Origin of the sequence: Streptomyces sp. NPDC057877 (genome assembly GCF_042796855.1) — a bacterium.
Lineage (GTDB): Bacteria > Actinomycetota > Actinomycetes > Streptomycetales > Streptomycetaceae > Streptomyces.
The window spans coordinates 396,177-623,806 of sequence record NZ_JBHVMS010000005.1; the positions used below are offsets into that span (position 1 = coordinate 396,177).

Sequence of the window (227,630 nt, forward strand, 5' to 3'; positions counted from 1 at the left end):
TGGCGGGCCTTGGCGAGTTTCCGCTCGACGGTGCGCTTGTGCGCGGCGACCGCCTTCCGGCTCTTCTCGAGTTCACCGAGGGAGCGGGTGGCCTCGGCACGGTCCTGGGAGAGTTCGCGCATGGCTTCCTGGAGGTCGGCCAGTTTGCCCGCGTGGTGGACGCTGATGCGGTCCAGGACGGAGGCCTTGTCGAGGTAGTCGGCCGGGTCGGCGGAGAACAGCAGCTCCATGGAGGGGTCGAGACCGCCGGAGCGGTACTGGGCGCCCGCCAGTGAACCGAGCGTCTCCCGCAGGGAGTTGATGTGCTCCTGCTGGCGGGCGACGCGGTCCTGGACGGCGCCGACCTCGTCGCGCAGCGCGTCGGTGCGCTCATGGGCCTTGTTGTAGTCCTCGGTGGCCTTCTCGGCCTGCGCGTAGAGGCGGTCGACCTCGGCGCGGGTGTCGTCGTGCGGCGCGGCGAGCGCCGGCAGGGCGCCGAGGGCGGCCGCGGCGGCCGACAGGACGGAGACCGCGACGGCGGCACCCCGGTTGAAACCGGAGGCCGGTTGGCGGCGATGGGACCCCACGGGAAGCCGTGCTCCTTCCGCTTGCGGACAGGGAAACGCGGCAGACAGTAGCCCCGTGGCGGGGGCGCGGCCAAAGACCTTGGCGGGCACGCACGGTGACGCCCCGCCACTGACGCAGGTCACCGGCGGGGCGTGGGGTCATCGGGGGTCGCGTGAATTCGCCCGAACGGGCGGCATCGTGTCCCGATCTTGGACCGGGCTCAGATGCGCACGCCGAACTGGTACGGCATGTTGTTGATCGACTCGTAGCGCACGACGGTCCCGGTGCGCGGGGCGTGCAGGACCTGGCCGTTGCCCGCGTAGAAGCCGACGTGGTGCAGGTCGCCGTAGAAGAAGACCAGGTCGCCGACTTGGAGGTCACTCTGCGAGTAGATGCGGGGGCCCGCGCTGGCCTGCGCCTGCGAGGTGCGCGGGATGGCTATGCCAGCCTGCGCGAAGGCCCAGGAGGTGAGGCCGGAGCAGTCGAAGGACGAGGGGCCGCTGGCGCCGTAGACGTAGGGCGAGCCGATCTTGCTCTGGGCGGCCGAGTAGGCCGAGGCCGCCCGGCCCGTGGCGGGGGCGCTGGGCGTGGTGAGGGCGGTGCGCTCGCTGGCGCGGGTGGCGCGCTCCTCCTCGGCGGCGAGGGCGGCCTTCTCGGCGGCGGTGAGCGTGTTGAGCAGCTTCTGCGCCTCGGCGAGCTTGGCCTGCACCTCGGACTTCTTCTTGCCCAGTTCGGTCCGGGTGGAGGAGAGGTCCTTGAGCTTGCCGGAGGCCTCGGAGCGCTGCTGGGCGAGTTCGCGCTGCTTGACCTGGATCTTCTTCAGCGCCTCGACCTGCTGGCCGCTCAACTGGTCGAGCGTGGAGGCCTTGTCGAGGTAGTCGTCCGGGTCGGCGGAGAGGAACAGCTGCACGGAGGGGTCGATGCCACCGCTGCGGTACTGGGCGCTGGCCATCGAACCGAGGCCGTCGCGCAGGTCGTTCAGCTCCTCCTGACCGCGGGCGACGTTGTCCTGGATGGTGGAGATCTCCTTCTGGAGCTTCTCCTGCTTCTCCTTGGCGCCGTTGTACTTCTCGGTAGCGTGCTCCGCCTCTTCGTAGAGCTTGTCGACCTTCGCCTTGACCTCGTCCTTGCTCGGCTTCTCACTGGGGGCGGCGTTGGCCGCCTGGGAGCTGAGGGCGACGGCTGCGGCGGCTGCCGTGGTCAGCACGGTCACGCGCGTGCGGCTCGGCTGCTTGGGTCGACGGTGGGACGCCACGGAGGCGGACTCCTTCATGTGAGTTACTGCCCGCTCGGAGGTTCGAGGCCAGACCCTAGTGACCCAGTTGTGATCAGTTCAAATTCTGAGCTGAAAAATCTCGTCACAGCGCTCATTCTTTGCACTTGGGTCACAACCAGTGATACGCCCCTGACACAGTGCTGCACCGCAACCCCATCAATTCCGGCATGACGCCTGAACGTTGCGGTTGGGGTGAACGTCAGGAAAGCCGCGTGCGGGAGAGCGTCAGGAGAGGCGCTTGAGGAGAACCGCCGACGCCACCGGGCGCGCGCCCGCCCGGGCCACCCCGTCGGCGACCTCGCGGTCCGTGGAGGCGACGATGACCGGTCGGCCCGGCGGCTCGGCGCGCACCAGTTGCCGGATCAGTTCGTCGGCGGTGACGCCGGGCTTGGAGAACAGCACCCGCACCCCGCGCGGCGGCGCGAGCAGCACCGGCGCGACCAGTTCGGCCCCGTCGAAGACACAGGTCACCTCGGCGCCGGTCTGCGCGGCGAGCTGGGAGAGCTGGCCGAGCAGCCGCAGCCGCTGCTGCTCCAGGGGCATCTGGGGGTAGCCGGTCTTGGTGACGTTGTAGCCGTCGACGACCAGATGGACCTGGGGCAGCGCCAGCAACTGGTCGAGGATCGCCGGGTCGTGCTCGGACAGCGCGCGGGCGGCGATGTCCTTCGGTGTCATCCGGCCCGGCTCGACCGCGTCCACGGTCTCGGCGGGGCGTACGGAGACCGGTGGCAGCGCCAGCTCCCGGCGCAGCCCCTGGGCCGCGTCCAGCACGGTGTCGAGCAGCAGCCGCACCCGCATGTCCTCGACGCTGCGGCCCTCACGGGCGGCGCGCCGGGCGGCCTCGAGGGCGGCCTCCGCCTCGCCGAGCCGGGCCTTCAGACGCCGGGTCTCGCTCTCCGCGGCGGACACCTGGGTCTGGCCCTCGGCGCGGACCGTCTCCATCTCGCCCTGGATCCTGCGCAGCGCCGCCTCGCCGCGCTTGACGTCGCTGAGGGCGGCGCGCAGCTTGCGGTGAAGCGATTCGGCTTCCTTCTTCGCGCCGTCCAGTTCGGCACGCAGCCGCTCGGTCTCGGTGCGGGTCTGCTCCCGGGCGGCGGTGAGTTCGGCGCGCAGCCGCTCCAGCTCGGCGCGGCTCTCCTCGTCGGCGCGCTCGGCGTCCGCCCGCTGGGCCTCCTCACCGGCGGCGGTCACCAGCTTCACCCAGCCGGTCGGGCGCAGCACGTAGGCCGCGGACGCCACGTCCAGCGGGTCCGCGGCCGGGGGCGGTGAGCCGGAGTCGAGGGCGCCGGTCAGCTCCGGCTGCGCCTCTCTCAGCTTCTCGCCGATGCGCTGGCGGAACAGCGGATCGGTCTCCAGCGCCGCGGCCATCGCGTTGCCCGCGAACTTGGCGCGACGGTTCGGGGCGAACCGGGCGTACTGCCTGAGCTGTGCGGGCAGTTCGGCCACGGTCAGCCCGCCGAAGCCGTCGGCGACGATCTGTACGACCTTGCGGCGCACCGCTTCGGGCAGCGGACGGTCGAGCACCTCAGCGGCGCCGTCGCCCGGCCCCCCGCCTGTGGTCTCCACCATCCGTCACACCTCAATGTCCGTACGGGGCCGCCTCCCGATCAGGAGTCGGCTCCCGGCCTGTCCACCAGCTCCACCTGGTCCACCGCGTTGCACCAGCGACAGCGCACCGACTCGATGGTCTCACTGACCACCTCGCGCTCCTCGACCTTGGGCGCACCGGCCAGGTCGAGGTGGACGTACTCGACGACCTTCGACGAGCGCGTCACGTCGAAGCGGGTGAGGTTGCCGCACAGGGTGCAGCGCCACCGCGTCGTGGCGGTCGGCAGGGGAACCGTCATCGCGCCTGTTCTCTCCTTCTAGTTTCCGTGATGCGCCAGTTTCCCCGGCGCATGTGGCACGTAACCCTACGGCCTGGCGGGGACCCGACGCCCGCCCGCTCGCGGCGGCGAGGCGATCTGTGCGTGCGCGTCCCGTTACGTCATGCTCTATGTCCATGATCAGCGCTTGGAGCACGGTGGCCCTCAGGGCGAGCAGATCGATGCGGCGGCCGACCGCGCCGGTGACCCACACACTGATCGCCCTGTGCTGCCTGATCTTCCTGGCGGGCCCCGCCTCGGGCCTGAGTCCGGCGTACGGCTCCGGGGACGAACTGCTCATCGCGCAGCGCGCCTACTTCCGGCGCTGGGGCGTCGTCCCCGCAGATCTGTTCGAGGGTTCCGCCCGTGCCGTTCTCACCCCCGCGACGGCCCTCTTCGTCCATGGCAGCTGGGTGCATCTGCTCGGCAACATGCTCTTCCTCTACGTCTTCGGCGCGATGACCGAGGAGCGGATGGGCCGCGTGCAGTTCACCCTCTTCTACCTCGGCTGCGGCTGCCTCGCCCTGCTGGGCTACGCGGCCGCCAACGCCGACTCCCAGCAGTCGCTGGTCGGCGCGTCCGGCGCGATCTCGGCGGTCCTCGGCGCGTTCCTGTTCCTCTTCCCCGACGCCCGGGTCACCAGTCTCCTGCCGTTCCTGTTCTTCCTGCCGGTACGGTTCCCCGCCTGGGTCGTGCTGCCCTTCTGGGCGGCCCTCCAGTGGCTGGCGGCGGGGCGGGCCACCCAGGGGCCGGGCGTGGCCTATCTGGCCCACCTCCTGGGCTTCGGCCTCGGCTTCTGCTTCGCGTGGGCCCGCTTCGGCCGTACGACTAGAGTGAAGGCGCCCCCAGCTCCGGCCCCCGAGGGAGAGAACCAGCCGTGATCACCGCGATCGTCCTCATCAAGACCAGCGTGGACCGGATCCCCGAGATCGCCGAGCAGATCGCCTCCCTGGAGAGCGTCAGCGAGGTCTTCTCCGTGACGGGCACGTACGACCTGATCGCGATGGTGCGGGTGCGTGAGCACGAGGACCTGGCGGAGGTCATCCCCGGCCGCATCAGCAAGATCCCGGGCGTCGAGGCGACGGACACGCACGTGGCCTTCCGGACGTACTCCCAGCACGACCTGGAGGCGGCGTTCGCGATCGGGCTGGACAGCTAGGGCGGGCGACCGGTCGGGCCGAGCGCCCACGCCGAGCGGCACCCCCCCTCCCCCGCACTCACCAGATGAAGAGTTCTTCATCCGCCGCTCATCCCACCCACGGCCCCCGGGCGCACTGTCGAGGCATGGTCTTCTCCCGCCGGATGGCGGCGCTCGCCGCTGTCGTGCTCATCCCGCTCGGTATCGCCGCGACGAGCTTCGCGCTGACCGACAGCCCCGACCCGCCGAAGGTGCCGCCCGCCGTGGAGCTGGAGAGCGGTTCGCCCTCGCCGAGCCCTTCCGCGTCGGTGCCGGACGACGAGGTCGTGTCCCGGCCCCCGGTGACCGCCGACAGCCCCACGGGTGACGACGACGATGACGACGACGGACACGGCCGGGACGACGACGGCACCGGTGACGACGGCACCGGTGACGACGGCTGACCGCCCCCGGCGCCGGATCTCCGCCCGGGTCCGGATTCTGCTCTGGCTGCTGCTCGTGATGACGGTCGCGCTCGGGTCGGTCGCGGCGACCACCCGCACGATCCTGCTCAGGGATGTCGACCACCGGGTCAGCGGTCTGCTCGCGCAGGAGACGGGTGAGTTCGCCAACTTCGAGGAACGGGGGCTCGATCCGCAGAACGGTCGGCCCTTCACCGACCCGCACCGGCTGCTGTACGTGTTCCTGGAGCGGCAGTACGCCGATCCCGACGAGGAGCTGATCGGGCTCGTGCAGCGGGCGGGCGAGCCGGACCCCGCGCAGATCAGTCAGCCACGGAGCATTCCGGTGGCGCTCCCGCTGCACCGGGACGCCGAGGCCCGCCGCCGTGTCTTCGACTCGCCGCACTCCTCCGGCACCCTGGACCGGCCCGACGGCGAGATCCGCTGGGCCAAGGTCGAGATCGCGCGGCACGGCAGTGCACCGGACGCCGCGTTCGTCGTCGCCTTCCACCCCGGGCGCGAGCAGGAGGGCGCGGACGACGTCTTCCGCATCCTGCTCGCCATCTCCGGCGTCGCCCTGCTGCTCACCACCGGCATCGGATGGGTGGTCGCCGGACGGATCCTGCACCCCGTGCGACTGGTGCGCGGCGCGGCGGCGCAGCTCACCGAGCAGGACCTCACCCGCCGTATCCCGGTGCGCGGCCACGACGACATCGCCGCCCTCGCCGAGACGTTCAACGCGATGCTGGACCGGCTGGAGCGCGCCTTCGCCGCGCAGCGGCGGTTCGTCGACGACGCCGGGCACGAACTGCGCACCCCGATCACCATCGTGCGCGGTCATCTGGAGCTGATGGGCGACGACCCGGCCGAGCGGGAGGAGACCGTCCGGCTGGTCACCGACGAGCTGGACCGGATGAGCCGGATCGTCGAGGATCTGCTGCTGCTCGCCAAGGCCGAACGGCCCGACTTCGTCACCCCCGAACCGGTCCAGCTCGCCGAACTCACCGCCGACGTCTACGTCAAGGCCCGCACCCTCGGCCCCCGCGACTGGCAGCTCGCCGAGGTCGCCGACCGTGAGACCACGCTCGACGCGCAGCGGATCACCCAGGCGATGGTGCAGCTGGCGCAGAACGCCGTGCAGCACACCGCCCCCGGCCAGACCATCCGCATCGGCTCCCGCGCCGACGGCGGCCGTGTCGAGCTGTACGTCGCCGACAGCGGTCCCGGCGTCCAGCCGCAGGACAGCGAGCTGATCTTCGAGCGGTTCCGGCGCGGCACGGCCCGTCGCGGCGCCCGCGGCTCCGGCGCCGGGCTCGGTCTGTCGATCGTCAAGGCGATCGCCGAGGGACACGGCGGCCGAGTGAGCCTGCGCCCCACCGAGGGCGGCGGCGCCACCTTCGTACTCACCCTGGAAGAGGCACCCACATGAACCGGATCCTCATCGTCGAGGACGAGGAACGCATCGCGTCCTTCGTCCAGAAGGGTCTGCACTCCAACGGCTTCACCACCACCGTCGTCGGCGACGGCGACACCGCCTACGAGTACGCCCTGACCGGCGGCTTCGACCTGGTGGTGCTGGACATCGGGCTGCCCGGCCGGGACGGCTTCACGGTGCTGCGCGAACTGCGCGAGGCCCGCGTCACCGTCCCCGTGATCGTGCTGACCGCGCGGGACTCCGTACGGGACACCGTCGCCGGTCTGGAGGGCGGCGCCGACGACTGGATGACCAAACCGTTCCGCTTCGAGGAACTGCTCGCCCGGGTACGCCTGCGGCTGCGTACGGCGGCCAGGGCGCCGGAGGTGACGGTGCTGCGGTCCGGCTCGCTCAGTCTCGATCTGCGCACCCGTCGCGCCCGCGCCGACGAGCGGACCGTCGACCTGACGGCCCGTGAATTCGTGCTGCTCGAGCTGTTCCTGCGCCATCCGGGGCAGGTGCTCTCCCGCGAGCAGATCCTCTCCCACGTGTGGGGCTACGACTTCGACCCCGGCTCGAACATCGTGGACGTGTACGTGCGCGCCCTGCGCAAGAAGCTGGGCGCGCAGCGGGTGGAGACGGTACGGGGGATGGGTTACCGCCTCTCGGCGTGAAATCCTCTTCATGTCCGGCTCATCGACCGCTCACCGCCCGGGTGAACGCTCGATGACGTGACACTCAACCCACGGTCGGCCATCGCCCTGTGCGCGGCGCTCTCCCTGTGCGCCCTGCTGGCGGTACCGGCCAACTTCCCCTCCCTGGGCGGCGACGCGCGCCTCACCCTCGCCGTGTTCGCGCTGGCGACCTGCGCCTGGATCGGCACCCCGGTCGACGACACCTATATCGCGCTGGGCGCCGGACTCGCGCTCACCGCCACCGGCGTGATCAGCAGCGACACCCTCTTCGGCACCCTCGGCGACCCCACCGTATGGCTGCTGATCTGCGCCTTCGTGCTGGCGGCGGCGGTCACCCGGACCGGGCTCGCGGGCCGGGCGGCGGCGTTCCTGGTCGGCGGGGCCCGCACCGTACGGCAGTTGACGCATCTGACGACGGCCGCGCTGGTCGTCACCGCGTTCGCCGTGCCCGCCACCTCCGGCCGGGCCGCGCTCGCGCTGCCGGTGTTCCTGGCCCTGGCCAAGGCGCTCGCCGACCGCCGACGGCTGGTGGTGATGCTGGCGCTGCTCTTCCCGACCGTGATCCTGCTGTCGGCGGTGGCGACCCTGATCGGCGCGGGCGCCCATCTGATCACCGTGTCGGTGCTGTGGGAGGCCGCCGGGGAACGCGTCGGCTTCACCGAGTGGCTGCTGCTCGGGCTGCCGCTGGCGGTGGTCTCCTCCCACCTCGCCGCCGAGACCGTCCTGCTGACCACCACCCGGCGCGCGGACCGGCGCGGCCCCGTCCACATCACCGCCGAGGAGATCCAGCGCCACAGCGACAGTCCCGTCACCGGTCCGCTGACCCCCGCCGAGAGCCGCTGCGCCCTGCTGCTGGCGACCGTGGTGGTGCTGTGGTGCACCGAGCCGCTGCACCGGGTGCCGCCCGCGGTGGTGGCGCTGATCGGCGCGGTCGTCGCCGCCTCCCCCGCGCTGGGCACCGTACGCCTGAAGGACGCGCTGCGGACGGTCCCCTGGCCGCTGCTCCTGTTCATGGCCGCGACCATGGCGATGGGCGTCGCGCTCACCGACTCCGGGGCCGCCGGGTGGCTGGTCTCCGGGCTGCCCGAGGGCGTCGGGCCGGTCGCCTTCCTGGCGGTCGTCGTGGCGGTCAGCACGGTGGCGCACCTGGCGCTCCAGTCCCGCTCGGCACGCTCCTCGGTGCTCGTGCCGCTGGTGGTCGCCGCCGCCGTGGCCGCCGGGGTCAACCCCGTCGCGGCGGCGCTGGCGTCCACCGCGGCGGCCGGGTTCTGCCACACCCTGCCCGCCTCCGCCAAGCCGGTCGCCCTCTTCGCCGAGCTGCCCGGCACCCCCACCTACACCCCGCGTGACCTGCTGCGGCTGTCCGTCGTGCTGGCGCCGCTGACCGCCGCGCTGGTGCTGTTCTTCGCCGTCGCGGTGTGGCCGCTGCTCGGCGTGCCCGTGACCCCGTGACCTCGTCGTCCCTGAGTTCACTGAGGTCCCTGAGGTCCCTGCATTCCTGCATTCCCTGCATTCCCCGCATTCCCTGAAGGAGACCGCCGTGCTGGAACGAGTCGTCGTGGCCCCCAGTGGCTTCAAGGAGTCCCTGTCCGCCGAGGCCGCCGCCGACGCCATCACCGCCGGGGTGCGCCGGGTACTGCCGGAGGCCGAGATCGACCCGGTCCCCCTGGTGGACGGGGGCGAGGGCACCGCCGCCGCGCTCGCCGCCGCCACCGGGGGGCGGCTGGTCGCCGTGACCGCCACCGGCCCCGTCGGCGCCCGCCTGGGCACCCACTTCGCCCTGCTCGGCACCGACGGGACCGCCGTGGTGGAGATGGCGGCCGTGGCCGGACTCTCCCTCGTCCCCCGGGCCCTGCGCGACCCCGGCGCCACCACCACGTACGGCGTCGGCGAACTCCTCCGCGCCGCCCTGGACACCGGCGTGCGGCGGATCCTCGTCGGCTGCGGCGACTCCGGCACCTCGGACGGCGGCGCGGGCGCGCTCCAGGCGCTCGGCGCCCGGCTACTGGACGCCGACGGCCGCGAACTCCCGCACGGCGGACGGGAGTTGGTCCGACTCGTCCGCGTCGACGCCTCCGGCCTCGACCCCCGGCTACGGGACACGGAGCTGCGCGTCGCCTGCAACCCGTACAACGTGCTGTGCGGCGAGCGCGGAGTGGCCCGGGTCTTCGGCCCGCAGAAGGGCGCCACACCCGCGCAGGTCGAGCAGTTGTCGGCCGGGCTGGAGAACTTCGCGTACGTCCTGACCCGCGACCTCGCCCCGCCCGGCACCGACCTGCGGCAGGGGCCGGGCACCGGCGCCTCGGGCGGGCTCGGCGCCGGGCTCGCCGCGCTGGGCGCCCGGCTGCTGCCGCGCTTCGAGGTGCTCCTCGGCCATCTGGACCTGGACGCCCGGCTGGCCCGCGCCGACCTGGTGATCACCGCCGAGGGCGCCCTGGACCACCAGACGCCGCGCGGGAAGGTCCCCGCCGAGGTGGCCCGGCGCGCCAAGCTGTCCGGGCGCCCGGTCCTCGCCCTGGCCGGGACCCTTGGCGAGGGCGCCCACGAGGTGCCGGGGGTGGACGCCTGCCACGGGATCGTGCCCGCGCCGATGGAGCTGGCCGAGGCGCTGGTGCGGGGCGCCGAGCTGCTCACCGACGCCACCGAACGCGCCGTACGGATAATCCTGCTGGGCGCCCGGCTGCCGACTCACCCGGCGGTCGCGGGCACCCGCCTGCCGTCCGCCGTGCGCTGACCGCACGGCGTGGCCACCAGCTCGCGCACGGCCCGTACGAATCGGTCGACGTGTTCGTCCGGGGTGCCCGCGCCGAAGCTGACGCGGACGGCGTTGAGGTCGCCGGGGGTCTCGCAGTCGCCCTCGGCCGCCGGGTCGCCGCCCAGCAGGGTGCGGACCAGCGGGTGGGCGCAGAACAGGCCCGCGCGCACCCCGATGCCGTACCCGGTGGACAGGGCGGTGGCGAAGTCGGCGCTGTCCCAGCCGTCGACGACGAAGGAGAGCACGCCCACGCGCGGGGCGTCGGCGCCGAAGAGGGACAGGAACCTGACCCCGGGCACATCGGCCAGACCCGCGCGGACCCGGTCGATCAGGTGGCGCTCCCTCGCGACCAGGTTCTCGAAGCCCGCTTCGGTGAGCGCCTGGCAGGCCGAGGCGATGGCGTGGGCGCCGATGACGTTGGGCGAGCCCGCCTCGTGCCGGGCGGCGCCCTCGTGCCAGGCCACCTCCACTCCCCCGTCCGGGCGCCGGACGACACTGCGGCTGGCGCCGCCGCCCGCGAGGTACGGCTCGGCGTCCCGCAGCCAGTCGGCGCGCCCGGCCAGCACACCGGAGCCGAAGGGCGCGTACAGCTTGTGCCCGGAGAAGGCGACCCAGTCCACGTCCAGGTCACGGACGCTCACCGGGTGGTGCGGGGCGAGCTGGGCCGCGTCCAGGACGATCCGGGCGCCGTGCGCGTGCGCGGCGGCGGCCAGCTCGGCCACCGGCCACAGCTCGCCGGTGACGTTGGAGGCGCCGGTGACACAGACCAGGGCGGGGCCGTGCGGGTCACGGTCGGCCAGGGCGCGCTCCAGGAGGGCCACGGCCTCGCGCGGACCGCGCGGGGCGGGCAGACAGCTGACCCGGGCGTGCCGCCAGGGCAGCAGGGCGGCGTGGTGCTCGGTCTCGAACACGAAGACCTGGCACCCCTCGGGCAGGGCGGCGGCGAGCAGGTTGAGGGAGTCGGTGGTCGACCGCGTGAACACCACCTGGTCGTCCTCCCGGCACCCGAGGAACCCGGCGACGGTCCGCCGCGCCTTTTCGAACAGCTCGGTCGACAGCTGCGACAGGTACCCGGCCCCCCGGTGCACGCTCCCGTAGTACGGCGCGTACGCGGCGACGTCGTCCCAGACCCGCTGCAGCGCGGGCGCGCTGGCGGCGTAGTCGAGGGCGGCGTAGGGCACCTCGCGCCCATCGGCGAGAGGAACGATGACATCCCCACCCAGAACGGGCAGCGGGGCACAAACGGATGTGGCGACGGACATGGCGAACTCCCGTGACAGGAAAGAGAGAAGGAGAAGAGGTGCGCGGAGGCGGGGCTCGGCGGCCCTATCGCATTCGCTGGCTCACGGAAGAACTCCTCGACGACCGCGCTTGCCATGAACCTTGCTGTTCACGGCCTGGTCCTCACCCGGGGCACCCCGCCACGGACGGAGGGTTGCCGGACAGCCAGCCGGGGCCTAACAGCTGTCACTCATGACCTGGTACAGCATCCTGCCATACGATCTTCGGTACGCAAGGGCGCGGTCCGGATAATGGACCGCGCCCTTGCGGAACTCACGCGTTGCTGATCGCCACCCAGCGGTCCAGGGTGCGCTTGGCCGCGCCCGAGTCGATGGACTCCGCCGCCTTCTCCATGCCGAACCGGATCCGGTCCACCAGCGGCCCGTCCTCCGGCTCCAGCGCCGCGAGCGCCGCCGCCGAGTTGAGCAGTACGGCGTCCCGCACCGGACCCCGCTCACCGTCCAGGAGCCGCCGGGCGACCTCGGCGTTGTAGGAGGCGTCGGCGCCGCGCAGCGCCTCCACGGGCACCCGGGCGATGCCGACGTCCGCCGGGTCGAAGGCCTCCTCGGTGACCTTGCCGTCCCGGACGACCCACACCCGCGAGGTCGAGGTGGTGGTCAGCTCGTCCAGGCCGTCGTCGCCGCGGAAGACGAGGGAGGAGTTGCCGCGCTCGGCGAGCACCCCGGCCATGATCGGTGCCATCCGGAGCGAGGCGACCCCCACGGCCTGCGCCCGCACCTTCGCCGGGTTGGTGAGCGGGCCGAGGAAGTTGAAGGTCGTCCGGATGCCCAACTGGCCGCGGGCGGCGGCCACATGACGTAGCGCCGGGTGGAACTTCACCGCGAAGCAGAAGGTGATCCCGGCCTCCTCGGCGACCTCCGCCACCCGCTGCGGCGTCAGCTCCAGATTGACGCCGAGCTTCTCCAGCACGTCGGAGGCGCCGGACGCCGACGACGCGGCCCGGCTGCCGTGCTTGACGACCTTCGCGCCGGTACCGGCGATGACGATCGAGGACATCGTCGAGATGTTCACCGTCTTGGCGCCGTCGCCGCCGGTGCCCACGATGTCGACGGTGTCCCCCGGCACCTCGATCACATGGGCGTGCTCGTACATCGTCCGGACCAGGCCGGAGATCTCCTCGACGGTCTCCCCCTTGGCCCGCAGCGCCACCGCGAACCCGGCGATCTGGGCGTCCGTCGCCTCACCGCTCATGATCCTGTCCATCGCCCAGGCGGTGGCGTCGGCGCTCAGGTCCTGGCCGTCCAGCAGGCCGTTCAGCAGAGCGGGCCAGGAACGGCCCGCCGCGGTGTCGCCTCCAGCGGGGGTCACAGCGCTCATCAGCCGCTCCTGATCGTCGTAGAGATGTCGATGGGCCCAGCCTATCCAGGTCCGGGCACGGCGAAGGGCCCCCGTCCTCCCCCAAGCTCCAAGGAGCAGGGGGTAACCCCATCTGGACGGGGGCCCTTCAGCGTGGCGTGGCGAACGCGGGATCAGTGGTGGCCGTGGCCGCTCGTGATCTCCTTGTACTCCTCGACGGTGGGCTTGGCGATCTGCGCCTCCTCGTTGAAGTACGCCTTGCTGAGCTTGACGCGCAGCTTCTCGGAGCCCTTCACCTTGCGCTCCACACCGTTCTCGTCGACCGTCGGGCCGATCTCCACCGGCTTGTACTGCTCGTGCGCCGTGAGGGTGTGCAGCTGGTCCTGGCTGAGCGGCTCGTGGATCTCGATGAACTCACCGTGCGGCAGGCGCTTGATCGTGCCGGTCTCCCGGCCGTGCAGCACCTTCTCGCGGTCCCGGCGCTGGAGGCCGAGGCAGATCCGCTTGGTGACGATGAACGCGATGATCGGTCCGGCGAAGAAGAAGATCCGGACGAACCAGGTGACCGCGTTGATCGACAGGTGGAAGTGGGTGGCGATGAGGTCGTTGCCACCACCGACCAGCGTGACCATGTACATCGTGATCCAGGCGACGCCGAACGCGGTACGCGTCGGGGCGTTGCGCGGACGGTCCAGGATGTGGTGCTCGCGCTTGTCGCCGGTGATCCAGGCCTCGATGAACGGGTAGGCCGCGAAGACCGCCAGCACCAGGCCGAAGAGGACCAGCGGGATGAACACGCCCAGGACGAGCGTGTGACCCCAGAAGTTGACCTCCCAGCCCGGGAAGTACCGGACCAGACCCTCGGCGAAGCCCATGTACCAGTCGGGCTGGGCGCCGGTGGAGACCATGTCCGGGCGGTACGGGCCGATGGCCCAGATCGGGTTGATCTGCGCGACCGCCGCGATGACCGCGATGACACCGAAGACCAGGAAGAAGAAGCCTCCGGCCTTCGCGACGTAGACCGGCATGAACGGCATGCCGACGACGTTCTTGTTGGTCTTCCCCGCGCCCGCGAACTGGGTGTGCTTCTGCACCCACACCAGGATCAGGTGGGCGACCACCAGACCGAGCATGATGCCCGGCAGCAGCAGGATGTGGAACGAGTAGAACCGCGCCACGAAGTCATGGCCGGGGAACTCGCCGCCGAACAGGAACATCGACAGATACGTGCCGATGATCGGCGTGGCCAGGATCGCGCCCTGGGTGAAGCGGACACCGGTGCCGGAGAGCAGGTCGTCCGGGAGCGAGTAACCGGTGAAGCCGGTGAACATGCCGAGGACGAACAGCGTGAAGCCGAACAGCCAGTTGACCTCGCGCGGCTTGCGGAACGCGCCGGTGAAGAACACGCGCATCATGTGCACGAACATCGCCGCGAGGAAGATCAGCGCCGCCCAGTGGTGGATCTGCCGGATCAGCAGACCGCCCCGGACGTCGAAGCTGATGTCCAGCGTCGACTTGTACGCCTCACTCATCAGCTGTCCCTGCATGGGGACGTAGCTGCCGTGGTACTCCACCTCGTTCATCGACGGGTGGAAGAACATCGTCAGGTACACACCCGTGAGGATGATGATGATGAAGCTGTAGAGCGCGACCTCACCCAGCATGAACGACCAGTGGTCGGGAAAGATCTTGCGCATGTTGTTCTTGGACAGGGAGTAGATCCCCAGCCGGCCGTCGGCCCAGTCGGCGAGGCGCTCGCCGGCCGGAGCCTTCCCGCGGGTGCGGGTCTCGGTGTTGGCGGTAGTGCTCATCCGCGCTCCCAGAATGCAGGGCCGACGGGCTCCTCGAAGTCGCCGAGCGCTTCGAGGTAGCCCTCGTCGTTCACGCCGATCCGCAGCTGCGGCAGGGCGTGACCGGCGGGGCCGAAGATGACCCGGGCCCCGTCGGACAGGTCGAAGGTGGACTGGTGGCAGGGGCACAGCACGTGGTGGGTCTGCTGCTCGTACAGCGAGATCGGGCAGCCCACGTGGGTGCAGATCTTGGAGTACGCCACGATGCCCTCGTGCGACCACTCGAGTTCGCGCTTGTCCTTGATGTCACCCGGCTGCAGCCGGACGATCATCAGGGCGGCCTTGGCGATCTCGTTGTTGAAGTCCTCGGCGTGCTCGTCCAGGCCCTCGGGCTTGGCGAAGGTCAGCGAGCCGACGGCGATGTCCGAGGGCCGCAACGGCTCGTGCGTGTTCATGTTGACGAGCAGCTTGCCCTTGCTCCACAGGGTGTGGCGGAGCTTGGTGCCGGGCAGCGGACCGAGGTCGCGCAGCAGGACGACACCGGTGAGCGGAACCAGGGTCAGCGCGCCGAGCATGGTGTTGCGCAGCAGCTTGCGACGGCCCAGCTGCGACTCGCGGGAGCCCTGCCGCCACTCCTCGTGGATCGTCTCGCGCAGCTCGGGCGACGCCTCGACCGGGTGCCGCTCCTGGACCAGCTCGTGGTCGGACATCAGGGTGCGGGCCCAGTGGACCGCGCCCGCGCCGATGGTGAACAGCGCGACGCCGAGCGTGGTGCCCAGCGCGAAGTTCAGGGCGCTGACATGGCCGAACGGGAAGATGTAGACCGACTTGTCGACCGGGATCGACACGAACGCGGCGATGAAGCCGATGGTGGCCAGCATCGACACCGTGAACAGCAGGGAGACCGCGCGCTCGGACCGCTTGGCGGCCCGCTCGTCGATGTCCTGCACCCGGAGTTCGTGCGGCGGCAGGCCCGGGTCGGCGAACGGGTGCTTCTCGTCCGCGACGCCTACCGCGCCGTGGGTGGTGTCCTGCTCAGCGGGCAGGTTCTCTTCTGGCATGTCTTGGCTACTCATGACTTCTTGGCCTTTGCGGTCCGAGCGGCGACCCAGACGGCGACCGCGATCAGTGCGCCCAGACCGAAGACCCAGGCGAAGAGGCCCTCGCTGACCGGCCCGAGGCCGCCCAGCTCCATGCCGCCGGGGGTCTCCGACTCATCGCCGTTGACCGCGTTCAGGTACGCGATGATGTCCTTCTTGTTCTGCTCCGTCAGCGTGCTGTCGGGGAACGACGGCATGTTCTGCGGGCCGGTGAGCATGGCCTCGTAGATGTGCTTCGGGTCGACACCCTCGAGGGTCGGCGCGTACTTGCCCTTGGTGAGGGCGCCGCCCTTGCCGGTGAAGTTGTGGCACTGTGCGCAGTTGTTGCGGAACAGCTCACCGCCGCGGCCGATGTCGGCACCCTCGGCGCTGTACTGCTCCTCGGTCGGCACGGCCGGACCGGAGCCGAGGGAGGCGATGTACGCGGCGAGCTGGTCGATCTCGGCCTGGGAGTACACGTTCTTCTTGCGGGGCACCTGGGCGCCCTGCGAGGTCGCGGCCGGCATCCGGCCGGTGGAGACCTGGAAGTCGACGGCCGCGGCGCCCACGCCGACCAGGCTGGGGCCGTCGGAGGTGCCCTGACCGCCGGTGCCGTGGCAGCTGGCGCAGCCGACTGCGTAGAGCTTCTTGCCCTCTTCGATGGTGAGGGACTGGGCGGTTTCGTCGGCCTGCGCCTTGCCCGCGGGCGCGAACGCGGTGTACAGCCCCCCAGTGGCCGCCAGCGCGAGGAGTAGGACGACGACCGCCGCCAGCGGATGGCGTCGTCGTGCGGAGAGCTTTTTCACGGATTACCCCGGTGTCAGGATCTTCTGCGTCGATGCTTCGGGAAGGTTCGGGAGCGGGCCCGGCTACTTGATCATGTAGATCGTGGCGAAGAGGCCGATCCAGACGACATCGACGAAGTGCCAGTAGTAGGACACGACGATGGCGGCGGTCGCCTGCTCGTGGGTGAATCTCCGGGCCGCGTAGGTGCGGCCGAGGACCAGCAGGAAGGCGATGAGTCCGCCCGTCACATGCAGTCCGTGGAAGCCGGTGGTCAGGTAGAACGCCGAGCCGTAAGCGTCGGAGGAGAGCGAGAGCCCCTCGTGCTTGACCAGCTCGGTGTACTCGTACACCTGACCGCCGACGAAGATCGCACCCATGATGAAGGTGACGATGAACCACATCCGGAGCTTCTTCACGTCACCGCGCTCGGCGGCGAACACGCCGAGCTGGCAGGTGAGGGAGGAGAGCACCAGGATCGTGGTGTTCGTCGCCGAGAACGGGAAGTTCAGGGCGTCGGCCTGTTCCTTCCAGAAATCGGGACCCGTCACCGATCGCAGGGTGAAGTACATCGCGAAGAGGGCCGCGAAGAACATCAGCTCGGAACTCAGCCAGATGATGGTTCCGACGCTGGTGAGGTTCGGTCGGTTGACCGACGGGTGCGCGTGCCCGGTATCTACTGTCGTTGCTGTCGCCACGACCGACATTATGTCGGTCGCTTATCCCGCCCTCACTCCGGGGGGTGCCGTTCGGAGTGTTGCTGGCCCGCGACCGGCCCTGACGAGGTGTTCAGCGCGGCTGTCCGAGGGAGTAGCATCCGCCGTAACAGGCCTTTCCGTACGACGCTGACGTCCCGGAGGAAGCATGCAGCCGACCGCCACGGTGCTGGTCTACAGCGACGACTCAGGCACGCGCGAGCAGATCCGGCTCGCGACCGGGCGACGGCCTGCTCCGGACGTGCCGGTGGTGGAGTTCTTGGAGTGCGCGACGCCGCAGGCCGTGATCCGGGAGCTGGACAAGGGCGGCATCGACGCCTGTGTGCTGGACGGGGAGGCCGTGCCGATGGGGGGCATGGGCGTCTGCCGCCAGATCAAGGACGAGGTGTTCCACTGCCCGCCGGTGCTGTTGCTCATCGCCCGTCCGCAGGACGCGTGGCTGGCGACGTGGAGCCGGGCGGACGCGGCGGTGACCGCGCCGGTGGAGCCGGTGGAGTTCGCGCAGGCGTTGGCCGGGTTGCTGCGGGGGCCCGCGTCGTTGAGCGCCTGAGCGGTGGGGCCGCTCTGATCGCTGGCGGGTTGCGGGTCGTCGGTGGCTGGCCGCGCGGTTCCCCGCGCCCCTTCGGGGGCGTCACGTCGCCGTCGGCTGCAGGCGGGCCGTCTGTTCCTGGTTCGCTCCCTGGGGCGTGCTCCTGACCAGGGCACTGCCTTCGCGCCACTTCTGCCAGGGGACGTTCCAGTCGCCGAAGCCGTTGCCGAAGGGTTCCATGATGTCGCCCTCGGAGTTGACGACCTTGACCAGGTCGCCCTCGCGGACGTTGTCGAAGAACCACTCGGCGTTGGCGGTGCTCATGCCGACGCAGCCGTGGCTGACGTTGGCGGAGCCCTGGGAGCCCACGGACCACGGGGCCGCGTGCACGTACTCGCCGCTCCAGGTGACCCTGGTGGCGTAGTAGACGGGCAGGTCGTACGACTCCGCCGAGCCCTCCGCGATGCCGATGCTGGTGCCGCGCATGCGTACGAAGTACTCCTTGCCGAGGACCACCTTGACGCCGTTGCGGGTCTCGAAGCCGGGCTTGCCCGTGGTGACCGGGATGGACTTGATCTCCTCGTCGTTGCGGTAGACCGTCAGCGAGTGCGAGGCGGCGTCGGCGACGGCGACGACCCGGTCACCGGTGGTGATCTTCAGTGGCCTGGCGGTGCCGCCCCAGAGGCGGTCGCTGACCTTGATGCCGTCGAGGGTGCTGCGCACCTGGACGGTGGCCTCGGTGGGCCAGTACTCCTTGGGGCGGTAGTGGAGTTCCTTGTCCGACACCCAGTGCCAGGCGCCCTCCACCGAGGGCCGGGACTCCACCTTGAGGCCGCGTTCGACGATGGCACGCTGTGCCCTGACCTTGACGGGCTCGCTCAGTTCGGCGGTGAGGGGCTGGCCCACGCCGTAGGTGCCCGACTTGGGGCCGAAGGTGACGTTCAGCCGCTTCTGGGTGAGCGGCCTGCCGGTGTCGAAGGAGAGGACCCGGCGGCCGGGGGCGCCGTCGTCGTCCTCCGTGCTCACCCGGACCGTGTAGTGGGCGTTCGCGGCCAGCGGTGAGGTGCTGTGCCAGCGGCTGCCGTCGGCGGCCAGTTCGCCCGCGACACGGCGTCCGGCGGCGTCCACGGCCGTGACGTCCGTGATGCGGCCGTCAGAGCCCTCGGCGATGACCTCCAGGGGCTTGCCGGGGTCGGCCTTCTTCCCGTCGTCCGTGGGGCCGTTGAAGGAGATCTGGTCCGACGCGTCGTACGGGGCGGACGCCAGTGGGTTGCCGTCACCGCCGCCGCAGGAGGCGGCGCCCGCGCCGAGCGCGAGCACCAGCAGCGTGCGGCCGACGGTGGTGCGGGTGCTGTGACTCATGACCTCACGCTAGGGAGCGCCGTCGGCGTCGGCGCGCCGAGTGACCCGTCCGGGGGAAGGCCAGGGGGCGAAACGACGGAGCCCGGACCCTCCTGACGGAGTGTCCGGGCTCGTCGTACGCGCGGCGTGTGCTACTGGGTGCGGTTCTCACCGCGGTAGTACTCGAAGACCCAGCCGTAGATGCCGACCAGCACCAGCGGGGCCGAGAAGTACAGCAGCCACCAGCCCACCGCGATCGAGAGGAAGGCGAAGGCGCCGCCGATGGCCAGCGACAGCGGCTGCCAGCTGTGCGGGCTGAAGAAGCCCAGCTCGCCCGCGTCGTCCGCGACGTCCGCGTTCTTGTTGTCCTGTGCCCCGGCGTCCACCCGCCTGGCCGTGAAGCCGAGGTAGAAGCCGATCATGATGGCCAGGCCGAACGACAGGAAGAGGGCGGTGGTACCGACCGGTTCCTTCGACCACAGGCCGTAGACGATGGCCATGATCAGGAGGAACAGGCTCAGCCACATGAACAGCTTGCCCTGGATCTTCACTTGCCGGCCTCCTTGCCGCTCGCGAGGACGGCCGCCGACGCACCGCCGGAGCCCAGCTGCTCGTACTCGGTGATCTCAGGGTGGTGCAGGTCGAACGCGGGGGATTCGCTGCGGATCCGCGGCAGGGTGAGGAAGTTGTGCCGCGGCGGCGGGCAGGAGGTCGCCCACTCCAGGGAGCGGCCGTAGCCCCACGGGTCGTCGACGCCGACCGGCTTGCCGTACTTGGCCGTCTTCCAGACGTTGTACATGAACGGCAGGATCGACAGGCCGAGCACGAACGAGCTGATCGTCGAGATGGTGTTCAGGGCGGTGAAGCCGTCGGCCGCGAGGTAGTCCGCGTACCGGCGCGGCATGCCCTCGGCGCCCAGCCAGTGCTGGACCAGGAAGGTGCCGTGGAAGCCGATGAACAGCGTCCAGAAGGTGATCTTGCCGAGCCGCTCGTCGAGCATCTTGCCGGTCCACTTGGGCCACCAGAAGTGGAAGCCCGCGAACATGGCGAAGACGACGGTGCCGAAGACGACGTAGTGGAAGTGCGCCACCACGAAGTACGAGTCGGAGATGTGGAAGTCCAGCGGCGGCGAGGCCAGGATGACACCGGTCAGACCACCGAAGAGGAAGGTGATCAGGAAGCCGGTCGCCCAGAGCATCGGTGTCTCGAAGGACAGCGAGCCCTTCCACATCGTGCCCAGCCAGTTGAAGAACTTCACACCGGTCGGGACCGCGATGAGGAACGTCATGAAGGCGAAGAACGGCAGCAGCACACCACCGGTGACGTACATGTGGTGGGCCCACACCGTCACGGAGAGACCGGCGATCGCGATCGTCGCGGCGATCAGACCCGAGTAGCCGAACATCGGCTTGCGGGAGAAGACCGGGATGATCTCACTGATGATGCCGAAGAACGGCAGCGCGATGATGTACACCTCTGGGTGGCCGAAGAACCAGAAGAGGTGTTGCCACAGCAGCGCTCCACCGTTGGCGGAGTCGAAGATGTGCGCCCCGAACTTGCGGTCCGCCTCCAGGGCGAACAGCGCGGCGGCCAGCACCGGGAAGGCGAGCAGCACCAGCACACCGGTCAGCAGCACGTTCCAGGTGAAGATCGGCATGCGGAACATGGTCATGCCGGGGGCGCGCATGCAGATGATCGTGGTGATGAAGTTGACCGAGCCGAGGATGGTGCCGAAGCCGGAGAAGGCCAGACCCATGATCCACAGATCGGCGCCGAGTCCCGGCGAGCGGACCGCGTCCGACAGCGGGGAGTAGGCGAACCAGCCGAAGTCGGCCGCGCCCTGCGGGGTGAGGAAGCCGCCGACCGCGATCAGCGAGCCGAACAGGTAGAGCCAGTAGGCGAACATGTTCAGCCGCGGGAAGGCGACGTCGGGGGCACCGATCTGGAGCGGCATGATCCAGTTCGCGAAGCCCGCGAACAGCGGCGTCGCGAACATCAGCAGCATGATCGTGCCGTGCATCGTGAACGCCTGGTTGAACTGCTCGTTCGACATCAGCTGCGTACCCGGACGGGCCAGCTCGGCGCGCATGAACAGCGCGAGCACACCGCCGATGCAGAAGAAGGCGAACGACGTGACCAGATACAGCGTTCCGATCGTCTTGTGGTCGGTGGTCGTCAGCCACTTCACCACGACGTTGCCGGGCTGTCGGCGCCGGACCGGCATCTCGTCCTCGTAGTACGAGGGCTCAGCCGCCGAGGCGCCCTGAGGTTCGTTGACGATGCTCACAGGTTGTTCGTCTCCCGGTTCTTCTCGTGGCTCGTCTGCGCGATGCCGGCGGGAACGTAACCGGTCTGCCCCTTCTTCGCGAGGTCCTTGAGGTGCTGCTCGTAGCGCTCAGGGGAGACGACCTTCACGTTGAACAGCATCCGGGAGTGGTCGACACCGCACAGCTCGGCGCACTTGCCCAGGAAGGTGCCCTCCCGGTTGGGGGTCACCTCGAAGGCGTTGGTGTGGCCCGGGATGACGTCCTGCTTCATCAGGAACGGAACCACCCAGAAGGAGTGGATGACGTCCCGCGAGGTCAGGACGAAGCGCACGCGCTTGCCCTCGGGCAGCCACAGGGTCGGGCCCGGGTTGCCGGTCTGCGGGTTCTCCTCACCCGGGGTGCCGCAGGTGTAGACGCCACCGGCGTCGGCCGGGAAGTCCTCCCGGTAGCGGTCCGGGACCGCGTCCAGTTCCTTGGCCTTCTTGGCGTCGCCGGTGGAACCTTCGACGTTCTCGATGTAGTTGAAGCACCAGCTCCACTGGAAGCCGACCACGTTGACCGTGACGTCGGGCTTGTCCTCCAGCTCGAGCAGCTTCGATTCGTCACGGGCCGTGAAGTAGAAGAGCACCGAGACGATGAGAATCGGTACGACCGTGTACAGGGCCTCGATGGGCACGTTGTACCGGGTCTGCGGAGGGACCTCCACCTTGGTGCGGCTGCGCCGGTGGAAGAAAGCACTCCACAGGATCAGGCCCCACACCAGCACGCCGACGGCGAGCGCGGCAGCCCAGGATCCCTGCCACAGGGAGAGGATCCGCGGAGCCTCTTCCGTGGTTGGGGTGGGCATACCAAGGCGGGGGAAGTCCTCCCATGTGCAACCGGTGGCGGTCGCCAGGACCAGGCCCGCGGTCAGTGCCTGCAGCAGCTTCCGCCGCATCGGGCGCCGCGGCGAGCGGTCGGAGCCGTTGGGACTCACGTAGCGCCTTCCCGAGAGTCTCGCCCGCGCGGTCGGCTGCGGCCTTCTCGCTGGTCGGTCGCCGCCCTGCGTCGGGCAGGGGTTTGGATGTTTATGCGGACCAAACCCTAGCCGACGCGTTGTCGGGGGTCGCGAGGAGGGGTGCCTAGTGAGGGGGGTGGTTCGCTGGTTTGGCGGCTGCGGGTCCGTTGCGGTTGTTCGCGCAGTTCCCCGCGCCCCTGAGGGCGAGGCTCCTCACGGACGTTCTAGCGTTGCCGTATGGCCTACTTTGACGCCGCTTCCGCTGCTCCTCTTCATCCTGTCGCCCGGCAGGCGCTGCAAGCCTCACTTGACGAGGGGTGGGCTGATCCGGCGCGGTTGTACCGGGAAGGGCGGCGGGCTCGGATGCTGCTCGATGCCGCGCGAGAGGCCGCCGCGGAGGCGACGGGCTGCCGTCCGGACGAGTTGGTGTTCACGTCGTCCGGGACGCGGGCCGTGCACTCGGGCGTGGCGGGGGCGTTGGGCGGGCGGTGGCGGGTGGGGCGTCACCTGATCGTGTCTGCCGTCGAACACTCCTCGGTACTGCACGCGGCGGAGGTGCACGAGGCCGACGGGGGCACGGTGAGCCAGGTGGCGGTGGGCCGGGAGGGGGCGGTGACGGCCGAGGGGTACGCCGCCGCGCTGCGGCCGGACACCGCGCTGGCGTGTCTGCAGTCGGCCAACCACGAGGTGGGGACCGTGCAGCCGGTGGCGGAGGTGGCCGAGGTGTGCCGGGCGGCGGGGGTGCCGTTGCTGGTGGACGCGGCGCAGTCGCTGGGGTGGGGGCCGGTGGACGGCGACTGGTCGCTGCTCGCGGCGAGCGCGCACAAATGGGGTGGGCCGTCGGGGGTCGGGCTGCTCGTCGTCCGCAAGGGGGTGCGGTTCGCGGCCCAAGGGCCGGTGGACGAGCGGGAGTCGGGGCGGGCGGCCGGGTTCGAGAACATTCCGGCGATCGTGGCCGCGGCGGCGTCGCTGCGGGCGGTGCGGGCCGAGGCGGACGCGGAGGCGGTACGGCTGCGGGAGCTGACGGAGCGGATCCGGGCGCGGGTGGCGGGGGTGGTGCCCGATGTGGAGGTGGTCGGCGACCCGGAGCGGCGGCTGCCCGGCATCGTCACCTTCTCCTGCCTCTATGTCGACGGGGAGGCGCTGTTGCACGAGCTGGACCGTGCCGGTTTCTCCGTGTCGTCCGGGTCGTCCTGTACGAGCAGCACGCTGACGCCGAGCCATGTGCTGCGGGCGATGGGGGTGCTGAGCGAGGGCAACGTACGGGTGTCGCTGCCGCCGGGGACCGCGGCCGAGGACGTGGAGCGGTTCCTGGAGGTGCTGCCGGGTGCGGTGGCCGGGGTGCGGGAGAAGCTGGGGGCGCCCGCGGCGGCGCCGGTGGCGGCCGTGGGCGGGGACGCGCTCGTCGTGGACTCCCTCGGCAAGCGCTGCCCGATCCCGGTGATCGAGCTGGCCAAGGTCATCGGGGAGGTGCCGGTGGGCGGCACGGTGCGGGTGCTGTCCGACGACGAGGCGGCGCGGCTGGACATCCCGGCGTGGTGCGAGATGCGCGGGCAGGAGTACGTCGGTGAGGAACCGGCGGACCGGGGTGTGGCCTATGTGGTCCGCCGGTTGTCGTGAGCCGGTGCCGTTACGACAGGTGCTTCTGGACCTCGGCGGCGGCCTCGACGCCGTAGGCCGTGGTGAAGCGGTCCATGAAGTGGGCGCGGCGCAGCTGGTACTCCTGGGTGCCGACGGTCTCGATGACCAGGGTGGCCAGCATGCAGCCGATCTGGCAGGCGCGCTCCAGGGAGACGTCCCAGGCGAGACCGGAGAGGAAACCGGCGCGGAAGGCGTCGCCGACGCCGGTGGGGTCGGCCTTGCGCTCCTCCTGGGGGCAGCCGACCTCGATGGGGTCCTCACCGGCGCGCTCGACGCGGACGCCGCGGGCACCGAGGGTGGTGACGCGGTGGCCGACCTTGCCGAGGATCTCCTCGTCGCTCCAGCCGGTCTTGGACTCGATGAGGCCCTTCTCGTACTCGTTGGAGAACAGGTACGTCGCCCCGTCCAGCAGGACGCGGATCTCCTCCCCGTCCATGCGGGCGATCTGCTGGGAGAAGTCGGCGGCGAAGGGGATGTTCCGGGAGCGGCACTCCTCGGTGTGCCGGAGCATGGCCTCCGGGTCGTCGGCGCCGATGGAGACCAGGTCCAGGCCGCCGACGCGGTCGGCGACCGTCTTCAGCTCGATCAGGCGGGCCTCGCTCATGGCGCCGGTGTAGAAGGAGCCGATCTGGTTGTGGTCGGCGTCGGTGGTGCACACGAAGCGGGCGGTGTGCAGGGTCTCGGAGATCCGGACGGAGCCGGTGTCGACGCCGTGCCGGTCCAGCCAGGCGCGGTACTCGTCGAAGTCGGAGCCCGCGGCGCCGACGAGGATGGGCCGGGTGCCGAGCTGGCCCATGCCGAAGGCGATGTTCGCGCCTACGCCGCCCCGGCGTACGTCGAGCTGGTCGACCAGGAACGACAGCGAGACCGTGTGCAGTTGGTCCGCGACGAGCTGGTCGGCGAAGCGGCCGGGGAAGGTCATGAGATGGTCGGTGGCGATGGAGCCGGTGACTGCGATGCGCACGGCGTGGACTCTCCTGAGGAGTCGGCGGGCCTGGAGGAGGCGTTGACAGTTCACGCTACCCGGTCCACGGGTGCCGCTGAAGCGGCCGAAACTACCCGATAGTAGACCTTTCTTCGCGGCCCCGAGCGTGCCTACGGTTCCGCTATGACGAACCTCAAGACCCAGCGCTCCGTTCCGGCCGACGTGGACGGCGGTCTGGACGCGCTTCTGGGCGACTGCGCGCGGATGGCACCCCATTGGGCGGCGCCCGACCGGATCACGCCGGTGCCCGTCTCCCCGTCCCTCATCCACGGGGTCCGCGTGCCGCCCGCGTCGGCCCGGCTGCTGGCGGCGATGGAGGACTACGGCGACTGACCGGAGCACCACCCTGCGGGGAACCGCGCGCTCGCCCGTTGCGTCCCATCGCTGTCCCCCGTTGAGGGGCATACGGAATACGACAGCCGGACAGCGGACCGGCTGCGCACCCGAAGGAGCGATGCGGTGAACACCGAGCGACCCGACGACGACGCCGCGCGGGACAGGGGTACGGGTAGGGACTCGGCGGACGCCACGACGGACGCGGGCGTCACGGAGGGCGGCGAGCCCGCGCACGGTGACGACGGTGGGTCGCGTGGGCCGCGGCGGTCGCGCGGGCTGGTCGCCGTCGTCGTCGCCGCCGTGGTGGCCGTCGGCGGCGGTGGGGCGTATCTCGCGGCGTCGGCCTCCGGTGGGTCCGGGGCGTCGCCCGGGGCGGACGGGGGGAGTCCGCCACCGCTCGCGCTGGACGGGTACGCCGAGGGCGGCGGAACGCACGGCATCGCGCCGGGCGAGCCCGATCCGAACGGCGTCACCTACCGGGCCTCGGGCGCGCTGCCGGACGGACCCGGCTCGGCCGCCGTGTACCGGGCGCGCGGCGAGGTCACCGAGGCGGAGGTGGCCCGGCTGGCCGCGGCGCTCGGGCTGGACGGGAAGCCGGTGGCCGAAGGGCAGGCGTGGCGGGTCGGCGGGCAGGACGGTCAGGGGCCGAGCCTCCAGGTGAACCGGCAGGCGCCCGGCACCTGGACGTTCCACCGCTACTCCCCCGGCACCGACAACTGCCAGAGCCCCACCACCTGCGCCAAGGACCAGCCCGGCGGCGACCCGGTCGGCGAGGCCGCCGCGAAGAAGGCCGCGGCGCCGGTGCTGAAGGCGGTCGGCCAGGACGACGCGAAGCTCGACGCGGGCCAGGTCATGGGCGCCCAGCGGACGGTCAACGCCGACCCCGTGATCGGCGGTCTGCCCACCTACGGCTGGCCGACCGGTGTCACCGTCGGCTCCCAGGGTGAGGTCGTCGGTGGCAGCGGGCAGCTGAAGGCGCCGGTGAAGGGGGACACGTATCCGGTGCTCACGGCCGACGACACGCTGAAGCTGATGAACAGCACCGCCCCGGGCACCGTCGGCTCCGGGCGCGGCGGCGTCGGCGGCTGCGCCAGCGCCGTACCGCTGGAGGAGAGCGGGCCGTGCGAGGGGGCGACCGGCGCGCCCAGGACCGCCGAGGCCGCCCCGATCGAGGTCGAGTCGGCCGTGTTCGGGCTGGCGTCGCACTTCGTGGACGCGCGGCAGACGCTGGTGCCGTCGTGGCTGTTCGAGGTGCGGGCGCCGGGGGCCGAGGACGGGTTCACGGTGACGTATCCGGCCGTGGAGCCGGAGTTCCTGAAGTCGCCGCGGTCCGAGGAGCCGCCCGCGCGGCCCAGCCCGCGTCCGACCGGGCCGGGAGACGAGCCGAGCACCCGTGCCCTGGACGTCGAGGCCTATACGACCGAGGGGAGCGAGCTGACCGTGGCCTTCACCGCCGGGGTGTGCGCCGACTACACGGTGACCGCGCAGGAGAGCGCGGAGAAGGTGACCGTCAAGGTCATCGAGAAGCCGTGGAAGGACCAGGTCTGCATCCTGATCGCCAAGGTCCACCACCGCACCGTGCAGTTGGACGAGCCCCTGGGCGACCGCGAGGTGGTCGGCACCGACGGCAAGGCGGTCCCCCTGGAGAAGCCGGGCGCGCGGCTCCCGCGCTGACCCGGGTACGACGACGGCGGCGGCCCCTCCATGGAGGAAACCGCCGCCGTCTCGTCGTACCCGATCGTCTAGCTGAAGGAGTCACCGCAGGCGCAGGAGCCCGTCGCGTTCGGGTTGTCGATCGTGAAGCCCTGCTTCTCGATGGTGTCCACGAAGTCGATGGTGGCGCCGCCCAGGTACGGGGCGCTCATCCGGTCGGTGACGACCTTGACGCCGCCGAAGTCCTTGACCACGTCGCCGTCGAGGGAACGCTCGTCGAAGAAGAGCTGGTAGCGCAGGCCGGAGCAGCCGCCGGGCTGGACGGCGACGCGCAGGGCGAGGTCGTCACGGCCTTCCTGGTCGAGCAGGGCCTTGACCTTGGACGCGGCGGCGTCGGTCAGGACGATGCCGTCGGTGACGGTGGTGGTCTCGTCCGATACGGACATCTACATCTCTCCCGGGTTGTACGGAGACTGCTTGCCGACGGTTGCAACCGGCGGGGCCGCGGATTCATTCCGGGGCGGGCGATGTGTTGCCGGTTCCCTTGGTTCCTTCGGTCCTTCTTCATGCTCGCACACACGCCGTGAAGCGGAAAACGGCCCTTTCGGGAATGAATCAGGGTCCCCAGGGATTCATGTCACATAGACGCTATGGCCCATCGTCAAACTGACGTGAACCGGTTATGATAGATAGCGTCAATTCGACGAGAAGTCGAAACGGTGTCCCGCCTTGTCCCGCCGGGTCCGGATCCTCCGGTCCCGGCGAGCCGCAGAAAAGAAAGGGTGCGTGTCGTGACCACCGCCCAGATCCAGGAGCTCGACGTACAGCCGACGCCCCTCGCCCTGCTGCTCCTCGGCCGTGAGGCCGACCCGAGGAGCGAGCGTGGCGTCGAGTGTCCCGGCGACCTGCCCTCGCCGTCCGACCCGGACCTGGTCGAGCGCGCCCGCGCGGCGAAGGAGAGGCTCGGCGACAAGGTCTTCGTGCTCGGCCACCACTACCAGCGCGACGAGGTCATCCAGTTCGCCGACGTCACGGGTGACTCCTTCAAGCTGGCCCGGGACGCCGCCGCGCGCCCGGAGGCCGAGTACATCGTCTTCTGCGGTGTGCACTTCATGGCCGAGTCCGCGGACATCCTCACCGGCGACGACCAGAAGGTCGTGCTGCCCGACCTCGCCGCGGGCTGCTCGATGGCCGACATGGCGACGGCCGAGCAGGTCGCCGAGTGCTGGGACGTGCTGACCGAGGCCGGGATATCCGACGTCACGGTGCCCGTCTCGTACATGAACTCCTCCGCCGACATCAAGGCCTTCACCGGCAAGCACGGCGGCACCATCTGCACCTCGTCGAACGCCAGGCGCGCCCTGGACTGGGCCTTCGAGCAAGGCGAAAAGGTCCTCTTCCTGCCGGACCAGCACCTCGGCCGCAACACCGCCGTCCGCGACATGGGCATGTCCCTGGAGGACTGCGTCGTCTACAACCCGCACAAGCCGAACGGCGGTCTGACCGCCGACGAGCTGCGCGCGGCCAAGATGATCCTGTGGCGCGGCCACTGCTCGGTGCACGGCCGCTTCAACCTCGACTCGGTCAACGACGTGCGCGAGCGCATCCCGGGCGTCAACGTCCTGGTCCACCCCGAGTGCACGCACGACGTCGTCACCGCCGCCGACTACGTCGGCTCGACCGAGTACATCATCAAGACGCTGGAGGCCGCCCCGGCGGGCTCCAAGTGGGCCATCGGCACCGAGCTGAACCTGGTCCGCCGCCTGGCGAACCGTTTCGCTCCCGAGGGCAAGGAGATCGTCTTCCTCGACAAGACGGTCTGCTTCTGCTCCACCATGAACCGCATCGACCTGCCCCACCTGGTCTGGGCCCTGGAGTCCCTCGCCGACGGCAAGCTGGTCAACCGCATCGAGGTGGACAAGGAGACCGAGGCGTTCGCCAAGCTGGCGCTGGAGCGGATGCTGGCGCTGCCGTAGCCGGGTACGGGAAGCCTCACGCTGCCGCAGCCGCGTACGAGAAGGCTCGCGCTGCCGTAGCCGCGTACGAAACAGACGCGTACGAAACAGACGCGTACGAAACAGAAGGGGGCCGCACCGGCAAGGGTGCGGCCCCCTTCGTCGTACGGGGCTAGACCCGCGCGGGCTCCGGCTCCGCCGCCACCGGCGTCTTCGCCTCCCGCTTCGCCGCCCGCTTCCTCGCCCGGCGCTCCTTGCGGAGTTCGAGCATCGCGTAGAGCGTCGGGACCAGGAGGAGGGTCAGCAGGGTGGAGGTGATCAGGCCGCCGATCACGACCACCGCGAGCGGCTGGGCGATGAAGCCGCCCTCGCCGGTGATGCCCAAGGCCATCGGGAGCAGGGCGAAGATCGTCGCCAGGGCGGTCATCAGGATGGGGCGCAGGCGGTGGCGGCCACCCTCGATGACCGCCTCGATGACGCCGTGGCCCTGGGCGCGGTACTGGTTGATCAGGTCGATCAGCACGATCGCGTTGGTCACCACGATGCCGATCAGCATCAGCATGCCGATCATCGCGGGGACGCCCATCGGGGTGCCCGTGACGATCAGCAGGCCGAGCGCGCCGGTCGCCGCGAACGGGATGGAGACCAGCAGGATCAGCGGCTGGACGAGCGAGCGGAAGGTGGCGACCAGCAGCAGGAAGACGATCGCGATCGCCGCCAGCATCGCCAGGCCCAGGTTGGCGAACGCGTCGTCCTGGTCCTCGGAGACACCGCCGATGGAGGCGGTGGCACCGGCCGGGAGGTCCAGGCCGTTGATCTTGGACTGGAGGTCGGCGCTGACCGCGCCGGTGTTGTCGCCGGTCGGCCGGGCGCTGATGGTGGCCGCGCGCTGACCGTCGATGCGGGTCATCGACACCGGGCCGTCGACCAGCTCGACGGTGGCGATGTCGCCCAGCTCCACCGTGCCCAGCGGCAGCTTCTCCAGCTCGGCCAGGGTCTCCGCGGGCCGTTCCGACCTGATCACGACATCGCGCTCGGTGTCGTCCAGCGTCGCCTTCGCGGCGGTCGTGCCGCGCACCGCCTGGGTGACGGCGGCGCCCAGCGTCTGGTCGTCGAAGCCCGCCGCGGCGGCCTCCTCGGTGGCCCGCACCGAGATGCGCGGCACGCTCTGGGAGAGGTCGCTCGTCACGTCGGTCACGTCGTCGAGCGACGCCACCGTCTCGCGGACCTCCTCGGCCGCCTTGCGCAGTACGTCGGCGTCGGCGGCCTTCACCACCACGCTGAGGTCCTGGCTGCCGAAGCCGTCACCGGCGGCGATGGTGGTCGAGCCGATCCCCTTGAGGTCGGCGAGGCCCTCTTCGATGCTGTCGTGGACGTCCTCGTAGGCGGCCGACTCCTCCAGCATCACCTGGTACGAGGCCTGGTTGCTGTCGGTGCCGCCGCCGAAGGCGGCCAGGAAGCCGGAGGAGCCGATGGTGACCTGGTAGTCCTTGACGCCCTCGGTACCGGCGAGCAGCTTCTCGACCTTCCTCGCCTGCGCGTCGGTCGCGGCCAGGCTGGTGCCCGGCGCCAGCTCCTGCTTGACGGTGAGGACTTCCTGCTCGCCCTGGTCGAAGAAGTTGGTCTTCAGCAGCGGGGCCATGCCGAACGTGCCGACCAGGACGACGACCGCGAGGGCCACACTGGTCAGCCTGCGCCGGGTGGCGAACCGCAGGACGGGGACGTAGAGGCGCTGGAGCCTGCTCCTCGCCTCCTTCTCCTCGGCGAGGCGGCGGGCCTCCTCGGCGTCCTGCGGGGTGCCCTTGGGGGCGCGCAGGAACCAGTACGACAGCACCGGGACGACCGTCAGGGAGACCAGCAGGGATGCGAGCAGGGCCGCGGTGACGGTGAGGCTGAAGGAGCCGAACAGCTCGCCCACCATGCCGCCGACCAGGCCGATCGGCAGGAACACGGCGACCGTGGTGAGGGTGGAGGAGGTGACCGCCCCGGCGACCTCGCGGACCGCCTTGAGAATGGCCTCCTCGCGCTCCTCTCCGTAGCCCAGGTGCCGCTTGATGTTCTCCAGGACCACGATCGAGTCGTCCACGACCCGGCCGATGGCGATGGTCAGCGCGCCCAGCGTGAGCATGTTGAGGGAGAGGTCACGCGTCCACAGCACGATCAGCGCCAGCACCACCGACAGCGGGATGGACACCGCGGTGACCAGCGTCGAGCGGATCGACGCCAGGAAGACCAGGATGACCAGCACCGCGAAGACCAGGCCGAGCGCGCCCTCCGTGGTCAGGCCCTTGATGGACTTGGAGACCGCCGGGCCCTGGTCGCTGACGATGGTCAGGGTGGCGCCGGAGCCGACGTCGGCGCGCAGGTCGGACAGCTGGTCGCGGACGGCGTCGGAGATGGCGACCGCGCTGCCGTCGTGGTCCATGGTGACGGCGACGGCGAGGCTGGGCTCGCCGTTGGTGCGGGTCAGGGAGTCGGCCTTGGCGGGCTCCTCCCGCACCGTGGCGAGGTCACCGAGGCGGACGGGCTTCTTCGCGCCCTCGCCGGTGACCATCAGGTCCTCGATCTGCTCGAGCGAGGTCAGACCGCCGCCGACCTGGACGGTGCGGTTGCCGCCGTCCTCGTCGAAGGAACCGGCCGGGACGGTCGCGCCGCCCGCCTGGAGGGTCTGGGCGAGGGCCTGGGTGGTCAGCCCGGCCGCGGCCAGCTCCTTCCCGTCCGGGGTGACGGTGACCTGGAGGTCGCGCACCCCGTCGACGGTGACCTGGGCGACGCCGTCGATCTCCTTCAGGTCCGGCACCAGGGTGCGGTCGAGGCGGTCGGCCAGCGCCTGCTGGTCCTGGTCCGAGGTGACGGCCAGGACGACGGTCGGGATGTCGTCCGTGGAACCGGCGACGACCTGCGGGTCCACGTCGTCCGGGAGCTGGACGCGGGCCCGGTTGACGGCCTGCTGGACGTCGGCGACGAGTTGCTGGGTGTCATTGCCGTAGTCGAAGGACGCCATGATCACGGCGTTGCCCTCGCTGGCGGTGGAGGTGACACCGGTGATGGCGTCGACGGCCTCGAGGTTGTTCTCGATGGGCTCGACGATCTGCTTCTCGACCACGTCAGGGGACGCGCCCTGGTACGGCGCGACCACCGACACCACGGGCAGTTCGATGGTGGGCAGCAACTGCTGCTTCAGCTGCGGTATCGCGATCGCCCCGAAGGCGAGCGCGATGATGGACATCAGCCCTATCAGGGCCCGTTGCGCGAGGCTGAATCTGGACAGCCAGGACATGGGTGAGCGTCTTCCTTCTGTGGCCTGAGCGGGGGACGGGACGGGCGCAGGGGAGCCCGTGCCTACACCCTGAGCCATGCGCGAAGGCCGGTTCGTAGCCCCTGGGTCCATTTCCTGTACGCCGTATACCGCGGGCGCAGTACGGCCCCCCGCCGGTCAGTCCACCCTTGGACGTACCAGCCCCGACTCGTAGGCGATCACCACCAGCTGCGCCCGGTCGCGGGCGCCCAGCTTGGCCATGGCCCGGTTGACGTGCGTCTTCACGGTGAGCGGGCTGACCTCGAGGCGCTCGGCGATCTCGTCGTTGGAGTGCCCGCCCGCGACCTGCACCAGCACCTCACGCTCCCGTACGGTCAGCGCGTCGAGGCGCTCGGAGCGGGCCGGGTCCCGGCCGTCGTCGGCGCCGTCGCCCTGGGCGAGGAACCGGGCGATCAGCCCCTTCGTCGCCGCCGGGGACAGCAGCGCCTCACCGCCCGCGGCCACCCGGATCGCGCTCAGCAGCTCCTCGGGCTCGGAGCCCTTGCCGAGGAAGCCGGAGGCGCCCGCGCGCAGCGACTGCACCACGTAGTCGTCGACCTCGAACGTGGTCAGGATGACCACCCGGACATGGGCGAGGGAGGGGTCGGCGCTGATCAGCCGGGTGGCGGCGAGCCCGTCGGTGCCGGGCATCCGGATGTCCATCAGGACGACGTCGGCGCGCCGCTCCTTCGCCAGCCGGACCGCCTCCGCGCCGTCCGACGCCTCACCGACCACCTCCATGTCGGGCTCCGAGTCGACCAGGACCCGGAACGCGCTGCGCAGCAGCGCCTGGTCGTCGGCGAGCAGGACGCGGATGGTCATACGGGGCCCTTCTCGGAGGCGATGCGGGTCTTGACCTTGACCGGCAGGATCGCATGGACGCGGAAGCCGCCTCCGTAGCGAGGTCCGGTGGTGAGGGTGCCGCGCAGGGCGGTGACCCGCTCCCGCATGCCGAGCAGTCCATGGCCGCCGCCGGTGACGGGCCGGTCGCCGTCGCCGGTGCCGTCGTCGAGGACGGTGATCTCCACGTTCGGTCCCACCCGTACGACGCTCACCTCGGCCCTGGCCACGGGGCCCGCGTGCTTCTGCACATTGGTGAGGGCCTCCTGGATGACCCGGTAGGCGGCGAGGTCGACGGCGGCGGGCAGTTCGGCGCCGTGGTCGACGTGGGCGACCTCGACCCGCAGGCCCGCGTTGCGGAACGTACCGGCGAGTTCGTCGAGGCGGGCGAGGCCGGGGGCCGGTTCGGTGGGGGCCTCGGGGTCGCCGGACTGGCGCAGCAGTCCGACGGTGGCCCGGAGTTCGTTCAGCGCCGAGCGGCTGGCCTCCCGGACGTGCCCGAGGGCCTCCTTGGCCTGGTCGGGCCGCTTGTCCATGACATGGGCGGCGACTCCGGCCTGCACGTTGACCAGGGCGATGTGGTGGGCGACCACGTCGTGCAGATCGCGGGCGATGCGCAGCCGCTCCTCGGCGACCCGGCGGCGTGCCTCCTCCTCGCGGGTGCGTTCGGCCTTCTCGGCGCGCTCGCGGATGGCCTGCACGAAGTCCCGGCGGCTGCGTACGGCGTCCCCGCCCGCGGCGGCCATCCCGGTCCAGGCGAAGATCGCCAGGTTCTCCTGCGCGTACCAGGGCAGCGGGCCGACGAACATCGCGGAGCCGGTCAGCACGGTCATGGTGAGCAGGCCGATGCGCCAGGTGGTGGGGCGGTCGGTGGTGGCGGCGACGGTGTACAGGGCGATGACGGCGGACATCGCGACGGGGGCGCGGGGGTCGCCGGTGACCGACTCGACCAGGGAGAGGGCGCCGGTGAAGGCGAGGACCGCCTTCGGGACGCGGCGTCTGAGCACCAGCGCGGCGGCGCCGAGCGAGATGAGCACCAGGCTGAGCGGGTCCGGGGTGCGCAGGCCCCAGGTGACGCCGTCCTCGCCGCGCGGGTCCACGAAGGACCCCGCCACCATGCAGGCCAGCACACCCGCCCCGAGCGCGGCGTCCAGGGCCAGGGGGTGGGCCTTCAGCCAGTGCCGGGTGCGCTCTACGGTGGGGGTGCTCACGCCTGTTTACGGTACGGCGTCCCCACCAGGGCCGGAACCGCGGTGAGCGTCACACGCCCGGGATCAGGCCGCGATGAGCGTCACACGCCAGGCCGCGGTGAGCGTCACACGCCCGGGATCAGGCCGTCGTCGCTGAGCATCTCCCGGACCTCCTCCAGGGTCGCCTCGGGGGACGGCAGGATCAGCTCCGAGGGTTCCAGGGCGTCGTCGGGGAGGGGGGTGCCCATGCTGCGGACCGCTTCCAGGAGGGCGCCCAGGGTGCGCCGGAAGCCTTCCTCGTCGCCGCTCTGCATCTCGGCGAGCAACTCGTCGTCCAGTTTGTTCAGCTCGACGAAGTGGCTGTCGTCGAGCCTCACCTGCCCCTCCCCCATGATCCGTACGATCACGACGCCCTCCTCGGCGTGAGGCCTACTGCTTGTCGAAGCGCGGGGTGTCCTGCGGCTGCTGCTGGGGCTGCGACTGCGCCTGGGACTGCGACTGACCGCCGCCGCCCTCGATGGCCTGCTGCTGACCACCGGTGCCTCCGGCCAGCTCGGCCTTCATGCGCTGAAGCTCCAGCTCTACATCCGTACCACCGGAGAGCCGGTCCAGCTCGGCCTGGATGTCGTCCTTGGCCATGCCGGAGGGGTCGTCGAGGGCGCCGGAGGCGAGGAGTTCGTCGATCGCCCCGGCCCGCGCCTGGAGCTGGGCGGTCTTGTCCTCGGCGCGCTGGATCGCCAGGCCGACGTCGCCCATCTCCTCGGAGATGCCGGAGAACGCCTCTCCGATCCGGGTCTGTGCCTGGGCCGCGGTGTAGGTGGCCTTGATGGTCTCCTTCTTCGTACGGAAGGCGTCGACCTTGGCCTGAAGGCGCTGGGCCGCCAGGGTGAGCTTCTCCTCCTCGCCCTGGAGGGTCGCGTGCTGCGTCTCGAGGTCCGTCACCTGCTGCTGGAGGGCGGCCCGCCGGGACAGCGCCTCACGGGCCAGGTCCTCCCGGCCCAGGGCGAGCGCCTTGCGGCCCTGGTCCTCCAGCTTGGTGGACTGCTGCTGCAGCTGATTGAGCTGAAGCTCCAGCCGCTTGCGCGACGTGGCGACGTCCGCGACGCCGCGGCGCACCTTCTGGAGCAGCTCCAGCTGCTTCTGGTACGAGTAATCGAGGGTTTCGCGCGGGTCCTCGGCCCGGTCAAGGGCCTTGTTCGCCTTCGCGCGGAAGATCATCCCCATACGCTTCATGACACCGCTCATGGGCTTCGCGCGCCCCCTTCTGACGGACTCCAGCTCTCAGGTCTGCGACAGAACCCACAGTACGGGCCCTGCATCCATTGACGCACTGTTCGGGGACGGATGCGCTCATCCCCAAGGACGACTGCGTACGGAACCGCTCCGGCGTAAGGAGTAGGTGACACCCGGGTGGATACCGGGCGTCTCGGAGTCCCCTCCGGGCGAACCGTCCGCGACGTCCCCTCTGTCCCCTTACAGACGACTGGTGTTGCCGGATCGTTCCCCGCGGGGCTGGGGTCCATGCCCCCGTACCCCGTACCCTTGGGTTTTGTGTTCCGTAGCCGTGCCAAGGAAGAGAAGGCCCCGGGCGCCGACAAGGCGCTGGTGACCGACTCCAAGCAGACCCGTGACCCGCAGGCCCCGAAGGGCAGGCCCACACCGAAGCGGAGTGAGGCCCAGGCCCAGCGCCGCAGCGTGGCCAGTACCCCGACCTCGCGCAAGGAGGCCGCCAAGCGGTCGCGCCAGGAGCGCCGTGCCGCGCTCGACCGGCAGCGCCAGGCGCTGGCCAGCGGTGACGAGCGTTACCTCCCGGCGCGGGACAAGGGTCCGGTGCGCCGGTTCGCCCGTGACTTCATCGACTCGCGGTTCAACATCGCCGAGTTCTTCCTGCCGATGGCCGTGGTCATCCTCGTCCTGAGCATGGTCCGGGTCGCGGCGCTGCAGAACGCGGCGCTGCTGCTGTGGCTGTTCGTGATCGTGCTGATCGTGCTGGACTCGGTGTTCAGCGGCTACCGCCTGAAGAAGCGGCTGAACGAGCGCTTCCCGGACGAGAGCAAGCGCGGTGTGGTCGCCTACGCCCTGATGCGGTCCCTCCAGATGCGCCGTCTTCGGCTGCCCAAGCCGCAGGTCAAGCGCGGGGAGAAGCCCTGAGCGCTTCGCCGTTCTCCGGGGGCGCGGGCGGTCTGCGCGACGTCGTCAGCCAGGAGTTGGTGGCCCGGCAACTGGAGGAGCAGATATCCGGGCGGTTCCCGGTGGGGCAGCGGCTGCGGGTGCTCGACGTCGGGATGGGCCGGGGCGCGCAGGCGCTGCGGCTGGCCCGGGCCGGGCACCAGGTGACCGGCCTCGAACACGACAGGGCGATGATCTCCGCGGCCCGCGCGGTGCTCACCGGGGAACCGGAGGGCATCCGGGAGCGGGTACGGATCATCGAGGGCGACGGCCGGGACACCGGCGTGCACTTCCTGCCCGGCAGCTTCGACGTGGTCCTCTGCCACGCCGTCCTGATGTACGTCGAGGAGCCCGACCCCCTGCTGGCGGGCCTCGCCCGCGTCCTCGCCCAGGGCGGCCTCCTGTCGGTCCTGGTCCGCAACGGCGACGCCCTCGCCATGCGCCCCGGTCTCTCCGGCGACTGGGCGGGCGCGCTGGCGGCCTTCGGCTCGACCGCGTACCGCAACCGCCAGGGCGTCGACGTCCGGGCGGACCGCCTGACCCCCCTCACCGCCACCCTCGCGGGCATCGGCGCCCCCCTGCACGCCTGGTACGGCGTGCGCGTCTTCACGGACACGGCGGCGGAGGACGCGGCCCTGCCGGGGGCCCCGGTCCTCGAGCGGTTGCTGGCGGCGGAGGAGCGGGCGGGGCGGACGGATCCCTATCGCGGGGTGGCGGCGCTGTTGCACCTTTGCGGGGTACGGGGCTGAAGCGGGGGGCCGCGACGCCCGTTCGGGTCAGCCGGACGGGCCCGCGCCGCGTGCTCGGCACAGACTCGGGGCATGGACGTTTCCCGAATCCCTGCTGGTCGGCGGCTCGGAGTGGCCGCCGTCGGTTGTGCGTGCGCGCTGGCCCTCGGCACCGGGTGCTCGGGCTCCGGAGTTCCGGTCTCCGTGGCGGAGGAGCGGAAGGTACCGAAGGCGACCAGCGACCTTCAGGATGACTACCAGAAGGTGATCAGGGACGTCCTGCCGTCGGTCGTGCAGATCCAGGCGCGGGACGATCTCGGCTCGGGGGTCGTGTACGACGACGACGGGCACATCGTGACCAACGCGCACGTCGTCGGCAGGGAGAAGACGTTCCAGGTGACGACGGCGGGCAACGAGAGCCCGCAGGCCGCGAGGCTCGTCTACGCCTATCCCGAGCAGGATCTCGCCGTCATCAAGCTGGACCGGGTGCCGGACGGGCTGCGGGCGGCCGAGTTCGGGGACTCCTCCAAGGTCGACGTGGGACAGATCGTGCTCGCCATGGGGTCGCCGCTGGGGCTGTCGTCGAGCGTGACACAGGGCATCGTCTCGGCGACCGGACGGACCGTCAGCGAGGGCCGTACGGGCGGCGCGACCGGCGCGACCATCAGCAACATGATCCAGACCTCGGCGGCGATCAACCCCGGCAACAGCGGGGGCGCGCTGGTGAACCTCGACAGCCGGGTCATCGGCATCCCGACGCTGACCGCCACCGACCCCGGCGGGTCGGGCGACGCGGCGCCCGGGATCGGGTTCGCGATCCCGGCGTCCACGGTGCGGACGATCGCCGACCAGATCATCGAGGACGGCCGGGTCACCGACTCCGGCCGCGCCGCGCTCGGCATCACCGGCCGCACGGTCATCGACGACCAGTACCGGCCCAACGGGGTCGCCGTCGTCGAGGTCGCCCGCGGCGGGGCCGCCGCCGAGGCGGGCATCCGGGCCGGGGACGTCATCGTGCGGCTCGGGGACTCCGACATCACCACCATCACCTCCCTGGCGGAGGCGCTGGCCGCGCTCAAGCCCGGGGACAGGACGAAGGTGACCTTCACCCGGGACGGCGACGAGCGGACCGTGGAGGTGACGCTGGGCGAGCAGTAGCCACCCCGCCGTGGGCGGGGTGGGCTGCTCAGGACTGGTCGGCGTGCAGACTCATGGGGCCGTAGATCTCGGTGCGGTCCTCGAACAGCCGCACCTGGTCCGCGCCCCCGGCCAGCAGGTCCTTCCAGTTCTCCCCGAGCCAGGACTCCGCGTCGCCCTGCGTGGTGAACTCCTCGGGCTGTACCGCGGGCTGGACCTCCGTCCCGTCACCCTTCTCGAACCGCCACGTCCATGCCGCCATGTACGCCTCCCAGATGTCAGCACCGGCAGAGAACCCGGAGCCGATCTTCACCGGCTCCCGCCCGAAGCCTAGGGCCTGTCCGGCGGATCAGGTCACGGAAAACCAGCGGCGTCCGATAGGCGCAGGTGAGCGGGGGCCTGAGCGTCCCCCCTGCTCCAGGGCTTCCGGGAGGGCGCGCCGGACCCCGCGTCCGCGACATGATCCGCCGGACAGGCCCTCGTCGGGCGCGCAGGAGCAGCGACGGCACGGGAAGATCAGGGCGTGGAACTGACACTGCTCGGCACTGGTGCCCCAGAGGGCCTGCCCCGCCCCGACTGTCCCTGCGCGGCCTGCGCGACCGCGCTCGGCCCCGACTCCCGGGCGGCCACCGCGCTGCTCGTCGACGGGGCGCTGCTGCTCGATCTGACCCCCGGCGCGGCGTTCGCGGCGGCGCGGGCGGGACGCTCGCTGGGCGGCGTACGGCAGGTGCTGTTGTCGCATCCGCACGACGGACCGGCCGTCGAGGTCCCGGCCGGTGTGCCGCAGCCCGGGCGGGTGCCGGACGGGCGGGAGCTGGCGCTGCTGACGGGACACCGGGTGCGGGCGGTGGCGATGGACGCGCCGGGCACGGGGTACGCCGTCACCGGGCCGGACGGCCAGCGGCTGCTGTATCTGCCGCCGGGTGGCGCGCCCGCCGGTCTGGAGGAGGGTTCCGGGGCGAGTGAGGCCTACGACATGGTCCTCGCCGATGTGGTCGGGCGGCCCGACGCGCTGGCCCGGCTGCGGGCCGTCGGGGCGGTCGGGCCGACGACGGACGTGATCGCCGTACACCTCGACCACGACGTGCCGCCGGGCGCCGAACTGCGCCGACGGCTCGCGGCCGCCGGGGCGCGCGCCGTGCCGGACGGTACGACGCTGATGGTCGGCGTCTACGAGGACGTCCCCGACGTGCCCCGGCGGACCCTGGTGGTGGGCGGGGCCCGCTCGGGCAAGTCGGTCGAGGCCGAACGGCGGCTCGCGGCCTTCCCCGACGTCGTCTACGTCGCCACCGGCGGCACCCGCGGCGGGGACGGCGAGTGGGCGGACCGCGTCGCCGCGCACCGGGAGCGGCGGCCGGGGTCCTGGCGGACGGTGGAGACCTGCGATCTGGTGCCGCTGCTGAAGGACGACGGGCCGCCGCTGCTCATCGACTGTCTGTCGCTGTGGCTCACCGACGCGATGGACGCCGTCGGGGCGTGGGACGACGCCGAGTGGGCGGACGGCGGGGAGCGGGCGCTGCGGGAGCGGGTGCGGGAGCTGACCGAGGCGGTGCGCGGCGCCCGGCGGATCGTGGTCGCCGTGTCCAACGAGGTCGGCTCGGGGATCGTGCCCGCCACGGCTTCCGGTCGGCGGTACCGGGACGAACTGGGGCGGCTGAACGCCGGGTTCGCGGACGAGTGCGAGCAGGTGGTGCTGGTGGTGGCGGGGCAGGCGGTGGTGTTGCGGGGGTGAGGGGCGGGGTGCGTCAGCGTGGTCGGGCCGGTGTGCGGGCGATGACCCGGTAGCTCGTCGCGAACGGGGCCGGGCGGGGCGGGGTGAGGATCGCGCAGCCCTGGGCCTTGAGTTCCGCGTGGAGGTTCTGGCGTGGGAAGAGGTGGAGGGTGTGCGGGGGGCGGGGGGCGAGGCGCAAGGGGGCGGCCGGGTCGGTCAGGTGCAGCAGGAGGTGGCCGCCGGGGCGCAACACCGTGAGGGCGGCGCGGAGTTCGGCGCGCGGGTCGGGGGTGTGTTCCAGGTGGTGCAGGATGCTGACCACGTCGTAGCGGGCGCGCAGGTGGGCGGTGAGGGCGGGGGTGGCCAGGGGGCCGACGTAGGCCTCCTCGACGTGCTCGGCGGCGCGGGCCTTCAGGACGCGGGGCGTGGGGTCGGTGCCGTCGAACGACGTGTACGGGAAGAACTCCACGGCCGCCCGCGGGAACCCGGCCTCGCCCGTGCCCACGTCCAGCCAGCTCTCCGGTTCCGTGAGGGGCAGCATCGCGCGGGCCGCCGCACGGTGACGGCGGCGCGCGGAGGCGGGGCGGGGGGCGGCCGGGTCGTGGTCGTAGAACGCCATGCCCTCCGCGGTGAGTCGGGGGTTCTGGAAGACGTGGGCGCAGTCCCGGCACTCGTCGGTGGTGAGCCCGCCGCGGGCCGGGGGGCGGGTGTAGAGGCGGGTCGAGGCGCACCAGGGGCAGTCGGCGCGGCGCGGTTCGAAGAAGCGGTCCGTGTCCAGGGCGAGCCGGGTGAGGTACGCCGTGCGGCGGCGGTCGGTCGCGAGTCGGGCGAGGGGGGCGGGCATGGTGACTCCCGGCGGCGCGAGGACGTATGAAGAAGATCAGCGCGATACGTACCCACGTGATCACATACAGCAACATATGTCGCTGATTAGCGCGAAGCTGGACTTATGGGATCGCGATCTCGCCCGCAACGGCTCCGTCCCGTGGTGGTCGCCAGGTGGCGCCGCCCTGTTCGACCGGGGGCGGTACTGTTCGGCGAATGAGTTCGCTGAATCTCGACGACTTCACCGATCTGATCGAACGCCCCGACAGTGCGGTGCGCCGCGATGCCGAGGCGCGCCGGGAGCGTCAGATCGTGCCCCCCGGATCCCTCGGGCGCCTCGACGACCTGGGCGAGTGGCTGGCCGCGGCACAGGGTGCCGTGCCGGTGCGGACGGTCGAACAGCCCCGGGTGGTGCTCTTCGCCGCCGACCACGGGGTGGCCGAGCTGGGGGTGTCGGCGCGGCCCGCGGGCAGCGCGGCCGAGCTGGTGCGGGAGATCCTCGATGGCGGGCGGCCGGTGTCCGTGCTCGCCCGGCGGCTCGGGGTGCCCGTCAGGGTGGTCGACATGGCGCTGGACTGCGACCCGGGCACGCTGCCCGAGGACGTCGTACGGCACCGGGTGCGGCGTGGCAGCGGCCGGATCGACATCGAGGACGCGCTGACCGCCGAGGAGGCGGAGGCGGCGTTCCTGGCCGGGGTGGCGGTGGCCGACGAGGAGGCCGACTCCGGGACGGATCTGGTGGTGCTCGGCGATGTGAGCGTGGGCGGCACCACGGTGGCGGGCGTGCTGGTGGCCGCGCTGTGCGGGACCGACGCGTCCGTGGTGACCGGGCGGGGCGGGCTCGCGATCGACGACCTGGCGTGGATGCGCAAGTGCGCGGCGATCCGGGACGCGCTGCGGCGGGCCCGGCCGGTGCTCGGGGACCAGTTGGCGCTGCTGGGCGCGGTGGGCGGGGCCGACGTCGCGGCGATGACGGGCTTCCTGCTGCAGAGCGCGGTACGGAAGACGCCGGTGGTCCTGGACGGGGTCGTGGCCGCGTCCTGCGCGCTGGTGGCCCAGCGGGTCGCCTTCCGGGCGCCTGACTGGTGGCTGGCCGCGCACAACAGCGGGGAGCCGGGGCAGGCCAAGGCGCTCGACCGGATGGCCCTGGAGCCCCTGCTCGACCACGGGGTCCAGGTCGGCGAGGGCGCGGGCGGCCTGCTGGCGCTCCCCCTGGTCCAGTCCGCGGCGGCCCTCGCGGCCGAACTCCCCGAGAAGCCGGAGCCCAAGCCGGAGGAGCCCGAGGCGAAGGAGCCCAAGCCGGAGGAGCCCGGGGCGGAGGCCGAGGGCGGGACCGAAGGCGCGGCTACGGCGGAGTAGCGGACGGCGGTCACCGGAGCCGGGCGGCGGCCACGGGAACCAGGCCCCCGGCTCAGCCCTCCTTCGACGCCCCCCGCTTCCCTTCCACCTCCGCGTCCGGCTTCCCGCCCAGCCAGTCCCCCAGCGCCCGCGCTGGCCCCGCCCACCGGCGGTCGTGGTGGTACGCGCGCAGGGCCGCCCGGGCGCGGGCCCGGTGGCGGTGGGTGTAGAAGCGGTTGGCCCACGGGGAGTCGGGGCGGGCCAGGCGGACCGCCCCGACCAGGGCGAGGACGGGGATGATCACCCCGAGGATCGCGATCCGGGTCTTCCCCTTGGCGAGGGCGACGAGGGAGAAGACGAAGTTGAACGCGACCGTGGAGATCACCGAGCCGCGGTTGTCCAGCTCGTCCTCCGTGAGGCCGTTGACGCCGAACGGCGAGAAACCGGCGAGGACCAGCCCGACCATCGCCGCGGTGAGCACGACCACCTCCACGCTCTGGCGGCCCGCCTCGGTCCAGTACACGTCGTCCAGGTGCAGGATCAGCGCGAACTCGTCCAGCACCAGCCCCACCCCCATCCCGAAGATCACCGCGGCCACCGCACCGCCCACGCCCTGACGCCCCGCGGCCACCGCGCCGAAGCCGCCGATGACGGTGAGGAGCACACCGGGGACGACATGGTGGATGTGCAGACCCCCCTCCGTGCTGACGTTGCGGAACGGGCCTTTTCCGGCGCGGATGAGACGGGTGATCAGCCGGGTGACGAGGAAGGTCAGGACGAAGGCCGCCAGTGCCAGCAGGAGCGGGAGCTTCCCGGGCTCGACGATGTTTCGGTACAACCATGTGCCCATATGGACCAGTTTGCCCGGGTGACGGGCTCGACCCGCCGCTCGCGTAGCCTTCGGGCGTGTTCACCTCTCCCGCCTCGCACGGTCTCCGGTTCGCCTTCGGGACCCTCACCGTTCTGCCCGTCAGAGTGACCCGCTGGGACCGCGAGGCGGCCCGGGGCGGGATGCTCACGGCCCCCGTCGTCGGGCTGACCGTCGGCTGCGGGGCCGCGCTGGTCGCCGTACTGCTGCTCGTGCTCGGGGCGAGCCCGGCGCTCGCCGCCGTCGGTGCCGTCGCGACGCCCGCCGTGCTCACGCGCGGGCTGCACCTCGACGGACTGGCCGACACCGCGGACGGACTGGGCAGCGGGAAGCCTGCCGAGGACGCCCTGCGGATCATGAAGCAGTCGGACATCGGACCGTTCGGAGTGCTCGCCCTCGTGTTCGTGGTGGCGGGTCAGATCGCCGCGCTGGCCCAGGTGTACGACGTTTCCCGGGCGCGCGGCGCGTTCGTGACCGTCACCGCCGCGGTCGTCGCCCGGACGGCGCTGACGCTGGCCACCCGGGCCGGGGTACCCGCGGCCCGGCCGGACGGGCTCGGCGCGGCGGTCGCCGGGGTGGTGCCGGTGCGGTGGGCGGCGGGCGTGGCCCTGGTCGTCGTGGGCGCGGCGGCGGCCGTCGCGGGGGTGTCGTTCGGGGCCTACGAGATCCTCCCCGCCGTCCTCGCCGTCCTCGCCGCCCTCGCCGTCGCCGAGTTGCTCCTGCGGCACTGCACGCGCCGCTTCGGCGGGGTGACCGGGGACGTCTTCGGCGGGGTCGCCGAGAGCACCGCAACCGCCGCGCTCGTCGCGATGTCCCTGTCACTGGGGTGACGCGGTGTCACGCCCCAACGCCTGAGCCTCGGGGGGACCTTCATGCCCAAGCTGCGTCGCGCGGTGGCCTGGTTCATCGACTTCGCACTGGTGGTCGCGGCGGCCTCGCTGCTGGCCGTGCTCACGTTCCACCGGATGTCCACGCTCGTCGCCGACGTGCCCGACCTCGCCACCCGCGGCGGCTGGGAGCTGCTGACCTCGCGCGGCGATGTCGTAGCGGCGTCCCAGGGGCTCGGGCTGTCGCTGTGGAACAAGTCGGTGCTCTACGTCGAGCAGGCCTTCGGGGCGCTGATCGTGATCACCTTCCTCTACCAGTGGGCCTGCCTGGCGCTGCTCGGGCGCACGGTCGGCAAGGCGCTGCTCGGTCTGAAGGTGGCGTCGCGCGGGCCGGGGCGGGCGGCGCTGCGGGCCGCCGTCAGCACCACCGCGGACGTGGTCGTCTACGCGGTGGCCTGCGTGCTGCTGATCGAGGGGCGGATCCTGCTGTCGGTCGTGGTGTGGGCGGGGGCGGTGACCGTCTTCTGCCTCAACGCGCTGCCGGTCCTCTCCCCCGCCGGGCGCTCCCTCGCCGACCGGATCGCCGGTACGACGGTCACCGCGCTGGGGTTCAGCAGGCCCGCCGCCACACCCCCAGCTCGTACTCCTTGAGCATCGAGCTGAGCTGCAGACGGCGGGCCTCGGGGCAGAAGTCGCGGGTCGGCAGCTCGTACTCGACGTGGAAGACGGCCTTGTCCGCCGCGATGAACGGCTGCAGCGTCTCGCACTCGCCGTACTGGGCGCACTGCTCGTTGACCGCGAAGTCGAAGTCGTCGACCAGCTCGGGGATCTGGTCGAGGTCGTTCTTCAGGCCGACGGCCAGGCCGCGGTCATGGGCCAGCTCGGCGATGAGGCGGTTGTAGCGGAGCTGGTCGGCGGCGGTCAGGTCGAAGCCGGTGCGGTTGCGGTAGCCGTCCATGTTGTCCGGTTCGACCGCGTCGAACCCCTTCTCCTTGCACATGTCGATCCGGGCCGCCATCAGCGGCTCCAGGACGTCGGTGCGGCGGATGTCCAGCCAGCGCTCGCCCTCCCAGCCGTTGCCCCGGCCCAGCACCGACCGGGGGAATTCGTCCGCGTCGGGGCGGAAGTCCTCCCAGGCGCCGGTGGAGAGGTAGCAGATGACCTTGCGGCCGTCCCGGTGCAGCGCGGCGACGGTGTCCGCGCCGTGGTCGAAGCCGTCGATGTCGTAGACCGGCACGTCCACGGAGGAGTCGAGACGGCCGCTGAGCTGCCACTGCCAGTCGGTGCCGGGCCTTGGCTGCCACCGCGGGCCGGGTGTCCCGTCGTCCGGTCCGGATGACGAGGTACAGCCCGCGAGCAGCAGGACGAGCAGGGTGACGAGGAGGATCGGGCGTCTCACCGGGTGGGCTCCAGGGTGTGCGGCAACGTACCCCAAGCATGCGGGATCACCGGCGCGTTCAGCGGTGGGCGGTCGCCCTGCCCAGCAGGACGCAGACCAGGGCGGTCAGCACGACGGCCGCCGTGCCGTGGACGGCGAGGCCCGTCCACGGCGGGGCGCCGGTCGTCAGCACCGCCGTCTGGGCCAGCGCGGCGGCGGCGCAGACGACCGCCGCTCCGGCGACCGCGCCGAAGGACTGGAGCAGCAGCCCCGTCCACAGCACCACGCCGAGCAGCAGCAGCCCGGTCAGCCGGGCGGCGGACAGCGCCGGGGCCGGGTGGTGCGGCCAGAGCGCCGTGGTAGCCAGGGTCAGGGTGAGCAGGGCCGCCAGATAGGCGGTGAGACAGGCCAGGACCGTACGGGCGGTCGCCCGCCAGAAGGCGCGGGGCGTGCTGGTGGAGCGCAGTCCGGCGAGGCTGCCGCTGCGGAACCGGTACAGCAGCCATTCGGCGGGGCCCATGCTGAGGGTGAGCGCCACGGCGCCGACCGGCCGCCCGTCCCCGAGCGCCGTGTGCAGGATCAGCACGCCACTGCCGAGGCCGAGGACGGCGTACGGGAGGGAGGCGGCGAGCCTCGGTGCCGCGCGGTCGGGTCGGCGCCGGACCGGGGCGCCGAGCGCGCCGAAGGGGAGCAGCGCCGTCAGCCCTGCCGTCCAGCCCTCCCCCGGCCGCCGTGGCGCGGGCACCACCGCGCGCACGGCGAGCACCGTCACGGCCGTCAGGGAGCCGAGCAGCAGGAGCAGCCGGGCGGGCTCGGATACGGCGGTGAGCTGGGTGGCGAGGGCGCCCGCGGCCAGCGGCAGCAGCGCGGCGAGCAGGGCGCGTTCGCGGCCCAGGACCAACAGGGCGGTGGCCGCGCCCAGATAGCAGGACTGGCCCGCGGCGACGGCGAGCACGGCCGGGTCGGCGGTGCCCGCGGCGGCGAACACGGTCAGCGTGCCCAGCAGCGCGCCCGCTGGTCCGCCCCGCAGCAGACAGCGGCGGGCCGCCGCGCGGTCCCCGAGGCCGAGCCAGGAGTAGGCGCGGTGGGCGAGGCCCTGGTTCCACGTCCAGCTGGTGAGGGCACCCGCGAGCAACGGGGCGGTGGCCGTCGGGTGGAGGGGGGCGCCGAGGATGTGGGCGAGGCCGGGGAGGGCGAAGACGACGCCGCGCAGCAGACAGCCGAGGAGGCCGGTCCGCCAGGGGTCGTGGAGGGGGCCGTCGGGTTCGGGTCGGCGGCGGTCGGCACGGGCGTAGAGCTGCTCGGCGAGCGCGAAGGAGTCCCGCACGCCGTACCGCTCGCGTATCCGCTCGTCGGTCAGGCCGTCCGCCTCCAGCAGGGCGGCGATCTCGTCGGGGTGGACGGCGGCGGCGAGGAACTCGGCCAGCTCGTCGGCGAGTTGGTCGACGGGGGCGGGCCGGGCCCAGCCGGGGGTGGTGCGCGGCCGGGGGACCGCGGGGGTGCCTGCGCTCACCGGGCGGCCTCGTTGACGGCCGTGCGCCACGGGTCGCGCGGCTGGAAGGTCCACTCGGTGAGCATCGCCACGGTGGGCTCGTGGTGCGGCTCGGGCAGGCCCGCCAGTTCCCGGTAGATGGTGTGGAAGCCGTCCACCGAGCGGCGCAGGGTGAAGCGGTCGACGACCCGCTGCCGGGACAGCGCGCCCAGTCGGCGGCGGCGTTCGTCGTCGCGGAGCAGGGTGAGCGCGGCGGCGGCCATCTTCTCCGGCTCGCGCGGCGGCACGACCAGGCCGGTGTCGCCGACCGCCTCGCGCACTCCGCCGACGTCGGTGGAGACCGTCGTACGGCCGCAGGACATGGCCTCGATGAGGGAGAACGGGAAGCCCTCGGAGATCGACGACAGCATGACGACGTGTCCGGCCGCGTACGCCCGCCGGACGTCGGTGACGCGGCCCTCGAAGGTGAGGCCGTCGGTGACGCCGAGTTCGGCGGCGAGCTTCTCCAGGCGGGTGCGGTAGGCCTCGCCGCCCGGTGGGACGGGGCCGAAGAGGCGCAGGCGGGTGGCGGGGATCTCGGCGCGGACCAGGGCGTAGGCGCGGATCAGGGTCTCCAGGTCCTTGATGGGGTCGACCCGGCCGCACCAGGTGAGGGTGGGGATGTCGGGTTCGGGTCCGGCGTGGGGGAAGGCGTGCGGGTCGACGCCGTTGTACACCGTGCGGATCTTGTCGCTGTCGGCGCCGCCGCGCTCCTCCCAGCGGCGGTTGTACTGGTTGCACGGTGTGATCAGGTCGGCGGTGCGATAGCCGTGTGCATTGAGTTCACGGTAGAAACCGAGCATGAAGGCCTTCACCGGCCAGCGCTGGGCCTCGCGCCGGTAACCGAGGTATCGCTCCCTCAGGTAGATGCCGTGCTCGGTCAGGAGGAAGGGCACACCGTCCAGTGCACGGGCGGCGAGCGCGGGGAGGGTGGCGAGCCCGCTGCTCGTGGCGTGCGCCACCGAGTCCGCCGGGATCCGCACCGCCAGCGGGCGCAGGGCGTGCTCCAGCAGGTCGGTCGCGGTGAGCGCGTCGTGCACGGAGGGGCGGGCGGTCGCGGTCGGCAGATGCGGCATCGTCCAGATCCACATCAGCGAGCGGAGGGCGGCCTCGGTGCGGAGCGCGGCGGACAGCCGTCCGTCCCGGGCGAGGTGCGCCAGTTCGTTGAAGGCGTCTTCGAAGTCGCGGGCCGACCGCGGGTCGAGGACGGAGAGCAGGAAGCGTTCGTAGGAGTCGAGGAAGCGGCGGCGGGCCGCGCCGTACGGGGGGCGCCGGTGGCCCGGGCGGGGGCCCCAGGTCGGCACGGTGGTGTGCTGGCGGACGTTGGGCGGCAGGTCCCAGGCGAGGGGTTCGCGGCCGGTGCCGGTGAGGGATATGAGGTGGAAGTCGATGTCCGGGATGCCGTGGATGAGGTGGTGGCACCAGGTGCTGACGCCGCCGTGGGCGTGGGGGTAGGTGCCTTCGGTGAGCAGGGTGACGGTACGCAATGCGGCGGGCTCCTTCTGCGGCGTCCGTAGGGGTGCTGATGCCGTCGACCGGGTGCGGGTGCGCTGTGGCGGTCGCGCAGTTCCCCGCGCCCCTCGCGAAGAAGGTGCGCTGCCCCTAGGGGAGCTGGAGAGTGACTGTCGACTGGAGTGCCGCGGGGAGGGTCCACGCTGAGCGTCGGCCCGCGTACGGGGTGCCGAACGGCTCGGTGGTCAGCAGGAGTTGGCGTCTCGTGCCCTCCGGGGCCGTCAGGGGGACGTGGGTGCCCGAGGGGGCCGCGATCGTCACCGTCCTGCCGGTTCGGTAGGCCGTGACACGGCCGTCCGCGAGGGCCTTGTCCCAGGCCGCTCGGCGTTGGAGTTCGGTGCCGATGGCGGCGTGCCGGGGGTTCTCCAGGGGGGTGTTGGCGGCGAACAGGGCGCGGTAGTCGGCGAGCACCCTGTCCATGACCGGGTACAGGATGCGGTCCTCGGCCAGGTTGGACTGGTGGGCGTAGTGCGGGCGCGGGTCGTTGCCGAGCGCGTGGCCGAGGGCGGTGCGGGCCTCCTGCGGCACGATGTGGGTGTCGTAGCCGGTGGCCGGGTCGAGGGGGCGCAGACAGGTCGAGGCGGGGTTGTTCTCGCAGCCGCCGCTGCCGCCGTCGGCCCGCGCGGTGTGGACCCAGTTGTACTCGTCGGCCATCTCGGCCTCGGTGCCGGTGTTGTAGTACACGTTCATCGGGTGGCGGGGCACGGTCAGGGCCGCGCCGACGGGACGCTGGGCGGACTCGCGGGAGTTGTCGGAGGCGATCCACCGCACGCCGGTGTCGGCGAGGGCGCCCGCCAGGTTCGGGTTGTCGGCGGGCTGCTGGGGCAGCGTGCGCAGGCCCGAGTGCTCGCCGGTCACCAGCTCGGCGCGGTCCACGGGCAGGCCCCTGGCCACGGCCCAGTCGTGGTTGGCGCGGATCTGCGCGGCGATCTCGGCGCGGCCCAGGTACCGCACCGAACCGTCGGCGTTCCGCGCGCAGTTCCACGGCACGGTCGAGGTGTCCTGGACACAGCCGAGGAAGGGGTGCGTGTAGGTGTGGTTGATCCAGCGGTACCGGGCCCGGTCGGCGAGCAGCCGGTCGGTGAGCGCGTCGGTGCCGCCGTGCTCGGCCCTCCACTCCTCCCCCGAGCCCGCGTTGTAGACCATGTCCATGGTGAAGCCGCTGGCCCGCTGCCACTCGGCGGCGTACGCGGCGTCCGCCGCCGTCATCCGGATCGGCGTGCCGCCCGCGCCGTCGCCGTCCGCGCAGTCATGGTCGCCGGGGGTGCAGTCGCGCTCGGTGTCCCAGCGGGCGTCGGAGGCGAACACGTCGTCGACGTGTACGGCGAAGTAGTTGCGGTCCCGGCCCAGGTGGACGCCCTGGGTCAGCCACTCCACGATGCCGCGGGCCAGCACCCGGAACTGCCGCTGGTGCCGGTGGTAGGCGAAGGTCACCACCAGCTCCCGGCGCCCGTCGTGCGCGTACTCGCCGACCAGGCTGCCGCGCCCGGCGCCGGGCACCTCGGTGTCGACGTAGCTGGTGAAGCCGGTGCGGGGCCGGGCGGCGTAGCCGTAGCTCTCGCTGACGTCCGGGGCGTTGTCCTCGAAGGCGAAGGCGCCGTCGAGGTAGCCGAACCAGCCCGCCTTCCCGGCGGCGGTGACGGAGGCCTCGCGGCCGTCGAGGGTGCCCGCGTAGCCGCCCTCGCCGGTGGGGTCGAGGCCGACTCCGGGGTGCGCCCACGTGTAGGCGTCGACCTGCGGGATGCCGTACGTCCGCTGGTAGTCCTCCAGCGCGGTCTGCTCGGCGGAACCCGCGCCGAACGGCGTCTCGTTCGGGACGACGACGCCCTGGTACCTGGCGCGGGGCGTGCCGTTCACCGTGTCGCTGAGGAAGGCGGCGGTGACGGCCGGGCGGTCCGGGTCGGTGAGCCGTACGGCCGTGTACGGGACGCCCGTGCTCCTGAGCTGGGCGGTGATGGCCTGGACGGGGCTGTCGCCGTCGTCCACCACCAGGACCCTCAGGTCGATACGCGGCTGGGCGGCGGCCGTGGCGGATCCGGGCGCCCCCAGCCCCGCCGCCAGCAGCCCGGCCGCCGCCGCGACGGCGGCCAGGCCTCTCGTGTGTCCCCGTCCGCGCGCGCGGTGCGCCATGGTCGTCGTCCCCCCAGTGGAAGTCACGCGAAACGGCGAGCGACGCGCTCACCGGAACCCGTCGAGTGTGACTCAGGTCCTCGAATGCGAGGATCAGGAACGGACGACGACGCCACTCACCGGTGAACGCCCGGAGGAATGAGCGAACGCACATACGCGCGTAGGCTCGTCCCCGACGTGGCCCGCCCAGGTGAGGACAGCACTGAGGGCTGCGTCTAGGGTCGACTGTTCGGGCCCGGTCGACCCGACCCGTTCGGCCACCGCAACTTCACATCGGAAGCGAGATTTCACCACCGTGACTGCTCTCACTCTCAGCACCGCCGCGGCGCCCGGCCTGCGGGCCGACGCGATCGTGATCGGTGTCGCCAAGGGCGACAAGGCCCCGGTCGTCGCACCGGGCGCCGAGGCCGTGGACAAGGCCTACGACGGCAGGCTCGCGGGCGTCCTGGAGACGCTCGGTGCCTCGGGAGCCGAGGGCGAGGTGACGAAGCTGCCCGCGCCGCCCGGATTCAAGGCGCCGCTCGTGGTCGCGGTGGGCCTGGGCGCACAGCCGCAGAAGGGCGCCGAGTACGACGCCGAGGCGCTGCGCAAGGCCGCCGGTGTGGCCGCCCGCGCCCTGGCCGGGACCAAGAAGGCCGCCTACGCCCTGCCGGTCACCGACGCCGCCGCGGTCGGCGCGATCGCCGAGGGCGCGCTGCTCGGGGCGTACTCCTTCGACGCGTACAAGGAGAACGGCAAGGACCCCAAGGGGAAGAACGGCAAGGCCCCGCTCGCCGAGGTCGCCGTGCTCGGTGGCAAGCCCCGTGACAAGGCCCACAAGGCGGCCGTCGAGCGGGCCGCCGCCGTGGCCGAGGAGCTGAACCGCGCCCGCGACCTGGTCAACACCCCGCCCAACGACCTCAACCCGGAGTCCTTCGCCGCCGTCGCCCAGGCCGCGGCCAAGGAGCACGGCATCAAGGTGCAGGTCCTCGACGAGAAGGCGCTCGCCAAGGGCGGCTACGGCGGCATCCTCGGCGTCGGCTCCGGCTCGGCGTCCGCGCCGCGGCTGGTGAAGCTGTCGTACACCTCCTCCAAGGCCAAGAAGCACCTCGCCTTCGTCGGCAAGGGCATCACCTACGACTCCGGCGGCATCTCGCTGAAGCCCGCGGGCCACAACGAGACGATGAAGTGCGACATGAGCGGCGCCGCGGCGGTGTTCGCGGCCGTGGTCGCCGCCGCGCGGCTCGGCCTGGAGGTCAACGTGACCGGCTGGCTGGCGCTGGCCGAGAACATGCCGTCCGGCTCCGCGACCCGGCCCGGTGACGTGCTGCGCATGTACAGCGGCAAGACGGTGGAGGTGCTCAACACCGACGCCGAGGGCCGTCTCGTGCTCGCCGACGCGCTGTGGGCCGCCTCCCAGGAGAAGCCGGACGCGATCGTGGACGTGGCGACGCTGACCGGTGCGATGGTGCTGGCGCTGGGCAGCCGCACCTTCGGTGTGATGGCCAACGACGACGCGTTCCGGTCCGCGATCGTGGACGCCTCGGCGGAGGTCGGTGAGGCGTCCTGGCCGATGCCGCTGCCGGAGCACCTGCGCAAGGGCATGGACTCGCCGACCGCCGACATCGCCAACATGGGCGAGCGGATGGGCGGCGGGCTGGTCGCCGGGCTGTTCCTGCGGGAGTTCGTGGGCGAGGGGATCACCTGGGCGCACCTGGACATCGCCGGTCCCGCGTTCAACGAGGGCGGGCCGTTCGGGTACACGCCGAAGGGCGGGACGGGGTCCGCCGTGCGGACGCTGGTGCGGGTCGCCGAGCTGACGGCCGCGGGTGACCTGGGCTGACGGGCGCCCACTGAGCAGGTGGCGGGTGTCGTCCCGCGGCCGCGGGAGCGTGGGGGGCTGGTCACGCGGTTCCCCGCGCCCCTGAGGGGGCCGGGTGGCCGTGGGCCGACACCAACCCCACGCCCTTGTCACGCCCTCCCCCCGGCGCCGGTCCTGTACGTGGGGTGTCTCACACCCCGGCCCCGCGTCTCGTTGTAGCCCGACAGGTGCGAAGATGGGGCTCGGCAGGACAGGGCCCCACCAAGGGCCGAAAGCAATAGAGCGGCCGGACACCAGCCGCCGACCGGTCACCGCAGACCGGCGTGGCGCACATGCATGGAGGACGTGACGTGGCGAACGACGCCAGCACCGTTTTCGACCTAGTGATCCTCGGCGGTGGTAGCGGTGGTTACGCCGCGGCCCTGCGCGGGGCGCAGCTGGGCCTGGACGTCGCCCTGATCGAGAAGGACAAGGTCGGCGGTACCTGCCTGCACCGGGGTTGCATCCCCACCAAGGCCCTGCTCCACGCGGGTGAGATCGCCGACCAGGCGCGCGAGAGCGCCCAGTTCGGTGTCAAGGCCACCTTCGAGGGCATCGACGTACCGGCCGTCCACAAGTACAAGGACGACGTCGTCTCGGGTCTGTACAAGGGCCTCCAGGGGCTCATCGCCTCCCGGAAGGTCACCTACATCGAGGGTGCGGGGCGGCTGTCCTCCCCGACCTCCGTCGATGTCAACGGCCAGCGGATCCAGGGTCGCCATGTGCTCCTGGCGACCGGTTCCGTGCCGAAGTCGCTGCCGGGCCTGGAGATCGACGGCAACCGCATCATCTCCTCGGACCACGCCCTCGTCCTGGACCGCGTGCCGAAGTCCGCGATCGTCCTCGGCGGCGGTGTCATCGGCGTCGAGTTCGCCTCCGCGTGGAAGTCCTTCGGCACCGACGTCACGGTCATCGAGGGCCTGAAGCACCTCGTCCCGGTCGAGGACGAGAACAGCTCGAAGCTTCTTGAGCGCGCCTTCCGCAAGCGCGGCATCAAGTTCAACCTGGGCACCTTCTTCCAGAAGGCCGAGTACACCGCCGACGGCGTCAAGGTCACCCTCGCCGACGGCAAGGAGTTCGAGGCCGAGGTCCTGCTGGTCGCGGTCGGCCGCGGGCCGGTCTCCCAGGGTCTGGGCTACGAGGAGGCCGGGGTCGCCATGGACCGCGGCTACGTCCTCGTCGACGAGTACATGCGGACCAACGTCCCGACGATCTCCGCGGTCGGCGACCTGGTCCCGACCCTCCAGCTCGCGCACGTCGGCTTCGCCGAGGGCATCCTGGTGGCGGAGCGTCTTGCCGGTCTGAAGGTCGTCCCGATCGACTACGACGGTGTGCCGCGGGTGACGTACTGCCACCCCGAGGTCGCCTCCGTCGGCATCACCGAGGCCAAGGCCAAGGAGATCTACGGCGCGGACAAGGTCGTCGCTCTGAAGTACAACCTGGCGGGCAACGGCAAGAGCAAGATCCTGAAGACCGCGGGCGAGATCAAGCTCGTCCAGGTCAAGGACGGTGCGGTGGTCGGCGTGCACATGGTCGGCGACCGTATGGGCGAGCAGGTCGGCGAGGCCCAGCTGGTCTACAACTGGGAGGCGCTGCCCTCCGAGGTCGCCCAGCTGATCCACGCCCACCCGACACAGAACGAGGCGCTCGGCGAGGCCCACCTGGCCCTCGCGGGCAAGCCCCTCCACGCCCACGACTGAGCCTTCGGTCAACGGACGCGACGACACAGACTTCCGCAATTCGTTAGGAGCAACCGAAACCATGGCGGTTTCCGTAACCCTTCCGGCGCTCGGTGAGAGCGTCACCGAGGGCACTGTCACCCGCTGGCTGAAGGCCGAGGGAGAGCGCGTCGAGGCCGACGAGCCGCTGCTCGAGGTGTCGACCGACAAGGTCGACACCGAGATCCCCTCGCCCGCCGCCGGCGTGCTCGCCTCCATCAAGGTCGCCGAGGACGAGACGGTCGAGGTCGGCGCCGAGCTGGCCGTGATCGACGACGGCAGCGGCGCCCCCGCCGCCGCCCCGGCGCCCGCCGCCGAGGCCGCTCCGGCCCCGGCCCCCGAGCCCGCGCCGACCCCGACGGCCGCCCCGGCCGCGCAGACCCCGGCCGCGCCCTCCACCGAGCAGGCCGCCCCCGCTCCGGCCCCGACCGCCGAGGCGGCGGCCGGTGGCGGCTCCGCGGAGGGCACCGACGTGGTGCTGCCCGCGCTGGGCGAGTCGGTCACCGAGGGCACCGTCACCCGCTGGCTGAAGTCGGTCGGCGACAGCGTCGAGGCCGACGAGCCGCTGCTCGAGGTGTCCACGGACAAGGTCGACACCGAGATCCCGGCGCCCACCTCCGGTGTGCTCCTGGAGATCGTGGTCGGCGAGGACGAGACGGCCGAGGTCGGCGCCAAGCTGGCCGTCATCGGCGCTCCGGGCGCGGCTCCGGCCGCCGCCCCCGCTCCGGCCGCCCCGGCTCCGGCGCCCGCCGCCGCTGCCCCGGCCGCCCCCGCGGCTCCGGCTCCGGCGCCCGCTCAGGCCCCTGCGGCCCCGGCCCCTCAGGCCCCCGCGGCCCCGGCCCCCGCCGCCGCTCCGGCCCAGCCCGCCGCCCCGGCCCCCGCGCCGACCCCGGCTCCGGCTCCGGTCACCCCGGCTCCGGCCGCCCCGGCCGCCGCGCAGCCGACCGACGAGGGTGCCTACGTCACCCCGCTGGTGCGCAAGCTCGCCGCCGAGAACGGCGTCGACCTGTCCGCCGTCAAGGGCACCGGCGTCGGTGGCCGCATCCGCAAGCAGGACGTCCTCGCCGCCGCCGAGGCCGCGAAGGCCGCCGCCGCCCCGGCTCCGGCCGCCGCCGCTCCGGCTGCCGCCGCCAGGAAGGCGCCGGTCCTGGAGGCGTCCCCGCTGCGCGGCCAGACCGTGAAGATGCCGCGGATCCGCAAGCTCATCGGCGACAACATGGTCAAGGCCCTGCACGAGCAGGCCCAGCTGTCCACGGTCGTCGAGGTCGACGTGACCCGTCTGATGCGCCTGCGCGCCCAGGCCAAGGACGCGTTCGCGGCGCGCGAGGGCGTCAAGCTCTCCCCGATGCCGTTCTTCGTCAAGGCCGCCGCCCAGGCGCTGAAGGCCCACCCGGTCATCAACGCCAAGATCAACGAGGCCGAGGGGACCATCACCTACTTCGACACCGAGCACATCGGCATCGCGGTGGACTCCGAGAAGGGCCTGATGACCCCGGTCATCAAGAACGCCGGTGACCTCAACATCGCCGGTATCGCCAAGGCCACGGCCGAGCTGGCGGGCAAGGTCCGCGGCAACAAGATCACGCCGGACGAGCTGGCGGGTGCCACCTTCACCATCTCCAACACCGGTTCGCGCGGTGCGCTCTTCGACACGATCATCGTGCCGCCGGGCCAGGTCGCGATCCTCGGTCTCGGTGCCACGGTGAAGCGCCCGGCCGTCATCGAGACGGAGGAGGGCACGGTCATCGGCGTCCGCGACATGACCTACCTGACCCTCTCCTACGACCACCGCCTGGTGGACGGCGCCGACGCCGCCCGCTACCTGACGGCGGTCAAGGCGATCCTGGAGGCGGGCGAGTTCGAGACGGAACTCGGTCTGTAACCCCGCCGCGAGGCCCTGCGGCGCCCCCGTCCGGAACTCTCCGGGCGGGGGCGCCGTGCGTTACCAGCTCGTGTAAGTCTCGTCTCACCTGCGCGAAAGCGACCCCGTGCGCCCTTCCCGGACGGCCAGGCGGCCGTATTGTTACTCAACGTCAAAAGCCCCCGGGGGCCTGTGGGCCCCTCCCTAAGGAGCCCCTCATGACCGCGCCCGTCATCCACTCGCTGCGCGAACAGATCCGCGAGCACATCCTCGAGGGGATCATCAGCGGGCGCTGGCAGCCGGGCGAGCGGATCGTGGAGCGGCGGATCGCCACGGAGCTGGAGGTCAGCCAGACGCCGGTGCGGGAGGCGCTGCGCGAGCTGGAGTCGCTGCGGCTGATCGAGTCGGCGCCCAACAAGGGCGTCCGCGTGCGGAACCTGACCGCCGCCGACCTGGAGGAGAGCTATCCGGTCCGGGCCGGTCTGGAGGCGATCGCGGCGGAGCTTGCGGCGGCGAAGCTGGCCGACGACTGCTCGGCCCTCGAACCGCATGTCACCGCCCTCTACGAGGCCGACCGCAACTCCGACGGCACGGCCCAGGTCCGCCACACGGTCGCGTTCCACCGCGAACTGGTCCGCGCGGCCGGGAACTCGGTGCTGCTGCACACCTGGGAGGGCCTGGGCATCGAGGTCTTCACCGCGCTGTCGATCCGCTGGCTGGGCACGGTCCAGCAGTCGTACGCGGAGGAGCACGAGGAGTTGGTGGCCGCGTTCCAGCGCCGGGACCCGCGGATCGCGGACCTGGTGAAGGCGCATGTCCTGGGCTGCGCGCCCCGGCACGAGCGCTGAGCGAGCCGGTTCCCGGAAGTACTCCCGGTTTGACCTAGTGTGACCGGCATGTCGGACATGCCGCACGGTGCGCACGGCACACCCCCCACCGCCCCACCACGCTGGGACCGGATCAAGGAGTCACCGTTCCTCCCCGCCACGGTGCTCGCGCTGATCGTCTCCGCGGCGGCGGGCCTGTTCGCGTGGTCGTACACGTACGCCATGGCCGACCCGACCCCGCGCTCCATCCCGATGGCGGTGGCGGGCCGGTACGAGCAGGAGCGTGGACGGGCCTTCCTCGACGGCATGGAGAAGGCGCTGAACGCGTCCGTCAAGGTGCACGCCTACGACACCATGGCCGAGGCCCGGGCGGCGGTGGAGGAGCAGGACGTGTTCGGGATCTTCGACGTCCGGGACGACGGCCGGGCCGTCGAACTGCAGCTCTCCAGCGCCTCGGGGGCCTCGGTCGCACAGGTGCTCGCCGAGGCCGCGCCGGTGGTCGGCCGGGAGACCGGGGTCGAGGTCACGCTGCGGGACGTCAAGCCACTGCAGGAGGGTGACCCGCGCGGGCTGGCCGTGTTCTACATCTCGCTGGCGGCCGTGATCATCGGGTTCGTCGGGGCGATCCAGCTCAGCGTGCACGCGCGGGCGCTCAATCCACTGGAGCGGATCGCGTTCACGATGGCGTACGCGCTGCTCGGCGGGCTGGCGATCGTGACGGCGGTGGACTGGGTGCTGGGGGCGCTGGAACTGCCGTTCCCGGAGTCCTGGCTGATCCTGGCGCTCACGATGTTCGCCAGCGGCATGGTGTTCACCCTGTTCAACACGCTGATCGGCCGCTGGGCGATGCTGCCGACCTGGGGCCTGATGGTGCTGCTGGGCAACCCGTCGTCGGGCGGCGCGGTGTCCTGGGCGCTGCTGCCCTCGCCGCTGGCGACGATCGGCCGCTGGCTGCCGCCGGGCGCGTCGGTCAACGCACAGCACACGGCCGTGTACTTCCCCGGCCATCAGCACGTCCTGCCGTATCTGGTGCTGGCCGGGTGGGCCCTGCTGTCCTGCGCGGTCTTCCTGAACTGGTCGCACCGGCATCCGGGCGGCAGGCCGTAAGGTCGTCAGCGCACCCGCGTCATTCGAGCAGGGCTCCACTCAAACGCTGCCCGACCTGCGTAAACCCTTCGAAAGCAAGGCACCGGGTGCCCGGCGCGAAGGCACCGGGTGCCGACTTTCTCGTTATCAAGAGATTTTCCACCTCAACCCTTTGATCGATCATCGATCAGCGGGTTACAGTCGCCGACGGGCTTCCACCCAAGCCCTAGCCCTGTCCTGCCAAAGACCTAGGGCAACCCCGAACCCTTACCGATGAGGGCACCCCCTTCGACTGAGGAAGGCGGCGACATGACCGACCCCCACGCCATCCAGCCGAGCGAGCTGGACCAGCTCCCGGACCGCGACCCCGAGGAGACCGCCGAGTGGCAGGCCTCCCTGGACGCCGTTGCCAAGGCGGCCGGGCCGCACCGTGCCGCGTACCTGATGCGCCGCACGCTGGAGCGTGCCGAGGGGACCGGCGTCGCCCTGCCGAAGCTCCTCGAGACCGACTACGTCAACACCATCCCCACCGCCGCCGAGCCCTCGGTGCCCGGTGACGAGGAGATGGAGTCCCGGATCACCGCCTGGAACCGCTGGAACGCGGCGGCCATGGTGACCCGCGGCTCGAAGTACGGCGTCGGCGGCCACATCGCCACCTTCGCCTCCGCGGCCTGGCTCTACGAGACCGGGTTCAACCACTTCTTCCGGGGCAAGGAAGCCGACGGCTCCGGCGACCAGCTCTACATCCAGGGCCACGCCTCCCCCGGCATCTACGCCCGCGCCTTCCTCGACGGCCGTCTGAACGAGGCGCACCTGGACAACTTCCGCCGCGAGTCGGGCGGCGACGGCCTGCCGTCGTACCCGCACCCGCGCCGCCTGCCCTGGCTGTGGGAGTTCCCCACCGTCTCCATGGGCCTCGGCCCGCTGTCGGCGATCTACCAGGCGCGCTTCAACCGCTACCTCACCCACCGCGGCGTCAAGGACGTCTCCGCCGCGCACGTCTGGGCCTTCCTCGGCGACGGCGAGATGGACGAGCCCGAGTCGACGGCGGCCCTCGCGCTGGCCGCGCGTGAGGAACTGGACAACCTCACCTTCGTCATCAACTGCAACCTGCAGCGCCTCGACGGCCCCGTCCGCGCCAACTTCAAGATCGTGCAGGAGCTGGAGGCCCAGTTCCGCGGCGCGGGCTGGAACGTCATCAAGACGCTGTGGGGCTCGGCCTGGGACGAGCTGTTCCAGCTCGACACCACCGGCGCGCTGGTACGACGGCTGCGCGAGGTACCCGACGCGCAGGTGCAGACGTACCAGACCCGCGACGCCGCCTACATCCGCCAGGACTTCTTCGGCGCCGACCCGGCGCTGGTGGAGATGGCGAAGCTGCTGAGCGACGACAAGATCCTGGAGTGCTTCCACTTCTCGCGCGGCGGCCACGAGTCCCGCAAGGTCTACGCCGCGTACCGTGCCGCCCTCGCCCACAAGGGCGCGCCGACCGTGATCCTGGCGCAGACCGTCAAGGGCCACACCCTCGGTGCGGGCTTCGCGTCGAAGAACGCCAACCACCAGATGAAGAAGCTGACGGTGGACGAGTTCAGGACGATGCGCGACCTGCTCGGCCTGCCGATCGCCGACAGCGCGTTCACCGACGGCCAGGTCCCCTACGCCCACCCGGGCGCCGACTCCCCCGAGGTGCGCTACCTCCAGGAGCGCCGCGCGGCCCTCGGCGGTCCGGCCCCGGCCCGCCGGGTGCACCCCGTCGCCCCGCTGCCCGCGTCCGCCGACAAGGCCTTCGCCGCCTTCGACAAGGGCTCCGGCTCCCAGAACGTGGCCACCACCATGGCCTTCGTCCGCCTGGTCAAGGACCTGGTCCGGGACAAGGAGACCGGCAAGCGCTGGGTGCCGATCGTCCCCGACGAGGCGCGCACCTTCGGCATGGAGAGCCTCTTCCCGTCCCTGGGCATCTACTCGCCCAAGGGCCAGACGTACGAGCCGGTCGACCGCGACCAGCTGATGTACTACAAGGAGGCCAAGAACGGCCAGATCCTCAACGAGGGGATCACCGAGGCCGGTTCGATGGCCGACTTCATCGCCGCGTCCACCGCGTACTCCACGCACGGCGAGCCGATGATCCCGTTCTACATCTTCTACTCGATGTTCGGCTGGCAGCGCACGGCCGACCAGATGTGGCAGCTCGGCGACCAGCTCGGCCGCGGCTTCCTCATCGGCGCCACAGCGGGCCGCACCACCCTGACCGGTGAGGGCCTCCAGCACGCCGACGGCCACTCCCCGGTGATCGCGGCCACCAACCCGGCCGCCCTCACCTACGACCCGGCCTTCGCCTACGAGGTCGCGGCGATCGTCAAGGACGGTCTGCGCCGCATGTACGGCGAGGCGGCGCCGGGCGAGGACCCGAACGTCTTCTACTACCTGACCGTCTACAACGAGCCGCTGCCGCAGCCCGCCAAGCCCGCCGGGCTCGGCGTCGACGAGGGCATCGTCAAGGGCCTGTACCGCTTCAACACCGCGGAGTCGGCGGGCCTGACCCCCGCGGCGAACGCCCCGCGCATCCAGCTGCTGGGCTCCGGTACGGCGATCCACTGGACCCTTCAGGCGCAGAAGCTGCTCGCCGAGGAGTGGGGGGTGGCCGCCGACGTGTGGTCGGCGACGTCCTGGGGCGAGCTGCGCCGGGACGCGCTGGAGGCCGACGCGGCGCTGCTGCGCGGCGAGGAGCGGGTGCCGTACGTCCGGCAGGCGCTCCAGGGTGCCGAGGGCCCGGTGCTCGCGGTCTCCGACTACATGCGCCAGGTGCCGGACCAGATCGCACAGTGGGTCGAGCAGGACTACACCTCGCTGGGCGCCGACGGCTTCGGTCTGTCGGACACCCGGGACGCGGCCCGGCGGCACTTCGGTGTCGACGCGCAGTCCATCGTCGTAGCGGCGCTGGCGCAGCTGGCGCGGCGCGGTGAGGTGAAGGCGACGGCCGTGAAGGAGGCGCGCGAGCGCTACGGGCTGTGAGCCCCTGAACGGCTGTGGGCTCCCCGCGCGGGGAGCCCACAGCCGTTCCTCACTCCGCGGTGGGGATGCCGGTCTCGTCGGGCTCGGGGCCCGGGTCGGGATGGCCGCGCAGCCGGATGATGGCCAGCACCAGACCGCCCCACACGATGAGAATCGCGATGATCATCATTGCGATGGCGCCTCCGGACATCAGCTCTCCTCCCTCCCGCGCCGGTGCTTGCGTTCATGGGCCGCCTGCTCCTCGGCGGTCTCCATGTCCAGGTCGATCAGTCCGCCCGTGGCCGCCCGCCAGGGGATCAGGGAGAGCAGGATGCCGACGACCAGCGCGCCGATCGCCACGCTCCAGCCCGCGCCCAGCAGGAAGCCGGTGGAGTAGCCCTCGTAGTTCTCGTCGAACTCGTCGCGGAGGCTGTCGACCATCATCCAGCCCAGCACGATCGGGGTGATGACGCCGAGGCAGATCCGCCACCAGTGGCCGAGCAGGATGGCCGAGGTGGCGTCGGCGTCGCGCTGCAGCTCGGGCAGTTTGCGCATCACCCAGGCCACCCAGATGACGCCGACGAGTCCGGCGAGCGCGATGCCGTACTGGTTGATGAAGTGGTCGGAGGCGTCGAGCAGATAGACGCCCTCGTCGGTCGGGAACAGCAGGATCGACACCACGGCCACGGCGCCGCCGACGCCGAGGACGGCGGGGAGGCGGTGCATGCCGGTGCGGTCCTGCACGGCGGAGACCACCACCTGCACGATGGAGATCAGCGAGGACAGTCCGGCGATCACCAGCGACACGAAGAACAGGACGCCGAACGCGCCGCCCAGCCACATCTCGGAGATGACGGTCGGGAAGGCCACGAAGGCCAGTCCGAGCCCCGCGGTCGCCACCTCGCTGACCGGCACGCCGTTCGCCTGCGCCATGAAGCCGAGCGCCGAGAAGACGCCGATGCCCGCGAGGATCTCGAAGGAGCTGTTGGCGAACCCGGCGACCATCGCGGAGCCGGTGAGGTCGGCGCGGCGCCGCAGGTAGGAGGCGTAGGTGACCATGATGCCGAAGCCGATCGACAGCGAGAAGAAGATCTGCCCGTAGGCGGCCACCCAGACGCTGCCGTTGGTGAGTTCGGACCAGTCGGGGCTGAAGAACGCGTCCAGGCCCCTGGCGGCGCCGTCCAGGGTCAGGGCTCGGATCACCAGGGCGCCGAAGAAGACCAGCAGCAGCGGGATGAAGATCTTGTTGGCCTTCTCGATGCCGCGCCGGATGCCGAACGCCAGGATGACCAGCACCACCACCCATACGGCGATCAGCGGCCACAGCACCCCGGGGACGTAGCCGGAGACGAAGCCGGGCTTCTCGGCGGCGCCGAGGAAGTCGCCGAAGAGGAAGCCCTCCGGGTCGTCGCCCCAGGCCTCGTCGACGGAGAAGCCGACGTAGCGGATGGCCCACGCGATGATGACCGCGTAGTAGGTGGCGATCACGAAGGAGATCGCCACCTGCCACCAGCCGAGCACCTCGGCCGGGCGGGACATCTGCCGCAGCGCGGCCGGGGGTGAGGTCCGGTATCTTCGGCCGATCGCGTATTCCATGATCAGCAAGGGGATGCCCGCGGTGAGCAGGGCGATCAGGTACGGCAGCAGGAACGCGCCGCCGCCGTTCTCGTAGGCGACGGCCGGGAAGCGCCAGATGTTGCCCAGACCGACGGCGGAGCCGATCGCCGCCAGCAGGAATCCCGTACGGGTCGACCATTGTTCGCGGGGCTGTTTCGCCATGTGTCTGTCCTAGGTCAGGGACGTCCCGAGTGAACCGCTGAACCTGTGAAACGTGAACTGCCACGACGTTAACAGCGGTTCGCGGATCACCCCAGGGTGTGTGCGCCCAGGCAGGTGACGGGCGGGCACAATGGCGGTCATGCGTGCCGCCCGGCTGATCAAGATGGTGCTGCTGCTCCAGTCCCGCCCCGCCATGACCGCGGCCGAGCTGGCGCGCGAGCTGGAGGTGTCCGAGCGGACGGTCACCCGGGACGCGCAGGCCCTGTCGGAGGCGGGCGTCCCGGTCTACGCCGACCGGGGGCGGACCGGCGGCTACCGGCTGATCGGCGGCTACCGCACCCGGCTCACGGGGCTGCACCGCAGCGAGGCCGAGGCGCTGTTCCTGTCCGGGGTGCCGGGGGCGCTGCGGGAGATGGGCTTGGAGGACGCGGCGTCGGCGGCCCGTCTGAAGGTGTCGGCGGCCCTGCTCCCCTCCCTGCGGGACGCCTCCCGCACGGCGGCCCAGCGGTTCCACCTCGACGCCCCGAACTGGTTCCGCGAGCCGAGGACGCCCGAACTCCTCCCGGACGTCGCCGAGGCGGTGTGGGACGACCGCCCCGTCACCGCCCGCTACCGGCGCGGCGAGCACGAGGTCTCCCGGGAGCTGGAGCCGTACGGCCTGGTCCTGAAGGCGGGCGTCTGGTACCTGTGCGCCCGGGTCGCGGGCCGCGCCTCCTACCGCGTCTACCGCATCGACCGCTTCACCGCCGTCCGCCCCGGCACCGACCGCTTCGACCGCGACCCCGACTTCGACCTGCCCGCGTTCTGGGCGGAGCGCGCCGAGCAGTTCGCGCGCTCGCTCCTGCGGGCGGAGGTCGTCGTACGCCTGTCCCCCGCCGGTGCGCGGCGACTGCCCCACGTCATCGACTCCCTCTCCGCCCGCGAGGCCCTGTCCACCGCTGACGCCCCGGACGCCGACGGCTGGGTCACGGTGACCGTCCCGGTGGAGTCCGAGGAGGTCGCCCACGCTCAGTTCACCTCGCTGGGACCGGAGGTGGAGGTGCTGGCGCCCGAGCCGCTGCGGGCGCGGTTCAGGCAGGACGCGGAGAGGCTGGCGGGGCTGTACGCGGGGTGAGCGGGGCTGTACGCGGGGTGAGCGGGGCCGTACGCGGGTGAGCGGGGCCGTACGCGGGTGAGCGGGGCCGTACGCGGGTGAGCGGGGCCGTACGGCGGGGTGAGACGGCTGATAACGATCCGCCGTACTCCACGTGCGCGGCCCCCGTGCAGGGATGATGCTGGACGCGTGATGGACGAGATGGAGTTCTGGGAGCTGGTGGACACCAGTCGTGCGGACGCGGAGGGTGATCCGGAGGAGCAGGCCGATCTGCTGGTGGAGCGGTTGACGCTGCTGGATCCCGAGTCGGTGCTCGACTTCGCCCGTCACTTCGAGGCCCGGTACAACCGCGCCTACCGCTGGGACCTGTGGGGCGCGGCGTGGGTCCTGCTCGACGGGGCCAGCGACGACGCCTTCGACTTCTTCCGGTGCTGGCTGATCGGGCAGGGCCGGGAGGTCTTCGAGGGCGCCCTGCACGACCCGGACTCCCTCGCCGGTCTGCTGGACGACTTCGACGAGGAGATCGACGGCGACGGCGAGGAGCTGGGCTACGCCGCGGACGAGGCCTACGAGCAGCTCACCGGTACCGTCGCGCCCGACCTGGGCATTCCGCCCGCCACCACGGAACCCGAGGGCACGCCGGTCGACTTCGAGGACGAGCGGGCGCTGGCCGAGCGGTATCCGCGGCTGTGGGACCGCTTCAAGGAGTGAGCTTCGGCGGTTGACGCAGCGGGGCCGCGTTCGCCTGGGCCAGCGCCGAGGCCGTCGCGGTCGGCGGGCCCAGGACGATCGTCGCTATCGCGCAGACCACCTTCCAGGCGCTGCTCATGATCCCCACCTCCGGGTGTCGGGTGTCCCCGACGGTAGGGAGCGGGTCTGGGCGGAGCCTGCGCGTCGGCTGTCCCCGGCCTGTGGGCCGCCGGTACGGCCCTGGAGGCGGGCCGCCCGCTCGCGGATCTCCGGCAGCCGGGCGGCGAGGGCGGCGCCGGGGCAACTGGTCATGTAGCCGTCGCTGTGCCCGGCGAGGGCGGGCAGGGTGGCCCGGGTGCCCGCGGTGTACCGGCTGCCGCTGTTGCTGGACACCAGCCGGACCCGGCTGCGCGGGTCGGTGCCCGACAGCCCCAGTTTCCAGGCGGCGACCGCGGCGATCGCGTCGGTCATCACACGCGGCACGTCCGCGCCCGCCGTGAAGGTGCCGAGGGCGGCGATGCCCGCGGTGCGGTGGTTGAAGCCCTGGGTGTGGGCGCCGGTGACGGCGCGCTCGACGCCGCCCGCGCGGCCCTCGTAGATGGTGCCGCAGCGGTCGACGAGGAAGTTGTAGCCGATGTCGTCCCAGTCCCGGGCACCGGTCTGCCCGGCGTACAGATCGCGGATGATGCGGGGCGCGTCCGCGCAGTCGTAGCCGTTGGGCGAGTCGGTGTGGTGGACGAAGACGCCGACCACCTTGTCGTCGTAGCGCGGGGGCGGCTGTCCGCGGCTGCCGCCCGCCGCCACCCAGACCGAGCGGGGCAGGATGTGCGGCCGGGGCGCGCTGTGCGGGGCGGCGCGCACCTCGCGCCGCCCGGCCGCCGCGGAGACCGCGCTCTCGACGCCGTTCGCGCACAGCGCGAGCGCGGCCACGGCGGCGAGCCCCGGCAGACAGCCGAGGACCACCCGGGCCGGGCGGGGTATGCGGACCGGGCCGCGGTGCGGCGGCGGACGCCGGTGCGCCGCGCGCCGTCGGCCGCCCCGCGCCCGGCGGAGCCGCTGCGCCGCCCGGAGCTGCCCCGTTCTTCGCAAGACACGCATGATCCCACTGTCGGGGTGATCCTCCGTGCCCGCGATGTGTGCTGTGCCACCTGGTGGAACCATCGTCCCGGTCCGCGGCGTTTTCCGGAGTACACACGCTGATCGGTGGCTGATCACTGGAGCCCTGCCGCGCGTATGAAGGCGTGGAGGGTTCCGAGAGAAGGGCGGCTCCGTGGACCTGCTGGACATCCTGTTGCTGCTGGTGGCCCTGGCGTACGCCGGGTCCGGGTACCGGCGCGGGCTGGTGGCGGGCTGTGTCTCGCTCGCCGGTTTCGTGGGCGGCGCGGTCATAGGCGTGTGGCTGCTGCCCTGGGTGATGGATCTGGTGGCCTCCGACGGCGGCACCGCGGCGACGGTGACGGCCGTGTTCACGGTGCTGGTCCCGGCGGTGCTGGTGCACGAGCTGGCGGGGCGACTCGCGCTGCGGCTGCGGCGCGAGCTGGAGCGGGGGCCGCTGCGGGTGGCGGACGGCGTCGGCGGAGCGCTGGCCGGTTCGGTCGCGGTGCTGATCGTGGCGTGGGTGGCGGCGAGCGTCCTGGCGGCCTCCTCGTCACCGCTGCTGACCTCCGCGATCCGGGACTCCAGGGTGCTGGGCACGGTCCAGGACGCGATGCCGGACACCACCCCGGCGTGGTTCTCGCGCGCCACGTCCGCGCTCACCGAGGCGGGCTTCCCGCAGGTCTTCAACCCCTTCGAGAACGAGTCGACGGCCGAGGTGGCCCGCCCCTCCGGCGACAGCGTCACCGCCGCCGCGACCGAGGCCGCCCGCACCAGCACGGTCAAGGTGGAGGGCGTCTCCGGCACCCAGGGCCGCGAGGGCAGCGGGTTCGTGTACGCGGCGGAGCGGGTGATGACCAACGCCCATGTGGTGGCGGGCATCGACGAGCCGACCGTCCGGGTCGGCGGGGTGGGACGGGCGTACGACGCGCGCGTGGTGCTCTTCGACCCGGACAAGGACGTGGCCGTGCTGTACGTGCCCGGGCTGAACGCCCCGGCGGTGTCCTTCGTCGAGGACGCGGCGCGCGGTGACGCGGCGGTGGTCGCGGGGTATCCGCAGGACGGCGGGCTCGACCTCCAGGCGGCGACGGTGGCGAACCGGGTGCGGGCCAACGGCCAGAACATCTACAGCGACGACACCGTCACCCGCGAGATCTACTCCATCCGCTCCACGGTGCGCCCGGGCAACTCCGGCGGCCCGCTGCTGACCACCGGCGGCGAGGTGTACGGCGTCGTGTTCGCCCGGTCCACCTCGGACGCCGAGACGGGCTATGTGCTGACGGCCGCGGAGGTCGCCCCCGAGGCGGAACGCGCGGCGCGGGCGACGGCGGCGGTGGACACCGGCGCGCTGGTCACGTCCTGAGCACCTCCGTGGGTCACACCAGTGACCTGCCCATCAGCACATCGTCGACGTACTTCCCGGCCAGCCGGAACTCCTCCGGCTGGACGCCCTCCACGACGAACCCCTCGGACTCGTACAGGGCGCGCGCGGGGACGTTGTGCCCGAGCACCCGCAGGCTGATCCGGCGGGCGCCCAGGCGACGGGCCTCCGCCACGGCGGCCCGCACCAGCGCCCGCCCGACGCCCCGGCCGCGCGCCTGGCGGGCCACGGCGAGGCCGCGTATCTGGCGGACGTGCGCGTTGCTGGCCAGCTCGGTCGGGAAGCCGAGCCGGACATAGCCGACGACCTGTCCCGCCCGTTCGGCCACGAAGTGGTCGAACGGGCGCACCCGGTCGGTGAAGAAGGGGTCCTCGGGCCGCGGCCGGGGCGTGACCGCGTGCAGATGCGACCAGGTCACGAGGTCGAGCCGGGCCAGCGCCTCCTCGTCCTCGGGCACGGCACGGCGGATGCGAAGCTCGGGCTGCGGCATGCCGGTCAGCCTACGTCCGCCGATCGCCCGTCTCACCGGGGCTCTCGGGGGGTGGCGACGGCATGATGGGGGCGTGGAGTCTTCCAGGATCGCGGTGACCGGTGCGTCCGGTCTCATCGGCAGTGCCCTCGTACGGTCGCTGGCCGCCGACGGCCACGAGGTGGTGCGCCTGGTGCGCCGGGCGCCCCGGTCCCCGGACGAGGTCCGCTGGGACCCGGAGCGGGGCCACGTCGACCCGGCGGCGCTCGCGGGCTGTGCCGCGGTGGTGAACCTCGCCGGTGCCGGGATCGGCGACCACCGCTGGACCGCGGAGTACAAGAAGCGGCTGCGGGACGGCCGGGTCAACGGCACCCGGGCCCTCGCCGAGGCGCTGGCCGCCCTCGACGACGGGCGCCCGCGCGTGCTGCTCAACGGCAGCGCGATCGGCTACTACGGCGACACCGGTGACCGCGCGGTCGACGAGGACGCGCCCGCCGGGGAGGGCTTCCTGCCCTCGCTGTGCGTGGCGTGGGAGGGGGCCGCGGCGCCCGCGCGGGAGGCGGGCGTGCGGACGGTGTTCGCGCGGACCGGTCTGGTGGTGGCCCGGGAGGGCGGCGCGTGGGGCCGGTTGTTCCCGCTGTTCCGGGCCGGGCTGGGCGGGCGGCTGGGCGACGGGCGGCAGTACTGGTCGTTCATCGCGCTGCACGACGAGGTGGCCGCGCTCCGGCACCTGCTGGACCGCGACGACCTGTCCGGGCCGTTCAACCTGACCGCCCCGCGGCCCCTGACGAACCGTGAGATCACCGCGGCGATGGGGCGGGTGCTGCGCCGCCCGACGCCGTTCGCGGTGCCCGCGCCGGTACTGCGGGCCGTGCTCGGGGAGCTGGCCTCGGATGTGCTGGGCAGTCAGCGGGTGCTGCCCGCGCGGCTGTCGGAGTCGGGGTTCGCCTTCGCCTTCCCCGGGATCGAGGACGCCGTCCGGGCCGCGAGCTGACCACTGTCGGGAAGCCGACAGACGCATGTGACCGTATGCGACCGTCGTGCGACCGTGCCCTGTCGATGCGCGACTGTTCAGGACCGATCACCGCCCTAACCTCGAGCCGAACTCGGGTATCCCCGGAGTCCGTTGGGGGCATGACGTCTCCAGCGGCCGCCCAACCTCGAGGAGGGGCACGTGCTTGAGCCCGCGTTTCAGGCGGATGTCGTCGTCGTGGGAGCCGGGGTCGCCGGACTCTCCGCGGCCCATCGGCTGACCCGTGCAGGAGTGAGGACCGCCGTCCTGGAGGCCGCTCCCTGGGTCGGCGGCCGGATGTCGACCGAGAAGGTCGACGGCTTCCGGCTCGACCGGATCGGACAGCTGCTCTCCACGTCGTATCCGGAACTCCGGCTGACCCCGGGGCTCGGCGCCCTGTCGCTGCGCGCCTTCGCCCCGGGGGTCCTGCTGCACAGCGACGGCCGACTGCGGCATACCGGCACCCCGGCGGGCGGCGGTAGCGCGCGGGGCGCACTCCAGGCGGTGCGCGCCCTTGCGAGCGCCCCCCGGGCGGTGCCCGCGCCCCGGAGCCGCTCGGGGGCCTCCAGGGACCGTACGGGCCCCTCCTGGAGCCGAGCGGGCACGCCCCTCGGTGGCCCCCTCGACCAGGCCCGTCTCGGCGCCGCGCTCGCCCGGATCGCCGCCACGCCCGTCGAGCGGCTGCTGTCCCGCCCGGAGCTGCCCGCCAGGCAGGCCCTCGCGGCCCGTGGTCTCCCGGCCCGCACGATCGACGGCTTCGTCCGCCCGCTGCTCGCCGCCCTGCTGTGCGACCCGGAGCTGACCACGTCCAGCCGGTGCGCGGACCTCGCGCTGCGGGCGTTCGCGAGCGGGCGGCTGTGTGTGCCGGAGGGCGGCGCCGACGTGCTGCCGGAGCTGCTGGCGGGGGCGCTGCCCCCGGGCGCCGTGCACACCGGGGTGCGGGTCACCTCGGTGTCCACGACCTCCGTCACCACCGCCGACCACGGCGAGTTCCGCTGCCGGGCCGTGCTGCTGGCCACCGACGCGCGGGCCGCCGCCGAGCTGCTGCCGGGCCTGCGCGTGCCCGACTTCCACCCGGTGACGGTGGTCCACCACACCATGGCCGAGCCGCCCGCGACCGGCGCCGCCCTGCTGCTGGACGCCGACCGCCGCGGCCCGGTCGCGCACACCGCCGTGATCAGCGCCGTCGACCCGTCCCGGGCCCCCGCGGGCCGCGCCCTGGTCGCCTCCACGGTGCTGGGCCCGCCCCCGCCGGGTGTGGACACCGCCGTACGCACCCATCTGTCCCGCCTCTACGGCACCTCCACCGCCCCCTGGGAAACGCTCGCCGTGCACCACACCGCCGAGGCCGTCCCGGCGATGCGGCCACCGCACGACCTCCGGCGGCCGGTACGGCTCATGGCGGGCCTGTACGTGTGCGGCGACCACCGGGACACCAGCACCGTCCAGGGCGCCCTGCACTCCGGCTACCGGGCCTCGGCGGCGATCCTGGCGGACCTGGGCGCGGCCGGTTCGATGCACCAGGCGGACCCGGCGCCGACGGCGCGCGAGACCCCGGCCGCGGCCTGACCCCCACGGCGCGCGAGACCCCGGCCGCGGCCTGACCCCGACGGGGCACGCGGCGTCAGCCCAATGCCGCCGCCACCCGGTCCCGGTACCCCCGCACCGGGGCGGCGTCCTTGTACGGCTCCAGCCTCCGCTCGAAGTCCCTGACGTACTCCACCGCCCGCACCGACCGCATCTCCGCCGCCTGCCCGGCGGCCTCGGCGGCCAGCTGGCAGGCCTGGTCCAGCTCGCCGAGGCCGAGCCGGGCGGTGGCCAGCACGATCCGGCAGAACAGACGGCTGCGCGCATAGGACGGGGCGCGCAGCTGCAACGAGCGCTCCGCGTGCTGCGCTGCCGCGCGGAACTGCTGGAGGTCCCGGTGGCAGTGCCCGAACTCGTCGGCGAGCTGCGCCTCGTCGAAGAACCGCGCCCAGTGCGGCACCTCGTCGCCGGACCGCGCGCCCTCCAGCGCACGCTCGGCGCGCACCAGGGAGGCCGTGCACGCCCGCACCTCGCCGAGCACCCCGTGGCCGCGCGCCTCGGCGGAGTGCAGCAGCGCCTGCACCACCGGCGGCGCGGAGGCGCCGATGCCCTGCTGGGCCACCCGCGCGAGCTGCACGGCCTCCCGCCCGTGCCCGAGGTAGACGGCCTGCCTGCTCATGGTGACCAGCACGTACGAGCCGTAGGCCCGGTCCCCGGCCGCCTGCGACAGCCGCAGCGCCTGCACGAAGTAGCGCTGCGCGAGCCCGTGCGCGGCGATGTCGTACGACGTCCAGCCCGCGAGCCGGGTGAGGTCGGCGGCGGCCGCGAACAGGCGGCGGCCGGTCTGCTCGCCGTAGCTGCCGCGCAGCATCGGCTCGCACTCGTGCTCCAGATAGCGCACCAGGGCCTGCCGGGCGTGGCCGCCGCCGTAGGCGTCGTCGAGGGTGCGGAACAGCTCGCCCACCGAGCGCAGCGCGGCGATGTCGCCGCCGGTGACCCGCTGGCCGGGGCCGCGGTCGGCCTGGCTGCCGCGCTGCCGGGGCACCGGGGGCAGCCCGGGCACCGTGACCGTCGGCTTGCCCACGCGGGGCTGCGCGGGCACGCGCGGGGCGGGCTCGCCACGGGCGACCTTCTCGTCCGGCCGACCGATCAGCCAGTCACGGCTGGGGACGACGAGACCGGCGGCGGTGAAGGCGATCTTGCGCAGCTCGGCATGGCTGCCGGAGTCCTTGCGCCACAGACCGCTGACGATGTCGATGGCCTCCTCGGGGGTGGCGGCGAACTCCAGCCCCGCGTAGACGGGGGCGCAGGCGTCGAGCCCGAGGTCCTGGGCGGTCAGACGGCGCCCCAGGCGCCGGGTGAACACCTCGGCGATGAGCGCGGGTGTGGTGCCGCGTGGCTGCTGTCCGCGCAGCCAGCGGGTGACGGATGTCTTGTCGTATCTGAGATCGAGGCCGTGTTCGAGGCCGAGCTGGTCCACGCGACGGGCGAGACCTGCGTTGGAGAACCCCGCTTCTGCGATGAGCGCGGCGAGCTGGCGGTTGGGGGTGCGCTGCGCGGGTCGTTCCGTCATCTGCGGTGCGGTCTCCTGCCTTCCAGGCGCTGAAGTGCCCGGATTGCCTGTGAGCAGCCCTTATGGCCTCGTGAACGGCGCGAATGTAGCGGAGAGTAAGCGGCTGATCGCACACTTCGACGTTCATTCATCCGATCGTGTGAGGATTGCCCGCAGAGCTGACGCCCGAGAGGGAGTCGTACAGTGGCGTAGGCGCGTTTCATGCCTTACGACCTAGGGAGGCGCTTGCCGTGAGTGAATTGCGGTTCGTCCGCATGGGGTTCGGCGCGGATGCCGTCGAGTACCGGGAGGCGTGGGACGAGCAGCGCCGGGTGCACGCGGCCCGGTTCGCCGACGAGATCCCCGACACCGTGCTGCTCCTCGAACATCCCCCGGTCTACACCGCGGGCCGCCGCACGGCGGACAACGAGCGCCCCCTCGACGGCACCCCGGTCGTCGACGTGGACCGCGGCGGCAAGATCACCTGGCACGGCCCCGGCCAGCTGGTGGGCTACCCGATCCAGAAGCTGCCCCGCCCGGTCGACGTCGTCGCCCACGTCCGGCGCCTGGAGGAGGCCCTGATCCGCACCTGCGCGGAGTTCGGCCTGGAGACCACCCGGGTCGAGGGCCGCAGCGGCGTCTGGGTCCTCGGCGACCCGGTGGAGACCCGCCCCGCGCTCGGCGGCCTCTCCCTCGACTTCGACCCCCGCCTGCACGACGACGAGTTCGACCCCCGCCTCAACGGCCCCGAGTACGCCCCCTCCAACGCGGGCCAGCGCCGCGAGGACCGCAAGATCGCCGCGATCGGCATCCGGGTCGCCAAGGGCGTGACGATGCACGGCTTCGCCCTCAACGTGAACCCCGACAACGTCTGGTTCGACCGCATCATCCCCTGCGGCATCCGCGACGCGGGCGTCACGTCCCTCGCGGGCGAACTGGCCCGCGACATCACGGTGGCCGACGTCACGCCGGTCGTCGAACGCCACCTGCGCGACGTCCTGGAGCACGCGGACCTGAAGCCGCGCGACATCGAGAGGACACCGGCGACCGCCAGCCCGTCCGGCGCGTGAGGACGAGGCCGTCCAGGCCGAAAGCGGAGGCCTGGGGGGCGGTAGCCCCCAGCAAGGCCAGCACCGACGCAGGCCGACAAATCAACGGGCGTACCCTGAAGAACGCCGAAGAATCAATCGCTAGGGAGCCGGTCGTGTCCGCAATCGCACCCGACGGACGCAAGATGCTGCGCCTGGAGGTCCGCAACAGCCAGACCCCCATCGAGCGCAAGCCCGAGTGGATCAAGACCCGGGCGAAAATGGGCCCCGAATACACCCAGATGCAGAACCTCGTCAAAAGCGAGGGCCTGCACACCGTCTGCCAGGAAGCCGGCTGCCCCAACATCTACGAGTGCTGGGAGGACCGCGAGGCCACGTTCCTCATCGGCGGCGACCAGTGCACCCGGCGCTGTGACTTCTGCCAGATCGACACCGGCAAGCCCGAGGCCCTCGACCGTGACGAGCCCCGCCGCGTCGGCGAGTCCGTGGTCACCATGGACCTGAACTACGCCACCATCACCGGCGTCGCCCGCGACGACCTGGAGGACGGCGGCGCCTGGCTGTACGCCGAGACGGTCCGCCAGATCCACCAGCAGACCGCCGGACGCGAGGGCGGCCGGACCAAGGTCGAGCTGCTGGCCCCCGACTTTAACGCGGTCCCCGAGCTGCTGGCCGAGGTCTTCGCCTCCCGCCCGGAGGTCTTCGCGCACAACGTCGAGACGGTCCCGAGGATCTTCAAGCGCATCCGCCCCGGCTTCCGCTACGACCGCTCGCTGCAGGTCCTCACCGACGCCCGCGACTACGGCCTGGTCACCAAGTCGAACCTGATCCTCGGCATGGGCGAGACGCGTGAGGAGATCAGCGAGGCGCTGCGCCAGCTGCACGAGGCGGGCTGCGAGCTGATCACCATCACGCAGTACCTGCGCCCCTCCGTGCGCCACCACCCGGTGGAGCGCTGGGTCAAGCCGCAGGAGTTCGTGGAGCTGAAGGAGGAGGCCGAGCAGATCGGCTTCTCCGGCGTGATGTCCGGCCCGCTGGTCCGCTCCTCCTACCGCGCCGGCCGCCTGTACCAGATGGCGGTCGAGAAGCGCGGCGAGTACATCGCGGCCCAGGCGGTCTGACGCTCCGTCACCACCCGCACGGACCAACGGCATACGACAAGCGTGTGAATTCGCGCACAAGAAGCTACCTGCAAGTAGCGGCCGATACGACGCGGTCCTGACCGTCCTCGCAGTTGAGGACGCCCGTCAGGGCCGCGTCGGCGTTTCCACCCGTCCCGCCAGGCCTTCATGGGCGTTTGACCGGTCAGTCACGCCCTGGTAACACCGAACAGTGACCCTGGCCTCACGCCATGTGCACCACTACCCAGAGCCCGACCGAGGGGGACCCCCATCATGCAGGCCGCGCCCGTCCGAGCCACCGCGATCCCGTCGCTCACCGAGGCACTGCGCGCCGTCGAGTCGCTGCTCATGAGCGGCGGCCAGCGCACCGCCCGCCGCAACGCGTGGGCCTCCGTCCTGGAGGACCGCCGCCGGGCCAAGGACCGCATCGAGGCCGAGCGCGTCCTCGCCCAGGCCCTCACCACCCGCTCCTCCTGACCGTCCCCGCCACCCCTTCCGCCCCCTCGCCGGACACCGCCGTCGTCGGCGCTGCCGGGGCCACGTAGACTTCGAGGCATGGCGAGGAAGGAAACCGCAGCGGACGCTGCGAACCCCGGGCGACTGAAGCAGATCGCTCTGACCTACAAGATGACCCGCAAGGCCGACAAGAAGATCGGTCTTGTACTCGCGGCTGTCGGAATCGTCACCTTCGGTGTCTTCCTCGCGATCGGCTTCTTGATCGGGCACCCCATCTATCTCGGCATCCTGGGCCTGCTGCTCGCCTTCCTCGCGACGGCGATCGTCTTCGGGCGCCGGGCCGAGCGGGCGGCCTTCGGGCAGATGGAGGGCCAGCCGGGCGCCGCAGCGGCCGTGCTGGACAACATCGGCCGGGGCTGGACCACGACCCCCGCGGTGGCGATGAACCGCAGCCAGGACGTGGTGCACCGGGCCGTCGGCAAGCCCGGCATCGTGCTGGTCGCCGAGGGCAACCCGAACCGGGTCAAGAGCCTGCTGGCCGCCGAGAAGAAGAAGATGAACCGCATCGTCGCGGACGTCCCGGTGCACGACCTGATCGTGGGCAACGGCGAGGGCATGGTCGAGCTGAAGAAGCTGCGCACCACCATGGTGAAGCTGCCCCGCGTCCTCAGCGGCCCGCAGATCACCGCCACCAACGACCGGCTGCGCGCGCTGGGCGACCTGATGAGCAACATGCCGCTGCCCAAGGGTCCGATGCCCAAGGGCATGCGGATGCCGAGGGGCGGCCCGAAGCCTCGCTGACCCCCGCACGACGGATACGACGATGGGGGCGCCCGGATCACACCGGGCGCCCCCATCGTCGTATCCGCGCACCGGGTCTCAGATCCGCACCTCGACCGTGCGGGCCAGCCGGTCGTGGAGGCCGCGGCCGTCGCGGTCCCAGATCAGGGCGGGGACGGCGAGGCAGAGCAGGGCCGAGCGCAGCACGGCGGGCAGCGGGCGCACCAGGCCGGTGTCGAGGGAGACCACGCGCAGGCCGAGCAGCCGCTTGCCGGGGGTGGAGCCGATGGTGCCGACGGTGAGGGTGCTCAGCACGAAGAAGATCAGCAGGGCCCAGTTGCCGGTCGCCTGTCGATAGCCGTCCGTGATCAGGCCGTATGCGATCAAGAGGCACAGGCCCCAGTCGACGGCGAGGGCCGTGAGGCGCCGCCCCGGCCCCGCGATGGACCCCGGTCCGGTCTCCGGCAGACCCAACTGCTCACCCCGGTACCCGAAGTCGGCACCGGCCTCCTCCAGGGCCGCGCGGGGCCCGGAGAGCCACGATCCGATTGCTCGCCTCTTGTCCACCCGTACAAGGTACCGACCGCGCATTCGAGAGGACCACGGCGGGGTGTTCCGGAGCTACGGTGGAAGCAGCCCGGTTAACTTGTGCGAAACAAATGGGTCACGCCCGAGAAATCACGCGTCCCTAGGGTCGAGGTCAGCGTGTGCCACCGCACTGGCCGCACAACGAACTACCACCCCGGCGGGACGGTCGGGAGTAGGAGGAGCTGGATGTTCCAGAACGCCGACGAGGCCAAGAAGTTCATCGCGGACGAGGACGTCAAGTTCATCGACGTCCGCTTCTGCGACCTCCCGGGCGTCATGCAGCACTTCACGGTGCCCGCTGAGGCGTTCGACCCGACCGAGGAACTGGCCTTCGACGGCTCCTCGATCCGGGGCTTCCAGGCCATTCACGAGTCCGACATGGCGCTCCGCGCCGACCTGTCCACCGCCCGCGTCGACCCGTTCCGCCGGGACAAGACGCTGAACGTGAACTTCTTCATCCACGACCCGATCACCGGCGAGCAGTACAGCCGTGACCCGCGCAACGTGGCGAAGAAGGCCGAGGCGTACCTGGCGTCGACGGGCATCGCCGACACGGCGTACTTCGGCCCGGAGGCGGAGTTCTACGTCTTCGACAGCGTGCGCTTCGCCACCTCGTCGAACGAGTCCTTCTACCACATCGACTCCGAGGCGGGCGCCTGGAACACCGGCGCGCTGGAGGACAACCGCGGCTACAAGGTCCGCTACAAGGGCGGCTACTTCCCGGTCCCGCCGGTCGACCACTTCGCCGACCTGCGCGCCGAGATCTCCCTGGAGCTGGAGCGGTCCGGCCTGAAGGTCGAGCGCCAGCACCACGAGGTGGGCACCGCCGGTCAGGCCGAGATCAACTACAAGTTCAACACGCTGCTCGCCGCCGCCGACGACCTCCAGCTGTTCAAGTACATCGTGAAGAACGTCGCCTGGCGCAACGGCAAGACCGCGACCTTCATGCCGAAGCCGATCTTCGGTGACAACGGCTCGGGCATGCACGTCCACCAGTCGCTGTGGAGCAACGGCGACCCGCTGTTCTACGACGAGCAGGGCTACGCCGGTCTGTCGGACACCGCCCGCTTCTACATCGGCGGCATCCTCAAGCACGCCCCGTCGCTGCTGGCCTTCACCAACCCGACGGTGAACTCCTACCACCGCCTGGTCCCCGGCTTCGAGGCCCCGGTGAACCTGGTCTACTCGCAGCGCAACCGCTCCGCCGCGATGCGCATCCCGATCACGGGCTCCAACCCGAAGGCCAAGCGCGTCGAGTTCCGCGCGCCCGACTCCTCCGGCAACCCGTACCTGGCCTTCTCCGCCCTCCTCCTCGCGGGCCTGGACGGCATCAAGAACAAGATCGAGCCCGCCGAGCCGATCGACAAGGACCTCTACGAGCTGGCCCCCGAGGAGCACGCGGGCGTCCCGCAGGTCCCGACCTCCCTCCCGGCGGTCCTGGACTCCCTCGAGGCCGACCACGAGTTCCTGCTCCAGGGCGATGTCTTCACCCCGGACCTGATCGAGACCTGGATCGACTACAAGCGCACCAACGAGATCGCGCCGCTCCAGCTGCGTCCGCACCCGCACGAGTTCGAGCTGTACTTCGACGTGTGATCGACACCCACCGTGAGGGGCGTCACCCGGATCCCGGGTGGCGCCCCTCGGGCGTTTTCGGGCGGCGCCTCCCGCAAACCACGCGGACGAGGGATCCTGTAGGTGAACGATGAATCGTCGAGAGAGGCGAACGGGGATGACCGAGCAGGGCGACTCCGAACGGGAGTTCGACATCAAGTGGGCCGACGAGGCCGAACACAAGGAACCCTCGGCACGGGCCCGCATGCTCGCCGAACGCTGGAAGCACGAACCACCGGGCCCCGTCCCGTTCCGCCCGGAGCCGGAGGGGCGCGGACGCGTCCGCGGGCGTACCCGCGGGCGTACCCGCGGGCGAATACGGCGGGAGAGGTCGCCGTGGATGTCGGTCGCGCTCGTCTTCGGGATCATGGCGGCGGTGATCCTGCTGCTGGGGTACGCCGACTTCCGGGGGTGATTGCCGCGACTGAGGTGTCCTGCCGGGCCTAGCATTCCGGAAACGGCTGGTCAGGGCGCCGAAGCGGTCGCGCCGAGCGAGCCGACGGCGTAGTGCTGTGGCCGCTGCTCGGCCAGCCGCAGGGTGGGGCGCCGGAGGGACGCGGGCGCTGTCGCGGGAGGTGCCAGGCAGGCGTAGGCGGGGGCGGGCGTTTTGCGCCCTTTGGTTCGGGCTGGTGCACACTGGCAGTGGAGTGCGCGTGTATGTCCAGGACTGCGGGGTGGTGCACCATGCACAGCCGCTTCCGGAGTGATCGGCGGCTGACGGCGCGGATGTCGGTCACGCTGTTTCTGCTCGGGTTGTTGTACGTGGCGTTCATCGCCGCGTTGATCGTGCTGCTGAAGTCGTGGGTGCTGGTGGTGGTGATCGCGGCCGGGCTGCTGGGGGCGCAGTACTGGTTCTCGGACCGGATCGCGTTGTATGCGATGCGCGGGCGGGTCGTGGAGCGGGAGGAGTATCCCGAGCTGCATGCCGTGGTGGACCGGCTGAGTGCGATGGCGGACATGCCGAAGCCGGTGGTCGCCGTCTCCAACATGGACATGCCGAACGCCTTCGCGACCGGGCGGAACGCCGATCACGCGGTGGTCTGTGTGACGGACGGGCTGATGCGGCGGTTGGACCCCGCGGAGCTGGAGGGCGTGCTGGCGCACGAGCTGTCGCATGTGGCGCACAAGGACGTGGCCGTGATCACGATCGCCTCCTTCCTCGGGGTGATCGCCGGGCTGATCGTCCGGTTCGCCTTCTACTCGCAGCTGTTCGGCGGGGGGCGGCGGGACCAGAACACCGCCGTCGTCTTCATGGCCGTGATGGGCGTCTCCGCGGCCGTCTACGCGATCAGCTTCCTGCTGATCCGGGCCCTGTCCCGGTACCGGGAGCTGGCGGCGGACCGGGCGGCGGCCCAGCTCACCGGTCGGCCCTCGGCGCTGGCCGCCGCGCTGACCAAGGTCACCGGGGACATCGCCAGGATCCCGACGAGGGACCTGCGCACCGCGCAGGCCTTCAACGCCTTCTACTTCACCCCCGCCCTGGGCCGCGAGCCCAGCATCGCCCGGCTGCTCTCCACCCATCCGAGCCTGGAGCAGCGGCTCGAGCAGCTCGGGCGGATGTCGGCGGAGCTGGGTGAGGGGACGGGCAGGTGACATGGGGCGGCTGATGGACATCCTGCTGGGCCGCACCAAGCCGGTCGCGCCCGATCTCGACCAGTTGTTCGCGCTCCCGTCGGCGGCCATCACCCTCCAGGCCGCCGCGTCCTTCACCCCGACCGGCCACGGCGCGGTGTGCTTCGCCACCGTCGAGGGCGGCGCCTTCGACCAGCTCCACCGCGAGGTGCGGGCCCTGCTCGACGCGGACGCCGACCGCCGGGGCGCACCCGTGCGACTGGAGCGGGACGACTACGGCTACTCCTGGCTGGTCTCCCGCCGCTCCCCCGACGAGCTGCCCCAGCTCGTCACCGATCTGCACGCCGTGAACAGCTCCATGGAGATCAACGGCTTCGGCCCGCAGCTGCTGTGCTCCCTCGCGGGCTTCCGGGACGAGGGCGGGCGGCCCCTCGCGCTCGTCTATCTCTACAAGCGGGGCACCTTCTACCCGTTCGCGCCGCTGCCCGGCGGCTCCGGACAGCGGCGCGACAACGCGCTGGAGCTGCAGATCAAGGCCGTCCTGGCGAACGACCTGCGCATCGAACAGGACCTGGGCCGCTGGTTCCCCCTCTGGGGCGCCCCCGGTCTGTGACTCAGCGACCGCTGCGCTCCCTGCGGTACCGCCGCTCCCACTGCGCCTGCTGGTCCCGGCGCTTGCGGTACGCCTTGTACGTCGCGGGCGCCGCACCGGCACCGGGAGCGGTGCTGCCGGTGCTGCCGGTGGTGCCCCGCCCGTACTTCACGTACAGGTAGAGCAGCGCGACCGCGGCGAGCCAGTAGGTGTGGTTACCGAATCCCAGGACGACCAGGACGGCCGTCCCGGAAAGCACGACTGCGTTCATGGCTGGCCTCCCTCGGACGTGCGTTGGGGTGGTTGACACCATGAGCGTAGCGCCGGGCCGGTGGGGGGACGCATCCGGTTTTTCCGCTGTGCGGGACGGCCAACGCCGGGTGCCCGCGTGCGCGGCGGGCACCCGGCGTCTCCCCCTCAGCGGCTGTAGCGGATCAGTGCGCGCACCATGTGGCAGGTGGTGTCCGACGGCGGATGCACGCCGATCAGTTCCGCGGTGCTCCGTATCGTCTCGTTGCGGGCCTGGTTCGGTACGTACACGCCCGAGTCGAGCAGGGCGATCGCCAGGCGCATGGCCTTGAGGCGGCGGTTGTGCGTGATGTACCACTCGCGCGGTCGGCCCGGCGGCAGTGGGTGCTTCTCCACGGGTGCGTACGGCAGGTCGAGCAGGACGGGACGCCCCGCGGTGGACTGGGTGGGCAGCGCCTTCGACTTGAGTGCGGCAGCGGGCACAGGCGACCTCCTGTCGCGGTCAGAGCCCCACCGGGACAGTTCCGGTGGAACTCTCGAACACTGCTTACAGTTTACCGCCCACCACTGACAATCAACCGTGCCTGACTCGGCATCAACATCGCAGGTAGACAGGTGGATCAGGGGTGTTTCGGGGCGGGCTCCTGAGGCCGGTGGGGGACTTCGGAGAAATCGAACAGAGCTGCCTCTGCCGTCAGTCGGCCAGCACCTTCGCCTCCACCTCCGGGTCCAGTCCCAGCCGTGGCCGGTCCGGGCGCTGCGGGGCCGTGCCGCCGATGCTCCGCAGCCAGGTCCAGGTGTCGGCGACGGTCTCCGTCACCGGGCGGCAGCGCAGTCCCGACGCGAGGGCGCGGGAGACGTCCGCGTTGTGCACGGCGGCGTGCAGTTCGCTCGCCGGGGGCACCCACACCGGCAGCTGCGTCCAGGGCTCGATGCCCGCCGCCAGTACCGCGTCGGGGTCCGTCCAGCGCAGGTCGGCCGAGCCGCCGGTGACCTCCGCGCAGGCCTCCAGCAGTCCGGCCGTGGTGGTGTGACCGGGCGCGCTGACCAGGTTGTACGGGCCGCTCAGTCCCGCCGCCACCGCGTCCAGGGTCCATGCGGCCAGGTCGCGGACATCGACGTACTGGAGCGGCAGGTCACGCGGGCCGGGGGCGAGGACGGGGCCGCCGCGGGCCATCCGGCCGAGCCACCACGGCAGTCGGCCCACGTTCTCGTACGGCCCGAGGATCAGTCCGCAGCGCACGAGCAGCGAGCGGTCCGTGCCGAAGGCGTCCAGGGTGGCCAGCTCGCCGCCCCGCTTGTCGCGCGCGTAGTCGGTGGCGTCGGCGTCCGGGGAGGCGCCGTCGACCAGGGGCGCGTCCTCGGTGAATCCGGCGGACGGCGGCCAGGCGTACACCGAGCAGCTCGACACGTAGGCGTACCGGCCCACCCGGTCCCGCAGCAGCCGTGCCGCGTCCCGGACCGCGCGGGGCGCCGCCGACCAGGTGTCGACCACGGCGTCCCAGGTGCCGCCCTCGGCGAGGGCGGTGAGTCCGTCGGGGTCGGTGCGGTCGCCGTGCAGCGACCGCGCTCCGGCGGGGGGTTCGTGCCGTCCCCGGTGGAAGACGGTCACCTCCCAGCCGCGTTCCAGGGCCGCGTCCACCACGGCCCGCCCCACGAACTCCGTACCACCCAGCGTCAGAAGCCTCATGCCGGTGACTCTGCCCGGTGGCCGGACGGGGCGGTAGCCCTGTATGCCGTCAGCAGAGGCCCCGGCCCGCCTCAACCCACCAGGCGCTTGCGCCACTCCAGCGGGGTGACCGTGATCGCCTGACCCGGGCTGCCGTCCCAGCGCGTCGACAGCCCCACCGCGCCGAGCGAGGCCACGACCTCCCGGCCGACGGCCGCGGTCGTCTCCTCGGAGTCGTCGAAGCCGCCGTAGTAGAGCGTGAGGCCGTGTCCGGCCGCCACGTGTTCCGAGGCCTGGGTGGGGAAGAAGACGAAGCCGCGCGCCCCTTCGCGCTCCGCGCCTATCTCCGCCAGGCCGCAGCCGCGGCAGCAGGTGAAGTTCTCCCGGGCCGTGACGCCGCTCGCGTCCAGCGCGGCGAAGGCGCGCATGAGCCGCTCCGGGTCGGTCTCGCCCTCCCACGCGCGCTGTTCGGCGACTCTCTCCAGCCACAGCCGGTCCACGAGCTGCCAGGCCTGGTCCCGGGACACCGGCCGCCGCTCCCCGTCGGCCAGGTGGTCCTCGGCGGCCTCGGCCAGTTGCTTGCGCGTGCCGTACCCGCAGCGCAGCAGCTCCCGCACCCGGGTCTCGACCTTCTCGCGCACCTCGTCCGGCAGCTCGGGCACCTCCTCGCGGGGGCCCACCTCGACCGGCTCCCACGCGACGCCCGCGTCCCAGCCGTCCGTCTGCCGTGCCCAGCCGGTGACGAGGTCGGCCACCCGGCGCGGATCCGTGAGGTTCGTACCGAAGAACTCCCGCGCGCCTCTTCGGTGCTCGAGCCGGTAGTCCCCGCCCGTCTCGTGCCACACCTGGGCGAAGACGTCCGGGAGGTCCGGCACCCGCTGCACGACCAGCCAGCGGTCGCCGTCCGCCCCGATCCGCTCCACCAGCTCCCGCAACCCCGCCGCGGAGAGCCGCAGATGTGTCTGCCAGTTCTCCGTCTCGACCTTGATGTCCAGTCCCCCGTCGGTCTCCATGCCGTCCACCATGCCACGCGCCACTGACAACGAAGGGCGCCCGCCGAATCGGCGGGCGCCCTGCGGGGGAAGCTGGCGGATCAGACCTGACCGGCCTTCTCCAGCGCCGAGCAGCAGGTGTCGACGAGGAGGCGGGTGACCACGTAAGGGTCGACGTTGGCGTTGGGGCGGCGGTCCTCGATGTAGCCCTTGCCGTCCTTCTCGACCTGCCACGGGATGCGCACCGAGGCGCCGCGGTCGGAGACGCCGTAGGAGTACTTGTCCCACGGGGCGGTCTCGTGCAGGCCGGTGAGGCGGTCGTCGATGCCCGCGCCGTAGTTCTTGACGTGGTCGAGCGGCTTGGAGCCCTCACCGAGCGACTCGCAGGCGGTGATGATCGCGTCGTAGCCCTCGCGCATCGCCTTGGTGGAGAAGTTGGTGTGCGCGCCCGCGCCGTTCCAGTCGCCCTTGACCGGCTTGGGGTCGAGGGTGGCGGAGACGCCGAAGTCCTCGGCGGTGCGGTAGAGCAGCCAGCGGGCCACCCACAGCTGGTCGGAGACCTCCAGCGGGGCCAGCGGGCCGACCTGGAACTCCCACTGGCCGGGCATGACCTCGGCGTTGATGCCGGAGATGCCCAGGCCCGCCTTCAGGCAGTTCTCCAGGTGCGCCTCGACGACGTCGCGGCCGAAGATCTCGTCGGCGCCGACACCGCAGTAGTAGCCGCCCTGCGGGGCCGGGAAGCCGCCCTCGGGGAAGCCCAGCGGGCGCGAGCCGTCGAAGAAGGTGTACTCCTGCTCGATGCCGAAGATCGGCTCCTGGGCGGCGAACTTCTCGGCGACCTCGGTGAGCGCGGCGCGCGTGTTGGAGGAGTGCGGGGTCATGTCCGTGTTGAGGACCTCGCACAGGACCAGGATGTCGTCGCCGCCGCGGATCGGGTCGGGGCAGGAGAAGACCGGCTTGAGCACACAGTCCGAGGCGTGGCCCTCGGCCTGGTTGGTGGAGGACCCGTCGAAGCCCCAGATCGGCAGCTCCGCGCCCTTGGCGTCATCGGCCAGGATCTTCGTCTTGGAACGGAGCTTGGCCGTCGGCTCGGTGCCGTCGATCCAGATGTACTCAGCCTTGAAGGTCACGGGCCACTTCCTTCGGGGGTGGGTCTGGGCGCGCTTGCGGGTGCTGCGGCGCTGCGGCACTGAGGCGCCGCGCTCATGTGCCCGGCAGCCTGTCAACAGGCGATTTCCCGATCATTGCCCGTTTGTGAACCCCGTGTTACCTGGTGGTGGTGTGGCCGGGCTCACGCCGTGAGGCCGGGCCGAGTGCGCGACCCCCAGGCGGCGACCGCCGCTCGCGCTCCCCCGGACCCGGCCGTACGACGGCTCGTATGCGATGGGTGTACGGCGCCGTGGAGGGGGCACCGGCGAGGTGACGCCCCCCGACGCCACCTCGCCGGATTCCTCAGCCCACCTTCTCGATGACCGCCCGGCGGATCAGGAACTTGCCGGGCTCGCGGACCTGCTCGAAGGCGGCGTTGTTCAGCAGGACGCAGCTGCCGGAGACCGAGGTGACCTCCACGGTCGTGGACTTGTCGTTGTCCAGGTTGGTCACCTTCAGCTTCGTACCGGCCGGGAACTGGTTGCTGGACGCGGCCGGGGCGCCGTCCTCGCCGGAGAGGGTGACGGTGGAGCCGTTGCACACCTGCTCCCCGGAGGCGACGGCACCGCCCCCGCCCGCGGCGGGCTGGGACGGCTGCGCGGGCTGGGAAGGCTGCGCGGGCTGGGAAGGCTGCGCGGGCTGCGACGGCTGCGCGGGCTGCTCCTGAGGGTCCTGAGCCGACCCCCCGATCGCCTCGCCGACCTCGCACCCGGACGCCTCCTGCTGGAGCCGGATCTGGGCGATGACCGCCTCACGGTTGGCGATCCGCGCCTCCGACTGGGCGTCGGGCGCGGCCCGCTGGCCCTCGATGAAGCGCTGGTTGTTGCCGAGGGCGGTGGCGAGCCCCTGGCAGACGGTCGAGTCCGCGGCGGACTGGGCGGCGTTCGAGGTGCTCGCCATGACGAAGGCGCCACCTCCCGCCACCGACGCAGCGCTCACCAGCAGCGCGATCTTCTTCTTCGTACCGAGCGTTCGCCTACGCGACATGCGCGCCTCCTGAAGAGGTCGGGGAGCGTACGCCGCTAGGTACGAGATATCGAACGAGGTCACTCAGCGGTCACGGAGGAGACCCGAGTGACCTGGGTCACCCCCGGGACAGCGCGTCCCGTACGGCCTCGTCCGTCCGCGCCACCACCGCCGTACCGTCGTCCGCGGTGATGATCGGCCGCTGGATCAGCTTCGGGTGCTCCGCGAGCGCCGCGATCCACCGCCCCCGCGCGCCCGGCTCCCGGGGCCACTCCCTGACCCCCAGTTCCCTGGCGACGGCCTCCTGGGTGCGGGTGATGTCCCACGGCTCGAGGCCCAGGCGGTCGAGCACGTCCCTGATCTCGTCCTCGCTCGGTACGTCCTCCAGATAGCGGCGGACGGTGTACTCGGCCCCCTCGGCGTCGAGCAGTCCGACGGCGGCGCGGCACTTGGAACAGGCCGGGTTGATCCAGATCTCCATGCCGGTCACGGTACGGCGTGAGCGGCCCGCCGATCCCGTCCGCGCCCCGCCACCCGCCGCACCGGATCAACAACTGCCGGTGCTCGAAAGGCAGTTGAAACGCGTGTTGCTCAGGAATCTCTCATCAATTTCCGTGACGGCTGAACACCGGTGGGACCGACTCCGTATGGGAGGGCGCCGCTTCACTCCTGTCGGGCGCCTCGATGCCCCGCAAGGGATGCCCCGCAAGGAAGTCAGAGGAGTTCCATGGGACGCAACACACGAAAACGCCGTACGCCGCTGGCCACCAAGGCCATAGCCGCATCGGCGGCCCTAGCGCTCGGTGGGGGCGGGCTGATCTGGGCGAACTTCTACGCCTCGGCGCATGAGTCGGACAGAGGCCAGAACCGGGTCAAGACGACGGGCGCGCAGATCGCCACGATCTCCTGTCCGGACGTCGGCGAGCAGCTGAGGAAGGTGCCCCGGCGGGCGCGCAACGGTGTCGCCAGGGAGCTGGCGAGCCTCGACAAGCAGATCACCGAGGCGTACGCCCGGCTCGCGTCGACGCGTCGGGCCCAGGAGGGCGACCCGGCCTTCGTGCAGAACGCCATCCTCAGCCCGCTGAAGTCCAAGCGCGTCGCCACCATCGACCGCATCGGCATCAACGTCCGCCGCGCGGGCGGCACCACCCCGAGGTGGCTCGGCAAGCTCGCCGAGTGCAAGGGGATGGGCGGCGACGAGGTCAACAACGGTGGCGGCCAGAGCCCGCCCGCGAGCGGGGAACCGAGCCAGGAGCCGTCCGTCGATCCGAGCCAGGACCCCGGTCAGGGCGACGGCGGCGGCGACGGCGGTCAGGTCGGGGACAACGGCAACGGCGCCGCGGGACCGTTCGCGGACGACTTCGTCGACATCACCACCGTCGAGCCCAACACCCCGCCGTCCAACGGCAACGGCTTCGCGGCCAACGGCGACTCCGGTTCGCAGGGCTCCTTCACCACGGTCTGCGGTGTGAACGAGAACAACAAGTTCAACACCGACAACCTGATCGTCGCCCCCGGCGTCGACAACGGCGCCCACCACCTGCACGACTACGTCGGCAACCAGGGCAACGACGCCTTCGCCAGCGACGAGGACCTGGCGAACGCCGACACCTCCTGCCAGAACCAGGCCGACAAGTCGACGTACTACTGGCCGGTCATCCGCGTCCAGGACGGCACCCAGGAGTTCGACGCGGGCGAACTCGGCGGTGGCCTCGAAGGCAACGTCGGCCGGGTGGTGAAGGCCAGCCAGGCCGAGATCAGGTTCGTCGGCAACCAGCAGGGCGACGTCGTCGCGATGCCGAGGTTCCTGCGCATCATCACCGGTGCCGCGAACGCCTTCACCAACGGCGACGCCAACGCCAACGCGGCCTGGAGCTGCACCGGCTTCGAGGACCGCCAGCTGCGCGACAAGTACCCGATCTGCCCCCAGGGCAGCCAGGTGGTGCGCACGGCCAACTTCCAGAGCTGCTGGGACGGCCAGAACATCGACAGCGCCAACCACCGCGACCACGTCGCCTTCGTCCAGCAGGACGGCAGCTGCCCGCAGGGCTTCCAGGCCATCCCGCAGCTCCAGATCCGGCTGGTGTACGACGTCCCGGCCCCGGTCATCGAGAACGGGCAGATCCAGGCCCCGTTCGCGGTGGACGGCTTCCCGGAGCAGCTGCACAAGCCGATCACCGACCACAACGACTTCATCAACGTCATGGACGAGGACCTGATGAACCAGGTGGTCGAGTGCATCAACACCGGTGAGGACTGCCAGTAGCGGACCCCGTGAAGAACCGGCGGCGGGATCTCCCGCCGCCGGTTCTCGCGTGCTCAGCCCTCGTGGTGGCCGGAGCCGTGCCCGCCGGAGTGGTCCGTCCCGATCTCGATCTCCCCGCCCAGCGTGGAGCGCAGCGACGTCATCATGTCCTCGTGGCCGACGGCCAGCCACTTGCGGCCGACGAGGTAGAAGCCGCCGTAGTCCTTCGCCTCGTTGATCCACTCGCGCTGGCCGCGGTCGGTGGCGAAGGTCAGCAGGACGTACTTCTCGCCCTTGGCCTTCCCGGCCGCCTCCTTGCAGAGGGCCTGCCGCAGCTCGTCGGCGTCGATCTGGATGTCCGGCTCGCACTTCACCTCGGCGGCCAGATGCTCCAGGCTGCCGGTCGCCGTCTCCGGTACGGCGTCCCGGTCACCGTCGGAGCCGCAGCCCGCGAGCGCCAGGGTCAGCGCGGCGCCGCTCACGGCGAGCATCGGTCGGGTCAGCCTCATCTGTTCCTCCGGTCCGTTCGAAGCGCACACGTGTGCCGTACTCCGATACGGGCGCGGGGCACCGCCTGCTCAATGCCGGTGTCTGGCACTCGACGGACCACTCGGACAGGGGCCAGGTGATCTGACGGTAGACGTCTCGGCGGTTCCTGACGGGCAGAACCCAGCGGACCTCGGCCATGGATTCGACCACCGGATCACTCATGTTGCGCATGTAGCACAGGTACATGAAGTACAGAGGGCGCCAGGTCCGCCCCGGGTGACCAACCGCCGCCTCGTTCGTTGCGCTGGGCGTGCAGTCACAGGATGTCGCCCCGCGCCCCGCCCCCACCGACCCGGTCGTCGACGTCGAACAGGCCGAGGCCGCGCTCGTCGAGCACTATCCGCGGCTGGTCCGGCTCGCCTACCTGGTGCTGCCGCCCCGCCTCGGGCGCAACCGGCGGGTGCTGACCGCGCACGCCCTCGTCCAGCGCGCGCTGCCGAGGGGCCGCACGTCCGCTCCGGTGATCCCGGCCCAGTCCAGCGGCCGGGACGGCGACCCGGGGTACGCCTTCGTGCGGCTGCGGGTGCTGCGTACGGCGCTGGAGGCGGGGCTGCCGCTGACGTTCCGGGCGTGGCCCAAGCGGGCGCAGCTGCCGGTGCCGCTGCCCCAGGTGTGGGGGCTCCGACTCTTCCCGCGCTCCGGTGGCGCCGACGAACTCGCCCTCGACCAGCGGCTGTCCGCCCTGTCCGCCCCCGCGCGAGCCGCGTACGTCCTGCGCGGTCTGGAGAAGCTCCCGGACGGCGACGTACGCGAGGTGCTGACCGGCGCGGGCGTCGAGGACGTCGACGCGGCGCTGTGCGAGGCGGACGGGGTCCCGGCGCGGTACGCGCTCCTCGACTCCCCCGAGTTCGACCCCTGCTCGCTGCAGGCCCGGCCCACCGACCTGATGCGGCGCCGCCAGCACGCGAAGGCGGCACTGGCCGCCGCTGCCGCCGTCGCCGTGTGCGGGGCACTGCTCGGGCTGCCCGGCGACGGCTGGGCCCCGGACGGCGCGGCGGCCCCGCCGTACGCCCGGAACCCGGCCGCCCAGGCCGCCCTCGACCCGGCGCACCTGACCCGGGTCGCGCCCGCCGCCTGGCGCACCTCGGCGCGCACCGACTTCTCCGTGTGGCCCGCCCGCGGCACCCTCACCGACGACAAGGCCCTGCTGCGCCGCGCCCTCGCCGTCTGGGCCCGCCCCGGCGAGACGGTCCAGGTCTCCGCCACCCCCGGCACCCCGTCCGGCGGTCCCGCCGGACCGCCCCACCTGCTGTACGCGGGCGAGGTCGACGCGGCCCGTGTGGTGATCCTCTACGACGGTCTGCGCATCGTCCGCTACGCCGAGCCGAAGGACGGCACGGCGGGTGCCGCGCTCGACCTCGCCCGCGTCGACGGCGCGACCCGGGCCGAGGCGGGCGCGGTGGTCCTGCAGCGCACCGACGGCAACGTCCGCTACCTCACGGCGCCCTGGGTGACCGGGGCCGCCGAGCGGGACCTGCTGAAGCCGGGGTCCGGTGCGATGGACCTGACGCTGGCGGACGGTGTCACCTCGCCGCTGGCCAGCCCGGCGGCCCGGTCCGGCGCGTGCACCTCGTGGAACGCGCTGCAACTGACCGACGGCTCCGGCACCCGGATGACCACCGACCTCGGTGAGCTGGTGCCGGTCCGGCTGACCACCGGCCACCCGGACTCGCCGCACGACGCGACCGGTGCGGAGGAGCTGCGGGCCTGGGCGCCGTACGCGTGCTCGCTGTCGGCGGCGCGCGGCAACGGCGTCCGGTCGGTGAACGCCTGGCAGTTCACCGAGCAGCCGCTGCCCGACGCGAGCGGCTCGGCGGCGTGGGTGTGCACCCGCGCCGACACCTGGCGGGGCGACGGGGCGCGGGTGCTGGCGCAGTTCCGGACCCCGGGCGGCCGGTACGGGGCGGTGGCGGCGAAGGCCGGGGACAGCCCGGCGTGCGGGGCGCGTGATCCGCATGTGCTGGCCGGGGTGCTGTGGAAGTCGCCGGAGGGTTCCTGGTACCTGCTGGCCGCGGGCGACCGGGAGACGGTGTCGGTGCGCACGACCGGCGGCATCGAGGCGTCCGCCCAGGGCAATCTGCTGGTCGCGAAGACCGAGCAGGGCGCGCGGGCCGAGCTGGCGGGGTCGCTGGAGGACGGGCGGACGGTCGGCGGGCTGCGGTAGTCCGCGGAGGGTCGCGGAAGGTCGCAGAAGGTCGCAGAAGGTCGCGGAGGGTCGCGGCAGGGTCGCGGAAGGTCGCAGAAGGTCGCGCACGAGGGTTCCGCGTCGACTTACTCGTCAGTACATTGACGCCATGTCTAACAAGCATGCCCGGCCGCCCCGGCCGGTCGAAGCGGAACGCATACCGCTCAAGGCGCGGAAGGTCTCCTTCTCCTGGGACGGCACCCCGCTGCGGCGACTGGTGCTGAACGCGCACGAGCTGGACCGGCGCGGCGCCGATCCGACCATGCTGGACCTGCTGCGCTGGCACGGCGCCGAGGAGGTCGAGCACCGGTCGGTCGCCTTCGAGCTGTTCCTGCACCTGGACGGCGACTACCGGCGCCGGGTGCGCACCTGGGCGGTGGCGTTCTCGGCGCTGGTGTTCCTGTGGCAGCGCGGCGCCCGCTTCTTCATGGCGAACGATCCGACGCTGCTCGACGGGAAGGCGTCCCTGAAGGCCTTCTACCTGCGCGGCAGACAGGGCGCCCTGCCCTCCTCGGGTGACATGCTCAGGTCCATTCCGCGCTATCTGAGCCGCGCCTACCACCCCTCGCAGGAGGGCTCCACCGCGCAGGCTGTCGCCTACCTCGCCGCCTCCCCCGCCGCGCTCGCCGCGCTCGCCGCTGAGAAGAGGGCCGCGTGATGCCGTCGGTCAGGCCGCGCACGCTCCTGGTCGTCGCGGGCGCAGCCCTCGTCACCCGACGCGCGCTGCGCCGCCGTATCCGCAGGTCGCCGCTGTGGCCGATGCCCGCGCTCGAGCGGCCGGTCAGCGGGCGGCCCCGGTCGCGGGCGCTCGCCCTGCTGGTGACCGCGCACGAGGAGATCGCCGAAGGGGTCGTCCGGCTCCGTCTGGAGGGACACGACCTGCCGCGCTGGCAGCCCGGCGCGCACCTCGAACTCGTCCTGCCCTCGGGGCTGGTGCGGCAGTACTCCCTGTGCGGCGACCCGGAGGACACCTCGTCGTACACCGTCGCCACCCGGCTGGTGCCCGACGGGCGGGGCGGCTCGCGCGAGGTGCACGAGCAGGTACGGGAGGGCATGGAGATCGAGGTACGCGGGCCGCGGAACCGCTTCCCGCTGGCCGGGGCGGACTCGTACGTCTTCGTCGCCGGGGGCATCGGGATCACCCCGATCCTGCCGATGCTGCGGGCGCTGCCCGAGGGGGCCGGGTGGCGGCTGCTGTACTGCGGGCGGAGCCGGGCGTCGATGCCGTTCCTGGAGGAGGTCGAGAAGCTCGGCGCCCGAGACGGCGGCGACCGGGTCACCGTCGTCGCCGAGGACGAGGACGGGCGGCCGGATCTGGACGCGTTCCTCACCCGCGTCCCCGCGGAGACCGCCGTCTACTGCTGTGGCCCCGAGGGGCTGATGGCCGCCGTGGAGGAACGGGTGCCCTCCGTGCACACCGAGCGGTTCACGCCACGGGCGGCGGGCGGTGGCGCGTTCGAGGTCGAACTGCGGCGCAGCGGACGCACGGTGACGGTGCCCGCGGACACCAGTGTGCTGGCCGCCGTGCGCGCCGAACTGCCGGGCACCGCCTACTCCTGTGAGCAGGGGTGGTGCGGGACCTGCCAACAGCGGGTGCTGGAGGGCGAGGTGGACCACCGGGACGAGCTGCTGACCGACGGGGAACGGGCCGATTCCCTGCTGATCTGTGTGTCCCGGGCCAGAAGTGACCGTCTTGTGTTGGACATGTGAGGGAACCGCGAAGCATTCACGGTCGATCCGGTCCGTTCGCGGCCGGATCCGATCGGTAAGGTGTGCTCATGACTACCGGGGTGCGCCGCAGGATGGGAGTCGAGGAGCGTCGACAGCAGTTGATCGGCGTCGCCCTCGAACTGTTCAGCCGTCGTTCCCCCGACGAGGTCTCCATCGACGAGATAGCGTCGGCCGCGGGCATCTCGCGCCCGCTGGTCTACCACTACTTCCCCGGCAAACTCAGCCTGTACGAGGCCGCGCTGAAACGGGCCTCGGACGATCTCGCGGATCGGTTCGTGGAGGCGCACGAGGGGCCGCTGGGGGCGCGGCTGCTGCGGGTGATGCGCCGCTACTTCGACTTCGTCGACGACCACGGGCCCGGCTTCTCGGCGCTCATGCGCGGCGGCCCGGCGGTGGGCTCCTCCACGACCAACGCGCTCATCGACTCCGTACGGCAGGCCGCGTACGAGCAGATCCTCTCGCACCTCGGGGTCGAGGAACCGCCCGCCCGGCTTGAGCTGGTGATCCGCTCCTGGATCTCCCTCGCCGAGTCGACGGCGCTGATCTGGCTGGACGGCCGCCGCATCCCGCGCGCCGAGCTGGAGACGCAGCTCGTGCACGACTTCGCCGCGCTGGCGGCGGTCAGCGCCGCCTACGACGACGAGATGACGGCGGTCCTGCGCCGCGTACTGAAGGACGAGCCGGGCGACGGGCCGTTCGGGGACCTCGCGGCCCGGCTGATCGCGCTGGCGTCCTGACGGGTCAGACGACCGCCTTGTGGTACGAGGCGTCCAGCTCCCGCACCTCGGCGGACAGGTGCAGGGTGAGCCCGTCGACGGGCTCCACGTGCTTGCGCAGCAACTCCACCACGGCCTCGGTGAGCTTGGCCTTGGTCTCCTCGGCGCGTCCCGGCAGCAGGGCGAGGGAGACGTTCACGATCGCGTGCCGCTCCGGCTCGGCCCCGACCACCTCGTCCTCGTGGCGCAGGATCCGGGTCTTGCAGGCCTCGATCCGTGCCGCGGCCGTCTCCACGACCACCGGGTGCAGCGCGAGCGCGAACTGCTCCCAGTCGATGTGGTCGAGGGCGGCGGACCGTTGGACGGTGATCTGCGGCATGGGAGGGGCTCCTGTTCCGACACCTGTGCGGGCAGGGCCACCCTAACCGCAGATCACCGCCCTTCGATCAGCGTGTGAACACGGCCACCGTCCGGCCGGGCACGGTGAACGTGCCGGTCGCGGCCTCGTACGCCGCCTCCTTGACCACGGCGTCCGCGCCGGAGGCCTGGACCGGGTGCAGCCGGTAGCCCGCGTCGGCCAGGGAACCGACCCGCTGCTCCTTGGTGTCCGGGGTGGCGTTGAAGACGACGACCAGGTCACCCAGGGTCATGGTGATCACGCCGGGCGTCTCCTCCGTACCGGACAGCGGGAAGGACAGCCGGGACTGCACCTGCGTGGCCGTGTCGAGCGAGAAGTCGCCTTCCGTCGAACGGATGCTCAGCAGGTCCCGGTACGCCGCCGAGGCGCCCTCGATCTGTGCGCAGCCGACGCCGACCTGGGTCAGCAGCGGCCTGGCGTACGGCCACTTGGACTGGTTGTCGGCGGCCGGGGGCAGCCCGCGCCCGAAGCCGTTGCCGTCCGCGCAGTCCCAGTGGACGGCGTTGAACCAGTCGCCGCTGTCGTAGGAGTTGCGGTCCAGGGACTTGGAGCGCAGCAGGTCGGTGCCCGCCTGGGACAGCGCCGGGCCCTGCGAGAGGGTGGCGGTGGCCATGGCGAGGACCTGCATACGGGCCCGGTCGGCGGCGCCCACCGAGGCGGGCAGCTTGAAGGCGAGGGCGTCGAACAGGGTCTCGTTGTCGTGCGCGTCGGCGTACGCGAGGGCGTCGCCGGGCGCCGCCGCGTATCCGGCGGGCGAGCCGTTGTAGTCGACCTGGGAGCCCTTGACCTCCGTGCCGCTGGTGTCGGTGAAGCGGTAGTCGGCGAGGTTGCCGGACAGGCCGACCTTGATGAGGTCCTGGTAGTGCAGGAGCCGGGCCTTCTGCTCGGCCTCGGTGCCGTTGGCCGCCGAGGAGTTGGGCTCGGTGTAGAGGCCGGAGGCGAAGCCCTGCACGCCGGGGTCCTCGTCGAAGGGGCCGCCGCCGCGCACGGCGTCACGGGCGCGGTCGGAGAAGGTGGCGATGCCGGTTCCGGCCATGTTCTTCTGCGTGGCCTGCTCGAAGCGGGCGTCGTCGGCGACCTCGCCGAAGTTCCAGCCCTCGCCGTAGAGGATGATCTTCTTGCCGTCGACGCCGTCCTTGTCCGTCGTCAGCGCGTCCAGCGCCTCGCGGACGGCGAGGATGTTCTCCTTCGGGTGGTGGCCCATCAGGTCGAAGCGGAAGCCGTCGACCTTGTACTCCTTGGCCCAGGTGACGATCGAGTCGACCACCAGCTTGCCCATCATGGCGTTCTCGGTGGCGGTGTTGGCGCAGCAGGTGCTGTTGGCCACCGAGCCGTCGGCGAGCAGGCGCTGGTAGTAGCCGGGCACGATCCGGTCCAGGACGGAGGTCTTCGCCTGGCCGCTGGCGGCGGTGTGGTTGTAGACGACGTCCATGACGACCCTCAGGCCGTCCTCGTTGAGCGCCTTGACCATCTTCCGGAACTCGACCGTACGGGCCGTCCCCTCCGGGTCGGTGGCGTACGAGCCCTCGGGGACCGTGTAGTGGTACGGGTCGTAGCCCCAGTTGTAGGCGTCCTTCGCGGCGGCCTTCGCCACGCACTCCTGCTGCCGCTCGGAGTCGGCGGGCAGGGCGGCGAGGTCGCAGTCGACGGTGGCCTGGTCGCTCCGGCGCTCGGGGATGGTGGCGATGTCGAAGGCCGGGAGGAGGTGCACGTACGAGGTGCCCGCCTCGGCCAGCTTCCTCAGGTGCCTGCTGCCGTCGCTGTCCTTGTCGGTGAACGCCAGGTAGGTGCCGCGGTGGTCGGCGGTGGTGTCCTCGACGGAGAAGTCCCGGATGTGCAGTTCCTGGATCTGCGCGTCCTTCAGCGGGACCGCCTTCGGCTTGGTCAGGCGGGACCAGCCGCCCGGGGTCAGCGCCCGGTCGTCGAGGTCGACGACGAGGCTGCGCTCGGAGTCGGTGGTGAGGGCGACCGAGTAGGGGTCGGTGACCTTGTTGGTGACGACCTCGCGGACGCCGGGCGCCCACACCTTGACGACGTACCGGTAGGCCTTGCCCTTCCATGACGTCGGGCCGGTGACGGACCAGACGCCGGTGGAGTCGTTCCGCTTCATCGCGACCGTCGTGCCGCCGATCTCCAGGGCGACGCTCTGCGCGGTCGGCGCCCAGACCGCCAGGGTGGGACGGCCCTTGCGGAACGTCGGCCCGAGGTCGGCCTTCGTGGCGTCGTAGAGGTCGTCGAGTACGGCGCCGATCTGCACGCCCGTCGCCGCGAGCACCGCGCCGTTGGCGGCGCGCTGGGAGGCGACGACCTGGCCGCGCAGGGCCGCGCGGACCCGGTCGCGGTCGCGCGGGTCGACGGACCAGGCGGTGGCGTCCTTCAGATGCGGGAACTTCGCCTTCTGGGCGTCGGTCAGGGTCGTCTTCGTCAGTCGCAGCCAGCGCTCGTCGGTGCTGGTCAGCGTCCCGTCGGTGACCTTGATGGAGCCGGTGCGGGAGGACAGCAGCTGGGTGGAGGCGGCTGCCTCCGAGCCGTTCCAGGCGAGGGTGTTCCGGTCCAGCCAGACCGCCTTGGAGGTGGTCAGGTCGAGGGCCGCCGCGGAGCCCTTGGGCTGCGGCAGCAGGTACTTCTCCTGCCCGCTCAACAGCCACACCTCGTGGCCGTCGGCCTTGAGGTCCAGGGCCTGGTCGGTGGGCAGGTCCTTCTCGTCGCCCTTGTGGATGATGTAGCTGAGGCTGGTGGCACCCTCGGTGAGCGGCACCTCGAAGACCGCGCCATAGGCGTCAGTCCGCACCGGCTCCAGGGGCTTCGACCAGTCGGTGGGGTTCGCCGCGCCGGACCAGACGTGCAGGCCCCAGCCGTCGTAGTTCCCGTCGGCGCGGTGGTAGTGCAGTACGGCCTTGCTGGTGTCCTGCGCCGGGTAGTCCGGGCGCTCCGTGCGGACCGTCTCCTTGCCCTGCTCGATCCAGACCTCGCCGGTCTTCGTGACGTCGATCGAGCGGTCCGCGGCGACGTCCTTGTTGCCGTCCTTGTCGATGACGAGGAAGCCGACGTCGGAGGCGCCGGGCTTCAGCTTGACGTAGGCGAAGGCGCCGTAGGCGTCCCGGCCGGTGAAGGGGTGGCTGTCCGGCCACTCGGTGGCCTCGCCGTCGGCGAGGTCGCCCCAGGCGTACAGGCCCCAGTCGTCGTAGTTCCCGTCCTCCCGCTGGTAGTGGACGACCGCGTAGTCACGGGAGGACGCGGTGGGGACCTCGGGGGCGGGCGGGGTGCCGGTGGTGGAGGCGGCGGTGGCGCTCGCGGTGCGGCCCGCGGAGTCGATCACGACCGCCTTGTAGCGCAGGGCGGTGCCGGGGGCCACGTCCTTGCCGATGGTGTGGGTGACCTTGTAGGGGGCGTGGTCGGCGGAGCCGAGGGTGTGCCACTGTCCGTCGCCGGTCTGGGCGGCGAAGACGACGCGGTTGAGCTGGCCGCCTCCCCCACTCTCGGCTTCGCTCGAGCGGGAGGTGCCCCCAACGTCGGCGGTGACCTCGACGGTGCCGGTGGCGCCCGCTGCCGGGGCCCTCAGGGTGACGGTCGGCTTGGTGGCGGGCCTGGCGAGGGCGCCTGCCGCCTTGAGGACGATCGCGGAGCCCGCCGGGACGGTGACCGTGACCTTCCGGTCGGCGCCGGACCTGACGGTCGCGTCGGTGCCGTACAGGCCGCGGAAGGTCATGTCCGGGGAGCCGGTCGCGAAGGTCGCGGTCTTCGCCTCGCCCGCGTTGTTGAAGGCGACGAGGTACTCGGTGCCCGACTTCGCGTCCGTGCGGGAGACGGCGTACACGCCCGCCCCGTCCGCCGCGTAGCGCTCGGTCTGGACGCCGTCCGCGAGGGCCGGGTGCGCCTTGCGCAGCTTGGCGAGGGCGCTGATCTGCCGGTAGAGCGGCGCGCTGGTGTCGTAGGCGTCCTCGGCGTGGGTGCGGTCGGTGCCGAGCTGGTCGTCGTCGAGGTAGTCGGCGGTCTTCGAGGCGAACATCGTCTGGCGGGCGTCCTTGTCGCCGCCCGCGCCGGTGAAGCCCTGCTCGTCGCCGTAGTAGATCACCGGGTTGCCCCGGTTGAGGAACATCAGCTCGTTGGCCAGTTCGGCCCTGCGCACCAGCTGGGCGTCGGAGGCGTCCGGGCCGTCCTGCTTGAGGAAGGTCCCGATGCGGCCCATGTCGTGGTTGCCGAGGAAGGTGACCTGCTCGTACGCGTTGGCCGTGCCGGACGTGTACTTGTAGTCGTCGCCGAAGACGGCCGCGAGCTTGCGGGCGCTGCCGCCCTGGGAGGCGTAGGCGCGCGCCGCGTCCTGGAAGGGGAAGTCGAGGGTGGAGTCCAGGCGGCCCTGGGTGACGTACGGGGAGGTGACGGCGGTGTCCGCCGAGTACACCTCACCGAACATGAAGAAGTCCTCCCGGCCCCTCTTCGCCGCGTAGGCGTCGAGCGCGGTGGCCCACTGGGTCCAGAAGTCCATGTTGACGTGCTTCACGGTGTCGATCCGGAAGCCGTCGATGTCGAAGTCCCTGACCCACTTCTGGTAGATCTTCTCCATGCCCTCGACGACCTCGGGACGCTCGGTCCACAGGTCGTCCAGGCCGACGAAGTCGCCGTAGGTGGCGGACTCCCCGGCCCAGAGTCGCCCCGGTTGTGGTACATCGTCGGGTCGTTGAGCCAGGAGGGCACCTTGGCGTTCTTCTTCGCGGCCGGGACGACCGGCGTGCGCGGGAAGGAGCCGGAGTCGACGGCGGGGAAGTCCCGGCTGCCGTCCGCGTAGTCGGCGTCGTCGAAGGGCTTGCCGTCCTTGGTCAGGTACGGGAAGGCGCCCTTGGAGAGGTAGTCGTAGGACTTCTCCTCGTAGTCGACGACGTCGGCGGTGTGGTTGGTGATGACGTCGAAGAAGACCTTCATGCCCTTGGCGTGCGCCTTGGAGATCAGGGTCTCGAGGTCCTTGTTGGTGCCGAAGTGCGGGTCGACCTGGGTGAAGTCGGTGATCCAGTAGCCGTGGTAGCCCGCGGAGGCGTTGGCTCCGGTGCCCTGCACGGGCTGGTTCTTGAAGATGGGGGCGAGCCAGAGGGCGGTGGTGCCGAGGCCCTTGATGTAGTCCAGGCGCTGGGTGAGGCCCTTGAGGTCGCCGCCCTGGTAGAAGCCCTTGTCGGTGGGGTCGTAGCCGGTGCTGAGCCGGGTGCCGGTGAGGCCGCCCCTGTCGTTGGCGGTGTCGCCGTTGGCGAAGCGGTCCGGCAGCACGAAGTAGAACTGCTCGCGGGTGAGGTCGTTGCGGGCCGCCGTCTTCGCCAGGGCCGCGTCGGAGGGCGGCGGGGGCGGGGCGGCCTGCGCGGCCAGGGGCTGGACGAGGGCCGCGGCGAGCGCGGCGGCGGTGACGGCCGCGATCCGTCCGGCATGCGTGGTGCGGCGCCGCGGGGGCACCGGCCTTCTCGGTATCACAGGCGGAAACTCCTTGCGCATACGGCTCATTCGGGTCCGACCCCTGCGCCACGGGACGGCTGCGTCGCCGGGCGTCGGCGCGACCGTATCGCCGTCGTAAGTCTTACAGCAAGGGCCGTGAAAGTAACGGTAAGGATTTTCACGGCCCTTGCCCGTGGAGGCGGCTAGCAGCTGGACTTGCCCGCGTACACCGCGAGCGCCGTGTTGCTGCCGAGGGTGGCCGTGAGCTGGCCGGAGCCGTTCACGGTGACCGTGGTGTTGCTCTGGACGTTGCAGTACGTGCCCGCGGGGAGCGACGTCTGGTAGGTACGGGTCAGGGAGCCCGACTCGTGGTTGATGGCGACGAAGCCCTTGGCGCCGCGGCCGAAGGCGATGGCGTCGTTGCCGTTGTCCCACCAGTTGGTGACGGCCGTACCGCGGGTGGCGTTGCGGAAGGCCACCATGCGCTGGATCTCGGGCCAGGCGTGCTGGCACTTCCAGCCGTCCTGCCAACAGGCGTTGACCGTGCCGCCGTTCGGCGGACCGGCGTCGTGGTCGCTGAACTCGTAGCCGGAGTTGATGTCGGGGGCGCCGTAGGGCCAGGCCAGCATGAAGACGTTGGCGAGGGTGTAGTTGGCGTTGTCCTTGTAGCTGAGCGTGGAGCCGTTGCGCTCGGTGTCGTGGTTGTCGACGAAGACGCCCGCGACGGAGCTGCTCATGTAGCCCCAGCCCTCGCCGTAGTTCCTCAGGTAGGCGAGGTTCTCGTTGTTGAAGACCCGCTTGAGGTCGTAGGCGTAGCGGAACTCCTGGACGTCGCCGGTGCCGGTGTACTCGGTCGGCTGGACGGCCTCTCCGGCGCCGTGGATGGCCTCCTGCTTCCAGTAGACGCCGGGGTTGCTCAGCCGGGACTTGATGTTGGCCAGGTCGGCGGCGGGCATGTGCTTGGCGGCGTCGACGCGGAAGCCGTCGACGCCGTACGAGAGGAGGGTGTTGAGGTACCCGGCGATCGCGGAGCGGACGTAGTCCTCGCCGGTGTCGAGGTCGGCGAGGCCGACGAGTTCGCAGTTCTGGACGTTCCAGCGGTCCTGGTAGTTGTTGATCTGCGAGGTGCAGTTGTCGAAGTCGTACGAGGAGTACAGACCGGGGTAGTTGTACTTGCTGTACGACGAGCCGCCGGTGCCGGTGCCGCTGCCCGCGGACATGTGGTTGATGACGGCGTCGACGACGACCTTCACCCCCGCCGCGTGACAGGTGTTGATCATGTTGCGGAAGGCGGCGGTGTCACCGAGGCGCCCGGCGATCTTGTAGCTGACGGGCTGGTACGAGGTCCACCACTGCGAGCCCTGTATGTGCTCGGCGGGCGGGGAGACCTGGACGTAGCCGTAACCGGCGGGGCCGAGGCGGTTGGCGCACTCGGTGGCGACCGAGGCGTACTTCCACTCGAAGAGGACGGCGGTGACGTCCTTGGTGCCGGGCGGGGAGGCCTGTGCACTGGTCGAGTTCATGACAAGAGCGGTGGCGGCGGTGACCGCCGCCAGCGCTCCGGCGAGGATTCTGCGTGCCATGTGGGGAGTTCCTTCGACGTTGAAGGTTCTTGGTTGAAGGTTCTTGCTGAAACCTTCAGAAAGGTTGCGTGACGCAGATGTTAAACGCCCGCCGCCCCAAAGGGCAGCGGGCGGTACCGAATTCAATTGAAAATCTTGCGGGGCGGCCGGGCCGTCGTCAGGTGGTGGCCCACCACACCGTCGTGTCGGCCGGGACCTTGACCTCGCCGTCCGCCTCGGACACCTCACCGCTGGCGAGCAGCACCCGCCCGCGCACCGGAGCCGTCACCGACTCGCCGGTGGTGTTGGCGACGCAGACGAACTCCCCGCGCCGGAGGGCGAGGACGCCCTCGGGCGCCTTCAGCCACTCCACCGCGTCGCCCGCGCCCAGGTCCGGCCGCTCCCGGCGGATCGCGAGCGCGGCGCGGTACAGCTCCAGCGTGGAGTCGGCCACGCCGGTCTGCGCCTCCACGCTCAGCTCGCCCCAGCCGTCCGGCTGCGGCAGCCAGCTGCCGCCGTCACCGAAGCCGTACGACGATCCCGTACGGGTCCACGGGATCGGCACCCGGCAGCCGTCCCGGAAGCCGTCCTGACCGGCGCCACGGAAGTACGCCGGGTCCTGGCGCACCTCGTCGGGGAGGTCGACGACGTCCGGCAGGCCCAGCTCCTCGCCCTGGTAGACGTACGCCGAGCCGGGCAGCGCCAGCATCAGCAGGGTGGCCGCGCGGGCCCGGCGCAGGCCCAGCTCGCGGTCACCGGCGAGGCGGATCTGGGTGCCGAGGCCGGGCGGGTTGGCGAACCGGGTGGCGTGCCGGGTGACGTCGTGGTTGGACAGCACCCAGGTGGCGGGGGCGCCGACCGGGCGCATGGCCTCCAGCGTGCGGTCGATGACCGTGCGCAGCTCGTCGGCGTCCCAGGCGGTGGACAGGTACTGGAAGTTGAAGGCCTGGTGCAGCTCGTCGGGGCGGACGTAGTGGGCGGTCCGCTCGACGGTCGGGGTCCAGGCTTCCGCGACGAAGATCCGCTCGCCCGCGTACTCGTCGAGGATGAGCCGCCACTGCCGGTAGATCTCGTGCACACCGTCCTGGTCGAAGAACGGCATGACATCGTTGCCCAGCAGCTTCAACTGCTCATGGGATCCAAGGTCGGGCAGCCCGTCCGCCTTCACCAGCCCGTGCGCGACGTCGATGCGGAAACCGTCGACGCCCATGTCCAGCCAGAAGCGCAGGATGGAGCGGAACTCGTCGCCGACGGCCGGGTGGTCCCAGTTGAAGTCGGGCTGCTCGGGGGCGAAGAGGTGGAGGTACCACTCACCGTCCGGGAGCCGGGTCCAGGCGGGGCCGCCGAAGATGGACTCCCAGTCGTTGGGCGGCAGTTCGCCGTTCGCGCCCTTGCCGGGGCGGAAGTGGTACCGGTCGCGCAGCGGGGAGCCGGGGCCCTCGGCGATCGCGCGCTTGAACCACTCGTGCTGGTCGGAGGAGTGGTTGGGCACCAGGTCGACGATGATCCTCAGGCCCAGCTGGTGGGCGTCGCGAATCAGCGCGTCGGCGTCGAGCAGGGTGCCGAACATCGGGTCGACGGCGCGGTAGTCGGCGACGTCGTATCCGGCGTCGGCCTGCGGGGAGGCGTAGAAGGGGCTGAGCCACACGGCGTCCACGCCGAGGTCGCGCAGATACGGGAGGCGGGTGCGTACGCCCTCCAGGTCGCCCATGCCGTCGCCGTTGCTGTCGGCGAAGCTGCGCGGGTAGACCTGGTAGATCACGGCGTCCCGCCACCAGTCGTGGCGGCGGCCGACGGTGGCGACGGCACTTGCGGTCTGGGCGGTCGGGGCCGGGGCGGCGGAGTGCTGCTGGCTCATGTCGTCCTTGGTGTCTAACGGGGTTCGGGTCATCTGGCTCGCTGAGCGTGCGGGTGACGAGGCGGCCGCGGTGCAGCGGGGTCGGATGGGCACCGCGGCCGCCACCCGCGCGGGATCAGGCGCGCGGGAGCTGCTCGGCTCGCATGGGGCGGTCAGCCCTTGGTGCCGCCCGCGGTGAGGCCGGTCACCAGGTTCTTCTGCACGAGGTAGAAGAACGCCGAGACGGGTATGGCGACCAGCACCGCGGTGGCGGCCATGAGGTTGCGCTGGGCGTCGTGCTCGCTGATGAAGCTCTGCAGGCCGACGGCGAAGGTGTACTTCGTGTCGTCCAGCAGGAACGTCGTGGCGAAGGCGACCTCACCGAACGCGGTGATGAAGCTGTAGAAACCGGCGACCGCGAGTCCCGGCTTGGCGAGCGGCAGGATCAGCCGTACGAAGGTGCCGAAGGGGGACAGTCCGTCGACCCGGCCCGCCTCGTCGATCTCGAACGGGATGGTGTCGAAGTAGCCCTTCATCAGCCAGGCGCAGTAGGGCACGGCGGTCGAGCAGTAGACCAGGACCAGGCCGAGGTAGGTGTCGATGAGCTGAAGCTCCGACAGGATCTGGTACATCGGCACGATCAGTACGGCGATCGGGAACATCTGGGTGACCAGCAGGACCCACATGAACTTCTTGTAGCCGGGGAAGCGCATGCGGGAGACCGCGTAGCCGGTGGTGGCGGCGATCATCACGCCGATCACGGTGGTGCCCAGCGAGACGATCAGCGAACTCTTCAGCCAGTGGAAGAAGTTGGTCTCCTGGAGGACGAAGACGTAGTTGTCGAACGTCATCTTCCCCCAGATGCCCCCGGGGTGCAGGTAGTCGTCCTTGTCCGGGCCGAGGGAGAGGAAGACCAGCCAGGCGATCGGGAACAGGGCGACGAGGCTGGCGACGGTGAGGATGCCGTGGGACGCGATCCTCGCGCCGAGGGTGCCCTCGCCGCGGCGGCGCGCCTTGCGGGGCGGGGTCGCGGGGGTCTGGTCCACCGGAGCAGGGGTGGGGGTGGTCGTGGCGCTCATGGGGACTCCTGCCTCAGATCGCGAGCTGCTGGTCATTGCGGTTCAGCCAGCGGCGGTAGAAGGAGGTGAAGACGATCAGGATGGCCAGCAGCAGGATGCCGTAGGCCGCGGACTCGGCGAACTCGCGCGGCTGCTGTCCGAAGCCGAGCTGGTAGGCCCAGGTGACCAGGATCTGGGCGTCGGGGGCGGTGTTGCCGAACAGCAGGAAGATGATCGCGAACTGGTTGAAGGTCCAGATCACACCGAGGAGTACGACGGTGGAGCTGACGGACCGCAGACCGGGCAGGGTGACGTAGCGGAACCGCTGCCAGGCGCTCGCGCCGTCCATCTCGGCGGCCTCGTAGAGGGTGGAGTCGATGGACTGCAGGCCGCCCAGCAGGGAGACCATCATGAACGGCACACCGCACCAGGTGTTGACCATGATCGCGGCGAACCGCTGCCAGAAGGTGTCCTCCAGCCAGAGCGGGGTCGGCAGGTGCAGGGTCTCCAGGGCGGAGTTGATGATGCCGGAGTCGGCGAGCATGAAGCGCCAGCCGAAGACGGTGACGAAGGTGGGCACGGCCCACGGCAGGATCAGGATCAGCCGGTAGAAGGTACGGCCGCGCAGCTTCTGGTTGAGCAGCAGGGCGAGGCCGAGGCCGATGGAGTAGTGCAGGGTGACACAGGCCGCCGTCCACACGATCGTCCACAGGAAGTGCGACCAGAACCGGTCGTAGGCGGTCTCACCCCACAGGATGTCGGCGTAGTTGTCGAAGCCGATGAACTTGTAGGTGGCCTCGATCTCGTTCACGCCGATCGTGCGGGCGGTGTTGAGGCTGTCGGCGTCGGTGAGCGTCAGGTAGAAGCCGTAGGCCAGCGGATACAGCACCAGTACGCCCAGCACGACGATCACCGGCGTGATCATCGCGTAGGCGTACCAGTACTTCCGGTAGCTCTGCTTCAGGCGCCGGCCCAGCCCGGGGCGCGGCGCGCGGTCACCGCGACGCTTACCGGTCGCGCGGTCGATGGCGACTGTCATGGTTCGCACTTTCTACAAGATCCGGGGGTGGGACCGGGCGGGGCCGAGACCTTTGACGGCCTCGGACCGGGGTGACCTCGGGCCGGTGCCCGGGGTCGGGGCGGGGGCGGGGCCTGGGGCGGGGGCCCTGGCCCGGTGGCTCCGGGCCTGGGGCCTTGGCCTGACGGCCGGGACCGGGGTGGCTCGGGCCTGACGGTCCTGGCCGGGTGGTCCTGGCCTGGCGGACCGGGCCGGGGTGGTGTCTGGGCTGGGTGGCTTCCGGCCTTGCGGCCTTCGGCCGGGGGTGGCCTCCGGGCGGTGGCCTGGGACCGGGGTGGTCCGAGGACAGGACCGGGCGGTTGTGGCCAGGCCGGGTGGGCTGTGGCCAGGCCGGGTGGGCTGTGGCCAGGCCGGGTGGGCTGTGGCCAGGCCGGGTGGGCTGTGGCCAGGCCGGGTGGGCTGTGGCCTTGCGGCCCTGGGCCGGGGTGGTCTCAGGCCAGGTGACCTGACACCGGGAAGCCCTCAACCCTGCCGCGCTCCTGGCTGGGAGGCCTCCAACCCCGCCGTAGTTCCCGGCGGAGGCCGTACGCCCCGCGACGGGGACGTGCGTCCGTAGCCGGAAGGTGACCGGTAGCCGAGGCGCGGGCCACAACCGGAGCGGAAGCCGCGACCCAAGGTGCTGGCCACAGCCGGAGGCGCGAGCCGTGAACGGACCTCGGGCCCAACCGCGACCCGAACCACCCACAGGCCGGTGGCCGCCGGATCTCTCCCCCCAGCTGACGGGGAGATCCGGCGGCCACACGGGCTTACTTGGTGAAGTCAGGGACCAGCTTGGCGATCGCGATCTCCGCGTCGCTCAGGCCCTTGTCCAGGGACTCCTTGCCGCCCGCGACCTCCAGCAGCTCGTCGTCGAGGGGGCCCCACAGGGAGCTGTACTCGGGGAGCGCCGGGCGGGGCTGGGCGGCGGACAGGACGGTCTGGTAGCCCGCGATGCCCGGGTCGGCCTTGACCTCGGCGGTGTACGCGTCGTCACGGGTGGGCAGCGTGGAGTTCTTCAGGGCGATGGTCTCCTGCGCCTTCGCGGAGGTCATGAAGTTCACGAACTTCAGCGCGGCCTCCTGGTGCGCCTGGTCCGAGCCCGCGTAGACGGACAGGTTGTGACCGCCGGTCGGGGCGCCCGCCTTGCCGGAGGAACCGGCCGGGACGGTGGCGATGCCCAGGTTCTGCTTGTCCTGGAACGCGGAGCCCTTGTAGAAGTTGGTGATCTCCCACGGACCCTGGACGATCGACGCGACCTTGCCGTTGACGAACGCGTCCTGGATGTGGGCGTACGCGTCGGCGGTCGTGTCGGCCTTGTGCAGGCCCTTGCCGTCGAAGAGGTCCAGCCAGGTCCCGTAGCCCTTCTTGGCCTCGGGCGAGGTGACCGTGATCTTCTTGGCGTCGGCGTCGACCGTGTCGGTGCCCTCGCCGTACAGGAAGGACTGCGCGTAGTAGGCCTGGGTCGAGCCCCAGTAACCGTCGACGCCGGTCTTGTCCTTGATCGTGGCGGCGGCCTTCTTCAGGTCCTCCCAGGTGGTGGGCGCCTCGACGCCCGCCTTCGCGAAGAGTTCCTTGTTGTAGACGAGCGCCAGGGTGTCCGTGGTGAACGGCACGCCGTACGTCTTGCCCTCGTACTTGGCCTGCTCGATCAGGTTCGGCTTGAACTTGGCCTCGTCCGCGAGCGCCTCCGTGCCGTCCAGCGGCAGGAAGAAGCCCTTCTTCGCGAAGGCCGGGGTCCAGCCCACCTCGGAGCGCAGCACGTCCGGGGCGCCCTTGGAACCGGCCGCCGTGTCGAACTTGTTCTGCGCCTGGTCGAAGGGCACGTTGACGTACTTGACCTTGACGTCCTTGTTGGCGGCCTCGAACTCCTTGACCAAGGCCTGGTACGTCGGCGCCTCGTTGGTGGCGTTGGAGGTGTCCCACCAGGTGATCGTGACCGGCCCGTCGGCCTTGTCGCCGCTGTCGCCGTCTCCGCCGCAGGCCGTCGCCGCGAGAGCGAGGGACGCCACCAGCGCGGTGGCCGCTATGCCACGCCGCATGAGTTCTCCTTGAGGGTAAAGCCCGTGTGGTGCAGGGGGCGGTCCCGTCGTCCGTCCCTGCCGACTTGCCGACTGCGCCGTTGCCGCCGCCGGGCGACGTGAACGTAACAGCGATGCAATGCTTGCGAAAGACCTTGCAGAAAAAAAGTGCAAGAGATCTCGCAAGTTATCCGTCCGTGACCCGCTCTCGACCGTCGCGAGACCGCTTCGCGGCCAGTCCGAGACCGGTTCGGGACTGGATATTCCTGGGATGGGGCGGCATACCGCAGACTTGTGCAAGACTCTGCAAGCTCTTGCCATTCAGATTTCGAGGGGCCGCGATGAGGCAGCAACCCGCAGGGGGCCGTGCAACGGCTCGCACCCGGCGTCCGGTTGGTGTGCAAGGTGAGAGTCGCCCGGTACAGTCCACCCCTGTGACCACACGGCTTGCGGACATCGCTGCGCAGGCGGGGGTGAGCGAAGCGACCGTCAGCCGCGTCCTCAACGGGAAGCCGGGCGTCGCCGCCACCACCCGCCAGTCCGTGCTGGCCGCCCTCGACGTCCTCGGCTACGAGCGTCCGGTGCGGCTGCGCCAGCGCAGCGCGGGCCTGGTCGGGCTGATAACCCCGGAGCTGGAGAACCCGATATTCCCGGCCCTCGCGCAGGTCATCGGCCAGGCGCTGACCCGGCAGGGCTACACCCCCGTCCTCGCCACCCAGACCCCGGGCGGATCCACCGAGGACGAGCTGACCGAGATGCTCGTGGACCGCGGGGTCGCGGGGATCATCTACGTCTCCGGTCTGCACGCCGACACCACCGCCGACATGCAGCGCTATGAGCAGCTGCGCGCCCAGGGCGTGCCGTTCGTGCTGGTGGACGGCTTCTCGCCGAAGGTGCAGGCCCCCTTCATCTCCCCCGACGACCGCGCGGCGATGACCCTGGCGGTCACCCACCTCGCCTCGCTCGGCCACACCCGGATCGGTCTGGCCCTCGGCCCGAAGCGGTTCGTGCCGGTGCAGCGCAAGATCGAGGGCTTCGTGCGCACCGTGCAGGACCAGCTCGGCCTGGACGCCGCCACCATCGAGTCGGAGCTGGTCCAGCACTCCCTCTACACCCTGGAGGGCGGCCAGGCGGCGGCCACCGCCCTGATGGACCGCAACTGCACCGCCGTGGTGTGCGCCAGCGACATGATGGCCCTCGGCGCCATACGCGCGGCCCGCCAGCGCGGCCTGGAGGTCCCCACCGACATCTCGGTGGTCGGCTTCGACGACTCCCCCCTGATCGCCTTCACCGACCCGCCCCTGACCACCGTCCGCAAGCCGGTCCCGGCGATGGGGCAGGCCGCGGTGCGCACGTTGCTGGAGGAGATCGGCGGGACGCCCGCACCGCACAGCGAATTCGTGTTCATGCCGGAACTGGTGGTACGCGGATCGACCGCTTCGGCCCCTGGTGACCGGAATCGTCCTTAAGTCGGAGAGTCGTAGGTGGCGTCTAGTACACGGGTAGCAGTCGTACGACTGCGGGCGGTGTAGAACGTGCGTCCGGAACCCGACCGCGGGATGATCGGGGCAGGAAGCATTCTCTGGCAGACTCTGTGCCCATGGGTGACACGACCGTGACGACAAGGGAAGGCCGCGAAGCGGTCGTTCCACACCCCGTCACGGACGAAACGGGACAGATCGAGGAAGGCGTCCCGGAGCGGACCCCGAGGCGGACCTTCCTGCGCCGCCTGCGCGCCCCGCGCCGCCCCCAACTCTGGTTCGAGATCCTGCTGATCGCGGTGAGTTACTGGACGTACTCACTCGTCCGCAACGCCGTACCGGAGCAGCGCGCCGAGGCCCTGCGCAACGCCGACTGGATCTGGCGGGCCGAGGAACAACTCGGCCTCGCCTTCGAGCAGTCCGTCAACCATGCCGTGAACTCGGTGACTTGGCTGATCATCGGCATGAACTACTACTACGCGACGCTGCACTTCGTGATCACCCTGGGCGTCCTGGTCTGGCTCTACCGCGCCCACCCCGGCCGCTACGCGGCAACCCGCCTGGTGCTCTTCGCGACGACCCTCGTCGCCCTGGTCGGTTACTACCTGTACCCGCTGGCTCCCCCACGGCTGATGACCAGCGGCGACTTCGTCGACACCGTGCTGGTGCACCAGACCTGGGGCTCGATGGCCTCCGGCGACCTGAAGAACATGTCGAACCAGTACGCCGCGATGCCGTCGATGCACATCGGCTGGTCCCTGTGGTGCGGTGTGACGATCTTCGCCCTCGCCAAGGTGCCCTGGGTGCGCGTCCTGGGCCTGCTCTACCCGGCGGCCACGCTGGTGGTCATCGTCGCCACGGCCAACCACTTCTGGCTGGACGCGGTCGGCGGCACGGTCTGCCTCGCCTTCGGCTACACCGTCGCCCGCCTCTGGTACGGAGCCTTCCCGCACAGCCTCCCCCGCCGGATCCCGGACGCCCGCCGCCGCCCCGCCTTCGACGTACGCCGTCTGCTGCCCGCCGCGTCCCGGGGCGTCCACGACCGTCCGCTTCAGGAGGCCGCCGCCGCCCGCAACGCCTCCACGAAGGCCCCCAGCGCGGGCTGAACGGGCGCGGTCCGCCGTACGGCCGCGTGGATGGAGCGCGACGGCTCCGGCTCCCTCACCGGGCGTACGACCACCTCCGGATGCCGACTGCCGAGGCCGAGCCGCGGGATCAGCGCGACGCCCAGTCCCGCCGCGACGAACCCCTGCGCGGTGACGTAGTCCTCGCTCTCCACCACGAACCGGGGCCGGAACCCGGCCGTCTCGCACGCCGACAACTGGGCGTCCAGACAGGGCCCGGGCCACTCACTGCCCACCCACGGCTCCGCGGCGAGTTCGGTCAGCGGCACGCTGCGGCGCGCGGCGAGCCGGTGCCCCTTGGGCAGTACGGCCAGATAGGGGTCGTCCAGCAACGGCAGCAGCCGTACGCCCTCGTACCCGGACCCCGTACCGCCCACGCCCGGCACGACCACCAGCGCCAGGTCCGCCCGGCCCTCCCGCACGTCCGGCAGCGGGTCGGGGTCGGCCAGCTTCAGGTCGATCCGCACCCCCGGACGCGCGGCCCGGAGCCGCGCCACCGCCGGGGCCACCAGGGCCGCACCGGCCGTCGCGAAGTACCGCACCGCCAGCCGCCCGGTCCGCCCCGCCAGCAGATCGGCGAGCCCGGCCTCCGCCTGGGCCAGCTGCCGCCCGATGGCGTCGGCGTACTCCGTCAGCAGCAGCCCCGCCGCCGTCGGCCGCACCCCGCGTCCGACCCGCTCCAGCAGCTCGGTCCCGGCCTCCTTCTCCAGCGCCGCGATCTGCTGGCTGACGGCGGACGGCGTATAGCCGAGCAGCCCCGCCGCCCCCGTCACGGAACCACTGCTCACCACGGCCCGCAGCACCTGCATCCGACGCACATCCAACATGCAGCCCAGCTTAAAGGTCCATGCAGAACATTTCACTTGTCCTCAATACGGGGGTGCCGCGACCGTGGAGCCATGTCCCCCGCCTCCGCCCTGCGCATGGCCGTCCTCGCCCTCCTGTGGGGCTCCGGCTTCCTGTGGATCAAGCTCGCCCTCGACCACGGCCTCAGCCCCGCCCAGATCACCATCGCCCGCTGCGCCCTGGGCACCGCGACCCTGCTGCTCCTGGCCCGCCGGGCCGGTCACCGCCTGCCGCGCGGACGCCGGGTGTGGGGGCGGCTGGCGGTGGCCGCCCTGCTCTGCAACGCCGTTCCCTTCGCCTTATTCAGCGTCGGCGAGCAGACCGTGGACTCCGGTGTCGCGGGCGTCCTCAACGCGACCACCCCGCTCTGGTCACTGCTGATCGGTGTCGTACTCGGCACCGACCGCCCGCTGCGCCCGCTCCGGCTGACCGGTCTGCTGCTGGGTTTCACCGGCACGCTGCTGGTCTTCGCCCCCTGGCACCGCTCGGGCCTGCTCGGCTGGGGCGCCCTCGCCCTGCTCGGTGCCGCCGCGAGCTACGCCGTGGCCTTCGCGTACATGGCCCGCCACCTCACCGACCGGGCCGCTCCCCTGGGCCTGTCGGCGGCGCAGCTCCTCGCGGCCACCGCGTGGACCACGCTCGCCCTGCCCGCGGCCGGTCCGCTCCACCCCGACCCGACGGCGCTCCTTGCGGTCACGGCACTCGGCATCCTCGGCACGGGCGTCACCTTCCACCTCAACTACCGCCTGATCGCCGAGGAGGGCCCGACCACGGCGGCGACGGTCGGCTACCTCCTGCCGGTCGTCTCGGTGTCCCTGGGCGCGCTGCTGCTGGGCGAGCAGGTCGGAGCACGGGTGGTGACGGGGATGGCGGTGCTGCTGGTGGGCGTCGCGCTGGCGGGACGGCGGCCCGGTCACCGCGCGACGAGGGCGGCTCACGCCCCGTAGAACAGCTCCTCCACCACGCCCCGCGCCCGCCGCGCCGTACGCCGGTACCCGTCCAGCATGTCGCCCGCCCGCCCGGGCCCGTACCCCAGGTACCGCCCCACGGCCGCCAGTTCCCGTACGTCCGTCGGGAAGGTGTCCGCGGCCCGCCCGCGCACCAGCATCACCGCGTTGCGCACCCGGGTGGCCAGCACCCAGGCCTCGTCGAGGATCCCGGCGTCCTCGGCGGACAGCAGCCCGGCGGCGAGGGCGGCGGCGAGCGCCTCGCGGGTGCGGGTGGTGCGCAGCCCCGGCACCTCGGCGCCGTGCCGCATCTGGAGCAGCTGCACGGTCCACTCCACGTCCGACAGCCCGCCCGGCCCCAGCTTGGCGTGCAGCTTGGGGTCGACGCCGCGGGGCAGCCGCTCGGTCTCCATCCGCGCCTTCAGCCGCCGGATCTCCCGTACGGCCTCCTCGTCGAGCCCGCCCGCCGGGTACCGCAGCGGGTCGACCAGTGCCACGAACCGGCGCCCCAGCTCCTCGTCCCCGGCGACCGGTTCGGCCCGCAGCAGCGCCTGCGCCTCCCAGACCAGGGACCAGCGGCGGTAGTAGGCCTCGTAGGACTTCAGGGTCCGCACCATCGGCCCGGACTTGCCCTCCGGCCGCAGGTCGGCGTCGATGAGCAGCGGCGGGTCGGCGCTGGGGAGTTGGAGCAGGCGGCGCATCTCGGCGACGACCCGGTTGGCGGCCTTGGCTGCCTCGCCCTCGTCCGCGCCCTCCCACGGCTCGTGCACGAACAGGACGTCGGCGTCGGAGCCGTATCCCAGTTCATGGCCGCCGAACCGGCCCATGGCGATGACCGCGAACCGGGTCGGCAGGGTGTCGCCCCAGCCCTCCCGGACGACCGCGCGCAGGGTGCCCGCCAGGGTGGCGGCCGTCAGGTCGGAGACCGCACCGCCGACCAGGTCCACCAGGGCGCCCTGGTCGGCCTCGGCGGGCTGGGCCTCGGTGCCGTAGGAGCCGACGATGTCGGCGGCGGCCGTACGGAACAGCTCCCGGCGGCGTACCCCGCGCGCGGCCGTGACCGCCTGTTCGGCGCCCGGGGCGCGGCCGACCGCGGCGAGGATCTCCTGCTCCAGATGGCTCCGCTCGCGGGGCGCGAGCCCGCCGCCGTCGCCGTCCCCGAGCAGCGCCACCGCCTCCGGCGCGCGCATCAGCAGATCGGGGGCGAGCCGCCCGGCGGACAGCACCCGGGCCAGGTTCTGTGCCGCCGCGCCCTCGTCCCGCAGCAGCCGCAGGTACCACGGGGTCTTGCCGAGCGCGTCCGACACCTTGCGGAAGTTGAGCAGTCCCGCGTCCGGCTCGGCGGAGTCCGCGAACCAGCCCAGCAGCACCGGCAGCAGGGTCCGCTGGATCGCCGCCTTGCGGGTGACGCCGGAGGCCAGCGCCTCCAGGTGCCTGAGCGCCGCCGCCGGATCGGCGTACCCGAGCGCGACCAGCCGCTCCCGCGCCGCCTCCGCGCTCAACCGGGCCTCGCCCGGGGCGAGCTGGGCGACGGCGTCGAGCAGTGGCCGGTAGAACAGCTTCTCGTGCAGCCGCCGTACGACGGCGGCGTGCCGCTTCCACTCGCGGTTCAGCGTGGTGACCGGCTCCGTGCGCAGGCCCAGCGAGCGTCCGAGGCGGCGCTGGTCCTCCTCCGCCTCGGGGACGAGGTGGGTGCGGCGCAGCCGGTACAGCTGGATGCGGTGCTCCATGGTGCGCAGGAAGCGGTAGGCCTCCGCGAGCTGGGCGGCGTCCGCGCGCCCGACATAGCCGCCCGCGGCGAGGGCCTCCAGCGCGTCCAGCGTGGTGCCGATGCGCAGGGAGGCGTCGGTGCGCCCGTGCACGAGCTGGAGGAGCTGCACGGCGAACTCGACGTCGCGCAGCCCGCCGGGCCCGAGCTTCAGCTCACGCTCGACCTCGGCGACGGGGATGTTCTCCACCACCCTCTGCCGCATCTTCTGCACGTCGGCCACGAAGTTCTCCCGCTCGGCGGCCTGCCAGACCAGCGGCTCGACGGCGGTGACGTACTCCTCCCCCAGCTCCAGGTCACCGGCGACCGGGCGGGCCTTCAGCAGTGCCTGGAACTCCCAGGTCTTGGCCCAGCGCTGGTAGTAGGCGAGGTGGGAGGCGAGGCTGCGCACGAGCGGGCCGTTGCGTCCCTCGGGCCGCAGATTGGCGTCGACGGGCCAGATCGTCCCCTCGACGGTCGTCTCGGAGCAGATCCGCATCATGTGCGAGGCGAGCCGGGTGGCGGCGCGCAGCGCCTTGCCCTCGTCGGCCCCGTCGACGGCCTCCCCCACGAAGATCACGTCGACGTCGGAGACGTAGTTCAGCTCGTGGCCGCCGCACTTGCCCATCGCGATCACCGCGAGCCTGCACAGCGCGGCGTCGTCGGGCGCGGCGGCGCGGGCGATGGCGAGCGCGGCGCGCAGGGTGGCGGTGGCGAGGTCGGCCAGCTCGGCCGCGGCCTGGGCCACATCGGTGGTCCCGCACACGTCCCGGGCGGCGATGGACAGCAGACAGCGCCGGTAGGCGACACGCAGCGACACCGGGTCGGTGGCGCCGTGGAGCCCCCGCTCGAACTCCTCGACCCCCGGATGCAGGTCCCGCGGCTCGTACATGACGAGGGCCTGCCAGTCCCCGGCGTGCCGGGCGAGGTGGTCGGCCAGGGCGGCGGAGGCGCCGAGCACCCCGAGCAGCCGGTCACGCAGCGGCTTGGCCGCTATCAGCGTGTCGAGCAGTTCGCGCCGGGCGGTGGGCGAGGGCTGCGCCTCCAGGAGCCGTACCAGCCCGTGCAGCGCCAGGTCGGGGTCGGCGGTCGCGCCGAGCGCCTCCAGCAGCACCGGGTCGTCGCGTACGGCGGCCAGCTCGACGCTGTCGAGCAGGCGCTCGGCGGCCGACGGGTCGGTGAAGCCGTGCCGCAGCAGCCGAGTGAAGGTACTGCTCCTGCGCCCCGGCGCCGTCATGACCGGCCTCCTGTCGACCGTCGTGGGATCAAGGTCTCGATGTGCTTGAGCGTAACCGGACCGTCTTCGCGGGGCACCGATGAGTTCGAGGGGTGGAACGGGTCGGTACTCCACGGACACCGGCACCCTTCGGAAGCGACAAGGACGGAGCTGTCATGCGCACCCCCCGAGCCGAGCTGGACCCCCGATACAGCAGTGCGGGCGCGGTGGCGCCCGACTGGGCCGAGACCGAGGCGCTGCTCGCGGCGGCGGAGCTGTTCTGGATCTCGACGGTACGTCCGGACGGGCGGCCCCATGTCACCCCGCTCCCCGCGGTCTGGGCGGACGGCGCCCTGCACTTCTGCACGGGGCCGGGCGAACGCAAGGCCCGCAATCTCGCCGAGAACCCGCATGTCGCGCTGACGACCGGCACGAACATCTGGAACAAGGGCTACGACCTGGTGGTGGAGGGCGTGGCGGAGCGCGTCGCCGACGACGGCACACTGCGGGAGCTGGCGGCGGCGTGGGAGGCGAAGTACGGCAGCTTCTGGCACTTCGAGGTCCGCGACGGCCACTTCCACCACGGCCCGGGGGACGCCGTCGTCTTCTCGGTGGCGCCGGAGACCGTTTTCGGCTTCGGTAAGGGGGAGCCGTTCAGCCAGACGAGGTGGCGCTTCGAGTGACGCCGCCCGATGCGAGGAGCCAGGCCATGGACATGACCCTGGAAGTGATCCCCCTGCCGGTGAGCGACATCGACCGCGCCCGGGACTTCTACCGCGACAAGGTCGGCTTCCACGTCGACATCGACGAGGAGGTCATGCCCGGCTTCCGCGTCGTCCAGCTCACGCCCCCCGGCTCCGGCTGCTCGATCGCCCTCGGCAACTCCATCTGGGAGCTGACCCAGGGCTCCCGCCCGGCCCCCGGCACCTACCAGGCCCTGCAGCTCTGCGTCGCCGACATCAAGGCGGCCCACGAGGAACTGACCGCACGGGGCCTGGAGATCTCCGAGCCGGTCCAGTACAGCCCGCAGGACGGCGCGACGTTCATGTACTTCACGGACCCGGACGGCAACGGGTGGTCGGTGCAGGAGTACCGGCGGCGGGCGACGGAGCCGCTGCACCAGTTGCTGGCGCAGTTGGCGGCGGAACAGGGGTAGCCGGGGGCCGCCCGGCGTGACGGACGGCCCCCGGCGGAACTCACGGAACCTCAGGCGTACGTCTCGAACTCGGCGATCCGGGGCGTGCCGTTGGAGCCGGTGATCTCGAAGGTGATCTTGCTCAGGGTGGTCGGGGTGAGGGCGATGACGCCCGCCCCGCTGCCGGTCTTCAGCACGGCCCCGGTGTCGTGGTTGACGACCCTCCAGGAGCCGATGGCGCCCGTGGCACCGGCGGCCTCACGGATGTTGATCGAGGAGACCTTGGTCGGGGAGCCCCACTTGATCGAGACGGAGCCGGTCGATCCGCTCGGCGACCAGTAGGTGCTCATGTTGCCGTCGCGCACATTGCCGTAGCTGGTCCCGTCGGCCTTGCTGGAGCCGTCGGCGCCGGCGCCGAGGCTGAGGTTGGTGCCGGTGGGCGGGTTGGTGGGGGTGGGGGTCGGGTCGGTCGGGGTCGGCGTCGGGTCGGTCGGCGTCGGGGTCGGCGTCTGCGGGGTGCAGTTGCCGTCCGAGACGCGCAGCCCCTTGTTGGCACCGGCGGTCTGGCTCACCACGCTCGGCACACAGCTCGCCGCGTCCAGCGAGTAGGAGTACGGGATGCTGACGCTGGTGTTGGACGTGGGGTTCGGCCCGGCGGGGTTGTTGTCGCCGCTGCGGCTCGACCAGGTCACGTTGTCGAAGATGTTGCCGCTGACCTGCCAGTACCCGGCGGCGTCGGTGTAGAAGGTGCCGAGGACGTCCTTCGAGTCCTTGAAGTAGTTGTTGTCCACCTTGGCGCGGGCACCGGCGCGGGAGTTGATGCCGGACTCGTTCAGCTGGACGTAGTGGTTGTTGTAGATGTGGGAGATGCCGCCGCGCAGCAGGGGCGTACGGGAGTCGATGTTCTGGTACAGGTTGTGGTGGAACGTGACGTAGCCGTTCGACGTGTCGCTCTCGCTGGACCCGATGAGCCCGCCGCGCCCGGAGTTGCGCAGGATGCTGTACGACAGTGTCACGTACTGGGTGTTGTCCTTCATGTCGAAGAGACCGTCGTAGCCCTCCGACTCACCGCCCGACGCCTCCAGTGTGACGTGGTCGACCCAGACGTTGCGGACGCCGCTCTCCATACCGATGGCGTCGCCGCCGTTGGAGGTCGGGGACCCCGACTTCTTGACGTTCTTGACGGTGACGTTCTGGATGATGATGTTGCTGGCCTCACGGATGTGGATGCCGAGCTGGTCGAAGACGGCCCCGCCCCCGACGCCGACGATGGTGACGTTGCTGATCTGCTTCAGCTCGATGACACCGTCTGCGGTGTTGCAACTGCTGCCCGACACCTTGCTGGTGTTGCCGTGGTTGATCGTGCCCTCGACCTGGATCGTGATCGGGGTGCTGCTGCTGGCCCGGTTGCACAGGGCCGTGTGGATCGCGGTGCCGGTGGTGGCCCGTACGGTCTGGCCGCCCGCGCCGCCGGTGGTGCCGCCGTTCTGGGTGGCGTACCCGGTGGCGCCGGTGGTGGCCGCCGACGCCGTGGGCATCGACAGGGCCACACCGGTCGCGGCTGCGACGGCTCCGGTGGCCAGTACCGCGTAGAGCCGCAGTGCGACTGGTCGCTTCATGCTTGCTCGCCTCGCCTTTCGTCTTCAACTGACGGACTTGCCGGGTGACTTGCTGACGGCTCTGTGCCGCGTTGCATGTGTTGGGCGCGCTTATGTCATGGGCATGTCAGCTGATCGTCGGCAAGGCCTTGCGGGTGCCACGACGTTCGCCTCCACCGGAACTGCCCCATGGATCGGGAAAGCGCTTTCTGAACTTCTGCTGCGCGAGGGTATGGGTAGGGCCGACCGGTGACAAGACTTCGCGCGGCGCCGGGAGTGGATGACCGACACTCGATGACCCGCTTATCGACCGCTAAGCCAGCGTCTGCCTTCGACGCACCAGGCGGACAACCCGCTCAACTCCCCGCACACGGCGGTCTTCTACACCACCGCGACGGTTGACGCCCCGACCTCACACCCCTACGTTACCTAGCGCTCGCTAAGGAACGCATTCAGCCGTAGATCCATGGCACGGGACCGAGGAGAGGCCATGCGCAAGAGCACCACCACCTGGATACTGACCGGATCGGCGGTGGTCCTGGTGGCCGCCTCGGCCGTCACCCGGTTCACGGTCTATCCGGCCCTGCACCAGGTACCGGCCGACACCAGGAGCACGTTCCGCTACGAGGGCACGGCCACCCTGCTGAACCCGGCGGCCCTGGAGTCCGGCGACCTGACCAAGGCGTTCCTGGCGGATCTGCCGGTGACCCTGGACCGCCGCATCGAGGTACGCGACACCGACGGCCGCACGGCCGTGATCGCCGACGACGCGGTACTGCGGGGCCGCGACGGCACCGAGTTGAACACCTCCGAGCACACATGGGCGGTGGACCGCCGCGACCTCACGGAGCGCGAGGCACCCGAGGGCTCCACGGCCGAGCGGCACGAGGGCTTGGTCATCGCCTGGCCCCTGTCCCCCGAGCGCCGTGACTACCGCTTCTGGGACACCGGCACCCAGCAGGCGGTCCCCGCCCGCTACGACGGCACGGAGACGGTGTCCGGCCGCGAGGCCCACGTCTACGACATCCAGGCCACCGGCCCGCTCACCGACCCGGCCACCGCGGGCGCCCTCCCCGCCGCACTCCCCCGGCAGGTGGTGGCGGCCCTGGTCGCGGGGCGGCCCGGACCCGCCGAACGCCCGGACGAGGCGGCCCTGGCGTCGCTGCCGAAGAACGTCCCCCTCACCTACGTCTCCACGACCGAGCGGCGCGGCTGGGTGGACGCGGACACCGGCCTGTCCCTGAACGGCAGCCTGCACCAGAGGGTGCTGGCCCAGACGGAAGGCCCCGACGGCCCGCTGACGCTCTTCCCGGTGACGGACGTCGACGTCACGGGCACGGAGAAGTCGGTGGCGGCCCAGGCCGACGACGCCGCCTCCGCCGGACGCCTGCTGTGGCTGCTGGGCACGGGCGGCCCGCTGGGGTTGCTGATCCTGGCCCTGCTCCTGACCGCGTTCACCGTCTGGCGAGCCCGCCGCCACCCCACGTCGAGGGTCTGATCTGCCTCTCCCTGTCGGCGCCCGGTGGAGCAGACCGAGGAGGTTGGTCCCGGAGGGCACGCCCGCCGTACGGACCGCGGGTTCGGGGGCGTCCTCGACCTTCTTGGCGATCGAGTCGCGCAGGTAGTCGAGGAAGCCGCGCAGAACATCGGTCTCGCTGTCGCGGGTCCGGGGTGGTGGGGTGTCGGCGCGAGGCCGCTTCCCGGGGCTGGCGGACGGGTCAGCGAAGCCCTATGCCGTCTCCCGCCACCCATTGGTGATGGGCAACCGCCGGTCCTTCCCGAACCCCTTGGGCGAGATCTTCGTCCCCGGCGGATACTGCCGCCGCTTGTACTCGGCGGTGTCGACCAGACGGAGTGTCCTCGTCACGAGGTCGCGGTCGAAGCCAGCCGCGGTGATGGCGTCGGCGCCCTCGTCGCGGTCGACGTAGCGCTCCAGGATGGCGTCGAGGACCGGGTAGTCCGGGAGGGAGTCCGTGTCGACCTGGCCGGGGCGGAGTTCCGCGCTCGGGGGCTTGGAGATGGAGTTCTCCGGGATGGGCGGGGTCTCGCCGCGCTCCGCCGCCGCGCGGTTGCGCCACTTGGCGAGGCGGAAGATCGAGGTCTTGTAGACGTCCTTGATGGGGCCGTAGGCGCCGACCGAGTCGCCGTAGAGGGTGGAGTAGCCGACCGCGAGTTCGGACTTGTTGCCGGGGGCGAGGACGATGTGGCCCTCCTGGTTGGAGATGGCCATCAGGAGGGTGCCGCGCAGGCGGGACTGGAGGTTTTCCTCGGCGAGGCCGGTCAGGTCCAGGGAGCCCATGTACGCGTCGAACATCGGCTCGATGGGGACGGTGCGGAAGTTCAGGCCGGTGCGGCGGGCCAGTTCCGCCGCGTCGTCACGCGAGTGCTCCGAGGAGTACTTCGACGGCATCGAGACGCCGTAGACGTTCTCCGCGCCCACCGCGTCGCAGGCGATCGCCGCCACCAGGGCCGAGTCGATGCCGCCGGACAGACCGATCAGGACGGAGCGGAAGCTGTTCTTGCGGACGTATGCGCGCAGGCCCGTCACCAGGGCCGAGTACACCTCCTCGTCGTCGTCGAGGCGGTCGGCGTAGCCGCCGGGCAGCTCCGCGGAGTACGGCGGGAGCGGCTCCTCGGACAGCACCACGCGGTCGATGCGCAGGCCGTCGTCGACCACGCCGGTCGGGGCGTCCGGGAGCGCGGCGGGCAGGTCGAGGTCCAGGACCACGCACTCCTCCGCGAACTGCGGGGCCCGCGCGACCACCTCCCCGTCCGGGGCGACGACGATCGAGTCGCCGTCGAAGACCAGTTCGTCCTGGCCGCCGATCATGGCAAGGTAGGCGGTGGTGCAGCCCGCCTCCTGGGCACGCTTGCGGACCAGCTCCAGGCGGGTGTCGTCCTTGTCGCGCTCGTACGGGGAGGCGTTGATGGAGAGCAGGAGGCCTGCCTTCGCCGAGCGGGCCGCGGGGACCCGGCCGCCGTCCTGCCACAGGTCCTCGCAGATCGCGAGGGCGATGTCGACACCGTGCAGCCGCAGTACGGGCATGCTGTCGCCGGGCACGAAGTAGCGGAACTCGTCGAAGACACCGTAGTTCGGCAGGTGGTGCTTGGCGAAGGTGAGGGCGATCTCACCGCGGTGGAGTACGGCCGCGGCGTTCTGCGGGGCGCCCGCGGGCTGGCCGTACTTGGGCTGGGCGGTCTCGCAGCGGTCGAGGTAGCCGACGATCACCGGCAGCTCGCCGAAGCCCTCGTCGGCGAGGCGCGCGGCGAGGGAGCGCAGGGCCGCGCGGGACGCCTCCACGAAGGACGAGCGCAGGGCGAGGTCCTCGACGGGGTAGCCGGTGAGCGCCATCTCCGGGAAGGCGACGAGGTGCGCTCCCCGCTCGGCGGAGTGCCGGGTCCAGCGGAGGATCGTCTCCGTGTTTCCGGCGAGGTCACCGACGCGTGCGTCGATCTGGTTCAGAGCGAGGCGAAGTTGAGGCACGCGCCCAGTGTAATCGTCAGAGCGACGCGATGGGGTGGCGTGTGGCGCGGGCCACCCGTCAAGGCTCCTCACGACCGCGGCTTCGCGCCCCGCTCCTCCAGCATGTCCGCCATCAGCGCCATCTCCGAGCGCTGGCCCTCGATCATGTTCTGCGCGAGCTGCATCTCCACACCGACCGTGCACTTGTCCACACAGCCCTCCGCCATGTGGACGCCGCCCTTGTGGTGGTCGGTCATCAGCTGGAGGAAGAAGACCTCGGCCCGCCGCCCGTTGAGCGTGCCGAGCTTCTTCAGCTCGGTGTTGGTCGCCATGCCCGGCATCAACGCCCCGTCCTCGCCCGGCGGCATGGAGCCCATGCCCATCCAGGTCATCGGCGGGTCCGCGGACACCTTCGGCAGCTCCCACAGGTCCAGCCAGCCCAGCAGCATGCCCCGCTGGCTGGCCTGCGTCTGCGCGATGTCGTACGCCAGGCGCCGCACGTCCTCGTCGTCGGTGCGGTCGCGCACGATGTACGACATCTCCACCGCCTGCTGGTGGTGGACGGCCATGTCGCGGGCGAAACCGGCGTCCGCGGAGTCGGCGGCGGGCGGCTCCACACCGGAGCCGCCGTCCCCCGCGACCGCGTACGTGATCGCCCCGGCCGCGACGAGCACCGTCGCCGCGGCGCCCGCGATCAGACCGGCCTTCGCCCGGGTCACTCGGACAGCCCACCCGTGCAGGCGGCGCCCTTCTCGGGCGTCTGCTCACCCTGGACGTACTTCTCGAAGAACTTGCCCACGTTCGGGTCGTCAGCGCCGGTCACCGTGCGCTGGTGGCCCCAGGCGGTGAGCAGGACCGGGTCCTTCTGGTCCTCGACCGGGCTCATCAGCGTGTACGGCGTCTGCTTGACCTTCTCCGCCAGCGCGTCGACGTCGGCCTTCGGGGCCTTGCTGTTGTACGTCACCCAGACCGCGCCGTGCTCCAGCGAGTGGACGGCGTTCTCGTTGTTGAGGGCCTTGGTGTAGACGTCGCCGTTGCAGTTCATCCAGGCCGCGTGGTGGTCGCCACCGACCGGGGGCGTCACCGGGTACTTCACGGACTTGGTGACGTGGTTCTGGGACAGCGTGCCCTTCCAGGTGCTCACCCCGTCCGACCCGGCGACCAGCTTGCCCGCGGTCTTGGAGTCGGTCGCGGAGTCCGAGTCGTCGGACGACTGGACGAGGATGACACCGCCGACGACGAGGGCGGCCACGACCACCGCGGAGGCCGTGATCGTGAGGATGCGGCCACGGCGCTCGCGGGCACGTTCGGCGCGCCGCATCTCCTCTATTCGCGCCTTGCGCGCGGCGCTGCTCTTGTTCTTGGCGGAACCCATGGGGCTGGCCCTTCTGGGGAGGGGAGGACGGTCGGTTCGCTGATCGTAATGGGGGACCACTGTGGTCTCGTAGGGTGGTCACAGGAATGGCCCGATAGCTGCGGGAATGCGTGGTCCGGTGGGGCGGTGGTGGACCGCGGGGGACGCGTGGGGGCGGCGGGGCCGGGTGGGGCGGCGGCCGACCGCCGGGGACTCCCGCACCGCCCTGCCATTACGGATGTCGGTGCGGCCAGGCAAGATGGGCTGGAGAGCCCGGGGAGCCGTACACCTGCCGTATCTGAGGCGTTCAGACCGGGGTCGGCCGGGCGATCAAGGTCCGCAACGCGCATGAAATGGTGTTGTGGTGGGATGCTCAGGAGCCCGACCGCCTCCCGAGGGACCGGAGACAGGCGGCCTGACCAGCAAGGATGGGGAAGCGGAAGATGGACAAGCAGCAGGAGTTCGTGCTCCGGACGTTGGAGGAGCGCGACATCCGGTTCGTACGCCTGTGGTTCACGGACGTGCTGGGCTTCCTCAAGTCGGTCGCCGTGGCCCCGGCCGAGCTGGAGCAGGCCTTCGATGAAGGCATCGGCTTCGACGGCTCCGCGATCGAGGGCTTCGCCCGGGTGTACGAGTCCGACATGATCGCCAAGCCGGACCCGTCCACCTTCCAGATCCTCCCGTGGCGCGCCGAGGCTCCCGGCACGGCGCGGATGTTCTGCGACATCCTGATGCCGGACGGCTCCCCGTCCTTCGCCGACCCGCGCTACGTCCTCAAGCGCGCCCTGGCCCGCACCTCCGACCTGGGCTTCACCTTCTACACCCACCCGGAGATCGAGTTCTTCCTGCTGAAGGACAAGCCGCTGGACGGCTCGCGGCCGACCCCCGCCGACAATTCCGGCTATTTCGACCACACCCCTCAGAACATCGGTATGGACTTCCGCCGCCAGGCGATCACCATGCTGGAGTCGATGGGCATCTCCGTCGAATTTTCCCACCACGAGGGCGCCCCGGGCCAGCAGGAGATCGACCTGCGCTACGCCGACGCGCTCTCCACGGCCGACAACATCATGACCTTCCGCCTGGTCATGAAGCAGGTCGCGCTCGAGCAGGGCGTGCAGGCCACCTTCATGCCGAAGCCGTTCTCGGAGCACCCGGGCAGCGGCATGCACACGCACCTCTCCCTCTTCGAGGGCGACCGGAACGCGTTCTACGAGTCCGGCGCCGAGTACCAGCTCTCCAAGGTCGGCCGCTCCTTCATCGCGGGCCTGCTGCGGCACGCGGCGGAGATCTCGGCGGTCACCAACCAGTGGGTGAACTCGTACAAGCGCATCTGGGGCGGTTCCGAGCGCACCGCGGGCGCGGGCGGCGAGGCCCCCTCCTACATCTGCTGGGGCCACAACAACCGCTCGGCCCTGGTCCGCGTCCCCATGTACAAGCCCGGCAAGACCGGCTCCGCCCGCGTCGAGGTCCGCTCCCTGGACGCCGGCACCAACCCGTACCTCGCCTACGCCGTCCTCCTCGCCGCTGGCCTCAAGGGCATCGAGGAGGGCTACGAGCTTCCGCCGGGCGCCGAGGACGACGTCTGGGCCCTCTCCGACGCCGAGCGCCGCGCGATGGGCATCGAGCCCCTCCCCCAGAACCTCGGCGAGGCCCTCACGCTCATGGAACGCAGCGACCTGGTCGCCGAGACCCTCGGCGAGCACGTCTTCGACTTCTTCCTGCGCAACAAGCGGCAGGAGTGGGAGGAGTACCGGTCGGAGGTCACGGCGTTCGAGCTGCGGAAGAACCTGCCGGTGCTGTAGGGGCGGGGCAGGGCGGGTTCACCGCCGGTCGGGTGGAGGGGGCCGACGGTCCAGGACTGTCGGCCCTCCGTACGTCGGCCGATCCCGCGGTGCTCGAGCCGGGCTCGTGTGGGGAGCGGCGACGCGGCCGTGGCTCACCGGTTCACCGTGGTCTCGTGGTCGACGCGGGACAGCTTCTCGGGGTTGCGGACGGCGTAGAGGCCGGTGATGAGGCCGTCGTCCATGCGGGTGGCGAGGACGGTGTCGAGCCTGCCGTCCAGGCGCAGCGTGAGGGCCGGGCCCGTTTCGATGGCCCGTTGGAACGCCTCGAGCGTGCTGCGGGTCTCGGCCGGAGAGACGACCTCGCGCGGTCGGCGCGCGGCGACGTGGGCCCGCGCCCGGTGCGCGATCCGGCGGACCGCGACCGGGTGGCTCGGCTGTCTTCCGTGTCTGCTCGTCCATCGTCGGCTCCCCTGCTCGCTCTCGGCCCGCTCTCGGCCGTGTCACGCAACGACCACCACCTCGAAGAGAACCTCGCCGCGGCGGACCTGCACCTGACACGGGCCCAACGCGAGCGCCTCGACCGGCTGCGGGAGCGGGTACAGGCGGGCCGAAGGATCAGCCCACGTCCAGTGCTCGCCGCGCCGCGTTGATCGTCTTGTGGGCGTCCGCTCCGTAGAGGGCGGATTCCCGCAGGGTGTTCCACACGCGGAGATACGTCGCGATGGTGTCGGCGTCGTCGAGCCATAGTTCGGCGTGCCAGTCCTCCACGATCACGCGGCGTTCGTCGTAGATCCAGAAGCCGTTGCCCGCATAGATCTTCAGGGACGCCGTGAACGGCACGATGCCGAGTTCGACCGTGTCCAGTCCGATGACACTGGCGAGGCGGTCCAGTTGGGCAGCGAGTACGGAGGGTGGGCACACCCTGGCGTGGAGGGCCGCTTCCCACAGCAGGATCCTGTATCTCCTGCCCGGCTCGTAGAGTCCTTCCTGTCGTCGGATCCGGGCACGAACCGCGTCCTCTGTGTCGCGGGGGGACTGCATGAGACCGGAGTGCCGGGTGAAGACGTGCCGGGCGTAGTCGGCCGTCTGGACCATGCCCGGGACAAGGCTGTTCTCCCAGATCGTCAGGACACGCGTACGAGCGTGCTCGGCGGTGAGGGCGTCCTGGACGGGCTTGTGTCCGGATGCCAACTGCCGTCGCCATGAGCGGATGTGGGACTCGAAGCCGCGCAACTGGGCGGTCAGACCGTCGGACGCCTCCGGATGGCCGGTTGCCTCCGCCCAGGCGGTCAGCTCCTCGGTCGTGGCGGTCTGCTTGCCGTTCTCCAGTTTGCTGACCTTGGACTTGGTCCAGCCGGAGCCGAGGCGCTCGGCCAACTCGGCTCCGGTGAGCCGACCATCAGGGGAAGTGAGCCTGAGTTCCCGGAGCCGTATGCCCAGGGCTTCACGGGCCTGCTGATAGTCGGTGCCCACCGGACCTCACGTCGTTTCTAGGCTGGCGTGAACTGATCGTACGGAATCGCATAGTGCCAGGCCGCGTCGCGTACCTGGCAGTAGCGGTTCACCGCCGCCGGTTCGGTGATGAGTTCGGCGCCGGTCAGGTTGTCGTTGTCGTCGAAGACGAGCCGGGCGACCAGCCGTGAGTCGAAAAGCCAGAAGTCCTCGGCGGGCAGGCGCAGACGCTCGGCCTCGGCGCGCGTCAGACAGCGGATGTCCTCGCCGACAGCGCAGTTCCGTACGGCGTTGTCGAGCAGGTAGAGCTGGCCCTGTGTGGCCGGGGTGTCGACGAGTCGCACCCGCTCGAAGCGCTTGGCCTGCTCGGTCTGCGCCCGGACGGTGCGGCACCAGGAGTCGTCGTAGTCCCACCGCACGGCCTCTCCCGCCGTGAACTGGGCCCAGGTGTCCGTGTCCTCGTCGCTCGCGTACCGGCGGCGGGTCTCCAGACGCCAGGCGGTGTGCTCGAAGGTCTGGAAGAGCCGACTGAATTCGTCAGTGGCGTTGACGAGCCTCGGACTCTCATCGCGAGGCCCGAAGTCGACGAGCGTGTTGCGCGGCACGACCACGGCCACCTCGCCCTTGTCGAAGTGGCGGAGTTGATCGAGATCCTCGGGGGCCGTGAGCGGCGGCCCGTGGACGATGATCTCGCCGGAGTCGAGGTCTTCATGCACACCGGGGCAGCTTGCGCCGCCCGAGCCGGTGCCGTTGAACCGGAGTCGTCGCATCCTCTTCCTTCCATCCAGAGTCCAGAGCGGTTCGGCTGAACCAGGCTCTCCCGGATCAACGGTTGAGACGACCAGTTGGCGCGCCCCATACGTGAAACTTCGCGCAACTACGCCAGAGGGTCAAGAAATGCACCGAAACACACGGTGCACTGAGCAACTCCTGCACTCTACGGTCCCGTTCATGGCCACGGAGAACGCAGCGCAGGCCGCTGACTTGCTCAACACGCTCGTCCTAGACACGCAGAGCAACAGACTTGGCTACGTCATGGGTCATCTCGGCCCGTACCTACAACTCCGCCCCCTCACCGGCGGCCGAGAATGGGACGCCGACCCAGCATGCGTCCGCCCCGCCACCGACGAAGAACCGCTCCGGGCCATACGAGAACGCACCCGCGCCCTCAACGCGGCCAGCGTCAAGTGGGGTCGCTTGCAGCCGTGAGCGAGCGAAGGGCCGACGCTCGGTGAGTGTCGGCCCCAGGTTCCGCCCGGTCAGGCCTCAGTCGTCCGCCACCACATCACATGGTCCGCCGCGTCCGCCACCGGCTCGATGATCTCCCAACCCTCCACGATCTGTCCGCCCTCCAGCCGCCAGATCTCGACTCCCGCGATCCCCTGGCCCGCGTCGGGGAGTCGGCGGTGGGAGTGCATCACCACGTGGTCTCCGTCGGCGAACACGTGGTGGATGTCGACGTGCAGGGCGCTGATCGGCAGCGCGCGGACGGCGGTGAGCCATTCCGACTTGGTGGAGGTGGTCGAGTCCGGGCGGTGGTGGACGAAGTCGTCGCGCAGCAGGGGTTCGAGGACGGCGGTGTCACCCGTCTTGATCAGCTCGGCCAGGGTCTGTTCGATGATGCGCTTGTTGTCCGTGGTCGTCGTCATGGACGCAGTGTCGGCACGGGGCGCGACGGTTGTCGATGAAGTCGCGTTTCATGGCGTCCGGCGGCACGAGGACCTAGCCTCGGTGATCGTGTACACGGTCGGGGAGCTTCTACGGCAGTGGCGGCAACGGCGGCGGCTCAGTCAGTTTGATCTGGCGATCGCGGCCGATGTCTCCGCCCGTCATGTCAGTCTCATCGAGACCGGCAAGTCCAACCCGAGCGCCGACATGGTGCTCCGGCTGGCGGCGCAGCTCGATCTGCCCCTGCGTGAGCGCAACCGGCTGCTGCTAGCGGCGGGCTTCGCGCCCCGGTACGCCGAACGGCCGCTCGGCGACGACGCGTTGGCGGCGGCCCGGGGCGCGCTGGAGAAGGTGCTGCGGGCGCACGAGCCGTATCCGGCGATCGTCATTGACCGGCGGTGGAATGTCGTGATGACCAATCGCGGCGTCGAGCCCTTCTTCGCCGACGTGCATCCCGACCTGCTCCGGCCGCCCGTCAACATGGTGCGGCTGGGACTCGACCCGCGCGGTCTCGCCCCGCTGCTCGTCAATCTGGATGACGTGCGTACGGTGTTCCGCACCCGCATCCTGCGTCAGCTCGCCACCGCTCCCGATCGCGAACTCACCGACCTCTACGAGGAGTTGCTGACGCCCGGCGTGGAGGACTCCGCCAGCGTGCCGGTCGACTCCGGCATCGTGATTCCGATGGTCGTCCGCTTCGACGGGCGGGAACTGCGGCTGTTCTCGACCATCACCACGTTCGGGACCCCCACGGACATCACACTGGACGAGATCGCGGTCGAGTCGTACTACCCGGCGGACGCGGAGACCGCCGAGTACTTCACCCGCAGTAACGGCACGGCCTCCGGCAGGGACGTCACCACGCCTCCGTCGCCAGCCACGCCGCCACCGCCGCGACCGCTACGAGGGTCCCGTTGAGACCCGTCTCCTTCGCCTCACCCCGCGAGAGGTGGAAGCCCGCCGCCAGTACTTGCAGCACCGCCAGGCCGATCGCCGCCGCGACGGCCAGCGACGGGGCGACGCCCGTCAGGGGCGGGAGTACCAGGCCCGCCACGCCTACGATCTCCACGACCCCGATCAGGCGGACCACCGGCATCGGTGTCGTGTCCACCCAGGCCATCATCGGGGCCAGCCGCTCCCTGCTCTGGACCGCCTTCTTGCCGCCCGAGTAGGCGTAGAAGAGTCCCAGCAGTACGGCCACGATCCAGTACGCCACGGTCATGCGTCCCGCCTCCAACCCGACAGTCACGTCTTGTGAGCAGGGCCATCATGGACAACCATCGGAGGGCCTACAAAAGGCACATCCGTGTGCCTGGCCGCCACCAGGAAGAGTCCGTGGGAGCCCGATGTCCAAGTACGAGAAGGCCTGTCTGATCCGGGGCGACGGCGGCCGTGCCGTTCGCGGCATCCTCGACCGCATCGGGGACAAGTGGACGCTGCTCGTGGTCGCGACCCTGCACGGGGAGCGGATGCGGTTCAGTGAGTTGCTGCACCGGATCCCGGGGGTCTCCCAGCGGATGCTGACGCTGACCCTGCGGCACCTGGAGCGGGACGGGCTTGTCGAGCGGACGGTGTATGCCGAGGTGCCGCCGCGGGTCGAGTACGAGTTGACGCCGGTGGGGCGGACCCTGATCGAGCCCGCCGTCGCGCTCGCCGAGTGGGCCATCGAGCACAATCCCGACATCGAGCGCAGTCGGGACGGGTACGACGAGGGCCGCGCTGCCCCGAGTCGTCAGCCCTGAAGCGACGACGCCTCCGTCCGCTCCGGCTTGTGCGTCGCCACCAGGCGTTCACGGCCGAGCGGTGAGGTCTGGCGGTGGTCCACCGCGTACGCCACTCCCGCCACGCCCAGGCCCAGCACCGCCAGGCCCGCGCCCGCGACCGCCGGGGACGTCACGCCGAGGCCCGCCGCCAGGGCGAGGCCGCCGATCCAGGCGCCGCCCGCGTTGGCGAGGTTGAAGGCGGCCTGGTTGGCGGAGGAGGCGAGGGAGGGGGCCGAGGCGGCCTTCTCCATGACCATGAGCTGAAGGGGGGAGCCGGTGACGAAGGCCGCGGTGCCAAGGAGGGTGACCGCCAGGGCCGCGGTCCACGGGGTGGTCATCAGCGCCGGGAACAGGGCCAGCACCAGCGTCAGCGACGTCAGGCCGCCGAACAGGGTGCCCCGTAGCGAGTGGTCCGCCAGGCGCCCGCCCAGCAGGTTGCCGATCGTCGCGCCCACGCCGAACAGGGCCAGCAGCAGGGTGACGCTGGCGTCCGTGTAGCCCGCGGCGTCCGTGAGCATCGGGGTGATGTAGCTGTACGCGGCGAACAGCGCGCCGAAGCCCGCGACCGTCGTGCCGAGGGAGAGCCAGACCGGCAGGGAGCGCAGGGCTGTCAGTTCGCCGCGCAGGCCCGTCGCAGGGGGTGCGCCCTTGGCCTCCGCCGGGATCAGCAGCGCCAGGGACGCTATCGCCGCCAGGCCGATCGCGCTGACCGCGAGGAAGGTCGCCCGCCAGCCGAACTGCTGGCCCATGAGGGTGGCGGCGGGGACGCCCGCGATGTTGGCGACGGTGAGGCCGAGGAACATCAGGGAGACCGAGCGGGCCTTGCGTTCGGGGGTGACGAGGGTGGTGGCCACGACCGCGCCCACGCCGAAGAAGGCGCCGTGCGGCAGGCCGCTGAGCAGACGGGCGGCCAGGAGCCAGTGGTGGTCCGGGGCCAGCGCCGACAGCGCGTTGCCCACCACGAAGAGGATCATCAGGGCGATCAGGACCGTGCGGCGGGGCATCCGCGCGGTGGCCGCCGCGAGCAGCGGGGCGCCGATGACGACACCGAGCGCGTAGGCGGAGACGAGGTGTCCGGCCGCGGGGAGGGAGATGTTCAGGTCCGTCGCCACGTCGGGCAGCAGGCCCATCATCACGAACTCTGTGGTGCCTATGCCGAAGGCGCCTACGGCCAGGGCTAGCAGGGCCAGGGGCATGGAGGTGGAGGCCTTTCCGGGTGGTGTTCCAGTCATCATATGTTCAGATGCGGAACAAACTCTCCCGGGCCCAGTATTCCAGCAGATCAGCCGGAGACTTCCAGCCGGTTAAGACTCCGTGGCCAGATCCACCCGCGCCGCCACCGGCAAGTGGTCGCTGCTCGTCTCCGGCAGCGTCCAGGAGCTGACCGGTTCGATCCCCTTGACCATGATCTGGTCGATCCGGGCCATCGGGAACGACGCGGGCCAGCTGAAGCCGAACCCGCTCCCCGCCGCGCCCTGCGTGGAACGCATCTGGCTCGTCACGGCGTTCAGCGCGCGGTCGTTCATCGTGCCGTTCAGGTCGCCGAGCAGCACCACCCGCTCCAGGCGCTCGTCGGCGATGGCCTCGCCGAGGGCGTCGGCGCTGTGGTCGCGCTGGCGGGCGGTGAACCCGGCCTCCAGCTTGACCCGTACCGAGGGAAGGTGGGCGACGTAGACCGCGACCGGACCGGCCGGGGCGGTCACCGTGGCGCGCATCGCGCGGGTCCAGCCCAGCTTGATGTCGACCGAGCGGACGCCGCTCAGCGGGTACTTGCTCCACAGCCCGACCGTGCCCTGTACCGAGTGGTACTTGTACGTCGACGCCAGCGCCCGCTCGTACACCGGGACCGCCGTGGCCGTCAGCTCCTCCAGCGCCACCAGGTCGGCGCCGGACGCGGCCACGGCCTGGGCGGTGCCCTCGGGGTCGGCGTTCTCGGCGTTGACGTTGTGGGTGACCACGGTGAGGTCACCGCCGGTGACGGCGGCGGCCTTGTCGGTGAGCAGCCCGCCGAAGAGGTTCAGCCAGACCACCGAGGGCACCAGGACCGCGATCAGCGCGCTGGCCGAGCGGCGCACCAGGGCGAGCAGGAGCAGCACCGGGATGCCGAGGCCCAGCCAGGGCAGGAACGTCTCGGTCAGGCTGCCGAGGTTGCCGATGGAGTTGGGGATGTGCGCGTGCACCACCATCACCAGGGCGAGCAGCAGCGCGAGCGTGGCGAGGACCAGACCGCGGCGCCACACGCGCCGGTCGGAGCGCAACGTGCCGAGCAGGCGTGTCGCACGGTCGGTCAGGCGTCGCAGCGCGGAGCCGCGGCGTTCGGGCCCCGAGTCGCCGTTGTCCGTCTCCGTCACGTACGCCTGCTGCGCCATACCGTCGCCTCGCTACCTGCCGTGCACTCCGTCATCTCCCGCGCCTAAGACCCTAGGGGATGATCGGCTCCGTTCTCGCCGTCCCATGACGGCCGTACGGAAGTCGAGGACGACTCGTCCGGTGCCGAGGGTTCCGGGGCCGGGTGATGAACGCGCTGTCTGTGACGCAACACGCACACTACGGGGCGGCGGACGGCGGGCTGACGGGACGTAGGCCTTCGAGCAGGGTGTCCACGATCTGTTCCGCGAGGCCCTCGGGGAGGTCGGCGGTGCGGCGCAGGACGGAGCGCACCAGCATGGGGCCCACGAGGATGTCGTAGAGAAGCTCCACGTCGAGGTCGGCGCGCAGTTCGCCGTCGCGCTGGGCGCGGCGCAGCACCTCCAGTCCGGCGCGGCGGCGGGGGGCGATGACCGTGCTGTCGTAGGCGGCCCAGATCTGGGGGCTGCTTTTCATCTGCGCGCGGACGTTGTGCAGGATCGCCGAGGAGCGGCTGGCCAGGCCGCGGCGGCGCAGGTGCTCCAGCAGGACCACGAGGTCGTCGCGGGCGGAGGTGCCGGGGAGTTCGGGGTCGGGGGGTTCGGCGGCGCGCAGGACGTCGACGAAGAGTTCCTCCTTGCCGCGCCAGCGGCGGTAGATGGTGGCCTTGCCGACGCCCGCGGTGCGGGCGATGCGTTCGATGGAGAGTTCACCGAGCGGGACGCCGTCCTCCAGGAGCCTCATCGTGCCCTCGATGATGGCGCGCTCCACGGCCTCGCTGCGGGGGCGGCCACGGGTGGGGCCGTCGTGTGGGGGGTGGGGGGCGGCGATGCTCACGGTGGCGCGTCCCTTCGTCTTCCTCTGGTCTCGTGCTGCCTCGTCCTGCCTCGTCTTCATACCTTGACCGTGCGGGCCGCGGGGTCGGCGGCCGGGTCCCGCCGCCTGCCCGGCAGGAACAGCGCCACGACGACCGCGCCGAGGAGCGCGATGCCCGCGCCGCACAGTGCGGTGACGTGCATGGCGTGCAGGAAGGCGTCGTTGGCCGAGGCGGCGAGGGGCGCGCCGGTGGGGCCGAGGCGGTCGGCGACGGCGAGGGTGGCCTCGATGGACTCCCCCGCGGTGTGCCGGGCGGCGGCGGGCAGGACGGTCAGCTTGTCCTCGATGCCGGTGCGGTAGGCCGCCGAGAGGACCGAGCCGAGTACGGCGATGCCGAGGGCGCCGCCGACCTGGCGGAAGGTGTTGCTGAGCGCGGAGGCGGAACCGGCCTTCTCGCGCGGCAGGGACTGCATGATGACGACGCTGACCGGCGTCATGATGTGCGCCATACCGGTGCCCATCAGGAGGAACACGATCTCCAGGAACCAGATGGGGGTGTCCGCGTCCAGGGTGGCGAACGCGCCCAGCATCGCGGCGAGCAGCACCATGCCGCCGGTCGTCGTCGCCTTGTTGCCGAAGCGGTCGACGACGAGGCGGGCGCGGGGCGCGAAGACCAGTTGGGCGAGGGCCAGCGGCAGCATCAGCAGGCCGGTCTCCAGGGGCGAGTAGCCGCGCACGCTCTGCGTGTAGAAGACGGCGAAGAACGTCACGCCCATCAGCGCGAAGAACACCAGCGAGATGGCGACGATCGCGGCGGAGAAGACCTTGTCCTTGAAGTAGGTGACGTCGATGGACGGGTGGTCGCTGCGCGCCTCGAAGACGACGAACGCGGCGAGTACGGCGAGTCCGGCACCGATGGCCGCCAGCACCGTCACGTCCGTGAAGTCGGCCAGCTCACCGCCGCGGATGATGCCGTAGACGAGCAGGACCAGGCCTACGACGGACAGGGCGACGCCGACGGGGTCGATACGGCCGGGGGCCGGGTCGCGGGAGTCGGGGACCAGCCAGACCATCAGTGCGAGGGCGAGCAGCACGATCGGCACGTTGACGAGGAAGACCGAGCCCCACCAGAAGTGCTCCAGGAGCACGCCGCCGGTGATCGGGCCGATGGCTATGGCGAGGCCGACGCCGCCCGCCCAGATGCCGATGGCCTTGGGCTGTTCGTCGCGCTCGAAGACGTTCATCAGGACGGCGAGGGTGGCGGGCATCACGAAGGCGGCGCCCAGGCCCATCACCGCGCGGTAGCCGATCAGCTCGTTCGGCGAGGAGGCGAAGGCGGCGAGCGCGGAGCCGACGCCGAAGACGACGAGCCCGCCGAGCAGGACCCGCTTGCGGCCCAGCCGGTCGCCGAGGAGACCGGCGCTGAACAGCAGGCCCGCGAAGACGAGGGTGTAGGCGTTGATCGCCCACTCCAGCTCGCTCTGGGTGGCGCCGAGGCCGGTGGGGGCCGGGGTGGAGATCGTCTTGATGGCGACGTTCAGGATCGAGTTGTCCAGGACGACGATCAGCAGGCTCAGCATGAGCACACCGAGGATGGCCCAGCGGCGCCGGTGCACCGCTTCGGGCACGCCTGAGGGAGTTGTCATGCCGTCGAGCCTAGGCGACTTACGATACGGATCGGTCTCGTATCGTAAATTTTTACCCGTCTCTTAATCGCCTCACCAACGTGACGGGGGTCCCCTAGCCGCGTCTGGCACGAGGTGCCACCATGGAGGGGATCCGGGGACACCGTCAGGGTGCCTCGAGATGACGTAAGGAGCCGGTGCAATGACGCAGCTTTCGGCTGCCCAGCCTGGGAAGACGGCAACCTCCGACGGCAGCAAGGCGCTGTACGGGGGCAAGGGCACCCGCCGCATCACCGTTCGCGACATCACCGCCGCCAAGGAGCGCGGCGAGAAGTGGCCCATGCTCACCGCCTACGACGCGATGACCGCGTCCGTCTTCGACGAGGCCGGGATCCCGGTCATGCTCGTCGGGGACTCGGCGGGCAACGTCCACCTCGGGTATGAGACCACCGTGCCCGTCACGCTCGACGAGATGACCATGCTCTCCGCCGCGGTGGTCCGTGGGACGAAGCGGGCCCTGATCGTCGGCGATCTGCCGTTCGGCTCGTACCAGGAGGGTCCGGTGCAGGCGCTGCGCTCGGCGACCCGGCTGGTGAAGGAGGCGGGCGTGCAGGCCGTGAAGCTGGAGGGCGGTGAGCGGTCGTACGAACAGATCCGGCTGCTCGTCGAGTCCGGCATCCCGGTGATGGCCCACATCGGGCTGACGCCGCAGTCCGTCAACGCGATGGGGTATCGCGTGCAGGGGCGGGGCGAGGAGGCGGCGCAGCAGCTGTTGCGGGACGCGAAGGCCGTGCAGGACGCGGGGGCGTTCGCGGTGGTGCTGGAGCTGGTACCCGCGGAGCTGGCGGCGGAGGTCACGCGTACGCTGCACATCCCCACGGTGGGGATCGGGGCGGGGGCGGCGACCGACGCGCAGGTGCTGGTGTGGACGGACATGATGGGGCTCACCGGGGGGCGGGTGCCGAAGTTCGTCAAGCAGTACGCCGATGTGCGAGGGGTTCTCGGGGATGCCGCGAAGGCGTTCGCTGAGGACGTCGTAGGCGGAACGTTCCCCTCGGAGGAGCACTCCGTCCACTGAGCCATTGCCGCACCACCCCCGGGCAGCCCGCCGATCATCCCCCGTCGGCGGGCTGCCCCCTTGCCGGGCGCGTACCCGCGGCTCTGTAGGGCCTCTGTCGGTGATCTGTCGGTAGGCCCTGGCACCGTCTCTCCCATGACGCGAATCGATACGACGACCAGGGGCGCGGCAGTGGCCGTGCGGGGGCTGGTCAAGCACTACGGGCAGACCAGGGCGCTGGACGGGGTGGATCTGGAGGTGCGGGAGGGGACCGTGATGGGGGTGCTCGGGCCGAACGGGGCCGGGAAGACCACCCTCGTGCGGATTCTGAGCACGCTGCTCCAGCCGGACACCGGGGAGGCGTACGTCGCCGGGTACGACGTCGTGCGGCAGCCGCGGCAGTTGCGGCGGGTGATCGGGCTGACCGGGCAGTACGCGTCCGTGGACGAGAAGCTGCCGGGGTGGGAGAACCTCTATCTCATCGGGCGGCTGCTCGACCTGCCGCGCAAGGAGGCCCGCGCGCGGGCCGACGAGCTGCTGGAGCGGTTCTCGCTGACCGAGGCGGCCCGGCGGCCCGTGCGGACGTACTCCGGGGGCATGCGGCGGCGGCTGGACCTCGCCGCGTCGATGATCGGGCGGCCGGTCGTGCTGTTCCTGGACGAGCCGACGACGGGACTCGACCCCCGTACCCGCAACGAGGTGTGGGACGAGGTGCGGCGCATGGTCGGGGACGGTGTGACCGTGCTGCTGACCACGCAGTACATGGAGGAGGCCGAGCAGCTCGCCTCCGAGCTGACCGTCATCGACCGCGGCCGGGTGATCGCGGGCGGCGGCATCGAGGAGCTGAAGGCGAAGGTCGGCGGGCGCACCCTGCGGATCCGTCCGGCCGACCCGGTGCAGCTGCGTCCGCTCGCCGCCGCCCTCGACGGGCTCGGCATCACGGGCCTGGCGACGACCACCGTGGACGCCGAGAGCGGCACGCTGCTGGTGCCGGTGCTCAGTGACGAACAGCTCACCGCCGTCATCGGCGCGGTGACCGCGCGCGGGGTCACCCTCTCCTCCCTCAGCACCGAACTGCCCAGCCTGGACGAGGTGTTCCTGTCCCTGACCGGACACCGTGCGAGCGCCCCGCAGGACGCCGTACCCGGTCCCGAGATCCGTGAGGAGGTCGCCGTATGAGCGCCACCACCCTGCCCTCCGGCCCCCGGGCCGACAGCCGGATCTCGCTGCGCGGGCACCTCCGGCACACCAGCGCCCTGGTCCGGCGCAACCTGCTGTGGATACGGCAGGACCCGGAGTCCATGTTCGACGCGATCCTGTTCCCGGTCGTCTTCACCCTGCTGTTCGTGTACGTCTTCGGCGGGTCGATCGGGCAGTCCCTGGGCGGCGGGCAGGAGGCGTACGTGCAGTACGTCGTGCCCGGGCTGATGGCCATGATGGGCATGAGCATGGCCCAGGGCGTGGGCACCGGCTTCAACCAGGACTTCAACACCGGTGTGATGGACCGCTTCCGGTCGCTGCCGATCGGGCGGGGCTCGGTGCTGTTCGCGAAGATCGCGGTGGAGATGCTGCGGATGCTGTTCGCCACCACCGTGCTGCTGATCGTCGGTGTGCTGGTCGGGTTCGACATCACCAACTGGGGCGGGCTGCTCGCGGCCGTCGGCCTGTCGGTGGTGTTCGGCTCGGCGCTGATGTGGGTGTTCATCACCCTCGGCGTGATGATGAAGAACGCCCAGTCCGTGCAGGCGATGGGCTTCCTGGTGCTGATGCCGCTCCAGTTCGGCTCGTCGATCTTCGCGCCGACCGACTCGATGCCGGGCTGGCTGCAGAACTTCACCGACGTCAACCCGCTCTCGGCGCTGGCGGACAGCGCGCGCGGGCTGATGGTGGGCGGCCCGGTCGCGGGCGACCTGTGGCTGACGCTGGCCTGGTCGGTGGGGATCACGGCGGTGATGGCGCCGGTCGCGATCCACAAGTTCCGCACCAAGAACTGACCGGCGAACGGCCGGAGCGGTCATACGAGGGCGACGGCCTCCTCCGCGGAGAGGGCGCCGCCCTCCTCGTACGCCTTGGTGTACTCCTCGGCGGACAGGGCGCCGCGCACCCGCTCGGTGGTCCGCCGCAGTGCCGTGCGCTCCAGGGCGGAGAGCCGGTGTCCGGGCGGCAGTTGGGCGTCGGCGGCGCCCAGGCAGCGGGCGGCGGCCCCGGCGTCGTCCCGCCCGGCCAGGGCGATGGCGGTGAGGACCAGGTACGCCGACGTCATCTGCGGGGCCATCGCGCGGGTCAGCGGGTCCCGGGCCAGCTCGATGCCCTGCCGCGCCTTCTCCCGGACGTCGTCGTACCGCTCCTCGAGGGCGTCCAGCCAGGCCTCCAGGCCGAGGATGAAGGCGTCGAAGACGAGGAAGTTGGCGAGGGAGAACTCCTCGCGCAGGAGCCGGACCTGCTCGTGGGCCTCCTCGATCCGGTCGGAGATGCTGAGCCAGCCCGCGAGGAACACCCGGGCGGCGGGCAGCGCCTCGTTGGCCCGGCCGTCCTCCGAGTCCAGCACCTCCCGCAGCAGCCGCTCACCGCGCTCGGTGTACCCGGCCTCCAGCAGGGTGCAGCCGAGCCGGGCGGCGAGGACGGCACGCTGGGCGCGGGCGCCGAGCCGGTCGGCGTGCTCCATGGCCGCCTCGTAGTCGGCCGCGGCCTCCAGGCGCCGACCGCAGCCCTCGGCGGCCTCGGCGCGGGCGGAGAGCGCCTCGGCGATGCCCCAGGTGTCGCCGAGCCGCCGGTAGATCTCCAGTGCCTCGTCGGCGTCGCGGAAGGCGTCGTCGGCGAGCCCGGTGCGGTGGGCGAGCAGGTTGGCGCGCATCTGGAGGCAGGCGGCCAGCTCCCAGTCGTAGCCCGGCGTGGCGCGGCAGGTGTCCACGGCGGCCTGGAGGACGTCGGGCAGCCGGTCCATCTGGCCGGTCAGCATCACCGCGTAGAGCCACAGCATGCCGGGGACGCGGCAGACCTGCGGCTGGCCGGGTTCGTAGACCTCGGCGATGACGCGCAGCTTGCGCTGTCGGTCCTCGGTGTTCCAGCTCTCCATCTCGGTGTCCATGCAGGCCATGTGGGTCAGGTGCGCGCCGCGCCGGGCCTCCGCGAGCACCTCGCCGGTCCAGGGCGGTGGCTGGGCGGTGCAGCGCTCCCAGACCGGTTCGGCGCGGCGGACCGGTGCGGTGAACGGGTCGGGGCCGAGGGCCATGACCTCGATCGCCCAGTTGCGGGCCTCGATGCGCAGGTCCCGCAGCTGCCAGTACCAGCCAAGGGACAGCACCAGGCACAACGCCTCCTGCTCGTCGCGCCGGGTGACGGCGTGCCGCAGGGCGGTGCGCAGGTTCTCGTACTCGCGCTCCAGCAGGGTCACGGCGGCGAGCTGGCCGGAGCCGCGCAGCAACGGGTCGGTGACGCGGGCGAGTTCGCGGTAGTGCGTCAGATGGGCGCGCTCGGCCTCGGCGCGGTCCCCGGCCTCGTCGAGGCGTTCGCCCGCGTACTCGGCGACGGTCTCCAGGAGCCGGTAGCGCATGCCGTCGTCGTCCGAAGGGGCGGCGACCACCAGGGACTTGTCGACCAGGGAGCCGAGCGCGTCGAGGGCGGCGGGGCCGCAGACGGCCTCGGCGGCGGTGAGGTCGCAGCCGCCCGCGAACACCGACAGCCGGCGCAGGACGTCGCGTTCGTCCGCGTCGAGCAGTTCCCAGGACCAGTCGACGACGGCCCGCAGGGTCTGCTGGCGGGGCAGGACGGTGCGGCTGCCGGAGGTGAGCAGCCGGAAGCGGTCGTCGAGCCGGTCGGCGATCTGCCGGGGGGTGAGCATACGGAGCCGGGCGGCGGCCAGTTCGATCGCGAGGGGCAGTCCGTCGAGGCGGCGGCAGATCTCCGCACAGGCCTCCGGGTCGTCCTCGGTGCGGAACCCGGGGCGGGCGGCGGCGCCGCGGTCGGCGAGCAGGCGCAGCGCGTACGGCTGCGGCAGCGGGTCGACGGGACGCAGTATCTCGCCGCTGACGCCGAGGGGTTCGCGGCTGGTGGCCAGCACCGTCAGGTGGGGGCAGCGGGCGAGCAGGTCCTCGACGAGGTGGGCGGCGGCGTCGACGACGTGCTCGCAGTTGTCGAGGACGATCAGCATGCGCCGCTTGCCGCAGTGCTCGACGAGGCGTTCGAGGGGGTCGTCGTGCCGGTCGCCGCCGACGGCGCGCATGCCCTCGGCTCCGGCGCCGTAGAGCACGGTCTCGCGGGCGCCGACGGCGGTCAGTACGGCCTCCGGTACGGCGGCCGGGTCGTCGACGGGGGCCAGCTCGGCCAGCCACACCCCGTCGGGTGCGGTGTCCCGTACGGTCTCGGCGGTCTCCTGCGACAGCCGGGTCTTCCCGGCGCCGCCCGGCCCGAGCAGCGTGACGAGCCGGGCGGCGGCGAGGTCCTGGCGGATGGTGTCGATGTCCGTCTCGCGCCCGACGAAGGAGGTCAGCCGCGCCCGCAGGTTCCCGGGCGGCCGGGCCGGGGCGGGGGCGGGCGGGACGTCCTGCGGGCGCAGCAGCTCCGCGTGCAGCGCGCGCAGTTCGGGACCCGGGTCGGAGCCCAGCCGGTCGGCGAGCAGCCGCCGTACGTCCTCGTAGGCGGCCAGGGCCTCCGCCGTGCGCCCCGTCCCCCGCAGCGCCCGCAGCCGCATCGCCTGGAGGGGCTCGTCCAGCGGCTGGCTGTCGCACAGCGCGGTCAGCTCGGGCAGCACCCGGTCGGCCTGTCCGAGGGCGAGCGCGGCGGCGAGCCGGGCCCGCCGCACCTCAAGGCGCCGGGTCTCGCAGCGGGCCGCCTCGGCGGCACGGTCGGGCAGGTCGGCGAGGGCGGGCCCGTGCCACAGCCCCAGCGCGTCGTCGAGCACCCCGGCCGCCTTCACGGCGTCCCCGTCGGCCAGCGCCCGCAGCCCCTCCTCGGCGAGCCGCTCGAACCGGTGCAGGTCGACGTCGTCGGGCCCGGCCGCGAGCCGGTACGCGCCGTCCGCCGAGGTGACCGCCTCGGCCCCGAGCGCCCGCCGCAGCCGCCCGACCAGCGCCTGGACGGCCGCCGGGGCGTCCGCGGGCGGGTCGCCGTCCCACACCTCGTCGACCAGCAGACTCACGGGCACCGCCCGCCCCGCCCGCAGCGCCAGCACGGTCAGCAGCGCGCGCAGCCGCGCGCCGCCGACCGGGACGGGACTGCCGTCGGAGCGGAACGCCTGGGTGGTGCCGAGGATGCGGTAGCGCACGTCGTCCATTGTCACCGGGACGGCGGGGGCGCCGCCTCCGGGTTCACCCTCGCCTGGATTGTCGGTCGCCGGGTACGGTCGACCCCACCCGGTCCCCCACGTCAGGAGCCCCATGACCACCGCCACCGCCCGCCCCAGCGACCGGCGGATCAGCCCCGTCTTCCTCGGCATCCTGGCCGTCGCGGCGGTGACGGGCTGGGCCACCTGGACCGGGTTCGCCGAACAGCCCGGCGTCGCGGTCTTCTTCTTCGTGACGGCGGCCTGGGTCGTCTCCCTGTGCCTGCACGAGTACGCGCACGCCCGCACCGCCCTGCACAGCGGGGACATCTCGATCGGCGCCAAGGGCTATCTGACGCTGAATCCGCTGAAGTACACGCACGCGCTGCTGAGCATCGTGCTGCCGGTGGTGTTCGTGATCATGGGCGGGATCGGTCTGCCCGGCGGGGCGGTCTTCATCGAGCGGGGCCGGATCCAGGGCCGCTGGCGGCACAGCCTGATCTCGGCGGCGGGCCCGCTGACGAACGTGCTGTTCGCCGTCGTGTGCACCGCGCCGTTCTGGCTGGACGCCCTCGACGGCGTGCCGCGCGACTTCCGGTACGCGCTCGCCTTCCTCGCCCTGCTCCAGGTCACGGCGGCGATCCTGAACTTCCTGCCGGTCCCGGGCCTGGACGGCTACGGCGTCATCGAGCCCTGGCTGTCGTACGACATCCGGCGGCAGCTGGAGCCCTTCGCGCCGTTCGGGCTGCTGTTCGTGTTCGCGCTGCTGTGGCTCCCGGCGCTGAACGGCGCGTTCTTCGACATGGTCGACGCGGTCCTGCGCGGACTGGGCATCGACGAGGTCGACACCTACTGCGGCTTCGAGCTGTACCGCTTCTGGCAGGGCACCAACGAGTACTGCTCGGTCACTCCGTGACGGACGCGCCGCGGGTGGCCTTGCCGCGCTTCATGTAGTACCACCACATGTTGGACGACAGGCCCGCCAGCAGCACCCATACGATCCCCAGCCAGCTGCCCTGCACGAAGGACAGCACGGCCGCGGCGGTGGCGAGGACACACACGACGAGGGCGTACAGGGCGAGACGAGGCATGGCGAGGGCTCCTGTCGGGGACTGCTGCTCCAGTTGCTGGGCTGCCGTCCAACAGTGTCCCCCATACGTCATACGTCCGTGACGCGGAGCCCCGCGTGCGCCTTGTAGCGGCGGTTCACCGAGATCAGGTTGGCGACCAGCGACTCCACCTGGTGGGCGTTGCGCAGCCGCCCGGCGAAGATGCCCCGCATGCCGGGGATGCGCCCGGCGAGCGCCTGCACCAGCTCCACGTCGGCGCGCTCCTCGCCCAGCACCATCACATCGGTGTCGATCTCGTCGATCTCCGGGTCCTGGAGCAGCACCGCCGACAGATGGTGGAAGGCGGCGGCGACCCGGGAGTCCGGCAGCAGCGCGGCGGCCTGCTCGGCGGCGCTGCCCTCCTCCGGCTTCAGCGCGTAGGCGCCCTTCTTGTCGAACCCGAGCGGGTTGACGCAGTCGACGACCAGCTTGCCCGCCAGTTCCTCGCGCAGTGACTCCAGCGTCTTGCCGTGGCCCTCCCACGGCACCGCGACGATCACGAGGTCAGCGCGCCGCGCGCACTCGGCGTTGTCGGCGCCCTCGACGCCGTACCCGATCTCCTCGGCGGCGGCCTGCGCGCGCTCCGCCGCCCGGGAACCGATGATCACCTTCTGTCCGGCCCTGGCGAGCCGGTAGGCCAGGCCCTTGCCCTGCGGCCCGGTCCCGCCGAGCACGCCCACGACCAGCCCGGAGACGTCGGGCAGGTCCCAGGGGTCCTTGGCGGGAGCCTTCGCGGGCTTCTGTGCAGCACTGTCGGTAGAGGTCATGGGCCGACTCTACGTCCGTGCCGCGCGCTGGCCTCAGGTGAAGCGCGTCACGGGGAACGTCCGGAACCCGATCCGCTCGTACGCCCCGAAGTCACCGGTCTCGTACAGCAGCCCGACCGTGTCCGCGTCGACCCGCACCAGGTCGGAGTAGGCGGCGGGCAGCCCGTCGACGGGGCAGGCGTTCCGCCAGGTGGTGCCGCCGTCGGTGGAGGCGCGGACGGTCATCAGCGCGCGGAGGCCGGGGTCGGCGGGGCCGGAGTAGAGGAGGACGTCCGGGTCGCCGAGGTGCAGCACGCTGCCCTGGCAGACGGGGCCGGTGAGGCCCGCCTGCGGGCGGAAGGGCCTGACCAGGGTCCGTCCGCCGTCCGTGGAGTGGGCGTCGGCGCGGTTGCCCGGGGAACGGGAGTCGTTGCGGGTGTTGAAGTAGACGCGCCCGTCGGGGAGTTCGGCGGCGGTGGTCTCGTTGGCGTTGATGTAGCCGTCCGTGTTCTGGTCGAGGTAGCCGAGGTACCAGCTCTCCCCCGCGTCGTCGCTGAGCAGGCAGTGGCCGCTGTTGTAGTGCGGCTCGGCGCCGGTGTCCGCCGCGGTGGGCGGCAGGGTGTGGTTGCCGGGGACGACGACGCGGCCGGTGCGCAACTGGATGCCGTGCCCGGGTGTGGTGGCGTACCAGCGCCAGCCCGGCTGCTTGACCTGCTCGGTGATCTCCCTGGGGGCGGACCACGTCAGGCCCTCGTCGTCGCTGTGCTGCACCCACACCCGGCGGCCGTCGGCCTCGGTGACCTTGCCGTGCAGGATGAGTTCCTCGGACGCGGCGGCGGCGGAGCGGACGTGGACGAGGAGGACGCGTCCGCTGTCCAGGACCACGGGGGCGGGGTTGCCCGCGAGGTCGATGCCGTTGGCGGCGACGACCTGCAGCGGGCCCCAGGTGCGCCCTCCGTCCGCCGACCGTTTCATCACGATGTCGATGCGCCCCCAGTCCCGCGCGGACTCCACCCGCCCCTCGCAGAAGGCGAGCAGCACACCCGGCCCCGTGGCGACGACGGCCGGGATCCGGTAACTGGCGTACCCCTCCTGCCCGGCGCGGAACGGGACGGCGGCCACGGCGGCGGCGTTGACAGTGGCGTTTTCCGGCATGCGCGACTCCTCGGCTGTGACGACGGTCCGGCACGACTGCCCGGCTTGGGCGAATTCGAGGTGAACTCGGGGTCACGAGTGTCCCGTTACGGCAGGATGCGTGCGTATGGATGCCGTACGGGTCGCGCTGCTGCGGGAAGTGCTCGCCGGGACCGAGTGGCTGGGGGCCACCCGGAGATTCGCGGGGGCGCTGCGGGGGTCGGTGGTGTCGTACGGGGGCGGTCTGCTGCTGGTCGGGACGCCGGAGTACGAGCCCTGGCACCTGGCGGCCCATCTGGTGGACGAGGCGGCCTGGTCCGGGACGCCGGAGCTGGCCCCGACCCTCGTACGCCATGCCGCGCGCCCCACGGATCCCGCGCACCTGGCGGTCGGGCTGGGCAGGATCGAGGCGGCGCGGCGCGGTGAGACGCTGCTGGTGGTGGCTCCCGGCGAGCCCGGCGGCACCCTCCTCGAGCGGGTGCACGACGCCCGCAGGTCGGGGGCGACGGTCCTCGCCCTGGGTTCCGGCGACCACGATCTGTCCGCGATGGCGCACGAGGCGCTGCCCGTGCGCGAGGGGTCCGAGCTGGATCTGGACACCGTGCAGCATCTGGTGAGCGCGGCGGCGGGCGAGAACCCGCTGCCGACGCAGACGGGCACGCGGCGGCTGCGCGACCGGCTGACCCGGCTCGCCGACCAGCTGACGGCGCCGCCACCGCCGCGGTGGTGACACGCGCCACTGCGAAATCCGTTGCCTCGGGCAAGTCACGCCACGGACGATGACTCCTTGTGACCTCTGCCCCTCCCCCGGCCCCTTCCGGCCTGCGCGCCCTCCTGCCCGACCTGGCCCCCTGGCGGGCCTCGCCCGACTTCCGGCGCCTGTGGGTTTCGGGGCTGATCACGAACTTCGGGAGCTTCCTGACCTTCGTGGCGCTCCCGGTGCAGATCAAGGAGGAGACCGGGTCGGCGGCGGCCGTGGGCGCGATCGGCGCGGTGGAGCTGGTCCCGCTGATCGTCTTCGGCCTCTACGGCGGTGCGCTCGCCGACGCCCTGGACAAGCGCAGGCTGATCCTGTGGACGGAGGCGGGGCTCGGCGTCTGCTGCGCGGTGCTGCTGGGCAACGCGCTGCTGCCGGACCCCGCGATCTGGCCGCTGTACGTGGTGGCCGCGGTCAGCTCCGCGCTGGTGTCGGTGCAGCGGCCCGCCCTGGACTCGCTGATCCCCCGGATCGTGCGCCACGAGCACCTGCCCGCCGCCGCCTCCCTGAACGCCCTGCGCTGGCAGGTGGGCGGTATCGCGGGACCCGCGCTGGCGGGCGTGGTGGTGGCGTTCGCGGGGCTCGGCTGGGCGTACGCCGTGGACCTGGCGACCTTCGCCGTCTCCGTCGTCCTGGTCCTCGGCCTCTCCCGGGCGCCCGCCTCCCACGAGGCCGCCCGGCCGTCCCTGCGCGCCATCGCCGAGGGCGCGGCCTACGCCTGGCGCCGCAAGGAACTGCTGGGCACCTACACCATCGACCTCGCGGCGATGTTCCTCGCGATGCCGCTCGCCGTACTGCCGTTCCTCGCCGACGAGTTGGACGCCGAGTGGGCGCTGGGCCTGATGTACGCGGCGATCCCGGCGGGCGCGCTGCTCGTCAGCCTGACCAGCGGCTGGACGTCGCGGGTGCACCGGCACGGGCGGATGGTCGTGATCGCCGCCGCGCTGTGGGGCCTGTCGATAGCCGCGGCGGGCACGGTGCACGACATCTGGCTGGTGCTCCTCTTCCTCACCCTGGCGGGCTGCTGCGACATGGTCAGCGGCGTCTTCCGCAGCGCCATGTGGAACCAGACCATTCCCGACGAACTACGTGGCCGCCTCGCCGGGATCGAGCTGCTGTCCTACTCCGTGGGCCCGCAGCTCGGCCAGGTCCGCGCGGGCGGCATGGCGGCCTGGGCCGGAGTCCGCACGTCCGTGTGGTCGGGCGGCCTCCTGTGCGCGGCGGCGGTCGGCCTCCTGGCGTTCTGCCTGCCGAAGCTGATGACGTACGACGCCCGGACGAACGAGCACGCGGTACGGCTGCGGGAACAGCGGGAGGCGGCACAGGCGTCGGCCTGACCGACCGCCGCGCCCGCGCCGGGCGCTCTCCGAGCGGGAGGTAGGGCCGCCTGGCCAGCACGCCCCTGCCCGGGAGCCCGCTCAGTCGTCGCCGGAGGCCGCGCCAGCGCGGGGCGTTTCCCACCGGGCGCCACTGACCGAGCGGCACGCCACCGCCCGAACGGCACGCCACCGCCCGAGCGGCACGCCACCGTCCGAGCGGCTCCATCAGTCGCCGCCGGGGGCCGCGGCTGCGGCGTGCCCGGCGCGCGGGGCGCCCCCTCAGTCGTCGTCGGACGCCGCCGACGCGTCATGCCACCGCGGGTCGTTCTCCCACTGCAGGTTGCGTTCCCGTGCGGTCTGCATCGCGTGTTCGGCCTCTTTGCGGCTGGGGTACGGGCCGAAGCGGTCCTTGGCCGGGCACTCCGGGCCCTCCTCCACCTTCTGGTGCTCCAGGCAGTAGTACCACTCGCCCGGTTTTCCGACCGTGCGCTTCTTGAACAGGGCCATGACCGGCTCCTTTCGCCAGGGACATGGTCTCGTATGCCCGCTGGTTAGACTCGCTGGCATGTCTGGCCAGTCGCTGCTCGTACCAGGGGAGCTGTCTCCCACCCGTTCCGTACCCGGAAACATCCGCCGTCCCGAGTACGTGGGCAAGCCCGCACCCACCCCCTACACCGGCCCGGAGGTGCAGACCCCGGAGACCGTGGAGGCGATGCGGCGGGCGGGGCGGATCGCCGCGCGGGCGATGGCGGAGGCGGCGAAGCTGATCGCGCCCGGTGTGACGACGGACGAACTCGACAAGGTGGCGCACGAGTACATGTGCGACCACGGCGCCTACCCCTCCACGCTCGGCTACCGCGGCTTCCCCAAGTCCCTGTGCACCAGCGTCAACGAGGTCATCTGCCACGGCATCCCGGACTCCACGGTGCTGCGCGACGGGGACATCGTCAACCTCGACGTGACGGCGTACATCGGCGGCGTGCACGGCGACAACAACGCCACCTATCTCGTCGGCGAGGTGGACGAGGAGAGCCGTCTGCTGGTCGAGCGCACCCGGGAGGCCCTCACCCGCGCGATCAAGGCGGTCAGGCCCGGCCGCCAGGTCAACGTCATCGGCCGGGTCATCGAGTCGTACGCCAAGCGCTTCGGCTACGGCGTGGTCCGGGACTTCACCGGCCACGGCATCAACTCGTCGTTCCACTCGGGCCTGATCATCCCGCACTACGACAGCCCGCACGCGACGACCGTGATGCGGACCGGGATGACCTTCACCATCGAGCCGATGCTCACCCTGGGCACCCATGAGTACGACATGTGGGACGACGGCTGGACGGTGGTCACCAAGGACCGCAAGCGGACGGCCCAGTTCGAGCACACGCTCGTGGTCACCGAAACGGGCGCGGAGATCCTCACGCTCCCCTAGGTTCAAGGCCCGCCCTGCCGGGGCGGGCCTTTTCTTGTACTCTTTTACCGACAGACTGTCGGCAAACCTGTTGACTTAGGTAAGCCTAACCTTAGAGGATGGGCGCATGGACTCCTTCTCGACAGTCATCCGCACCGCGACCCACGAGGCCCACGTCGAGGCGGAGACCTCGACGTTCATGAGCGATCTGCTCGGCGGCAGGCTGGGCGTGGCGGCGTACGCGCGCTACACCGAACAGCTCTGGTTCGTGTACGAGGCCCTGGAGGCCGACGCCGCACGGCTGGCGTCGGACCCGGTGGCGGGCCCCTTCATCCAGCCGGAGCTGCTGCGGCTGGGGTCACTCGCCCGGGACCTGGAACACCTGCGCGGCCCTGACTGGCGCGACACCCTGTCCCCGCTGCCCGCGACGACGGCCTACGCGGCCCGGGTGCGCGAGTGCGCCGAGCGGTGGCCGGGGGGATACATCGCCCACCACTACACCCGCTACCTCGGCGACCTCTCCGGCGGCCAGATCATCCGCGACAAGGCGGAGAAGACCTGGGGCTTCGCGCGCAAGGGCGACGGCGTCCGCTTCTACGTCTTCGACGAGGTCGCCAACCCGGCCGCCTTCAAGCGCGCCTACCGCCGCCTCCTGGACACCGTCACCGCCGACGAACTGGAGAAGCAGCGCATCGTGAGCGAGTGCAAGAAGGCGTTCGCGCTCAACTCGGCGGTCTTCCGGTCACTGGGCGAGGAGTTCCCCCTGTCGGCCTAACGCACCTTGTCGGCGGCACGCACCTTGTCGGCCTGACGCACCTTGTCGGCGTCACCCACCTTGTCGGCCTCACGCACCTTGTGGGCGTCGAGCAAAAGGTTCCCGCAACGCAAAAGGTCCCCCTCGCGCACCTCGCGCGAGAGGGACCGCGAGCCCGCTCAGTAGTGGCCGTCGCAGCGCGCGCCGCCCCACTCCACCTCGGCGGTCTCCATCTCGATCTCACCGTGGTACGGGCTGCACGCGTGCCCGCTGTTGAACGGGTAACGCTGACCCTCGTCGTCACCGGCGGAGGCCGTGGCCGCGCCGGTGGCGGTCAGGGCGGCGGTCAGGGCGGCGGCGGCCAGAACAGAACGAATACGCATGGGACACCTCTCGTGGTGCGGGTCGGTCACGCCCAGAGGTCCCCTTTCACCACCGACCGCACACGCGGTTCCACCCATACGGACGCCGCTCAGCGCTCCAACCGGACCCGCCCGCCGATCTCGGTCCAGCCGTACGGCTGCGGCGCGGTCAGGATCTGCGACCCCAGCCCCTGGGTGATGTTGAGCGCCCGCCCCAGCCGGTCCGTGAGCAGCAGCGCCGCCGCTCCGGTCGCCTCGTCCTCGTCCACGCCGTCGCCCCGCCCGGGAAAGGCGCGGGCGCGGACCCGTCCCGCCGCCTCGTCCTCCCAGGCCCAGGCGTAGACCCACTCCCCGGCGGGCGGCACCGGCAGCTCCTCCACCTCACGGGCGGTCGGGTACTGCCGCAGCGTGCGCGGCGGAACCCACTCCGCCCGCGCCTCGATCCAGCTGAACTCCCCGTCCAGCCTGGCCCCCACCACCCCGGCCGGGGTGACCAGCTCGGGCACGTCGAGCAGCCAGGCCGTCCCGACGCACGGGTGACCGGCGAAGGGCAGCCGCACGCTGGGCGTCCAGATGTCGACGACGCCGCGCTCCGGGTCGTCGACGAACACCGTCTCGCTGAAGCCCAGCTTCGCCGCCAACGCCTGCCGCTCGTCCGCCTGCGGGACGCGGGACCCCTCCCGGACGACACCGAGTTCATTGCCGTATCCGCCGTTCGGCGCACAGAACACGCGCAGCACGTCATAGTCAGTCACGTCGGCATTCAAGCATCACGGACGGGCCCCTTCCGCCGTGTGACGAAAGGGACCGGGCCGGAGCGCTGGAGGCTACGCCTCGGTACGCCGTCGGCGCACCGCCAGCACCACACCCACACCGCCCACGACGGCCACCGCGGCGGCGGTGCTCAGACCGGCCACCGGGACGCCCGCGCCGGTGGCGGCGAGGCCGCCGGTGACACCGCGGGTGGTGGAGCCGGTGACGCCACCGGTCCCGCCGGTGGTGCCGGTCCCGCCGGTGGTGCCGGTCCCACCGGACGTGCCCGCGGAACCGCCGTCCCCGCCCCCGCCCGGCAGCGAGGCGTCCTCGGTCAGCGCCACCGCCAGGTCGACCGGGTCGAGCGCGGTACCGGCCGGGTAGAAGCCGCCGAACGCCTCCGCGCCCGCGGCCGTCAGCTCGGCGGTGACGTCGTCCAGGGCGACCACGTCGTCCTTGGCGGTGAGGTCCTCGGCATCGGCGGACAGTTCGGCGAGGACCACGTCCCGCGACTTCTCGCCCAGGCTGGTGACATCGGCGGTGAGTTCGCCGCCGTCGCCGTCGACGGTGACCTCGAGGCCGCTGAGGGTCAGGTCGAGCCCGTAGTCGTCGCCCTCCTTGTGGCCCTTGAAGTTCACGGCGCCCTCGAAGGCGGCGGCCAGGACGTCGCCGTCATAGGTGCCGGTGGCGTCGGCGAAGGTGAACACGCCGTTGTCGGTGGCCTGCGACGCCCCCCGACACGGTGATCCCGCCCTGCGCCACACCGTCCACGACATAGGTACGGAAGGACTGCTTCACACCCCAGGTGAGCGTGCCGCCGACGATGTCACCCTCGGCGGGAGCCTCGGTGGAGGGGCTCGTGGACACGCTCGTGGAAGGGGTGGCCGACGGGCTCGCGGTGGTGGAGGGCGACGGCGGCTCCGGCTTGGTCTCCGTCGCGCTCGGTGAAGGCGTCACCGACGGCGACGGCGACCCGGTCTCCGACTCCGTCGCGCTCGGCGTGGGCGACGGCGACCGCTTCTGCACCACGCTCAGCGGATCCCCCGCCGCCCCCGCGTAACTCGCGCTGCCGAAGACGCCCGCGGCCTCCTCGGTGAGCGTGGTGGCCATGTCGGTCATCGCACGCGTCACCGTGACGTCGGCCAGCGGCACGTCCTGGGTGGTGGTCCCGCCCTTGGTGACATCGGCGGTGATCTCGGCGGCACCGCTGTCGAACCGTACGTCGGACAGGGTGATCTCGAAGCCGTGCGCCGTGGACTCGATGTGCAGACCGCCCTCGAAGGCGAGGGAGACGGCGTGCGTGGTGGAGTCGTAGCCGCCCCTGCCGTCGACGAAGGTGAACGGGCCGTTCCCCGCGGCCTGCGAGGCCCCGCCCCCGGGGGTGAAGGTACCGGCGGCGTAGGTGGCCACGTAGGTGCGGTACGACTGCTTGATGCCCCAGGTCAGCTCGTAGCCGGAGAGCGGGACTCCGGCGGCCGAGGCGGTGCTGGCGCCGAGGGTGCCGAGCGCGGTGGCGCCCAGCGCGGTGGCGGTGGCCACGGCGGCGGCGAGGGCGGTGGTACGGCGACGGGATCTGGCGGGCATGGTCGGGTCTCTCCTCGGTCGTCAGGGAAGGTCAGTCGTCTTCGGGGGTGGGGGCCTCGGCGGTGCTGCGGCGCCTGTGCAGGGCGTACGCGGCCACCGCGGCCACCAGCAGCGCCGCCAGTCCCACGAGGGGCAGCGACAGCCCGTCGTCGTCACCGGTGCTGGCGACGGGCCCGGTGGCGGGGGGCGTCGAGGGCGACGCGCTCGGCTCCGGGGTGGTGGCGGAGCTGCCCAGGTCGGGCAGCGGGGGCAGGTCCGCGTCCCCGGTGAGGGCGACGGCGAGCGACACGGGGTCCATCGCCGTCCCGGCCCGGTACATCCCGCCGAAGGCCCGCGCGCCCTTGCCGGTGAGCTGGGCGGGCGCCTCGGTCACGGAGACGAGCCCGTCCCTCGCCTTCAGTCCCTCGGCGGCGAAGGTGACCAGCGCGACCCTCTTGCCGCTGAACTCCGCACCGGCCACGTCGGCGTAGAGGGTGCCCTCGCCGTCGGCGACGGTGACGCGGACCCGGCTCAGCCTCAGGTCGAGGCCGTGTTCGCCGGTGAACCGCACGGCGCCCACGAAGGCGGCGTCGAGATCGCCGCCCCGGAACGTCCCCTCCCCGTCCGGGAAGCGGAACAGCGCGCCGCCGTCCTCGGCGCCGTCGGAGAGGGTCCACTTCCCCCGCGCGATGTCACCGGTGACGTACTCGCGGAAGGTGCGGCGCACGCCCCAGTCGACGGCGCCGTCCCGGAGGGCGCTGCCCGAAGCGGGCTTGTTCGTGGCCGACTTGGACGGGGTGGGCGAGGCGCTGGTCGGCGCGGGTGCCGTGGTGGGCGCCGACCGGATGTCCGCCGAGAGGCTCACCGGGTCCAGTGCGGTCCCGGCGGTGTAGTAACCCGCGAAGGACCGGGCGCCCTGGGCGGTGAGGGTGGCGGGGAGGTTGTTCAGGACGACGGAGGTGCCGCCGCCCTGCATGTCGATGCCGCCCAGCGAGAGCGTGGCGAAGGGCACTTGGCTGGACGTGGTGACCTGTCCGCTGCCGCGGGCCTTGCTGACGATGTCGACGTACAGGGTCCCGCCGCTCCCGGCGATACGGACGCCGGGGTTGCTGAGGGTCAGGTCGAGCTGGTGGGTGCCGTCGCTCTCCCGGTGCCCCAGGAAGCGCACCCCGCCGGAGAACGCGGCGGTGAACGCGCCGCTGTCGGCGTCGTAGGTGCCGCGTGCCGAGTGGAAGCGGAACTGGTTCTGGCCGACGGTGGCGGCGCCGCCCGTGAGGGAGTAGCTCCCGTTCGCGACGGGCCCGGTGACATAGCTCTGGAAGGAGGACTTGATGCCCCAGTCCAGCCGCCCGCCCTGCACGGGACCGCTGGCGGCCCGCGCGGTGCCCGCCGGGAGCAGGGCTCCGAGTACGGCGAGACAGAGCGCGGCCAGCAGGCCGTACCGGCGTGGTGGCGGGGGTGGGGACATGAGGGACCTCCAGGGCCTCCGGCAGGACGTGCGGAACCAGCCGCCGACCCGACGGGCCCCAGCTAGCAAGGTAAGGCTAACCTAAGCTGCAGCGGGGGATTCCGGAAGGTCCGGATCACGCCCGCCACGGAGAGGACGGGACGACGGTGCGAGGCAAGCCCAGACGACCGGTCGGCGCCCTGGTGGCGGTCCTGGCCCTGACGACCACGGCCGCGTGCGGGGACGGCGGCGGAAGCGACGGCACCGCGCCACCGGCCCGGGTCGCCAACCGGGTCGAGCCCCTGGAGAACCCCCCGGCCCCCGACCTCCCCGTCACCGTCACCTCCGCGGACGGCAAGCAGGTGACCATTCGTCAGGCCGACCGCGTGGTCCCTCTCTCGGGCAGCCTCAACGAGATCGTCTTCAGCCTCGGGCTCGGCGAGCGCGTCGTCGCCCGTGACGTCTCCGCCACCTTCGAGCAGGCGCAGAAGCTGCCGCTGGTCACGCGCGGCCACGACGTCTCCGCCGAGAGCGTGCTCTCCCTGCGGCCGGACCTCGTCCTCGCCGAGGAGACGACCGGCCCCGCGGAGGCGGTCCGGCAGATCCGGGACGCCGGGGTCCCGGTCCTGGTCGTCGCCCCCGCCGAGGGCCTGGACGACGTGGGCCCCCGCATCGGGACCGTGGCCGACGCCCTGGGCGTACCGTCCGCCGGTCGCGAACTGGCCGACCGCTCCACGGCACGCGTCACCGCCGTACGCGCCACGGTCCCCGCCCGCGACCCCAGACCGCGCGTCGCCTTCCTCTACCTGCGCGGCTCCGCCTCCGTCTACCTCATCGGCGGCAGCAACTCCGGCGCCACCTCGCTCATCGAGGCGGCCGGGGCGGTGGACGCGGGCGTCGAGTCGGGGCTGACGAAGGACTTCACCGCCCTCACCAGCGAGGCCCTGGTGAAGGCCGCGCCCGACGCGATCCTGGTGATGAGCAAGGGCCTGGAGTCGGTCGGCGGCGTCGACGGCCTGGAGGAGATCCCCGGTGTCGCCCAGACCCCGGCGGGCATGGACCGCAGGGTGGTGTCCGTGGAGGACGGGGTGCTCCTCAACTACGGGCCGCGCACCGACCAGGTGCTGGAGTCGGTCGTCGAGCAGCTCTACGCGACGGACGGTGGCGCGTGACCGTCCTCGGCAAGGCTCCGACGCGGGACGCCGCCGAGCGCCCGACGCCGCCGCCCCGCGGACGCCGTGGCGCGGCCTGGCCGCTGACGGCGGGGCTGGTCGCCGCGCTGCTCGCGCTGGTCCCGGTGGCCGGGGGCATCGGCGCGTACCCGATCCCCGCCGGTGATGTCATCGGCTCCGTGCTGCACCGGGCCCACCTCGGTGGCGCCGAGCTGGACCGGGTGGCCGAGTCGGTGCTGTGGAACGTCCGCTTCCCGCGCATCGTGCTCGCCGTGCTCATCGGGGCGTCCCTGGGCTGTGCGGGCGCGCTGATGCAGGGCGTGTTCGGCAACCCGCTCGCCGAGCCCGGCACGATCGGCGTCTCCCTGGGCGCGGCGGTCGGCGCGGTCGCCGCGATCGCGCTGGGCCTTGACTTCCTGGGCAACTGGACGCTTCCCGCGATGGCGTTCGTGACCGGGCTCGGCACCGTGCTGCTGGTCTACTCGACGTCACGGGCGGGCGGCCGTACGGAGGTCGTGACGCTGATCCTGACCGGGATCGCGGTGAACGCGTTCGCCGGGGCGCTGGTCGGGCTGTTCGTCTTCCTCGCGGACACCGCCGCGGTGAACCAGATCGCGTTCTGGCAGCTCGGCTCCCTCGCCCAGGCCACCTGGCCGAAGGTGCTCGCCGTCCTGCCGTGCGCGGCGCTCGGTCTGGGCCTGGCCCCGCTGTACGCGCGCCGCCTGGACCTGCTCGCGCTGGGCGACCGGTCCGCGCGGCACCTGGGCGTGGACGTGGAGCGGCTGCGCCTCGTGCTGATCCTGGTCGTGGCGCTGCTGACGGCGGCGGCGGTCAGCGTCTCCGGGGTGATCGGCTTCGTCGGTCTCGTCGTGCCGCATCTGCTGCGGATGGCGGCGGGCCCCGGCCACCGCTTCCTGGTGCCCGGCAGCGCGCTGGGCGGTGCGGTGGTGCTGCTCGGCGCCGACCTCGCGGCGCGTACCCTCGCCGCGCCCGCCGAGTTGCCGCTCGGGGTGCTGACGGCGCTGGTGGGCAGCCCGTTCTTCTTCTGGCTGCTGCGGCGCACCCGCCGCAGGCAAGGGGGCTGGGCCTGATGCCGCTGTTCCGCACCCGCCGCCCCGTGCCGCCGCCCGCGCCGACCCCGGGCGACGTCCTGGCCGAGGCGGCAGGCCTGTCCGTCCGGCTGGGCGACCGCACCGTGCTGGACGGCGTCGACGTCACCGCCCGCGCGGGCGAGGTGCTGGCGCTGGTCGGCCCCAACGGCGCCGGAAAGTCGACCCTGTTGAGCGCGCTGGCCGCCGACGTGCGGCCCGCCGCCGGGGTCGTCCGCCTGCACGGCCGCCCGGCGGACGACTGGTCCGCGCCCGAACTCGCCCTGCGCCGGGCCGTGTTGCCGCAGGCGGCGGTGCTGTCCTTCCCGTTCACGGTCGAGGAGGTCGTCCGGATGGGCCGGGCGCCCTGGGCCGGGACGCAGGCGGAGGAGCAGGACGACACGGCGGTGGCCCAGGCGATGGCGGCGACCGAGGTGACCGCCTTCGCCCTACGGCCGTTCTCCGCGCTCAGCGGCGGTGAGCGCGCCCGGGTCGCGCTCGCCCGGGTGCTCGCCCAGCGCGCCCCGCTGCTGCTGCTCGACGAGCCGACCGCCGCGCTGGACCTCAGACACCAGGAACTGGTGCTGCGGTTGTGCCGGGAGCGGGCGCGCGCCGGGGACGCGGTCGTGGTCGTCCTGCACGACCTCGGACTCGCGGCGGCCCACGCGCACCGGGCCGCGATCCTGCACGCGGGGCGCGTGGCGGCGGACGGTGCGCCCGCCGAGGTGTTCTCCGACGGCCTGCTGTCACGGGTCTACGACCAGCCGGTGGAGGTGCTGCCGCACCCGCGCACGGGCGCGGTCCTGGTGACCCCGCGCCGGGACCCCTGACCGCTGGCACGCGCCGCTTCCCGCCCCGGTAGGGTTTCGCCTCCGGGAAGGGGAAGGTGAAGGAGCCCGATGAGCCCGATGAGCAGGGAACGCAGGCGTGGCCGCAATGCGCTCATAGCGGCCTCGGTGACCGCTTTGTCGTTGACGGCGAGCGGTTGCGTGGTGGTGCACGGGGAGCGCGAGGTGCTCCCCGCGACGACCAAGGCGGAAGCGGCCAAGGCGCTACGGCAGTTCACGGCCGCGTACAACGACGCCGACGAGGCCTACGACAGCACCCTCGACGCCGACTACGTCACCGGGCCCCTCGCCGACATCGACAAGGCCCGGCTGACGGCCGGTCGCGCCAACAACCCGGGCGGCAACCCGTCGCACACCCCGCTGGAGCTGACGGACGCCAAGTTCACCATCCCGAAGAAGGCGGGCTGGCCGCGCTGGTTCCTCGCCGACGCGCGGGGCAACAAGGGCGGTACGGCGCGCTGGCTGCTGGTGTTCGTACGGGACTCGCTCGACGAGCCGTGGCAGGCGTCGTATCTGACGCTGGTCGCGCCCGGCAAGGTGCCGGAGTTCAAGACGGACCGGGACGGCTGGGCCGAGCCGGTGCCCGTCGGCTCCGCCGGACTGGCCGTGCGCCCGGCCGACCTGAGCAAGGAGTACACGTCCTACCTGGGCGACGGCGGCGACACCTTCGAGCCCGGCACCCACACCACCGCATGGCGTGAGCTGCGCGAGAAGAACGCCACCAAGCCGGGTCTGGCAACGCAGTACATCGACGAGCCGCTGGCCAACGGCGACTACGCCCCGCTGGCGCTGCGCACCAAGGACGGCGGGGCGCTGGTCTTCTTCGCCACCCGCCACTTCGAGCGCCAGACCGCCGCACCGGGCACCGAGGTCCCCGTCCCGAACGACAGCGTGCTGGCCCTGACCAAGGGCGAGATCAAGCAGTCCCTGACGATGGAGTTCATGTCGAACGAGGTCGCCCTCGACCCGAAGCAGGGCACGGGCGCGGACGGGGTGACGGTGCTGGGGCGGATCCAGGGCCTTACGTCGGCGCAGGGGGAGTAGCGGTCCCGTCGTCTCAGCGGCGCAGCGGCCAGGCGCCGCTCGGATGGTCGGTGTCCTGGGCGACGTGGCGGGCGCAGGCGTCGGTGAGGGTTTCCAGGAGGGTGAGCGGGTCGGGGAGGGCGTGTTCCGGGCCGCGCACCCAGTGGACGTCGAGGCCGTCGCCGGGGAGCCGGGACGGGGGGACGAGGACGTAGGAGCCTCGGCAGTGCCAGCGCAGGCCGGGGTGTTCGTCCATGGTCTCGGGGTGGCAGTCCAGCTCGCAGGGCCACCACTCGTCCTCGTCCTCGGGGGTGCCGCGGGTGAGGGTGAAGAAGAGCATGCGGCCGTCGCCGGTCTCGGCGACCGGGCCGACCTCGATCCCGTCGGCGAGCAGCCGGGCCAGCGCCTCGTGCCCGGCCTCCAGGGGGACGTCCAGGACGTCGTGCACCATGCCGGTCGCGGTGATGAAGTTGGCCTGCGGCTGGTGCCGGGCCCAGCGCTCGATCTGGGCGCGGTCGGTGGTGGACTGCGTCTGCCAGGCGAACGACACCGGGTGCCGGGCGGGGGTGGGACAGCCGACGCGGTCGCAGGAGCACCGGTAGCCGGGGGCGGGGTGCGCGGCGGGCGCCAGCGGCAGTCCCGCGGCGGCGGCGGCGAGCAGCAGGGCCTCACGGCCGGTGTCGTCGGCGGCGGCCTCCTTGGGGCGGCGTCCGCGCAGCCACTGGGAGAGTTTGCCCTGCCGGCCGGTGCGACCGCCGTACTCCGCGCTCATCTATCCCCTCGCCTCGCCGTTGTGCGGACAGCATGCCCTATCGTCCCACCATCCTGCGCCCTGGGGGGCCGCCGTTCCCACCCGTAGACGGCGAGACGGCGGGACGAGAGATGTCCCACACCGCGCTCAGCGGGGCGCCAGGCCGCCGAGGGCGTAGTCGACGAGGGTGTCCGTGTACGCGTACGAGATCGGTCCGGTGTGCTGGAGCCAGCGCTGGGCGAGCGGGGAGACGAAGAGTTCCAGGGCGATCCGGGGGTCCACGTCGGGGCGTACCTGGCCCGCGTCCTGGGCGGCGCGCAGGCGGCGCACGTACAGCTGGAGCTGCGGTTCGAGGAGCTTGGCGACGAACTCGCGGCCGAGCTGTTCGTTGACGACGCCCTCGGCGGCGAGGGCTCGGGACGGGGTCTCGAACTTGGGGTCGAGCAGTTCGTCGACGGTGGCGCGCAGGACGGCCTTGAGGTCGGCGGCGAGATCGCCGGTGTCCGGGATGGCGTACGCGGCGTCGGGGTCGGCGTCTGGGTCGGCGGCCTGTTCGGCCGCCTGTTCGCTGAGGTCGAGGAACGCCTCCAGCAGGACGTCCCCCTTCGACGGCCACCAGCGGTAGATGGTCTGCTTGCCGACTCCGGCGCGGGCGGCGATGCCCTCGATGGTCGTCTTGGCGTAGCCGACCTCGCCGACCAGGGCGAGCGCGGCGTCGTAGATGGCGCGCCGGGACTTCTCACTGCGGCGGGTGGCGTCGGGGCGGCCGGGCTTGGCGGGAGCGGGTTGGTGGGCCATGGCCTCGAATTTATCAGGTTGACAAGACGGTGCGTCTCGCCGCACCCTGAGGGAGTGCTACGCGAGACGATACGTCTCGTTCTCGACCATCTTCGAAGGGAGCCTCACCATGGCCCGAGGCGGATCCGGAAACATGCTGGGCGTCGGCGGCACCCGGCGGAACCTCGGCCGCAAGGCCCTGCGGGGCGGCGGCCGGAGCGGCAAGGTCGGCGGGGGTGTGGACCCCGCCGCCCAGAAACGGGAGCTGCTGCGCAGGCTCCAGGAGAGGAACAGCGCGGAGAAACGGGACTGACCGCGGCTCACGCCGGAGGCCAGGCGTCTCCCCAGTCGGCGTCACGGGCGGCCTTGTAGAGCGGCCCGTGGCGCTTGGTCACGGTCGTGCGGCCCAGGGCGGGCTCGTGTTCGCACAGGTCCAGCAGCACCTGGCCCTTGCGGATCTGCGGCTTGCGGACGACGCGGGAGGCGGCCGGGACGGGCGGGAAGCGGGTGGCGGCTACGTAGGAGAACTTCTCGTCCTCGTACGCGAGGGAGCCGCCCTTGACCTGCCGGTGCAGGGAGGACCGGCTGACCCGGGCCGCGAAGTGGCACCAGTCGGTGCCGGGGACGATCGGGCAGGCCGCGCCGTGCGGGCAGGGCGCGGCGATGTGGAACCCGGCGGCGAGCAGGCGGTCACGGGCCTCGATCACGCGGGTGTAGCCGTCGGGGGTGCCGGGTTCGACGATGACGACGGCCTGTGCGGCGCGGGCGGCGGCGTCGACGACGGCGGTGCGGTCGGGGGCGGTCAGCTCGTTGAGGACGTAGGAGACCGTGATGAGATCAGTGCTCTCGATGGTGAGCGCCGCTCCGATCCGAGAGCGCTGCCACTGCACGTCCCGCAGGTCCGGCTGGGCGGCGGCGATCTCCCGCCCGAGGGCGAGCGCGGGCTCGGCCCAGTCGAGCACCGTCACCGGCCGCGCCCCCGGCCACACCGCACCGGCCGCCCAGACCGCGGCGCCGGTCCCGCCGCCGACGTCCACCTGACGGCCCGGCGCCCACTCGGGCACGGCCGCCGCGAACTCCGCCAGCGCCGACCGCACCGCCGCGAAGGTCGCGGGCATCCGGTACGCCGCGTACGCCACCACGTCCGCCCGGTCCCGCAGGATCGGCGCGTCGGTGGGGGTCCGCCCCCGGTAACTGGCGATCAGCCGCTCCACGGCCTGCCCGGCCTGTCGCGGCGGCAGCCCGTCGAGCAGCCCGGCGAGCGAGTCACGCAGGGCGTCGGCCACGGGCACGGGGAGGGGGACGTTCACCCGGCGATTCTCTCAGGTCCCCGGCGGCGCCGATCCCCCCGCCGCCCGCACCGCCCGGGCCACCCGCGTCCCCGCCGCCGCCCTCGGGCGGCTGTCCGGGGGACGGCGTCTGGGGTGGACGGCGTTGGTGAGCAGGATCAGGAAGGTGTCGGTCGCCGGGTCCAGGACCAGGGACGTGCCGGTGAAGCCCGTGTGGCCCGCCGCGCCGCGGCCCGCCAGCTCGCCCATGAACCAGGGCTGGTCCAGGGCGAAGCCCAGCCCGGGCGGGGCGAGGAGGAGTTCCACGAAGTCGGGGCCGAGGATGCGCGCGGGCCCGTACGCGCCGCCCGCGAGGAGGGCGCGGCAGAAGACGGCCAGGTCCCGGCCGGTGGAGAACAGCCCGGCGTGACCCGCGACGCCGCCGAGCGCCCAGGCGTTCTCGTCGTGGACGACCCCCCGCAGCATCCCCCGGTCCGCCTTGGCCCACGGGCGCCGCTGGTCCTCGGTGGCGGCGGCGCCGGGGCAGGGGCCGAAGCGGGTGGCCGTCATGCCGAGGGGGCGGGTGACGCCGTCGCGCAGCAGGACGTCCAGCGGGCGGCCGGTGACGCGTTCGAGGACGTACTGCAGGAGGAGCGGGTTCAGGTCGGAGTAGCAGTAGGTGCCGGGCTCGGTGACCGGGGCCTCGGCGCGCAGCAGGGCGAGTCGGCCCGCCTGGTCGGGGCAGTCGTACAGGGGCAGTTCGGGGCGTAGGCCCGAGGTGTGGGTGAGGAGTTGGCGGACGGTGATGCCGTGCCGGGCGGCGGCGCGGAACTCCGGCAGGTAGGCGCCGACGCGCGCGTCTATGCCGAGCGTGCCCCGCTCGATCTGCTGCACCGCGGCGACGGCCGTGAACAGCTTGGTGAGGGAGGCCAGGTCGAAGGGCGTGTCGACGGTCATCGGCACCCGCTCCCCCGGCGGCAGTTCGACGCCCCGGTCCGTCACCGGGTCGTGGGCGGCGTACCGCACGGCCCAGCCCGCCGCCTCCTGCACGGCGAGCACCGGGCCGCGCCCGGCGACCACGACGGCACCCGCCGCCCAGGGGTGCTCACCGGTGGTGAGGCGCTGGACCTCACGGACCAGGCGGCGCAGTTCCGTGGGGTCGAGTCCGGCCCGTTGCGGGGTGCCGGTGCGCAGTCTCGGCGCGCTCAGCTCTCTGCTCCCTCCAGGCTCGGGCGGGCCCGCCACGGACGGCACATGCCGACGAAGAAGGCCACGCCCACCAGTGTGGCGGTCAGCTGGACGACGGCCATCGGTACGGCGGTGTGTTCCCCGGCGATTCCGACCAGCGGCGAGACGATCGCGCCGATGAGGAAGCCGGACGTGCCGAGCAGCGCGGACGCGGACCCGGCGGCGTGCCGTACCCGCAGCAGCGCCATCGTCTGGGTGTTGGGCAGGGTGATGCCCATCGCGGACATCAGCACGAACAGCGCGGCGGCGACCGGCACCAGGCCGACCTCGCCGAAGACGCCCAGCGTCATCAGCAGCAGCGCCACGGCGGCCAGCACGATGATGACCAGGCCGACGCCGAGCACCCGGTCCAGGCTGACCCGGCCGACCAGCACCCGGCCGTTGAGCTGTCCGGCGGCGACCAGGCCGATGGAGTTGAGGCCGAACAGCAGGCTGAAGGTCTGCGGGGAGGCGCCGTAGATCTCCTGGACGACGAAGGGGGAGGCGGCGACGTAGGCGAACAGGGCGGCGAAGGTGAAGGCGCCGGAGAGCATGTAGCCGGTGAAGGGCAGGTCGGCGAGGAGGCCGCGGATGGCGCGCAGGGTCTCGCCGATGCCGCCGGAGTGGCGCTCGGCGGCGGGCAGGGTCTCCGGCAGCCGGAACCAGACCACGGCCGAGAGCAGCGCCCCGACCACGGTCAGCACGACGAACACGCCCCGCCAGTCGGTCACCCGCAGGACCTGTCCGCCGATGAGCGGCGCGATGATCGGGGCGACCCCGGAGATCAGCATCAGGGTGGAGAAGAAGCGGGCCATGGCCATGCCGTCGTAGAGGTCACGGGCGACGGCGCGGGCGATGACGATCCCGGCGGCGCCCGCGAGCCCCTGCACCAGCCGGAAGGCGACCAGGGTCTCCACGGTGGGGGCGAAGGCGCACAGGGCGGTGGCGAGGACGTACACCGCGAGGCCGATGAGCAGCGGGCGGCGGCGGCCCCACCTGTCGCTCATCGGGCCGACCACGAGCTGCCCGAGCGCCATTCCGGCGAGGCAGGTGGTGAGGGTGAGCTGGACGGTGGCGGCGGGGGCGTGCAGGGAGCTGGTGACCTCCGGCAGGGCGGGGAGGTACATGTCCATGGCCAGCGGGGGTGTGGCGGTCAGGCCGCCGAGGACCAGGGTGACGAGGAGGGAGGCGTGGCGGGGGGAGCGGGTGGCGGCCGGGTCCGCCTTCGGGGGGCGCCCGCGCGGGGCCGGTGCGCTGACCGCCGGTGCGCTGACCGCCGGTGCGTCCGCCCGCTTGGGCTCCCCTGCGGCCCTCCCCGCGAACTCCCTTGACGCGCCCGACATTTCCGATATTTCTGATACGTCCGGTATCGATGCCCCTGGCTCGGGCATGTGCCCCTCCCTCTGCGAGTGATCCGCGACCTATGCTCTCAGCTCGTACAGGTGGTCGGAGCCGGGTCGACCGTGCGAACGTCGGCGGCCGGACCGGGAGCGAGGGAGCAGGGCGGGCGGATGACGGACACAGCGGGCAAGGTGCGGTGGGGAGTTCTGGCGACCGGTGGGATCGCCGCCGCGTTCACGGCGGATCTGGTGGATCTGCCGGACGCCGAGGTGGTGGCGGTGGCCTCGCGGTCGCAGGCGTCGGCGGACGCGTTCGCGGAGCGCTTCGGGATCGACCGGGCGTACGGCGACTGGGCGGCGCTGGCGGCCGACGCGGAGGTGGACGTGGTGTACGTCGCCACCCCGCACTCGGCGCACCGGGTGGCGGCCGGGATGTGCCTGGAGGGCGGGCGCGCGGTGCTGTGCGAGAAGCCGTTCACGCTGAACGTGCGGGAGGCCGAGGAACTGGTCGCGCTGGCGCGCGGGCGCGGGGTCTTCCTGATGGAGGCCATGTGGATGTACTGCAATCCGCAGGTGCGGCGGCTGAAGGCGCTGGTCGAGGACGGCGCGGTCGGTGAAGTGCGCACGGTGCAGGCGGACTTCGGCCTGGAGGGGCCGTTCCCGCCCGCGCACCGGCTGCGGGACCCCGCGCAGGGCGGTGGCGCGCTGCTCGACCTCGGTGTGTATCCGGTGTCGTTCGCGCAGTTGCTGCTGGGTGAGCCGTCGGACATCGCGGCGCGAGCGGTGCTCTCGGATGAGGGCGTTGATCTCCAGACGGGTGCGGTGCTCTCGTGGGAGAGCGGTGCTCTCGCTTCGGTGCACTGCTCCATCGTGGGCGGTACGGCCGGGATGGCGTCGATCACCGGTTCCCGGGGCCGCATCGACATCCCCGACGGCTTCTTCCACCCCGAGACCTTCGTCCTGCACCGGGACGGCCGCGACCCGGAGGTCTTCGCGGCCGACCCGGCGGACGGACCCCGCAACAGCTACAGGCACCAGGCCCGCGAGGTGACGCGGGCGCTGCGCGCGGGCGAGACGGAGTCGCCCCTCGTCCCCCTCGACGGCACCCTCGCCGTGATGCGGACGCTGGACGCGATACGGGAGCGGGTGGGCGTGCGCTACCCGGGCGAGAACGAGGGCGAGGACAGGGGCGAGCCCGTGGCGGTCGCCACGCCCGCCTGAGCCGTCAGGCGGGCTTGAGCCGTCAGGCGGGCTAGAGCCGTCAGGCGGGCTGAGCCGTCAGGCGGGCCTGAGCCCTTGGTCGCCGACCTCGGTGACGAAGGAGGCGGCGGTGGTCAGCGGCGCGTCCGGCGTGGTGACGTACGGGACGGTCCTGAAGTCGGCGCGCGCCGCCTGACGGCCGAGGGTCACCGTGACGTACCCGCGCTGCCCGTTGTAGAAGCGCAGGTGCGGGTTGGCGGCCATGAGGGTGGCCCAGTTGGCGGGCTGGGCCGAGCCGTTGCCGCCGCTGCTGACCGAGGTGGCGACGATCTCCGTGCCCAGGGTCCTGGAACCCTCGTCGGCGAAGTCCCGCTTGATGTCGAAGCCGTAGTGCACATGCACGTCACCGGTGAGGACCATCAGGTTCTCGATCCCGGCCGCCTCCGCCCCGGCGAGCACGCGCTCACGGGAGGCCGGGTAGCCGTCCCAGGCGTCCATCGAGACCCGGGACGGCAGCTCGGTGGAGTTGTACCGCCGCGAGAAGGTGACCTGCTGCGGTACGACGTTCCACAGCGCCCCGGACCTGTGCCACCCGTCGATCAGCCAGCGCTCCTGGGCGTCGCCGGTCATGGTGCGCGAGGGGTCCTCGGAGTCCGGGCCGGGGAACTGCCAGCCGTCCCCGTAGGCCTGGTTGGAGCGGTACTGGCGGGTGTCGAGGACGTCGAACTGGGCGAGCCGCCCCCAGTGCAGCCGCCGGTAGAGCCGGAGGTCGGGTCCTTCGGGGAGCTGCGGGCGGCGCAGCGGCATGTTCTCCCAGTAGGCCCGGTAGGCGGCGGCGCGGCGCAGCAGGAACTCCTCCGGCGGGACGCTGTTCTCCGGGGTGTCGTCGGCGTAGTTGTTCTCGGTCTCGTGGTCGTCCCAGGTGACGACGAAGGGGTGCGCGGCATGCGCGGCGGCGAGGTCGGCGTCCGTCTTGTAGAGGGCGTACCGCAGCCGGTAGTCCTCCAGCGTCACGGTCTCGCGGTTGAAGACGTCGGGCAGCGTGCCGGTGGCGTAACCACGGGCGCCCGCCGCCGAGTTGACGGCGTACTCGTACAGGTAGTCACCGAGGTGGAAGACGACGTCCACGTCCTCCCGCGCGAGATGCCGGTACGGCGTCCAGTACCCCTGGTCGTAGCGCTGGCAGGAGACCACGCCGAAGGTCAGCCCGGTGACCTTGGCGCCGGTGCCGGGGGCGGTGCGGGTGCGTCCGGCCGGGCTGATCCAGCCGCCGGTGCGGAAGCGGTAGTGGTAGACGCGGTTCTCGGCGAGGCCGTCGACCTGGGCGTGGACGGTGTGGTGGAACTCCGGGTGGGCGGTGGTGGTGCCGCGTCTGACGATCCGGCGGAAGTCCTCGTCGAGGGCGACCTCCCAGGCGACCGGGACGCGCCGGGCGGGCAGTCCGCCGTCGGGCTGGAAGGGGGCGGGGGCGAGCCGGGTCCACAGCAGCACGGAGCCGGGCAGCGGGTCGCCGGAGGCGACGCCCAGGGTGAACGGGTCGTCGGCGATGCGGGCGGGGTCCAGCTCGGCGGCGGCGGCGGTGCCCGCGCCGGGCAGGTTCACCGTGAAGGCGAGGGCCGCGGCGGCGCCGGTGAGGGTGAGGAAGCGGCGGCGGCCGAGGTGGCGGGCGGCGGCACGGAGTTCGTGGTCGTGCCTGAGCGGTGACTGACGGGGTGTCATCGGGTCCTCCCTGCGGAAGTGGACGCAGGGGGCATTCGAGTGGCCGGGAACGACCTCCGTTTGCCGCGGACATGACCATCCCATTGCGGAACGATGAGTTCCGCAGCGCTGCTCCACCCGTACGCTGCGGACTCATGAACTCGACGCAAAGCACCCCCGACGCCCCGCGTGTCGCCATCGTCACCGGGGCGTCCGTGGGCCGAACGTGCCCGCGTTGCTGAACAGCAGGTCCAGACCGGCCGTAGCGGTCGCGTACGGCGGTGAAGAGGGCGTCGACGTCCTCGGGGCGTGAGACGTCGCAGCGCACGGCGAGGGACGTGCCGCCGGGGACCAGTGCCGCCGTCCCGTCGAGGGTGTCCGGGTGGCGTCCGGGCGGCGTCCGGCGAGGGCCACCGTCCAGCCGGTGCGCGGCAGTTCGACGGCGACCGCGCGGCCGGTGCCGGAGCCCGCGCCGCCCGGAGGCAAACGGGGAGGTCGCCCCGGAACCGGTGACGGACGTGGCCGATGTGGCGCGCACGGTACGGCACATGGCGGAGCTGCCACTGGACGCGAACGTGCAGTTCGCGACGGTCCTGGCGACCGGGATGCCGTACATCGGGCGGGGCCGAGTCGGACACCGGCCGGTGATCAGGTCCTCAGCGTGCGCAACTTACACAAACGGAATTTGACCATCCGCCCCATTGCGGCCGGTGGCGGGCTTATGCTCAACTCTCCTCCACAAGAGCTTCACACTTGGAGCGTCCAGCCTCCGCAGCCACACCGAGGGGGGAGGCGGCAGCCGTCCCACGGCACCGGGTGGGGGTGGGCCTCGCGCGGGACCGCGAGGTGCACACCGGGACCGCGGGACGGCTGCCGCGCCATCCTTGGCGTCGGCCCTCGGCGCGGGCCCTATGCCTGGCCGGTCTCGAAGCGGGAGATGTGTCCGTCGCCCTCGACGACGAAGTCCCACCGGGTGCGCATCTCGCCCCAGGTGTCGTTGCTGTAGCGGGCGATGAGGGAACGGCCGCCGTTCGACTCGTTGTCGACCTCCATATGACCGTGAGTGGAGAAGATCTCCCGGTCGATCCAGTCGTCCAGGTCACGGTCGGCGCCGTCGTCGGCCATCGTCGCGTCGGGCGTGAGCAGCGCACGGAAGCCCTCGAGGTCGTGGGCGTTGACGGCGGCGACGAAGGCACGGACGGCCGGGTCGCTCAGCCTCGCGGTCTGAATCGTCATGCGGGCCAGCCTCACACCGGTCGGGGTGGGCCGCCACCGGAGGCGGTACGGCGAACCCGCCGGACGGCACATGCACCCGAACGGCCGCCTGGCGCCGTCCGGCGGATGTCGGTGGGAGCGGGCGGTGCGACGGTGGGAACGCGGGACGACTCCTCTTCCGTTTCCACCGCTTCCCGGGAGACCTCATGACCTGTTCCTGTTACAACCGCGTCGACCTGGGCCTGCTGCTGCTCCGGCTGGGCACCGGCGGCGTGCTGGCCGCGCACGGCGCGCAGAAGCTGTTCGGCTGGTTCGGCGGCGGCGGGATCGAGGGGACCGGCCAGTTCATGGAGTCCGTCGGCTACCGGCCGGGCAAGGCGAGCGCGACGGCCTCGGGCCTCGCGGAGGCCGGGGGCGGCACTCTGCTGGCACTGGGCCTCGCGACCCCCGCCGCGGGCGCGGCGGCGGCCGGTGCGATGTCGGGCGCGGCGGCCGTGCACGCCCCCAACGGCTTCTTCAACCAGGGCGGCGGCTACGAGTACGCCGCGTCCCTCGCCCTGGCCGCCACCGGCATCGCGGTCGCGGGCCCCGGCCGCCTCTCCCTCGACCACGCGCTCGGCCACACCTTCAACCGGGGCTGGATGGTCCCGGCCGCGTTCGCGGTGACGGCGGCGGCCACGGTGGCGGTGGTGGGGGCGCGGGTCAAGCGGCTGCAGAAGGCGGCGGAGGGCGACCAGGAGCCGCTGTTCGAGGAGTGAGGCGCGACTCCGGCAGCACATGGCAGGCTGCGGGCATGACCGACCAGGCCGCACGCCCCGCCCCCACCGCCACCACCGCACCTCCCACCGCCACCACCGCACCTTCCGCCGCCACCACCGCACCTCCCACCGCCCCCACCGCACCTCCCACCGCCCCCTCCCCCTCCGACCTGTGGACGGACGTCGAGGCGCTGTGGGCGTGGGTCGACGCCAACCGGCCGTGCGACGGCCGCGAGGGCCTGCTGCTGCGCATGCTGAAGCTGACGGAGGAGGTCGGCGAGGTGGCCCAGGCCGTGATCGGCGCGACCGGCCAGAACCCGCGCAAGGGCGTCAGCCACACCTGGGACGACGTCCAGTCGGAGCTGTGCGACGTGGTGATCACGGCCCTGATCGCGCTGCGGACGCTGACGCCGGAGGCACGGGAGGTGTTCGGGCGCCATCTGGCGGGGGTGAAGGCGCGGTCGCTCGACGGGGTGTCCGGTGAAGTGCCCGGCGGCGCGTCCGATGGGGCGTCTTAAACGGCCCTTAACTGCCAGTTAAGCGCCCCCGAGACCCCGCCGAACCGGTTGGTCGCCCCCGGCGCCGTCACTAGCATCGGAACCCGGCTGAGAGCGCTCTCACTCGCACTCCCCGCCGAGTCCCCCTGCACGCAAGTCGCCCTGGAGACCCCCCACATGACCGCACGTCACCAGCGCCGCCTCGGCCGCCGCAAGCTCCTCTTCGCCCTCGGTGGAGCGGCCGTGGCGATCCCGGCCGCGGCCACCCTCGCCCCGTACGCCCTCGCGGACGACCCCGGCACCGACGCCGCCTCCCTCCCCCTGACCGTCGTCAACGACACCGGCGCCTTCGGCGACGGCGAGGTGCACCTCTACATCGTCGGCAACCAGGACGGCCGCCAGGTCCGGGTCACCCCGGACGGGACCCTGGCTCCCGTCGCCCTCTCCGACAACGGCGCCGACGGCTTCACCGACTACGCGATCACCCTGTCCGGCAGCGGTGGGACCCGGCTGTCACTCCCCCACATGTCCGGCCGCATCTACGTGGCGCTCGGCGCGAAGCTGAAGTTCAAGGCGGTCACGGACGGCGCCGGGAACGCGGCGCTCCAGTACCCGGCGGGCTGGGTGAAGTCCGACCCCAACTACGGCGTGCTGCACGACTGCGCCGAGTTCACGTTCAACAGCGCCGGGATGTTCTGCAACACCACCATGGTCGACATGTTCAGCGTGCCGCTGGCCATCCGGCTGACCGGCGCGAAGGACCAGACGACGGGCACGGTACGCCCCGGCGGCCGGGCCGCGGTGTTCGACGCGGTACGGCGGGAGGCGGAGTTCGCGCCGCTGATCGTGGACGACACGCGCGTGATCGCGCCCGGCCACGGTCTGGACGCGGGACTGTTCCCGAAGGACTACCTGGCCCCGTACATCGACGAGGTGTGGAGCACGTACACCGGCAGGGACCTCAAGGTCACCACCAACGCCGGAACCTTCACCGGCCGTGTCCGCGCCGACCGGCTGACCTTCGACGGCCCCGCCCAGGTGTCCTTCGCCAGGCCGTCCACGCGGGACGTCCTGTTCTGCGACGGCGCCCTGGCCGCCCCGAACGACGGCACGACCGGCCCGGTCGCGGCGATCCTGGGCGCGGCCCTGAACCGCTCCACGCTCCTGTCCTCCGCCACCCAGCCGACGACCGACCCCGCCACCTTCTACCGGACCGGCCTCACCAACCACTACTCCCGCGCGGTCCACGCGGCCACCGAGGACGGCAGGGCGTACGGCTTCGCCTTCGACGACGTGGCCGACTTCGCGTCGTACATCCAGGACACCGCGCCCACCGGCATCCGTCTGACGCTCACCCCCTTCTGAGCCGCGTGCGACGGCCGTCGGCTACGTTGACCTTGCCTCGGGGGAGGCAAGGAGGGGCACATGGACGCGCAGGACACCGCCGGGAGGCTGCGGGCGATCCGCGACGAGCTGTCGGACCGCTTCTACGAGCGGGCCGACGTGGTGCGGACGCTGGTGGTGGCGTTGCTGGCCGGGCAGCACTCGCTGGTGCTCGGCCCGCCCGGCACGGCCAAGTCCGAGCTGGCCCGGGAGCTGACGGGCCGGATCGAGGGGGCGACGTACTGGGAGATCCTCCTGTCGAAGTTCACGGCGCCGACGAGGATGTTCGGCCCGATCGACGTCGCCGCGCTGGCCCGCGGCGAGTACCGCCAGGTCTTCGACGGCCGCGCCACCACCGCGCACGTCGCGTTCATCGACGAGATCTTCAAGTGCTCCACGGCGGCGCTGAACGAGACGCTGGGCTACCTCAACGAGCGCATCTACCACCCCGAGAACGGCGGCGAGCCGATCCACTGCCCCCTGATCGGCGCCATCACGGCGAGCAACGAACTGCCCGGCGGCGAGGACGCGGCGGCGATCTACGACCGCCTGCTGGTGCGGATCGAGGTCGGCTACCTGGCCGACCCCTCCAACTTCGCCGCGCTGGTCCGCTCCGCCGTCAGCCGCCCGGCGGCCCCGGTCCGCACGACGATCGAACTGACCGGGTTGCAGCGCGCCGTGACCGAGTCCGTCCCGGCCGTGGACGTCCCCGACGCGATCGTGGACGCGGTGTGCACCCTGCGGGCCGCCCTGCGCCGCAAGGAACTCGTCGCCTCCGACCGCCGCTGGCGGCAGTCGGTGCGGCTGCTCCAGGCGTCCGCGTTCCTCGACGGCCGCCCGGCGGTCGCCGAGACCGACCTGTCGGTGCTGACGCACGTGCTGTGGGACTCCCCCGCCCAGCGCCCCGTCGTCGAGCGCGAGGTACTGCACCTGGTCAACCCGGACGCCAAGGAGGCGCTCGACCTGGCCGACGTCATCGACGAGCTGGAGACCCAGCTCGACGCCATGGCCGGGCAGTCCCGGGAAGCGTTGAGCGACTGGGTGATCAAGAACGCCCACCACAAGCTCGCCATGGCGGGCAAGCGGCTGGAGAAGCTCCGCGAGGAGGCCGCGAACGCGGGCCGCTCCACGGCCGCCATCGACCGGGTCACCGGCCGCCAGCGCGCGGTCCGCGCCCGCGTTCTCACCGAGGCGCTCGGGGTGGACGCGAGCATGGTGGAAGCCCAGCTCTGAGCATGGGCGGGCTGAGTCATGATGAGATCGACGGGCTGGGAACGATGAGTCCGGCACCCAGCAGGCTCGACGAGCTGGCGAGCCGTTCCGGACCGTGGCTGGGCGGCCCGCCCGCCACCGCCTCCGGGCGGCACACCACGGCCGTGGTCGCGGACCGCTTCGACCGGATCACCTGGCGCGACACCTACGAGCAGTCGGCGGGCCTGCGCGAACTGACGACGGAGCTGTACGAGCACCACGACCGCGCCCCCGACCTCCTGACCGACGTGTTCCTGGCCGCGTACCAGGCCGCCCCGCGGTTGCGCGACCGCGCCGAGATGGCACCCTCCCATCTGCTCAACCACCACATCACCACCACCCTGATGGAGTCACCGGAGTTCACCGAGCTGCGCCGGGAGACGGCGGGCGACCCCTACGCCGCCGCCATGGCCGTACTCGCCCAGGGCTCCGCGCTGCGCGGGCTGCTGGAGCGCTCCGGGGAGGCCCGGGAGCGGGCCGCGCGGGCGAGTCGGGCGCGGCAGGCCGCCGAGAGCGCGGCGACCGCCGTGCAGGAGGCGCTCCAGCGGGCCGCCGACGAGGCCGCCGAGGACGGCACCGTGCCGCCCACGGCCGCCGACGCCGTACGACGGGCGATCGAGGCCGCCGAGGCAGCCGCCCGGCAGGCCGCCGATGCCGCGGCGCAGGCCGTGGCGGCGGCGGTCCCCGGTGTCCGTGCCACCGCGCGGAACGCCGCGGGCAAGGCCGTCGCGGCCGTACGGGAGGAGGCCGCGCTGATGCGGGCGTGGGGCGTCGCGCCCGGTGAGACGGAGCGGATGCCGTTCGAGCGGCGCGCCCGACTCGCCGAGCGGCTGCGCACCAGCCGTCTCGCGGAGTGGGCCGAACTGATCGGCCGCTTCCGGCAGATGGCGAGCGGCGAGCGCGCCCGCAGGGTGGAGAACACGACCGGAGAACTGGTCGGCGTAACGCTGGGCGATGACCTCTCCCGCGTCATCCCCTCAGAACTGGCGAGCCTGGGCCTGCCCGCCCTCCGCGCGGTCTTCGCCGCGCGCTACGCCGCCGGGGAGCTGATGCTCTACGACAGCCAGGGCGAGCGGACCAGCGGCCAGGGCGCCGTCATCGCCTGCGTCGACACCTCCCACTCCATGTACGAGGCGGGGCCCGGCGGGGTGACCCGGGAGGCGTGGGCCAAGGCCTGCGCCCTGGCCCTCCTCGACCAGGCCCGCCACGCCTCGCGCGACTTCGTCGGCGTCCTGTTCTCGGCCGCCGACAAGGTCCGCGTCTTCCGCTTCCCGGCCGGTGAGCCCGCCGACATCGCACGGGTCCTCGACTTCGCGGAGACGTTCCTCGGCGGCGGCACCAGCTACCAGGCGCCGCTGTCCGCAGCCGGTGCCCTGCTGGAGGAGGAGTTCGACGACACCACCCGCGCCCGCGGCGACATCGTCCTGATCACCGACGACGACTGCGGGGTCACCGAGGACTGGATGCGCGCCTGGAACGCCACCAAGCACCGGCTCGGCTTCCGCGTCTTCGGCGTGGCCATCGGCACCCCGCGCGCCGCCGCGACCGGTTCGGTCCTGGAGGCCCTGTGCGACAACCTCCGCACGGTGGAGGACTTCACGGACGTCCATGCGGCGGCTGACCTGTTCCGGATGATCTGAAGGTCGGCGCGCCACGCAACGGAAGGGGCATGTCCGTCCCGGAAGCCCGTCGGGCCGCAACAACGCCTGGGAGCTTGGGCACGTGCCGATCCCGACCGGCGCGTGTGACACGTCGGTCGGCTGTCAGCGCGGGCAGCATGGCCGGATACCGCGTACTCACCGCCGCGAGGGAACTTCCTCCTCGATCGTTGAGTGCTGGGCGGATCAGCCGGAAGGTCCGCGTCTGAGGCGGACGAGTACGGGAAGCGGGCGCGTCCTCCGGCAGGAGGGCGCGCCCTTCGGCAGGAGAGCGCGTCCTTCGGCAGGAGAGCGCGTCCTTCGGCAGGAGAGCGCGTCCTTCGGCAGGAGGGCGCGCCCGCCTCGGCCCCCGGCTCGTCGGGAGCAAGGCCCGGAGCCGGGTGCCGTCAGGCGCCGCGCCGGAGTCAGCAGCAGCGGCCAGGGGACTCGCGCTCGAGTCGCAGGGTGCGCAGTCGCTGGTACTCCCGGCGGGTCGGGAGCGGGGCGTCGGGGTGGTGGCGGCGGTGGCGTGCGCAGTAGCGCTCGTACTCCGTCTCGCCGGTCACTTCCCGCGCGTACCAGAGCACCGTGGCCAGCGCCTTCCGTACGACGCTCATGAGCCCGTCCCCACCAGGGAGTCGCTGCCGCGCTGCTCCGGCACGTCGATGCGGGACTCGACGTACGGCACCTCGGTCGTCGGCAGGGGCTCCGGGGACCGGATGGCGCGGACGCACACCACCGCGCAGTTGACCAGGACGATGAGGACCAGCAGCAGGAAGACCGCCATGAGAACGCCGTCCACGGTGTTGTTGAGGACGATGGTGTGCATGTCGTCCATGTCCGTGGCACCCGGCAGCAGTTCGCCCGCGTCGATGGCGTCCGCGTAGACGTCCCGCTGGGCGAAGAACCCGATCTTGGGGTCGTCCGAGAAGATCTTCTGCCAGCCCGCGGTGAAGGTGACGACCACGTCCCAGGCCAGCGGGATGCCCGTGACCCACGCCCAGCGCAGCTTGCCCGCCTTGATGAGCATGGTCGTGGTGACGGCCAGCGCGACCGCGGCCAGCAGCTGGTTGGCGATGCCGAACAGCGGGAACAGCTGCTTGATGCCGCCCAGCGGGTCGGTGACACCGGCGTAGAGGAAGTAGCCCCAGGCGCCCACGACCAGGGCGCTCGTGATCCAGATGCCCGGCTTCCAGGTGACCCGGCCGATCGGCTTCCAGACGTTGCCGAGCATGTCCTGGAGCATGAAGCGGCCGACGCGGGTACCGGCGTCCACCGTGGTCAGGATGAACAGCGCCTCGAACATGATCGCGAAGTGGTACCAGAAGGCCTTCATCCCCGCGCCGCCGAGCACGCTGGCGAAGATCTCCGACATGCCCACGGCCAGGGTCGGGGCGCCACCGGAGCGGCCGACCAGCGTCTCCTCCTCGACGGCCGCGGCAGCCGCGGTGAGCTGGTCCGGGGTGATCGTGAAGCCGAGGCCGCGGACCGCCTCGGCGGCGCTGTCCACGGTCGGGCCGAGCAGCGCGGCCGGGGAGTTCATCGCGTAGAACAGGCCCGGCTCCAGGACACAGGCGGCGATCAGCGCCATGACGGCGACGAAGGACTCCGTGAGCATGGACCCGTAGCCGATCAGCCGGACCTGGGACTCCTTCTGGATCAGCTTGGGGGTGGTGCCGGAGGAGACCAGCGCGTGGAAGCCGGACAGGGCGCCGCAGGCGATGGTGATGAACAGGAACGGGAACAGCGATCCGGCGAAGACCGGTCCGGCGCCCGTCGAGGCGAACTCGGTGACCGGCTCGGCCTTGAGGGTCGGGGCGGCGATCACGACACCGACGGCCATCAGGGCGATGGTGCCGACCTTCATGAAGGTCGACAGGTAGTCCCGCGGGGCCAGCAGCATCCACACGGGCAGCACGGAGGCGACGAAGCCGTAGCCGACCAGGCAGAACACCAGGGTCTCGGGGCTCCAGACGAAGTACTCGGCCAGGGAGGAGTCCTGGACCCAGCCGCCGCCGAGGATGGCGAGCAGCAGCAGCGCCACGCCGATGACGCTGGTCTCGACGACCTGGCCCGGCCGCAGGTAGCGCAGGTAGAAGCCCATGAAGAGGGCGATGGGGATGGTCATGGAGACCGAGAAGGTGCCCCACGCGGACTCCGCCAGCGCGTTGACGACGATCATCGCGAGGACCGCGAGCAGGATGATCATGATGGCGAAGACACCGATCAGCGCGGCGGCACCGCCCACCCTGCCGATCTCGTCCCGGGCCATCTGACCGAGGCTCTTGCCGTCCCGGCGCATGGAGAGGAACAGCACGATCATGTCCTGGACCGCACCGGCGAAGATCACGCCGACGATGATCCACAGCGTCCCCGGCAGATAGCCCATCTGGGCGGCCAGGACGGGGCCGACCAGCGGGCCCGCCCCGGCGATGGCCGCGAAGTGGTGGCCGAACAGCACCCGCTTGTCGGTGGGGTGGTAGTCGACACCGTCCTCCAGCCGTTCGGCGGGGGTGGCGCGGGTGTCGTCGACCTCGAGGACCCGGCGCGCGATGAACCGGGAGTAGAACCGGTAGCCGATGGCGTACGACCCGAGGGCGGCCATCACCAGCCAGACGGCCGAGATCTCCTCGCCCCGGGACAGGGCGACCACGGCCCAGCCGACCGCCCCCACCAGGGCGACGGCGGTCCACACGAGGATCGACTTGGGGGCCATCCGGGACCGCCGGGAGGGCGGGCCCTCCGGCGCCGGGTGGGCGGATTCGGGCATGGCTGATGCGGGCATGGCGGCTCCTCGCCGGGGCGGCGGTGGGATGGGGATGTAGGCAGGGGTGGTACGTGTGCGGCGGCGACGGATCAGGGATCGTCGCTGCCGTGCCTGGTCAGCGCGTACGCGGCGAGCAGACAGAGGCCGCACCCCGGCACCCAGGCGAGCTGGTACCAGTAGAAGAACGGCGTCCCCGCCAGCCGCGGGCTCGCACCGGCGTACCAGGGGACCCACAGCAGACCTGCGGCGGGCGCGAGGAGCAGTACGGCGATCGCGACGCGCCGCAGCCGGTGATGGGCCGTCTGTGCCATCGCTCACGCTCCTCTCCCGCTCTCTGTCGGTCTGTGCAAGAGTTGCCGACCCGGCGGAGACGGTTGACAGCGGATTTCCAGAAGATTTCCCGCCGTTTCCCTGTCCTCCGAACCGGCCCGCCGCGCAACTCTCCCGCGAGGGCACAGGCACACCAGGGCTCAGCCACACCAGGCAGAGGCACACCAGGCACAGGCACAGGCACACCAAGCACAGGCACAAGCACAGGCACAGGCACAGGCACAGGCACAGGCACAGGCACAGGCACAGGCACACCAAGGACGGTGACCCATGGCCGACGGCGCCATGACCGCGACGTTCCTCGCCGTGATCGGCGGAGCGTCGCTGCTCGCCGTGACCGCGCGCCGTCTGCGCCCCAGCGACCGGCTGCCGTCCCTGGAGGGCTGGGCGCTGGCCGACCGCAGCCTCGGCCCGGTGTGGACCTGGTTCCTGCTGGGCGGCACGATCTTCACGGCGTACACCTTCGCGGCGATACCGGGACTCGCGTACGGCAACGGCGCGCCCGCCTTCTTCGCGGTGCCGTACACGGTGATCGTCTGCCCGCTCGCCTTCGTGCTGCTGACCCGGCTGTGGAGCGTGGCCCGTCGGCACGGGTACATCACCGTCGCCGACTTCGTGCGCGGCCGGTACGGCTCGCCGCCGCTGGCCCTGGTCGTCGCGCTGACCGGCATCCTCGCGACGATGCCGTACCTGGCGCTGCAACTGCTCGGCATAAGGGCGGTGCTGACCGCCGGGGGCGTCTACTCGCGGGGCGCGGCCGAGGACCTGGTGATGGTGGTGCTGTTCGCGGGGCTGGCGGTGGCCACCTACCGGCACGGGCTGCGCGCGCCCACCGTCATCTCCGCGCTGAAGGCGGTCGCCGTCTTCGTCTCGCTCACGGCCGTCACCTGGCTGGTCCTGGCCCGCCTCGGCGGCCCGGGCGAGGTGTTCGACGGGGCGGCGGAGCGGCTGGGCGGACCCGCGCTCCTGCTGACCCCCGAGCAGCAGCCCGCGTACGCCAGCCTCGCCCTCGGTTCCGCGCTCGCCCTGCTGATGTACCCGCACGTCCTGACCGCCGGTTTCGCCGCCGACAGCCCGCGCACCCTGCGCAAGGTCGCCGTGGCCCTGCCCGCCTGGACGGGACTCCTCGCCCTGTTCGGCTTCCTCGGCATCGCGGCGCTCGCCACCGGGGTACGGGCGCCGGAGGGCGGCGCCGAGGCGGCCGTACCCATGCTGGTCGACCGGCTGATGCCGGGGCCGCTGGCGGGACTGGTGTTCGGCGCGATCACCGTGGGTGCGCTGGTCCCGGCGGCGGTGATGTCGATCGCCGCCGCCACCAGCTTCGTACGCAACGTCTACGTCGAGTACGTGCATCCGACGGCCACGCCCAAGCGGCAGGTACGCATCGCCAAGGCGGTGTCGCTGACGGCGAAGCTCGGCGCGGTGGCGTTCGTGTTCGGACTGCGCGACCAGGCCGCCATCAACCTCCAACTCCTCGGCGGCGTCTGGATCCTCCAGATCTTCCCGGCCGTGGCGGTCGGTCTCTTCACCGGACGCCTGCATCCACGAGCCCTGCTCGCCGGGTGGGGCGCGGGCATGCTGGTCGGCACGTTCCTGGTCGTACGGGAGGGCTTCTCGTCGGTCGTCGCGCTGGGCACCGGCCCGTTCGAGGTCTACGCCGGGCTCGCCGCCCTCCTGCTGAACCTGGCCGTGGCCGTCGTCGGCACCGCGGTCCTCGAGCGCCTCGGCGTCCCGCGCGGCGCCGACCTCACCGACCTGCCGTCGCGCCTGACCGTCAGCCGGCGTCCCGAGACGGGAGCGAACAACCCGTGAGACAGCACGTGAGACCCACGACCCCGATGGCGGTGCCACTCGCCCCGGCGGTGACCGACCCAGCCGAGCGGGAGCGCGAGACGGGCGTGGCCCGTCTCTTCGAGCTGCACTACACCTCGATGCTCCGCCTCGCCGTGCTGCTCGGCGCCGACGACCCGGAGAACGTCGTGGCCGAGGCCTACTACCAGATCTACCGCAAGTGGCGGCGGCTGCGGGACGTGGAGGCGGCGGAGGCGTACCTGCGCTCCACCGTCTGCAACCTGACCCGCATGCGGATACGGCACCTCCAGGTCGCCCGCAAGCACGTGGAGAACCCACCGGAACTTACCGACGAGACCGTCGCCTCGGCCGAGAGCACCGCGCTGCTCCGCGACGACCAGCGGGTGCTGATCGACGCCCTCCAGCAACTGCCCGCCCGGCAGCGGGAGGCACTGGTCCTCCGTCACTGGCTCGGCCTGAAGGAGAGCGAGATCGCCGCCACGATGGGCATCTCCTGCGGCTCCGTCAAGACCCACACCTCGCGCGGCCTCGCCGCCCTGACCCAGGCGATGGAGACCCGGCGATGACGCACCGAGACACGACGCCGTCGCACGGCACCAGCCCCGACCGCACGGAACAGGAACTCCAGGAGTCCCTCGCCGCCCTCGCGGGCGCCGTCCACCCCCCGCCCGACGCCTACCGCACGGCCCGCGGCGAGTGGCTACGCCGCGAACGCCGCCGCCGGGTCATCCTGACGGTCCTGGTCGCGGTGGTGTTCGCGGTGGCGGTGCTGATCGGGTTGTGGGTGCTGAACCGGGCGCCTTCGGAGCCGGGGGTGATCTTCTCGGGGACGGGGGCCGGGACCGGGGCCGGAAGCGTGCTATCCGCTCATCCTCCCGGTTGGCGGGGTCCCTGAGAAACGGGACGTGCCGAGGAGCCTTGCTGACAGACCAGTCTGGGTGTGCTCCGGGTCTTTCCCGGCGATTAGGCCGTGCAGCCCTCCGTTGCCCGACCTGCCCTGCGGCGAGTGGTTCCGGTCAGCATCGTGTCTGTCCGCGTCGGTACACCGTTTCTCATCCCTTCAGCTCACGTTGCCGGTCAGGGCATCGAGGAGTGCGATGGCCTCGCGGCGGCTCAGCAGCTCGTGGAAGCGCTCGTTGCGGAAGTTCCGCAGGCACGCGTAGCAGCTGCTCTCCGGGCCGCACTCGCAGGCCGACACCCGGGCAAGCGCGGCAGAGACAACCGGTTCGAGCCGCTCACCCATGGACACGGCGTTGCCCGCGCCCCCCGGAGTGGTGTCGAAGAGCAGCAGGGACGGCATACCGTCAGTGCCGGTGTGAATCGTGCCGTCGATGTCGTCGCGGCTGATCTCCAGGTGCGCGGCAGCGCCTTCGAGCAGTGCGTACAGGCCGGAGCGCAGACGGGCCGCGGTGGCGGTCAGGGCCGTGAGCGGGGCCAGATGGATCTGGAGGAAGTCGGTCTGGTATCGGTGAGCGAGGGAGACGACACGGAGAGGGCCCGTGCACTGGGTGTCTTTCAGCAGGTGCGAGTGGCCTCCGCTCGGAGGCCCGGCCTGAGCGTGCGGACGGCCCCAGCCACACCAGTCGCAGATCTGGTATCCGGCACCGGCCGGTCCCTCGGAGACGACCACCATCTCCCCCCGCGTGCCCGCCGACCACGACGTGGTGTGGCCGGAGACGAAGGTGGTCACGCCTTCCTGAAGGTCGGCGGTGTCGGTGGACATGTGGACGTCGCCGTACCAGGACCGTCGTGGCGGGGTCTGCCCCGGCCGGCGCTGTGGTCCGCGCGCGGCGACGAAACCGTAGATCGGTTCGACGTACCGGCGTTGGGCACCCGCGGACTGCGTGCCGCAGGCCGCGCAGACGGGGTCCACGGGTTCGGTGGCCTCCCGGTAGCGGCCGCAGGCCGCGCACACCGCGTAGTGGCGGCTGACCAGTTCGCGGTCCGGCAGCCGGTAGACACCGGCGGACGCCCACAGGTGGCCGCCCGCCACGATCTCGGCCCCCGGGGCGTACTCGTGCACGGCGGCGCTCAGGTCACGGGTGAGTTCGAGTTGCCCCGCCACGGCGCCGCCCTCCTGGGGGATGCGCAGTTCGACGGTGTCCACGGGGAAGCCGTACTTGGGCAGCACGTTGCGGTTGGCGAGGACGCCGAGCAGTTCGCGTTGGGTGAGGTTGCGGATGACCTTCTCGTACATCTCCGCCTGCCGGTACTTGCGGGCGGCCGCCGCCTGGTCGCGGCGTTCGCTGTACGCGGTGACGTCCTGGTCGAGGATCTGCTGTGCGGCCCGCAGGAGCCGGTCCAGTTCGGCGACCCAGTCGCCGGAGTCGATGCCGATCTCTTCCTGGACCTGCTCGGGGAGGACCCGGCGCAGGGAGGCCATGACGCTGTCCGGCACGGGGGTCAGCCAGTCGCGCACGGTGTGGGCGGCGATCTCGGCGGTGGTGTCGTCGGGGAGGAAGAACTCTCCCGCCCTGCGCCAGATCCGGCCTCGTTCGTCCTTCATGGCACGGAAGAAGGCGGCGAGGGCGATGGAGTGGGCGTGGCGGCGGTCGATGCGGACGTTGTCGACGGGGACGATCGGGGCCCGTACCTCCCCGGCGATCATCCGCTCGGGCTCCGCGAACCGGGCGAGGTCGTGGGGCCGCCGCTGCGCGTAGGTCAGCACCAGCGCGGCCGAGTCGGCGCGGCGGCCGGCGCGACCGGCGCGCTGGACGTAGTTGGCGGTGGAGGGCGGCATGTTGCGCAGCACGACGGCCTGGAGTTCACCGACGTCGACACCGAGCTCGAAGGTCGTTGAGCAGGACAGGGCGTTGACCTGCCCTCGGACGAACTCCCCCTGGATCTCGGCGGCCTTCTCCCCGGTCCACTGCGCGGTGTGCTCCTGAGCGCGCAGGGGAACGGGGTCGAAGGTCAGGTAGAGGCGCCGCAGGTGCTCGTCCGTCTCGGGCGACGGCTTGAAGTCCTCCAGGTGACCCGTGCAGCGCAGCGTCGGGCACACACCGCGCACGGAAACCGCGGTGATGCGGCGGCAGCGGTCGCAGACGTACAGCGGACCGCTCTCCGCCGTCACCGGCCGCAACCGCAGCCAGGTGTGGTCGAGTCGGCGGACGACGCCGATCCCCGGTTGGCTTTCGGACGGCAGCCAGTCGGCGAGGTGACCTGTCGTGAGGTCGGTCCACAGGCGGTTCAGGACGTCGAGGGCGGCGGCCCGTCGCTCGCCCTGGTGACCAAGGGCGTCCAGTACGCGTACGAGGTAGTCGACACGTCGGTTCGAGGCGCTCGCGGCGCTGGGCAGCCAGCTGATCACCCTGCGCTTGGCATCGGAGCCCTGGGAGCGGACCCAGATCGGCCCCTTGCGTGGGGCGAACGCCTCGTCGCCCGCGTCGACGTCCTCGGGCATGGTGAGCGCGCCCTGGTTGCGGAGGGTGCGCAGGAGCTCCTGCAGCAGCAGCCACGCCTCGTCGTCCGTGAAGCCGAGTGAGGTGAGGGCGGCGGGCGGCTGCCAGAAGGGCTCGCGGTCGATGTCGATCCGGAGCAGGCCGAGGCCTTCGAGTGACTGTCGGTCGTCGAGGCTGAGCACTTCCTGCGTCACCCACAGGGCCACTGCGCGCTGCTTGGTCTGGCGGGAGTCGTTGCGGCGGAAGACTCCGGCGCGGTCGGCGGCGCGGATGGTGTGGGCGACGAGGTCGTCGATGTGCAGAGGCTCGTCCGCGTCGGGGCAGCCCTGCTGGACGGCCTGGGTGATCAGGCGCCGGTGCTGGATGCGGGTGTAGGAGTCCTCCAGGTAGGGCGCGAAGTAGGCGGCGGCCTGTCGGCTGTCGCTGAAGAACAGCAGCTTGCGGCCCTGTCCGGGCAGTGCCGCGGCCGGGCCGTCGGTTGCCGCAGGCAGCGCCTGGTAGAGGGCGGTGCTGAGGACGGCGGCCGAAGCCTCGTTGCCCGCCTCGAACAGTCGGATCATGCCGTGACCGCGCGCTCCACAGGCGAGACATGCGGCCGGGGCGCCCTCGTGGGTGTCGAGTTGGTGGACGCGGCGCAGTTCGGTGCCACCGCATCCGGGGGCGGTGCAGGATGCCGTGGTCGCGGGGTGCACGGCCGCGCAGCGGGTGCACAGTCTGCGTTCCTTGAGGCCACCCTTGGCGCTGTCGCCGAGTGTCTCGTCGTCCTCGTCGGCACCGGAGTCCGAGCCGTCCCCGTCCAGGAGAAGCCAGGTGTGGGGGCTGTTGGGAGACTTGCGGTGTGTGAGGCGGGCTTGTGCCCCCTTGCCGGTGACCGTGCCGTGCAGGTGTACGGCACCGCAGCGGCGGCAGGCGCCCAGCTCGAAGGAGGGGCGGGCACACCGCGCGCAGGTCTCGTGGCGGGCCAGGTCGAGGTGAGGTCCTGCCGGGTCGAGGCAGGTGAAGGCGCCTTCCGTGGCGCGTGCGAAGAGGTGGTAGCGGGCGGAGAGCACAGGAGCGCCGTCGGTGTCGGTCACCTGGCTGGCGAGTTGGATGAGGGCGGTGACCGCCGCGGGTCCGACGGGGTCACCGGGGAAGACGTCGCGGGCGATCTCGTTCATGGGCCGGGGTCCTTCGGCAAGGGCCCGGCGCAGAGCCGCGGTGCCGGCCTCGGCGGCGAGGGCGGTGGCTGCGGTCGTATCAGCGGGCAGGCCGTGCATGCGCGCGGCCGACACGATCTCCGGTTCGGGGTCGGCGGTCGTGGCCAGACGCAGGTACTCGGTGGTCGGCAGCGGCCCCCAGTGCGGACCATCGGGTGTGGCGACCCGGGTGGCGGTGACGAGGTCCTGGGCGGCCGGGTCGCTCGCGTCCCATCGGAAGGGGACGTCGAAGAGGGCCTGGGCGAAGGCGGTGACGGCGGCCGGGTTCTCCTCCGCGCCGACGGTGGCACTGGTGGCGATGGCCTGTATCTCCCGACCTTGCCCCACACGGTCCTTGAGGCGGCGCAGCAGCATGGCGAGTTCCGCGCCGCGCGCTCCGTCGTAGACGTGGGCCTCGTCGACGACGACGAACCGCCAGGATCCCGCCTGCTCTCCCTCGAAGAGGTCCATGTCCTGGGGGCGGAGGAGCAGGTACTCCAGCATGGCGTAGTTGGTGAGCAGGATGTGGGGCGGTGCGGCGCGCATCTCGCGTCGGCTGAGCAGTTCGTTGGGCAGGCGCGGTTCGCCGGGGTTGAGCTGCTCGAAGGTGTCGGCGGCGCGCTGCGGATCGTCCTTGGTGTCACCGGTGTAGCGGCCGAAGGTGATGTGGGGGGTGTCGGCGAGCAGTCGGCGCAGCCGCTTCATCTGGTCGTTGGCCAGGGCGTTCATCGGGTAGAGCAGCAGGGCGCGGACGCCGGGGCCGAGGGTGCCGCGGGCGTGTTCGGCCGCGAGGGCGTTGAGGACGGGCAGGAGGAAGCTCTCGGTCTTGCCGGAGCCGGTACCGGTGGCCACGACGAGGTTGCGTCCGGCGACGGCCTTGCGCAGCGCCTGTTCCTGGTGCCGGTACAGGGGTCGGTCGGCGGGCAGTGCGGGGCCGGTCAGCTGCCGGAACGCGGGGTCGAGTACGCCCTCTGCGATGAGCTCGTTCAGGGTGGCGCCCGGCGCGTAGGCGGGGGTGGCCTCCAGCAGGGGCCCCTTGGTGAGAAGTGGGCTGGTGTCAATGGCGTGGGCGAGGGCCTCGGCCAGCCGGGGCTCGCGCAGGGGCAGCAGGGAACGCAGGTAGCGCCGGTAGGTGTCGCTGATCATTCGGGAGGTGGCGAGCGGGTCGAGGCTGTGCACGGGAGGCTCCGATGTAACGGTTGGCTTCGGACGAGCGGTGCGGCGGTACCACTGCGGTACGGGTCGGACGGGAATCGGTGGTCAGCCGGTGCTGCGCACGGCCTCCGCGGTGACCAGACATTCCGCGAGGGCGATGTCGACGGCGGTGAGATCCGGTGCGTGGGAGGCGAGGGGCGTCCACAGGTGGCGAAGTCCCCGTTCCAGGCCGGCGGCACGGCCGTCACCGGCGGCGGCGAGCCTCGCGATCAGCGCGCATCCCAGGGACAGTTGAGGAATCCGCATCCAGGCTTCGCCCGGCCCGTGCAAACGGCCGGGGTCCCGTCCGCGGAAGGCCTGGGCCAGGTCGGGGTGTCCGTCGTTCAGAAAGATCTCTACGGCGTCCAAGCCGTCGTGGAACTCCTCACGTGCGGCGTGGTACTGGAGGTCCTTGCGGGCGCGGAACGCCCGCCAGGCAGCGTCGGCACGGGTGTCGGGGTCCAGAAGACCCCGTGGGACGACACGGGCGCTGCGCCACACGGCCCGCTGTTGGAGTTCGGGGAGCTGGTCGAGGGCACGGGTCTGGGTGTCGAACCGGCCGACCGCGCCACTCCGATCCGCCTGCCCGGCCAGGAGTGCGACGGCGCTGTCGCCCAGGAACTGGCTCACCTCGCCGAGGAGTTCCGCTTCCTCCGGGTACAGCTCCCCGACGTCGTAGGCGAGGTCACCGGAGAGGTACGGCAGCAACGGGGCCGTGAGCAGCAGCGCGCACAGGGGCGCCTGCCGCCAGACGTGACGTACCAGGGCAGGGTTCGCCACCTCCCGTATCCGTAGGGCCGCGAGACCGCTGCCGGCGAGCACGGAGGCGAGTTCGCCGGAGCGCAGTGCGGTGTCGGCCGCTCCCGTGAGGGCGGTGGGACCGGCGTCCGCGAGGGCGCTGCGGCATTCCGCCGGTGCCGTCTCTCTGGCTCCGCACGCCTGCAGGTCGCGTCCGTGGGCGGCCACGATCCACTGGTAGGGAATCGCGTCGGTGTCGCGCGGCAGCGCACCGTGCCCAGCCAGATACTCCGAGACCCTGGCTCCGGTTCCCTGGCTGGCGGCGGAAATCCACGGGGAGGAACGGCGCAGCACGAGGGTGTCGCGATCGTGCAGTCGGGGCCACCCGGGAGGCGGGGGTGTGGGGACGCCCGCCTTCAGGTGCACGATCAGGGGGCCGAGCGACCGCCAGGCCGGGGGTAGCGGGATTCGGCCGCTCTGGTCGACAGTGGCGGTCAACGGGGGTTCCCACGGGGCGAAGACGGCGTACAGGCGGGCGGTCAGTTCGCCTGGATGGCGCAGTCCCCGCAGCAGCAGTCCGCCGCCGTCGGGTACGACGCTTTCCGCGATGGGCTGGGTGCGTACGGTCGCGACATGGATGCTCTCCCCCGCGACCAGCAGCCGTATCTCGGCCTTCGCGCAGTCGCGCATGGTGTCCGCCAAGGCCGCCAGTGAGTACCGGAGGTCTCCCCTGCGCGTGCGGGTGCGGCGTTCCGGACGCAGCGTGTGCAGGGTCGTCCCCTCGACGACCAGGGCCAGCAAGGGCGTCACCGCCACCGCCTGTTCGGGCAGGCGGACGGTCAGGGCGCTTTCCCCTGCCAGGTCCGTCGCGTCGATGTCGAGCGGCCGAATGGACCAGGTCAAGGGCTGACCGTCGAGTTCGAGGCGGACCTCGGAGTGCGGGATGCGCGCCTCGGCGGCGAACCGACGGACCCCGTCGGCCAGGACCAGCCTCTTGGTGATCTCGTACGGACTGAACGCGACGGCGTGTGCGGAGGGGATGACCGGTCCGTCGGCGCCGAGCGTGATCCGAGCGGGGGCGAGGCCTCCGTGCGGGGCGAGCAGGCGCCACTCGGCGGTCGGTTGGGCCGTGATGCCCTCGGCGAGGAAGGCCGCCAGTCGGCGCCCGCGCCGGGAGCCGACGCGGTGGACGAAGATCTCGTACGGTCCCAGAAGCGGGCGGGGGACGTCCTTCCACGGGTCGAGGAGCGCCCCGGGGGCGCCAGTGTGACGGACGAGAGGCTCCCCGTGGCCGGGGCGGCGCACTTCGGCCTGCCAGAGTCGCGTGTCCGGTTCGCCCTGCCGTCGCGGGAGCCGGAGAGCGGGCGGACAGTGCCACACGGGCGTCCCATCGTCACCCGTGATCCAGCGCAACGTCGCACCGCCCTCCCAACCGAGCGGCCGTCCGGCTGCGACGTCCAGCCAGCTTTCCGCAACCGCGGCGGAGGCCCGCACTCGCCTCACCCCGGTCAGTGACACCCTGCTCAGAGTCCAGCCGTTCCAGCCGTACGGGGTGGGCAGTTCCACAACCCCGGGGTCGGCACCCTCGATCAGCAGGGCGCCCGCGTGCAGGATGCAGATCTCGGCGGCGGGCAGGGGCTCGTCCGGGGGAATGCGGTGGCCGTCGGCATCGAAGGCCAGCAGGGCGGTGTCCGGGTCCACGACGGCCGAGACATGTGTGGTTCCCGTCGCATCCGTCGCCTCGACGCGGCGCACGGGGCCGGGCAGCACCCAGTAGGGCGGCTGGGCCGCGAACACCTCACCATCGGCGGACAGTTGCCAGTCTCCGGGGCCCGGCTCGCCGGGCAGGGTCAGCAGCACACTGCCCGCGCCGGGACCGAGACGGAGCTCGGGGGGACGGGCGGCGCCGCGGGACGAGGCCACCGAATCGTGCACCGCGGTCGGGGCGCGCCATGTCCAGCCCAGCGAACGGGCGGCCTCGTGTGCGGCGCGGCTCCACTCACCGGCGCTCTCCGGGGCGGCTCCTTGTGCCCCCAGGTCGGGGCGTGCCGCGAGCACGCGCGCGCGTGCGTCGGCCACCAGACGGGCAAGTTGCGGACCGTCGGTCAGGGCCACGGTGTGGACCGCGCAGGCGGGCCAGCGTGCGAAGACCGTGTCGCGGGGGAGGTCGGAGTGGTCCGCGAGCAGCCGGTACGCCACCAGCGCCTCTAGGACGAGCGCGGTCCTTACGGCGGCGACCGGTTCCGGACCGCCGACGGGCGGCTCCCCCGCCTCGCGCCAGGCCCGCTCGCAGTCGTCCAGCAACCGCGTGGGATCGACCAGCATGTCCCGCCCCTCCCCGCCTCGGGCGTACGCGCTCTCGCCCGGGACCGACCATCGCTGTACGTTCTACCATTCCTTCACATATGAGGCATGGGGAGCCGCAGGTGAACGGTGCGCGCCACCCGGGGCGTGACTGCTTGTCAGTGGGGCGTGGTGCAATGCGAGAAGGCTCGTCGCACCGCGGTACGGCACATGGGGGGGCACGCTGATGACGACGGACACCGAGGCCGGGACGCCGACCGTGCTGCATGAGGCGCTGGTGACTGCCGCGGGGCCACAGCGAGCCCTGACTCCGGTGGCCTTGCGGGGACTGCTGGTCGGCGTGGATACCGCGGTGGTGGCCGAGGTGCTGGGCCGGGTGATGGCAGAGGGCGTCGCGCTGCCTCCGGCCGCGGTGGCCGCGTTCGGTCTGCAGGGCGGTTCCGCGGCCCCGGCCGCGCCGGAGACACCTGCGACGAGCAATCCGCCCAGCGACACGCGAGGTGAACGCGGCGTTCCAGCGGAGTCGGAACCACGCAGACCACCGTGCTTCACCCTTGAACTGCACCAGGACAGCATGCTGGACCTTTCCGCGTTGACCGTACGAGCGCTGGGTTCCGACGTTCCCTCCGGGTCCCGGCCGCCCTTGCGGGCCGAGAGGCCGTACGAGACGCCCGTTGACCCCACGACCGCATCTCCCGCTCCGGCTCCGCCGCGCCTCCGGTCCGAGCCCGTCGCCGGGCCCTCGGAGGAGGACACCTCTGCACCTCTGGCAATGTTCGACGCCTTCAAGCACTACCGCAAGCAGATCAACAAGTTCCCGCTGCTCTCCCGGCAGCAGGAGGCGGAGCTGGCCCAGGCCATCGAGGCGGGACTGCTGGCTCGCGAGCAGTTGGACGAGTCCGGCAGACAGGTCGCCCCCAAGCTGCGGCGTGAACTGGAGCAGCTGGTCCGGCTCGGGGAACGGGCGTTCACGGACTTCGCCCAGGCGAACCTCCGGCTGGTGGTCAGCACGGCCACCTGGTACACAGGCCGCGGACTGGACCTCCTGGATCTGATCCAAGAGGGCAACCTCGGTCTGCTGCACGCCATCGAGAAGTTCGACCACCTCAAGGGGCACAAGTTCTCGACGTACGCCGTCCCGTGGATCCGGCAGGCGATCACACGGGCCCTGGCGGACAAAGGCCGCACGGTGCGTATTCCCGTCCACGCGTACGAAACGCTGGGCGCGCTGCGCAAGGCGGCACGGGAGTTGGGGCACGGGTCACCCACCGACGCTCTGCCCCTGGTGGCCGCCCGCGCGGGTGTCACCGTTGACGAGGCGCACGTCCTACTGGCCCGGGTCCGCCGAACACTGCCCATGGAAGACTTGACCGAGTCCATCGGTGACGACGCCCTGCACGAGGAAGCGGACCGCAGCATCCACGGACCGCACTGGACCGACCCGGACTTCTACTACGGTGGCCTGTCCCCGGAAGAGGTCCGTGAGCTGCTCAACTGCCTCTCCGAACGAGAGCACCGGGTGATGACCCTCCGGCTCGGACTCGACGAAGGCCCCGAGCTCACTCTCGACGCGATCGGAGCGGAGCTGAACGTTACCCGGGAGCGGATACGCCAGATCGAGTCCAAGGCCCTGACGAAGCTGCGGGAGCGGATCGACGAGTACCGGAGCATCCACGCCGCCCGTGCGGTCAGCGAGCCGTCGCGCGCCACACCGGGCGACGTGGACGGGCCTCCCGCCGAGTTCGCTTCCGACGCCCCCTGCGTGCGTCGGACGGTCTACCAGCCCGGGATCATCGTGGTCGGCCATCAGACGATTCACGTGGGCCTGCAGTGGCACGCGAAAACCGTAACCGTCCTGGTGGCGGACGAATGGTTCCGGGTGATGCACGACGGGCGCGTGATCACGACGGTCCGTCGCCACCGCGCGGGAGTCCGCAAGATCCACGGGGCTCCGGACTGACGCGGTGCCGGAGCCCGCGCTCGGCATCACGCCGCGAGGAACGCACTGGCCCGCCCGCTGTACGACACGTACAGCGCCTCGCGCGCCCGGGTGCAGGCGACGAACAGCAGGCATCGCTCGGCGGCCAGGTCGGTGGTGTGCTGGATGCGGTCCACCTCGGCCGGGGTGACGGCCGGCCCGAAGGGGAACGCGGACCGGGTGACTCCAGTGACGGCGACGCACCGGTACTCCAGGCCCTTCATGCTGTGCAACGTCGACACCCGTACCCCGACCGCGCTCTCCGGTTCCCCGTCCCGCACCCGCACCACCGGGATGTCGGCCGCGGCGAGGCGGTCGTGGAGCTTGCCCGCCAAGGTGTTGAAGCGGGCGCAGACGGCTATGTCCGAGGGTACGACCCCGGCGTCCATCCAGTCGCGCACTCGGCGCACGACCGCATCGGCCTCCTCCTTCTCACTCCCGTGCCCCTCACACACGGGCTGTGCGCCGTGCAGCAGCGAGCGGTATCCGGTGAGGGTGTCGTGGGCGTCGCCGGTCAGGTCGGCGACGGGCTCGCTGTCGAGCAGGCCGCGGGCCCAGCGCAGGATCTCCTCGGTGGAGCGGTAGTTGACGCGCAGTCGTCCGCTGCGTCCAGCGACGGAGATGCCGAGAGAGCGCAGCGAGACCCGGGCGTCGTAGATCCGCTGGTGCGGGTCGCCGGTGACGAACAGGTCGTCGGGGCCCTCCGCGGCCAGGACGCGCAGCAGGCGCCACTGCGCCGGGTGCAGGTCCTGCGCCTCGTCCACGACGACATGGTCGTACGACGGTCCCGCACCGGGCTTGTCGCGCAGCAGCCGGGTGGCCTCGGCGCAGACCTGGAGCCAGGTGTGCGCGCGGTCACGGGTCAGGCCGTCCTCGAACAGGGTCACGGCCTGCCAGACGCGCCGCCGCTGGGTCTGCCCGAGCGCGCTGCCGCGTCCACGCCGGTCGCACGCCAGGTACTCCTCCTCGCTCCGCAGGTCCTGGGCGAGCACCACGTGCCGGTACTCCTGGGACAGGAACGCCTCGTTCCAAGGCAGTTCGAGGCGGCGGACCACGCGCTGCCAACGGGTGCGCTCGTCCCGGTCACCGAGCGCGGCCCCCGGGTTGCCGCGCAGTTGCCGTACGACGCGGTGGGCGACGGCGTCGACGGTGGTGACGTCGACACGGGCGAGCAGCGCCGGGTCGTGGTCGAGCAGCAGGGCGAGGCTGCTCTGGAGGGAGCGGGCCAGGGCTCCGGTGTAGGTGGTGAGGAGGACGCGCGTGTCGGGTGCCCGGTCCAGGAGGTGCTTGACCCGGTGCAGGGCGACGACCGTCTTTCCGGTGCCGGGGCCCCCGGTGATCTGGGCGGGTCCGGCATAGCTGGGCCGGTATGCGATGCGCCGCTGGGTCGGGTGGAGGAAGATCCGCCAGGCGGCGAAGGGCTTGGTCAGGATGTCGGCGAGTTCGTCGGGGCCGGTGACGAGCGCGATGCGGCTGCGGGTGCGGGTGACGGCGGCGGCCAGGTCGTCCCCGGTGGTGTCCTCCCGCACCGCGCTCTCGGCGTCGGTCGTCTTCTGGCGTACGGTGACGAGGTCCCGGTAGATGTCCTCGGGGTCGAGGCCCTCGGCGAGCAGCCACAGCGCCTCGTACTGGTCCTCCGGCATCAGCGAGCCGAACGCCTCAAGCTGCGCCTTGCTGGTGACGGTTCGGGCCGCCCGCAGGGTGACGTCGTCGACGCCGAGGTGCCGCAGGACGGTGTCCGACCAGGGAGCGAACAGGAGTTGGGGGGCCGCGGCGGCCTCCTGGGCGAAGAGCGGGGTGATCTGCTCCATCGCGGTCAGGTCGCGTACTTCGAGGCAGCGGGTCACGGAGTTGACCGTGTAGAGCCGTCGGCGGGCCCAGGAGTAGGCCTTGTCGTGGGGGACGACGTGGACGAAGACGAAGAGGTCGCTGCCGTCGTCGGGTGCGAGGAGGACGATCCGCAGCCCGTCGTCGACGCGGATGGTCCGCATCCGCGGGTCGCGCGAGCTGACCACCGACTCCAGGTGCAGCCCCTTGTCCGCGTGGAGTTGCGCCACCGTCAGCTGCTGGAACTTGGCCATTGCCTTGTGGACGCGGGCGCGGGCCGGTTTGTCCAGCCGGTCGACGCCCTCCCAGAACGTGTTGGTGATCGCGATCTGCGGCATGTTCCCCACCCTTCTACATCACTGACCGACAGAGTATCTGTTGACTCAGTTCACGAAAACCTCCATGATTCGAGGGCAGGAGTTGCCGCACGACACGGTGACCCGCACCTCGCAGCGCACCGAGGAACTGAAGCGCCCCTGACCGTCAGAGGGAAGCCCTAAGGTCCTTCCCAGGTGCTACGACCAGTCCGATCACCGAGGGGGACGCCGTGCAGGCGAAGGAAACACTGTTCGCCGATCTCGTGCAGGGGAGGGCCCAGCAGTTCCAGGTGCCGCTCTATCAGCGGACGTATTCCTGGACGGAGAAGCAGCTCAGACAGTTGTGGAGCGACATCCTGGAGCAGGCCGAGCTGCTGGAGTCCGGGGAGAAGGCGAGCACGCACTTCCTGGGGTCCGTAGTTCTCGCGCCGTCACCGCAGAACGAGGCAACGTTCCCCCGCTGGCTCGTCGTCGACGGTCAGCAGCGACTGACCACGCTCTCACTCGCCCTGGCCGCGATCCGCGACCACATAGCGGACGCCGTGCCGGACGAGGCCGAACGCATCGACGAGGAATACCTCATCAACAAGCGGAAGAACGGCAGCGATCACTTCCGGCTGCTGCCGACCCAAGCCGACCGTACGCAGTTCGCCGCGTACGTTCGAGGGCCGCTCTCGGAGCAGGCCGCCGACGGAGCCGTCGCCGCGGCCTACCGCTTCTTCCGCCGTAAGCTGGTCGAGGCTGCCGATCCGGCTGCCCCGCAGGACGTGTTCCGCATCGAGCAGGCCATCACGTCCCGGCTGACACTGGTGGCGGTCACCGCCGAGCGCGGTGACAACGTGCACCGGATCTTCGAGTCGCTCAACAACACCGGCCTCAAGCTGAGCCAGGCCGACCTGCTGCGCAACTACCTGTTCATGCGGCTGCCCACCCGCGGTGAGCATGTGTACGAGACGTACTGGCTTCCCTTGCAGGTCAGTCTGAGCAACGACGAGCTGGAACAGCTCATGTGGCTTCAGCTGGTACTCAACGGGGACGACAGGGTCCGGCGCCAGGACCTGTACGCGGCTCAGCAGCAGCGCTTCGAGCGCGGTGAGGCCAGCGAGGCGGAGATCGAGGCGTACATCACGGAGTTGTACCGGCGCGGCGCCCTCTTCCGGCGGTTGCTGCGCCCCCAAGAGGAACCGAACGCGGCCGTCCGCGCCCATCTGCACCGCTTGGACACCTGGCAGGCCCAGGTCACCTACCCCGCCCTGATGCTGCTGCTCGACCGGCGCGAGCGCGGAGACCTGAACTCCGCGGACACGGCTCGGGCGATGTCGTACGTCGAGAGCTTCCTGGTACGCCGCATGATGTGCCGGGTGCCGACGAACAACCTCAACAGGATCTTCCAGGCGGTGCCTGGGCAGCTCCCGTTCGACATGCCCGTCGCCGACGGGCTGCATCAGCTCCTCTCCGCCGAGAACCGCTTCTGGCCCGATGACGACGAGCTGCGCGAGAAGGTCCGGACAGCACCCTTCTACAAGTTCGGACGCGGGCACCAGCGGAAGATGGTGCTCCAGCGGCTGGAGGAGAGCTACGAGCATCCCGAGCCGGTCGACTTCGCCGCCGCGCAACTCACCGTCGAGCATGTCATGCCGCAGTCGCCGGGCGACGAGTGGCTTCGGATACTGAGCGAGGACGTGGTCGACGGCGAGAGCGCGGAGGACCTGCACTCCCGGCTTCAGCACACGCTCGGGAACCTGACGCTCACCGCGGTCAACTCCGAGCTGTCCAACCACCCCTTCAAGCGCAAGCAGGACCTCCTCCAGAGCAGCCACCTGGAGATGAACCGCCGCATCGCGGCCACAAAGCGGTGGGGCGCGGACGAGATCCGCGCCCGTGCCGACGATCTCGCCGACCGCGCGATCGCGCTGTGGCCGGCTCCGCTGCGCGGAGTCGGCCGAGCGGAGCGGAGCCGGGACTGGAACCTGGCCCACCAGGTGCTCGCGGCGCTCCCCCACGGCACCTGGACGTCGTACGGCGACCTCGCGGCGTTCATCGGCTCCGGCGCCCAGGCCGTGGGCAGCCATCTGGCCAATACGCCGGGGGTGGCCAACGCGTACCGGGTCCTCACCTCTGAGGGCAAGGTCTCCGACGGTTTCCGCTGGACACCCCACGACGTGGGAGGCGATGTCCGCGCCCGGCTGACTGCCGACGGCGTCCGCTTCACGGCCAACGGTGGCGCCGATCCGGCCCAGCGCCTCTCCGCCGACGAACTCGCTGTGCTGGTCGGCGGCGCTGAAGACGACCAGGCCGACGGCGAAGCGGACACGGCGCAGGGCACACCGGAGAATCAGGGAGAAGAGACACACGCCGACCAGTTCTACGCTCAGCTCGTGGCGGAGAACTCCGACGAGAGGCGGTTCTTCCGGCGCCTCGCAGCGCATGACTCACCCGAGACCGTGGAGGCGGTACGCGCGCTGTTCGCCCACTGGGAAGAACTCGGCGGCTCGATCCGCTGGGTGGGAAACGACACCATGAGCAGCGCTTTCCTAATGCTGGGTGAGCTGATCGCCCCGAGTCGCTTGATCTCGCCGCTGAGCTTCATGCCGGGCGGCGGGTGGGCCGCCTCGGCGCACGTCGGCCTCCAACACCTGACCGGAGGGGAGGCGTTCACCGACCGCGCCCTGCGTGCCGACTTCCTAAGGCGCCTCAACGAACTTGAGGGTGTCGACCTCCAGGACAGACAGCCGGGGCCGGACCCCAGCTTCCAGTTGTCCGTACTGGAGAAGGACCGCAACCGTGAGCTGCTCCTCGAGGCTCTGACGTGGTTCCGAGAGCGCTGGGAGAGTCGGGACACAGACTGAGACTGGGACTCAGGGGGAGGCACCCCGGCCGATCGTCATGAGTCGAAGAGTGCCCCTTGGCGGTCCGCCCCTCGCCATGGGGTGCGAGCGAGGACAAGGCCCCTTACCTCAGCCGCGCCCGCCTGGCGTAACAGGCGGGCGACGGCCTGCATCTGCTGGCCGGTGGTGAACAGGTCGTCGAAGAGGAGGATGGTGCGGTCCTGTAGGCGGCGCTCGATGCGGATGGCCTTGGCGTGGGCGGCGGCCGCGAGACGCTTGGCCTCACGGTTCCTTCCGGCCGAGCGCTCGGTGTCCACCGGCTTGACCAGGACCGGGGACGTCGGGAAAGGCCAGCGGCCAGCCGTGTCCTCGACGGCGGCGGCCCCGAGGATCGTCTCGATGTGCTGGATCGGGGTGCGCCCCGTCCAAGTGGGGTTGCCGACGACTAAATCGACGTCGGCCATCCGGTCCGGATTGCGCTCCATCCACCCGACGACCAGGCGCCCGAAGATGGTGGCCCAGCCCCAGGCCCCGTCGTACTTCAGGCGCCGGACCGCGTTCTCCAGGTCGCCCGAGAACATCGCGATGGCGTCGACCCGACTGAACCCCCGTTCGTCCGGGGATAGTTCGCATAACGCATTGGAGCAGCGGCGTGCAGTTCCAAGGGCCTGGCTGCACACCGGGCAGTGCGCGTCGGGGACGGGTTCCAGGGAGTGGGCGGCGCAGGTGGCGCAGATGGAGGCGCTGCCGCCCAGGTAGTACGGGCAGCGGGCGCAGTGCGGGAAGCCGAGGGGTTCGAGTCCCTCGACGCGTCTCACAGGATGGCCAGCGCGAGTTGCTGGCGCTGCTCACCCGCCTTGCGCATCTGTTCCGCTCCGGCCAGCCCCTCCAGTACGTCGCTCAGCTGGTCGACCACGGTCGCACGCCCCTCCTCCAGCATCTTCGCCGCCCAGGGCTGGGCGGCGACCAGAGAGCGCAGGAGGAATGCCCGTTTGCCGTGCTCGGAGGCGATGCGCGCCTGCATCTTCGCGCCCGAGGTGCGGGCGGCCTCAATGACGACCGTGCCCTGGGTGAAGCCGCTCATGGTGACGTTACGGCGGGGGAAGGTCCAGCGGGCCGGGCCGGACGTCGGCCAGAACTGGGAGACGACGGCGCCGCCCTCGGCGACGATCCGTGCGGCGAGGCTCCCGTTCTCCGCCGGGTACATGGGCGCGGCGATCCCCGTGCCGATCACGGCGACCGTCCGGCCGCCCGCGTCGAGGGTCGCCGTGTGGGCGGCGGTGTCGACCCCCCGGGCCAGGCCGGACGTCACCACGACCGAGTGCTCGACCAGCCCGCGGGCCATCCGAGCCGCCCGCCTGCGTCCGTCCTCGCTCACGTCACGCGTCCCGACGACGGCCACGGACCGGGCGTCCCGGTCCTCCAGGTTCCCGCGGACCCACAGGAAGGGCGGCAGGTCGGGGATCAGGCGCAGGTTCGCCGGATAGTCGTCGTCCAGGACGGTGACCAGGCGGGCACCGGCCCGCTCGGCGGCCTCCGTCTCAGCGGCCACCCTCGCCTCCTCGTCGTGGAGGGAGCCGAGCGTCGCACCCAGCAGTTCCTCGGCCTTCACGGCCGCCTTGGACTTCTCGGGCACCCGTCCCCGGTACAGCTCATCGAGCCCGCCCGGCCTCTGCGCGACCCTGGCCAGCAGTTTCCAGTCAAGCGTCTCGCCCTCGTGCCTGAGGGCACACAGCAGGAGCAGGCGGTGCTGCTCGTCCGTGATCGTCGTCTTCATCCTTCTACTCCGTCGCACATGTTCGAAGGACGCAGGGCGTCTGGTTCCGGCCTCTCGGCGCGTTGCCTCAGTATGACCTGGCAGCGCGGCCCTCGTGAGTCGAACAGAAAATAGCTCGCGCGTTCTATTCTCCTCACGCATGTTACTGCCGGGTCGCGGGCGCCCGCCAGAGGCACTGGGCCAAGACCGTCTCGCCATACGGGTCCCTCGTGGGCGAGGCCGCTCGTCGCGCCCGGCTCACCTCATGTCGACGGGTCCTCGGCTGCCTGGTCGGCTGCTTCGTCGTGCCGCGGTTCGGACTGCTCCGGCCGTCCCCGGAAGGCGGCCCCCTTGGCTGTCCGCGATTCGACGCGTTCCACGATGCGGTCGACGACCCGCTGAGGGTCCTTCCACTTCAGCGCCAGCCGGTCGTGGTCCATCCCGTGTTCGGAGACGATGTCCCGCAGCTGTTCGAGGCCGAGCTCACCCAGGCTTGAGCGGAGTCCCGTCTCGCCTGCTTCGGAGAACACCGCGAACGGGTCGATCACCCCCGGAGCCCGCCGACTACGCCTCGGGCGTTCGGCCGACCGAGGCGCCGTCTGCGGATCGGGAGGCGTCAGCGCCTTGGCCAGTGCTCTGGCGAAGCGGGTCGTGCGTGCGGCTTCGGACGCCACCACGCCGAGGACACGCGCGAGCGTCGCTGCGAGCTCCGGGTCGGACGCGCCGAGCTTGATCAAAGCTTCCTCGGCCTCCCGCACCTGGGCGCTCAGGAGACCACCGCCGTCGGGCCGATTGTCGCTCTGCTCGGTCACGCCTTCTCCTCGACCAGTTCGATGAACTCCTGCGTCATGGCACGGAAAGCGTCGAATCCGCCCTGGTACCCGTACTTCTGCCGCAAAGTACCGCGACCGACGAACTCCGCCGAACCGGCGATGTCGTTCTTCTCCGGGATGAAGGTCGGCAGTACGGCGGGGAGCTTCTTGTCGCCCTGAAGCCGCCTGACGGTGTTCCAGTGGACCGTCGAGTTGGCCTTGTATTTCGTGATGACGATCCCGATCTCGTTGATGGTCTCCCCCAGGTCGTCCGCGAAGGCCCGCACACGCCGCTGGATCTGCGGGATTCCGTAGGTGGACAGGACATCGGGAATGGTCGGGATGATGTATCCCTCCGAGATGCGCAGACCGTTCAGAGTGACGATTCCGAGGTTGGGAGGACAGTCGACGAGCACGTAGTCATAGTCATCAATGATTTTCCGGGTCGCCTTGCGCAGGAGATCGGTGGGGTTGTTGGCGTGGAAACGCCCCCTGGGCATGGACGCCAGGCGATCCTGGACGTCGATGAGGTCCAGCGAAGAAGGCAGGAGGTCCACCTTCGTCACCGCATCGACCGATGAGACATTGCGCTGGAGCGTCTTCTCCAGGTCGAACTCCAAAGGCTCGTCCTCGGGGCGGAGCGCGTCCTTGAACAGGGTGGCCAGGGTGTACCCCTCGTCGTTGAGCTGCTCCCACCTCTCTTCCCCGATCAAGACCGTCGTCAGATTGGTCTGCGGGTCGAGATCGACCACCAGGACCCGCTTGCGGAACTCCGCGGAGAGGAACTCCGCGAGCCCGGCCGTGGTGGTGGTCTTCCCGACGCCGCCCTTGAGATTGATGGTCGAGATGACATGGGCTTTGGGAGCCATGTGCTTCTTCCTCCGTTTGAGGTAGCGCCGAATCTGACTCGCCCGGAAAACCGGCCCGCTCCGCAGGTCCGCGACGGGAACGGGGAAGTGTTTGTCACGGGCGCGCCAATTCGCCACGACCGTCCGACCGACCTCCGCCATCTCCGCCACTTCGAACAGTCCGACGAGTTGGTCCTCCGCCTCGGGCATGTCTTCCATGACATCTCCCCGTGAACGGCCTTCACGATTTCCCGCTCATCGTGAAGGCCGTTCACAATCACGGTCAACGCTCAACTTCGGTGAGCGGAAGCGCAGTTGAGTTCACGCGCCCCCTTTGAGCGCGGGTTTGCGCCGGGTGTACTCGGCCCAGACCGTCTTGCCGCCGAGGTGGTGGGGCTCGCATCCCCAGGCATCGGCAAGCGAGGCGACGAGGAGCAGGCCGCGCCCGGACTCGCCGTCCCCGCCTGGTGCCGGTTGGGGCAGGTGGTCACCCCGGGCGTCCGTGACCTCGATGCGCAGGGTGTCGGCCGTAAGGGTCAGGGCCAGGCGGGCGTGGCGGCCCGGCGCGCTGCCGTGCAGGGCAGCGTTCGCGGTGAGTTCCGCGATGAGGAGGGAGGCCGTGGCCGCGTCCTCTTCGTCCGCCGCGACCTCCGGGCAGTCCTGCTGGTCAGCGAGCCAGCGTTCGGCGGCGTGGCGGGCGGTGTGGGCGCCGTGTCTGTTGGTGGGGAACGTGAGGTGGAAGTGGTGGATGGTGTCGCTCGGTTCACCGGTGACGGTGACGGTTTGCTGGATCACCTCACCGAGCGTGACGGAGTGCTTCTACTGTGTGGAGGGTGCGAGGCGGTACGGAGGGTGACTGTCCCGGTGTGGGAGGCGGGATGTACGGGCGTACGGCCGTGACCTGGCCGGATGTTCGGCGGTTCGCCCCTGGTGCGACGGAAGTGGGCGGTGGTACGGAATGGTGGCACGGGCGGGCGGTTCGGGGGTTCCCATCGGCGGTGAGGCGGACGGTACGGACGAGGTGGCCGACCTGTTCCGGGCACTCGGGCGGCAGATCAAGGTCGCTCGGGTACGGGCCGGGATGAGCCAGAGGGAGCTGGGCGACCGGCTCGGGTACGGGGAGGAGACGATCTCCTCTGCCGAGCGGGGGCGGCGGACGCCTCAGCCTGACCTTCTGGTCGCGGTGGATGAGTTGCTGGGGTGTGGGGGGCTGCTGGCTTCGGCTGCGGAGGATGTGGAGCGGGCGAAGGCGAGGAGGAGGGTGCGGCATCCGGAGTGGTTCCGGGATTATGCGCGGTTGGAGGCGGAGGCGGTTGAGATCCACGACTACAGCGCGCTCGCCGTTCCCGGACTCTTGCAGACCAAGGCGCACGCTCAGGTGGTGTTCCGGTCTCGGCAACCCTTGTTGGACGAGGAGACCGTCGAACAGCGTGTGGCCGCACGGTTGGACCGTCAGGAGATCTTCAAGCGTTGGCCGCCGCCGTTCACGACGTTCACCATCGAGGAGTCAGTCTTGCGCCGCCCGCTCGGCGGGTGGGACGTTCATGGCGAGCAACTTGAAGCGCTGCTGAGGTTCGGCGGACTACGCAGTGTCGAACTCCAGGTGCTGCCGATGGACCGCAAGGAGCACCCCAGCCTGGGCGGGCCGTTCATTCTGCTCACGCCGAAGGGCAAGCCACAGGTGGCCTATCTGGAGGTGCAGCACATCAGCCGGTTGATCACCGACCCGGACGAGGTCCGTATTCTTGCCGCACGCTACGGCAGCATCAGGGCGCAGGCGCTCACGCCAGAAGAGTCACTGACCCTGATCAAGAAGATGCTGGGAGACCGATGAACGCCGAACAGCCAATAAGGCTGGAGTGGTTCAAGAGCACCTACAGCAGCGGCGAAGGGGGTGCGTGCGTCGAGGTCGCCGCCAACCGGACGGCCGTCCGCGTACGGGACTCCAAGGAACCGGGTGATGGTCCGCAGCTCGCGTTCACGCGGGGCGCGTGGGCCGGGTTCGTCGCGGACCTCGGGCGGGACGGGCTCTGACCGACCCACCCGAGGCTACGGCGCTCAGGCCGCGTGACGTGGCCCCTTCCCCGGCGGCGGGTCCAGTACGGTTCGGTACTCGCCGCCGGTTGCGCGCGCCTCCCCCATGCGGTCGTAGATGTCGAGGATGAGGTTCTTGGTGCGGTAACCACCATGGGCGGCCTCTTCATCGCTTTTGAGGCGCGAGAACGTGTCCATGACGTACTCCGCATCGTCGCGGGCCAATCCGTATAGGTGGAAGAAGGCAGCGTCCAGCTCTGCACGCAGCAATCCGCGCCTATCCTCATCCCACCGGAACGGACGCCCCTCGGCACTGATGGCTCTTGCGAAAGCCTCCATGTCGCAGGCGGTGTAAACAAGTTCCGCCACTCTCACGGCAACCCACTCAGCCACTGTTTCGCCCCTGCTCCATGCACACGGCTGCTCGCCCGTCTCAGGGCTGGGCACTGGAAGCTGGTAGACCGTGAAGAACTTCAGGTGTGTACCGCTGAACTTCTGACGCGCTACGAAGTCGAGCACGTACGAGGACAACGACGCTTGGAGCAGCGCGGGATTGCCGAAGGAAGGCAACATCAACAACGTGCCGTCAGGAACGGCGGTGCGGTGCAGAGCAGTGTTGATCATGGTGCGGCGATCCGAGGTCCGGCAGATGTCACGCCACCCCAGCAGCCAGTCCTCGTACCAATCCTTGTCCGCCAGCCGCGACTTGACCCCTGGCCACATGATCGGGTTCAGCTTCTTGTCCCGCTTGCCCGAGTCCACATCGAACTCCGGCACCCAATACCGGGGCAGCGGCGCGAAGTCGGGGTCGTCGTGCTGTTCCGGCGTCACGCGCGGCAGGGTGCCGACGTTAGCCTGGGCCTGGGTCTGGCCCTCGTACGTGCCGAGGCGGTGGTCGAAGTGGTGGAGCATCTTCGCCTCGTACAGCGGGAGATAGCGGCGCGTCTTCCCTTCCTCATCGATGCGCGCGAAGACGTTGCCGGTCAACTGCCAGCCGTCGTCAACCAGTTCCTGCTTGCCTTTGAACAGGTGGGAGTCGTTCGACATGTGGAACATGGTCATGAACGTCAGACCCCACGGGTTGGTCCCGCCCCAGCCGTTCTCGTCCGGCTCCTTCATCAGCACCGGGACCCGGCGGTAGATCCCGAGGGTGATCTCCGCGTCCCGCCGGGTGCGGAACACCGGGAGCGTGCCCGTGTTGGGGTTGACCAGCAGGATCTCCTCCGGAGGCATGGCGAACCGCCGACCGTCCAGGTCCTCCATGTACCGGGTGCCGAAGGCGAAGGACGCCTCATCGACGCGCGTACCGACGCCGGTGACCGTGAGCAGGGAGAAGCGCACCGAGTGGTGCACGTCCCGGCTGAGGATGAACGCCTCGTTCTCGAAGTCGAGGAACGACGCGAGCCGCGCCGTACGCACCAGGTCGGAGAAGAACGGCGCCGTCGTCGCGTCGGTGGCGATGCCCGTCGGCAGGACCAGGCCCAACCGCCCCGTCGGCGCGATGCCCAGGGAGGCGGCCTCGGCGAAGACGGCGTACGTGTTGACGTCGCCCCGTCCGGCCAGCGGGAAGCGGCCCGAGCCGCGCAACAGGTGGCTGACACCCTCGGAGAGGCGGCGCGCGTCGATGAACTCGGCGTGCAGCGTGCGGTCCGCTTCCTCCTCGCTCTCGGCCAGCGCGTCGATCATGCGCTCGCGGGCCGCCTTGTTCGCGGCCTTCGCGATCTTCTCGTCACGGGTGGCGAAGAACTCCTGTTCCTGGAGCTTGACCCGCTCCCACGGCGGATTCCCCAGCACACAACTGAACCCGCCCTTCCACCCGGTCCGCTGGTCCACGCCCGGCGCATTCACATCCGCCGGAACCCGGAACACCTCCGGGAACTCCAGGTGCCAGTGGAAGAACCGGTACTCCTCCCGCAGATCCTTGATGTGCTTCAACGTACCGTCGGGCAGGCTCGCGCCGCCGCCCTCGGAGTGCAGGGTCAGCAGTGACTGCGTCGTCAGCGCGGGCGGCGTCGCCATCTTCGTCTTCTTCCAGACGAACGCCGCGCACCACGCGTCGGCCAGCTCCACCGCGCGGGTGTAGTCCCGGGACGTGGTCAGCTCGCGGTACGCCTTGGCCTGGTTCTGGACGTCCTCCAGTTCCAGCGAGTCCGTCCCGGTGATCGCCGAGACCTTCTCGCCGAACTCCGCGTTGGACTCGGCCAGCACCTCCTCCTCCGCGAACAGGGCATCTTGGTTCGCCCCGTGGCGCAGCGCTACCTTCCACGCGGTCCGCTCCGCCGCGTTGCGCTTCTTCAGGTCGGTGACGTGCTTGGAGTCGTCGCCCTCCAACGGCTTGAACGCGTCGTCGGGCAGGCCCTCGCCCAGCAGCTTCGGTGTGGTGCCCAGCAGGCCGTTGCCGTGCTTGATGTGGGCGTCGAGGAACGTGAGCGGACGGCCCGGCTCCATCGCCTCGATCCACAACGACACCTTCGCCAGCTCCACGGCCATCTTGTTGAGGTCGACGCCGTACACGCACCGCGCGACCACGTCACGCAGCGCGTGCCGGACGTCCTCGGCACTCGGTTCGGGGTCGTCGGTGCGGATCTCGGCGAGGCGGCGGGCGATACGGCGGGCGGCGGCGACCAGGAAGTGGCCGGAGCCGCAGGCGGGGTCGCACACCGTCAGGGCGAGCAGCGCGTCCTCGCGCTCCTTCTTCGTCGTACCGGACTTGACCGCCTGCTCGATCACCGGGTCCAGGGTGGAGTCGAGCAGGCAGTCGATGAGGGGGGACGGGGTGTAGTAGGAGCCGGACGTCTTGCGGTCGTTGCCGTCCAACTTGGCCAGGACGTACTCGTTGCCCTCGCCGAGGCGCGGCTCCAGTTCGAGCAGGGACTCGTAGACCGAGCCCAGCTCGTCGGCGCCGAGGTGGCGGTAGTCGACCTTGCGGGGGCGGCCGAGCTTGGCGTCGTACACCTCGGACAGGGCGCGTACGGCCTCGTACAGGGACTGGTTGGACAGGCTGAGGCCGTCCAGGACCGCGTCCGTGGCGGTGGGCTCGAACAGGCCGCCCAGGGCCGGGAGCCCGAGCTCGGGGCGGCCTCCCGGTGTGCCGAGGCCCTTGATGACCAGCTGCAACGCCTGCCACTGGTCGCCGTGCAGGGTGCCGGTGCGGCGGGCGACGCGGCGCAGGCGGGCCGTGGAGAAGTACTTCTCGTACGTGTCGCGGGCCCGCTCGGTGGCGTCGGGGTGCAGGAGCAGGTCGCGGTCCTCGGTGACGAAGAGGAACAGCAGGCGGTAGGCGAGGCGCAGCAGGGCGGGGTGGAGGTCGTCGCGGACGTTCTTGTCGCGGGTGCGCAGGGCGTCGCGCAGGGCGGCGTTGTCGGGGTGGGCGATCAGCCCCGTGCCGATCACGGTCAGGGCCTTCTCGACGCCCTTGCGGAGTTCCTTCAAGGCGCGGGTGCCGGAGTCGATGGCCTCGGTGCGCCACTTCTCCAGGGGGCAGGTCGCGGCGGGCTCGCCCTCGGCGCGGGGCTCGAAACGGGTGCGGTGCAGCAGGCGCCACAGGAGCACGAAGTCGTCGGAGCGGTCGCCGTCGAAGATCGCCCGGAGGTCGAACTCGATGAACGCGGCGCCGGTGAGGGACGCGGACTCGCGCAGCAGGCGCAGCTGGCGGCCGTTGGAGAGGACCCCCCAGAGGGTGGAGTCCGCCGAGCGGTTGAGGTACTCCTGCACCATCGACTGGGGGGCCTGCTTGGCCAGTTCGGTGGTGCGCGTGTCGAGGGGGACGTTCCAGCCGGTGAGGTGGACGGGGACGTGCGCCCAGTGGTGGCTGACCTCGAAGTCCTTCTCACGGTCGTGGGAGGGCAGGCCGGGCGCGGGGACGGGCGCGAGGGCGCCGAAACCGAGCTGCTCGAAGAGGGGCAGCAGCCAGCGTTCGGTGGTGACGCCGACCGCGTGCACGCCGGGGTCGGCGTCGGCGCCGTCGCGGGCCAGGGCGTCCTGGTAGGCGGCCCACACGCCTCGCAGGTAGCCCCAGGAGCGCTCAGCGGCGTCCCGTACCGAGTCGCCCTTGGCGTACAGGCGGTAGTCGGCGGGCTTGGAGCCGGTCTGCTCCTTGCCCTCCTTGATGCGGACCAGGAGGTCGTACGGCAGGAGACCGCCGACGGTGGCGACGGTGTCGGTGACGAGGGTCCTGGCGGTGCTCATGCGCCCACTCCCTGGGGGAACGTCGGGGCCGGGCGGTAGTGGTACACGCCCAGGATGTCCGGGTCACCCTGCGGGACGACCTTGAGGCCCGCGAGGCGGGCGCGGGAGGCGGTGCGGACCCTGCGGTGCGAGGCTTCCAGAGTGCGGCCCAACTCGGCCGACTGGGCCCGCAGTTCGGGCATGATCGCCGAGAGGGCGGCCAGGATCCCGGCGATGTGCTCGGTGGCGAACTTCGGGTCGGTGTTCTGCGTGGCGCGGGCGTCGAGGAGGGCCAGCGCCTCGTCCTCCGGCAGCCAGTCGGGGGCGTCGGGTTTGCCGCGGTAGGCGACCACGCGTGCGTCCTCGGCGAGCTGCTCGCGCACCGAGCCGTCGCGGGCGGGCAGGTTCAGCTGGAAGCGGTGACGCACCAGCAGGAGCGTGGTGTTCCGCTCCACGGCCGTCGTACGGACGACTCCGCAGCGGCGGGCCGGGCGCTGCCACTCGGGGACCTTGCCGACGTCGTCGAGGGCCGCGTCGAGGACGAAGCGGGCGACGGCGGCCACCACCGGGTCGGTGCGAGTGAGAGCGGCCTCGCCGCGCGGGGCGCTGGGGGCGTCGTGGAAGACGACCGGGCGGGGGTGTCGGGGGCCGAGCGCGTGCGCGATGGTGTCCCGCAGGCCCTGCGGGAGGGCGTCGGTGTGCGCGGTGAAGCCGCCCTGTTTCGTGGGGGCGGGCATACCGCGCAGGGCGCTCAGGGCGCGGCGGGTGAAGTCCCTTACCTCTTCGCCGGTACCAAGCGCGGCGCGGATCTCGTCGACCTCGGCGGCGACCTCGTCCTTCTTGATGGTGAGCTGGGCGTACCGGGAGCGGTGGCGCTTCTCCCGCTCGGCGGAGGACTGCCAGGCGATCTCCAGCTGCTCGGCCACGTCCTCCTGCGCGAACAGCCCCTCCTGCTCGTATGCCGACCGCTCGCCGCGCAGGATCAGGCCCTCGAAGACCGCCTGCATGGCGCTCTCGGACTCCTGCGGCACGGGCACGGAGATGCCAGTGACACGGCGGATGCGCTCGTGCTTGCGCAGCAGGACGTTGAGGACGATGCCGTCCACGGGGTTGTCGGCACCGTACAGGGTGAGCGCCTTGACGACGTCGGTGCGCTGGCCGAAGCGGTCGACGCGGCCCTCGCGCTGCTCGTGGCGGGTCGGGTTCCACGCGAGGTCGTAGTGGAGGACCGCGTCGAAGGACTCCTGGAGGTTGACACCCTCTGAGAGGCAGTCGGTGGCGACCAGGACGCGGCGCTCGGGCGCGGGGTTGCCTTCCTCGTCGGTGCCGGTCAGCTCGGCGATGCGGGTGACACGCTGGTCGGGCGAGAGTTCGCCGGTGACGGAGGCGACCGCGACCGGGTGCTCCGTGCCCTTCTTGTTGAGCACCTTTTTGAGGTGGTCCGCCACGTAGTCGGCGGTCGCGATGTAGCGGCAGAAGACGATGGGGCGGTAGCCCTGGTCGAGGAGGTCGGAGACGGTTGTGATCAGCTTCTTCAGCTTGGCGTCGCGGGTCGGGCCGTAGAGCTTCTTGGCCGACTCCACCATCGCGATCAGACGGGCCCTCTCCTCGTCGTCGACCTCACTGTCGCCGTCATCGGCGGCGGCCGCGGGCAGCCGTGTGCCCGGTACCGCGTCCGCGGACTCGGGGGTCTCGCTGTCGGCCGGGTCGGAGACGGTGCGCTCCCCCGTGCGGTCCGCCTCGGCGGGGGTGTCCGCCTCCTCGACTCCGGCGCGCGTGTTCAGGGACTGCACCGCGGCGGCCGGGGAGGAGGACAGGGTACGCAGCAGGGCGAGGGTGGACCACCAACGCTGACGCTGCTGGAGGGCGCCGTCCGCCGCGCGTACGGTCTCGCGGGCGTACGACAGGACCTCGTCGAGGAGCCTCTTGTAGTCGCGGTGCAGGGTGTAGGCGGTCTCGGCGGTGTCCCGGGAGGACGGGAAGTGGGCGCCGTCCTGGAAGTCCTCGCGGATGTCGGCGCGGCGGCGCTGCACGAAGAACTCGGCGAGCAGCCTGCGGCCCGCGTCGGTGTCGAGGGGCACGGCGGCCAGGCGGTCGTCGAGCAGGCCGATCAGGCGGCGGAAGGGCTCCTCCTTGCCGCTGTGCGGAGTGGCCGTGACCAGCAGGAGGTGACGGTCGGTCCGGTCGGCGAGGGCGCGCAGCAGTGCGTACCGCTGCTGGGACGAGCGGGCGGACGCGCCGACCGTGGTGTCGGAGACGCAGGAGTGCGCTTCGTCGACGATCACCAGGTCGGGGCAGTTGCGAAGGAAGTCTTCGCGGTGGCGGGGGGACTTGATGAAGTCGGTGGAGACGACGTACGCGCCGTCGGGTCGGAACACCGAGTGGCCGTACGGGGTCTCGCGCTCCAGGCGGCCGATGGTGGACGGCAGCACGAGGCGGGCGTCGACGCCGAACTTGCCGTACAACTCGGCCCTCCACTGCTCTGCCAGAGCGGGCGAGCACAGCACGACCAGGCCCCGGGCGTCGCCCTGCGCCAACAGCTCGGCGGCGATCAGCCCGGCCTCCACGGTCTTGCCGATGCCGACGTCGTCGGCGATCAGCAGCCGTACGGTGTCCTGGCGCAGCGCCATCAGCAGGGGGACCAGCTGGTACGGGCGCGGGTCGACGGCGATCGAGGCGAGGGCCCGGAAGGGGCCCGCGCCGGAGCGGAAGCCGATGCGCAGGGCGGTGCGCAACAGCCTGGCCGCCTGCTGATCGCCGAGGTCGGAAGGGGTGGGCGGGGCGAAGGTGGCGGGGACCACGGTCTCCAGGCCGGGCAGGACGCCCGCGATGTCGTCATCGGCGCCGCCGAGGGGGCGCAGGACGAGCAGGTCGGGTGTGGAGTCGGGCAGCACGACCCACTCACGGCCCCGGGCGTGGACGAGGGAGCCGACGGCGTACTGCCGGGACGGCTGGGCGGCGGTGGTCATGCGGGCCTTCCGAGGTCAGGACGGGAAAGGGTCGGGACGGAGGGCGGCCGATAGGGTCCGCCCTTCGTTCCCCGTGTCAGCGGCGCGCTTCGCCGAACACAGAAGGGTAGTCGGCGACGGCCTTCGACCAGTCGTCGTCGTAGCGGATGCGGATGACCTCCCAGCCGATCTCCTTCAGCCGCTCGGCGGCCTCCTCGTCGCGCAGCGTCGTCTCGGCGTGGTCGTGGTGCGGGCCGTCGACGAAGACCGCTACCGGACCGAAGGAGGTCTCATAGACGAAGTCCGGCTTGGACAGGGCCGCGCTCAGCTTCACCTGCTGCTGGTCGGGCAGGCGGTGGCCGTGGGTCCTCAGGTAGGCGACGAACCGCTCCTCCAGGGAGGAGTCGGCGCCCTTGATGAGCGCGTCGGCGTGCTCGTCGCGGGTGCGGCCCGCGTGGCTGGAGCCGACCTCGCCGCCCGCGAAGTCCATCAGCAACTGCTTCACCAGGTGGCGGTCGATCATCCGGTGGTGGCGCTGGTTGCCGAAGGAGAGCAGGCAGTCGTAGCAGCCCTTCTCGCACGGGTCTCCGTTGCGCTTCTCGGCTCCCCGGTCGCGCCCGACCTGGTCGAAGTGCGCGATCTCCAGGGCCCGGCGGGCGGCGCGGGCGAGCGCGTCGGGCTCGGCCTGGAGGCGGCGCAGGACGCCCGCGCCGCCCTCGGCACTCTCGATGAACAGCAGCCGCTCGCGGGGACCGTCGTGCGGCGGCAGCTCCTCGGTGTCCAGCTCGGAGTCCTCCAGCTGGAACTCGGCCTCGATGCCCCGCTCCAGCGCGTACTGGAGGGTGATCGCGGTGTCCTTGTCGACGGGGGCCGCGAGCTTGAGGACCAGGATGTTGCGGGTGTCCTGGACGTACGGGATGACGGGGATCTTGCGCACGGCCTTCTCCGCGTCGGCGAGGCCCTCGTCCTCCACCGGGGTCTCCCGTCCGGGCGCGCTCGTGCCGGGCCTGCCGGTGGAGCCGGCCAGCCACTGGCCGGTGACCGGGTCGAGCCAGAAGCCGATCTCGCCCTTGGCGACCGAGCGGCGGTAGCCCAGGTTGGTCAGCCGGACGGTGGCACTGTCGCCGTAGACCAGCTCGGCGAGGAGGCGGCCGGCCGCGGCTTTCGCCTCGGCGCGCAGTGAACCGTCCCGGCCGTCGTCGTGCTGCTTGAAACGGTAGGAGATCTCCACCGCGTACCCCGTGCGCTGGCGCTCCTCCTCGTCGGAGGAGATCCGGTCGCGGCGGTGGGTGAAGACCGTGTGCAGGTGCAGCAGCCCGGTGCGGGGGTCTCCGTACGCGCTGCCGCAGCCCAGGCAGGTGTCCTCGCGCTGTTCCTCGGGGGACAGATAGCCACAGCTCTGGCACACCTTGGCGCTCTCGGTGGTCAGTTCGCCGCTGGTGTCCGGGGGAAGCTGCACCCGGTCCACCTTGAAACGGCTGCCCTCGTGGTAGATCAGCGCGCCCGGCCCAAACTCGCGGATCGCGATGAAGCGGGACCGCTGGAGGTAGTCGCCCTCGTAGCCGCGGCTGGTGCGGCCGGTGCCGGGGATGTACGCGGCGAGTGGCAGCCGGGGGAAGGAGTAGCCGGGCAGGAAGCCCTCGGAGGCGAAGTAGCGGTACGGGTAGAAGTCGGACAGCACCGTGCGCTCGCCTCCCTGTCTGTTCTCCAGGAGGGCGATCTGGTTCTCCGCCTGGGCGCGGCGGCGGACGGCCTGGGCCTGGGAGCGGCCGGTCGCCGTGCGGTTGCGGATGTTGTCGTGCTGGATCTCCCGCTCCTCCAGGGCCTTGCGGTACAGGTTCCGCCAGCGTCCGCACTTCTCGTCGAAACGCCCGGGGGCCTTGGTGACGGTGTCCTCCAGCCACTGCTCGTGCCACCAGGACGTCTCGCGCAGGGCGTCGACGCAGCCCGCGAGGACGGTGCGGGCCCGTACCAGGGCGCGCTGCTGGGCGGCCGGGCGACCGATCTGCTCCCGTACTCCGGTCAGCAGCTCCAGCGAGGGGGTCTTGCCGTCGGTGTCGAGGATCCTGGTCATGGTGCGGCCGAGTTCCAGGCCGGTCTCGGCGAGCCAGATGGCGTGCACGTGCGACGCGAGCAGGTCCTCGTTGGCCAGGTCGAGGCGGGGCGGCGCCACAGTGCCGGCGACCATCTGGTCGGAGCGGCCGTTGAAGTAGTACTGGTCGTGGCTGTTGCCGGTCGCGCAGTACGTGGTGACCAGGGCGGGCTGGCCCGAGCGGCCCGCGCGGCCGGAGCGCTGGGCGTAGTTCGCGGGGGTCGGCGGGACGTTGCGGAGGTTGACGGCGTTGAGGCTGGCGATGTCGACACCGAGCTCCATCGTCGGCGAGCAGTACAGCAGGGGCAGCGGCAGCCCCTTGCTGAACAGGTGCTCCCGTTCCTCACGGACCTCGGGATGGACCTGGGCGGTGTGCTCGGCGGCGTGCAGTCCGGCGAAGGTGGACGCGACCTCCCTGTACAGGCCCTTGAAGAAGGCGTTGACGCGGGGTCCCCGGCCGGTGCGGTAGGTGCGGCGCAGCCGGTCCACCGCGCCGTGCTCGTCGTCGCGGGCGTGCCAGCGGATCACCGGGTGGTGGATCTGGTAGCCGGGGTCCTCGCCACGACCTTGGGTGACCCGGCTCAGGACGCCGCCGTCGGCGAGGATGTCGAGCAGGTCGCGGATCACGTCCTGGGCGTCGTCGAGGGAGAGATCGTGGTTCCAGTCCGGGAAGGTCTCCGACTTGCGGACGTGGCGGCCGAAGGCGGTGCGGCCGGTGAGGTTCAGCTCGCTGCGGGTGCGCCCGGAGCGGCCGGGCCGGCCGGAGCGGGCCACCGCGACGCCGGGCGCGGGGGGCGCGGCCTCGGTCTCCGCGATGGCCCAGGCGTCGTTGAGCTTGGCGGACTCCTTGCGCAGCTCGTTGAACTTGGCCTCGGTGAAGTACGGGGTGTCCACGGCGCGCTGGCGGCGCAGTTCGTCCATGAGAACGCGCGCCAGGTCGAGCCGGGTCGCCGGAGTCGCGGTGCGCAGCGGCCCGGCGGCACGCTGCCAGCGCTCCTCGTCCTGGGCGATCTGGTCGAGCCCCGCGTACTCCAGGCCCAGCAGACCGGTCTGCTCCAGGTTGGGCATGGTGACTCGCCAGCCGCGCTCCAGGTCGAGAAAGAGCCGGTACTCGGCCACCTGGGCCAGGGCGCTCAGCGTCTCCTCGGCGAGCGCCTCCACCTCGGTGGGGTTGTTGGCGTATTCGTGACGGGCCAGTCCCATGGCGGCCACGACCTCCTCGCCCAGCCGCTTCCAGCGCAGGCCCGCCTCTCCCGCCTTCAGCATGGCGCGGTAGAGGGCGCCGCGCAGCTGGGTGACCATGACGAAGTCGTTGAAGTGCCCCGCCTGCAGGCTGGCATCCTGCCTGTTGTCGACGAAGGTGAGCAGTTTGCGTGCGTCCTCGTCGAGTTCGTCCGCGGGCAGGCTCTTGAGGTGGCGGACGATGGAGGCGCTGACGACGGAGGTGGCGGTGGAGCGGCCCTCCTGGTCGAGCGTCATGAGCTTGGCGAAGTCGCGCTCCCTGACCTGCTCGTAGCTGACCCCGCACTCCAGGCAGAACAGGAACGGGGCGGGTACGTAGGCGGCGTACAGGGCGTCCCCGTCCTTGTTCACCGCCGTGCCGTCGGGCCTCACCCACACCGGCTGCGGGGCGCGCTTCTTGCGGCTCGTGGTGAGGACGGGCGTGCCCTTCTTCGGGTCGAGGGTGAGCCAGCTGTCGGGGAAGCGGCGCTGGTCGATCGCGTCCGTGACACGCTCGGGCCACGGGTTGGAGGCCGAGAGGTAGAGGTAGCCCTGTTCGTCGTCCGCGTCCTCACGGGTGCGGAAGGAGACCGTGCCGTCGTCGCTCTGCTCGCGGGCCACGGTGAGGTACTCCTGACCGCACTCGCGGCAGAAGGACAGCGGCAGCAGGAGCTTCTCCGGCTCTCCGGGCACCCGCTGCTGGTAGGTGCGGGTGATGTGGCGGCTGTCCGCCGGCTCCAGGGAGACGTATGCCGAGCCGCCCTTGGAAAGGAACTGGTGGAGGCGGAACGCGAACAGCGCGCGGTCGTCAGCGTCGCGGGCCTTCGTGCCGGCCCGGAGCGTGGACCGGATGGCCTGGGCGCAGGCGGTGTACCGCTCGTCGTCGGGCGCGTCGCGCGGGACGTCGAAGGCGTCCTCGCGCAGGGCACGCGCGGCGAGTTCCACGGTGGTGGGTTTGGCACGCACCAGCAGGCGGGTGCCGTCCTCGTCGGTGGTCTCGGTGAGACCGAAGGCGGTCTCGACCCAGCGGGCCAGCGGGTCGGCCTTCAGTGCGTCGTACTCCAGCGGCGGGTTGTTCTCGCTTACACAGGCGGCGAGTTCGGCACGCGTGGGGGGCTTCTCGCCGGTCGCGCGGACCAGGGTCTCGCCCACCACCCGGTCCGGGGAGATCTCCGTGTCGAAGAGCGTGGAGGCGACCTCGGCGACATCACGGCGGCGGGCGGCGGGGGTGCCCTTGGTGGACATGGTGGCGGAGGTGCCGACGCACTGCAGGGCGGGCGACTCGCACGCCTCCCGCACGCGCCGGACCAGCAGGGCGACGTCGGCGCCCTGACGGCCGCGGTAGGTGTGCAGTTCGTCCAGGACGAGGAAGCGCAGGCCCTTGGCCCGGCCGATGAGCTGCTTGCGCTCCTCGGGGCGGGTGAGCATCAGTTCCAGCATCACGTAGTTGGTGAGCAGGATGTCCGGTGGCGTGTCGAGGACCGCGTCCTTCTCGGACTGCTTCTCCTGGCCGGTGTAGCGGGCGTACGTGACGGGCTCGTTGCCCTCGCCGTATCCGGCGGTGAGGAACTTCTTCAGCTCGCCCCGCTGGCTGTTGGCCAAGGCGTTCATCGGGTAGACGATGATCGCCTTGATGCTCGGGGGGTCGCCAGGCCGCTTCTCGCGCAGGATGCGGCTGACGATGGGCACGATGTAGCCGAGGCTCTTTCCGGAGCCGGTGCCAGTCGTCAGGACGTACGAGTCCTTCGAGTCGGCGGCCTCGATGGCGTCACGCTGGTGCCGGTGGAAGCGGATGGGACGGACCGTCGCACCTTGCTTGTCCTTGCCGGTGCGGAAGATCCGCTTGCACTCGGGGTGGAGGAGGCCGAGGTCGTCGGCGAGGTGGTCGACGGTGCCGCCGCTGGCGAAGCTCGGGTTGAGCGAGAGCCAGGGGTCGGGCCACTGGTCGCCGTCGGCAAGGGACTTGGACACCTGCTCGCCGATCCGTGGGTCGTCGATCACCACCGATCCGGACGTGTACTCCTTGTAGTCCCGGATGAGCCGACGGTGCACCTCGAAGACGTCCACGTGATCCTCACTAGCTCCCGACGTAATCCACGCATCACCGTAGTGGGTGAGGCACACGGGACGAACCGCCCCGTCGTCACCCCATTAGAGCAAGAACATGTGAACTCAGTCAACAAATAAAGCGTCGTCCGAGGAGCATTCGAAGCGCCGCCGTGCCACACTCTCCCTGACACCAGCCCGGGCAGGGCGCGGCAGGGCACGGACACGGAGGGGACGGGCCGCAGCGCGAATGGACACCGGAACACTGATCGCCGGTCGCTACCGGATCAAGCGCCTCATCGGCCGGGGCGGCATGGGAGTCGTCTGGCTCGCCCACGACGAGAACCTGGGCCGGGACGTGGCATTGAAGACCATGAACGTCGATCCGGGACTCACCGAGGAGCAGCGCGCCCGCGACGCCGAAAGGTTCCGCCGGGAGGCGCAGGCCGTCGCGCGACTCGACCACGCGGGCCTCGCCACCGTCTACGACCTCGGCGAGGAGAACGGCACCCGCTTTCTCGTCATGCAGTACGTGATCGGGCCCCCGCTCGACGACCGGATCGCCGAGGCAGCCCCGCTCTCCATCGAGGAGACCGCGTCGATCGGCGTCCAGATCGCCTCCGTCCTGGGCTCGGTGCACGCCCGCGAGGTCGTGCACCGCGACCTCAAGGGCAGCAACGTGGTGATCCGCACGGACGGCGTGGTCAAGGTCCTGGACTTCGGCGTCGCCGCCTTCCTCGACCCGGACACCACGGGTCTCACCACGACCGGCGAGCGCCCCGGCAGCCTGGAGTGCATGGCGCCGGAACAGGTACAGGGCAAGCCGGTCGACCCGCGCACCGACCTGTACGCACTGGGCTGCCTGCTGTACGCGATGCTGACGGGCGAACCGGTCTTCACGCACGAGTCCGAACTGATGCTGCCCGGCATGATCCTTGAGCAGCCGCCCGTCCCGCCCGGCAGGCTCCGCGCGGGCATCCCCTCCGAACTGGAGGCTCTGGTACTCCAGTTGCTGGCCAAGGAGCCCGACGAGCGGCCCGCCCACGCCGGTGAGGTGTGGCGGCGCCTCGCCGTGTGGCTGCCCGAGCGCCGCACCCCCGAACAGGCACTCGTCCCGTGGGCCGAGGTTGACCCGCTGCGGCCCTTCACCCATCCGATGGGGCCCGAGGCCCGGCCGGTGCGGGCATGGACGGCATGGGGGCGGAACGGCCGACCACGGCACTGACCCTCGCGCCTCGCCGGTCGGAACGCGACACACGCGCCAAACCCGCCTTTTCGCATCTGTGAACAAAGTCAATGGTCATGTACGCTGACGGGTGCAGTTCGGAGCAAGGGTGACTTGATCGCACACCCATCACCGAGGGGAAAGTCCTCCCTCCACCAGAAACGCCCTGGGAGTGTAGATGTCCACGTCGCGCGCCGTACCGGTGACCTTGGCCGAAATCGCCCGCCTAGCGGGTGTGGGACGAGCCGCGGTGAGCAACTGGCGGCGACGGCATCCGTCCTTCCCCGAACGGATCGCGGGCACCGACGCCAACCCTCAGTTCTCCCTGACCGACATCGAGGGCTGGCTGCGCGACAACAAGAAGTTGAAGAGGTCCGCCGAGAGGGAATGGCTCTGGCCCGCTTTCGAGGCGCTCGGCGGGCGTGACGAGACCGGGGCCACGATCGCCGAGGTAGGACGCCTCCTCTCCGGGCGGGTGACCGACAAAGGTGAGGGGATCCGTGCCGACACCCGGGAACTGATCGAACGGGCCGTGGATCTCGGGCAGCGTGAGGGGGCCACGGAGACGTTCGCGTTTCTGCTGCGCCGCTGGCTCGACGTCCATGTGCGCCAGATCGCCACGACCCCGGAACCGCTGGCAGCACTCATGGCACAACTCGCCCTCGGGGCGGCCGACGGCATGGCGGGCGACAGCCCGGACAGCTCCGGCGGCACCACGGTCATGGACCCCGCCTGCGGCCCCGGGCACCTCCTCCTGGCCGCGGCCGACGCCGTGCGGGCGTCCGGCGGCGAGGCGCTCACACTCCTCGGCAGTGACCGGGACGCCGTCCTCGCCTCGCTGGCGGACGCCCGCGTGGCCCTCGTCGAGAACGGGGGACAGGAGGGGAAGGAGCGGGCGCAGGTCTCCGTGCGGGCTGCGGACTCCCTACGCGACGACCCGTTCTCCGGCACCCCCGCCGACATCGTCCTGTGCAACCCGCCCTTCAACGAACGGGACTGGGGATACGAGGAGTTGGCCACCGACGCCCGCTGGAGTCACGGTCTTCCCCCGCGCACCGAGCCCGAACTCGCCTGGGTCCAGCACTGCCTGGCCCAGCTGCGGCCCGGCGGCGCCGCGGTACTGCTGCTGCCGCCCGCCGTCGCGGCCAGGAAGGCCGGCCGCCGCATCCGCGGCTCGCTGCTGCGCACCGGGCAGCTGCGGGCCGTCATCGCGTTGCCGCCGGGCTGCGCCGCACCGCACAGCGTCTCCCTGCACCTGTGGGTGCTGCGGATGCCCGCCCCCGGGGAAGGCACACCGATGGGCGATCGGCTGCTGGTCGCCGACGCGGCCTCGCGCTTCCCCCGGGACCCGGAGGAGAAGTGGACCCCCGACTGGGCGGCGATCAGCGCTTTCGTGCGCGACGCCGTCGACTCCCCACAGGCCCCTGCCTATGTACGACAGGTGCCCGTCATCGAACTCCTCAACGACGAGGTCGACCTGACGCCTGGACGTCACATTGCTCCGTCCCCGGCGGACACCGCACCCCGACTGGCGGCATCCTGGCGGGAGTTCACCGGACTCACCGCGAAGGTGAACAAGTCGGCCAGGCGGCTCGCGGCGCTCGACCTCGCCACGGGCGAGGCGGACACACCGACGGCGACCACGGTCGCCGAGCTCGCCCGGGCCGGGGCGCTCACCCTGCTCGGCGGCCAGCAGCCACCGGAGGATTCGATCCACGTCGGCCCGCCGTCCGCCGACGGTATCCCCCTCCTGACCATCCCCGATCTTCTGGTGGACGGCGAACCCCGCAACTGGCTCGCTCCCGGCACCGCGGCAGCCGACGAGGCCGTGATCGCCGAACCCGGGGACATCGTGGTGGTGGGCGCCGCCCGCGCCTTCTCCGCCTGGGTCCACGCGGGTCCGCCGACCGCCCTCGGCCCACAACTGCACGTCGTGCGCGTACAGCCCGAACAGCTCGACGCCTGGTTCCTCGCCGGTTCACTGCGGGCTCCCGCCAATGCCCGGCAGGCCGGCACCCACACCACAAACTCATCCCGCATCGACGTCCGCCGTCTCCAGATCCGCCAGCTTCCCCTCACAGAACAGCGGCGCTACGGACAGGCGTTCCGCGAACTCACCGCCTTCGACGGGCTGTTGCGCCGCGCGGCCGACCTCGGCACCAGCCTTGTCCGCGACCTCGGCGACGAACTGGCGGCCGGACGCCTGGCGAACCAGGCGTAGCGCATCGGCTTCGCTCACACCAGCCGACCTCACGCCTCCGTGTGCCTGGGCTCGGCCAGGCGGGCCGTGAGCTGGGTGTCGACCGCGTGCCGTACGGCCTCGACGCGAGCCGCGAGTTCCGGTGGCAGTCCGGCGGCGGTGCGGCCCGCCGTGTCAACCGCCGCGATGGCCTCCTCCAGTTCCCCGAACGTGAGCCGGCACTCGGCCGTGCGCAGCCGGATCAGCGCGCGGTCGGCCCGCTCGGCGGGGCCGTCCCCGTGAATGAGATCGTCCTCGACCGTCTGGTAGAGGCGGGCCGCGACGCCGAAGTTGCCGGAGAGGCGGAGTCCGTCCGCAGCCCTCTGCCACACGCGACGCACCAGAGGGCGCCGCTCACCCCACTCCTTGCGTACCCGTCCTGTCAGACCGTGCAGCCGGGCGGTCGCGTCGCCTGGCTCACCTGACGCGATCTCCGACTCGGCCTGTGCACAGAGCTGTTCCACCTCGCGGGCGTCCAGCCACTCATCGGCCGGTGCGGACGTGCCGGGCAACGCGGGAGGGACCGGCCGGGGACGAACAGCCCGCTCCCGCGGCCGACGCATGGGGGCGGTGGGGTCGGGGTGGGTACGGGGCCTGGGCTCGGAATCGCCGACCCCCGGGGCGAACGGGTTGAGGACCTCCAGGACCTCGTCAACGGCCGGGCGCCGCTCGGGCTTCTTGGCGAGCATCCGCAGCACCAGATCGTCGATCGGCTCCGGGATGCCCGCGGCGTACGTGCTCGGTGGCAGCGGCTCCTCGTTGAGGTGCTTGTCGGTCAGGCCGGACTCCGCGCCCAGCGGGAACGGGGGCCGCCCGGTGAGGAGTTCGTAGAAGATGCAACCGAAGCAGTAGACGTCCGTGCGCGTGGTGGGCTCGCGCTCCAGGAGCTGCTCCGGCGCCAGATATCCGCGGGTGCCAAGCGTCGAGCCGTGCGCCGTGTAACGGGTGGCGTCGGCGTGCAGCGGCTTGGCGATGCCGAAGTCGATGAGGACGACCCACCCCTCTTCATCGATCATGATGTTCGCGGGCTTGAGGTCCCGGTGCACGACCGGGAGCGTGTGCGCGCAGGCCAACGCCCCTGCCACCTGGACGGCGACGGCAACCGCCGTGGCCAGGGGCAGAGGGCTGTGCTCATCGAGGAAGGTCCGCAGACTTACTCCGGTCACCAGGCGCATGGCGATGTAGGGGACGCCCCGGTGCGATCCGCTCCCGTACAGTTCGGTGATGCCCGGGTGGTCGAGCGTGCCCAGGAGGTTGGCCTCGCGCCGGAACCTGGCATTCCTGACGGCGAGTTCGGCCTCCAGCTCGTACGGGTCGAGGCAGTACAGGTCCTCGGAGTCGTGGCGCAGGAACTTCACCGCCACCTCCCGCCCCCCGGACACCTCTGCGGCCCGCCAGACCTGGGCCATCCCGCCCTTGCCCAGAGAGTCCTTCAACTCGTAGCGCCCGTCGACCAGATCACCCACGCCGGGCCTGTACGTATCCGCGTCCACCACCGTGCCCCTTCGCACCACTGCGCATCAGACCCACCAGCGTACCGTGAAACATTCTGACCGCGAGCCGTGCATGGACTAAGTTCACAGCCCTGTGCCATGCTCAGGGGGTGCCCGGAGGTCCTCGGACTCCCGTTGCTCTGGGCACCCTCCTGCCCATGCCGCCTCCACGGGGGTCACCATGCAGAACCTGCCCGGCGTCGCAGGCGACAGCTGGCTCATCAGGGCGAGCCCCCGGATGGCCCGGCCCGACGACGCGGCCTGTCCCACCCACCGACGCACCGCTTTGCGGCCCCTGCTCCTCGCCGATCCGGCCGTGCCGTTCCGGCGGCCACCCCGCGAGGAGTTCGGGTTCGGCCCTCTGTTCACCGCCCTTGACCTGCTGGAACACGAGGGATGGTCCGTGGAGCGGGTACGCGAGGAACTGCGCCGCACCCACGGCCCCTTCCGGGGATGGGGCGCCCCGGTCCACCCCGCCCACCTGGCGTGGACCGCCCACGCCCTGGAGCGCTACGTGGCCGCCCGTACCCGTGAACAGGCGGCCGCCGCCGAGGCCGGGCTGCCTGAGACCAAGCCGGTGAAGCAGCCATGGACATGGCGCACGCGCCGCACGGACGCTCCCGACGCGCGCGGCGCCCGGCAGTACGAGCACACCCTCTGGGGCCGTATGTACGCCTCCTCCGACGGCAGGGTGCGCGACCTGTGGCTGCCTTCCATGGGCCGGGCCAAGACCGACCGCCCCGACGCGGAACTCGGCGCCGTCGCACAGGTGATGGCCTTCGGCGCGCCCACGCCTCGCCGCAAGCAACGCGCCCACCCTCCGCCCACCGCGACCGAGAGCGCCCGCCTGCCCCGACTGGTCCGCGTCTTCGACATCGGGTGCGCCGACGGGTCTGTGGAAGAACTGCTCTCCGCGGACCCCGCCGAGGCGAGGCAGCGGTTCAGGGACGACGCCGTACCTGCCTTCGTCACGGCTGCCACCGAGCTCGGCGTGCAGCCCGGGGAGAGCTGTGTCGACTGCAAGGCCATCGCCGGCTGCACGGAGCTGAAACGCGCCCCGCGGCTGTGGGGCGGGCGCCCTCCGACTCCCGCCCGCCAACGCCGCTCTGTCTCCGCCTGGGACCTGCGGCTGTACGCCGAATGCCCGGCCCAGTACCACCTGGCGCGGCGACTGCACCTCAATGACCTCTCCGCCGAGGACCGGGGGGCACGGCGCGGCAGAGCCGTCGACGCCTGGCTCGACGCAGAGCACGCCGATCGCCCGGTGCGCGGCTGCCGGGACCGAGCGACCCCCGAACCGACGGCGGTACGGGCCAGGGCCGGACTGGACGACGCCTCCGCACGCGAGGCCGCCGGGATGCTCGCGGAACACCGGCTCCTGTGCCCCCTCAACGGACTTGACGCCGACGAGCAGGTGCTCGTACAGCATCGGGTCACGGCCTACGTGCCCGAACTCGACATCGTCGTCCTCGCCGTACCCGACCTGGTGTACACCCACCGTGGCCGGTGGATCTGGCGCGAGACCAAGACGTCGGCTCGTCCGCTGTGGGAACGCGAGGCCCTGCTCCACGCCTATCCCCAGCTCGCTCTCGGCGTCCTGCTGTTCCACGCGGGAGCGCTGGGCGATGACCCGCGCCGCTCCTGGGTCGAACTGGAGCACCTACGCGAAGGCCACGGGGAAAGTCGCCTCGAAACCATCGACCCCGGCCGCGCCGAGAACGTCGACGAGGCCCGGGCCGTCATCGCCGGACTCTCCCAGCCACTCCTCAATGACACCACCTACGAGCCGAGGACCGGACGCCACTGCCACGGCTGCCAGGCCCGGACCTGGTGTCGGCCCGGCACCGCCTACGTCACCGACCATCCGCGCCCGCCGAGCCCCGACGCGCGGACCTCGCCGCGAGGAGACGCCCCGCCCCATGCCTGACCAACAGCTCGTACCGGACTGGCTGTCCAATCCCGATGTCGTCCTCCTGCGGGACGTGGCCACCGCCGTACTGCACCTGGCGGCCGTCGACTGCCTCGACTCCTTCACCCTGCCCTACCCGGCCAGCGCCCAGCGGGCCCTGGACGCCCTGGTACTCCAGTGCCTGCGCAACGGCGCCAAGCCCCCGGCCGGGGTGCCCGAGATGATGCGCTGGGCCCGCGCCCGTCCCTTGGGCAGCTGGCCCCTGGACCGACTGCCCACCGACCTGTTCGACACCGCGGACCGGCTGATCGACGAGGATTCCGGAGAGCCCTCGCAGCTCTGCCACGAGCTCGCCGTTCGGGGATACGGCGACAGCACCGGACGGCAGTACGACCGCCTGGTGATCCACGAGGCCCTGCGCGCCTGCCGGGCCGTGTCGTCACCCGAGTCGTACACGGCGTTCCGTCGCCTCCTGGTGAATCGGCCCGTCCTCACCGAGGCGGACTGGGCAGAGGTGAGCACCGACCTCTTCCTCGACCCCGTGCGCTTCCTCGTCGAGGAGATCTACGCCCCCGTCCCGCTCGGGTTCCGCCGGGACGGTGCGTACCTGTGCTGTCACCGCTGCCTGACCCTGCTCCATCCGGTGTCCGACACCGAGTGGTGGTGCGAGCGCGACCAGTGCCGACACCAGGGCCCCCCACCGCACGGCCGGGAACTCGTCGCGTCGGAGGTGGGCGAGCTGCGTCAGCTGCGGAAGCCCTTGCGGCAGTTCGTCACCGGCCCAGGACGTGCCGAAGTCTGCCTGGAGGGCGAGCTACGCGCCCTGGGCCTCACCGTCGAGATGTGGCCCGGCTTCGACGCGTACGACCTTCGCATCACCTTCCCCGACGGTCACGTGTGGGCCGTCGACGTCAAGGACTGGGCACACCCCGCCTTCCTCGGACGCGCCGCCGCCGCCGTCAGGCCCGAGCCTCCGTACGACGAAGCCTGCTGGGTGGTGCCCGCGTTCCGGGTGCGCGCCCGCCGTGACTATCTGGCCGTGTACGCCAAGGAGCGGGGCGCGGGGGCGGGCGGGCTGCGACTGCTGACGGACGACCAGCTGAAACGGACGGCACGGTTGCGGCTGTCCGGCGAACGTGGGCCGGACGCCTCCATCGCGCCCCTGCACACCGTGCCCCCGGCCAGGGGGCACGACGGGGCACGCACAGCGTCGTCCCGGTCCGGAGACCAGACGGCGGCGACCGACGACGCCGGGAAGAAGGGAGCAGACCATGCGTGACCGCAGCAGCTGGTACCAGCCGGTCGTCGCCGCACTGAGGCCATGGCCCGAAGAACACGCCGGGACCCGGCCCGCTCTGCTCTGCCAGGTCGAGCTCGCTCTGCGGCTGATGGAAACCGTGGCGCCCGGTCACGCTGCCCGCGGGGCGTGGACGCTCCTGTGCGGCTACGGCCTCGCCTTCGCGCGGGCCTCGAAGCTCCCCACTGGCACCACCGAACAGGTCGCGCTCGCCGCGGCCCGACACCTGCTCTGGCCGATGCGCCGCGGCCGGATGTGGCAGCAGAGCCTGGACGCCTACCTGGAACTGCCCGAACGGCTGCGCGCGTACCGCGTCCCGGCAGCAGGGGAGCCCGCCTACCGGGTCCCCCTCAAGGTGGCGGCCGACCGCTTCACCACCTACGACGACGCGCTCGCGAACCTTCCCGGCTTCGGCACGAAGGTTCTTCCCCCAGCGCAGGCGGGCGAACATCGCTTCATGGACCGCCGCCACCGGCGGACTTCCGTCACCGTCCCCGCCGATCTTGTGCGGGACCCATTCCCCGGCCACCCCCTCACCACCGAACGCCCCGCCACAGCAGGCCCTCTCGACGTACCTCTCGACGAACTCGCCGACATCGCACGATGGATGGACGCGGAGGAGCAGCGGCGCGCGCTGAAGGCCGGGAACTGGGAGCAGCGTCTCGCCCAACTCGACCTCGACACCCGTACCCCGGACGGGACGGTCTTCGAAGCGGCGTCCGCGCTGCCGCTCGACCGGCTCACCCACCTCGTCGGCATGGTCGGCGCCGGCAAGTCGACCTTGATGACCCTGCTGGCCGTCTGGGCGCACCACAACGGCCTGCGCATCACTCTCGTCGTCGGCGACGTGGCCGAACAACTGACGCTGACCGAGCTGTTTCGCACGCTCGGCCTGAACGCCGCCCTGGTGCAGGGGGGCACGACGCGGCCCCAGCACACCCAGCGGCTGCACCGCAGACTCGCCGCACGGGGAGAACACTCCCTACTGGCTCACACCGGACCCGCCTTCGCCCACCTCAGCACCGCCTGCCCGCTGGACGCCCTGCGCGCACTCGACGCGTCCGAACCTCTGCGCTACACCGACGCGCCCTGCGGTGCCCTTCACCCCACCCGGCGCCAGGGGACCGCCGAGGAGCCTGCGGCCGAGCGCGCGGTACGCGAGCTCGAACGAGCCCGAGGCGCCGTCGACGGGGAGGGCGCCACGGACGACACCGACACCGATGAGGAGGACCTGGGCACCCCGCACGCCTGTCCGCTGTGGAGCGTCTGCCCCCGGCATTCCGCTGCGCGTGACCTCGTGGACGCGCTGATCTGGGTGGCCAACCCAGCCAGTCTCGTCCAGACGGCGGTTCCGCGTCAGCTGAACGCCGAGCGCCTGCGCTATCTGGAGCTGGCCTGTCTGCGCAGCGACATCGTCGTCGTCGACGAGGCCGATCGTGTACAGATGCAGCTCGACCAGATGTTCGCCCCGTCGGCCACGCTCGTCACCACCGGTGTCTCCGACTCGTGGCTCGACCAGCTGCAGACCCACGAGATCGCCGAACTCGCCCGGCAGGGACGGCTGCAGCTCTCCGACCAGGACGTGGAACGGTGGTCCGCCGCCCTGGACGTCGTTGGTTCGGCCGCGGACCGGCTGTACGCCATGCTCATCGACGACGGAAGCCTGCGGGACTGGGTGCAGATCGACTACTTCAGTGCATGGACCCTCCAGGAGAAGCTGCTGCACGCCTGGTACCCGCTCACGCGGGACCAGGCCGCCGGGCGGCCGGACATCACGAACGAAGGGGACGTCGAGGACGAGAGCGCACTCTACGAGGACGAGGACGGGCTCGAGGCCGATGTCGACTCCCCCGTCCCCGACGCTCCCTGGGCAGAGCGACGCACCGAGATCACCGAGTTCTTCGACACGTTCCGCGACGATCCGCTGGGCGGACGCGGCCCCTACGGAACCCCCGCCGACGAGCTCACCGCCCTCGCCCACGACGTCCTGCACACCCTCGACGAGAAGCGGACACGGCGCCGTGTCCGCGCGCTCCTCGACTCCTTCCTTGTCGGAGCGCCGGGCCCGGAACAGCGGCCCGTGCCCGCTGCCGAGCGAGGCAACAAGCCTGCCCCCGAGGACCTACCACTCACCGAGGAGTGGCGTGACCTCAACGCGCGACGTCTGGAGTTCACCCTCGTCCTCGCCGCCCTACACCAACGCCTGGACCGGGTGACGTTCCTCTGGCCTCAGGTGGAGGCAGCGCTACGGCTGGACTCCGCGGCCCACGAGCTGACCCGTCGCCCGCCCCTCGACTACGCGCCACTGCTGCCCGAAGCACCCATGGGCAACGTCCTGGGCTTCCAGTACCTGGTGGACGAACGGGCCGCCGCCCGCAACAAGGACGGACACCGCACCGGCACCCTGCGCTTCTTCCGTTGCGCGGGCGTGGGCCGGGAACTGCTCCTGGGTCTCTCCCAGCTCGGCGCCGACCCGGGCCGCGGCACGGCAGGCCCGCACGTGCTGCTGATGTCGGGCACCAGTTGGGCAGGCACCTCCACCCGGGCACACGTCCTCGCCCCCGTCCAGGCCGTACTGAAACCGCAGCCCAAGGCTCTCGACGCCATCCGGAAGACGGTTTTCCGCCCCGAGTTCCTGTACGACGCCGCAGGACAGCCGATCCGGCTCTCCGGTCAGGATCCCGACCAGCGCGAGGACGTCCTGCGTCTGATGGTCGACCGGCTCGCCCGGCCCCGGAGCGACGGCAATTCCTCCCCTCTCCAGAGTGAACTCGCGCGAATTTCCGACCAGCGCCGCAAACGTGCCCTGCTCCTGGTGGGCAGCTACGCGGAAGCCAAAGTGGCCGCCAGCGCCCTGAACGAGATCCCGCGCTGGCGTGGCCGGGTACGCGTCCTGGCCGCCGATGACGCCGAACTGGAGGCCGCCGTCGACGGGACGGCGCCGACGCGGAGCCAGGCGCCGGGCACGGGATCGGGTGCGGGAGCGGTCCGGCGTGGGGACCTCGCCTCCTTCGCCGACGACCCGGACGCCGAACTGCTCGTGGCGCCCCTCCTCGCCGTGGAGCGAGGACACAACATCCTCACCGCCCCCCAACGGCCCGGCGAGGAGAAGGTGGCGGCGTTCGGGACGGTGTTCTTCCTGGTCCGCCCACACCCCCGCCCCGACGACCTCTCCCTGGCAGTCTTCGCCATCAACGACTGGGCAACGCGGTTCGTACGCGGTCAACTGAAGCTGGCGAACGAAGGGACGTTCAGCGACATGGTCACCCAGGCCGGGGACCTGAACGCGGCAGGCAGCGCCTTCAGAACCACCGCACGCGGAGTGTGGCGGCACGTACTGTCACGGCCCTACATCTACTCCTCGCTCTCCGATGACGAGAAGGCGTCCTTCGTCTGGGACCAGCTCGTCACCATCTGGCAGGTCATCGGCCGCCTCGTCCGCGGTGGCGTACCCGCCCGCGTCGTGTTCGTCGACGCGGCCTTCGCACCGCGACTGGCCGCAGCACAGGCCCCCTTCACAGGCCAGAGCCGTCGTCCACGCCGCGCAGGTGACCCGGGGCTGCTCCTCCGACTGCGGGATGTCCTGGCGCCGTACTTCGCCCAGAGCGACACCGACACCGTCGCGTACGGCGTGCGCATCGACCCCGCCGACGCCGCACTCGTCAAGCTGCTCTACAGCCCGCTGTACGAAGCACTGTGCGCCATGGGGACGTCACCGGGCCCGCGAGCGGCGGACTGACTGACACCCCCAACCGCCGCCTTGGCCAGTTCCTTTGGCCGGGCAGGCGTACCCGTCCAGGTACGGACATCGCTGGGAGAACCAACATGTACAAGAACATCCGCCGATCCGCGTACCACCTGGCCGAGGAGGACACCCCCTGGACCGAGGACTTCCACGCGCTGCCCTTCCCCGAACACTGGCATACCGGACTCCTCGAACTGCACAACCACGGGCGGGACGAGCAGAAGCGGCAGCCGACGCTGCCCACCCGCCGACTCGACGGCGTGCTCCAGACCCTCGCCCCCGACGTGATCGTCCGCCCGCGGCCACGTATCCCGGTCGAGCCGGGACCGCCAACCGCCGAGGACTTCTGGATGTACGTACCGGCCTCGGTGCCCGACCCCCTCCCCGGCCGTTCCATGCAGCAACTCCTCGACGCCTGGCTACGCACCCTCGGTCCCAAGGACTCCGCGCAGGATCCCCGGTACCGCTCGCTGTTGCTCGCGACCAGCATCGAGCTGCAGCAGAACCTGCCCGAGTGGCAGCCGGTCAGCGGCGTCGAACTCCTCACCGCCCCGACCACCCGGGGCGGTACCGCCGCCCCAGAACCACGCCAGTTCCAACTCGCCACCGACGCCCTTGCACGCCGCATTCTGACCCTCGACCCCTTCCCGTTCGAGGGAGGGGAGCTGCGGTTCCGGGCGCTGCCCCGGGGACCTCGCGACCAAGGCGCGGAACTCATGTCGCAGCCGCTGTGCCGAACCGTCAAACGCAGGGAGTGGTGGTTCTCTGTCCTGCTGAACATCTCCCTGCACACCACGCCGTTCGACCCCAGGCCGCGTCTCCACCTGCACTGGGGTGTACGCCGCTGGGCGACCCACCCCCGGACCACCACCAAACACCTCAACCTGCCCTACCGGGAGGCCACCACCGTCTACCTGCGGCCCACCATCCCCTGGCTGCCCGGCGCACCGGCCACCGAACGCTACGCACTGGCACGACTGCGCCGCGACCGAGCCGCCGACACGTTCGTCTGGTCGGAGAACGACACCGCCGGCATCCTGCGCGGACTCAGCCTCGCCGGCAACTTCCCCGACCCCGAACAGCTCCTCACCGAACCGGTCTCCTGGATCGGCGAGGGCCGCGGCGTCCGGGCCGCCGTAGTCCACAGCACCAGGATGGGCAAGCATGAGATCGGTACCGGCTTCATGCCCAATCAGCGGGCCCAGCTCACCGAATGGGCCGAACAGGCTCTCCCTGAAACACTGGCCCGGGTACCCGACCTCACGCGCGGACGCGGCAAGGGCATCGGCGCGCCGCAGAACCGGCGGCCCAAGCCCAGGACCGACGAGGCCAAGAAGGCCGAGCTGCTGCGCGAGACCCAGGCACGGCGCGTAGCACTCGCGGCACAGGCCCGGATCGCCTCCCACGGCCCGGAACACACCGGCCCGCCCGTGGTGGAGGCTCGGCTGCTGTGGCAGTCGCCCGAGGTACGCGGCGAGGCGGTGGAACAGTTCGCCAAGGCGCTGGGCCTCGACGGCGACGGCGGCGCCAGTGCCGCCGACATCACGGACCGGGGCTTCGACGAGGCCACGCCCGGAGCACCGGTCGTCCTGGAGTGGCGGACGGCGGAGGTCACCCTCCGGCTGCGTTGCCTGCCCTTCGCCGACGGGCTGGGCGACCGGCTAGTGCCCGACCCAGAGGTCAAGGGCAAGGGCGCTGCACTCGCGGCGGCCGTCGCTGAACGGCGCCGTGCCCTGCGCGCCTGGCTCCGCGCGGACGGTGCGGACCCCACCCGCCCTGAACTCGCCCTCGTGGAAGTCGCTCACCGCAGTACGTTCCGCCCAGCGTCGACGGACCCCAAGTTCGCCATCCGCCTCGGGTGTGCCGACGCGGGCGTGCTGACTCAGTTCGTCGTCACCCCGTCCACCGACCGGCAGATCGACAATGCGGACAGTCTCGACCACCGCACGTGCAGCTCGTGGCTCGACGGACTGCGCCAGCTTGGTGTCCGCGTCCTGCCCCAGCACACCCTCGGTGAGGACCTTCCGGACTCGCTGCAATACGCGGCGGTGTGGATGGTGAAACGTCGCAAGGACGGCCCGACGCGGTTGCCCAAACACCTGCCTGTGGCCGTCCTCGTCACACCGCTCCCCGCCGGGGACGGCCTCGCAGCGGTACGCGGCTGGGATGACACCGCGGGGGAATGGGTGCCCTATCCGCAGTTCCTCCTCGCTCTGGTGAAACAGGCGGAGATCGACCCCGAAGCGTTCTCGGAACCCGAGCCTCCAGACGATGAGCCACGTCCCGATGCCCCTAAGGTCACCGGCAAGCAGTGGCGCAGCAACCTCGCTCAACAGCGCAGAGAGACATCAACGTTCCTCCAACGCGTGCTGCACTCCCTCCGAGGGCAACCCACCGCACTGATCACCCACGCTCAGAACAGCCGACTGCACTGGCCATGGCTCCAGGACGGCCAGACCGAACGCGACCTGATCAAGACGGGCCACGCCCCGGCAGGACGACTGGACGACGAACTGCGCCTCGTGCGTGTGCGCGGAAGCGGCGGTCGCGAAAGTGCCCAGTGGTGGGGTGCAGCCGACCCGGGCAGGCCCCACGGACAGCCGGCGGGCTTCTGGGCCCCGCATCCCCGGCAGCGATACGGGGACAGGGCCTGGTCGCGCGAGCGGGTCTTCTACAGCACCACCGAACGCCCTGGAACCCACGCGGTCTCCCCCGCACTCGACCGCCTCGCCACCCGAGTCAACGCGGCAGGCAACCTCACCTCGCAGGCAGGCACCAGCGCCTGGAACCCGACCCTGATGGAGATCGCGGTACTGGGCTGCCACGGAGCCGACGACTCCGCGGTCCTCATACGGGAAAAGCCCGACGACCCCGAGGCGCTGGCCCTCGCCATGCACCAGCTCCGCCAGGCCCCGGACTACGCCGCCGCCCTGTCTCTCCCCCTCCCTCTCCACCTCGCGGGGCTGGCCCAGGCATACGTCCTCCCGACGCTCGCCGACGGCGACCGAACTCTGAACGAGGAGTCGGACACCCCTGCTGGAGACCAGAACCTGGAGGACCCCGACCTCGCCGACGCAGCCGGACTGTCCACGACGCCGGACGACGAGGCCATGACTGCCGAAGACTGACTGTGACAACCCGCCGCCCGGGTCACCCGTGCCTGCGCCGGGCGGCGGCGTGCCCCCCCCAGGCCGGGCACTCAGCCTCCAGAATGCAACAACCAGTGCGCACGGAGGCCGGATCCACACGTCGAGGTCAAGGCCCCAGCTGCCGCCAGCCCTCTCCGGCGACTTGGCGATCTCACTCATCGAACCCACCGCCGGGCACCGGGCCCCAGTGCACATCGCGTGCACACTTGCGCGGGAACTCCCGGGAACTCGCAGGTAGAAGCGGAATGTGCCGAGACACGACAGAAGGCCCCGACCAGGCCATAAGGCCAGGTCAGAGCCTTACTGGCAGACGAGTCGGGCTGTACGCCGGGTTCTGTCCCCCGGTCCCTCGCGGGTGCCGGGGCGACGGCCATCCATCTAGGACCGACGTTGCCGTCGGCCTCGTGCGGTCTACCCGCGGACTCGGGCGGGCAGCCCTCGGACGTCCGCGCAGAAACACCGGGGTGTTTCCTCTTGACCTTGCTCCGGGTGGGGTTTACCTAGCTGCCCAGGTCACCCTGGGCACTGGTGGTCTCTTACACCACCGTTTCACCCTTACCGAGGACCGAGGTCCCCGGCGGTTTGCTTTCTGTGGCACTGTCCCGCGGGTCACCCCGGGTGGCCGTTAGCCACCACCCTGCCCTGTGGAGCCCGGACGTTCCTCGGGGAGTCCCCGTCAGGGGGATTCCACGCGGCCGTCCGCCCGGCTCGTCTGCCGTGTGGACCATGGTACCGGGCGGGTGGGGCGGCGTGGTGCCGCGGCCGTCGCGAGGACCGAGCCCGCCAGGATCAGGGCGAAGGCCACGGCGACCGTGGTGGTGAGCTGCTCGTCCAGGAAGACGGCTCCCGCCGCCACCGCCACCGCCGGGTTCACGTACGTGATGACCGTCGCCCGCGTCGGGCCCACCTCCTTGATCAGCTCCAGGAAGGCGACGAAGGCTACCGCCGTGCAGATCACCCCCAGGGCGAGCAGCGACAGCAGGACCTCCGTGGAGGGGAGGGTGGACGGGGCCGTCAGCGCCGCCGCCGGGGCGTACACCAGCGCCGCCAGCGCCAGGCACGGGGCCGTCAGGTGGAGGGACGGGACGTCCCGGAGGTGGCGGGCCGCGATCAAGGGCGCCGTGGCGTAACCCACCACCGTCAGCAGGACCTCCGCGAGGGAGCGGGCGTCGCCGCCGGTGAGGTGCGGGACCGTGAGGAACGCTACGCCCGACAGGCCCAGGGCCAGGCCAGTTACGCGGCGGGGGCCCAGCCGCTCCGTCTCACCGAAGAAGCGGGCCAGGACCACGCCGACGATCGGGACGCCCGCGATCAGCAGTCCGGCCGTCGAGCTGGAGAGGTGGCGTTCCGCGTCCGTCAGGGTCCACCAGGGGCCGATGATCTCGATCACCGCGAAGGCCAGCATCGGTTTCCAGTGGGACCGGACGGTGCCACCCAGTCCCCCTTGCCTCAGCGCGAAGGGGAGCAGCAGGGCCGCGCCCAGCGCACAGCGCGTGAACACCACCGTCGACGGGGACACCTCGTCCACCGCCACCTTGATCAGCAGATAGGGAATGCCCCAGATCACTCCCATCAGGGAGAAGAGGAACCAGCCGCGTGCAGTCATGCGGTGAGTGTCGGCCGCCTCAGCCCCTGCTGTCTTGAACGCTGTTGCGGTACGCCGCCGGGGTGACCCCCAGCACCCTCCGGAACCAGCGTGTGAGGTGCGCCTGGTCCGCGAAGCCCACCAGGGTCGCCGCTTCAGCCGGGCGCAGGCCGCCCTCCAGCAGGGCGCGTGCCCGGTGCACCCGGTGCTGGGCCAGCCATGCGTACGGCGGCAACCCCATCGTCGTACGGAAGGCGCGGAGCAGTTGGTAGCGGGAGGAGAGACCGAGGTCTGCCGCCAGGGCCGACAGGGAGGGTGGGGACGTGACGTCGTCCGCCAGGCGGTCGCGTACCGCGTGGGCTATGTCCTTCGCACCCGGGATCGTGTCGTCCGTCGCACGGGCCGTGGAGTGGCGGCGGGCCAGTGCCGTGAGCAGCCAGGGGAGGCGGGATTCCGTCTCCAGGGGGTCGGGGCAGGTGCTGAGATCCGCGTGCGCTCGACGTAGGGCCGTGGCCAGTTCCGGGTCGTTCAGGACCGGGTCGCGGAAGTGCGGGAGGATGCCGCTCAGGGTGCCTTCCGTGAGCAGGGCCGGGGTCGCGTACAGGGCTCGGTAGGAGTAGCCCTCGGGCGCTGCGGGGCCGCCCGTGTGGGTCTCTCCCGGTTCCAGTACGACAATGCTGCCGGGGCCCGAGTGGATGCGTCCGCCCCGGTAGGCGATGACCTCCAGGCCGCCGACGGTCACGCCGACCGTGAACTCGTCATGCGCGTGCGGGGCGTAGACGTGGCGGTCGAAGCGGGCGGTGAGCAGGTCCAGGGGTGGGCCGTCGTGGCCCAGGCGGGCCCTCGTCCACAGTGCCTTCTCTCGCCCGTTCACCGCGCCCACCCCCTGGTCACAGGGATCAGGGCATCAGAGGAAGTCTGATGTGTCCAGTTCGAATGCGAAGGGGGTGGGGAGGGCCAGCGGTTTACCGAAGGGGCACGTGCAGTGTTGGCGGTACTCCCCCTTCTCCGGATCGCTGAAGAGCGTGACGGAGGCATCGCTGCGGTCAACGAGTAGGTAGAGCGGGACGCCGCCCCGGGCGTAGCTGCGACGCTTGGCCTCACGGTCAGCTCGGGGCCTCGACGAGGTCACCTCAAGCACCATCGCAACTCCGTCGCAGGGCATCCACGGGTCCGCACCCCGGTAGAGGCGCAACTCCCTGGGAGCAAAGGTGCCATCAGGGATGACACGATCCCCCAAGCGGGCATCCCCGCCCTGCAGGGTCAGCCCTTTGTTCCCGGAGAATTGCATCTCGACCCGGGACTGCCTGATCACCTGGCTGAGGATCAACCCGATGTAGTCCTCGTGGTCCCCGTCCGGCGGCGGTGTCACAACGATCTCCCCCTCAATCAACTCCGCCCGGAAGCCCTCCGGGGTGTCGAGAGCGAGAAAGCCGTCGAGCAGGACCTCTTCCTGCGTGAGCGGCTCGTGGGCCATGGCGGTCATGTCACGCCCCTCCTTCGGTCGCTCGTCAGACTGGGACATCGGTTGATCACCTGTCCTGGAGATCGGGATCCGCTCACTCGATCGTGGCACACGACCCCCCACGCCGTACCCTGACCAAGGTCCCGCCACCCGAATTCGCTGAAACGGAGACCCCGTGCTCGTCCTGCTCCCCCCGTCCGAAGGCAAGGCTCCCTCCGGCGGTACCGGTGCCCCGCTGAAGTCGGAGTCGCTGTCGTCGCCGGAGTTGGGGGCGGCTCGGGAGGCGGTGCTCGGGGAGTTGGTCGCCTTGTGTCAAGGGGATGAGGAGAAGGCCCGCGAGGTGCTTGGGCTGAGTGAAGGGCTTCGGGGCGAGGTCGCCAAGAACGCCCGGCTGTACGACGCTCCCGCGCGGCCCGCCGGGGAGGTGTACACCGGTGTGCTCTACGACGCCCTGGGGCTCGGCTCCCTCGATGCCGCCGCCGGGCGGCGTGCCGCGCGGGCGCTGTTGATCTTCTCGGGACTCTGGGGTGCCGTGCGGATCAGTGACCGGATTCCGTCCTACCGGTGTTCCATGGGGGTGAAGCTGCCGGGGCTGGGGGCGCTCGCCGCACACTGGCGGGCGGCCATGGCCGACGTTCTGCCGGACGCCGCCGGAGACGGGCTCGTACTCGATCTGCGGTCCGCCGCCTACGCCGCCGCCTGGAAGCCCAAGGGCGAGGTCGCCGCGCGGACGGCGACCGTGCGGGTGCTGCACGCGCCGACGCGGAAGGTCGTCAGCCACTTCAACAAGGCGACCAAGGGGCGGATCGTGCGGAGTCTGGTGACGGCGGGGGTCGAGCCCGGTCACCCCGCCGAACTCGTCGACGCCTTGCGTGATCTCGGGTACCAGGTCGACGTTGCCGAGCCGTCGAAGGGCGGGACCGCCTGGCGGGTGGACGTGCTCGTGGACGAGGTTCACTGACACCGACGCCGTTGCGTTATTTGCAACGCTCATTGCATGCTCTGCCGCTCCTCGGCACTATGACGCCATGGCCTCCGTCCTTGACCTCGCCCCCGTCATCCCCGTCGTCGTCCTGGACGATCCCGCCGACGCCGTACCGCTCGCGCGGGCTCTCGTCGCCGGGGGGCTGCCCGCGATCGAGGTGACCCTGCGGACACCGGCCGCGCTCGACGCGATACGCGCCATTGCCGACGACGTGCCGGACGCCGTCGTCGGGGCCGGGACCCTGCTCACTCCGCGGCAGGTCGACCTCGCCGTCGGCGCCGGGGCGCGGTTCCTCGTCAGTCCGGGGTGGACGGATGCGCTGCTCGACGCCATGCGGGGGGCCGGGGTGCCTTTCCTGCCGGGGGTTTCCACCGCCACGGAAGTGGTCGCGTTGCTGGAGCGCGGGGTACGGGAGATGAAGTTCTTCCCGGCGGAGGCGGCCGGGGGGACGGCCTACCTGAAGTCCCTTTACGGGCCCCTGCCACAGGTTCGCTTCTGTCCCACCGGGGGGATCGGCGTCGACTCCGCGCCCCGTTACCTCGCGCTTCCCAACGTCGGCTGCGTCGGCGGCAGTTGGATGCTGCCGGGGGATGTCGTGGCCGCGCGGGACTGGGGGCGGGTCGAAGGGCTGGCGCGGGACGCCGCCGGGCTCAGGTCCGCAGGTGCGAGGTGTCGTTGAGCAGGCGGACGCTGGCGTTGCCGTCCGCGTAGTACGCCACCGCTGATAGGGAGGCCGCTGACAGTTCCATGCGGAACAGGGACTGGGGTGGGGCGTCCAGGGCCAGGCGGATCAGCGTCTTGATCGGGGTCACGTGGGTGACCAGCAGGACCGTGCGGCCCGCGTACGCCGCGATCAGCTTGTCCCGCGTCGCCGCGATGCGCGCGGCCGTCGCCGTGAAGCTCTCGCCGCCGCCGGTCGGGGCCACGTCCGGGGAGGCGAGCCACGCGTTCAGGTCCTCCGGGTGGCGGTCGCGGGCCTCGGCGAAGGTCAGGCCCTCCCAGGCGCCGAAGTCGGTCTCGCGCAGGCCGTCCTCCACCGTCACGTCCAGGCCCAGCCGGGCGGCGACGATGGCGGCGGTCTCGCGGGTGCGGGCGAGCGGTGAGGTGACGATCGCCTGGATCGTGCCGCGCCTGGCCAGCAGCGCCGCCGCGCGCTCGGCCTGCTCCCGGCCCACGTCCGACAGGGACGGGTCGGTGCCGCCACTGCCGGAGAACCGCTTCTGGGGGGTGAGCGGGGTCTCGCCGTGGCGCAGGAGGACGAAGGTGGCCGGTGCGCCCATGTCGGGGGCGCCCCAGCCGACCGTGGGCGTAACTGTCTCAGTCGCCTCTGCCGTCGCAGGCGCGACTACCTCCGCCGTCGCAGGCGTGTCTGCCTCAGCCGCCTCCGCCGCCGCAGGCGCGACTACCTCCGCCGTCGCAGGCGTGACTGCCTCCGCCGCCACGGAGGTGGCCGCCGCGACCGCACGCGCCGCGCGCGTGTCCGCCCCCGCCCCGTCCGCCCCCGCCCTGTCCGCCCCGGCCGCCTCCGCCACCCCCGCGTCCATCGCCCCGTTGGCCAAGCGGTCCGCCCGCTTGTTCTCCTCCCGGGGGATCCACTCGTACGTCACCCGCCCCGGCGGGAACACCCGCGCCGCCTCCGCCGCCAGCGGCTTCAGGTCAGGGTGCTTGATCTTCCAGCGGCCCGACATCTGCTCGACGACCAGCTTGGAGTCCATCCGGACGTGGACCGTGGCGGCCGGGTCCAGTTCGCGGGCGGTGCGCAGACCCGCCAGCAGGCCCCGGTACTCGGCGACGTTGTTGGTGACCGTGCCGAGGTACTCGGCGGTCTCCGCCACCGTCTCCCCGCTCGCCGCGTCGACCACCAGCGCGCCGTAGCCCGCGGGCCCGGGGTTGCCCCGTGACCCGCCGTCCGCCTCGACGATGAACTCCCGCACGCCCCGAGACCCCCTACAGGCCGGAGTCGGCCGTGCGCACCAGGATCCGGCGGCA

General features: G+C 71.6%; 184 protein-coding genes, 1 other RNA gene, 7 pseudogenes and 1 riboswitch (2 of these 193 cut by a window edge). Of the genes and pseudogenes, 87 read left to right on the forward strand and 105 right to left on the reverse strand.

What is annotated here, in order from left to right:
• The 4 genes from ACFVQG_RS16840 to ACFVQG_RS16855 form a co-directional block, all read right to left on the reverse strand.
• On the reverse strand, positions 1 to 566 hold the 5' portion of the coding sequence (locus ACFVQG_RS16840; protein ID WP_383382785.1) for an NlpC/P60 family protein. Its footprint begins 448 nt before the window's first position; 566 of the gene's 1,014 nt are visible here — the first part of the coding sequence; it begins with the start codon at positions 564 to 566; its stop codon lies beyond the left edge, outside the window.
• A gap of 200 nt (positions 567 to 766) precedes the next feature.
• The gene (locus tag ACFVQG_RS16845; protein WP_383382788.1) at positions 767 to 1,801 is read right to left on the reverse strand and encodes an NlpC/P60 family protein; all 1,035 of its coding nucleotides are present in this window, start codon (positions 1,799 to 1,801) and stop codon (positions 767 to 769) included.
• Between the two features lie 246 nt (positions 1,802 to 2,047).
• Positions 2,048 to 3,391, reverse strand: a complete 1,344-nt coding sequence (locus tag ACFVQG_RS16850) for an NYN domain-containing protein (protein ID WP_383382793.1) — start codon at positions 3,389 to 3,391, stop codon at positions 2,048 to 2,050.
• 38 nt (positions 3,392 to 3,429) lie between these two features.
• Positions 3,430 to 3,669, reverse strand: a complete 240-nt coding sequence (locus tag ACFVQG_RS16855; protein WP_189260670.1) for a hypothetical protein — start codon at positions 3,667 to 3,669, stop codon at positions 3,430 to 3,432.
• A 155-nt stretch (positions 3,670 to 3,824) separates the two neighbouring features.
• Here ACFVQG_RS16855 and ACFVQG_RS16860 point away from each other — a divergent pair, with 155 nt between their 5' ends.
• From ACFVQG_RS16860 to ACFVQG_RS16890, 7 genes are all read left to right on the forward strand, one after another.
• Positions 3,825 to 4,568 (forward strand): rhomboid family intramembrane serine protease, encoded by a 744-nt coding sequence (locus ACFVQG_RS16860; protein WP_383382797.1) that lies wholly within the window; start codon positions 3,825 to 3,827, stop codon positions 4,566 to 4,568.
• Positions 4,565 to 4,846 carry an Lrp/AsnC family transcriptional regulator gene (locus ACFVQG_RS16865; protein ID WP_210919017.1) on the forward strand — a complete coding sequence of 94 codons (282 nt, stop codon included), beginning with the start codon at positions 4,565 to 4,567 and terminating at the stop codon, positions 4,844 to 4,846. The genes ACFVQG_RS16860 and ACFVQG_RS16865 overlap by 4 nt, the downstream gene beginning before the upstream one ends.
• A 125-nt stretch (positions 4,847 to 4,971) precedes the next feature.
• Entirely contained in the window at positions 4,972 to 5,268 is a 297-nt protein-coding gene (locus ACFVQG_RS16870) for a small secreted hydrophilic protein (protein WP_383382802.1), read from the forward strand.
• Positions 5,201 to 6,694, forward strand: coding sequence for a sensor histidine kinase (locus tag ACFVQG_RS16875; protein WP_383382807.1), 1,494 nt, complete (start codon positions 5,201 to 5,203; stop codon positions 6,692 to 6,694). The genes ACFVQG_RS16870 and ACFVQG_RS16875 overlap by 68 nt, the downstream gene beginning before the upstream one ends.
• Positions 6,691 to 7,353, forward strand: a complete 663-nt coding sequence (locus ACFVQG_RS16880; protein ID WP_383382809.1) for a response regulator transcription factor — start codon at positions 6,691 to 6,693, stop codon at positions 7,351 to 7,353. Before ACFVQG_RS16875 ends, ACFVQG_RS16880 begins: the two co-directional genes overlap by 4 nt.
• A gap of 57 nt (positions 7,354 to 7,410) precedes the next feature.
• Positions 7,411 to 8,826, forward strand: coding sequence for an SLC13 family permease (locus ACFVQG_RS16885; RefSeq protein ID WP_383382812.1), 1,416 nt, complete (start codon positions 7,411 to 7,413; stop codon positions 8,824 to 8,826).
• 88 nt (positions 8,827 to 8,914) lie between these two features.
• Positions 8,915 to 10,108: a glycerate kinase gene (locus ACFVQG_RS16890; RefSeq protein WP_383382815.1), complete on the forward strand. Its 1,194-nt coding sequence runs from the start codon at positions 8,915 to 8,917 to the stop codon at positions 10,106 to 10,108.
• Here the strand turns inward: ACFVQG_RS16890 and ACFVQG_RS16895 are convergent.
• From ACFVQG_RS16895 to ACFVQG_RS16920, 6 genes are all read right to left on the reverse strand, one after another.
• Positions 10,063 to 11,391, reverse strand: a complete 1,329-nt coding sequence (locus ACFVQG_RS16895; RefSeq protein WP_383382818.1) for an aminotransferase class V-fold PLP-dependent enzyme — start codon at positions 11,389 to 11,391, stop codon at positions 10,063 to 10,065. The two genes, ACFVQG_RS16890 and ACFVQG_RS16895, sit on opposite strands and share 46 nt — an antisense overlap.
• Before the next feature lie 100 nt (positions 11,392 to 11,491).
• Positions 11,492 to 11,608, reverse strand: a riboswitch (SAM riboswitch).
• Between the two features lie 75 nt (positions 11,609 to 11,683).
• Complete coding sequence (gene trpD, locus ACFVQG_RS16900) at positions 11,684 to 12,748, reverse strand: anthranilate phosphoribosyltransferase (protein ID WP_383382821.1); 1,065 nt, start codon at positions 12,746 to 12,748, stop codon at positions 11,684 to 11,686.
• Positions 12,749 to 12,900: 152 nt separating this feature from the next.
• Complete coding sequence (locus ACFVQG_RS16905) at positions 12,901 to 14,538, reverse strand: cytochrome bc complex cytochrome b subunit (RefSeq protein ID WP_383382824.1); 1,638 nt, start codon at positions 14,536 to 14,538, stop codon at positions 12,901 to 12,903.
• Positions 14,535 to 15,593: a Rieske 2Fe-2S domain-containing protein gene (locus tag ACFVQG_RS16910; protein WP_383382827.1), complete on the reverse strand. Its 1,059-nt coding sequence runs from the start codon at positions 15,591 to 15,593 to the stop codon at positions 14,535 to 14,537. The genes ACFVQG_RS16905 and ACFVQG_RS16910 overlap by 4 nt, the downstream gene beginning before the upstream one ends.
• Entirely contained in the window at positions 15,590 to 16,402 is an 813-nt protein-coding gene (locus ACFVQG_RS16915) for a c-type cytochrome (RefSeq protein WP_383382832.1), read from the reverse strand. The genes ACFVQG_RS16910 and ACFVQG_RS16915 overlap by 4 nt, the downstream gene beginning before the upstream one ends.
• A 63-nt stretch (positions 16,403 to 16,465) precedes the next feature.
• Complete coding sequence (locus ACFVQG_RS16920; protein ID WP_210919028.1) at positions 16,466 to 17,086, reverse strand: heme-copper oxidase subunit III; 621 nt, start codon at positions 17,084 to 17,086, stop codon at positions 16,466 to 16,468.
• 157 nt (positions 17,087 to 17,243) lie between these two features.
• Here ACFVQG_RS16920 and ACFVQG_RS16925 point away from each other — a divergent pair, with 157 nt between their 5' ends.
• Positions 17,244 to 17,645: a hypothetical protein gene (locus ACFVQG_RS16925; protein WP_383382837.1), complete on the forward strand. Its 402-nt coding sequence runs from the start codon at positions 17,244 to 17,246 to the stop codon at positions 17,643 to 17,645.
• Positions 17,646 to 17,726: 81 nt separating this feature from the next.
• On the opposite strand, the gene ACFVQG_RS16930 is transcribed toward ACFVQG_RS16925, so the two are convergent.
• The 4 genes from ACFVQG_RS16930 to coxB form a co-directional block, all read right to left on the reverse strand.
• On the reverse strand, positions 17,727 to 18,986 hold the full coding sequence (locus ACFVQG_RS16930; protein WP_383382840.1) for an Ig-like domain-containing protein: 1,260 nt from the start codon (positions 18,984 to 18,986) through the stop codon (positions 17,727 to 17,729).
• Positions 18,987 to 19,117: 131 nt separating this feature from the next.
• The gene (locus tag ACFVQG_RS16935; protein ID WP_383382843.1) at positions 19,118 to 19,516 is read right to left on the reverse strand and encodes a cytochrome c oxidase subunit 4; all 399 of its coding nucleotides are present in this window, start codon (positions 19,514 to 19,516) and stop codon (positions 19,118 to 19,120) included.
• On the reverse strand, positions 19,513 to 21,252 hold the full coding sequence (ctaD, locus tag ACFVQG_RS16940; RefSeq protein WP_383382846.1) for a cytochrome c oxidase subunit I: 1,740 nt from the start codon (positions 21,250 to 21,252) through the stop codon (positions 19,513 to 19,515). Before ctaD ends, ACFVQG_RS16935 begins: the two co-directional genes overlap by 4 nt.
• On the reverse strand, positions 21,249 to 22,208 hold the full coding sequence (coxB, locus tag ACFVQG_RS16945) for a cytochrome c oxidase subunit II (protein WP_383382849.1): 960 nt from the start codon (positions 22,206 to 22,208) through the stop codon (positions 21,249 to 21,251). The genes ctaD and coxB overlap by 4 nt, the downstream gene beginning before the upstream one ends.
• Positions 22,209 to 22,466: 258 nt before the next feature.
• On the opposite strand from coxB, the gene ACFVQG_RS16950 reads away from it, so the two are divergent.
• Positions 22,467 to 23,849: a cysteine desulfurase/sulfurtransferase TusA family protein gene (locus ACFVQG_RS16950; RefSeq protein WP_383382852.1), complete on the forward strand. Its 1,383-nt coding sequence runs from the start codon at positions 22,467 to 22,469 to the stop codon at positions 23,847 to 23,849.
• Between the two features lie 10 nt (positions 23,850 to 23,859).
• Here the strand turns inward: ACFVQG_RS16950 and ACFVQG_RS16955 are convergent, their stop codons facing one another.
• Positions 23,860 to 24,834, reverse strand: coding sequence for a carbohydrate kinase family protein (locus ACFVQG_RS16955; RefSeq protein ID WP_383382855.1), 975 nt, complete (start codon positions 24,832 to 24,834; stop codon positions 23,860 to 23,862).
• A gap of 144 nt (positions 24,835 to 24,978) precedes the next feature.
• On the opposite strand from ACFVQG_RS16955, the gene ACFVQG_RS16960 reads away from it, so the two are divergent.
• Together ACFVQG_RS16960 and ACFVQG_RS16965 are read left to right on the forward strand one after the other, a co-directional pair.
• Complete coding sequence (locus tag ACFVQG_RS16960) at positions 24,979 to 25,188, forward strand: hypothetical protein (protein WP_383382858.1); 210 nt, start codon at positions 24,979 to 24,981, stop codon at positions 25,186 to 25,188.
• A gap of 126 nt (positions 25,189 to 25,314) precedes the next feature.
• Positions 25,315 to 26,865 carry a hypothetical protein gene (locus tag ACFVQG_RS16965; protein ID WP_383382863.1) on the forward strand — a complete coding sequence of 517 codons (1,551 nt, stop codon included), beginning with the start codon at positions 25,315 to 25,317 and terminating at the stop codon, positions 26,863 to 26,865.
• A gap of 68 nt (positions 26,866 to 26,933) precedes the next feature.
• Here ACFVQG_RS16965 and erpA read toward each other — a convergent pair whose 3' ends face one another.
• Positions 26,934 to 27,290 (reverse strand): iron-sulfur cluster insertion protein ErpA, encoded by a 357-nt coding sequence (erpA, locus tag ACFVQG_RS16970; RefSeq protein ID WP_019522019.1) that lies wholly within the window; start codon positions 27,288 to 27,290, stop codon positions 26,934 to 26,936.
• Positions 27,291 to 27,635: 345 nt separating this feature from the next.
• On the opposite strand from erpA, the gene nadA reads away from it, so the two are divergent.
• Positions 27,636 to 28,820, forward strand: a complete 1,185-nt coding sequence (gene nadA, locus ACFVQG_RS16975) for a quinolinate synthase NadA (protein ID WP_383382868.1) — start codon at positions 27,636 to 27,638, stop codon at positions 28,818 to 28,820.
• A gap of 151 nt (positions 28,821 to 28,971) precedes the next feature.
• On the opposite strand, the gene ACFVQG_RS16980 is transcribed toward nadA, so the two are convergent.
• The 5 genes from ACFVQG_RS16980 to ACFVQG_RS17000 form a co-directional block, all read right to left on the reverse strand.
• Positions 28,972 to 32,079 carry an efflux RND transporter permease subunit gene (locus ACFVQG_RS16980; RefSeq protein WP_383382871.1) on the reverse strand — a complete coding sequence of 1,036 codons (3,108 nt, stop codon included), beginning with the start codon at positions 32,077 to 32,079 and terminating at the stop codon, positions 28,972 to 28,974.
• 156 nt (positions 32,080 to 32,235) lie between these two features.
• Positions 32,236 to 32,919 (reverse strand): response regulator, encoded by a 684-nt coding sequence (locus tag ACFVQG_RS16985; protein ID WP_383382874.1) that lies wholly within the window; start codon positions 32,917 to 32,919, stop codon positions 32,236 to 32,238.
• The gene (locus ACFVQG_RS16990; RefSeq protein WP_383382877.1) at positions 32,916 to 34,148 is read right to left on the reverse strand and encodes a sensor histidine kinase; all 1,233 of its coding nucleotides are present in this window, start codon (positions 34,146 to 34,148) and stop codon (positions 32,916 to 32,918) included. Before ACFVQG_RS16990 ends, ACFVQG_RS16985 begins: the two co-directional genes overlap by 4 nt.
• Positions 34,149 to 34,252: 104 nt before the next feature.
• Complete coding sequence (locus ACFVQG_RS16995) at positions 34,253 to 34,534, reverse strand: hypothetical protein (protein ID WP_383382880.1); 282 nt, start codon at positions 34,532 to 34,534, stop codon at positions 34,253 to 34,255.
• A gap of 22 nt (positions 34,535 to 34,556) precedes the next feature.
• Complete coding sequence (locus ACFVQG_RS17000) at positions 34,557 to 35,372, reverse strand: PspA/IM30 family protein (protein WP_383382883.1); 816 nt, start codon at positions 35,370 to 35,372, stop codon at positions 34,557 to 34,559.
• Positions 35,373 to 35,648: 276 nt separating this feature from the next.
• Between ACFVQG_RS17000 and ACFVQG_RS17005 the strand changes: the two genes are divergently transcribed.
• From ACFVQG_RS17005 to ACFVQG_RS17015, 3 genes are all read left to right on the forward strand, one after another.
• Positions 35,649 to 36,278 carry a DUF3043 domain-containing protein gene (locus ACFVQG_RS17005; RefSeq protein ID WP_383382886.1) on the forward strand — a complete coding sequence of 210 codons (630 nt, stop codon included), beginning with the start codon at positions 35,649 to 35,651 and terminating at the stop codon, positions 36,276 to 36,278.
• Between the two features lie 59 nt (positions 36,279 to 36,337).
• A complete protein-coding gene (locus ACFVQG_RS17010) occupies positions 36,338 to 37,045 on the forward strand; it encodes a class I SAM-dependent methyltransferase (protein ID WP_383382889.1) in 708 nt (235 codons plus the stop codon).
• A 72-nt stretch (positions 37,046 to 37,117) separates the two neighbouring features.
• Positions 37,118 to 38,182, forward strand: coding sequence for a S1C family serine protease (locus ACFVQG_RS17015; RefSeq protein WP_383382892.1), 1,065 nt, complete (start codon positions 37,118 to 37,120; stop codon positions 38,180 to 38,182).
• Between the two features lie 28 nt (positions 38,183 to 38,210).
• Here ACFVQG_RS17015 and ACFVQG_RS17020 read toward each other — a convergent pair whose 3' ends face one another.
• Entirely contained in the window at positions 38,211 to 38,423 is a 213-nt protein-coding gene (locus ACFVQG_RS17020) for a hypothetical protein (protein WP_383382896.1), read from the reverse strand.
• A gap of 261 nt (positions 38,424 to 38,684) precedes the next feature.
• Here ACFVQG_RS17020 and ACFVQG_RS17025 point away from each other — a divergent pair, with 261 nt between their 5' ends.
• Positions 38,685 to 39,893, forward strand: a complete 1,209-nt coding sequence (locus tag ACFVQG_RS17025; RefSeq protein ID WP_383382899.1) for a bifunctional adenosylcobinamide kinase/adenosylcobinamide-phosphate guanylyltransferase — start codon at positions 38,685 to 38,687, stop codon at positions 39,891 to 39,893.
• Between the two features lie 13 nt (positions 39,894 to 39,906).
• On the opposite strand, the gene ACFVQG_RS17030 is transcribed toward ACFVQG_RS17025, so the two are convergent.
• Positions 39,907 to 40,716 (reverse strand): class I SAM-dependent methyltransferase, encoded by an 810-nt coding sequence (locus ACFVQG_RS17030; RefSeq protein WP_383382902.1) that lies wholly within the window; start codon positions 40,714 to 40,716, stop codon positions 39,907 to 39,909.
• Positions 40,717 to 40,913: 197 nt separating this feature from the next.
• Between ACFVQG_RS17030 and cobT the strand changes: the two genes are divergently transcribed.
• Entirely contained in the window at positions 40,914 to 42,056 is a 1,143-nt protein-coding gene (cobT, locus tag ACFVQG_RS17035; protein ID WP_383382905.1) for a nicotinate-nucleotide--dimethylbenzimidazole phosphoribosyltransferase, read from the forward strand.
• A 52-nt stretch (positions 42,057 to 42,108) separates the two neighbouring features.
• Here cobT and ACFVQG_RS17040 read toward each other — a convergent pair whose 3' ends face one another.
• A complete protein-coding gene (locus tag ACFVQG_RS17040; RefSeq protein ID WP_383382908.1) occupies positions 42,109 to 42,885 on the reverse strand; it encodes a hypothetical protein in 777 nt (258 codons plus the stop codon).
• Between the two features lie 56 nt (positions 42,886 to 42,941).
• Between ACFVQG_RS17040 and ACFVQG_RS17045 the strand changes: the two genes are divergently transcribed.
• Together ACFVQG_RS17045 and ACFVQG_RS17050 are read left to right on the forward strand one after the other, a co-directional pair.
• Entirely contained in the window at positions 42,942 to 43,733 is a 792-nt protein-coding gene (locus tag ACFVQG_RS17045; RefSeq protein ID WP_383382911.1) for an adenosylcobinamide-GDP ribazoletransferase, read from the forward strand.
• 42 nt (positions 43,734 to 43,775) lie between these two features.
• On the forward strand, positions 43,776 to 44,381 hold the full coding sequence (locus ACFVQG_RS17050; protein ID WP_383382913.1) for an RDD family protein: 606 nt from the start codon (positions 43,776 to 43,778) through the stop codon (positions 44,379 to 44,381).
• Here ACFVQG_RS17050 and ACFVQG_RS17055 read toward each other — a convergent pair.
• The 4 genes from ACFVQG_RS17055 to ACFVQG_RS17070 all read right to left on the reverse strand — a co-directional run bounded on the left by ACFVQG_RS17055 (position 44,341) and on the right by ACFVQG_RS17070 (position 50,281).
• Positions 44,341 to 45,129 (reverse strand): endo alpha-1,4 polygalactosaminidase, encoded by a 789-nt coding sequence (locus tag ACFVQG_RS17055; RefSeq protein WP_383382916.1) that lies wholly within the window; start codon positions 45,127 to 45,129, stop codon positions 44,341 to 44,343. The two genes, ACFVQG_RS17050 and ACFVQG_RS17055, sit on opposite strands and share 41 nt — an antisense overlap.
• A gap of 58 nt (positions 45,130 to 45,187) precedes the next feature.
• Entirely contained in the window at positions 45,188 to 46,621 is a 1,434-nt protein-coding gene (locus tag ACFVQG_RS17060) for a hypothetical protein (protein ID WP_383382919.1), read from the reverse strand.
• Complete coding sequence (gene pelF, locus ACFVQG_RS17065; protein WP_383382922.1) at positions 46,618 to 48,126, reverse strand: GT4 family glycosyltransferase PelF; 1,509 nt, start codon at positions 48,124 to 48,126, stop codon at positions 46,618 to 46,620. Before pelF ends, ACFVQG_RS17060 begins: the two co-directional genes overlap by 4 nt.
• A gap of 115 nt (positions 48,127 to 48,241) precedes the next feature.
• On the reverse strand, positions 48,242 to 50,281 hold the full coding sequence (locus ACFVQG_RS17070) for a hypothetical protein (RefSeq protein ID WP_383382929.1): 2,040 nt from the start codon (positions 50,279 to 50,281) through the stop codon (positions 48,242 to 48,244).
• A 295-nt stretch (positions 50,282 to 50,576) separates the two neighbouring features.
• Between ACFVQG_RS17070 and ACFVQG_RS17075 the strand changes: the two genes are divergently transcribed.
• The 6 genes from ACFVQG_RS17075 to aceE all read left to right on the forward strand — a co-directional run bounded on the left by ACFVQG_RS17075 (position 50,577) and on the right by aceE (position 60,625).
• Positions 50,577 to 52,103, forward strand: coding sequence for a leucyl aminopeptidase (locus ACFVQG_RS17075; RefSeq protein WP_383382932.1), 1,527 nt, complete (start codon positions 50,577 to 50,579; stop codon positions 52,101 to 52,103).
• 329 nt (positions 52,104 to 52,432) lie between these two features.
• A complete protein-coding gene (lpdA, locus tag ACFVQG_RS17080; RefSeq protein WP_383382935.1) occupies positions 52,433 to 53,821 on the forward strand; it encodes a dihydrolipoyl dehydrogenase in 1,389 nt (462 codons plus the stop codon).
• 61 nt (positions 53,822 to 53,882) lie between these two features.
• Positions 53,883 to 55,721, forward strand: coding sequence for a 2-oxoglutarate dehydrogenase, E2 component, dihydrolipoamide succinyltransferase (gene sucB, locus ACFVQG_RS17085; protein ID WP_383382938.1), 1,839 nt, complete (start codon positions 53,883 to 53,885; stop codon positions 55,719 to 55,721).
• Positions 55,722 to 55,918: 197 nt separating this feature from the next.
• A complete protein-coding gene (locus ACFVQG_RS17090; protein WP_383382941.1) occupies positions 55,919 to 56,548 on the forward strand; it encodes a GntR family transcriptional regulator in 630 nt (209 codons plus the stop codon).
• A 57-nt stretch (positions 56,549 to 56,605) separates the two neighbouring features.
• The gene (locus tag ACFVQG_RS17095; protein WP_383383836.1) at positions 56,606 to 57,634 is read left to right on the forward strand and encodes an ABC transporter permease; all 1,029 of its coding nucleotides are present in this window, start codon (positions 56,606 to 56,608) and stop codon (positions 57,632 to 57,634) included.
• 288 nt (positions 57,635 to 57,922) lie between these two features.
• Positions 57,923 to 60,625 carry a pyruvate dehydrogenase (acetyl-transferring), homodimeric type gene (gene aceE, locus ACFVQG_RS17100; protein WP_383382944.1) on the forward strand — a complete coding sequence of 901 codons (2,703 nt, stop codon included), beginning with the start codon at positions 57,923 to 57,925 and terminating at the stop codon, positions 60,623 to 60,625.
• A gap of 49 nt (positions 60,626 to 60,674) precedes the next feature.
• On the opposite strand, the gene ACFVQG_RS17105 is transcribed toward aceE, so the two are convergent.
• Positions 60,675 to 60,815, reverse strand: coding sequence for a methionine/alanine import family NSS transporter small subunit (locus tag ACFVQG_RS17105; protein ID WP_383382947.1), 141 nt, complete (start codon positions 60,813 to 60,815; stop codon positions 60,675 to 60,677).
• Positions 60,815 to 62,383, reverse strand: coding sequence for a sodium-dependent transporter (locus ACFVQG_RS17110; RefSeq protein WP_383382949.1), 1,569 nt, complete (start codon positions 62,381 to 62,383; stop codon positions 60,815 to 60,817). Before ACFVQG_RS17110 ends, ACFVQG_RS17105 begins: the two co-directional genes overlap by 1 nt.
• Before the next feature lie 139 nt (positions 62,384 to 62,522).
• Between ACFVQG_RS17110 and ACFVQG_RS17115 the strand changes: the two genes are divergently transcribed.
• Positions 62,523 to 63,497 (forward strand): helix-turn-helix transcriptional regulator, encoded by a 975-nt coding sequence (locus tag ACFVQG_RS17115; RefSeq protein ID WP_383382952.1) that lies wholly within the window; start codon positions 62,523 to 62,525, stop codon positions 63,495 to 63,497.
• A gap of 171 nt (positions 63,498 to 63,668) precedes the next feature.
• Positions 63,669 to 64,187 carry a DUF4240 domain-containing protein gene (locus tag ACFVQG_RS17120; protein WP_383383839.1) on the forward strand — a complete coding sequence of 173 codons (519 nt, stop codon included), beginning with the start codon at positions 63,669 to 63,671 and terminating at the stop codon, positions 64,185 to 64,187.
• Here ACFVQG_RS17120 and ACFVQG_RS17125 read toward each other — a convergent pair.
• Positions 64,177 to 64,305, reverse strand: a complete 129-nt coding sequence (locus tag ACFVQG_RS17125) for a hypothetical protein (RefSeq protein ID WP_383382955.1) — start codon at positions 64,303 to 64,305, stop codon at positions 64,177 to 64,179. The two genes, ACFVQG_RS17120 and ACFVQG_RS17125, sit on opposite strands and share 11 nt — an antisense overlap.
• A complete protein-coding gene (locus ACFVQG_RS17130) occupies positions 64,302 to 65,264 on the reverse strand; it encodes a peptidoglycan recognition protein (RefSeq protein ID WP_383382957.1) in 963 nt (320 codons plus the stop codon). The genes ACFVQG_RS17125 and ACFVQG_RS17130 overlap by 4 nt, the downstream gene beginning before the upstream one ends.
• 172 nt (positions 65,265 to 65,436) lie before the next feature.
• Here ACFVQG_RS17130 and ACFVQG_RS17135 point away from each other — a divergent pair, with 172 nt between their 5' ends.
• Positions 65,437 to 66,624: a MarP family serine protease gene (locus tag ACFVQG_RS17135; RefSeq protein ID WP_383382960.1), complete on the forward strand. Its 1,188-nt coding sequence runs from the start codon at positions 65,437 to 65,439 to the stop codon at positions 66,622 to 66,624.
• A gap of 13 nt (positions 66,625 to 66,637) precedes the next feature.
• Here ACFVQG_RS17135 and ACFVQG_RS17140 read toward each other — a convergent pair whose 3' ends face one another.
• Positions 66,638 to 67,132, reverse strand: coding sequence for a GNAT family N-acetyltransferase (locus ACFVQG_RS17140; protein ID WP_383382963.1), 495 nt, complete (start codon positions 67,130 to 67,132; stop codon positions 66,638 to 66,640).
• Between the two features lie 73 nt (positions 67,133 to 67,205).
• Here ACFVQG_RS17140 and ACFVQG_RS17145 point away from each other — a divergent pair, with 73 nt between their 5' ends.
• Together ACFVQG_RS17145 and ACFVQG_RS17150 are read left to right on the forward strand one after the other, a co-directional pair.
• A complete protein-coding gene (locus ACFVQG_RS17145) occupies positions 67,206 to 68,105 on the forward strand; it encodes a TIGR01777 family oxidoreductase (protein WP_383382966.1) in 900 nt (299 codons plus the stop codon).
• 180 nt (positions 68,106 to 68,285) lie between these two features.
• On the forward strand, positions 68,286 to 69,692 hold the full coding sequence (locus ACFVQG_RS17150; protein ID WP_383382969.1) for an NAD(P)/FAD-dependent oxidoreductase: 1,407 nt from the start codon (positions 68,286 to 68,288) through the stop codon (positions 69,690 to 69,692).
• A 55-nt stretch (positions 69,693 to 69,747) separates the two neighbouring features.
• On the opposite strand, the gene ACFVQG_RS17155 is transcribed toward ACFVQG_RS17150, so the two are convergent.
• Entirely contained in the window at positions 69,748 to 71,223 is a 1,476-nt protein-coding gene (locus tag ACFVQG_RS17155; RefSeq protein WP_383382972.1) for a regulator, read from the reverse strand.
• A 230-nt stretch (positions 71,224 to 71,453) separates the two neighbouring features.
• Between ACFVQG_RS17155 and lipB the strand changes: the two genes are divergently transcribed.
• The 4 genes from lipB (at position 71,454) to ACFVQG_RS17175 (ending at position 74,629) form a co-directional block, all read left to right on the forward strand.
• Positions 71,454 to 72,272 carry a lipoyl(octanoyl) transferase LipB gene (gene lipB / locus ACFVQG_RS17160; RefSeq protein ID WP_383382974.1) on the forward strand — a complete coding sequence of 273 codons (819 nt, stop codon included), beginning with the start codon at positions 71,454 to 71,456 and terminating at the stop codon, positions 72,270 to 72,272.
• 134 nt (positions 72,273 to 72,406) lie between these two features.
• On the forward strand, positions 72,407 to 73,372 hold the full coding sequence (lipA, locus tag ACFVQG_RS17165; RefSeq protein ID WP_383382977.1) for a lipoyl synthase: 966 nt from the start codon (positions 72,407 to 72,409) through the stop codon (positions 73,370 to 73,372).
• 273 nt (positions 73,373 to 73,645) lie between these two features.
• Entirely contained in the window at positions 73,646 to 73,849 is a 204-nt protein-coding gene (locus ACFVQG_RS17170; protein ID WP_383382978.1) for a hypothetical protein, read from the forward strand.
• A gap of 78 nt (positions 73,850 to 73,927) precedes the next feature.
• The gene (locus ACFVQG_RS17175) at positions 73,928 to 74,629 is read left to right on the forward strand and encodes a DUF4191 domain-containing protein (protein WP_383382981.1); all 702 of its coding nucleotides are present in this window, start codon (positions 73,928 to 73,930) and stop codon (positions 74,627 to 74,629) included.
• A 78-nt stretch (positions 74,630 to 74,707) separates the two neighbouring features.
• Here ACFVQG_RS17175 and ACFVQG_RS17180 read toward each other — a convergent pair whose 3' ends face one another.
• Positions 74,708 to 75,175: an RDD family protein gene (locus tag ACFVQG_RS17180; protein WP_383382984.1), complete on the reverse strand. Its 468-nt coding sequence runs from the start codon at positions 75,173 to 75,175 to the stop codon at positions 74,708 to 74,710.
• Between the two features lie 207 nt (positions 75,176 to 75,382).
• Between ACFVQG_RS17180 and glnA the strand changes: the two genes are divergently transcribed.
• The 4 genes from glnA to ACFVQG_RS17200 all read left to right on the forward strand — a co-directional run bounded on the left by glnA (position 75,383) and on the right by ACFVQG_RS17200 (position 78,995).
• Positions 75,383 to 76,792: a type I glutamate--ammonia ligase gene (gene glnA, locus ACFVQG_RS17185; RefSeq protein ID WP_383382988.1), complete on the forward strand. Its 1,410-nt coding sequence runs from the start codon at positions 75,383 to 75,385 to the stop codon at positions 76,790 to 76,792.
• Between the two features lie 136 nt (positions 76,793 to 76,928).
• Positions 76,929 to 77,225, forward strand: coding sequence for a hypothetical protein (locus ACFVQG_RS17190; protein WP_383382991.1), 297 nt, complete (start codon positions 76,929 to 76,931; stop codon positions 77,223 to 77,225).
• A gap of 269 nt (positions 77,226 to 77,494) precedes the next feature.
• Positions 77,495 to 78,403, forward strand: a complete 909-nt coding sequence (htpX, locus tag ACFVQG_RS17195; protein ID WP_383382994.1) for a zinc metalloprotease HtpX — start codon at positions 77,495 to 77,497, stop codon at positions 78,401 to 78,403.
• A 1-nt stretch (position 78,404) separates the two neighbouring features.
• Positions 78,405 to 78,995, forward strand: coding sequence for a hypothetical protein (locus tag ACFVQG_RS17200; protein WP_383382997.1), 591 nt, complete (start codon positions 78,405 to 78,407; stop codon positions 78,993 to 78,995).
• Between the two features lies 1 nt (position 78,996).
• Here ACFVQG_RS17200 and ACFVQG_RS17205 read toward each other — a convergent pair whose 3' ends face one another.
• The 7 genes from ACFVQG_RS17205 to ACFVQG_RS17235 form a co-directional block, all read right to left on the reverse strand.
• A complete protein-coding gene (locus ACFVQG_RS17205) occupies positions 78,997 to 79,245 on the reverse strand; it encodes a hypothetical protein (RefSeq protein ID WP_383383000.1) in 249 nt (82 codons plus the stop codon).
• A gap of 146 nt (positions 79,246 to 79,391) precedes the next feature.
• A complete protein-coding gene (locus ACFVQG_RS17210; RefSeq protein ID WP_383383003.1) occupies positions 79,392 to 79,706 on the reverse strand; it encodes a hypothetical protein in 315 nt (104 codons plus the stop codon).
• Positions 79,707 to 79,917: 211 nt separating this feature from the next.
• On the reverse strand, positions 79,918 to 80,913 hold the full coding sequence (locus tag ACFVQG_RS17215) for an SDR family oxidoreductase (protein ID WP_383383005.1): 996 nt from the start codon (positions 80,911 to 80,913) through the stop codon (positions 79,918 to 79,920).
• Between the two features lie 71 nt (positions 80,914 to 80,984).
• Positions 80,985 to 81,905, reverse strand: a complete 921-nt coding sequence (locus ACFVQG_RS17220; RefSeq protein WP_383383008.1) for a DUF6891 domain-containing protein — start codon at positions 81,903 to 81,905, stop codon at positions 80,985 to 80,987.
• 80 nt (positions 81,906 to 81,985) lie between these two features.
• Positions 81,986 to 83,014, reverse strand: a complete 1,029-nt coding sequence (gene glnII / locus ACFVQG_RS17225; RefSeq protein ID WP_383383012.1) for a glutamine synthetase — start codon at positions 83,012 to 83,014, stop codon at positions 81,986 to 81,988.
• A 322-nt stretch (positions 83,015 to 83,336) separates the two neighbouring features.
• Positions 83,337 to 84,020, reverse strand: coding sequence for a hypothetical protein (locus ACFVQG_RS17230; RefSeq protein WP_383383015.1), 684 nt, complete (start codon positions 84,018 to 84,020; stop codon positions 83,337 to 83,339).
• 97 nt (positions 84,021 to 84,117) lie between these two features.
• The gene (locus tag ACFVQG_RS17235; RefSeq protein ID WP_383383019.1) at positions 84,118 to 84,480 is read right to left on the reverse strand and encodes an ArsC/Spx/MgsR family protein; all 363 of its coding nucleotides are present in this window, start codon (positions 84,478 to 84,480) and stop codon (positions 84,118 to 84,120) included.
• 246 nt (positions 84,481 to 84,726) lie between these two features.
• On the opposite strand from ACFVQG_RS17235, the gene ACFVQG_RS17240 reads away from it, so the two are divergent.
• Entirely contained in the window at positions 84,727 to 86,265 is a 1,539-nt protein-coding gene (locus tag ACFVQG_RS17240) for a DUF1996 domain-containing protein (protein ID WP_383383023.1), read from the forward strand.
• 53 nt (positions 86,266 to 86,318) lie between these two features.
• Here ACFVQG_RS17240 and ACFVQG_RS17245 read toward each other — a convergent pair whose 3' ends face one another.
• On the reverse strand, positions 86,319 to 86,753 hold the full coding sequence (locus ACFVQG_RS17245) for a hypothetical protein (protein WP_383383026.1): 435 nt from the start codon (positions 86,751 to 86,753) through the stop codon (positions 86,319 to 86,321).
• A gap of 290 nt (positions 86,754 to 87,043) precedes the next feature.
• Here ACFVQG_RS17245 and ACFVQG_RS17250 point away from each other — a divergent pair, with 290 nt between their 5' ends.
• From ACFVQG_RS17250 to ACFVQG_RS17265, 4 genes and pseudogenes are all read left to right on the forward strand, one after another.
• A complete protein-coding gene (locus ACFVQG_RS17250) occupies positions 87,044 to 88,957 on the forward strand; it encodes a hypothetical protein (RefSeq protein ID WP_383383028.1) in 1,914 nt (637 codons plus the stop codon).
• Between the two features lie 238 nt (positions 88,958 to 89,195).
• A pseudogene (locus tag ACFVQG_RS17255) lies at positions 89,196 to 89,636 on the forward strand (metal-dependent hydrolase); the annotation flags it as partial.
• Positions 89,636 to 90,688, forward strand: coding sequence for a PDR/VanB family oxidoreductase (locus tag ACFVQG_RS17260; protein WP_383383031.1), 1,053 nt, complete (start codon positions 89,636 to 89,638; stop codon positions 90,686 to 90,688). The pseudogene ACFVQG_RS17255 and the gene ACFVQG_RS17260, both read left to right, overlap by 1 nt.
• Positions 90,689 to 90,756: 68 nt before the next feature.
• On the forward strand, positions 90,757 to 91,446 hold the full coding sequence (locus ACFVQG_RS17265) for a TetR/AcrR family transcriptional regulator (RefSeq protein WP_383383034.1): 690 nt from the start codon (positions 90,757 to 90,759) through the stop codon (positions 91,444 to 91,446).
• Positions 91,447 to 91,450: 4 nt separating this feature from the next.
• Here the strand turns inward: ACFVQG_RS17265 and ACFVQG_RS17270 are convergent, their stop codons facing one another.
• From ACFVQG_RS17270 to ACFVQG_RS17300, 7 genes and pseudogenes are all read right to left on the reverse strand, one after another.
• Positions 91,451 to 91,804: a 5-carboxymethyl-2-hydroxymuconate Delta-isomerase gene (locus tag ACFVQG_RS17270; RefSeq protein ID WP_383383036.1), complete on the reverse strand. Its 354-nt coding sequence runs from the start codon at positions 91,802 to 91,804 to the stop codon at positions 91,451 to 91,453.
• Between the two features lie 67 nt (positions 91,805 to 91,871).
• A pseudogene (gene pulA, locus ACFVQG_RS17275) lies at positions 91,872 to 97,297 on the reverse strand (pullulanase-type alpha-1,6-glucosidase).
• A 164-nt stretch (positions 97,298 to 97,461) separates the two neighbouring features.
• The gene (locus ACFVQG_RS17280) at positions 97,462 to 98,841 is read right to left on the reverse strand and encodes an alpha-amylase family protein (protein WP_383383039.1); all 1,380 of its coding nucleotides are present in this window, start codon (positions 98,839 to 98,841) and stop codon (positions 97,462 to 97,464) included.
• Between the two features lie 157 nt (positions 98,842 to 98,998).
• Positions 98,999 to 100,678 carry a glycoside hydrolase family 13 protein gene (locus ACFVQG_RS17285; RefSeq protein ID WP_383383045.1) on the reverse strand — a complete coding sequence of 560 codons (1,680 nt, stop codon included), beginning with the start codon at positions 100,676 to 100,678 and terminating at the stop codon, positions 98,999 to 99,001.
• 152 nt (positions 100,679 to 100,830) lie between these two features.
• Positions 100,831 to 101,736, reverse strand: coding sequence for a sugar ABC transporter permease (locus ACFVQG_RS17290; RefSeq protein WP_383383048.1), 906 nt, complete (start codon positions 101,734 to 101,736; stop codon positions 100,831 to 100,833).
• Positions 101,737 to 101,749: 13 nt separating this feature from the next.
• On the reverse strand, positions 101,750 to 102,754 hold the full coding sequence (locus ACFVQG_RS17295) for a carbohydrate ABC transporter permease (RefSeq protein ID WP_383383051.1): 1,005 nt from the start codon (positions 102,752 to 102,754) through the stop codon (positions 101,750 to 101,752).
• A 785-nt stretch (positions 102,755 to 103,539) separates the two neighbouring features.
• Positions 103,540 to 104,811, reverse strand: a complete 1,272-nt coding sequence (locus ACFVQG_RS17300) for an extracellular solute-binding protein (protein WP_383383054.1) — start codon at positions 104,809 to 104,811, stop codon at positions 103,540 to 103,542.
• 413 nt (positions 104,812 to 105,224) lie between these two features.
• Between ACFVQG_RS17300 and ACFVQG_RS17305 the strand changes: the two genes are divergently transcribed.
• Both ACFVQG_RS17305 and ACFVQG_RS17310 read left to right on the forward strand, forming a co-directional pair.
• Positions 105,225 to 106,259: a LacI family DNA-binding transcriptional regulator gene (locus tag ACFVQG_RS17305; protein ID WP_383383057.1), complete on the forward strand. Its 1,035-nt coding sequence runs from the start codon at positions 105,225 to 105,227 to the stop codon at positions 106,257 to 106,259.
• A gap of 131 nt (positions 106,260 to 106,390) precedes the next feature.
• Positions 106,391 to 107,377 carry a phosphatase PAP2 family protein gene (locus ACFVQG_RS17310; protein WP_383383060.1) on the forward strand — a complete coding sequence of 329 codons (987 nt, stop codon included), beginning with the start codon at positions 106,391 to 106,393 and terminating at the stop codon, positions 107,375 to 107,377.
• Here the strand turns inward: ACFVQG_RS17310 and ACFVQG_RS17315 are convergent.
• Positions 107,323 to 108,222: a LysR family transcriptional regulator gene (locus ACFVQG_RS17315; RefSeq protein WP_383383063.1), complete on the reverse strand. Its 900-nt coding sequence runs from the start codon at positions 108,220 to 108,222 to the stop codon at positions 107,323 to 107,325. The genes ACFVQG_RS17310 and ACFVQG_RS17315 overlap by 55 nt on opposite strands.
• Before the next feature lie 72 nt (positions 108,223 to 108,294).
• Between ACFVQG_RS17315 and ACFVQG_RS17320 the strand changes: the two genes are divergently transcribed.
• Positions 108,295 to 109,188 (forward strand): DMT family transporter, encoded by an 894-nt coding sequence (locus ACFVQG_RS17320; protein ID WP_383383065.1) that lies wholly within the window; start codon positions 108,295 to 108,297, stop codon positions 109,186 to 109,188.
• Here ACFVQG_RS17320 and ACFVQG_RS17325 read toward each other — a convergent pair.
• A complete protein-coding gene (locus ACFVQG_RS17325) occupies positions 109,176 to 112,172 on the reverse strand; it encodes a bifunctional [glutamine synthetase] adenylyltransferase/[glutamine synthetase]-adenylyl-L-tyrosine phosphorylase (protein ID WP_383383068.1) in 2,997 nt (998 codons plus the stop codon). The genes ACFVQG_RS17320 and ACFVQG_RS17325 overlap by 13 nt on opposite strands.
• Before the next feature lie 155 nt (positions 112,173 to 112,327).
• Between ACFVQG_RS17325 and ACFVQG_RS17330 the strand changes: the two genes are divergently transcribed.
• Positions 112,328 to 112,834 (forward strand): pyridoxamine 5'-phosphate oxidase family protein, encoded by a 507-nt coding sequence (locus tag ACFVQG_RS17330; protein WP_383383071.1) that lies wholly within the window; start codon positions 112,328 to 112,330, stop codon positions 112,832 to 112,834.
• Between the two features lie 26 nt (positions 112,835 to 112,860).
• On the forward strand, positions 112,861 to 113,307 hold the full coding sequence (locus ACFVQG_RS17335; protein ID WP_383383074.1) for a VOC family protein: 447 nt from the start codon (positions 112,861 to 112,863) through the stop codon (positions 113,305 to 113,307).
• Positions 113,308 to 113,357: 50 nt separating this feature from the next.
• Here the strand turns inward: ACFVQG_RS17335 and ACFVQG_RS17340 are convergent, their stop codons facing one another.
• Complete coding sequence (locus ACFVQG_RS17340) at positions 113,358 to 114,905, reverse strand: polysaccharide lyase family 1 protein (RefSeq protein WP_383383077.1); 1,548 nt, start codon at positions 114,903 to 114,905, stop codon at positions 113,358 to 113,360.
• A 469-nt stretch (positions 114,906 to 115,374) separates the two neighbouring features.
• Here ACFVQG_RS17340 and ACFVQG_RS17345 point away from each other — a divergent pair, with 469 nt between their 5' ends.
• The gene (locus ACFVQG_RS17345) at positions 115,375 to 116,382 is read left to right on the forward strand and encodes a porin PorA family protein (RefSeq protein WP_383383080.1); all 1,008 of its coding nucleotides are present in this window, start codon (positions 115,375 to 115,377) and stop codon (positions 116,380 to 116,382) included.
• 24 nt (positions 116,383 to 116,406) lie between these two features.
• Here ACFVQG_RS17345 and ACFVQG_RS17350 read toward each other — a convergent pair.
• From ACFVQG_RS17350 to ACFVQG_RS17365, 4 genes and pseudogenes are all read right to left on the reverse strand, one after another.
• Positions 116,407 to 116,574: pseudogene (locus tag ACFVQG_RS17350) on the reverse strand (mini-circle protein); the annotation flags it as partial.
• 39 nt (positions 116,575 to 116,613) lie between these two features.
• Positions 116,614 to 118,368, reverse strand: coding sequence for an NAD+ synthase (locus ACFVQG_RS17355; protein ID WP_383383082.1), 1,755 nt, complete (start codon positions 118,366 to 118,368; stop codon positions 116,614 to 116,616).
• A gap of 68 nt (positions 118,369 to 118,436) precedes the next feature.
• A complete protein-coding gene (locus ACFVQG_RS17360; protein ID WP_383383085.1) occupies positions 118,437 to 119,066 on the reverse strand; it encodes a DUF305 domain-containing protein in 630 nt (209 codons plus the stop codon).
• Positions 119,063 to 119,722, reverse strand: a complete 660-nt coding sequence (locus tag ACFVQG_RS17365; RefSeq protein WP_383383088.1) for a DUF3105 domain-containing protein — start codon at positions 119,720 to 119,722, stop codon at positions 119,063 to 119,065. Before ACFVQG_RS17365 ends, ACFVQG_RS17360 begins: the two co-directional genes overlap by 4 nt.
• A 422-nt stretch (positions 119,723 to 120,144) precedes the next feature.
• Here ACFVQG_RS17365 and ACFVQG_RS17370 point away from each other — a divergent pair, with 422 nt between their 5' ends.
• Positions 120,145 to 121,506: a glutamine synthetase family protein gene (locus ACFVQG_RS17370; protein ID WP_383383090.1), complete on the forward strand. Its 1,362-nt coding sequence runs from the start codon at positions 120,145 to 120,147 to the stop codon at positions 121,504 to 121,506.
• Between the two features lie 134 nt (positions 121,507 to 121,640).
• On the opposite strand, the pseudogene ACFVQG_RS17375 reads toward ACFVQG_RS17370, so the two are convergent.
• The 4 genes and pseudogenes from ACFVQG_RS17375 to ACFVQG_RS17390 form a co-directional block, all read right to left on the reverse strand.
• Positions 121,641 to 121,913 (reverse strand): annotated as a pseudogene (locus ACFVQG_RS17375) (RNA polymerase subunit sigma-24); the annotation flags it as partial.
• A 190-nt stretch (positions 121,914 to 122,103) separates the two neighbouring features.
• Complete coding sequence (locus tag ACFVQG_RS17380) at positions 122,104 to 122,961, reverse strand: helix-turn-helix domain-containing protein (protein ID WP_383383092.1); 858 nt, start codon at positions 122,959 to 122,961, stop codon at positions 122,104 to 122,106.
• 17 nt (positions 122,962 to 122,978) lie between these two features.
• Complete coding sequence (locus ACFVQG_RS17385; protein ID WP_383383095.1) at positions 122,979 to 123,710, reverse strand: DUF6879 family protein; 732 nt, start codon at positions 123,708 to 123,710, stop codon at positions 122,979 to 122,981.
• A gap of 489 nt (positions 123,711 to 124,199) precedes the next feature.
• Complete coding sequence (locus ACFVQG_RS17390) at positions 124,200 to 124,589, reverse strand: nuclear transport factor 2 family protein (RefSeq protein ID WP_383383098.1); 390 nt, start codon at positions 124,587 to 124,589, stop codon at positions 124,200 to 124,202.
• 88 nt (positions 124,590 to 124,677) lie between these two features.
• Here ACFVQG_RS17390 and ACFVQG_RS17395 point away from each other — a divergent pair, with 88 nt between their 5' ends.
• On the forward strand, positions 124,678 to 125,526 hold the full coding sequence (locus tag ACFVQG_RS17395) for a helix-turn-helix domain-containing protein (RefSeq protein ID WP_383383841.1): 849 nt from the start codon (positions 124,678 to 124,680) through the stop codon (positions 125,524 to 125,526).
• On the opposite strand, the gene ACFVQG_RS17400 is transcribed toward ACFVQG_RS17395, so the two are convergent.
• Entirely contained in the window at positions 125,465 to 125,830 is a 366-nt protein-coding gene (locus ACFVQG_RS17400) for a DoxX family protein (RefSeq protein ID WP_383383101.1), read from the reverse strand. The two genes, ACFVQG_RS17395 and ACFVQG_RS17400, sit on opposite strands and share 62 nt — an antisense overlap.
• 124 nt (positions 125,831 to 125,954) lie before the next feature.
• Here ACFVQG_RS17400 and ACFVQG_RS17405 point away from each other — a divergent pair, with 124 nt between their 5' ends.
• Positions 125,955 to 126,350 (forward strand): winged helix-turn-helix transcriptional regulator, encoded by a 396-nt coding sequence (locus ACFVQG_RS17405; RefSeq protein WP_383383103.1) that lies wholly within the window; start codon positions 125,955 to 125,957, stop codon positions 126,348 to 126,350.
• Here ACFVQG_RS17405 and ACFVQG_RS17410 read toward each other — a convergent pair.
• The 4 genes from ACFVQG_RS17410 to ACFVQG_RS17425 all read right to left on the reverse strand — a co-directional run bounded on the left by ACFVQG_RS17410 (position 126,341) and on the right by ACFVQG_RS17425 (position 131,179).
• Positions 126,341 to 127,567, reverse strand: coding sequence for an MFS transporter (locus ACFVQG_RS17410; RefSeq protein WP_383383106.1), 1,227 nt, complete (start codon positions 127,565 to 127,567; stop codon positions 126,341 to 126,343). The two genes, ACFVQG_RS17405 and ACFVQG_RS17410, sit on opposite strands and share 10 nt — an antisense overlap.
• Before the next feature lie 108 nt (positions 127,568 to 127,675).
• Positions 127,676 to 128,740, reverse strand: coding sequence for an endonuclease/exonuclease/phosphatase family protein (locus tag ACFVQG_RS17415; RefSeq protein WP_383383109.1), 1,065 nt, complete (start codon positions 128,738 to 128,740; stop codon positions 127,676 to 127,678).
• A 178-nt stretch (positions 128,741 to 128,918) separates the two neighbouring features.
• A complete protein-coding gene (locus ACFVQG_RS17420; protein WP_383383112.1) occupies positions 128,919 to 129,554 on the reverse strand; it encodes a TetR/AcrR family transcriptional regulator in 636 nt (211 codons plus the stop codon).
• A gap of 56 nt (positions 129,555 to 129,610) precedes the next feature.
• The gene (locus tag ACFVQG_RS17425; protein ID WP_383383117.1) at positions 129,611 to 131,179 is read right to left on the reverse strand and encodes an MFS transporter; all 1,569 of its coding nucleotides are present in this window, start codon (positions 131,177 to 131,179) and stop codon (positions 129,611 to 129,613) included.
• Positions 131,180 to 131,360: 181 nt separating this feature from the next.
• On the opposite strand from ACFVQG_RS17425, the gene panB reads away from it, so the two are divergent.
• From panB to ACFVQG_RS17440, 3 genes are all read left to right on the forward strand, one after another.
• Positions 131,361 to 132,236: a 3-methyl-2-oxobutanoate hydroxymethyltransferase gene (gene panB / locus ACFVQG_RS17430; RefSeq protein ID WP_383383120.1), complete on the forward strand. Its 876-nt coding sequence runs from the start codon at positions 131,361 to 131,363 to the stop codon at positions 132,234 to 132,236.
• A gap of 135 nt (positions 132,237 to 132,371) precedes the next feature.
• On the forward strand, positions 132,372 to 133,394 hold the full coding sequence (locus tag ACFVQG_RS17435; RefSeq protein ID WP_383383123.1) for an ATP-binding cassette domain-containing protein: 1,023 nt from the start codon (positions 132,372 to 132,374) through the stop codon (positions 133,392 to 133,394).
• The gene (locus ACFVQG_RS17440; protein ID WP_383383126.1) at positions 133,391 to 134,209 is read left to right on the forward strand and encodes an ABC transporter permease; all 819 of its coding nucleotides are present in this window, start codon (positions 133,391 to 133,393) and stop codon (positions 134,207 to 134,209) included. Before ACFVQG_RS17435 ends, ACFVQG_RS17440 begins: the two co-directional genes overlap by 4 nt.
• A gap of 20 nt (positions 134,210 to 134,229) precedes the next feature.
• Here the strand turns inward: ACFVQG_RS17440 and ACFVQG_RS17445 are convergent, their stop codons facing one another.
• Complete coding sequence (locus ACFVQG_RS17445; protein ID WP_383383129.1) at positions 134,230 to 137,487, reverse strand: BTAD domain-containing putative transcriptional regulator; 3,258 nt, start codon at positions 137,485 to 137,487, stop codon at positions 134,230 to 134,232.
• A gap of 103 nt (positions 137,488 to 137,590) precedes the next feature.
• Between ACFVQG_RS17445 and ACFVQG_RS17450 the strand changes: the two genes are divergently transcribed.
• The gene (locus ACFVQG_RS17450; protein WP_383383132.1) at positions 137,591 to 138,391 is read left to right on the forward strand and encodes a site-2 protease family protein; all 801 of its coding nucleotides are present in this window, start codon (positions 137,591 to 137,593) and stop codon (positions 138,389 to 138,391) included.
• Here the strand turns inward: ACFVQG_RS17450 and ACFVQG_RS17455 are convergent.
• From ACFVQG_RS17455 to ACFVQG_RS17465, 3 genes are all read right to left on the reverse strand, one after another.
• Positions 138,381 to 138,566 (reverse strand): hypothetical protein, encoded by a 186-nt coding sequence (locus ACFVQG_RS17455; RefSeq protein ID WP_383383135.1) that lies wholly within the window; start codon positions 138,564 to 138,566, stop codon positions 138,381 to 138,383. The two genes, ACFVQG_RS17450 and ACFVQG_RS17455, sit on opposite strands and share 11 nt — an antisense overlap.
• Before the next feature lie 68 nt (positions 138,567 to 138,634).
• A complete protein-coding gene (npdG, locus tag ACFVQG_RS17460; protein WP_383383140.1) occupies positions 138,635 to 139,351 on the reverse strand; it encodes an NADPH-dependent F420 reductase in 717 nt (238 codons plus the stop codon).
• A gap of 33 nt (positions 139,352 to 139,384) precedes the next feature.
• Positions 139,385 to 140,485 (reverse strand): exo-alpha-sialidase, encoded by a 1,101-nt coding sequence (locus tag ACFVQG_RS17465; protein WP_383383143.1) that lies wholly within the window; start codon positions 140,483 to 140,485, stop codon positions 139,385 to 139,387.
• Between the two features lie 106 nt (positions 140,486 to 140,591).
• Between ACFVQG_RS17465 and ACFVQG_RS17470 the strand changes: the two genes are divergently transcribed.
• Together ACFVQG_RS17470 and ACFVQG_RS17475 are read left to right on the forward strand one after the other, a co-directional pair.
• Positions 140,592 to 141,194, forward strand: a complete 603-nt coding sequence (locus ACFVQG_RS17470; RefSeq protein ID WP_383383146.1) for a hypothetical protein — start codon at positions 140,592 to 140,594, stop codon at positions 141,192 to 141,194.
• Between the two features lie 59 nt (positions 141,195 to 141,253).
• The gene (locus ACFVQG_RS17475) at positions 141,254 to 142,558 is read left to right on the forward strand and encodes an MFS transporter (protein WP_383383149.1); all 1,305 of its coding nucleotides are present in this window, start codon (positions 141,254 to 141,256) and stop codon (positions 142,556 to 142,558) included.
• Positions 142,559 to 142,819: 261 nt separating this feature from the next.
• Here the strand turns inward: ACFVQG_RS17475 and ACFVQG_RS17480 are convergent, their stop codons facing one another.
• Positions 142,820 to 143,047: a hypothetical protein gene (locus ACFVQG_RS17480; protein WP_383383152.1), complete on the reverse strand. Its 228-nt coding sequence runs from the start codon at positions 143,045 to 143,047 to the stop codon at positions 142,820 to 142,822.
• A 58-nt stretch (positions 143,048 to 143,105) separates the two neighbouring features.
• On the opposite strand from ACFVQG_RS17480, the gene map reads away from it, so the two are divergent.
• Both map and ACFVQG_RS17490 read left to right on the forward strand, forming a co-directional pair.
• Positions 143,106 to 143,963: a type I methionyl aminopeptidase gene (gene map / locus ACFVQG_RS17485; RefSeq protein WP_383383155.1), complete on the forward strand. Its 858-nt coding sequence runs from the start codon at positions 143,106 to 143,108 to the stop codon at positions 143,961 to 143,963.
• Positions 143,964 to 144,069: 106 nt separating this feature from the next.
• The gene (locus ACFVQG_RS17490; RefSeq protein ID WP_383383158.1) at positions 144,070 to 144,717 is read left to right on the forward strand and encodes a heme oxygenase (biliverdin-producing); all 648 of its coding nucleotides are present in this window, start codon (positions 144,070 to 144,072) and stop codon (positions 144,715 to 144,717) included.
• A gap of 158 nt (positions 144,718 to 144,875) precedes the next feature.
• On the opposite strand, the gene ACFVQG_RS17495 is transcribed toward ACFVQG_RS17490, so the two are convergent.
• From ACFVQG_RS17495 to ACFVQG_RS17515, 5 genes are all read right to left on the reverse strand, one after another.
• Complete coding sequence (locus ACFVQG_RS17495; RefSeq protein ID WP_383383161.1) at positions 144,876 to 145,079, reverse strand: hypothetical protein; 204 nt, start codon at positions 145,077 to 145,079, stop codon at positions 144,876 to 144,878.
• 89 nt (positions 145,080 to 145,168) lie between these two features.
• Entirely contained in the window at positions 145,169 to 145,813 is a 645-nt protein-coding gene (locus tag ACFVQG_RS17500) for a PhzF family phenazine biosynthesis protein (protein WP_383383164.1), read from the reverse strand.
• A 72-nt stretch (positions 145,814 to 145,885) separates the two neighbouring features.
• The gene (locus ACFVQG_RS17505) at positions 145,886 to 146,518 is read right to left on the reverse strand and encodes an HtaA domain-containing protein (protein ID WP_383383166.1); all 633 of its coding nucleotides are present in this window, start codon (positions 146,516 to 146,518) and stop codon (positions 145,886 to 145,888) included.
• The gene (locus ACFVQG_RS17510) at positions 146,484 to 147,395 is read right to left on the reverse strand and encodes an HtaA domain-containing protein (protein ID WP_383383169.1); all 912 of its coding nucleotides are present in this window, start codon (positions 147,393 to 147,395) and stop codon (positions 146,484 to 146,486) included. Before ACFVQG_RS17510 ends, ACFVQG_RS17505 begins: the two co-directional genes overlap by 35 nt.
• Before the next feature lie 31 nt (positions 147,396 to 147,426).
• A complete protein-coding gene (locus tag ACFVQG_RS17515) occupies positions 147,427 to 148,842 on the reverse strand; it encodes an HtaA domain-containing protein (protein WP_383383172.1) in 1,416 nt (471 codons plus the stop codon).
• Between the two features lie 146 nt (positions 148,843 to 148,988).
• Here ACFVQG_RS17515 and ACFVQG_RS17520 point away from each other — a divergent pair, with 146 nt between their 5' ends.
• The 4 genes from ACFVQG_RS17520 (at position 148,989) to ACFVQG_RS17535 (ending at position 152,973) form a co-directional block, all read left to right on the forward strand.
• Complete coding sequence (locus ACFVQG_RS17520; RefSeq protein WP_383383174.1) at positions 148,989 to 149,993, forward strand: hemin ABC transporter substrate-binding protein; 1,005 nt, start codon at positions 148,989 to 148,991, stop codon at positions 149,991 to 149,993.
• A complete protein-coding gene (locus tag ACFVQG_RS17525) occupies positions 149,990 to 151,084 on the forward strand; it encodes a FecCD family ABC transporter permease (RefSeq protein ID WP_383383177.1) in 1,095 nt (364 codons plus the stop codon). The genes ACFVQG_RS17520 and ACFVQG_RS17525 overlap by 4 nt, the downstream gene beginning before the upstream one ends.
• Positions 151,084 to 151,911 carry a heme ABC transporter ATP-binding protein gene (locus tag ACFVQG_RS17530; RefSeq protein ID WP_383383180.1) on the forward strand — a complete coding sequence of 276 codons (828 nt, stop codon included), beginning with the start codon at positions 151,084 to 151,086 and terminating at the stop codon, positions 151,909 to 151,911. The genes ACFVQG_RS17525 and ACFVQG_RS17530 overlap by 1 nt, the downstream gene beginning before the upstream one ends.
• Positions 151,912 to 151,989: 78 nt before the next feature.
• The gene (locus tag ACFVQG_RS17535; RefSeq protein WP_383383843.1) at positions 151,990 to 152,973 is read left to right on the forward strand and encodes a hypothetical protein; all 984 of its coding nucleotides are present in this window, start codon (positions 151,990 to 151,992) and stop codon (positions 152,971 to 152,973) included.
• A 13-nt stretch (positions 152,974 to 152,986) separates the two neighbouring features.
• Here the strand turns inward: ACFVQG_RS17535 and ACFVQG_RS17540 are convergent, their stop codons facing one another.
• On the reverse strand, positions 152,987 to 153,724 hold the full coding sequence (locus tag ACFVQG_RS17540; RefSeq protein WP_383383183.1) for a bifunctional DNA primase/polymerase: 738 nt from the start codon (positions 153,722 to 153,724) through the stop codon (positions 152,987 to 152,989).
• 126 nt (positions 153,725 to 153,850) lie between these two features.
• Positions 153,851 to 154,501, reverse strand: a complete 651-nt coding sequence (locus ACFVQG_RS17545) for a TetR/AcrR family transcriptional regulator (RefSeq protein WP_383383186.1) — start codon at positions 154,499 to 154,501, stop codon at positions 153,851 to 153,853.
• A 109-nt stretch (positions 154,502 to 154,610) separates the two neighbouring features.
• On the opposite strand from ACFVQG_RS17545, the gene ACFVQG_RS17550 reads away from it, so the two are divergent.
• A complete protein-coding gene (locus ACFVQG_RS17550) occupies positions 154,611 to 154,793 on the forward strand; it encodes a DUF6243 family protein (RefSeq protein WP_383383189.1) in 183 nt (60 codons plus the stop codon).
• 7 nt (positions 154,794 to 154,800) lie between these two features.
• Here the strand turns inward: ACFVQG_RS17550 and ACFVQG_RS17555 are convergent, their stop codons facing one another.
• Genes ACFVQG_RS17555 through ACFVQG_RS17565 form a run of 3 tightly spaced genes read right to left on the reverse strand, consistent with a single transcriptional unit; the run spans position 154,801 to position 158,318 of the window.
• Positions 154,801 to 155,790, reverse strand: coding sequence for a small ribosomal subunit Rsm22 family protein (locus tag ACFVQG_RS17555; RefSeq protein WP_383383192.1), 990 nt, complete (start codon positions 155,788 to 155,790; stop codon positions 154,801 to 154,803).
• Positions 155,791 to 155,802: 12 nt separating this feature from the next.
• Positions 155,803 to 156,993, reverse strand: coding sequence for a serine hydrolase domain-containing protein (locus ACFVQG_RS17560; protein ID WP_383383195.1), 1,191 nt, complete (start codon positions 156,991 to 156,993; stop codon positions 155,803 to 155,805).
• Positions 156,954 to 158,318 (reverse strand): multidrug effflux MFS transporter, encoded by a 1,365-nt coding sequence (locus ACFVQG_RS17565; protein ID WP_383383198.1) that lies wholly within the window; start codon positions 158,316 to 158,318, stop codon positions 156,954 to 156,956. The genes ACFVQG_RS17560 and ACFVQG_RS17565 overlap by 40 nt, the downstream gene beginning before the upstream one ends.
• Positions 158,319 to 158,486: 168 nt before the next feature.
• Between ACFVQG_RS17565 and ACFVQG_RS17570 the strand changes: the two genes are divergently transcribed.
• Entirely contained in the window at positions 158,487 to 159,536 is a 1,050-nt protein-coding gene (locus ACFVQG_RS17570) for a Gfo/Idh/MocA family protein (RefSeq protein WP_383383201.1), read from the forward strand.
• Between the two features lie 57 nt (positions 159,537 to 159,593).
• Here ACFVQG_RS17570 and ACFVQG_RS17575 read toward each other — a convergent pair whose 3' ends face one another.
• Both ACFVQG_RS17575 and ACFVQG_RS17580 read right to left on the reverse strand, forming a co-directional pair.
• Positions 159,594 to 161,234: an alkaline phosphatase D family protein gene (locus tag ACFVQG_RS17575; RefSeq protein ID WP_383383204.1), complete on the reverse strand. Its 1,641-nt coding sequence runs from the start codon at positions 161,232 to 161,234 to the stop codon at positions 159,594 to 159,596.
• Positions 161,235 to 161,429: 195 nt separating this feature from the next.
• Positions 161,430 to 161,699: pseudogene (locus ACFVQG_RS17580) on the reverse strand (SDR family oxidoreductase); the annotation flags it as partial.
• Here ACFVQG_RS17580 and ACFVQG_RS17585 point away from each other — a divergent pair.
• Positions 161,693 to 161,839 (forward strand): annotated as a pseudogene (locus ACFVQG_RS17585) (3-oxoacyl-ACP reductase); the annotation flags it as partial. The pseudogenes ACFVQG_RS17580 and ACFVQG_RS17585 overlap by 7 nt on opposite strands.
• Before the next feature lie 283 nt (positions 161,840 to 162,122).
• Here ACFVQG_RS17585 and ACFVQG_RS17590 read toward each other — a convergent pair.
• Positions 162,123 to 162,449 carry a nuclear transport factor 2 family protein gene (locus ACFVQG_RS17590; RefSeq protein WP_383383207.1) on the reverse strand — a complete coding sequence of 109 codons (327 nt, stop codon included), beginning with the start codon at positions 162,447 to 162,449 and terminating at the stop codon, positions 162,123 to 162,125.
• Between the two features lie 185 nt (positions 162,450 to 162,634).
• Here ACFVQG_RS17590 and ACFVQG_RS17595 point away from each other — a divergent pair, with 185 nt between their 5' ends.
• From ACFVQG_RS17595 to ACFVQG_RS17615, 5 genes are all read left to right on the forward strand, one after another.
• Positions 162,635 to 163,186, forward strand: a complete 552-nt coding sequence (locus ACFVQG_RS17595; RefSeq protein ID WP_383383210.1) for a DoxX family protein — start codon at positions 162,635 to 162,637, stop codon at positions 163,184 to 163,186.
• A gap of 35 nt (positions 163,187 to 163,221) precedes the next feature.
• Entirely contained in the window at positions 163,222 to 163,704 is a 483-nt protein-coding gene (locus tag ACFVQG_RS17600; RefSeq protein WP_383383213.1) for a MazG-like family protein, read from the forward strand.
• Between the two features lie 156 nt (positions 163,705 to 163,860).
• Positions 163,861 to 165,048 (forward strand): glycoside hydrolase family 64 protein, encoded by a 1,188-nt coding sequence (locus ACFVQG_RS17605; protein ID WP_383383220.1) that lies wholly within the window; start codon positions 163,861 to 163,863, stop codon positions 165,046 to 165,048.
• Positions 165,049 to 165,108: 60 nt separating this feature from the next.
• Positions 165,109 to 166,299: an AAA family ATPase gene (locus ACFVQG_RS17610; protein ID WP_383383223.1), complete on the forward strand. Its 1,191-nt coding sequence runs from the start codon at positions 165,109 to 165,111 to the stop codon at positions 166,297 to 166,299.
• 44 nt (positions 166,300 to 166,343) lie between these two features.
• The gene (locus tag ACFVQG_RS17615) at positions 166,344 to 167,957 is read left to right on the forward strand and encodes a VWA domain-containing protein (RefSeq protein WP_383383226.1); all 1,614 of its coding nucleotides are present in this window, start codon (positions 166,344 to 166,346) and stop codon (positions 167,955 to 167,957) included.
• 422 nt (positions 167,958 to 168,379) lie between these two features.
• Here the strand turns inward: ACFVQG_RS17615 and ACFVQG_RS17620 are convergent, their stop codons facing one another.
• The 3 genes from ACFVQG_RS17620 to ACFVQG_RS17630 all read right to left on the reverse strand — a co-directional run bounded on the left by ACFVQG_RS17620 (position 168,380) and on the right by ACFVQG_RS17630 (position 171,032).
• Positions 168,380 to 168,571, reverse strand: coding sequence for a YbdD/YjiX family protein (locus tag ACFVQG_RS17620; protein ID WP_383383229.1), 192 nt, complete (start codon positions 168,569 to 168,571; stop codon positions 168,380 to 168,382).
• Complete coding sequence (locus tag ACFVQG_RS17625; RefSeq protein WP_383383231.1) at positions 168,568 to 170,739, reverse strand: carbon starvation CstA family protein; 2,172 nt, start codon at positions 170,737 to 170,739, stop codon at positions 168,568 to 168,570. The genes ACFVQG_RS17620 and ACFVQG_RS17625 overlap by 4 nt, the downstream gene beginning before the upstream one ends.
• Before the next feature lie 71 nt (positions 170,740 to 170,810).
• Positions 170,811 to 171,032, reverse strand: a complete 222-nt coding sequence (locus tag ACFVQG_RS17630) for a DUF3311 domain-containing protein (RefSeq protein WP_383383234.1) — start codon at positions 171,030 to 171,032, stop codon at positions 170,811 to 170,813.
• Positions 171,033 to 171,321: 289 nt separating this feature from the next.
• On the opposite strand from ACFVQG_RS17630, the gene ACFVQG_RS17635 reads away from it, so the two are divergent.
• Genes ACFVQG_RS17635 through ACFVQG_RS17645 form a run of 3 tightly spaced genes read left to right on the forward strand, consistent with a single transcriptional unit; the run spans position 171,322 to position 173,758 of the window.
• Positions 171,322 to 172,863: a sodium:solute symporter gene (locus ACFVQG_RS17635; protein WP_383383237.1), complete on the forward strand. Its 1,542-nt coding sequence runs from the start codon at positions 171,322 to 171,324 to the stop codon at positions 172,861 to 172,863.
• 26 nt (positions 172,864 to 172,889) lie between these two features.
• Positions 172,890 to 173,429: a SigE family RNA polymerase sigma factor gene (locus tag ACFVQG_RS17640; RefSeq protein WP_383383846.1), complete on the forward strand. Its 540-nt coding sequence runs from the start codon at positions 172,890 to 172,892 to the stop codon at positions 173,427 to 173,429.
• The gene (locus tag ACFVQG_RS17645; RefSeq protein WP_383383240.1) at positions 173,426 to 173,758 is read left to right on the forward strand and encodes a hypothetical protein; all 333 of its coding nucleotides are present in this window, start codon (positions 173,426 to 173,428) and stop codon (positions 173,756 to 173,758) included. The genes ACFVQG_RS17640 and ACFVQG_RS17645 overlap by 4 nt, the downstream gene beginning before the upstream one ends.
• A gap of 165 nt (positions 173,759 to 173,923) precedes the next feature.
• On the opposite strand, the gene ACFVQG_RS17650 is transcribed toward ACFVQG_RS17645, so the two are convergent.
• On the reverse strand, positions 173,924 to 178,618 hold the full coding sequence (locus tag ACFVQG_RS17650; RefSeq protein ID WP_383383243.1) for a DEAD/DEAH box helicase: 4,695 nt from the start codon (positions 178,616 to 178,618) through the stop codon (positions 173,924 to 173,926).
• 81 nt (positions 178,619 to 178,699) lie between these two features.
• A complete protein-coding gene (locus tag ACFVQG_RS17655) occupies positions 178,700 to 181,696 on the reverse strand; it encodes a hypothetical protein (RefSeq protein WP_383383246.1) in 2,997 nt (998 codons plus the stop codon).
• A 751-nt stretch (positions 181,697 to 182,447) separates the two neighbouring features.
• Between ACFVQG_RS17655 and ACFVQG_RS17660 the strand changes: the two genes are divergently transcribed.
• A complete protein-coding gene (locus tag ACFVQG_RS17660) occupies positions 182,448 to 183,635 on the forward strand; it encodes an RNA polymerase sigma factor RpoD/SigA (RefSeq protein WP_383383249.1) in 1,188 nt (395 codons plus the stop codon).
• 26 nt (positions 183,636 to 183,661) lie between these two features.
• Here the strand turns inward: ACFVQG_RS17660 and ACFVQG_RS17665 are convergent, their stop codons facing one another.
• On the reverse strand, positions 183,662 to 185,818 hold the full coding sequence (locus ACFVQG_RS17665; protein ID WP_383383252.1) for a UvrD-helicase domain-containing protein: 2,157 nt from the start codon (positions 185,816 to 185,818) through the stop codon (positions 183,662 to 183,664).
• A 209-nt stretch (positions 185,819 to 186,027) separates the two neighbouring features.
• Between ACFVQG_RS17665 and ACFVQG_RS17670 the strand changes: the two genes are divergently transcribed.
• Positions 186,028 to 188,646 (forward strand): DUF262 domain-containing protein, encoded by a 2,619-nt coding sequence (locus ACFVQG_RS17670; RefSeq protein ID WP_383383255.1) that lies wholly within the window; start codon positions 186,028 to 186,030, stop codon positions 188,644 to 188,646.
• Between the two features lie 35 nt (positions 188,647 to 188,681).
• On the opposite strand, the gene ACFVQG_RS17675 is transcribed toward ACFVQG_RS17670, so the two are convergent.
• The 5 genes from ACFVQG_RS17675 to ACFVQG_RS17695 form a co-directional block, all read right to left on the reverse strand.
• On the reverse strand, positions 188,682 to 189,206 hold the full coding sequence (locus ACFVQG_RS17675) for a ComF family protein (RefSeq protein ID WP_383383258.1): 525 nt from the start codon (positions 189,204 to 189,206) through the stop codon (positions 188,682 to 188,684).
• Between the two features lie 233 nt (positions 189,207 to 189,439).
• Entirely contained in the window at positions 189,440 to 190,402 is a 963-nt protein-coding gene (locus ACFVQG_RS17680) for a DNA-processing protein DprA (protein WP_383383261.1), read from the reverse strand.
• 242 nt (positions 190,403 to 190,644) lie between these two features.
• Positions 190,645 to 191,193: a hypothetical protein gene (locus tag ACFVQG_RS17685; RefSeq protein WP_383383264.1), complete on the reverse strand. Its 549-nt coding sequence runs from the start codon at positions 191,191 to 191,193 to the stop codon at positions 190,645 to 190,647.
• Positions 191,190 to 192,260, reverse strand: a complete 1,071-nt coding sequence (locus tag ACFVQG_RS17690) for a ParA family protein (RefSeq protein ID WP_383383267.1) — start codon at positions 192,258 to 192,260, stop codon at positions 191,190 to 191,192. Before ACFVQG_RS17690 ends, ACFVQG_RS17685 begins: the two co-directional genes overlap by 4 nt.
• Positions 192,261 to 192,362: 102 nt before the next feature.
• Entirely contained in the window at positions 192,363 to 192,836 is a 474-nt protein-coding gene (locus tag ACFVQG_RS17695) for an ATP-binding protein (protein WP_383383270.1), read from the reverse strand.
• 163 nt (positions 192,837 to 192,999) lie between these two features.
• On the opposite strand from ACFVQG_RS17695, the gene ACFVQG_RS17700 reads away from it, so the two are divergent.
• The gene (locus ACFVQG_RS17700; RefSeq protein ID WP_383383273.1) at positions 193,000 to 193,875 is read left to right on the forward strand and encodes a Scr1 family TA system antitoxin-like transcriptional regulator; all 876 of its coding nucleotides are present in this window, start codon (positions 193,000 to 193,002) and stop codon (positions 193,873 to 193,875) included.
• Positions 193,872 to 194,075 carry a DUF397 domain-containing protein gene (locus ACFVQG_RS17705; protein ID WP_383383276.1) on the forward strand — a complete coding sequence of 68 codons (204 nt, stop codon included), beginning with the start codon at positions 193,872 to 193,874 and terminating at the stop codon, positions 194,073 to 194,075. The genes ACFVQG_RS17700 and ACFVQG_RS17705 overlap by 4 nt, the downstream gene beginning before the upstream one ends.
• A 24-nt stretch (positions 194,076 to 194,099) precedes the next feature.
• On the opposite strand, the gene ACFVQG_RS17710 is transcribed toward ACFVQG_RS17705, so the two are convergent.
• The 3 genes from ACFVQG_RS17710 to ACFVQG_RS17720 all read right to left on the reverse strand — a co-directional run bounded on the left by ACFVQG_RS17710 (position 194,100) and on the right by ACFVQG_RS17720 (position 206,570).
• A complete protein-coding gene (locus ACFVQG_RS17710) occupies positions 194,100 to 198,263 on the reverse strand; it encodes an Eco57I restriction-modification methylase domain-containing protein (protein WP_383383279.1) in 4,164 nt (1,387 codons plus the stop codon).
• On the reverse strand, positions 198,260 to 201,211 hold the full coding sequence (locus tag ACFVQG_RS17715) for a helicase-related protein (protein ID WP_383383281.1): 2,952 nt from the start codon (positions 201,209 to 201,211) through the stop codon (positions 198,260 to 198,262). Before ACFVQG_RS17715 ends, ACFVQG_RS17710 begins: the two co-directional genes overlap by 4 nt.
• 76 nt (positions 201,212 to 201,287) lie before the next feature.
• Positions 201,288 to 206,570 (reverse strand): DEAD/DEAH box helicase, encoded by a 5,283-nt coding sequence (locus ACFVQG_RS17720; RefSeq protein WP_383383284.1) that lies wholly within the window; start codon positions 206,568 to 206,570, stop codon positions 201,288 to 201,290.
• Positions 206,571 to 206,799: 229 nt separating this feature from the next.
• Between ACFVQG_RS17720 and ACFVQG_RS17725 the strand changes: the two genes are divergently transcribed.
• Complete coding sequence (locus ACFVQG_RS17725; protein ID WP_383383287.1) at positions 206,800 to 207,774, forward strand: serine/threonine-protein kinase; 975 nt, start codon at positions 206,800 to 206,802, stop codon at positions 207,772 to 207,774.
• A 178-nt stretch (positions 207,775 to 207,952) separates the two neighbouring features.
• On the forward strand, positions 207,953 to 209,995 hold the full coding sequence (locus ACFVQG_RS17730) for an N-6 DNA methylase (protein WP_383383290.1): 2,043 nt from the start codon (positions 207,953 to 207,955) through the stop codon (positions 209,993 to 209,995).
• Between the two features lie 29 nt (positions 209,996 to 210,024).
• On the opposite strand, the gene ACFVQG_RS17735 is transcribed toward ACFVQG_RS17730, so the two are convergent.
• Complete coding sequence (locus tag ACFVQG_RS17735; protein ID WP_383383293.1) at positions 210,025 to 211,479, reverse strand: serine/threonine-protein kinase; 1,455 nt, start codon at positions 211,477 to 211,479, stop codon at positions 210,025 to 210,027.
• Between the two features lie 208 nt (positions 211,480 to 211,687).
• Here ACFVQG_RS17735 and ACFVQG_RS17740 point away from each other — a divergent pair, with 208 nt between their 5' ends.
• The 4 genes from ACFVQG_RS17740 (at position 211,688) to ACFVQG_RS17755 (ending at position 221,585) form a co-directional block, all read left to right on the forward strand.
• On the forward strand, positions 211,688 to 213,433 hold the full coding sequence (locus ACFVQG_RS17740) for a PD-(D/E)XK nuclease family protein (protein ID WP_383383296.1): 1,746 nt from the start codon (positions 211,688 to 211,690) through the stop codon (positions 213,431 to 213,433).
• Entirely contained in the window at positions 213,426 to 214,694 is a 1,269-nt protein-coding gene (locus ACFVQG_RS17745; protein WP_383383299.1) for a hypothetical protein, read from the forward strand. The genes ACFVQG_RS17740 and ACFVQG_RS17745 overlap by 8 nt, the downstream gene beginning before the upstream one ends.
• Complete coding sequence (locus ACFVQG_RS17750; RefSeq protein ID WP_383383302.1) at positions 214,687 to 218,451, forward strand: hypothetical protein; 3,765 nt, start codon at positions 214,687 to 214,689, stop codon at positions 218,449 to 218,451. The genes ACFVQG_RS17745 and ACFVQG_RS17750 overlap by 8 nt, the downstream gene beginning before the upstream one ends.
• A gap of 86 nt (positions 218,452 to 218,537) precedes the next feature.
• A complete protein-coding gene (locus tag ACFVQG_RS17755; RefSeq protein WP_383383305.1) occupies positions 218,538 to 221,585 on the forward strand; it encodes a pPIWI_RE module domain-containing protein in 3,048 nt (1,015 codons plus the stop codon).
• A 328-nt stretch (positions 221,586 to 221,913) separates the two neighbouring features.
• On the opposite strand, the gene rnpB is transcribed toward ACFVQG_RS17755, so the two are convergent.
• From rnpB to ACFVQG_RS17775, 4 genes and pseudogenes are all read right to left on the reverse strand, one after another.
• An RNA gene (gene rnpB, locus ACFVQG_RS17760) (RNase P RNA component class A) lies at positions 221,914 to 222,317 on the reverse strand.
• Between the two features lie 115 nt (positions 222,318 to 222,432).
• Positions 222,433 to 223,212, reverse strand: a pseudogene (locus ACFVQG_RS17765) (DMT family transporter); the annotation flags it as partial.
• Positions 223,213 to 223,231: 19 nt separating this feature from the next.
• Positions 223,232 to 224,065, reverse strand: coding sequence for an AraC family transcriptional regulator (locus ACFVQG_RS17770; protein ID WP_383383307.1), 834 nt, complete (start codon positions 224,063 to 224,065; stop codon positions 223,232 to 223,234).
• A 33-nt stretch (positions 224,066 to 224,098) separates the two neighbouring features.
• Positions 224,099 to 224,677, reverse strand: coding sequence for a Uma2 family endonuclease (locus tag ACFVQG_RS17775; protein WP_383383309.1), 579 nt, complete (start codon positions 224,675 to 224,677; stop codon positions 224,099 to 224,101).
• Positions 224,678 to 224,831: 154 nt separating this feature from the next.
• Here ACFVQG_RS17775 and yaaA point away from each other — a divergent pair, with 154 nt between their 5' ends.
• Both yaaA and ACFVQG_RS17785 read left to right on the forward strand, forming a co-directional pair.
• Entirely contained in the window at positions 224,832 to 225,617 is a 786-nt protein-coding gene (yaaA, locus tag ACFVQG_RS17780) for a peroxide stress protein YaaA (protein WP_383383312.1), read from the forward strand.
• Positions 225,618 to 225,684: 67 nt separating this feature from the next.
• Positions 225,685 to 226,320, forward strand: coding sequence for a bifunctional 4-hydroxy-2-oxoglutarate aldolase/2-dehydro-3-deoxy-phosphogluconate aldolase (locus ACFVQG_RS17785; protein WP_383383317.1), 636 nt, complete (start codon positions 225,685 to 225,687; stop codon positions 226,318 to 226,320).
• On the opposite strand, the gene ACFVQG_RS17790 is transcribed toward ACFVQG_RS17785, so the two are convergent.
• Both ACFVQG_RS17790 and ACFVQG_RS17795 read right to left on the reverse strand, forming a co-directional pair.
• Complete coding sequence (locus ACFVQG_RS17790; RefSeq protein ID WP_383383320.1) at positions 226,292 to 227,575, reverse strand: bifunctional RNase H/acid phosphatase; 1,284 nt, start codon at positions 227,573 to 227,575, stop codon at positions 226,292 to 226,294. The genes ACFVQG_RS17785 and ACFVQG_RS17790 overlap by 29 nt on opposite strands.
• A 13-nt stretch (positions 227,576 to 227,588) precedes the next feature.
• Positions 227,589 to 227,630, reverse strand: the end of a protein-coding gene (locus ACFVQG_RS17795) for a zinc ribbon domain-containing protein (protein WP_383383849.1). 702 nt of this gene lie beyond the right edge of the window; 42 of the gene's 744 nt are visible here — the last part of the coding sequence; its start codon lies off the right edge, out of view — the gene reads right to left on this strand; it ends in the stop codon at positions 227,589 to 227,591.

What these genes read in the sequence shown, in the direction of transcription:
- ACFVQG_RS16850 (WP_383382793.1), bottom strand. Translation starts at nt 3,391, where the DNA reads ATGGTGGAGACCACAGGCGGGGGGCCGGGCGACGGCGCCGCTGAGGTG.
- ACFVQG_RS16855 (WP_189260670.1), bottom strand. Translation starts at nt 3,669, where the DNA reads ATGACGGTTCCCCTGCCGACCGCCACGACGCGGTGGCGCTGCACCCTG.
- ACFVQG_RS16860 (WP_383382797.1), top strand. Translation starts at nt 3,825, where the DNA reads ATGATCAGCGCTTGGAGCACGGTGGCCCTCAGGGCGAGCAGATCGATG.
- ACFVQG_RS16870 (WP_383382802.1), top strand. Translation starts at nt 4,972, where the DNA reads ATGGTCTTCTCCCGCCGGATGGCGGCGCTCGCCGCTGTCGTGCTCATC.
- ACFVQG_RS16875 (WP_383382807.1), top strand. Translation starts at nt 5,201, where the DNA reads ATGACGACGACGGACACGGCCGGGACGACGACGGCACCGGTGACGACG.
- ACFVQG_RS16880 (WP_383382809.1), top strand. Translation starts at nt 6,691, where the DNA reads ATGAACCGGATCCTCATCGTCGAGGACGAGGAACGCATCGCGTCCTTC.
- ACFVQG_RS16895 (WP_383382818.1), bottom strand. Translation starts at nt 11,391, where the DNA reads ATGTCCGTCGCCACATCCGTTTGTGCCCCGCTGCCCGTTCTGGGTGGG.
- trpD (WP_383382821.1), bottom strand. Translation starts at nt 12,748, where the DNA reads ATGAGCGCTGTGACCCCCGCTGGAGGCGACACCGCGGCGGGCCGTTCC.
- ACFVQG_RS16905 (WP_383382824.1), bottom strand. Translation starts at nt 14,538, where the DNA reads ATGAGCACTACCGCCAACACCGAGACCCGCACCCGCGGGAAGGCTCCG.
- ACFVQG_RS16910 (WP_383382827.1), bottom strand. Translation starts at nt 15,593, where the DNA reads ATGAGTAGCCAAGACATGCCAGAAGAGAACCTGCCCGCTGAGCAGGAC.
- ACFVQG_RS16920 (WP_210919028.1), bottom strand. Translation starts at nt 17,086, where the DNA reads ATGTCGGTCGTGGCGACAGCAACGACAGTAGATACCGGGCACGCGCAC.
- ACFVQG_RS16925 (WP_383382837.1), top strand. Translation starts at nt 17,244, where the DNA reads ATGCAGCCGACCGCCACGGTGCTGGTCTACAGCGACGACTCAGGCACG.
- ACFVQG_RS16930 (WP_383382840.1), bottom strand. Translation starts at nt 18,986, where the DNA reads ATGAGTCACAGCACCCGCACCACCGTCGGCCGCACGCTGCTGGTGCTC.
- ACFVQG_RS16950 (WP_383382852.1), top strand. Translation starts at nt 22,467, where the DNA reads ATGGCCTACTTTGACGCCGCTTCCGCTGCTCCTCTTCATCCTGTCGCC.
- ACFVQG_RS16960 (WP_383382858.1), top strand. Translation starts at nt 24,979, where the DNA reads ATGACGAACCTCAAGACCCAGCGCTCCGTTCCGGCCGACGTGGACGGC.
- erpA (WP_019522019.1), bottom strand. Translation starts at nt 27,290, where the DNA reads ATGTCCGTATCGGACGAGACCACCACCGTCACCGACGGCATCGTCCTG.
- ACFVQG_RS16980 (WP_383382871.1), bottom strand. Translation starts at nt 32,079, where the DNA reads ATGTCCTGGCTGTCCAGATTCAGCCTCGCGCAACGGGCCCTGATAGGG.
- ACFVQG_RS16985 (WP_383382874.1), bottom strand. Translation starts at nt 32,919, where the DNA reads ATGACCATCCGCGTCCTGCTCGCCGACGACCAGGCGCTGCTGCGCAGC.
- ACFVQG_RS17000 (WP_383382883.1), bottom strand. Translation starts at nt 35,372, where the DNA reads ATGAGCGGTGTCATGAAGCGTATGGGGATGATCTTCCGCGCGAAGGCG.
- ACFVQG_RS17005 (WP_383382886.1), top strand. Translation starts at nt 35,649, where the DNA reads ATGCCCCCGTACCCCGTACCCTTGGGTTTTGTGTTCCGTAGCCGTGCC.
- ACFVQG_RS17015 (WP_383382892.1), top strand. Translation starts at nt 37,118, where the DNA reads ATGGACGTTTCCCGAATCCCTGCTGGTCGGCGGCTCGGAGTGGCCGCC.
- ACFVQG_RS17020 (WP_383382896.1), bottom strand. Translation starts at nt 38,423, where the DNA reads ATGGCGGCATGGACGTGGCGGTTCGAGAAGGGTGACGGGACGGAGGTC.
- ACFVQG_RS17030 (WP_383382902.1), bottom strand. Translation starts at nt 40,716, where the DNA reads ATGCCCGCCCCCCTCGCCCGACTCGCGACCGACCGCCGCCGCACGGCG.
- cobT (WP_383382905.1), top strand. Translation starts at nt 40,914, where the DNA reads ATGAGTTCGCTGAATCTCGACGACTTCACCGATCTGATCGAACGCCCC.
- ACFVQG_RS17040 (WP_383382908.1), bottom strand. Translation starts at nt 42,885, where the DNA reads ATGGGCACATGGTTGTACCGAAACATCGTCGAGCCCGGGAAGCTCCCG.
- ACFVQG_RS17050 (WP_383382913.1), top strand. Translation starts at nt 43,776, where the DNA reads ATGCCCAAGCTGCGTCGCGCGGTGGCCTGGTTCATCGACTTCGCACTG.
- ACFVQG_RS17070 (WP_383382929.1), bottom strand. Translation starts at nt 50,281, where the DNA reads ATGGCGCACCGCGCGCGCGGACGGGGACACACGAGAGGCCTGGCCGCC.
- sucB (WP_383382938.1), top strand. Translation starts at nt 53,883, where the DNA reads ATGGCGGTTTCCGTAACCCTTCCGGCGCTCGGTGAGAGCGTCACCGAG.
- ACFVQG_RS17090 (WP_383382941.1), top strand. Translation starts at nt 55,919, where the DNA reads ATGACCGCGCCCGTCATCCACTCGCTGCGCGAACAGATCCGCGAGCAC.
- ACFVQG_RS17095 (WP_383383836.1), top strand. Translation starts at nt 56,606, where the DNA reads ATGCCGCACGGTGCGCACGGCACACCCCCCACCGCCCCACCACGCTGG.
- aceE (WP_383382944.1), top strand. Translation starts at nt 57,923, where the DNA reads ATGACCGACCCCCACGCCATCCAGCCGAGCGAGCTGGACCAGCTCCCG.
- ACFVQG_RS17105 (WP_383382947.1), bottom strand. Translation starts at nt 60,815, where the DNA reads ATGTCCGGAGGCGCCATCGCAATGATGATCATCGCGATTCTCATCGTG.
- ACFVQG_RS17110 (WP_383382949.1), bottom strand. Translation starts at nt 62,383, where the DNA reads ATGGCGAAACAGCCCCGCGAACAATGGTCGACCCGTACGGGATTCCTG.
- ACFVQG_RS17115 (WP_383382952.1), top strand. Translation starts at nt 62,523, where the DNA reads ATGCGTGCCGCCCGGCTGATCAAGATGGTGCTGCTGCTCCAGTCCCGC.
- ACFVQG_RS17120 (WP_383383839.1), top strand. Translation starts at nt 63,669, where the DNA reads ATGGACGAGATGGAGTTCTGGGAGCTGGTGGACACCAGTCGTGCGGAC.
- ACFVQG_RS17125 (WP_383382955.1), bottom strand. Translation starts at nt 64,305, where the DNA reads ATGAGCAGCGCCTGGAAGGTGGTCTGCGCGATAGCGACGATCGTCCTG.
- ACFVQG_RS17130 (WP_383382957.1), bottom strand. Translation starts at nt 65,264, where the DNA reads ATGCGTGTCTTGCGAAGAACGGGGCAGCTCCGGGCGGCGCAGCGGCTC.
- ACFVQG_RS17140 (WP_383382963.1), bottom strand. Translation starts at nt 67,132, where the DNA reads ATGCCGCAGCCCGAGCTTCGCATCCGCCGTGCCGTGCCCGAGGACGAG.
- ACFVQG_RS17155 (WP_383382972.1), bottom strand. Translation starts at nt 71,223, where the DNA reads ATGACGGAACGACCCGCGCAGCGCACCCCCAACCGCCAGCTCGCCGCG.
- ACFVQG_RS17170 (WP_383382978.1), top strand. Translation starts at nt 73,646, where the DNA reads ATGCAGGCCGCGCCCGTCCGAGCCACCGCGATCCCGTCGCTCACCGAG.
- ACFVQG_RS17175 (WP_383382981.1), top strand. Translation starts at nt 73,928, where the DNA reads ATGGCGAGGAAGGAAACCGCAGCGGACGCTGCGAACCCCGGGCGACTG.
- glnA (WP_383382988.1), top strand. Translation starts at nt 75,383, where the DNA reads ATGTTCCAGAACGCCGACGAGGCCAAGAAGTTCATCGCGGACGAGGAC.
- ACFVQG_RS17190 (WP_383382991.1), top strand. Translation starts at nt 76,929, where the DNA reads ATGACCGAGCAGGGCGACTCCGAACGGGAGTTCGACATCAAGTGGGCC.
- htpX (WP_383382994.1), top strand. Translation starts at nt 77,495, where the DNA reads ATGCACAGCCGCTTCCGGAGTGATCGGCGGCTGACGGCGCGGATGTCG.
- ACFVQG_RS17200 (WP_383382997.1), top strand. Translation starts at nt 78,405, where the DNA reads ATGGGGCGGCTGATGGACATCCTGCTGGGCCGCACCAAGCCGGTCGCG.
- ACFVQG_RS17205 (WP_383383000.1), bottom strand. Translation starts at nt 79,245, where the DNA reads ATGAACGCAGTCGTGCTTTCCGGGACGGCCGTCCTGGTCGTCCTGGGA.
- ACFVQG_RS17215 (WP_383383005.1), bottom strand. Translation starts at nt 80,913, where the DNA reads ATGAGGCTTCTGACGCTGGGTGGTACGGAGTTCGTGGGGCGGGCCGTG.
- ACFVQG_RS17220 (WP_383383008.1), bottom strand. Translation starts at nt 81,905, where the DNA reads ATGGAGACCGACGGGGGACTGGACATCAAGGTCGAGACGGAGAACTGG.
- ACFVQG_RS17230 (WP_383383015.1), bottom strand. Translation starts at nt 84,020, where the DNA reads ATGTCGCGTAGGCGAACGCTCGGTACGAAGAAGAAGATCGCGCTGCTG.
- ACFVQG_RS17235 (WP_383383019.1), bottom strand. Translation starts at nt 84,480, where the DNA reads ATGGAGATCTGGATCAACCCGGCCTGTTCCAAGTGCCGCGCCGCCGTC.
- ACFVQG_RS17240 (WP_383383023.1), top strand. Translation starts at nt 84,727, where the DNA reads ATGGGACGCAACACACGAAAACGCCGTACGCCGCTGGCCACCAAGGCC.
- ACFVQG_RS17245 (WP_383383026.1), bottom strand. Translation starts at nt 86,753, where the DNA reads ATGAGGCTGACCCGACCGATGCTCGCCGTGAGCGGCGCCGCGCTGACC.
- ACFVQG_RS17260 (WP_383383031.1), top strand. Translation starts at nt 89,636, where the DNA reads ATGCCGTCGGTCAGGCCGCGCACGCTCCTGGTCGTCGCGGGCGCAGCC.
- ACFVQG_RS17265 (WP_383383034.1), top strand. Translation starts at nt 90,757, where the DNA reads ATGACTACCGGGGTGCGCCGCAGGATGGGAGTCGAGGAGCGTCGACAG.
- ACFVQG_RS17270 (WP_383383036.1), bottom strand. Translation starts at nt 91,804, where the DNA reads ATGCCGCAGATCACCGTCCAACGGTCCGCCGCCCTCGACCACATCGAC.
- ACFVQG_RS17280 (WP_383383039.1), bottom strand. Translation starts at nt 98,841, where the DNA reads ATGGCACGCAGAATCCTCGCCGGAGCGCTGGCGGCGGTCACCGCCGCC.
- ACFVQG_RS17285 (WP_383383045.1), bottom strand. Translation starts at nt 100,678, where the DNA reads ATGAGCCAGCAGCACTCCGCCGCCCCGGCCCCGACCGCCCAGACCGCA.
- ACFVQG_RS17290 (WP_383383048.1), bottom strand. Translation starts at nt 101,736, where the DNA reads ATGAGCGCCACGACCACCCCCACCCCTGCTCCGGTGGACCAGACCCCC.
- ACFVQG_RS17295 (WP_383383051.1), bottom strand. Translation starts at nt 102,754, where the DNA reads ATGACAGTCGCCATCGACCGCGCGACCGGTAAGCGTCGCGGTGACCGC.
- ACFVQG_RS17300 (WP_383383054.1), bottom strand. Translation starts at nt 104,811, where the DNA reads ATGCGGCGTGGCATAGCGGCCACCGCGCTGGTGGCGTCCCTCGCTCTC.
- ACFVQG_RS17310 (WP_383383060.1), top strand. Translation starts at nt 106,391, where the DNA reads ATGGGTGACACGACCGTGACGACAAGGGAAGGCCGCGAAGCGGTCGTT.
- ACFVQG_RS17315 (WP_383383063.1), bottom strand. Translation starts at nt 108,222, where the DNA reads ATGTTGGATGTGCGTCGGATGCAGGTGCTGCGGGCCGTGGTGAGCAGT.
- ACFVQG_RS17320 (WP_383383065.1), top strand. Translation starts at nt 108,295, where the DNA reads ATGTCCCCCGCCTCCGCCCTGCGCATGGCCGTCCTCGCCCTCCTGTGG.
- ACFVQG_RS17325 (WP_383383068.1), bottom strand. Translation starts at nt 112,172, where the DNA reads ATGACGGCGCCGGGGCGCAGGAGCAGTACCTTCACTCGGCTGCTGCGG.
- ACFVQG_RS17330 (WP_383383071.1), top strand. Translation starts at nt 112,328, where the DNA reads ATGCGCACCCCCCGAGCCGAGCTGGACCCCCGATACAGCAGTGCGGGC.
- ACFVQG_RS17335 (WP_383383074.1), top strand. Translation starts at nt 112,861, where the DNA reads ATGGACATGACCCTGGAAGTGATCCCCCTGCCGGTGAGCGACATCGAC.
- ACFVQG_RS17340 (WP_383383077.1), bottom strand. Translation starts at nt 114,905, where the DNA reads ATGAAGCGACCAGTCGCACTGCGGCTCTACGCGGTACTGGCCACCGGA.
- ACFVQG_RS17345 (WP_383383080.1), top strand. Translation starts at nt 115,375, where the DNA reads ATGCGCAAGAGCACCACCACCTGGATACTGACCGGATCGGCGGTGGTC.
- ACFVQG_RS17365 (WP_383383088.1), bottom strand. Translation starts at nt 119,722, where the DNA reads ATGGGTTCCGCCAAGAACAAGAGCAGCGCCGCGCGCAAGGCGCGAATA.
- ACFVQG_RS17370 (WP_383383090.1), top strand. Translation starts at nt 120,145, where the DNA reads ATGGACAAGCAGCAGGAGTTCGTGCTCCGGACGTTGGAGGAGCGCGAC.
- ACFVQG_RS17385 (WP_383383095.1), bottom strand. Translation starts at nt 123,710, where the DNA reads ATGCGACGACTCCGGTTCAACGGCACCGGCTCGGGCGGCGCAAGCTGC.
- ACFVQG_RS17390 (WP_383383098.1), bottom strand. Translation starts at nt 124,589, where the DNA reads ATGACGACGACCACGGACAACAAGCGCATCATCGAACAGACCCTGGCC.
- ACFVQG_RS17400 (WP_383383101.1), bottom strand. Translation starts at nt 125,830, where the DNA reads ATGACCGTGGCGTACTGGATCGTGGCCGTACTGCTGGGACTCTTCTAC.
- ACFVQG_RS17405 (WP_383383103.1), top strand. Translation starts at nt 125,955, where the DNA reads ATGTCCAAGTACGAGAAGGCCTGTCTGATCCGGGGCGACGGCGGCCGT.
- ACFVQG_RS17410 (WP_383383106.1), bottom strand. Translation starts at nt 127,567, where the DNA reads ATGCCCCTGGCCCTGCTAGCCCTGGCCGTAGGCGCCTTCGGCATAGGC.
- ACFVQG_RS17415 (WP_383383109.1), bottom strand. Translation starts at nt 128,740, where the DNA reads ATGGCGCAGCAGGCGTACGTGACGGAGACGGACAACGGCGACTCGGGG.
- ACFVQG_RS17425 (WP_383383117.1), bottom strand. Translation starts at nt 131,179, where the DNA reads ATGACAACTCCCTCAGGCGTGCCCGAAGCGGTGCACCGGCGCCGCTGG.
- panB (WP_383383120.1), top strand. Translation starts at nt 131,361, where the DNA reads ATGACGCAGCTTTCGGCTGCCCAGCCTGGGAAGACGGCAACCTCCGAC.
- ACFVQG_RS17435 (WP_383383123.1), top strand. Translation starts at nt 132,372, where the DNA reads ATGACGCGAATCGATACGACGACCAGGGGCGCGGCAGTGGCCGTGCGG.
- ACFVQG_RS17440 (WP_383383126.1), top strand. Translation starts at nt 133,391, where the DNA reads ATGAGCGCCACCACCCTGCCCTCCGGCCCCCGGGCCGACAGCCGGATC.
- ACFVQG_RS17445 (WP_383383129.1), bottom strand. Translation starts at nt 137,487, where the DNA reads ATGGACGACGTGCGCTACCGCATCCTCGGCACCACCCAGGCGTTCCGC.
- ACFVQG_RS17450 (WP_383383132.1), top strand. Translation starts at nt 137,591, where the DNA reads ATGACCACCGCCACCGCCCGCCCCAGCGACCGGCGGATCAGCCCCGTC.
- ACFVQG_RS17455 (WP_383383135.1), bottom strand. Translation starts at nt 138,566, where the DNA reads ATGCCTCGTCTCGCCCTGTACGCCCTCGTCGTGTGTGTCCTCGCCACC.
- npdG (WP_383383140.1), bottom strand. Translation starts at nt 139,351, where the DNA reads ATGACCTCTACCGACAGTGCTGCACAGAAGCCCGCGAAGGCTCCCGCC.
- ACFVQG_RS17465 (WP_383383143.1), bottom strand. Translation starts at nt 140,485, where the DNA reads ATGCCGGAAAACGCCACTGTCAACGCCGCCGCCGTGGCCGCCGTCCCG.
- ACFVQG_RS17470 (WP_383383146.1), top strand. Translation starts at nt 140,592, where the DNA reads ATGGATGCCGTACGGGTCGCGCTGCTGCGGGAAGTGCTCGCCGGGACC.
- ACFVQG_RS17480 (WP_383383152.1), bottom strand. Translation starts at nt 143,047, where the DNA reads ATGGCCCTGTTCAAGAAGCGCACGGTCGGAAAACCGGGCGAGTGGTAC.
- map (WP_383383155.1), top strand. Translation starts at nt 143,106, where the DNA reads ATGTCTGGCCAGTCGCTGCTCGTACCAGGGGAGCTGTCTCCCACCCGT.
- ACFVQG_RS17490 (WP_383383158.1), top strand. Translation starts at nt 144,070, where the DNA reads ATGGACTCCTTCTCGACAGTCATCCGCACCGCGACCCACGAGGCCCAC.
- ACFVQG_RS17495 (WP_383383161.1), bottom strand. Translation starts at nt 145,079, where the DNA reads ATGCGTATTCGTTCTGTTCTGGCCGCCGCCGCCCTGACCGCCGCCCTG.
- ACFVQG_RS17510 (WP_383383169.1), bottom strand. Translation starts at nt 147,395, where the DNA reads ATGCCCGCCAGATCCCGTCGCCGTACCACCGCCCTCGCCGCCGCCGTG.
- ACFVQG_RS17515 (WP_383383172.1), bottom strand. Translation starts at nt 148,842, where the DNA reads ATGTCCCCACCCCCGCCACCACGCCGGTACGGCCTGCTGGCCGCGCTC.
- ACFVQG_RS17530 (WP_383383180.1), top strand. Translation starts at nt 151,084, where the DNA reads ATGCCGCTGTTCCGCACCCGCCGCCCCGTGCCGCCGCCCGCGCCGACC.
- ACFVQG_RS17535 (WP_383383843.1), top strand. Translation starts at nt 151,990, where the DNA reads ATGAGCAGGGAACGCAGGCGTGGCCGCAATGCGCTCATAGCGGCCTCG.
- ACFVQG_RS17540 (WP_383383183.1), bottom strand. Translation starts at nt 153,724, where the DNA reads ATGAGCGCGGAGTACGGCGGTCGCACCGGCCGGCAGGGCAAACTCTCC.
- ACFVQG_RS17545 (WP_383383186.1), bottom strand. Translation starts at nt 154,501, where the DNA reads ATGGCCCACCAACCCGCTCCCGCCAAGCCCGGCCGCCCCGACGCCACC.
- ACFVQG_RS17550 (WP_383383189.1), top strand. Translation starts at nt 154,611, where the DNA reads ATGGCCCGAGGCGGATCCGGAAACATGCTGGGCGTCGGCGGCACCCGG.
- ACFVQG_RS17565 (WP_383383198.1), bottom strand. Translation starts at nt 158,318, where the DNA reads ATGTCGGGCGCGTCAAGGGAGTTCGCGGGGAGGGCCGCAGGGGAGCCC.
- ACFVQG_RS17570 (WP_383383201.1), top strand. Translation starts at nt 158,487, where the DNA reads ATGACGGACACAGCGGGCAAGGTGCGGTGGGGAGTTCTGGCGACCGGT.
- ACFVQG_RS17575 (WP_383383204.1), bottom strand. Translation starts at nt 161,234, where the DNA reads ATGACACCCCGTCAGTCACCGCTCAGGCACGACCACGAACTCCGTGCC.
- ACFVQG_RS17590 (WP_383383207.1), bottom strand. Translation starts at nt 162,449, where the DNA reads ATGACGATTCAGACCGCGAGGCTGAGCGACCCGGCCGTCCGTGCCTTC.
- ACFVQG_RS17595 (WP_383383210.1), top strand. Translation starts at nt 162,635, where the DNA reads ATGACCTGTTCCTGTTACAACCGCGTCGACCTGGGCCTGCTGCTGCTC.
- ACFVQG_RS17600 (WP_383383213.1), top strand. Translation starts at nt 163,222, where the DNA reads ATGACCGACCAGGCCGCACGCCCCGCCCCCACCGCCACCACCGCACCT.
- ACFVQG_RS17605 (WP_383383220.1), top strand. Translation starts at nt 163,861, where the DNA reads ATGACCGCACGTCACCAGCGCCGCCTCGGCCGCCGCAAGCTCCTCTTC.
- ACFVQG_RS17610 (WP_383383223.1), top strand. Translation starts at nt 165,109, where the DNA reads ATGGACGCGCAGGACACCGCCGGGAGGCTGCGGGCGATCCGCGACGAG.
- ACFVQG_RS17615 (WP_383383226.1), top strand. Translation starts at nt 166,344, where the DNA reads ATGAGTCCGGCACCCAGCAGGCTCGACGAGCTGGCGAGCCGTTCCGGA.
- ACFVQG_RS17620 (WP_383383229.1), bottom strand. Translation starts at nt 168,571, where the DNA reads ATGAGCGTCGTACGGAAGGCGCTGGCCACGGTGCTCTGGTACGCGCGG.
- ACFVQG_RS17625 (WP_383383231.1), bottom strand. Translation starts at nt 170,739, where the DNA reads ATGCCCGCATCAGCCATGCCCGAATCCGCCCACCCGGCGCCGGAGGGC.
- ACFVQG_RS17630 (WP_383383234.1), bottom strand. Translation starts at nt 171,032, where the DNA reads ATGGCACAGACGGCCCATCACCGGCTGCGGCGCGTCGCGATCGCCGTA.
- ACFVQG_RS17635 (WP_383383237.1), top strand. Translation starts at nt 171,322, where the DNA reads ATGGCCGACGGCGCCATGACCGCGACGTTCCTCGCCGTGATCGGCGGA.
- ACFVQG_RS17640 (WP_383383846.1), top strand. Translation starts at nt 172,890, where the DNA reads ATGGCGGTGCCACTCGCCCCGGCGGTGACCGACCCAGCCGAGCGGGAG.
- ACFVQG_RS17645 (WP_383383240.1), top strand. Translation starts at nt 173,426, where the DNA reads ATGACGCACCGAGACACGACGCCGTCGCACGGCACCAGCCCCGACCGC.
- ACFVQG_RS17655 (WP_383383246.1), bottom strand. Translation starts at nt 181,696, where the DNA reads ATGCTGGTCGATCCCACGCGGTTGCTGGACGACTGCGAGCGGGCCTGG.
- ACFVQG_RS17660 (WP_383383249.1), top strand. Translation starts at nt 182,448, where the DNA reads ATGTTCGACGCCTTCAAGCACTACCGCAAGCAGATCAACAAGTTCCCG.
- ACFVQG_RS17665 (WP_383383252.1), bottom strand. Translation starts at nt 185,818, where the DNA reads ATGCCGCAGATCGCGATCACCAACACGTTCTGGGAGGGCGTCGACCGG.
- ACFVQG_RS17675 (WP_383383258.1), bottom strand. Translation starts at nt 189,206, where the DNA reads ATGTTCTCGGGCGACCTGGAGAACGCGGTCCGGCGCCTGAAGTACGAC.
- ACFVQG_RS17680 (WP_383383261.1), bottom strand. Translation starts at nt 190,402, where the DNA reads ATGAAGACGACGATCACGGACGAGCAGCACCGCCTGCTCCTGCTGTGT.
- ACFVQG_RS17690 (WP_383383267.1), bottom strand. Translation starts at nt 192,260, where the DNA reads ATGGAAGACATGCCCGAGGCGGAGGACCAACTCGTCGGACTGTTCGAA.
- ACFVQG_RS17700 (WP_383383273.1), top strand. Translation starts at nt 193,000, where the DNA reads ATGGTGGCACGGGCGGGCGGTTCGGGGGTTCCCATCGGCGGTGAGGCG.
- ACFVQG_RS17705 (WP_383383276.1), top strand. Translation starts at nt 193,872, where the DNA reads ATGAACGCCGAACAGCCAATAAGGCTGGAGTGGTTCAAGAGCACCTAC.
- ACFVQG_RS17710 (WP_383383279.1), bottom strand. Translation starts at nt 198,263, where the DNA reads ATGAGCACCGCCAGGACCCTCGTCACCGACACCGTCGCCACCGTCGGC.
- ACFVQG_RS17715 (WP_383383281.1), bottom strand. Translation starts at nt 201,211, where the DNA reads ATGACCACCGCCGCCCAGCCGTCCCGGCAGTACGCCGTCGGCTCCCTC.
- ACFVQG_RS17725 (WP_383383287.1), top strand. Translation starts at nt 206,800, where the DNA reads ATGGACACCGGAACACTGATCGCCGGTCGCTACCGGATCAAGCGCCTC.
- ACFVQG_RS17730 (WP_383383290.1), top strand. Translation starts at nt 207,953, where the DNA reads ATGTCCACGTCGCGCGCCGTACCGGTGACCTTGGCCGAAATCGCCCGC.
- ACFVQG_RS17740 (WP_383383296.1), top strand. Translation starts at nt 211,688, where the DNA reads ATGCAGAACCTGCCCGGCGTCGCAGGCGACAGCTGGCTCATCAGGGCG.
- ACFVQG_RS17745 (WP_383383299.1), top strand. Translation starts at nt 213,426, where the DNA reads ATGCCTGACCAACAGCTCGTACCGGACTGGCTGTCCAATCCCGATGTC.
- ACFVQG_RS17750 (WP_383383302.1), top strand. Translation starts at nt 214,687, where the DNA reads ATGCGTGACCGCAGCAGCTGGTACCAGCCGGTCGTCGCCGCACTGAGG.
- ACFVQG_RS17755 (WP_383383305.1), top strand. Translation starts at nt 218,538, where the DNA reads ATGTACAAGAACATCCGCCGATCCGCGTACCACCTGGCCGAGGAGGAC.
- ACFVQG_RS17775 (WP_383383309.1), bottom strand. Translation starts at nt 224,677, where the DNA reads ATGACCGCCATGGCCCACGAGCCGCTCACGCAGGAAGAGGTCCTGCTC.
- ACFVQG_RS17785 (WP_383383317.1), top strand. Translation starts at nt 225,685, where the DNA reads ATGGCCTCCGTCCTTGACCTCGCCCCCGTCATCCCCGTCGTCGTCCTG.